This is a genomic window from Janthinobacterium sp. GW823-FHT06H09 (assembly GCF_058794735.1).
Genome location: NZ_JBXAHC010000001.1, coordinates 37,004 through 261,037, shown reverse-complemented (window position 1 = coordinate 261,037; position 224,034 = coordinate 37,004). Strand labels below are relative to the sequence as shown.

The following is a 224,034-nucleotide window of genomic DNA, read 5'->3' as shown; positions in this document are numbered from 1 at the left end:
CTTGAGCTTGAATCATCGCCTGTCTGGCGGAAGTGCGGGGAATATGCAAATCAGTAACGTGGAAGAATTGAAGGCGTGGATCGCGGCGGGCGGCGAGCCCGACTATCTGTATTTCTGGGGCCACACGCCGGCGCAGCCGCAGGTGCCCGACAAAAGCTGCTTCAGTCAGTGGTTTCCGTCGCCGTTCAGCCTGGCTGGCGTGACGTATGCCACGGCCGAGCACTACATGATGGCGCAAAAGGCGGCCCTGTTCGGCGACACGGCCGTGCAGGCGCGCATCGTGGCGGCCGAACGGCCGTCGGAAGTGAAGAAGCTGGGGCGCGAAGTGGCCAATTTTGACGCCAGGGTATGGGAGGCGGCGCGCGCGGGCATCGTCTTCGATGGCAACTTCGCCAAGTTCTCGCAAAAAGCCGCGCTGCGCAAGTTCTTGCTGGGCACGGGCGAGCGCGTCATCGTCGAAGCCAGTCCCGTCGACCGCATCTGGGGCGTGGGCCTGGCGTCGGACAATCCACGCATCGGCGATCCGGCCCGCTGGGACGGCTTGAACCTGCTGGGGTTTGAGTTAATGAAAGTACGTAGCGCTCTGCGTGCCTGAGCAGTATTGTTGTTTTCCTGATGCCGCCGCGCCTGGCGCGGCCGGCCATGCCCCTTCCCGCCCTGTGGTCATCGAGGGGCGCTCTGACAAACCCCGCCGAATTTGTTATACTTGACTAAATCATTCAACTACTCGGGGTTTGAGGAGTTGAAAAACCGCAATATTTTAAACCAGTTGACCAGAGGATGTATGCGTCTGACTACAAAAGGCCGTTTTGCCGTGACAGCGATGATCGATCTTGCCCTGCGCCAGGGCAAGGGACCGGTCACCTTGTCCGGCATCAGCCAGCGCCAGTCGATTTCCCTGTCCTACCTGGAGCAGCTGTTCGGCAAGCTGCGCCGGCATGAGATCGTCGAATCGATCCGCGGTCCGGGCGGCGGCTACAGCCTGGCGCGCCGTGCCGACAAGGTGACGGTGGCCGACATCATCATCGCCGTCGACGAGCCGCTCGATGCCACGCAGTGCGGCGGCAAGGAACATTGCCACGGCGCCGACGCGGCCACGGGCGCGCGCTGCATGACGCATGAATTGTGGTCCACGCTCAATGAAAAAATGGTCGATTATCTGGATTCTGTGTCCTTGCAGGACCTGGTCGACCAGCAGAGACAAAAGATTGCCGAACAAAGCGTGATGGTGATGCACCGTAACCACGCCGCCCTCGGTTGAACATAACAAAATACCAAGTTGCTGATTGCAGGAGTTATTGATGAACGCCCCAGAAAAAAACGTAGGCCAAGTGCACTTTGAAACCGCACCGCATTTCCCGATCTACATGGATTACTCGGCCACCACGCCGATCGATCCACGCGTCGCCGACAAGATGATTCCCTACCTGCGCGAGCAGTTCGGCAATCCGGCATCGCGCAGCCACATGTATGGCTGGACGGCGGAAAAAGCCGTGGAAGAGGCACGCGGCCACGTGGCGGCCCTGGTGAACGCCGATCCGCGCGAAATCATCTGGACGTCCGGCGCGACGGAAAGCAACAACCTGGCCATCAAGGGCGCGGCACAGTTCTACAAGACCAAGGGCAAGCACATCATCACCGTCAAGACCGAGCACAAATCGGTGCTCGACACGGTGCGCGAACTGGAACGCATCGGCTTCGAAGCGACCTACCTGGAACCGCAGGACAACGGCCTGATCACCGTCGAGCAGCTGGCCGCGGCTGTGCGCCCGGATACCATCCTCGTGTCGGTGATGCTGGTGAACAACGAAATCGGCGTGATCCAGCCGATCGACGAGATCGGCGTGTTCTGCCGTTCGAAAGGCATCATCTTCCATTGCGACGCCGCGCAAGCGACGGGCAAGGTTGTCATCGACCTGCAAAAGACCAAGGTCGACCTGATGACCTTCACGGCACATAAAACCTACGGCCCGAAAGGCGTGGGCGCCCTGTACGTCTGCCGCAAGCCGCGCGTGCGCCTGGAAGCGCAGATGCACGGCGGCGGCCATGAGCGCGGCCTGCGCTCGGGCACCTTGCCGACGCACCAGATCGTCGGCATGGGCGAAAGCTTCCGCATCGCCAAGGAAGAGATGGACAGCGAAATCGGCCGCATCAAGGCCTTGCGCGACCGCCTGGCCAAGGGCCTGCAAGAGATCGAAGAAGTCTACATCAACGGCGACATGGACCACCGCGTGCCGCACAACCTGAACGTCAGCTTCAACTACGTCGAAGGCGAGTCGCTGATCATGGCGATCAAGGATATCGCCGTGTCGTCCGGTTCGGCCTGCACCTCGGCCAGCCTGGAGCCATCGTACGTGCTGCGCGCCCTGGGCCGCAGCGACGAACTGGCGCACAGCTCGATCCGCTTCACCATCGGCCGTTTCTCGACCGAGGAAGACATCGACTTCGCCGTGAACCTGCTGAAATCGAAAGTACACAAGCTGCGCGAACTGTCGCCGCTGTGGGACATGTTTAAAGATGGCATTGACATCAATTCCATCCAATGGGCAGCCCACTAACCAACACCGTGGCCCCTGTTGACGGGGCCGGCAAGAATATTAAAGGAGCATCAAAATGGCTTACTCGGACAAAGTACTCGATCACTACGAAAACCCGCGCAACGTGGGCGCTTTCGACAAGGGTGATGAAACCATCGGCACCGGCATGGTGGGCGCGCCCGCCTGCGGCGACGTGATGAAACTGCAGATCAAGGTCGGCGCCGATGGCCTGATCGAAGACGCGAAATTCAAGACCTATGGCTGCGGTTCGGCCATCGCGTCGAGCTCGCTGGTAACGGAATGGGTCAAAGGTAAAACCCTGGACCAGGCGCTGGCCATCAAGAACACGCAGATCGCCGAAGAACTGGCCCTGCCGCCAGTGAAGATCCACTGCTCCATCCTGGCGGAAGACGCCATCAAGGCGGCGGTATTGGATTATCAAACGCGTCACCCGGCAGCAGCTTAATCGTTGGTAGCCCGCCCCAGCCGCAAGGCCGGGGCAGTTACGGAGAAATACATGATCACACTGACCGAAAAAGCGGCGAAACACATCAACCGTTATATCGAACGGCGCGGCAAGGGCATGGGCCTGCGCTTCGGCGTGCGCACCACGGGCTGCTCGGGCCTGGCCTACAAGCTCGAATATGTCGATGAGGCGGCGGCCGAAGACAGCGTCTTCGAATCGCACGGCGTGAAAGTCTTCGTCGACCCGAAAAGCTTGCCTTACATCGACGGCACGGAACTCGATTTCGCGCGCGAAGGCTTGAACGAAGGCTTCAAGTTCCACAATCCGAACGAAAAAGACGCCTGCGGCTGCGGCGAGTCCTTCAGGATTTAAACAGCTGGCAAGACCCCGGTCGGTGCGCTGTACCCATCGATTGCGGTACAGCGACCACTGACAATTATGCAAAACCACTTCGAATTATTCCAGTTGCCGGCGCAGTTCGGGCTCGACATGAGCGCGCTCGACGCGGCCTACCGCGACGTGCAGGGCAAGGTCCACCCGGACCGTTTCATCAACGCCAGCAGCGCTGAAAAGCGCGTGGCGATGCAATGGGCCACGCGCGCCAATGAAGCCTACCAAACCCTGAAAAGCCCGCAAAAACGCGCGCAATACCTGTGCGAACTCAATGGCGTCGACCTGCAGACGGAATCGAACACGGCCATGCCCGTCAGCTTCCTGATGCAGCAGATGGAATGGCGCGAGGAACTGGGCGATGCGCGCGCCGGCAAGGACGCCGACGCGCTCGATGCCCTGGACCGCCAGCTGCGCGGCGAACGCAAGGCACTGCTGGCCCAGGTGGCCGCCCAGCTGGACGCCGCCGACTACGTGAATGCGGCGCAAAGCGTGCGCGCCCTGATGTTCCTCGACAAATTCGGCGAGGAAGTGCGTTTTGCCTATGAGGCCATCGAGGCTTGACCCGGCGATCGCTTGACCGGCGTGCCAAGCGCCAGTCCGGCCCCCGTCTTATAATGCGCACCAGGCATCAGCTGCATCACGCAAAAAATTAATCGAGGCACGAATACAATGGCACTTCTGCAAATTTCCGAACCAGGCATGTCGACCGCGCCGCACCAGCACCGCCTGGCCGTCGGCATCGATCTTGGCACCACCAACTCCCTGGTCGCGACCGTGCGCAACAGCATTCCCGAGGTGCTCAACGACGAAGAAGGGCACTCTTTGCTGCCGTCCGTCGTGCGCTACCTGCCGAACGGCCACGCCAACATCGGCTACAAGGCCCTGTCCGCGCAAACCACCGACCCGAAGAACACCATCGTGTCCGTCAAGCGCTTCATGGGCCGCGGCCTGGCCGACATCGCCTACGCGGAAAACCTGCCGTACGACTTCCAGGATACGCCTGGCATGGTGCAGCTGAAAACCGTGGCCGGCGTGAAAAGCCCCGTCGAAGTGTCGGCGCAAATCCTCGCCACCTTGCGCCAGCGTGCGGAAGACTCGCTGGGCGACGACTTGGTGGGCGCCGTGATTACTGTACCGGCGTATTTCGACGATGCGCAGCGCCAGGCGACGAAAGATGCGGCCCAGTTGGCCGGCATCAATGTCTTGCGCCTGCTGAGCGAGCCGACGGCCGCCGCCATCGCCTACGGCCTCGACAACGCCTCCGAAGGCGTGTACGCCGTGTATGACCTGGGTGGCGGCACCTTCGACATCTCGATCCTGAAGCTGAGCAAGGGTGTGTTTGAGGTGCTGTCCACGGGCGGCGACTCGGCCCTGGGCGGCGACGATTTCGACCGCCGCCTGTTCTGCTGGATCAGCGAGCAGGCCAAGCTGGCGCCGCTGTCCGACGAAGACACGGCCATCCTGATGGTGAAAGCGCGCGAAATCAAGGAAACGCTGTCGACCAAGCCGGAAACGATGATCGACGCGGCCCTGAACTCGGGCGAAGAGATCCACCTGCGCATCACAGCAGCCGACTTTGCCGCCATGACGCAGCACCTGGTGGCCAAGACCATGAACGCCATCAAGAAAGCCCTGCGCGACGCGAACGTGGATGCGGACGACGTCGACGGCGTGGTGATGGTGGGCGGCGCCACGCGCATGCCGCACGTGCAGCGCGCCGTGAGCGAATTCTTCCACACGACGCCGCACGCGAATATCGACCCCGATAAAGTGGTGGCGCTGGGCGCGGCCATCCAGGCGAACTTGCTGGCCGGCAACCGTGCCGCCGGCGACGACTGGCTGTTGCTGGACGTGATTCCGCTGTCGCTCGGTATCGAAACCATGGGCGGTCTGGTGGAAAAGATCATTCCGCGCAATTCGACGATACCGTGCGCGCGCGCCCAGGAATTCACGACATTTAAAGATGGCCAGACGGCCCTGGCCGTGCACGTGCTGCAAGGCGAGCGCGAACTGGTCAGCGATTGCCGTTCCCTGGCGCGTTTTGAATTGCGCGGCATTCCGCCGATGGTGGCGGGCGCCGCGCGCATCCGCATCACCTATCAGGTCGATGCGGACGGCTTGCTGTCCGTCTCGGCGCGCGAATTGCGCTCGGGCGTGGAAGCGTCGATCAGCGTCAAGCCGGCCTACGGCCTGGGCGACGACGACATCGCCCGCATGCTGCAGGATTCCTACACCTCCGCCGACACCGACATGGTGGCGCGCGCGCTGCGCGAAGAGCAGGTGGAAGCGGAACGCATCCTGCTGGCCACGCAGTCGGCGCTGGACGAGGACGGCGGCTTGCTGGACGACACCGAGCGCGTGGCTGTCGATGGCTTGATGACGAAGGTGCGCGACGCTATTGCGCAATCGCAAAGCGGCGCCATCGACCACCAGGCCTTGAAGCTGGCGATCGAAGCACTGGCCGACGGCACCGAGGATTTCGCCTCGCGCCGCATGGACCGCAGCGTGCGCACGGCATTGACCGGCAAAACGCTGGACCAGGTCGTATAAAACCAATTGAACAGCGTGCCGCCGATATGGCGGCCGCGCTCCGAATGACAGACTGAAAGAAGAAACCATGCCACAAATCGTTATCCTGCCGCACGCCAAGCTTTGCCCGGACGGCGCCGTCATCGAAGCACCAAGCGGCAAGTCCATTTGCGACATCCTGCTGGAAAACGACATCGACATCGAGCACGCCTGCGAAAAGTCGTGCGCCTGCACCACCTGCCACGTGCTGGTGCGCGAAGGCATCGAATCCTTGAACGAAGCGACGGAACTGGAAGAAGATATGCTGGACAAGGCCTGGGGCCTGGAAGCCGTGTCGCGCCTGTCGTGCCAGTCCATCGTGGCCGAGGCCGACCTCGTCGTCGAAATCCCGAAATACACGATCAACCAGGTCAGCGAAGGCAGCCACTAAGATGAAATGGTCCGACATACACGCGATCGCCGAGGCTTTGTTCGACGCGCATCCGGACATCGATCCGCTGACCGTGCGTTTCACCGACCTGCACAACTGGGTGGTGGAGCTGGACGGCTTCGACGATGACCACACGCGCGGCGGCGAAAAAGTGCTCGAAGCGATACAGATGGCGTGGATCGATGAAGCGCGCTAAGGGCGCGGCACCCGCCGCCACCGCAGCCGCTGCACCGAAAGACGTCATCACGGCCGCCAGCAACATGCCCGAGATCAAGGATGGCCAGTCGGTTGCCTTGCTGCAGGAGTTGCACATCCTGACGCGCGACGGCAAGATGAACCAGGATAGCCGCCGCAAGCTCAAGCAGGTGTACCACCTGACGCAGTTCATCGAGCCGCTGCTGCGCGAAGTGCAGCTCGACCACCCCGGCGTGTCGCTGGTCGACCACGGCGCCGGCAAGTCGTATCTGGGTTTCATCCTGTACGATCTGTTCTTCAAGAACGGCAACGACGGTTCGCACATCTACGGCATCGAGACGCGCGAAGAACTGGTGCAGCGTTCGCAGGAGCTGGCGAAGAAATTCAAGTTTCCCGGCATGTCCTTTCTGCCCCTGTCCGTGGCCGAATCGACGGAATCGAACCTGCTGCCGCAGCAGATCGACATCGTCACGGCCTTGCACGCTTGCAACACGGCCACCGATGACGCCATCCACTTTGCCCTGAAGAAAAAGGCGAAGTTCATGGTGCTGGTGCCGTGCTGCCAGGCCGAAGTCGCTTCCGTCCTGAAGAAGAACAAGGGCAAGAGCCTGGGCAAGAACGTCTTGACGGAATTGTGGCGCCACCCGCTGCACACGCGCGAGTTCGGCAGCCAGATCACCAACGTGCTGCGCTGTTTGCAGCTGGAAGCGCATGGCTACCAGGTCAGCGTGACGGAACTGGTGGGCTGGGAGCATTCGATGAAGAATGAACTGATCATCGCCAGCTACAAAAACCTGCCGCGCCAGCGCCCGACGGAGCGCCTGCAGGAAGTGCTGCAGACCTTGGGCTTGGAAGAGATGGGCCACCGTTTCTTTGCCGAGGAATTGGCCAAGGCGCAAGCCTGATTGTTGGCTTACGCGGCTAGCCGCTAAGCCAACCTACCAAATCAGTCACGGCCGCGCAGCCCGGGTAGGTCAGGTAGGTCGGGTAGGTCGGATTAGCGCAGCGTAATCCGACAATCAGCAGCGTAATCCGGCAATCAGCAGCGTAATCCGGCAATCACCAGCGCAATCAGCAAAAAGGGGGAGGAGCGGGTCGGTTACAATACCGGCTTTCTCCTCCTCTTGCTTTTTTAGCCTCCCCATGACCACACCTATTGAAATGCCCACCGTCCGCCTGGCCAAGCGCCTGTCCGAAGACGTGCCCTGTTCGCGCCGCGAGGCCGAGCTGTATATCGAGGGCGGCTGGGTGACGGTCGACGGCGTGATGGTGGAAGAGTCGGGCGCGCGCGTGGCGGACAACCAGACCGTGGTGCTGCTGCCAAACGCCACGCTGGAAGAAATGCCGCCCGTGACGATCCTGCTGCACAAGCCGGCCGGCATCAATGGCGGCGTCGGCGCGGAAGGCAAGCCGGCCCTGAGCTGTTTGCGTCCCGAAGAGATTTTTACGCCGGAGAACGTGGCGCCCAGCTCCATCACGCGCTTCCTCAAGCGCCATTTGATCGGCCTGACCATCACCAATCCGCTCGATACCATGGCGTCCGGCCTGCTGGTGTTCACGCAGGATTTCCGCGTCGCCCGCAAGCTGGTCGATGAAGCGAAAACGGTGGAGCAGGAATTCATCGTGGAAGTGTCGGGCACTATCGCTGAAAACGGCCTGGCGCTGCTCAATCACGGCTTGCCCTTCAATGGCAAGCCTTTGCCGCCGATCAAGGTCAGCTGGCAGAACGAGACGCGCCTGCGCTTCGCCCTGAAAAACGTGCAGCCGGGCCAGATCGCCCACATGTGCAAGATGGTGGGACTGGACGTCGTCGCCATGAAGCGCTTGCGCATCGGCCGCATCCCGATGGGCGCCATACCGTCAGGTCAGTGGCGCTATCTGCAGGGTTACGAGAGGTTCTAAAGCTGCGGTGCCACGATGGCGTGGCTTTCCGCAAAGCTTTTCCATAGCCGTTCGGCAATATTCAAGGCGATGGTATCGACCTTTTCCTGCAGGGCCGGGTTGCCCATGCTCTCGGTCGTGGCGAAGAACAGGGTCAGCCAGCGGCGGAACATGCACGGCGTCAGGTTTTCCATATTCGCGTGCTGGGCCAGCGGCTTGCCGTGGTAGCGCATGGTGCCGCGCAGCAAGCCTGACCAGAAATCGACCAATGTTGCCAAGTGGGCATCCCAATCCTTGACCTCGGCGGCAAAGATGGGGCCCAGCATGGCGTCGTCGCGCGCGGCCGCATAAAAGGTGTGGACGAGATGCTTGACGTCGTCTTCGCTGCAGACTTCCTCGCGATAGGGGGCGAAGCGTGTGTGGGGGAGGGGGGCGGTATTCTTCATGGCATGCCATGATCGCAGAGCCCCCGTGGCGCTTCAATGACCCAGGTCAAGCCGCCTAAAAACTCAGGCGGCGACTTTCTTCGCCTTTTTCGCGGGTGCCGGCAATTGCACGATCTGCGTGCCTGCCAGCTTGTCGTGCAGGAATTGCCCGTTGCCGCTGAACAGGGCCGTGGCCGACCAGGCCAGGATGCCCACGCCGATGGCGCCCAAGGCTGTCCAGTGCTGCAGGTCGAAGGCATATGCCGCCACGAGCGCTGGCAGCAGCCACATCCATGACAGGATGTAGCGGTAGGCAGCCACGCGCAGCGGCACGTGGGCGTGGCCCGGCAGCACGACTTTCAGGCGCCACGTCTTCATGGCCAGGGTTTGCCCTTCGCGGCTCCATTGGTGGATGAAATACGCGCCCATGACGAGGAAGGCCAGGCATTGGCGCATGTGTTCCGTCATGGGCGTATGCGCGCCCTGCACGGCCAGTTCAAACAGCAGGAAGGGCAAAAACAGCACGGCCAGGGCCAGCAGCGACTCGTACACCATGGAAATCAGGCGGCGCTTGATCGTGGGATGGGAAGTGATGCTGGCGGCGGGCGTGCTATTTAACATTGGTCGGCAGTGGGGCAGGCGTAACAGGTGGCGTGACGGGCACGGCGGCGGGAGTCGTGGCAGGATCCGTGAGCGGCACGGCCGCCGCTGGCGCAGCGGCTGGCGGCAGGACGGGCGCGGCGGCAGGCGCTGCCGGCGTGGCGGGCGGCACGATCACGGGCGGCTTGCTCGTGGTCGAATTGATCGCTGGCACCTTGCCCAGCGGTTTTTTCGGCACGAGTTCCGTCGCCAGCTTTTTCTTTTGATCTTCCGGCAATTGCTGGTATTGCTCCCATTGCGCGGTTTTTTGACCCGGATCAATCTTCTTCGTGCGCGTGTAGTTTTCGCGCACGAGGCGGCGCTGTTCCGGCGTCAGCTTGATCCATTCGCGCATGCGTTCATGCACGCGGATTTGCTCGTCCGCCGTCATCGAGGCAAAACGGCTGGCGATATCGAGCCATTTCTGCTTGCGCAGCGGTTCCAGCTTGTTCCATTCGCCCGCCAGCGGCTGCAGGGCTTCCTGCTGCGCGCGCGACAGCTTGTTCCACGATGGATTCTCGCTGGCCTTGGGCGGCGTGCCGCCCTTGCCGGCTGTGCGGGGCGAACCGGGCTTGATGGCTGAGGCCGGCGCCGGCGCCACCACGGGCGCTGGCGCCACGGGAGGCGCGGCGGGCGCGGGATGTTGCTGCGCGCCTACCCAGGCGGCGCCCGCCAGGGCGCAGGCGCCCAGGCCGATGCCGCCGGCCAGCCAGCCTTTGCGTACGCTCGTGCCTGCCATTTATTGCTCGCGTTTCGTCAGGTAGGCGTTGAAGCCATGGTCCATGTACGCAGACAGCGGCAATTCGTCCGACAGAACGGCGGCATCGATTTCTGCCAGTTCGGCAATATGTTGTTCCTGCTCAAACTGATAGATGCCCACCAGGCCGCCGACGAGCAGCAGCAGGGGGATGATCACGCTCATGCGGCCCAGCCACGACAGCGGCTCGACGAACAGGCTGCTGGCGACGCCGGCGAACACGTTCTGGCGCACGGCAACGGCGGCGGGCGCGTCCGCCTTCTTGCGCGACAGGGCCTGCTTGCGTGCCGCTGCCAGGCGATCGGTGGTCGATGCGGGCAGGTCGTGGAGTTTTTCGTTCAGTGCATGGCGCACTTTGTAAGCGAAATTGAGATCGTCGGTGTTCATAATTTAATTCCCTTGGCTTTCAGCGATTCGGCGAGCGTGTGGGTAGCTCTAGAGCAATGTGTTTTCACGCTACCTTCGGAGCAACCCATCGCTTCCGCTGTTTCAGCCACATCCATGTCCTGCCAATAACGCATGAGGAAGGCTTCGCGTTGACGTGAGGGCAGTTTTTGTACCTCGGCATCAATCAAATCAAGGATTTGCGCGCGTTCGACCTGGTCGGCCGACGATTCGGCGGCGCTGGAGCCCTGTTCCGATTCATACGTGTCAAGTATATCAAAATCTTCATGTTCGTCGCCCGAGGGCTTCATGCCGGAAAACAGGCTGACCCAGGTGTTGCGAACTTTTTCGCGGCGGAAATAATCAAGGATGGTGTTCTGCAAGATGCGCTGGAACAGCATCGGCAGCTCGGCGGCCGGCTTGTCGCCGTATTTCTCGGCCAGCTTGATCATGGCGTCCTGCACGATGTCGAGGGCCGATTCTTCCTTGCGGACCGCGTAGGCGGCCTGCTTGAAAGCGCGCCGCTCGACATTTTCTAGAAAGTCGGATAATTCTTTGTCTGTTGCCATGCGGTATGGGGATCTTAGCGGCTGCGGGATGCGGTGGGCGAAATGGGGGCGGGTATGCTTTTTGCAACCCCGTGCATGCTAGCAAAAAATGTGCGTTTCCGCAGGGTTTTTGCACGTTGTGTGAGCAAAAATGCAGCGAGGCCGACATTTTCCTTGACCATAATGGTGCAACGCGATAACGTATGGGACGCTTTGAACACCCCAAAGCCCTATGGTCAGGTCGCGACCGGCACACAAGGCCAGCAGCGGCAAGACGCGCTTTCATTTGTAGGCAGTTTGTTCTAACCCGCGCCACAAGCGCGAGCGGTTCGTACAGGCGCCACAGAAACTCCGGCCAAACGAGTTGCGTTAAGCGTTGTTTTGTAAGGTATCTATGGGTGCCCAAAGAAATTGCGTGACCGCATGAAAAGGGAAGCAGGAGCACTGTTGCGTTAGGCGTACCTCGTCAGGAAAGAACATCCGATCAATCTCCAATGGACCTTGAAAGGAATGTTTCATGAATACCGAAGCAGCAGCAGGACCAATTACGGGCGCAGAAATTGTCGTGCGCTGTCTGGCTGAAGAGGGCGTCGAGCACGTCTTTGGATATCCGGGCGGAGCCGTACTCTACATCTACGACGCCATCTTCCAGCAAAACAAATTCCAGCATATCCTGGTACGCCACGAGCAGGCCGCGATCCACGCCGCCGATGCCTATTCGCGCAGCTCGAACAAAGTCGGTGTCGCCATCGTCACGTCCGGTCCGGGCGTCACGAATGCCGTCACGGGCCTGTCGACCGCGTACATGGACTCGATTCCCATGGTGGTGATCTCCGGCCAGGTGCCGAGCCACGCCATCGGCCAGGATGCGTTCCAGGAATGCGACACGGTCGGCATCACGCGCCCCGTCGTCAAGCATAACTTCCTCGTCAAGGACGTCAAGGACCTGGCAGCGACGATCAAGAAAGCCTTCTTTATCGCCCGTACCGGCCGTCCGGGACCCGTGCTGGTCGATATCCCCAAGGATATCAGCATGCACAAATGCCATTTCGATTATCCGAAGGAAGTCGAGATGCGTTCCTACCGTCCCGTCGACAAGGGCCACTCGGGCCAGATCCGCAAGGCCGTGCAGCTGTTGCTGCAAGCCGAACGCCCGATGATCTACACGGGCGGCGGCGTCATCCTGGCAAATGCCTCGGCCGAGCTGAACAAGCTGGTCGACCGCCTGGGTTTCCCGTGCACCAACACCTTGATGGGCCTGGGCGGCTACCGCGCCTCGAGCGAGCAGTATGTCGGCATGCCCGGCATGCACGGCACCTATGAAGCGAACATGGCGATGCAGAACTGCGACGTCCTGATCGCCATCGGCGCCCGTTTCGATGACCGCGTGATCGGCAACCCGAAACATTTCGCCTCGCATCCGCGCAAGATCATCCACGTGGACATCGATCCATCGTCGATTTCCAAGCGCGTCAAGGTCGATATCCCCATCGTCGGCAACGTCAAGGACGTGCTGATCGAGTTCCTCGCGCAACTCGACGCGGCCGAAGCCAAGCCGAATGTCAATGCCTTGAGCAACTGGTGGAAGCAGATCGCCGAATGGCGTGGCCGCGAATGCCTGAAATACCCGACCTCCGACCTGGTCATCAAGCCGCAATCGGTGGTGGAAAAAGTGTTCCAGATCACCAAGGGCGACGCCTTCATCACGTCCGACGTGGGCCAGCACCAGATGTGGGCGGCGCAATACTATGGCTTCGACAAGCCGCGCCGCTGGATCAATTCCGGCGGCCTGGGCACCATGGGTGTCGGCTTGCCGTACGCCATGGGCGTGCAGATGGCCAATCCGGACGCCACCGTTGCTTGTATTACCGGCGAAGGTTCGATCCAGATGTGCATCCAGGAACTCGCCACGTGCAAGCAGTATCACCTGACGCCGAAGATCATCATGCTCAACAACCGTTTCCTCGGCATGGTGCGCCAGTGGCAGGAAATCGATTACGGTTCGCGCTATTCCGAGTCGTACATGGATTCGCTGCCCGACTTCGAAAGGCTGGCGGAAGCCTATGGCCACGTGGGCATGAAAATTGAAAAACCGGGCGACGTCGATGGCGCGCTGAAAGAGGCGTTTGGCATGAAAGACAGGCTGGTATTCATGAACTTCATTACCGACCAGTCCGAAAACGTGTGGCCCATGGTGAAAGCCGGCAAAGGCCTGTCCGAAATGATGCTCGGTTCGGAGGATCTCTAATATGCGCCACATTATTTCTGTCTTGCTGGAAAACGAAGCGGGCGCCCTGTCGCGCGTGGTGGGCCTGTTCTCGGCACGCGGCTACAACATCGAAACACTGACCGTGGCGCCGACGGAAGACTCGACCCTGTCGCGCATGACCATCGTCACCAGCGGTTCGGACGACATCATCGAGCAGATCACCAAGCACCTGAATCGTCTGATTGAAGTGGTGAAGGTGGTGGACCTGACCGAAGGCCAGCATATCGAACGCGAGTTGATGCTGATCAAGGTTCGTGCCGTGGGCAAGGAGCGCGAGGAAATGAAGCGCACCGCCGATATCTTCCGTGGCCGCATCATCGATGTCACCGAAAAGACGTACACGATCGAACTGACCGGCAACAAGGTCAAGCTCGACGCGTTCATCGATTCGATCGACCGCGCCGCCATTCTGGAAACCGTCCGTACGGGTGGTTCCGGCATCGGCCGCGGCGAACGCATCCTCAAAGTATAAAAATATAAGCAGAACTACGCGGCCCTGGCGCCGCATTTAAAACAACAACGCATCATCAAATGATAGGAAATACCATGAAAGTTTTTTACGACAAAGACGCTGACCTCTCCTTGATCAAAGGCAAAAACGTTGCCATCATCGGCTACGGTTCGCAAGGCCATGCACACGCGCAAAACCTGAACGATTCGGGCGTCAATGTCACCGTCGGCCTGCGCAAGGGCGGCGCTTCGTGGACTAAGGTCGAGCAAGCCGGCCTGAAAGTGGCGGAAGTCAACGACGCCGTGAAAGCGGCCGACGTCATCATGATCTTGCTGCCGGATGAAAACATCGCCCAGGTCTATAACGAAAACATCGCGCCGTTCGCCAAGCAAGGCGCCGTGCTGGCCTTCGCCCACGGCTTCAACGTGCATTACGGCCAAGTCGTGCCACGCGCCGACCTGGACGTCATCATGGTCGCGCCGAAAGCCCCGGGCCACACCGTGCGCGCCACGTACACCCAGGGTGGCGGCGTGCCCCACCTGATCGCCGTGTACCAGGACAAATCGGGCATCGCCCGCGATATCGCCCTGTCGTACGCCTCGGCCAACGGCGGCGGCCGTGCCGGCATCATCGAAACGAACTTCCGTGAAGAAACCGAAACGGATCTGTTCGGTGAACAAGCCGTGCTGTGCGGCGGCGCCGTGGAACTGATCAAGGCCGGCTTCGAGACCCTGACGGAAGCGGGCTACGCGCCTGAAATGGCGTACTTCGAGTGCTTGCACGAACTGAAGCTGATCGTCGACCTGATCTATGAAGGCGGCATCGCCAACATGAATTACTCGATCTCGAACAACGCCGAATACGGCGAATACGTGACCGGCCCTAAAGTCGTCACCTCGGCCACCAAGGATGCGATGCGTCAATGCCTGAAAGATATTCAAACGGGCGAATACGCGAAGAGCTTCATCCTGGAAAACAAGGCAGGCGCACCGACCCTGATCTCGCGCCGCCGCCTGACGTCCGAGCACCAGATCGAAGAAGTGGGCGCGAAACTGCGCGCCATGATGCCTTGGATCGCCAAGAACAAGATGGTTGACCAGTCGAAGAACTAAGCAGCAATCGTTCCTCACACGAAGCCGGCGCAAGCCGGCTTTTTTTTGCGCGGGCGTTTGGCCGCCAACATCCGTTACAATCAGGCCCATTCAACCATAGCGTCAGCACCATGCTCGTTTTTTCTAAAGTTTTTGTCGGGAATCTTCATGTGGTCAAGCGCCCCGTCTCGGTTGCCATCAGCTGCTGGTTTCTGGTCCTCAGCTCGCTGTCAGCGCTGGTGTCGGCTTACCTCGGCCGCAACGATCCCTCCATGCTGGCCGGCATGGGGCACGGCGTGATTCCCGCCGAGGTGCAATACGCGATGATGCTCTTCAGCTTGGGCCTTACCCTGGTGACAGCGCTGGCCATGCTGCAAAGGCAGCGTGGCGCGCGCACCGTGTATCTGGTATGGGGCGTGATCGACATTGCGTTCTGTCTGGCGACCTTGCCGCTGAAGATGAACGTCTTGCCTGGCGCGCTCATGTTCGCCGTCATCTGCGCCTTCCTGTACAGTCCGAAATCGAATGCCTGGTTTTCGCCGCGCAAGGCGGCCAATGATGCCTGCATGACGCCAGCCTGAGCACGGTTGATTTCGTGCACACGCTGTTGGCGCGTTTGCTTTACAATCCCGCCCTTCCTTTGCAGTTTCCTATGGACTGCATCTGTTTCGGTATCTGCCGACCGCAACGCGCATCACCGCTTTTGTAGCACGCCAGGCGCTAATTGATCAGCCGTCTGGCAACCTGAAGGACCCCTATGACCGACCGCACTACCGCCACAGTACCCATGCCGGGCACTGCTGAATCCTCCGTTGCCGAACGGCTTCCCATCCTCGCCTTGCTGGCCCTGGCCATGACGGCGTTTCTCGCCCTCCTGTCCGAAACCTTGCCGGCCGGCTTGCTGCCGCAGATTGCCCGCGACCTGAATATTTCCGAAGTCATGACGGGCCAGCTGGTCACCGTCTACGCCATCGGTTCCATATTGACGGCGATTCCCCTGACGGCGCTCACCAGCACCTGGCGCCGGCGCAATGTCTTGTTGCTGGCCATCATCGGCTTCCTGATCTTCAATACGGCGACGGCCCTGGCGCCCAACTATTTCGTCGCCCTGGTGGCGCGCTTCGTGACGGGCATGGCCGCCGGCCTGGCCTGGGGCTTGATGGCCGGCTACGCGCGCCGCATGGTGTCCGTGGAACAGCAGGGCAGGGCGATGGCTATCGCCATGATCGGCACGCCGCTGGCCCTGTCGCTGGGCGTGCCGCTGGGCACCCTGATGGGTGGCGTGCTGGGCTGGCGCAGCATCTTCGGCATCATGTCCGGCCTGGCCGTGGTGCTGGTCGCGTGGGTGCTGCTGGTCGTGCCCGATTATCCGGGGCAAAAGAACGGCGAACGTCTGTCGATCCGCCAGGTGTTCATGACGCCGGGCGTGCGGCCGATTCTGGCGGTGATCGTCGCCTGGATGCTGGCGCATAACATTCTCTATACCTATATCGCGCCGTTCCTGGCGCCGTCCGGCTTGCGCCCCCGCGTCGACCTGGTGCTGCTCGTGTATGGCGTGGGCTCCTTGGCCGGCATCTGGCTGGTCAGCCAGCTGATCGACCGCTGGCTGCGCCCGCTCGTGCTGGGCTGCATCGCCGCCTTTGCCCTCGTGATGGTGGCGCTGGGGCTGGCGATGGACTCGCCCGCCGTGATCTATGTCAGCATGGCCATCTGGGGCATCACCTTTGGCGGCGCCGGCACCTTGCTGCAGACGGCGTCGGCGGACGCGGCCGGCGACGGCATGGATGTGGCGCAAGCGATGGTGGCGACCATCTGGAACGTGGCCATCGCGGGCGGCGGCCTGGCGGGCGGCATGCTGCTCGACGGCTATGGCGCGGCATCGTTCCCGTGGGCCATGCTGGCCTTGCTGCTGGTGGCGTTGACCATCGCCTGGTGCGCGCACCGCCACAGTTTCAAGCCGGGCCGGCGCAGCGGCGGCGCGGTGCTGGGTCATTAATACACTGTTATTTTCAATGACGGTGTGTTGAAATGTGAGCAGATGTGACTGGCGAGCACATTTTGTGACGATTTGTTAATTTGCGCCACGGGAATGAATGAGGCGTTAGAATCTACACAGTTTGACAAGTTTCTCAGGCGAAAGGGATGGCAAAAGCGTCCCTTTCGCGGGCTGTCAGCCACATTAACTACCTAGGAGTACCCCCATGACCGTGATGAAATCCGTCCTTGTTGCCGCCGCAGCCACCGTTGCCCTGAGCGCGCAAGCCCAATCTTTGCCGACTTCCGGCACCCTGGTGGTGGTCCCCGCGTTTGGCGAAGTCAAGCATGTCAATGACCAGGTGGTCGCTACCCTGGCCGTCGAAGAACAGGACAAGGACAAGGCTGCCGCTGCGTCGCGAGTCAACCAGAAGATGAACAAGGGTATCGCCATCGTCAAGCAGGCCGACCCGTCGGCGGCACTGAAATCGTACGGCTACTACACCTATCCCGTTTACCCGGAAGAGCGTCCATTGCCGGCTGGCGCCGTGGCCAAGCCGCGTTTGCCGACGGCCTGGCGCGTCGGCCAGTACCTGGAAGTGACGACGGCCAACCTGGCGTCCCTGCCAAAAACCGTGTCGGCGGCGCAAGGCGTGCTGTCCCTGAATGGCTTGAATTTCGGCCTGAAGCCGGAAACCATCCGCTTGCTGGACGACCAGCGCATCGCCGCCACCTATAAAAACCTGAACGAGCGCGTGGCCGCCATCGCCAAGGCCATGGGCCGCAACGTCTCGGACGCCGTGCTCGATACGGTCGACTTCGAAGGTTCGGGCAACTACGCCACGGAAAGCCGTCCTGCCGCCGCGCCGATGATGATGCGCAGCGCCAAGATGGCCGAAGACAGCACCGTCGCCGAACCGAGCTTCGAGCCGGGCGAAACGACGCTCGACATGCGCGTCGTCGGCAAGGTCAAGTTCAAGTAAGCTGAAGTAAGCTGAAGTAAGCTGATCAATGCGGCGGGAAAATTTCCGCGTCAGCATGTTTTAAAAATCATGGGGCTGTTGGCCCCATGGTCGTTTTTGCCCCATTATTTTCCAGGAGAACACCATGACCGTCATGAAATCGCTGCTGGCAGCAGCCGCCGCTACCGTTGCCCTGGGCGCCCAAGCCCAGGCCTTGCCCACTTCCGGCACCCTCGTGGTGGTGCCCGCCAATGGCGAAGTGGTGCACGCGAACGACCAGGTGACCGTCACCCTGGCCATCGAAGAGCAGGACAAGGACAAGGCCGCCGCCGCCTCGCGCGTCAACCAGAAGATGAACCAGGGCACGGCCATCGTCAAGAAGGCCGATCCGCAAGCCGTGCTGAAGACACAGGGCTATTACACGTATGCCGTGTACCCGGAAACGGCGCCCTTGCCGCCTGGCGTCGCCGCCAAGCCAAGGGTGCCGACGGGCTGGCGCGTAGGCCAGTACCTGCAGGTGACGACGACCAACCTGGCCGCCTTGCCGAAAACCGTTTCCGCAGCGCAAAGTGTGCTGACCCTGAACCGCCTGAACTTCGGCCTGGCGCCCGCCACCGTGCGCAAGCTCGACGACCAGCGCATCGCCGCCGCCTACAAGAACCTCAACGAGCGCGTGGCCGCCATCGCCGGCGCCATGGGCCGCAACGTCAATGACGCCGTGATCGACACCATCGATTTCGAAGGTTCGGGCAACTATGCGCAGCGCGCCAACGTGGCAGGCGCGCGCGCCATGAGCGCCGATTCCATGGGCTACGGCGGCAGCCAGGTGGCCGAACCCAGCTTTGAACCGGGCGAAACGACCCTCAACATGGGCCTGGTGGCCAAGGTCAAGTTCAAATAAGGCTAGTATTGGTGTCAATATTGCCGGCTTGACGCCGCCGCGCTTTTCTTTGGCGGCGGCTCCTCTATAATGACAACATCGGCAGGCGCATGCCCTGACAGTCATGCGCCTGCCATCTGGCACCGATTCCCCCGCAGTACACAAGATATGGAACAACATGGCAAACTTCCCCCGTCGTAGAGGCAAGAACGGCACCCCCGCAGCATCCAAAGCGTCCCGCTTCAGCAAATTCGTGCGCCAGCCGGTGACCGATGGCACTGGCAAGAAAACCTTGCGCCGCCGCGGCATCTATCTGTTGCCGAACGCCTTCACGACGGCAGCCCTGTTTTGCGGCTTCTACGCCATCGTCATGGCCATGAACCAGAAATTCGAACACGCGGCCTGGGCCATCTTCATCGCCATGATCCTCGACGGCCTCGACGGACGCATCGCGCGCCTGACGAATACGCAGAGCGAATTCGGCGCCCAGTACGACAGCCTGTCCGACATGGTGTCGTTCGGTGCCGCACCGGCGCTGGTGATCTACGAATGGTCGCTGCGCGGCATGGGCAAACTGGGCTGGCTGGCCGCCTTCGTGTATTGCGCCGGCGCCGCCCTGCGCCTGGCCCGCTTCAACACGAACATCGCCGTGGTCGACAAGCGCTTCTTCCAGGGCTTGCCCAGCCCGGCGGCCGCGGCCATGGTGGCCGGTTTCATCCTGCTCATGAACGACCTGGAATTTGCCGGCAACCAGCTGGCCTGGGTGTCGTGGACGATCGCCCTGTTCTCGGGCCTGACCATGGTCACCAACGTGCCGTTCTACAGTTTCAAGGATGTGAATTTCCGCAAGTCCGTGCCTTTCATCGTGGTATTCCTGCTGGCATTGTTCTTCGCGCTCATTTCCATCGATCCGCCGAAAGTGCTGTTCCCGATTTTCGTCGTCTATGGCTTGTCCGGCTACGCCGTGTTTTTCTGGCGCATGGCGAAGGGCAAGCCTGTCAGCATCATCCAGACCGACCCCGAGCATTAATACGGCGAGTCGGTAGCGTCGCCAGTCTTCAGCCAGCCAGGAGCAGCCATGAACACCAGCAACCGACTCATTATTTTTGACACCACCTTGCGCGACGGCGAGCAATCGCCGGGCGCCTCCATGACGCGCGAGGAAAAGCTGCGCATCGCCAAGCAGCTCGAACGCATGAAGGTCGACGTGATCGAAGCGGGCTTCGCCGCCGCCTCGCAGGGCGACTTCGAGTCGATACGGGCGATTGCCGGCGCCGTGCGCGAATCGACCATCTGTTCGCTGTCGCGCGCCAACGACCGCGACATCGCCCGCGCCGCCGAAGCGCTGGCGCCCGCCGAGCGCAAGCGCATCCACACGTTTATCGCCACCTCGCCCCTGCACATGCAGATGAAGCTGCGCATGACGCCCGAGGAAGTCCTGCTGCAGGCGCAGAACGCCGTGCGCTACGCGCGCCAGTTCACGGACGACATCGAATTCAGCCCCGAAGACGGCAGCCGCTCGGACGAGGATTTCCTCTGCCGCGTGCTGGAGGGCGTGATCGCCGAGGGCGCCACCACCATCAATTTCCCCGACACGGTGGGCTACGCCGTGCCTGAAATCTTCGGCAATACCATCAAGCGCTTGCGCGAACGCATACCGAACTCCGATAAAGCCATCTGGTCCGTCCATTGTCATAACGACCTGGGCCTGGCTGTGGCCAATTCGCTGGCCGGCGTCATGATCGGCGGCGCGCGGCAGATCGAATGCACGGTCAATGGCCTCGGTGAGCGGGCCGGCAACACGGCGCTGGAAGAAGTGGTGATGGCGCTGCGCACGCGCGCCGCCTATTACAACTTGACGGTGGGTATCGATACGACGCAAATCGTGGCCGCCTCGAAAATGGTGTCGCAGATCACTGGTTTTGCCGTGCAGCCGAACAAGGCCGTGGTCGGCGCGAACGCCTTTGCGCACGCGTCCGGCATCCACCAGGACGGCATTTTGAAGGCGCGCGAGACGTATGAAATCATGCGCGCCGAAGACGTGGGCTGGACGGCCAACAAGATCGTCCTCGGTAAACTGTCGGGCCGCAATGCCTTCAAGCAGCGGCTGCACGAGCTGGGCATCGCGCTCGAATCCGAGGCGGAAGTCAACGCCGCTTTCCTGCGTTTCAAGGAGCTGGCCGACCGCAAATCCGAGATTTTCGACGAAGACATCATGGCCCTCGTCAGCGAGGAGCAGCAGGCGCAGGAGAGTGAGCACTACCGTTTCATTTCCCTGACGCAGCAGTCGACCACGGGCGCCGTGCCCCATGCGCGCGTGGAATTTCTCGTCGGCGGCGAACAGCGCAGCTGCGAAGGGCGGGGCGACGGTCCCGTCGACGCCACCGTCAACGCCATCGAAAGCGCGGCCGCCAGCGGCGCGGAACTGGTCTTGTTCTCCGTCAATGCCATCAGCACGGGCACGCAGTCGCAGGGCGAAGTCACGATGCGCCTGTCGCGCGACGGGCGCATCGTCAACGGCGTGGGCGCCGACCCCGACATCATCGTCGCGTCGGCCAAGGCGTATTTGTCGGCGCTGAATAAATTACACGCGAAAGACGAGCGCATCGACCCGCAGCCGTAAGCCGGGGTCAGACCCGCCGGGTCTGACCCCAGAATTTGCATTTGGGATAGGCGCTAGTCTTGGTGCAAGACGCTCGTCACCAGAAGAAGCGCCGCTCTTCCTTGTCCGGATCGGGCCCGTTCATCATCATGCGCACGATGCCGTCGTGGTCGAAGTGCACGTGCATCATGGAATCCCACACGCCCGATTCCTTGTAGCGGTAGGACCAGACGTGGAGCTTGGGCAGCGGCAGATACGATGTTTCCGTCGGGCGGCCCAGGGTGTGCAGCACGTCTTGCTGCGTCGACACGCCTACCTTGATGCGGGCAAAGCCCGGCGTGTCGAGCACCTGTTCGTAGGAAATCAACTTGTCGTCGGGGCCGAAGCGGGCCATATACGTGTACTGGCCGTACGGCCCCGTCGCGTATTCGAGTTCGGGCCCCGTGGGCAACTGGTAGATATTCGTCGGACGGCCGAGGCGTGCTTCCACGGCGGTGCGCGGCTCGCCCGGCTGCGGTGGCGGGGCGTTCCAGCTGGCGCAGCCGGCCAGCACGGCAAACAGCAGTGGTGTTGCTAATTTGAGCAGTTTTTTCATGTTGGACCTCCTGAAATGCAGGAAAATCCTATCATGCACCGAGAAAAGCCCGCACGGCAGGATACAGGCGGGCATTTTTCCGATATACTTGCGCGTCTGGTTGGAAGCCTAGGCCAGTATTTTAATAATCGTAGTTCACGGTGGATAGGGTTCAGACTCTGTGCACCGCATGTGAAAGGTTTATCATGACAGTAGAAAACATCAACAAAGCCGCTATCATCGCGGACAACGCACGTGGTCAAAACGACACCGGCTCCCCTGAAGTGCAAGTTGCACTGCTGACAGCTCGCATCAACGAACTGAACGGCCACTTCAAAGCCCACTCGAAAGATCACCACTCCCGCCGCGGCCTGATCATGATGGTCAACCGTCGTAAGAGCCTGTTGTCCTACCTGAAGGCTAAAGACGCTACCCGTTATCGCGACCTGATCGCTAAACTTGGTCTGCGCAAGTAATTTTTGCCGTACAAGGTTTATACAGAAATGCCTGCGCCAGTTCGCTGACGCGGGCATTTTGTCATTTGAATTCCGGATTTATGTCGAGAAGTACAGTATTCTCTACCGATATCATGTTTTAAAAGTAAAGTAGCAAAGGTGGTAACAAGTAAAGGCAGCATTTTTACGCCGCCTGTGGTGAGGTGAACGACAGCCCCTGAAAATCTGTCGGCAATTAGAAAAGGGATACCCCATGTTTAACAAAGTTACGAAAACCTTCCAGTACGGTCAACATCAAGTGACCCTGGAAACCGGCGAAATCGCGCGTCAGGCATCCGGCGCAGTGCTGGTGTCGATCGAAGATACCGTCGTTCTGGCAACGGTGGTGGCACGCAAAGATGCCAAGCCAGGCCAGGATTTCTTCCCTTTGACGGTTGATTATGTCGAAAAAACCTATGCTGCCGGTAAAATTCCGGGCGGTTTTTTCAAGCGCGAAGGCCGTCCTTCCGAAAAAGAAACACTGACATCGCGTCTGATCGACCGTCCTATCCGTCCGCTGTTCCCGGAAGGCTACCTGAATGAAGTGCAAGTCATCATTCACGTGTTGTCGGTCAACCCTGAAATCGATCCGGACATCGCCGCCATGATCGGCGCCTCCGCCGCCCTGTGCGTGTCGGGCGTGCCTTTCAACGGTCCTATCGGCGCCGCGCGCGTCGGTTACGCCAACGGCCAGTACATCCTGAACCCGACCGTCCAGCAACTGAAAACGTCGGAAATGGACCTGGTGGTCGCCGGTACCGAAACGGCCGTGCTGATGGTCGAATCGGAAGCGAAACAGCTGTCCGAAGAAATCATGCTGGGCGCCGTGGTCTTCGGCCACGACCAGATGAAAGTCGTCATCGACGCGATTCACGACCTGGTGCGTGACGGCGGCAAGCCGGAAGTGGAATGGGCGCCTGCGCCGAAAAACGAAGCACTGATCGCCCGCGTCGCGCATTTCGCCAACGCCAAGATCAATGATGCGTATCAAACCAAGGACAAGCAAGAGCGTACGGCCAAGCTGAAAGCGGCAACGTCGGAAGTGATCGCCGACCTGTCGGCCGAAGCGGCTGCCAACGGCGGCGCGTCGATCGACAGCGCTGAAGTGAACAACATCCTGTTCGACATCGAAGCCAAGATCGTGCGTACGCAGATCCTGGACGGCGAGCCACGCATCGACGGCCGCGACACGCGCACCGTGCGTCCGATCTCGATCCGCACCAGCGTGCTGCCACGCACCCACGGTTCGGCCCTGTTTACGCGCGGCGAAACGCAGGCGCTGGTCGTCGCTACCTTGGGCACCGCCCGCGACAGCCAGAAGATCGATGCGCTGATGGGCGAGTTCACCGATTCGTTCATGCTGCATTACAACATGCCTCCGTTCGCCACCGGCGAAACGGGCCGTGTCGGTACGCCGAAGCGCCGCGAAATCGGCCACGGCCGCCTGGCCAAGCGCGCGCTGATCGCCGCCCTGCCGGCAGCCGAAGAGTTCAGCTACTCGGTGCGCCTGGTATCGGAAATCACGGAATCGAACGGTTCCTCGTCGATGGCATCCGTCTGCGGCGGCTGCCTGGCACTGATGGATGCCGGCGTGCCGATGAAAGAACACGTGGCCGGTATCGCTATGGGCCTGATCAAGGAAGGCGGCAAGTTTGCCGTGCTGTCCGACATCCTGGGCGACGAAGATCACCTGGGCGACATGGACTTCAAGGTAGCCGGTACCCGCAACGGTATCACGGCGCTGCAGATGGACATCAAGATCATGGGCATCACCAAGGAAATCATGCAAGTGGCGCTGGCGCAAGCCAAGGAAGGCCGCGAGCACATCCTGGGCGAAATGCAAAAAGCCATGCCGCACGTCAAAACCGAACTGTCCGATTTCGCACCGCGTCTGATCACCATCAAGATCAACCCGGAAAAAATCCGTGACGTGATCGGCAAGGGCGGCGCCGTGATCCGCGCGCTGACCGAAGAGACGGGTACGCAGATCGACATCAGCGACGAAGGCGTGGTCACCATCGCTTCCGTTGACGCTGCCGCCGGCCAGGAAGCCAAGCGTCGCATCGAAGAACTGACGGCCTCCGTCGAAGTGGGCAAGACCTACGAAGGCACCGTGCTGAAACTGCTGGACTTCGGCGCCATCGTGCAAGTCATGCCAGGCAAGGACGGCTTGCTGCACATCAGCCAGATCGCCAACGAGCGCGTCAACGCCGTGGCCGACTACCTGAAAGAAGGCCAGCTGGTCCGCGTCAAAGTGCTGGAAACGGACGACCGCGGCCGCCTGAAGCTGTCGATGAAAGCTGCCGAAGGCAACGAAGCGCCAGCCGCTTAATTTCCTTCGGGTTCGCCTGAATGCGGCCTCGGCCGCATGCTCAACAACCGCCAGCGCGCAAGCCCTGGCGGTTTTTTTATGCGCGGCGTTTGCGCTGTATCGAAGGTGTATGCCGACGCGTGCACCGGCCTTGATCCAGCGCGTATCGGCCGTTGCCGTGCCTTGTAGATTCGAAGTGGGATTTTCCCTCGAACGAGTCTTCCAAGGAGATGCAGCATGCGCACATTCTGCGGGCTGGCCGCCGCCTTTCTGCTTGCCGTTTCGCCCGGCGCCTGGGCGCAGCTGGACAACGCACCCACGCCGGTGCCGCTGCCCATCCCCATCGCCGCCGCGTCTGGGGCCATGCCGGCGCAAGACCTCGACGCCTTGCGCGCCGTGCATGCGCGCGAAATCAATGACCTCAGTACCTTCAGGACGGCGGGCTTGCCGCGTGAGGCTATCGACTCCTATCTCGATAGCGGGCCAGGGCAGCAATTTTTGCGCGAACTGCGCGCCGCCGATCCTGCCGCCTCGGCCGACACCCTCTATGCGCGGGCCGTCGAGCAGCTCGCGTCCGGCAGCACCTTGCCGGACCTGCAGCCCATGGCTGCCGCGCTGGTAAAAATCGTGCCGCATGGCCAGAATGTGTCGCCGTATTCGCCATACTTCACCACCAGCGCGCAATTGCAGCTGGCCTCGGGCCGCTGCGCCACCCTGGCCGACTGTTTCGGCTTGCCCTTGAAGAGCGAGGCGCCGCTGTATGATGTGTATCAGATCATGCCCAAGGGCACCGTCAACGTGTTCGTCAGCCAGGTCGCGCCGACGGAAGAGTTGGGCGGGCTGGTGCGGCGCAAGGGCGGGGCGCAGCAGTATTTGCTCCCCAACCGCAGCTTGTGGTCGGCCCCCGTGCTGATCGGCACGATCAAGAATTGAGGAGAGAAGATGGATCAGCAGCGTTTGCAAGCCTGTGCCGCCGAACTGGAGCAGTTGCTGGCGCGCCTGGCGAGCGCCGACGGCGAGGTGGCCGACCTGCGCAGCGCGCTCGAGCCGCTGCTGGCCCTGGCGGGCAGCGGTGCCTTGAGCGCACCGCTGCCGTGGGGCGATATCCCCGGCGGGCGCTATTTTACGGAGGGCGGCTTGCGCCGGTACCCTGAGCTGGAACAGGCATTTGCCCGCTTCCGCATCGAAGCGACGGGCGGCGATTCGCCGGCTCTGCGCAAGCTGCGCGGCGAGATATAGTTAGTATTTTATTATTGTGTGCTTAATATAAGGTATCAATTGTTGTTTATGGGTAATCGAGAGTCGGTATTGCTTGACGACAAAATCTTATTCCCTGACCATGGCGCATCCCTCCCGATTTTCTCTTTTTTATTGGATGCACCATGTTGTCCTCCCTTAAGGCGCGGCTGATCGCCATCGCCGTTTCCATCGTCGTGCTGGCCATGCTGGCCGTCGCCATCGCCAATTTCTTCACGACGCGCGCAAGTACCCTGGCCGCGCTCGACACGCAGATGCTGCAGTTGTCGCACAGCCATGCGCAAGCCATCGCCGAATGGCTGCGTTCCAAGCAAGCCGTCGTGGGCTCGCTCAAGCAGGGCGCCACGGCGGCCGATCCCTTGCCGGCGCTGAAGGCGGCCGAGCAGGCAGGCACGTTCGACATGGCGTATATCGGCTTTGCCGACAAGCACGCCGTCTTTTCGCAGGAGCGCAAGCGCGCCGCCGACTACGATCCCACGGCACGGCCCTGGTACAAGCTGGCGTCCGAAGTGGGCGGCCCCATCATCACGGCGCCGTATATCGGCGCCAGCACGGGCAAGCTGGTGGTGACGTTTGCCGAGCCGCTGGGCGGCAAGGGCAGCGTGACGGGCGTGATGGCGGCCGATGTGATGATGGATGCTGTCGTGCAAAACGTCGCCTCGATCAAGCCGACGGCATCCAGCTACGCCTTCCTTGTCGACGGCGGCGGCAAGATCATCGCCCACCCGGACGGCAAGCTGACGCTGAAGCCGCTGGCCGAGCTCGACCCGGGCCTGAGCGCGCAGGCGCTGGCCGATATCGAAAAGAGCGGCGACGGCGCCGCCATCCGCCTGGGCGACCGTAACGGCATCTTGCATGTGAGTAAAGTGCCAGGCAGCGACTGGCTGCTGGCCACCGTGCTGGACCGCGCGGAAGCCACGCAAGCCTTGAGTTCCATGCTGCGCGCCTCGGCCCTGACGGCGCTGCTGGTGCTGGCCCTGGCCGCCACGGTACTGAGCGTGCTGGTGGCGCGCGCCTTGCGCCGCCTGGGCCTGGTGCGCGACGCCATGGAAGCGATCGCCACGGGCGACGGCGACCTGACCAGCCGCCTCGACGCGGAAGGTTCGGACGAGCTGGCGCAGATCGCCAAGGCCTTTAATTTGTTCGTCGAAAAGATCGCCACCGTGCTGGTACAGATCCGCAGCATCAGCACCCTGGTGCGCAGCGAATCGGCCGATATCGCCGCCGGCAATGCCGACCTGTCCTCGCGCACGGAAGCACAGGCGGGCGCGCTGGAGGAAACAGCCAGCTCGATGGATGAGCTGACCTCGACGGTGAAACAGAATGCGGAAAACGCGCATGCGGCCAACGAACTGGCCGTGTCCGCCTCGGAAGTGGCGGCCAAGGGCGGCCGCGTGGTGCAGCAGGTGGTGGGCACCATGGCCGGCATCCAGGAAAGCTCGCGCAAGATCGTCGACATCATCGGCGTGATCGACGGCATCGCCTTCCAGACGAATATCCTGGCCCTGAACGCGGCCGTCGAGGCGGCACGCGCGGGCGAGCAGGGCAGGGGCTTTGCCGTGGTCGCGTCCGAAGTGCGCAACCTGGCGCAACGCTCCGCTGGCGCGGCGAAGGAAATCAAGGAATTGATCGGCGATTCGGTGGAGAAGGTCGATGCGGGCGGCCGCCTCGTCAATGAAGCGGGCCAGACCATGGATCAGGTGGTGGCCTCGGTGCAGCAACTGACGACCATCATGAGCGAGATCACGGTGGCCAGCCGCGAACAGAGCGCCGGCATCGGCGAGATCAATACGGCCGTCACGCACATGGACACCATGACGCAGCAAAACGCTGCCCTCGTCGAGCAAGCGGCGGCCGCCGCGGAAAGCTTGCAGGAACAGGCCGTGGACCTGGCGCAAGCCGTCGGTATGTTCCGCCTGGGCGATGCTGGCCCTGCTGCGGCATCCGCACCGGTGGCGCGCCTCAAGGCGAAGCCAGCCGCGCCAGCGCCGCGCGCGCCGGCCCGTGCGCTGTCGCCGGCCAAGCCCGTCAAGGCGGCCAAGTCCGGCGCCGACGAGTGGGAAGAGTTTTAAGCTGCAAGCGCAGCGATCTGCGCGTTCATCCGCGTTTTTGTCAGGCTAGCCTGCCAAAAGCGCAGTTCGTCGCAATCGGCGTGTCTGGCGGGGGCGGTATGGCTATAGTGACACCATACCGCAAGCCCACTGCCAGACACCCGAGGAGAACAACATGAACGTCGCTAAAAACATGGAAATCATCGCCGTTGCCGCCGCCATCGTGCTCGGCGCCGGCTGCTACGCCATCGCTCCGGCCGCCCCGGCCCTGCAAGTGGCCAGTTCCACGGCCACCGTGGCTGCGCCAGCAAACAAGGCTGCCATGCAAGTGGTGGTCGTCAAGGCCAAGCGCCTGAACGCGGCCGAAAAAGCCCGTTTCGCATAATTGATTGCCAGTCATTTTCCGCGCTGCTAGAGTGCAAGGCGCGATGCAATGCCGGCCGCCCGACGCGGGCGCCGCAAGACATAAAAACAAGATACCGAGGATGCACTACATGAAAAAGATACTGCAACTGGCGCTGCTGTTCCTGGCGACACTGGGCCTGGTGCGCGGCGTGGCCGCCGAGACCCGCTTGCTGGAAATGCGCAACGTCGACGCCCGCGTGGTGCGGGTCAAGCTCGACGGCGTGATGGAGGTGCGCATCCGCCAGGGCAGCGTGCCTTCGCTGAGCATCACGGCCGACAAGCGCTACATCGCCGATGTCAGCACGGCGCAAAGCGGCGACACCCTGCACATCGAAACGGAAGTGCGCGGCTTCAAGCTCGGCCCTTCGTCGATCCGCGCCGACCTGGTCTTGCCGAACCTGCGCGAACTGAGCTCGGAAGGTTTCGGCAGCACCGACATCACGGGTTTCAAGGGCGAGGAGCTGACCTTGTCGCTGGAAGGTGCGGGCAGCATCAAGCTGGTGGGCGACTACCGCAAGCTCAATGCCAGCCTGGGCGGCGTGGGCAGCATGCAGCTGTGGATCGGCAACAATGAGCGCGCCGAGCTGGACTTGCAGGGCGCCGGTTCCGTGGTGCTGGGCGGACGCGGACGCCTGCTGAAAGCGAGCCTGGGCGGCCTGGGCAGCCTGAACGCGCAGCAGTTCGAAGTCGATGCCGTCAACCTGGAATTGAGCGGCCTGGGTAATGCTACGGTGAATGCCCATACGAATGCCAAGCTGAACCTGAGCGGACTCGGTTCGGTGGTGGTGTACGGCAAACCGGCCAATCGCGATGTCAGCGTCGAGGGCCTGGGTAAAGTTAGCTGGAAGTAAAAGCATCCTGCCGCAGGCCTTCTGCAGGACAAGAATAAGTTGTCAGACCACATCCCATTCCGATGAAAAAACTGATCATTACATTACTCATGCTGTTGACGATACAGCTACCCGCGCGGGCCGGCTTCGCCGAAGGCGCCAGCGCCTACAACAACAAGAATTACGCGCTGGCTTACAAAGAAATATTGCCCCTTGCTAAGACCGGCAATGCCGATGCCCAGCATTTGCTGGGTTTGATGTATTACATGGGGCGGGGCTTGCCGCAGGATTACAAGCAAGCCATGTTCTGGCACCGCAAGGCGGCCGAGCAGGGCAAGGCCGACGCCCAGTACGTGGTGGGCGCCATGTATTACACGGGCAACGCCGTGCTGCAGGATCACAAGCAGGCCGTCAGCTGGTTCCGCAAGGCGGCCGAGCAGAACCATGCCGAGGCGCAGCAGGTGCTGGGCCTGATGTACCGCTATCACATGGGCGGCGTGCAGCAGGACAATGTCATCGCCTACATGCTGTGGAACCTGGCGGCCGCGAATGGCAACGCGAATGCGGCCGACCAGCGCGCCGCCGTGGTGCGCAAGATGACGCATGAGCAGGTCGAGGAAGGGCAGGCCCTGTCGGCCCAATGGAAGCCGGGCACGCCCTTGCCGCGCCAGTCGAAAACGGGCGGTGGCTGAGAGGCTATGTAGCGGCCTGCAAGGGTGGACGGCTTGGCGTACAATCGCCGTTTTCCCTTGAAAGAGTCCCGCCATGCGTGCAGTTGCCATCAGCCAGCCAGGTCCCGCCGACGTTTTGCAGATCGCCGAACGTCCCACGCCGCAATATAAGGCGGGCGAACTGTTGATCAAGGTGCATGCGGCCGGCATCAACCGCCCGGACGTGCTGCAGCGCCTGGGCAAGTATGCGCCGCCTGCAGGCGCCTCCGACTTGCCGGGCCTGGAAGTGGCGGGCGAAGTCGTCGATGGCGATTTCACCAACACGGCATTCAAGAAGGGCGACCTCGTCTGTGCGCTGGTGCAGGGCGGCGGCTATGCCGAATACTGCGCCGCACCCGCCGGCCAGTGCCTGCCCTTGCCGAAAGGCTTGACGGCGCTGGAAGGCGCGTCCCTGCCGGAAAACTTCTTTACCGTCTGGAGCAATGTGTTCGACCGCTGCGCGCTGGCCGATGGCGAAACGTTATTGGTGCAGGGCGGCACGTCCGGCATCGGCGTGACGGCCATTCAATTGGCAGCCGCGCTCGGCCACCGCGTGTTCGCCACGGCGGGCAGCGACGAGAAAGCGCGCGCCTGCGAGGCGCTGGGCGCCGAACGCGGTATCAATTACCGCACGGAGGATTTCGTCGCCGTCGTCAAGGAATTGACCGATGGCAAAGGTGTCGACGTCATCCTCGACATGGTGGGCGGCGACTACCTGCCGCGCGAAATCGATAGCCTGGCCGATGATGGCCGCATCGGCCTGATCGCCGTGCAGGGCGGCACCAAGGCGGAACTGGACCTGGGCGCCTTGCTGCGCCGCCGCCTGACGGTGACAGGCTCCACCTTGCGCCCCCGTTCCGTCGCCTTCAAGGCGGCCATCGCGCACCACCTGCGCACGACCGTCTGGCCGCTGATCGAGGCGGGCAAGATCAAGCCCGTGATCTATCAAACTTTCCCGTTGGAAAAGGCCAACGAGGCGCATGCCTTGATGGAGGCGAGCACGCACGTGGGCAAGATCATGTTGCAAGTTGCCTGAAACGGGGCACTGCCTGTTTGACCGGCATCGGTGCCGGAGTTAGAATGACGGGTTATTAAGAATTTAGGCTACTATGCGTCGCAAACTCGTCGTCGGAAATTGGAAAATGAACGGCAGTCGCACCTCGAACGCGGTGTTATTGTCTGAAATAGTGGCTGGCCTGGCTGCTTCTGGCGCCGCCAGCGCCGTCTGTGTGCCTGCGCCGTATCTGGCGCAGTGCCAGGCGCAATTGGCAGGCACGGCGCTGGGCTGGGGCGCGCAGGATGTGTCCGCGCACGCCAGCGGCGCCTACACGGGCGAAATCTCGGCCGCGATGCTGCAGGATTTCGGCTGCGGCTATGTGGTGATCGGGCATTCCGAGCGCCGCGCCTACCATGGCGAGAGCGATGCGCAGGTGGCGGCCAAGACGGTTGCAGCGCTGGCGGCAGGCATCACGCCTATCGTCTGCATCGGCGAGACGCTGGCGCAGCGCGAAGCGGGCCAGACCGACGCGGTCGTGGCGCAGCAGCTGGGTGCCGTGCTGGCGGCCATTTCCGCCGACGACGTGGCGAAACTGGTGCTGGCCTATGAGCCGGTCTGGGCCATCGGCACGGGCAAGACGGCCACGCCGCAGATGGCGCAGGACGTGCATCAGGTATTGCGCGCCCAGTTGGCAGAAAAGAATGCGGTAGCGGCCGCCGGCGTGCAGATCCTGTACGGCGGCAGCATGAAGCCGGAGAACGCAAAAGAATTGATGGCGATGCCGGATATCGATGGCGGTCTGATCGGTGGAGCAGCATTGAAGGCGGCGGATTTCCTGGCGATTATTCACGCCGCCGATTGAATTAATTTAAACTGAGAATGGAATTGCAATGAACATGATGTTCAATCTGGTAGTGGTAGTACAGGTTATTTCGGCATTGTCGATTATCGCGCTGGTGTTGCTGCAGCACGGCAAGGGCGCCGATATGGGCGCCGCCTTCGGTTCGGGCGCCTCGGGCAGCCTGTTCGGTGCGACGGGTTCGTCGAACTTCATGTCGAAATCGACGGGCGTCGCCGCCGCGATCTTCTTCGGCGCCACGCTGGCCCTGTCGCTGATGGCCAATCAGCGCGCCACCACGGTGGGCGGCGGCGTGATGGATAAGGTCGTCAAGCCGGTGCCGGTCACGGGCGCGGGCGCGATCCCGGCGACGGTGCCTGCGGCAGCTCCGGCAGCCAGCGCTCCGGCAGCGGCCGCACCGGTCGCCAGCACCCCGGCCGGCGCGATTCCGAAGTAATTCTGCAGGAACTCGATACCTCATCGAGAGTAATTCTCATTACGGGCAGATTATTGCTCAATGTTTCAGCAGTGCGGCAGGAAAAAATCGTGACGCGCTGGAAGATGTAAAAATTTATCGTTTTTATCTGTGTTTTGATGCATTTGTGCATTAACTTTAGCGGCAAAGCAGAGTAGAATACGGGCCTTACCGCCGACGTGGTGAAATTGGTAGACACGCTATCTTGAGGGGGTAGTGGCGCAAGCTGTACGAGTTCGAGTCTCGTCGTCGGCACCAGAAATCAGAAGCCAGCAACGGCGCACGAGCCATGGCTCGTACAAAGTTGCTGGCTTTTTTTACGAGGATGTGTCGTTCGATCCTGGTCTTAGCTTTGATTGGGGTCGTGCGTTAGATACGCTGCAAATGATCGCAGCGTCCTCATTTAACCGATCGTTCAATATAAGCTTATCAATCGTGAACCTCGAAAATTACTTCCCCGTCCTGCTGTTCATTATTATCGGCCTCGGTGTCGGTATCGCTCCCCAGCTCCTGGGGCGCCTGTTAGGCCCTAACAAGCCTGACGCAGCAAAACTCTCCCCGTACGAATGTGGCTTTGAAGCATTCGAAGACGCGCGCATGAAATTCGATGTGCGCTACTATCTGGTCGCAATCCTGTTTATTTTGTTCGATCTGGAAACGGCATTCTTTTTCCCATGGGGCGTTGCAATGCGCGACCTGGGCTGGGCCGGTTTCGTCACGATGATGGTGTTCATCGCTGAATTCGTGGTCGGATTTTGGTACATTTGGAAGAAAGGTGCCCTTGACTGGGAATAAGCCATGGCTATTGAAGGCGTATTAAGCGAAGGTTTCATCACCACCTCGGCCGACAAGCTGATCAACTGGGCGCGCACCGGGTCTATGTTCCCGATGACGTTCGGTCTGGCCTGCTGTGCGGTCGAAATGATGCATGTGGGCGCAGCCCGCTACGATATGGACCGTTTCGGCGTCGTGTTTCGTCCGTCGCCGCGTCAGTCCGACGTCATGATCGTTGCCGGCACCCTGTGCAACAAGATGGCGCCGGCCCTGCGCAAGGTCTACGACCAGATGGCAGAGCCACGCTGGGTCATCTCGATGGGTTCCTGCGCCAATGGCGGCGGGTACTACCATTACTCCTATTCCGTGGTGCGCGGTTGCGACCGCATCGTGCCCGTCGACGTGTATGTGCCTGGCTGTCCTCCGACCGCTGAAGCCTTGCTGTACGGCATCATGCAGTTGCAGAACAAGATCAAGCGTACCAGCACGATCGCACGCTAACCGGGCCGCTTCAGATTATGACAACACATTTAGAAGTATTGCAAAACGCCCTCGGCACTGCCCTGGGCGATCGCGTTAGCACGACGGTTGCACTGGGCGAAGTCACCTTGCAGGTCAAGGCCGAGGACTACCTCGCCGTGATGCAGACCTTGCGCGATGATCCGAGCCTGCATTTCGAGCAATTGCTCGACCTGTGCGGCGTCGACTACTCGACCTATGGCGACGGCAGCTGGGACGGCCTGCGTTTCGCGGCCGTTTCGCACTTGCTGTCGGTCAAGCACAACTGGCGCGTGCGCGTGCGCGTGTTCGCGCCCGACGATGACATGCCGCTGCTGCCCTCCGTGGTCGGCATCTGGCGCGCCGTCAACTGGTACGAGCGCGAAGCGTTCGATCTGCTGGGCATCCTCTTCGAAGGCCACAACGACTTGCGCCGCCTGCTGACCGACTACGGTTTCATCGGCCATCCGTTCCGCAAGGATTTCCCCGTCTCCGGCTATGTCGAGATGCGTTACGATCCGGAACAAAAGCGCGTGATTTACCAGCCCGTGACGATCGAGCCGCGGGAAAACGTGCCGCGCGTGATCCGCGAAGAACATTACGGGATGAAATAATGGCTGAGATTAAGAACTACACCCTGAACTTTGGGCCGCAGCATCCGGCCGCGCACGGTGTGCTGCGCCTGGTGCTGGAGATGGATGGCGAAGTCATCCAGCGTGCCGACCCGCATATCGGCCTGCTGCACCGCGCCACCGAAAAGCTGGCCGAACAGAAGACCTACCTGCAATCCGTGCCGTACATGGACCGTCTCGACTATGTGTCGATGATGTGCAATGAACATGCGTACGTGATGGCCATCGAAAAGATGCTGGGTCTGGAAGTGCCGCTGCGCGCGCAATACATCCGCGTCATGTTCGACGAGATGACGCGCATCCTGAATCACCTGATGTGGCTCGGTACCCACGCGCTGGACGTCGGCGCCATGGGCCCGTTCCTGTATTGCTTCCGCGACCGCGAAGACTTGTTCGACGCCTACGAGGCAGTGTCGGGCGCGCGCATGCACGCGGCCTACTACCGCCCGGGCGGCGTGTACCGCGACCTGCCGGACGCGATGCCGCAGCACAAGGCGTCGATCATCCGCAACGCCAAGGCCATCGGCAAGCTCAACGAAAACCGCCAGGGTTCGCTGCTGGACTTCATCGAAGACTTCGCGCGCCGTTTCCCGAACTCGGTGGACGAGTACGAAACCCTGCTGACCGACAACCGTATCTGGAAACAGCGTACCGTCGGCATCGGCGTGGTCTCGCCGGAAGATGCGCTGGCCATGGGCTTTACGGGCGCCATGTTGCGCGGCTCGGGCGTGCAGTGGGATTTGCGCAAGAAACAGCCGTACGAAGTGTACGACCTGATGGATTTCGACATTCCTATCGGCACCAACGGCGATTGCTACGACCGCTATCTGGTCCGCGTGGAAGAGCTGCGCCAGTCGAACCGTATCATCAAGCAATGCGTGGAGTGGCTGCGCAACAATGAAGGTCCTGTCATGACCAGCAACCGCAAGGTGGCGCCTCCGGGCCGCGTCGACATGAAGACCAACATGGAATCGCTGATTCACCACTTCAAGCTGTTCACGGAAGGTTTCCACGTGCCGCCAGGCGAGGCCTACAGCGCCGTGGAGCATCCGAAGGGCGAGTTCGGCGTGTACCTGGTGTCCGATGGCGCCAACAAGCCGTACCGCATGAAACTGCGCGCGCCAGACTACGCCCACTTGCAGTCGCTCGACGAGATGGCGCGTGGGCACATGCTTGCCGACGCCGTGACCATCATCGGGACGCAAGATATCGTGTTCGGCAGTATTGACCGCTAAGAGGCAAAAAGTATGTTGTTATCAGAGCAATGCTATAAGAAAATTGACCGCGAGCTGGCCAAGTACCCGGCCGACCAGCGTCAGTCGGCCGTCATGGCCGCCCTGGCCCATGCCCAGGATGAACTGGGCTGGCTGGCACCGGAAACCATGAAGGAACTGGCCGATTACATCGGCATGCCGGCGATTGCCGTGCAGGAAGTGGCCACGTTCTACAATATGTACAACGTGAAACCCGTGGGCAAGCACAAGATCACCGTGTGCACCAACCTGCCATGCGCCCTGTCGGGCGGCGTGCGTGCTGCAGAGTACCTGAAGCAGAAACTGGGTATCGATTTCCGCGAAACCACCGCAGACGGCCAGTTCACCCTGGTTGAAGGCGAGTGCATGGGTGCTTGCGGCGATGCGCCGGTCTTGCTGGTCAGTAATAAAACCATGTGCAGCTGGATGTCGAACGAGAAAATCGACGCCATGCTGGAGGAACTCAAGAAATGACGTCACTCCACAACCGCCATATCGATCCATTGATCCTGAAGGATCTGGATGGCAAGAACTGGCATTTGCAAGATTATGTGAACCGCGGCGGCTATTCGGCCCTGCGGCGTATCCTGGAAGAGAAAATCACGCCGGAACAGATCATCGCCGACCTCAAGGCCTCGTCCTTGCGCGGCCGTGGCGGCGCGGGTTTCCCTACCGGCTTGAAGTGGAGCTTCATGCCGCGCCAGTTCCCGGGCCAGAAATACCTCGTCTGCAATACAGATGAAGGCGAACCGGGCACTTTCAAGGACCGCGACATCATTCGTTACAATCCCCATGCCCTGATCGAAGGCATGGCCATTGGCGCTTATGCAATGGGCATCACCGTCGGTTATAACTATATCCACGGTGAAATCTTCCAGGAATACCTGCGTTTCGAAGAAGCGCTGGAAGAGGCGCGCGCCGCCGGTTTCCTGGGCGACAAGATCATGGGCAGCGAGTTCTCGTTCCAGTTGCATGCGCACCATGGTTATGGCGCCTACATCTGCGGTGAAGAAACGGCCCTGCTCGAATCGCTGGAAGGCAAGAAAGGCCAGCCGCGCTTCAAGCCGCCTTTCCCAGCCTCGTTTGGCCTGTACGGCAAGCCGACGACGATCAACAACACGGAAACCTTCGCGGCCGTGCCTTTCGTGCTGAACATCGGTCCAGAAAAATACCTGGCGATGGGCAAGCCGAACAACGGCGGTTCGAAGATCTTCTCGATCTCGGGCGACGTGGAAAAACCGGGCAACTACGAAGTGCCGCTCGGCACCCCGTTTGCGACCCTGCTGGAACTGGCAGGCGGCATGCGCGGTGGCAAAAAGATCAAGGCCGTGATTCCTGGCGGCTCGTCCGCGCCGGTGATCCGCGGCGACATCATGATGCAGACCGACCTGGACTATGACTCGATCGCGAAAGCCGGTTCGATGTTGGGTTCGGGCGCCGTCATCGTGATGGACGAAACACGCTGCATGGTGAAGGCGCTGGAACGCCTGTCCTACTTCTACTTTGAAGAATCGTGCGGCCAGTGTACGCCTTGCCGTGAAGGCACAGGCTGGATGTACCGCATGGTGCACCGCATCGAGCAGGGGCAGGGTCGTCCAGACGACCTGGACATGCTCAACTCGATCGCCGACAACATCCAGGGCCGCACCATTTGCGCGCTGGGCGATGCGGCTGCCATGCCGGTACGGGCCTTCATTAAGAATTTCCGTGAAGAATTTGAATATCATATCGAGCACAAGCATTGCTTAGTGCCCGCATATATCTAAGCTGCGTCAGGTAACGATCACCATGGTTGAAATCGAAATAGACGGCAAAAAAGTCGAAGTCCCTGCTGGTAGCATGGTGATGGACGCCGCCAACAAATTGGGAACCTACATTCCGCACTTCTGCTATCACAAGAAATTGTCGATCGCAGCGAACTGCCGCATGTGCCTGGTCGAAGTGGAAAAGGCGCCGAAGCCTTTGCCCGCTTGTGCGACCCCGGTCAGTGCCGGCATGATCGTGCGCTCCGCCAGCGATAAAGCTGTGCAGGCGCAAAAGTCGGTCATGGAATTCTTGCTGATTAACCACCCGCTCGATTGCCCTATCTGCGATCAGGGCGGCGAATGCCAGTTGCAAGACTTGGCCGTCGGTTACGGCAAGGGCGAATCGCGCTACAAGGAAGACAAGCGCGTCGTCACGCCGAAGGAAGCCGGTCCGCTGGTTTCCATGCAGGAAATGTCGCGCTGCATCCAGTGCACCCGCTGCGTACGCTTTGGCCAGGAAGTGGCCGGCGTGATGGAGCTGGGCATGATCGGCCGCGGCGAGCACTCGGAAATCGTGTCGTTTGTCGGCCAGACGGTCGACTCCGAACTGTCGGGCAATATGATCGACCTGTGCCCGGTCGGCGCACTGACCTCGAAGCCATTCCGCTACAGCGCCCGTACGTGGGAACTGTCGCGCCGCAAATCGGTCAGCCCGCATGACGGCCTCGGCTCGAACCTGATCGTGCAAGTGAAAGCTGGCAAGGTCAAGCGCGTACTGCCGCTGGAAAACGAAGCCGTCAACGAGTGCTGGATCTCGGACAAGGACCGTTTCTCGTACGAAGCGCTGGACAGCGCCGAACGCCTGACGTCTCCGATGCTGAAACAAGGCAACGAGTGGAAAGAAGTCGATTGGCAGACGGCGCTGGAATACGTGGCGCACGGTTTGAAAAATATCAAGCACGAGCATGGCGCTGACGCCATCGCCGCGCTGGCCACCCCGCATTCGACCGTCGAAGAGCTGGTCCTGCTGCAAAAAGTCGCCCACGGCCTCGGTTCCGAGAACGTCGACTTCCGCCTGCGCCAGACCGACTTCGCGCTGGACGCCGGCGTGAAGCCATGGCTGGGCATGCCGATCAGCGAATTTGGCCAGATCAAGCGCGCCTTCGTCATCGGTTCGTTCCTGCGCAAGGATCACCCATTGCTGGCCACGCGTTTGCGCGCGTCCGTCAAGGGCGGCGCCAAGCTGTCGATCCTGCACGCCTCCGACGATGATCAACTGATCACCATCGCCAACAAGATGATCGTCGCGCCAAGCGATTGGCTGGCGGCCTTGTCGGAAGTGGTCGTCGCTGTTGCTAAAGCGAAAGAAATCACCGCGCCAGCCGGTTTTGAAGCAGTTGTTGCTTCGGACGTGGCCGTCGTCATTGCCGCCAGCCTGATGGCCGGCGACCACGGTGCCGTGCTGCTGGGTAACGCGGCAACGCAACACCCGCAAGCGTCGCAACTGCATGCTGCCGCGCAATGGATCGCCGAACAGACGGGCGCCAAGCTCGGTTACCTGACGGAAGCGGCCAACACGGTAGGCGCGCACCTGGTCGCCAAGCCGCGCGCCAATGTGCAAGCCGTGTTTGCCGTGCCGAAAAAAGCCTACGTGCTGCTGCACGCCGAGCCGGAACTCGATGCCGCCAATCCACAAGCGGCCCGCGCCGCCCTGGATGGCGCCGACATGGTCGTGGCGATGTCGGCCTTCAAGCACGGCATGGATTACGCCGATGTCTTGCTGCCGATCTCGCCGTTCGCTGAAACCTCGGGCACCTTCGTCAACTGCGAAGGCCGCGCGCAAAGCTTCAACGGCACCGTCAAGCCGCTGGCGGAAACCCGTCCAGCCTGGAAAGTGCTGCGCGTCCTGGGCAACATCCTGGGCCTGGCCGGTTTCGACTACGATACCTCCGAAGCGATCCGCGACGAAGCGTTCGGCGCTGGCGTGACCGATCTGTCGGCACAGCTGAACAATATCGCCAAGAACGCACCGGAAGCAGCAAGCTACGCACCGGCTTCGCCAGCGCTGCAACGCATCGCCGACGTGCCGATCTACTTCGCCGACGCGCTGGTCCGCCGTTCCGAACCGCTGCTGCGCACGGTCGACGGCGCCGCGCCGCAAGCCCATCTGTCGCCGGCATTGGCCGAGAAGCTGGGCATCAAGGCGGGCGACAAGGTCAAAGTGGCGCAAGGCTCCGGCAGCGCCATCCTGGTGGCGGCACTTCATGCCGGCCTGCCAGCCAATGTGGTCAAAGTGTCGGCGGCGCATGCCTCGACGGCCAGCCTGGGCGGCATGTTCGGTGACATCACAGTTGAAACAGCAGAGGGGAAAATCTGATGGCTCTGCCTGAATTTGTAAACGTCATCAACAGTAGCGGCCAGGATCTGCTGGGCGGCTCGTGGCCGTTCTTCTGGACCCTGATCAAGATCCTGTGCGTGCTGTTGCCGCTGATGGGCCTGGTTGCCTACCTGACCTTGTGGGAACGCAAGCTGATCGGCTGGATCCAGATCCGCGTCGGCCCGAACCGCGTCGGCCCATTGGGCTTGCTGCAGCCGATCGCCGATGCGCTGAAACTCTTGTTCAAAGAGATCATCATCCCGTCCAAGGCCGCCAAAGGCCTGTTCGTAATCGGCCCGATCATGACCATCATGCCGGCCCTGGCCGCCTGGTCGGTCGTGCCCTTCGGTCCGCAAGCCGTGCTGGCCAACGTCAACGCCGGCTTGCTGATGCTGCTGGCGATTACCTCGATGGAAGTCTACGGCATCATCATCGCCGGCTGGGCTTCGAACTCGAAGTATTCGTTCATGGGCGCCATGCGCGCTTCGGCACAGATGATTTCGTATGAAATCCCGATGGGCTTCGTGATGGTCATCGTGCTGATGGTCTCGGGCAGCCTGAACTTCATCGACATCGTCGGCGGCCAGCAGATCGGCTTCTTCGCCGACAAGGGCGTCAATTTCATGTCGTGGAACTGGCTGCCGCTGCTGCCGATGTTCGTCATCTACCTGGTGTCGGGCCTGGCTGAAGCCAACCGTCACCCGTTCGACGTCGTCGAAGGCGAGTCGGAAATCGTGGCCGGCCACATGGTCGAGTACTCGGGCATGGCCTACGCCATGTTCATGCTGGCCGAATACGCCAACATGATCCTGATCGGCGCCCTGGCTTCGATCATGTTCCTCGGTGGCTGGTCCGCACCATTTGCTTTCCTTGAGTTCTGGGGTGGTTTCGGCGGCTTCTTCTGGCTGTTCGCCAAGACCTTCTTCATCGTGTCGGTGTTCATCTGGGTACGCGGTACGTTCCCACGCTACCGTTATGACCAGATCATGCGCCTCGGCTGGAAAGTGTTTATCCCGTTGACGCTGGTCTACCTGGTCTTCGTCGCTGCCTGGATGCAGACATCCTGGAATATTTGGAAGTAAGAGAGTGCATACGAATGGATAAGGTAAAAGATTTCTTCAGCAGCCTCTTGTTAGGCGAGCTGATCAAGGGCATGGCGCTGACAGGCAAGTACATGTTTTCGCGCAAGATCACGGTGCAATTCCCGGAAGAGAAGACACCGATCTCGCCGCGTTTCCGTGGCTTGCACGCGCTGCGCCGCTACCCGAACGGCGAGGAACGTTGCATCGCCTGCAAACTGTGCGAAGCGGTTTGCCCGGCGATGGCCATCACGATCGAATCGGAACAGCGTGACGACGGTTCGCGCCGTACCACGCGTTACGATATCGACTTGACCAAGTGCATCTTCTGCGGTTTCTGCGAAGAGTCCTGCCCGGTCGATTCGATCGTCGAGACGCAAATCCTGGAATACCACGGCGAGAAACGCGGGGATTTGTATTACACGAAAGAGATGTTGCTGGCCGTAGGTGATCGTTATGAAAATGACATTGCCGCTGCGCGCGCCGCCGACGCACCTTATCGCTGATGGATGCGCCGCAGCCCCAAAGCTGCGGCGCGCCCCTCGTTCATCTGTACGTCTATTGGGTTTTTTATGGACTTTAAAACAATTTTGTTTTACGCCTTCGCGCTGATCTTGATTCTGGCAGCGACGCGCGTCATCACGGCCCGTAATCCGGTCCACGCAGTACTGTTCCTGGTACTGTCCTTCTTCTCGGCAGCGGGCATCTGGATGCTGCTGCAAGCTGAATTCCTGGCCATCGTGCTGGTATTGGTGTATGTCGGCGCCGTGATGGTGCTGTTCCTGTTCGTGGTCATGATGCTCGATATCAATATCGACCGCATGCGCGAAGGCTTCTGGGGCTATCTGCCATTGTCGGTGACGGTGGGCGTGATCATCGTGCTGGAAATGGCCGCCGTCCTGTGGCACGGTTTCCGCAACTTTGCGCCTAGCGTCGCACCGGTGAACGTCAACCTGGGCGGCACCAAGGAACTGGGCCTGCTGATCTACACGAAATACGTGTTCGCCTTCGAGATCGCCGCCGTCGTGCTGCTGGTGGCCATCGTTGCCGCAGTCGCACTGACCCTGCGCAAACGCAAGGACACCAAGCATTTTGCTCCAGGCGATGCCGTGCGCGTCAAGCGCAACGACCGCCTGAAGATCATCAAGATGGACGCGGTCGTCGAGCGTCCTGCGGCTGAGCCGGAAGTTAAGGAGGCACCATGACATTATCGCTCACACATTTTCTGGTCCTGGGCGCGATCCTGTTCGCAATCTCGATCGTCGGTATTTTCCTGAACCGCAAGAACATCATCGTATTGCTGATGGCAATCGAATTGATGCTGCTGGCGGTGAATATGAATTTCATCGCGTTCTCCCATTTCATGGGCGACGCGGCCGGTCAGATCTTCGTTTTCTTCATCCTGACGGTTGCCGCCGCTGAGTCGGCTATCGGTCTGGCTATTCTGGTGGTGATGTTCCGTAATCTGGATACCATCAACGTCGAAGACCTGGACAGCCTCAAAGGCTGATGTTTTTCAGACTCGATCTCTCGAATAATAACGATTAAGGTTCATCATGGCGGGGCAACTCCTCAACCCTAACCTCCTTCTTGCCGTACCGCTGGCGCCGCTGGCCGGTGCCGCGATTGCAGGCTTGCTTGGCACCCAGTTCCTGGGTAATTTGGTCGGACGCAAGACGTCGCATACCGCGACGATTCTGGGCGTACTGATTGCGTTCATCCTGTCCGTGCAGACACTGCTGGCAGTGATGGATGGCGCGACATTCAATGGCACGATCTATAACTGGATGACGATCGGCACCCTGAAGATGGAAGTGGGCTTCCAGATCGATTCGCTGTCGGCGATGATGATGTGCGTGGTCACCTTCGTTTCCCTGATGGTGCACATCTACACGATCGGCTACATGAAGGACGACGAAGGCTACAACCGCTTCTTCGCCTACATCTCGCTGTTCACGTTCTCAATGCTGATGCTGGTCATGGCCAACAACTTCCTGCAGCTGTTCTTCGGTTGGGAAGCCGTGGGCCTGGTCTCCTACCTCTTGATCGGTTTCTGGTACCAGCGTCCGACGGCCATCGTGGCCAACATGAAGGCTTTCCTCGTCAACCGCGTGGGCGACTTCGGCTTCATCCTGGGCATCGGCCTGCTGCTGGCATTCGCCGGCACCATGAACTACCAGGAAGTGTTCGCCAAGAAAGACGAACTGGCGCTGCTGACGATGCCGGGCACCGACTGGGCCCTGCTGACCGTTGCCTGCATCTGCCTGTTCATCGGCGCGATGGGCAAATCGGCGCAGTTCCCGCTGCACGTGTGGCTGCCTGACTCGATGGAAGGTCCTACCCCGATTTCGGCACTGATTCACGCCGCGACGATGGTGACGGCCGGTATCTTCATGGTCTCGCGCATGTCGCCGCTGTTCGAACTGTCCGACACGGCACTGTCCTTCATCCTGGTGATCGGCTCCATCACGGCGCTGTTCATGGGCTTTTTGGGCATCATCCAGAACGACATCAAGCGCGTCGTCGCTTACTCGACCCTGTCGCAGCTCGGTTACATGACCGTGGCGCTCGGTTCGTCCGCGTACTCCGTGGCCGTGTTCCATCTGATGACGCACGCATTCTTCAAGGCACTGCTGTTCCTGGGCGCCGGTTCCGTCATCATCGGCATGCACCATGACCAGGACATCCGCAACATGGGTGGCCTGCGCAAGTACATGCCGATCACCTGGATCACTTCCCTGGTCGGTTCGCTGGCCCTGATCGGCACGCCGCTGTTCTCCGGTTTCTACTCGAAAGACAGCATCATCGAAGCCGTTGAAGCGACGCACATCTGGGGCGCTGGCTTTGCCCAGTTCGCCGTGCTGGCTGGCGTGTTCGTCACCGCCTTCTACTCGTTCCGCATGTATTTCCTCGTCTTCCACGGCAAGGAACGTTTCGGCCAGCCACACGCGCACGGTCATGACGACCACCACGCGCCTGCTGCGAAGCATGATGCCCACGCACATGATGACCACCATGAAGAAGAGGAAGACGACCACGCGCACCACGGCCTGGAACCTGGCCAGAAGCCGCATGAATCGCCGTTCGTCGTCTGGTTCCCGCTGGTGATGCTGGCGATCCCTTCCTTGATCATCGGTTACCTGACGATCGGCCCGATGCTGCATGGCGATTTCTTCAAGGGCGTGATCTTCGTTGGCGAAAACCATCCAGCAATGGAAGAGTTGTCGCATGAATTCCACGGCGCAATGGCGATGGCGATCCACGGCCTGTCGACGGCACCGTTCTGGCTGGCATTGTCCGGCGTGGTGGCAGCCTACTACTGCTACATGGTCAACCCGCGCGTACCGGCCTGGTTCTTTGCCAAGTTCCACGCGATCCACACCCTGCTGGACAACAAGTACTACATGGACAAGTTCAATGAAGTCGTGTTCGCCGGCGGTGCCCGCTTGCTGGGTAATGGCCTGTGGAACTTCGGTGACAAGAAGCTGATCGACGGTTTCGTCGTCAATGGCAGCGCCAAGGTTGTCGCCTGGCTGTCCTCGCTGTCGCGAGTGTTGCAGACCGGCTACATCTATCACTATGCATTCGTGATGATCCTGGGCGTGCTGGGCTTCCTGATCTATTTCCTGCCATTCTGGCCCGCTAAGTAAGCTGACCTGATAAAAGAATACTGAGAACCATGATGCAGTCTACGATTTCTACACTACCTCCTTACCTGAGTCTGTCGATCTGGGTGCCGATCATTTGCGGCGTCCTGATCCTGGCTCTCGGCCGTGACAGCAAAGCGGGCTTTACCCGTTGGCTGTCGCTGGCTGGCGCCGTGCTCAGCATGCTGTGCACCTTGCCGCTGATCCAGCATTTCGACAACGCCGCGCACGGCATGCAATTCGTCGAAAAAGCGCCGTGGATAGCAACCTTCAATATCTGGTACTCGCTGGGTATCGACGGCCTGTCGCTGTGGTTCGTGCCGCTGACGGCCTTCATCACGGTCATCGTCGTCATTTCGGCTTGGCAAGTGATCGAGAAGCGCATCGCCCAGTACATGGGCTCGTTTTTGATCCTGTCGGGCCTGATGATCGGCGTGTTCTGCGCGCTGGACGGCTTGCTGTTCTACTTCTTCTTTGAAGCAACCCTGATCCCGATGTTCATCATCATCGGTATCTGGGGCGGTTCGAACCGCGTGTACGCGTCGTTCAAGTTCTTCCTGTACACCTTCTTCGGTTCGCTGCTGACCCTGGTTGCCATCATCTACCTGCGCAATGTGTCGGGCACCTTCGACATCCTGGCCTGGCATGCGTTCAAGCTGACGATGAACGAGCAGATCTTCATCTTCCTGGCCTTCCTGATGGCGTTTGCCGTCAAGGTGCCGATGTTCCCGGTCCACACGTGGTTGCCGGACGTCCACGTGGAAGCGCCGACGGGCGGTTCCGCCGTGCTGGCCGCCATCATGCTGAAACTGGGCGCGTATGGTTTCCTGCGTTTTTCGCTGCCGATCACGCCGGACGCCAGCCACTACCTGTCGGGCTTCATGATCACCCTGTCGCTGATCGCCGTCATCTACATCGGTCTGGTTGCCCTGGTGCAGACCGACATGAAAAAACTGGTCGCCTATTCGTCGATCGCGCACATGGGTTTCGTCACCCTGGGCTTCTTCATGTTCAACGACATTTCGGTGCAGGGCGGTATCGTGCAGATGGTTTCGCACGGCTTCATCTCCGGCGCGATGTTCCTGTGCATCGGCGTACTGTATGACCGCATGCATACCCGCAACATCGCCGACTACGGCGGCGTCGTGAACCGCATGCCGAAATTTGCCGCCTTCTTCGTGCTGTTCTCGATGGCCAACTGCGGTCTGCCAGCGACGTCCGGTTTCGTCGGCGAGTTCATGGTGATCCTGGGCGCGGTGAAATACAACTTCTGGATCGGCTTGCTGGCTGCAACGGCACTGATCTGGGGCGCGGCGTACTCGCTGTGGATGGCCAAGCGCGTGGTGTTCGGCAAGATCAAGAACAAACACGTGGCCGAATTGACCGACATCAACAAACGTGAATTCTTCATGCTTGCTGTGCTGGCCATCGCCGTGCTCGTGATGGGTCTGTACCCAGCCCCGTTCACCGACACGATGCAAACTTCGGTTGCCGACCTGCTGCAGCATGTCGCCATCAGCAAGTTGCCTTAAATAGAAGACCGATAACATGACTAATGCACCTAATCTGGTACCGCTGTACGCGGAAATCTTTCTGCTGATCGCCACGTCGGCGCTCTTGCTGATCGATATGTTCTTGCCTGCGGCGAAGCGTTCGATCACCTATGCGCTGTCCTTGCTGACCCTGGCCGGCTGCGCCTTGCTGACCGTGGGCGACTTCAACGCGGGCACCACCGTCTACACGTTCCACAATATGTTCGTGTCGGACCCGATGTCGCAGCTGCTGAAACTGTTCTCGTACGGCGCCGTGGCGCTGACCCTGATCTACTCGCGTGCCTATGCCACCGACCGCAGCATGCTGTCGGGCAACCTGGGCGGCGAGTTCTACGTGCTGGCCCTGTTTGCACTGCTGGGCCAGATGATCATGATCTCGGCCAACAACTTCCTGATCATCTACCTGGGTCTGGAACTGATGTCGCTGTCGCTGTACGCGCTGATCGCTCTGCGCCGTGACAATGCCAAGGCCACGGAAGCGGCCATGAAATACTTCATCCTGGGCGCGCTGGCTTCCGGTTTCATGTTGTACGGTATCTCGATGCTGTACGGCGCATCCGGCACGCTGGACCTGGGCGAATTGCGCGTGGCGCTGGAAAACAGCAAGACCAACGGCACCATCATGGTCTTCGGCCTGGTGTTCCTGGTAGCCGGCCTGGCCTTCAAACTGGGCGTCGTGCCATTCCACATGTGGGTGCCTGACGTGTATCAAGGTTCGCCGACGGCCGTGACCCTGCTGCTGGGCGCGGCGCCGAAACTGGCCGCCTTCGCCATCACCCTGCGCCTGCTGGCCGAAGGCTTGCTGCCGATGGCGCATGACTGGCAGCAAATGCTGCTGGTGCTGGCCGTGATGTCGCTGGCCATCGGTAACTTCACCGCCATCGCGCAAACCAACCTGAAGCGCATGTTGGCGTACTCGACCATCGCGCAAATGGGCTTCGTGCTGCTGGGCTTGCTGTCGGGCACCGTCGACGCGCCGAACAACACGCTGAACGCGGCTGGCGCAGCCACCGCCTACGGCGCCTCGATGTACTACGTCATCACCTACGTGTTCACCACCCTGGGTACCTTTGGCGTGATCATGTTGTTGGCACGCAATGGTTTCGAAGCAGAAGAACTGGCCGACTTCAAGGGCCTGGGCAAACGCAGCCCGATCTTCGCGCTGGTGATGACCCTGTTCATGTTCTCGCTGGCCGGCGTGCCGCCGCTGATGGGCTTCATGGCCAAGTACTCGGTGCTGGCATCCGTGCTGGCCACGGGCCAGCTGTGGCTGACCATCGCCGCCGTGCTGTTCTCGCTGATCGGCGCCTTCTACTACCTGCGCGTCGTGAAAATGATGTGGTTCGACGAGCCGATGGATACCAACGCGCTGGTCGTGCATGGCGACATGCGCGTCGTGCTGGCACTGAACGGCGTGTTCGTTCTGGCCCTCGGTGTGATGCCTAACAGCATCCTGGCTGCCTGCGCGACCGCCATCACCAAGACCCTGGCGTCCTGACCGATGGATGTCACCGCCTCGAGCTGGCTGGTGATCGCCCTGGGCATCCTGGGCGCCAACCTGCCTTTCCTGAACGAGAAACTGTTTGCCGCCGTGCCGCTGAAAAAGGCGGCGCAAGCGGAGCAGGGCTGGCGCAAGCCGCTGGCGCTGCGCCTGCTGGAGATGGTGATTCTGTACTTCATCGTCGGCGCCGTGGCGTTCGCCCTCGAAGCGCGCATCGGCAACGGTTTCCCGCAGACGTGGGAGTTCTATGCCATCACGGGATGCCTGTTCCTGGTGCTGGCTTTCCCAGGTTTCGTGACTCGTTATCTGCGTAAACGCCGCTAGGCACCATCCTCCGAAAGCGGCGCCTCTGGCGCCGTTTTTTATTGAACATAAGGAAATGTATGGATACCCAAGCCACTGATACGCAATTGATTGAAACCAAGGTCGACGGCGAACTCGTCTACCAGGGCGGCTTCCTGCGCGTGCAGCGCGACCGTGTTGCACTGCCGGACGGCAAGATCACGGCGCGCGAATTCGTTTTGCATCCGGGCGCCGTCGTGATCCTGCCGCTGCTCGACGACGGCACGGTGCTGATGGAACGCCAGTACCGTTATCCGCTGGAGCGCGTGTTCATTGAATTCCCAGCCGGCAAGATCGATGCGGGCGAGTCGCACCTGGCCTGCGCCCAGCGCGAATTGCTGGAAGAAACGGGCTACACGGCCAGCGACTGGCAATTCGTCTCCACCATCCACAACGCCATCGCGTATTCCGACGAGCACCTGGAACTGTTTCTGGCGCGGGGACTCGTGGCGGGCGAACGCCAGCTCGACGAGGGTGAATTCCTGGAAACGTTTACGGCCACCGTGCCGCAGCTGCTCGACTGGGTCAGGGATGGCACCATCACGGACGTGAAGACCGTCATCGGCATCTTCTGGCTCGACAAGATTACCAGCGGCGCCTGGCAAGCGGCCTGATTCCGCACATGCGCACGGCGCTTTTTCTGCTGCTGGCCTGTGTCACCTGGGGTGCGCAGGCGCAGGCGCGCACGCCGTTCCAGGTGCGCTGCGAAGACACGATCAGCAAGACCGTGTCCGTGCTGACGGTGCAGCAGAACGGCTACAGCATCGACACGCATCTGCCGTACAAGGCGTTGACGGTGATGAAGGGCACGGCGCGCGCGAACACCTGGGTGCTGGGCCTGACGAAGACGGATTCGCGCGTGGCCATCGCGCTGGCCGGTCCCATGCTGCAAGACCCGGCCAGCGGCTACGAATGCGTGGCGCCGCAGATTACCGTGAGCCTGACATATGCGCCCGTGGTGATCTATATCGGCCGCGAATTTGCCCCCGGCACGTGCGCGTATGATGAGATACTCGGGCACGAGCTGCGGCACATGAAAACCTATATGGAACACTTGCCGCGCGTGGAAAAGACCGTGCGCGCCGCGCTGGCCAGACGCTTCGAGGCGCGGCCCCTGTACGCGCCCAGCGGCACGGCCAAGGCGGCGCTGGCGCGCGAAATCGACACGGGCTGGTTGCCCTACATTAAGGCGGAAATGCGCAAGGTGGAAACCTTGCAGGCCGCCATCGATTCGCCGCAAGAATATGCGCGCCTGGGCAAGGCGTGCAAGGGCGAAATCCAGAACATCCTGTCGGGCAAGACAGCGCCCGCCAACTAGACAAGGAATGGCATGACCGCAGCATCGAACACCGTCCGTTATTTTGCCCTGATCCCCGCCGCCGGCGTGGGTGCGCGCATGGAAGCGGGCAGTCCCAAGCAATATTTGGCCATCGCCGGCAAACCCATGCTGCGCCACGCGCTCGACGCCTTTCTCGCCAGCCCCCTGATCGCGCACACCTATGTCGTCGTCAGTGCCGAGGATGGCCAGATCGACGCCGTCGTGCCGGAGCAGGGCGCGGGGCATGGCGTCACCGTGCTGCGCTGCGGCGGCGCCACGCGCATGGACAGCATCCTGAACGGGCTGCAAGCCTTGCACGGCAGCATCGATGCCAATGACCAGGTGCTGGTGCACGACGCGGCCCGGCCCGGCCTGACGCCGGCGCTGATCGAAAAGCTGATCATGGAAGTGGGCGACCACCCGGCCGGCGGCTTGCTGGCCTTGCCCGTGGTCGATACCGTCAAGCGGGCCGGCCCCGCCCATGTATCGGCGCAGACGGTGCCGCGCGATCATCTTTGGCTGGCGCAGACGCCGCAAATGTTCAGCTATGCGCTGCTGCACCGGGCACTATCCGAGGCGCCCGATCCGCTGGCGATCACGGACGACGCCAGCGCCGTCGAAGCGCTGGGCCTGGCGCCCAGGCTTGTCGAAGGCCATCCGCGCAACCTGAAGGTGACCCTGCCGCGCGACATCCACACGGCCGAGCTGTATTTGGCCCATCTTTGACTCCAGAAAGACCTGCATGCACACAACGACTCCCGACCTCCCATTTCGCATCGGCCAGGGCTATGACTGCCACGCGCTGGTGGAACACCGTGACCTGATCATCGGCGGCGTGAAAATTCCCCATCACCTCGGCTTGCTCGGCCACTCCGACGCGGACGTGCTGCTGCACGCGATTACGGACGCCATCTTCGGCGCCGCCGCGCTGGGCGACATCGGCCGCCACTTCCCCGACACGGACGCGCAATTCAAGGGCGCCGATTCGCGCACCCTGCTGCGCGAAGCCGTGCGCCGCGTGCAAGCGACCGGTTATATCATCGGCAATATCGACGCCACCATCATCGCCCAGCGTCCGAAAATGGCGCCGCATATCGCCGCCATGTGCGCGAACGTGGCCGAAGACCTCGGTGTGACCGTGGGCCAGGTCAATATCAAGGCCAAGACGAATGAAAAACTGGGCTACCTTGGGCGGGAAGAGGGCATCGCGGCAGAAGCCGTGGCCCTGCTGCTGCGCGCCTGAGACGCCAACCATTGATCGATTAACGACAGGAGTCGCCATGTTCCAGTTACGCCGTACCGGTATCGCGCTTGCACTGGCATTGACTGCCGCGCCAGCGGCCTGGGCCGAACTGCAAGCCACGGGCGAGCCGCCCGCCGCCAGACAAGGCTGGAAGGCCGAGACCGTCGCGCAGGGCGTGCGCCAGCCGTGGGGCATCGCCTGGCTGGGCGAGGGCCGCGCGCTTGTCACCAGCAAGCAGGGGACCTTGCATCTGCTTACTGGCAAGACATTCGAGGACGTGGCGCTGGAAGGCATGCCCAAGGTGTTTACGGGCGGGCAGGGCGGCTTGCTCGATATCGTGCTGCATCCGCAGGATGCGGGCAAGCCGAACCCGCGCGTCTACATGACGGTGTCGACGGGCACGAATGACGCGAACCGCACGACCCTCGTGCGCGGCGTGTTCGATGGCAAGAAGGTGACGGGCATCGAGACCCTGTTCAAGGTGGCCACGGACAAGAGCGGCGGCCAGCATTTCGGTTCGCGCCTGTTGTGGCTGCCGGACGGCACTTTGCTCATGAGCGTGGCCGATGGCGGCAATCCGCCGCTGCGCATCGGTGACCGCCTGGCGCGCGAGCAGGCGCAAAACCTCGCCACGCACCAGGGCTCCATCCTGCGCCTGACGCAAGACGGTAAACCGGCGCCCGGCAATCCGCTGGCCGCCAAGGGGGCCTTGCCGGAAATCTGGTCGTACGGCCACCGCAACGTGCAGGGCCTGGCACTCGACCCTGTTTCCGGCCGCGTGTGGGCCACGGAACACGGTCCGTATGGCGGCGACGAGCTGAACCTGGTGGTGGCGGGCGGCAACTATGGCTGGCCCCTGCAAAGCTACGGCGCCGACTACAAGACGCATGAACCCGTCGGCAAGCATGAGGTGCCCGGCATGCTCAATCCGAGCGTGGCCTGGGTGCCGTCGCCGGCCCCGTCGGGGCTGGCCGTCTATACGGGCGACAAGATCGCCGCCTGGCGCGGCAGCATCTTCAGCGGCGGCCTGGCGGCCAAGGATATCCGCCGCATCGCCGTCGATGCGAACGGCAAGGTGACGGGCCAGGACCGCCTGGACATCGGCGCGCGCGTGCGCGACGTGCGCCAGGGACCGGATGGCTACCTGTATGCGCTGACGGACGAAGACAATGGCCGACTGCTGCGCATCGTGCCGCGGTAATACGCCAGGCGCCATCTTCGCTTAAGATGGCGCCTTTATTTCATTCAAGGTGGCGGCATGGCCCGTGATACTTATGCATACCGGCATGTTGCCGTCGAATCGCGCGCGATTCATGGCCGCGTGGAAATCCGCCCCGTGCCGGGCCAGGCCTTCTCTCCCGAACTGGCCGTGCAGTGCTCGCGCCGCCTGGTTGACCTGCAGCGCTATCCGCTGGGCAGCCGCTTTTTACTCTTTGCCAAGCTGACGGACCGCCTGGGCGGCACGCCTTTCCTGTATGCCTATCACGGCGATGCGGACGTGCCCATGACGCCGGCCGAAGTGACGAAATTCCTCGGCGAATTCCGCCGCGGCCGCATCTGAAGCCACGGCCCTACGACGCTGGGCAGGCCGCGCCGGCCTTGGCGGCGGCCTGCGGCTTGCCGAACAGCGCGATCGTCAAGGCGCAGCCGAGGGCGAACAGGCCGCCCACTACCATCGCGCTCGACACGCCCAGCCGGTCGACGGCCATGCCGCCGAGCAAGGCGCCCGACGCCAGCGATACTTGCACGATCGCAACGAACAGCGCGCTGCTGCCTTCCATCAAATGGGGCGCCGCCTTGAACATCCACGTCTGCACGGCGATCGGCATGGCGCCGAAACCGAAGCCCCAGACGGCCACCAGCAGCATGGCCGTCACGGAATGGCTGCCGAACGCGGCCAGGGCGAGGGTGGACAGGCCCAGCACGGCGCCCGTGACCATCAGCGCGGCCCGTTCGTAGCGGCCGGCGGCCCAGCCGCCCGCGAGGTTGCCGATGAAGCCGGAAGCGCCGTAGACGAGCAGCATGGCGCTGACCGTGCCGGCCGCCAGGTGCGAGATCTGCGTGAGGAAGGGCGCGATATACGTGTAAGCGGCGAACTGGCCCGTGAAGAGCATGGCCGTGGCGATCAGGCCCAGCCTGGCCTTGCGGATGCCGAAAATCATCGGCAACTGGCGCAGGCGGATGGCCTGCGTCGGCGGCAGCTTGGGCAGCAGCAAGAGCTGGCCGATGAAGACCAGCACGGCGATGGCGCTGGCCGCGCCGAAAGCCACGCGCCAGCCCACCAGTTCGCCGACCAGTGCGCCGGCCGGCACGCCCGCCACCGTGCCCAGCGAGACGCCGGCGAAGATGATGGACATGGCGCGCGAGGCATGTTGCGGCGCCACCAGGCGCGGTCCGATGGCGCTGCCGATGGCCCAGAAGCCGCCCACGCCCACGCCCAGCATGGCGCGGCCCAGCAGTATCCACGCATACGAGGGCGCCAGCGCCACCAGCAGGTTCGAGGCGACGAGCAGGGCGGTGAGCGCCAGCAGCACGATGCGGCGGTCCAGCCGGCCCGAGCCGACGGTGACGAAGATGGCGGCGAACGCGGCAACGATGCCGGGCGTGGTGATCATCAGCCCCGCCTGGCCCTTGCTGATGGCCAGTTCGGCGGCCATCGCGGGCAGCAGCCCGACGGGCAGGAATTCGGAGGTGACGAGGGCGAAGGCGCCGATGCCGACCGATAAGACGGCCAGCCACGGCGCCACGGTGGTATCGTCGGCAGAGGTGTTGGAAGGTGTGTGCATAGGGTTCCTGAAAAGCCGGGAGGTTTTTAACCGGTCGGTATATAATCAGGGTAGGCAGACACTGTTGTCAATAATTTTTTACCGAACGGTATGAAACAAGATAAAAAAGAGGAAGCGCCCAAGGCGAAAACGGGACGGCCACGCACGTTTGACGCGGACGAGGCGCTCGATTGCGCCATGAAAGTGTTCTGGGAAAAGGGCTATGAGGGCAGTTCCTTGCCGGAATTGACGAAGGCCATGGGCATGAACCGGCCCAGCCTGTATGCCGTCTTCGGCAACAAGGAGCAATTGTTCCACAAGGCGCTCGAGCGCTACAGCGACACGCGCATGCGGTTTTTCGATGCGGCCCTGGAACAGCCGACGGCGCGCCAGGTGGTGGAAGCCCTGCTGACGCAGTATGTCGACGCGCAAACCATGCCGGACGGCCCGCACGGCTGCATGGGCGTCAATGCGGCGCTCGCCTGCAGCGACGACGCCTTGCCGATCCGCGATGAATTGTTCGCGCGCCGGCTGCGCGGCGAAATCAAGTTGCGCGACCGCTTGCGGCGCGCGAAGGAGGAGGGGGATCTGCCGCCCGATTCCTGCCCGGAGCAGCAGGCGCGCTTTGTCCTGACCCTGTCGCAGGGCATGGCCATCCAGGCGGCCGCCGGTGTCTCGCGCGAGCAATTGCAGCAAATGGTGGGCTTGCTGCTGCGCAATTGGCCGATGTAGCTAAGTAATCCTCGGGAAATTAGTGTGAATTTATGGCGAACAGAACCGGATGCTATGCAAAGCGCTCGCTGCGACGCAGTGCGGGCACTGCTAGCAGTGAGCAAGCCTCGTCGGCCACCTTGCAGAGCGCCGATTATGGCAGTCAGAAATCACAATAATTTATTGGGGGTTACTTAGCCCGTCGGGGCGATGGTCTTGGCCAAGTCGCTCGGTGCCTTGCGCCGCCAGGCGGCCGTCAGGGCTGCGGCCAGCATGTCCAGCTCCGCGTCCGCCAGGCATACCGTGATGCCGGCCAGGCGTTCGCCCCACCAGAGTTTCTCGCAGCCCGATGGCGTGATGACGGTGGCGATATGCGCCGCTTCCGCATCGAGCAGCACGTTGATGTGCTCGTCATCGGGCAGGGTGGCAAAGATCTTCCCGCCCACGCGGAAGGCTGGACGGTCGTGGTGTTCTTCCTCGCTCGTGTCGGGAAACGACAGTGCCAGATAGCGTAGTTCTTCCAGGTCGACCATTCCTCTTTCCCCCTCATCGGACAGATAGCAGCGTGACTACATTTTGCCATGCTGTTTCGCCCCGTGGTGCAGCGGCATGCGAAAAGAAATGCGCGCGATGCGACACTGACGGCCTGATCTGTGGTGCCGCCGCGACATGCCGCGCGCCGCAGATGGCCGTCGCGCCAGAGTGGAAGCTGGCGCTTTTCTGCCGCTGGGCAGGTGATTGCCAGAAAAATATCTTTCATGGTCAAAAGAAAAATACTTTTCTTCTGGGAAATTTACGCTAGAATAGCTCCATCGTCTTACCTGACCCGTCAATTGTCTGGCCTTGTCCCGGGAACCCGAACCCTTTCCAGGACGCTTGCAGTGCCGCCATGGCACGCCGCAAGTCCGCATTGTCACGCGGAAGTTCACGCCCCCGACCGCTCATCCTTGCAATTCCTGGCGCTATGCCGACACGCCTCAATGCAGCGTGTATTCAGCTCCAGTGCCCCTTGCTGCGCCCACTGAATACTTACTTACTGGATACCATCATGAAAAACTTGCCTAAAATCGCCCTGTCCCTGATCGTTGTCGGTGCGTTTGCCCACGCGAACGCCAGCACCATCACCGTGTCCACCGGCTATTCGAACGCTGGCGCGCAAAGCTCCGCCGCCGCCTATGAATCCGCAGTGAACGCCGCCGTGGCCACGCCAGGAGCCGGCTATGGCTCGACGACGATTGCCAGCTACGATAACGTCAACAACAGCGGCTTGTTCGGCAGCGGCTCGAACATCGCTTTCAAATCCGTCATCAACTTTGGCGTCAGCGCGGCCGATGCGGGCGCCTGGAGCTTCCGCAGCGGCGTTGACTTCGGCAAGGGCGGCGCCCTGTTCCTGGACGGCGTGGCGCTGGACTTCAAGAGCAATGACATGTGGTGGGCAGGCAACTACAACAATGGCAGCCAGTTCCTCAGCGGTTCGAGCGCCTTGTCGGCCGGCAACCATACCCTGAGCATCTACGGCCTGGAAGGTTGCTGCGATGGCGGCCAGCAAGCGCAGTTCAAGGCGGGCAACAACAATTTCGTCAGCTTCGGCGCCAACGATGGCTTGATCTCGGCCGTTCCTGAGCCAACCACCTACGCCATGCTGCTGGTCGGCCTGGGCTTGCTGGGCTTTACGGCGCGCCGCAAGCAGGACGCCAAGTTCTAAACAGCGATACGCTGCGCGCCTCGCGGCGCACTTAAAAAAGCCCGCCGGTCTGTCAGGACACGGCGGGCTTTTTGCATGGCGGCGCTTGCATCGTCAATCGCCGCTGTCTTCGTCTTCGTCGGCGCCCTTGGCCGCTTTGCCCCGTTCGGCGTCGACGGCGCGCTGCAGGCTGGCCGCGTCGCGGAAGAAGGCATCCGTCGTGTGATCCGGGCTCAGGCGCAAGGCCGGCGGGTAGATCGCCGCCATGTACGCCTCGTCGGCCAGGCGGCCGCTGATCTGCAGGTTGCTCAGCAAAATCAGGCTCGAGCCAAGGATGGCCAGCACGACGGCGACGAGGCCGAAGCGGCGCGGATGCTGGGGCTTGATCGTGCACAGATGGTAGTAGATCATGGCGCAGACGATGACGATGAACATATGCCGTCCGTAGCGCGTCAGCGCTTCCAGCGAGAACGCGTACGCCGCCACCTTGCTGCCCAGTTCCCACACTTCCATGGCCAGCAAGCCGCAACCGATGATGAACAGGTGGCGGCCGAAGCGCGCCACATGGCCGAACAGACGGTTCGCCACGGCCCAGATCGACGACCACACGAGGCCGCCGGCCAGCGCGGTGGCGATGATCATCAGGTAGGAAATCGGATCGAAGGCGTCTGCATCGCTGAGCCAGTTGCTGAAGGCGGCCGAAGCGCCGATCATGGCCAGGCCGGCGACGGCCGGGCGCAAGCCTTCCCAGTCATGCCTGGTCGTGTCGCCCAGTTCGGGCGCCACCGGATGGTCGCTGGCGCGCAAGCGCAGGCGCGTGTGGCCCAGGCGCACGATGCTGTTGCCGTTCAGGGCCACCTGCGCTTGCCGCAGTCCCCGGTGGATCACGCCGTTATGGCTGCCCAGGTCGCGCAGCAGCAGGCCGCCTGCGCCATCGTCCTCGACAATGGCGTGCTCGGCCGCCGTATGCGGATCGTCGAGGATGAAGTCGTTGTCATAGCCGCGGCCGATGCGGATCGGCAGGGACTCCATCCGCTGGCGCCGCTGCACTTCGCCATTCTCGGCGAGGATTTCAAGGTAATAGGGCGGCTTCATGGCTTGCGGCTGCTTTCCCGCGACAGCGCTTCGAGGAAGGTGCGCGTGACGCGCATGCCGTTGGCGTAGGACACGCCGCGCGCGTCGATGCGGCTTTGCAGGCTCATCAGTGGCTCATCGGTGCTGGCGGCCAGCAGGGCAAAGTCGTACAGGCCCGTAAACTTGCGGTAGGCGCGCACGCACAGCACGGCGCGCAGGGGCAGGGTGGTGTTCTTGACGAACTGTTCGGTGCAATGGGGGCCTGTCAGGTGCGCGCTCTTGTAACTGCCGAAACTTTCATTCTTGAACGAGGCGCTGGCCAGCTCGGAAAAGCGCAGCGGGCCCAGTTCGCTGCTGCGCAGGAATTCGTGGCGCATCGACACCTGCCCCGTCTGCAGGGCGCCGGAAATGAAGATGGCCGACTCCATGGCGCAACTGGTGTTGTCGAGCAAATAAGGCTTGTCGGACTTGACGTTGGAGCGCCCCCAGCAGCGCATCTGGTCGGACTCGCGCACGGGCACGCGATACGGGCCCATGGCTTTCAGGCTCAACGGCGTGTCGAGCAGGCGCGCCAGCATGACGTCCTGGTGCGCCAGCAGTTGCGCCGTCACCAGCGGCTTGAAGTCTTTCGGCGGCTTGCCTTGCTGCGCCACCTTGGCCAGCAATTGCTGGGCATAGCGGGCCGGCACGAGAAAACTGACGAGTTCGCCGTCGAGGCGTTTTGACACGTTCACGCCCGCGACGTCGCCATTCGCGGTGACGCTGGGGCCGCCGCTCATGCCGGAATTGATCGGTCCCGTAAACATCAGCTGGTCGTAGAAGCTGCGCGTGACGACGCCGTTGTACGAACCTTCCGAAATGGCGAAACCCAGGTCCAGCGGATTGCCCATCGAATACAGGTACTGGCCCTGCGTCAGCGGTGCCAGCGCTTCCGGCATCTTGAAAAAGCCCGTGCCGTGGCGGTTCACGCGCAGCACCGCCAGGTCGTGCAGCACGTCGACGGCCAGCAATTCCACATTGCCCCGCTGGCCGCTCGTGTCGACCCATTCGCCCACATAGGTGTCCGGGTCGAGGGCGAATTGCGACACGACGTGATAGTTGCTCACCACCAGGTCGCCCGTGCCGATCAAAAAGCCCGAGCCGACGGACGACTGCGTGCGGCCGTTTTTCAGCAGCACGCGCACTTGCAGGATGTCGGCGCGCGCGGCCGTGTACAGTTTTTGCGCGGCCGACGAGGGCGGCGGCAGGGCCGCATGTTCGGTGGCGGCAGGCGCGGCGGTGGCCGGCGGCGGCTTGGCGGGGGGAGTCGAAGCGGCGGTGGCCGCGGCTGGCGCCAGCGCCGGGGCCGGGGCCGCGTGGGCGCCTGCGCCAGCGCACAGGCTGGCCAGCAAGCAGGCGTAGTCAGAGAATTTCATGCATCCTTTGTGCGTGAGCAGGAGCGAAACGGGGGGGGCGCGCTGCCGCGCCGGCGCGGCTAGCCGGTTGGCAATTACAGGGCGCCGTCTTCCAGCGCCGGCGCCGTTTCCGGCGTCATCATGTGGCCCAGTTTGCTTTGCTTGGTATTCAGGTAGTGCTGGTTGAACGCATTGCGGTTGACCAGCAGCGGCACCCGTTCGGCCACCGTGATGCCCAGCGCTTCCATGGCCGCGATCTTGCGCGGATTGTTCGTCATCAAACGCAGGCTGTGGATGCCGAATTGCGCAAACATGGGTTTGCACAAGGTGTAGTTGCGCGCGTCGGCCTTGAAGCCCAGCTGTTCATTCGCCTGCACCGTGTCGGCGCCTGCTTCTTGCAGGCGGTAGGCGCGGATCTTGTTGATCAGGCCAATGCCGCGCCCTTCCTGGCGCAGGTACAGCAAGATGCCGCGGCCTTCCTCGGCGATGCGTTTCAAGGCGCCCTCGAGCTGGGCACCGCAGTCGCAGCGCTGGGAAAACAGCACGTCGCCCGTCAGGCACTCGGAATGCACGCGCGCCAGCACCGGTTCGCCGTTGCCGATATCGCCCAGCACCATGGCCAGGTGTTCCTTGCCCGTGGCGTGCTCGACAAAGGCGTGCAGGGTGAACTGGGCCCACGGCGTCGGCAGTGCGCAGGAAGTCGTGTAATCCAATTCGCCTGTCGCCAGGAGGTCTGCGCCGCTTTGCATGGTTGTGCTCATATAAGTAATTGTCAAAAATAAAAGGCGCGCGACACCACTCCGGTGCCGGCGCGCCTTGCCATCATACCAAAAAGCAGGGAAACGTTTTCCCTGGCTGCCATTCGGTCGTTGCAATGTCTGGTGATGAACCTTACTTAGGGGCACTTCCTCCTTTTACAAGGTCGATGGCGGGCTATGCCTGGCGGATGCCGCCGCCAGGCACGTCACATCAACTGCCGATGCGGCCGCCGTCGTTCTTGGTAATCACGATGGTGGCCGAGCGGGGGCGCTTGCCGGCGCCGTAACCGGCGTTGGCCGGCCATTGGCTCGTGTACTTGGACGGATCGCCGATGTTGGCCAGCGCGGTGTTTTCGCCCGGATGCTGGATATTGATGAACATGGTCTTGCCGTCGGGCGTTTCGCTGATGCCCGTGATTTCCGAGCCGACCGGCCCCACCAGGAAGCGCTTGAGCGTGTCGGCCGTGGGTTTCTTGCCGATGAAGGTGTCGACCGCCAGGTTGCCGCCGGCCGCCGTGGCGTAGTTCAGGGTGGACTTGGCGCCGTCGCCCACTTTGCCGGGAATGGCCGCGAGCATCATGCAGTTGGTCACGTCCGTGTACGCGCCATCGTCCGTCTGGATCCAGCAGATGCCCGTGTAGGGGCTGAAGGCCAGGCCGTCCGGGCTCGAGAAATCCTGGTCGGCCGTCAGGTTCGACAGGTTGATCTTGCTGGCGTCGGCGCCGCTCTCGGCGCCAAACAGGTAGACATCCCACGTAAAGCTGGTGGCCGCGGCCGCGCCCGTGCCTTCCTTGAAGCGGATGATGTGGCCGTTCGGATTGCCGTTCTGCGCGCTGCTGCCCTTCATGTCCGTGTAGGCGCGCGGGTTGGCGCTGTCGGGCGCCAGCTGCGACGAGCCGCTCGGATTGACGGTGCGGTTCGAGTTGTTGGTCAGCGTGTAATAGATCTCGCCATTGGCCGGATTTACCGAGCACCATTCCGGGCGGTCCATCTTCGTCGCGCCCACGGCGTCGGCCGCCAGGCGGGCATTGACCAGCACGTCGGCCAGGTCGGCGAACTTGTAGGCGCCGTACGCCTGGATCAGCGCGTTCGACAGGGACAGCTCGATCCACTGGCCCGTGCCGTCGGCGGCCAGCTTGGCCACGTACAGCTTGCCCGAATCGAGGTATTTGTCGCCGGTGGCGATACGGTCCGCAGGCGTCGCGTCCGCGGCGGCCCAGACGGCGGCCGTGACGAATTTGTAGATGTATTCGTTGCGCGAATCGTCGCCCATGTAGACGGCCAGCTGCTGGCCCACGGTTGGCACGCTGAAGGCGGCGCTTTCGTGCGCGTAGCGGCCCAGCGCCGTGCGCTTGCGGATCGCCTTGGTCTTGTCGTACGGGTCCATTTCGACGATGTAGCCCATGCCGTTCAATTCATTGCGGTAATCGTCGCTGCCGTCGGCTGATGCGCCGATCTTGCTCAGGTTCCAGCGCGCGTATTTGTCGTCGCTGCCGCCCGTTTCCCAGCCGTGGCGCGAGGCGCCGCCCTGGCTGCGGCCATAGCGGTTCAGCGACACCACGGACTTGTCGCCGCGCGCCGCGTTGTCGGTGGCCGAGCGCGTGAAGTAGCCGGCCCAGTTTTCTTCGCCGGAGAGGTAGCTGCCCCATGGCGACTTGCCCGTGCCGCAGTTGTTGATGGTGCCGCGCGTCTTGGTGCCGGTCGGCGAATACTTGGTCACCACGAGGGCGTTGCCGCGCACGGGGCCGGCAAGCTCGATGTCCGTCAGCGGCGTGACGCGGCGGTTGAAGGCGGAATCGTTGACGGTGGCCCAGGCGCTGCCCGTCTTTTTGACTTCCACCACGCTCAGGCCGTGGACGGCCACTTCCTTGTCGACTTCGGCGGCGGGGCGCGGCAGCGAGGTGGTGCCGCCATTCACGTGCAGGAAGTGCGAGGACAGTTTTTCGTCCGTGGTCGCTTCGTGGTTCATCGCCAGCAAGCCCCGTTCGGCGCCGGAGGCCAGCGGCGCGCCGGCGGCGGACAGGCCGTAGTACTCCATGCCGTCGTGGTGGTCGCCGGCGCGGTTGTCGAAATCGGTATCGCTGCCGTCATTCTTGTAGGCTGGCGTGGCCGCGCGCAGCGAGTCGCCCAGCGCATACAGCGCGGTGGCCGTGTAGCCGGCCGGCACCGACACGACGTCGGCCAGGCTTTTCGGCACGGCCGTGAAGGCCAGCAGTTTTTCGGGTGTCGGCGTTGGCGTCGGTGTGACGGCCGCCGCATCGCTGCCGCCGCCACAGGCGGACAGACCCATCGAACCCATGACGGCGGTAGCGGCCGTGACGGCGCTGCCGCGCAGCCAGTTGCGGCGGCTCAGGCGGGCGTTCAGGATGCTGTTGAAATGGTTGTCGTGGGACGCGTTGCTGTCGATGTCGTTCAGATCGGTGGCGCGGATGGCCAGATCGTTGGGCTTGTTCATGGGCTGCGATGTCCTGTGGTTGCGTGATTTAAAGGCAACCGCATGATAGTCAGCGTATGTGACAGCGCCATGTCAGCTTGATGACAAAACGATGACAGGCTGCCGGCCGGACGGGACGCGTCGATGACGGGTCCGTCCGGTCAGGCAGCCTTGGCCTCACTTGGCCTGGCGAAAGCCGCGCTCCACCAGCAAGAGCATGCCGCCGAAGATGGACAGGTTCTTCAGGAAATTCGTCAGCTGGTCCTGGAAGTGGGCCGCATCGGCGCTCCAGAAGGCGTGGAAGATCACGGTGGTCGGAATCAGGAACAGCGCCAGGGCCAGCGCCGCCCAGCGCGCCTGCCACCCTGTGATCAGCAGCAGGCCGCCGCCCACTTCCAGCACAATCACGCCCACAAGCAAGATATTGGCGATCGGCAAACCCTGGCTGGCCATGTAGCCGGCCACCCCCGCAAAGCCGCCGATTTTCAGCAAGCCCGAGACAAAGAACAGCACGCCAAGGGCGGCACGGCCGAGGGGCAGCAATACGTTGGTTCTGTTTTCCATGATTTTCTCTTTCTTTGTATTTATCAATTATTTCGGTAAATCGAAGACCAGAAACTCTGCGTCCTCTGCTTGCGTGAGGATCACGGCCGCTTCCTGCGTCAGTTTCAGCGCATCGCCCGCTTTCAAGGGCGTGCCGTTGACGACCAGGCTGCCGCGGATCAGGTGCACGTAGGCGAGGCGGCCTTCTTCCAGCGCATGTTCGGCTTGCTCGCCTTCCTGCAGGATGCTGGCGTAGATGGCCGCATCCTGGTGGATCAGCACGGAACCCTGGCGGCCGTCGGACGAGGCGATCAAGCGCAGCTTGCCCCGTTTGCTTTCCGGCGTGAAGTGTTTCTCTTCATAGCTGGGGGGAATGCCCGTCACGTTCGGCTGGATCCAGATCTGCAGGAAGTGCAAGCCATCCGTGTTTGAATGGTTGAACTCGCTGTGGCGCACGCCGCTGCCGGCGCTCATGCGCTGCACATCGCCGTAGTGCAGCACGGAACCGGTGCCCATGCTGTCCTTGTGCTCGAGCGCGCCGTCGAGTACATACGAAATGATTTCCATGTCGCGGTGGCCGTGCGTGCCGAAACCCTGGCCTGGCGTGACCCGGTCTTCATTGATCACCAGCAGGGGGCCAAAACCCATGTGCAGCGGATCGTGGTAGCCGCCGAAGGAAAAGCTGTGGTGGGAATTGAGCCAGCCGTGGTTGGCGGCGCCGCGTTCTTCGCTATGACGAATCTGTAACATGGTGGACTCCGTTTCTAAAGGTTAATGTGCGATAATTTCGAAGGACCATTGCCTGGCGCTATGCCTTGGCTTCTCTCTTCCCTTCGCTGTACGATGAACAAAGTATAGGCGCCTCAGAAGAGAAAGAAAAACGGAAAATCTTGCGACCTATGATCGAAAAAATCGAATGTTAAGACTGAGCCTGGAAGCCCTGCAAATCGTCGACGCCATCGACCGCCGTGGATCGTTCTCGTCGGCCGGCAAGGAGTTGCATAAAGTCCCGTCCACCATTTCCTATACGGTGGCCAAGCTAGAGGACGACCTGGGCGTGCAGGTGTTCCAGCGCAATGGCCCGAAAGTCATGCTGACGGCGGCTGGCCAGGAATTGCTGAAAGAGGGCAGGTATCTGCTGAAGGCGGCGCAGGACCTCGAACACCGCGTGCGCAGGGTGGCGTCCGGCTGGGAAACGGAATTGTCCATCGGCATCGATTCCATGTTTTCCGCCGTGGCCCTGGCCGACGATGTGCGCGCCTTTTACGACGTGGCGCAGCAGACGCGCTTGCGCCTGTCGCAAGACACCCTGTCGGGCACCTGGGAAGCGCTGCTGGACCGGCGCGCCGATTTGCTGGTGGGCGCGCCAGGCGACGGGCCGGCGGGCGGCGGCTATATCGCGCAGCCGATCGGCATGCTCGACTTCGTCTTTACCGTGGCGCCCACGCATCCGCTGGCGCAGGTGGCCGAACCCTTGTCGCGCGGCCATTTGCAGCAGCACCGGGCCGTGGTGGTGGCCGATTCGGCGCGCCAGATGGCGCCGCGCACGGTGGGGCTGCTGCTGGGGCAAGATGCCTTGAGCGTGCCGAACATGCAGGTCAAGTTCGATTACCAGGTGCTGGGGCTGGGCTTTGGCTTCCTGCCGGGGCCGTGCGCGCGCGCCGCCATCGCGCGTGGCTTGCTGGTGGAAAAGGCCGTGGAAGAGCCGAAACCGTCGGAAACGTTTTACCTGGCCTGGAGAGTGGGCGAGGATGGCGCCGCGCTGCGCTGGTGGATGGCGCGCATGCGCGAACCCGATGTGTTTGCTCGCCTGGCGCAACATCTGCCCGGCCATTCGGCGTAGGCCTTAAAATGTTGACATACGCCAACACTTTTAAGTTACCATATTCACAGTATTTCCCGCCCGACCTCCACGCCCCACAGTGGGATTTTGATGATTACACACACCGCAGCGCCCCTGATACCTTCCCCTGACCTGGTCCAAGAGTGGGGTTGCCATGCTTGAGGCGAAGGTCGCGCTGTGCCTGCGCCTGGCCCAGGATGCCCGTGAACAGGCGGGGCCGCAGCAGGCCGCCACCCTGGCGCGGCTGGAGGAAGAGCTGGAGCGGCTGCGCGGCGCCAGCCGGCCCGTGGTGCGCGTGGCGCCCCCTGACGCCTTGCTGGAAATCGATCCCGACGGCTTTTTGATCGGCTGGAACCATGGTGCCGAACAGATGTTCGGCTATTCCGAACTGGAAGCACTGGGCCAGCACATCCTGTTTTTGTATCCGGAAGACGACGCGGAAGCGAGCGTGCTGGAACTGCATTTCACGCAGGGCGACGTGGCCACCGATGTGCGCCGGCGCAAGAAGTCGGGTATGGTGACATGGCTGCGCATGCACCGCCATGTGATCCACGACCAGGCAGGCAAGGGCTGCGGCATGGCCGTGCGCCTGTCGGCCATGAGCGAGCCGCTGTCCGATGTCGACAAGGTCCGGTTGCACGCCCGCATCATCGAAGACAGCGAGCAAGCCGTGCTGATCACGGATGCGGAAGAGCGCATCGTCTCGATCAACAGCTCGTTTTCCCGCATCACCGGCTATTCGCCGGCCGAAGCCATCGGCCGCACGCCGGACTTGCTGCGCTCGGGCGTGCACGACCCGGATTTCCGCGCCAAGGTGCGCGCCGCCATGCGCGGTCACGGCTCCTGGCGCGGCGAAATCATCGGCAAGCGCAAGAATGGCGAACTGTTCCCGCAAGACGTCACCATCAGCGTCGTGCGCGACGAATTCGGCGAAATCAGCCATGTATTTTCCCTGTTTTCCGATATCTCGGTGCACAAGGATGCCGAGGCGCGCATGCAGCGCATGGCCAACTACGACAGCCTGACGGGCTTGCCCAACCGCTGCCTGCTGAACCAATTGGTCGACCAGGGGCTGGCCGAAGCGAAACGGCAAGGCACGCATGGCGCGCTGATGGTCATCGACATCAGCCGCATCGGTTCCATCAGCGACACGCTGGGCCATGAAGTGGGCGACCAGCTGGTGATCGCCATCGGCCAGCTGTTCCGCGGCGCCCTGCGCGATGCCGATATCCTGGCGCGGGTCGACAACAGCAAATTCGTCGTGGCCCTGCTGCACATCGAAAAGCGCGAACACGCGGCCAACGTGGCGCAAAAGCTGCTCAACCTGCTCGAGGCGCCGATCAATATCGACGCGCACGCGCTGCACGTGGGCGCCAGCATCGGTATCACCGTGTATCCCGAAGACGGCCTGGAAGCGCCGGCCCTGTTCCGCTTTGCCGACGTGGCCGTGGCCAAGGCGGGGCAGACCATCGAATCGACCTTCCTGTTCTACCGCGAAGACATGAACCGCAGGGCCAAGGAGCATCTGCGCCTGGAAAGCGAAATGCGGCTGGCGCTCGGCGACAAGGAGCTGGAATTGCATTACCAGCCGAAAGTGAGCCTGGCCAGCGGACGCATCGTAGGCGCGGAAGCCTTGCTGCGCTGGAAGCATCCGATGCGCGGCATGGTTTCGCCCGGCGTCTTCATCCCCGTCGCCGAGGAAACCAGTCTGATTCTGGAGCTGGGCACCTGGGTGCTGGACGAGGCGTGCCGCCAGATCCGCAGCTGGGAAGACCGTGGCCTGCACATGCCGGCCATCGCCGTCAACCTGTCGGCGCGCCAGTTCGATGAACAGTTGCCGGCGCGCATAGCGGCCGTACTCGAGCGCTACCAGGTGCGGCCCGACCAGATCATGCTGGAAATCACGGAAAGCCTGCTGATGCGCGGCGCCGACAAGGTCATCGGCATCATGAACCAGCTGGTGGCCATGGGACTGGCGCTGGCGCTGGACGACTTCGGCACCGGCTATTCCAGCCTCGCCTACCTGAAGAAATTCCCCATCAGCACATTGAAAATCGACCGCTCCTTCGTCATCGGCTTGCCCTTCGAGGAAAACGATTGCGCCATCGCCCGCGCCATCGTCACCATGGCGCAGCAGCTGCGCCAGGAAATCGTCGCCGAAGGGGTGGAAACGGCCGAGCAGATGCGCTTCCTGCGCGAACTCGGCTGCGACCAGCTGCAAGGCTATCTGTTCAGCCCGGCCGTGCCGGCGGCCGAATTCGAGCTGATGCTCGATGAAGGCCGGCAATTGCGCCTGGAAGAGGCGGTCTGAACCGGCGTCGCTCAGACGCGCAGCAAGCCGCGAAAGCCACGGCTCGCATAATACGATTCGGCGCCGTTGTGATACGTGAAGACCTGGTCATAGCGGCGGTCGCAAAACAGGGCGCCGCCCAATGCCCGGATGCTGTCCGGCGTGGCGATCCAGCTCGAGGTCTTGCGGTCGAACGGTTCCAGCTCTTGCAACTGCCGGTACTGCGCCTGCGTCAGCAAGGCGATGCCCATCGCCTGCGCCATGGCGAGCGCGCTGCCGGCCGGCTTGTTGGCCTTGCGCGCAGCCAGGGCCGCCGCGTCGAAACACAGGCTGCGCCGGCCGATCGGGCTTTCTGTTGAGCAATCGCAAAACGTGACGGCGTCCGTGTCGCCGGCGTGCCCGATGACGTCCGGTTCGCCGCCCGTGTCTTCCATTTTCTGCAATGCCACCAGGCTGGCGGGAGCGGCGTTCAAGCGCGCCAGCACCTTGTCCCAGGTCCATCCCGGATGGCGGTGCATGTGCCGGCTGAAGCGGGTTTGCAAGGTGCGGATCAAGTCATCATGCATGGCGCGGCTCCCTGGAAGTTCAGCGATATGGCCGATTATAAGACGCGATGCCGGCGGGCGGCGCTCATCCCAGCTGCACTTTTTCCAGCAGATAATCGAGCATCACGCGCACCCTGGCCGGCACTTGCAGGCCCGGTCCCACGAAGACGGCGTGCACGAGTTCCTTGTCGCCCGGATTGTAGTCCTGCAGCACCTCCACCAATTGACCTTGCTCGATGTCGCGCTGCACGTGCTGGCGCGAAAAGCGCCCGAGACCCATGCCCGCCAGCACCAGCTGGCGCATGCTTTCGCCATCGCTGACGCAGGTATTGCCCTGCGGCGCCACCTGCAAGGTGCCGCCGCTCCCGTCGAGGAAGGGCCACGTTTCGTTCTGGCAGCGGAAGTTGAAGGCCAATAAATTGTGTTCAGATAATTCCTGCGGCGTGCGCGGCAGGCCGTGGCGCGCCACGTAGGCTGGCGAGGCGACGACGACCATCGTGTCTTCGCCCAGTTTGCGCGCCACCAGGTTCGATGCCTTCAGCGTGCCCGTGCGGATGGCGATGTCGGTGCGGTCTTCCAGCAGGTCGACGATGGCGTCGCTGACGACGACGTCGAGCACGATGTCGGGATAGCGCTGCGCGAACTCGGGCAGGATGGGCAGCAGGTGGCGCACGCCGAACGGCACGAAACAGTTGATGCGCAGGCGTCCGCGCGGCGCGGCGCCCTGCGATGCTTCGCGCTCGGCGCCATCGATATCGTCGAGGATGCGCTTGCACTGCACGAAGAAGGCGTCCCCCTCGGGCGTGGTGTGCAATTGCCGCGTGCTGCGCTGGAGCAAACGTGCGCCGAGCCGCGCTTCCAGGCGATTGACGAGCTTGCTGACGGCCGACGGCGTGAGGGCCAGGCGGCGCGCGGCGGCGGAAAAGGCGCCCGTTTCCACCACGGCCACGAACACGGCCATCTCGAACGCGCGGTTGATGTCTTGCCTGGCCATTATTGAATCCATTTCACAGGTGTTTCCATTATTAGAGTCTATATCAAAAGTATTTATCTCGATACACTGGCCCGCTTGAACCATTTGTTGGAGCCATCATGACCACCGCAGCCCCTGTTTCCCCTTCAGCCAGCACCATGCCGCCCGGCGTGCTGGCGCTGGCCGTCGGCGCCTTTGCCATCGGCGTGACCGAATTCATCGTCGTGGGCATCTTGCCCGCCATCGCGAAAGATTTGCACATTTCCATCGAATCGGCGGGCTCGCTGGTGAGCCTGTACGCGCTGGCGCTGGCCATCGGCACGCCGCTGCTCGTGTTATTGATGTCGCGCCTGCCGCGCAAGGCGGCCTTGCTGGGGCTGATGAGCGTGTTCCTCGCCGGTAATTTGCTGGCTGCCTTTTCCCACACGTTTGAATTGCTGCTGGCGGGACGGGTCATCACGGCCGTGGCGCACGGCACCTTTTTTGCCATCGGCGCCACCGTGGCCGCCAGCCTGGTGAACAAGGCGCAGGCGGGCAGGGCGATTTCCGTGATGTTTGCGGGACTGACGCTGGCCATGGTGATCGGCGTGCCTCTGGGCAGCTTCCTCGGCAACCTGATGGGCTGGCGCCTGCCCTTCTTTGCCGTGGTGGTCCTGGCTGCGCTGGGTTTGGCCGCCATGGCGCGCTGGCTGCCGGCCGGTTTGCAGCAGGGTAAGGGCGGCAAGGCCATGACGCAGCTGGCAGCGCTCGGCAGCGGCCCCATCCTGACGATGATGGCGGTGACCACCTTCGGTTTCGGCAGCAGCTTTGCCGCGTTCACGTTCATTACGCCCATCCTGACGGATGTGACGGGCTTTTCCGCCACCATGGCCAGCGCCCTGCTGATCGTGTTCGGCGTCGCCACCTTTGCCGGCAACCTGGCGGGCGGCTACCTGACGAGCCACCTGGGCTGGCAAAAGGCGCTGCGATCGATGCTGCTGTTGCTGGCCGCCACGCAAGTGGGCGTGGCGCTGGCCATCACGTCCCAGTGGCTGATGACGGTGATGCTGTTCGTCTGGGGCGTGTTCGCCTTCGGCCTGTCGCCCGCCTTGCAGGCCGGCATGCTGGCGACGGCCGAGCGCTACACGCCGCAGGCCGTCGATTTTGCTTCCGGCCTGAACATTTCCGCGTTCAACCTCGGCATTTCCTTCGGTTCCATGCTCGGCGCGCTGATGGTGTCGCGCCAGCTGATGGCGTCGTCGCCATGGGCCGGCGTGGCCGCAGCGCTGCTGGCCCTGTTGCCGCTGGCGTGGCTGGCGCGCAGGAACCTTGCCGCCCATGTGGCGGGGGCGGCCGCGCACTGAGCGCGGTCCGCCTTATTCCAGCAGGGCGGCGATCGCCAGCGGCGTGCCGCCGGTGAGTACCTGGCCCCCGTCCGGATGCGCATGGAAACGGAAGGCGTAGACGCGAAAGCCGCTGGCGGCGTCGCCGGGAAAGGCGGGGCCGTCCTGCGCCGCCAGCGGGAACGCCGCGCCATCTCCGCCCTGATAGCGCACTTGCGCCGCATCCGTCCTCGCATACGCAAACTGCACGCCGGCGCAGCGCTTGCCGCCAGCGCTGCCGGCGTAGCGCGTATAGGCGAGGAATTGTTCGCAGGCGGCGCGCAGGTCGGCCGCCGCATACACGCCATCGGACCGCGTCAAGATGGAGACCCAGGCGCTTGACGTGATCTGCCCCGGCTTGCGGTTCCAGGTCAGCTCCGCGTTGTCGTCATAGGCGGCCTTGGAAAACGGGAAAACGGCGCGCCCCAAAGCATCGAGCGGCAGCGCCAGCTGCGCGTCCTTGCCGTGCAAGGTCAGGCGCAAGCCATCCGTGGACACGCTGGCGTCGCGCGGACGCAAGCGCAGATGCTGCTGCAGCAATTGCTTGGGCTTGCCGTACTTCTCAAACCAGATCATGTGGCGGTAGGCGTCGCGATACGCGATCCAGTCGCCGCCTTCCTGTGCGCCGGCGAACGCGGGCAGCAATGCCAGGCCGAGAAGCAGGGGCTTGAGCATGCCGCTTAAAACCGGTAACCGAGGCCGGTGGACCAGCTGATGACGTTGCGTCGTTCGATGAAGGGAGTGCGGGCCGGCCCGCTGCCCAGCCGCGTGCCCGTGACGGCGCTGTTGAGCAGCCACTTGCTGCTCAGCGCCCAGTTCCAGTTGACGCCTGCCTCGATGGCGGTGACGCCGCCGGCCGGGCGGTAGTCGCGCGCGCCGCCGGCAGCGACGCTGACGGCGTAGCGCTCCTCCATCACGGCGCCGCTGGCCAGCGACACGCCGGCCGACAGGGTCACCGTATGATGGGCCGCCAGCGAGGGCAGGGTCTTTTGCACGGCGAGCTGCGCGCGCCAGCCGTGCGCGCTCGTGTCGTACACCAGGTTCGACGTGACGCGCATCTGCTCGCCCAGGTAATAGCCATAAAAGCCGCCCACGTCGGGCGAGCCCTTGATGCGCCGCGTGCCGCGCAGGCGCCAGCCATCTTCCGGATCGCGCGCATTGCTGGCGGCCAGCAGCGGGCCGTATTCAATGCCCGGCGTGGCCGACAGGTGCATGCCCGCCACGCCGCTGGCCGAGACGAACACGCCATTGCTCCACTGAACCTGCAGCAGCGGCCGCAGGACGGCGGCGCGCGGCGCGCCATCGTCCGTCGCGGAGCTGCCCGTGACGGCCGCGCCCACGTACATGTCCCGGCTCCCGTCGGGCATCATCTGCGCGCCGGCGCCGCCGGCCAGCAGCAGCGCCGGCAGCAACAGCCGTGGGGGAAAACGGGAAGAAAAACGGGGAGCGAACTTGTGCATGCCATCCTTTAAAAACCGAAACGGACACCGAGCGCGATGCGGTTCATCGTGCTGTCGAGTCCTTCGTATCTGACTGTCGGGGCGTGCTCCCATTCGAGCTGCAGCGCCACGTCCTTGTTGATCTGGTAAGCCGCTCCCACGCTCGCGTACAGGCCCGTCTTGCCGGCCGATTCACCGGGCGGCGCATTCCTGCCGTCGATGGAGAATTTGACGCGGCTGCGCGCCATGCCCGCCTTGGCGAACAGCGACCAGTCCTCGTCCAGACGCCAGGTGCCGCGCGCCGCCAGGTAGGCGGCGCTGGCGCGCACCCTGAGCCGGTAGCCGGGGTCGAGGTCGAAGCTGGTCGCGCCGCCGCTGGCGCGGTAGCCGCCCTCCAGCGCCCAGGCCGGCGTCAGTTCATAGCCGGCGAAGACGCCGAAAGGCAGCGCCTTGCCGCTCGCGTCGCGCTGGCTTGTCGCGCCGCCAGCCGCATACTGGATCTTGCCGTCGCTGGCCGGGCTGATGTTGGCGCCCACGTACAGGCCTTCGGCGTGGACGAGCGAGGTGGCGGCGACGGCGAGCAGGGTGCTGCATGCAAATTTTTTCATGTTCGGATTCCGGTTGAGGTAAGAGCCATGAATGTTAGGCAAACAGCGTCCCGGAATCCGCCCGTGTTTGTCTTCGAATTGTCCTCAATTTGTAGGCCGCATTTGTATAGAAAGTGTAGCAATGTGTACCGGATTGTCGAATTTGCCACAGGCGCGCCGCGCTCCACTACAATACGCCACAAAAATGGCGGCGCGGAGGAGCGATGCAAGGTGTCATGCTGGTGGAGGACGATGCGCGGCTGGCCGCGCTGGTCAAGGAATACCTGGAGCAATACGACTATGCGGTCGACGTGGTCACGCGCGGCGACCAGGCCCTGACGCGTTTTCGCGATACCCAGCCCGAGCTGGTGATACTCGACCTGACCCTGCCCGGCGTCGACGGCCTGGTGGTGTGCCGCCAGCTGCGCCAGCTCAGCGCCGTGCCCATCCTGATACTGACGGCGCGCGAAGACACCTTTGACGAAGTCTCGGGCCTGGAGCAGGGCGCCGACGACTACGTGAACAAGCCGATCCAGCCGCGCGTGCTGCTGGCCCGCTTGCGCGCGCTGCAGCGGCGCGGTAGCGCGGCGGCCGGCAGCGACATCGTCATCGGCCAGCTGCGCGTGTCGCGCGAGAACCGCGCCGTGCACTGGCGCGGTCAGGAAATCGCCATGAACAGCGCCGAATTCAAGCTGTTCGCCATCCTGGCCGATGCCGCGGGCAAGGTCATGTCGCGCAACGACATCCTCGTCAAGATGCGCGGCATCGAATTCGATGGCCTCGACCGCAGCATCGACAACTGCATCTCGCGCCTGCGCCGCAAGTTCGACGACACCGCCGCCGAGCGCATCAAGACGGTGTGGGGCGAAGGCTACCTGCTCACGCCCTCGGCCTGGGAATGAACCGCCTGTTCTGGCGTTTCGCGCTGCTGGTGCTGCTGGCCATCGCGCTGGGCAGCGGCGTCATTTACTTCACCTTCAGCCGCCTGTTCGGCGATCCGCTCGAGCATATCGCGCGCGACCAGGCGGCCGGCCAGATCTTCCTGCTGGAGCAGTACATCGACCAGGCACCCGCCGACGAATGGCTGCCGCGCCTGAACAAGGTGCGCGAAGTGTCGGACGTCACGCTGGAACTGCAGCCGCTGGCCACGGTATTGGCGGCGCTGCCGGCCGCCCGGCGCGCGCCGCTGTTGCAAGGCGCTGTCGTGATGGACGTGGGCGGCAAGGGCTTTTACCGGCGCGTCGACGTCACGGGCGCGCGCTATGCCGGCAGCGACGACGACGTGCTCCACGCGCAGAGGCTGCCCATCGACGTGGGCCAGGCGCTACGCATGGAGGCGATCCGTTTCGCCGTCATCGCGCTATGCCTGCTGCTGCCGCTGGGCTGGTGGACGCGCGCGCACGGCCGCAGCCTGGCGGCGCTGTCGCGCATGGCCGACGATTTCGGGCAGGGCGACCTGGCCGCGCGGGCGCGGGTCAGCCCCGCGTCGAGCATCGCGCCGCTGGCGGGCCGCATCAACGACATGGCCGGGCGCATCGGTTCGCTGCTGGAGGCGCGCAAGCATTTGCTGCTGTCGGTCTCGCACGAGCTGCGCACGCCGATCGCGCGGCTGGAATTCGGCCTGGAACTGCTGGCCGCGCGGCATGCGGACGGCCAGCCCGACCTGCAGCGGCGCGTCGACGCCATGGGCGCCGATGTCGATGAACTGAAAACCCTCGTCAATGAGCTGTTGGGCCTGATGCAGCTCGATCATGCGCAGGCGCTGCCGCGCCAGTCCTTCGCGCTGGCGCCCCTGCTGCACGCCTGCCTGGCGGCGGCCTTGCCGCGCCAGGTGGACGCCGGCATCGCCGCCGACCTGGGCGAGCTGCGCGGCGACGCCCGCCTGCTGGCGCGCGCCGTCGGCAACCTGCTGGGCAATGCGGCCAAATATGCCGTGGCGCGCGTGGCGCTGTCGGCCTTCCGCGATGGCGAGGCGCTGCACATCGTTATCGAGGACGATGGTCCCGGCATTCCCGCCGACCAGCGCGAACGGGTGTTCGCCCCGTTCTACCGCCTGGAGCGCGAGCAGGACCATGCGGCCACGGGCCACGGCCTGGGACTGGCCATCGCCGCCAGGGCCGTCGCGCTGCACGGCGGCGCCATCGCCGTCGACGATTCGCCGCTGGGCGGCGCGCGCTTCACGATTTGTATTCGGGCCTGAGCGCTGCCGCGCCGCGTCTCTGCCGCTGCGCCATGTACGAGCTGCCCATGGACGCGGCCATGATCATGGCAATCGCCAGCCACTGCCCGGCACCGAGCCGCTCGTCGAGCAGGATGTAGGCCAGCATGGCGGCCACGGCCGGTTCCATGCTGCTCATGATGCCGAACGCTTGCGGCGTCAGCCGCTTCAGGGCCACCATTTCCAGCGAAATCGGGATGGCGCTGGAAATGAGGGCCACGCCCAGGCCGATGCCCAGCACGGCGGGCGAGAGCAGGGCGGCGCCGCTGTGCATCACGCCCACGGGCACCACCACCAGCGCGGCCATGGCCAGGCCCAGCGAGACGGAATGGCCCGCATGCAGATGGCTGGCGCGCTTGCCGAAGACGATGTACGAGGCCCAGCAGACGGCCGCGCCCAGGGCGAACAGCACGCCCGTGGGATCGAGATTGCTGATGTCGTGGCCGAGCGGCAGCAGCAGCGCCAGTCCCGCCACGGCCAGGGCCACCCAGACGAAGTCGAGCGCGCGGCGCGAGGCCAGCAGGGCCACAGCCAGCGGGCCGGAAAACTCGATGGCCACGGCGATGCCGAACGGGATCGTGCGCAAGGCCAAGTAGAAGCACAGGTTGGTCAAGCCCAGCGCCGCGCCGTACAGGGCCACCGTGCGCAGGTCGGCGCGGCTCAGCTGCCAGCGCCACGGGCGCCAGAACAGCAACAGCAGCAGCGCGGAAAAGCCCACACGCACGGCCGTCGTGCCTTGCGCACCGACCAGCGGGAACAGGCTGTGCTTGGCCCATGAGGTGCCCAGCCCCAGCGCGGTGACGGAACCGAGGATGGCGAGCAGGGGAATGAACGAGGAATAGCGGCGTAATGGCATGGTGATAAAAGGCTTGATATCGGAATGGTGAAAGTTTATTGTGTCTGCTCCGATATTTGCACTGCATTTTGACCTTCATGACGCAACTTTCGCTCACGCCTTCGCCCGACCTCGATGCCTTCGACCTGGCCATCCTCGACATCTTGCAGCGCGATAACACGACCTCGCAACGCGAAATCGCCCAGGCCGTGCATTTGTCGGCGCCGGCCGTGCAGCGGCGCATCCGCCGCCTGCGCGAGAGCGGGGTGATCCGCAACGAGGTGGCCGTGCTCGACGCGAGCCGCCTGGGCCGCCCCTTGATCTTGACGGTGGAAGTGCATTTGCACGACGAGCACCCGCAGCGCACGGCCGGCATGCGCGCGCGCATCATGGCCGAGCCTGCCATCCAGCAGTGCTACGGCATCACGGGCGAGGCCGATTACCTGCTGATCATTACCGCCAGCAGCATGGCCGAATACGAGGCACTGACGGAACGCCTGTTCGGCGGCGACGACAATATCCGGCGCTACCGCACATCGGTGGCATTGACCTGCCTCAAGATGGGCTTGCACGTGCCGCTGGCATAGGATCGGACGGATGACGATCTCCAACAAGAAGCAAGCGGCCGTGACGGCAGCCATGCCCGCCAGCCTGCGCGCCGCTGTGGCCGGCTATCGATGGGTGCGCGACAGCGCCGGTGAATCGGACGCTGCCGTCTATAGGCTGCAGGGCAGGGACGGCGCGCCGGACCTGTTTTTGAAGCATGGCAAGGGTGTTGCCGCCGCCGAGCTCGCCGATGAACTGGCGCGCCTGCGCTGGCTGGTGCCGTACCTGCCCGTGCCGGTCGTGCTCCAGTTCGCCCAGGCGGCAGACCCGCAGCAGGCATGGCTGCTGACGGCGGCGCTGCCGGGCAAGACGGCGCACGAATTACTGGAAGCCGATCCCGAGATTGGCCCCGCCGTGGCCGACGCGCTGGCAGCCTTCCTGCGCCGCCTGCATGCGCTGCCCGTCGATGCCTGCCCGTTCGACGCCAGCCCTGCCGTCCGGCTGGCCCAGGCGCGCCAGCGCATCGATGCGGGCCTCGTCGACACCGATGATTTCGATGCTGAACGGAAAGGCTGGACGGCGGAGCAGGTGTGGGCGACGCTGCAGGTTTGCCAGCCCGTCGCGCCCGACCTCGTCGTTACGCATGGCGATTTTTCGCTGGAGAATATCCTCCTGCACGAAGGCGCCGTCGTCGGCTGCCTCGACGTGGGACGGGCGGGCGTTGCCGACCGCTACCAGGACATGGCCATCGCCTGGCGTGCTCTCGGTGAGTTGGACGCCGCGCTACAGCAAAGGTTTGTTGAGCAATATGGGCTCCTTGATATCGATCAAGGCAAGCTGGCATTCCATTTGCTGCTCGACGAACTGTTTTGAAGGCTGCCAGCCATCAAGGCTCTTCGCGCTCCGCATCGCGTTCGCGGCAGCTCAAGGACGCGTAATGACCTTGGGGCAGCCGGGCCTGGATGGCAACCTCGCTCAGTGCATGCCCGATATCGACGGGGTCGGTCAAGGTGCAGCGCTGGGCGCGGGCGAACGCCTGCAGCTTCTGTGTGCTGCCCTGCACCTTCACCGTCACGCCCGCCCCGGGGCTGACGCAGCAGCCGATATATTGCGTGATGTATTCTTCCTCGATCAGCACCAGTGCATGCCCCATGAAGCTGGCCGGCTTTTTCAACAGGTAATAATCGGTGTAGTCGAAGCGCTGGTCCGGGTGCTTGCCGATGTAGCCTTCGCGCATGTAGGCGGCGATGGCCTTGCCGGAGGTGCCCACCCTGTCCGTCGTGCCCTTTTTCAGGTGCAGCGCCTGGATCAGACCGCTTTCAAGCCCGGGATCGGCAGCGGCCAGGGCGCTGGAGGCGCAGGCGGCGAGCAGAAGAGCGCCGAGCAGGCGGCGGGTGCGGCATGCCGGCATGGGAGTGATTGCTTGCATATATTTCAGGTGAAGGGGGAGAAGACGCGCAGTGTAGCCCACGCCAGCCTGAGTGCGTGGCACAATGCGTGATCGGCACGCCACGTGCCACTGCTCCCAGGACTTTCATGACCCGCGCCATCCTCGACGAAGCCCAGATCCATCCCGCCGCCCGCCCTTTGATCGGCAGCAAGCACCAGGACATCGTGCGCGAGGTGCAGGCGGCCATCGCCGCGCACCAGGTCGTGGTGGTCGGCATGGCGCTCAATCCGTTCCCGCGCAAGGCGCGCAAGATACTCGACGTGCTGGGCACGCCTTACCAGTACCTGCAATACGGCAGTTATTTGAGCCAGTGGCACCGCCGCAATGCCTTGAAAATGTGGACGGGTTGGCCCACGTTTCCCATGATTTTCGTCAATGACGTGCTCATTGGCGGCGCCAGCGAGCTGCAAAAGCTCGTGGAAAATGGCGAGTTCAGCGCCATGCTGGCGAAGAAGCTGCGCCAGTTCTGACCTGTTCCTTACTCGCCCGGCCGCCACGGCGACTTGCGCGTGCGCAAGGGGTCGAGCAAGCTTCTTAAATCGTTGTGGTCGAGTTCGTACATCAGCGCAATTAAACTGCCCAGTTCGCCCGAGGGGAAGCCCTCGCGCGCGAACCAGCCGAGGTAATGTCCCGGCAAGTCGGCCAGCAAGCGTCCCTGATATTTCCCGTATGGCATTTCGCGCGTGACCAGCAGCGCCAGTTTTTCTGAATTCATGCGACAGCTCCGTAATCGATCGATGCAGTGTAGCAGACCATTGCATTGTTGAGCTGGGCGCAATTATCTTCTTCCGGATCAGGTATTTTTCGGAATAAAGAAAACCCCGATACTGCATGCCAACATCATTTATCGGAGTTTGCCATGCCCATTGCCTTGCTCGCGCTGACCCTCAGCGCGTTTGCCATCGGAACCACCGAGTTTGTCATCGTGGGGCTGTTGCCCACCATCGCCGCAGACCTGGGCGTCAACCTGCCGTCGGCCGGCCTGCTGGTCAGCCTGTATGCGCTGGGCGTCGCCGTCGGCGCGCCTGTCCTGACTGCCCTGACGGGCAAGATCCCGCGCAAAACCCTGTTGCTGTCGTTGATGGTCTTGTTCACCCTGGGCAATTTGCTGGCGTGGAAATCACCGGGCTATGCAACCCTCGTCGTCGCCCGCATCCTGACGGGGCTGGCGCATGGCGTGTTCTTTTCCATCGGCTCGACCATCGCCACCTCGCTGGTGCCGAAGGACAAGGCGGCCAGCGCGATCGCCATCATGTTTACGGGCTTGACCGTGGCCCTGGTGACGGGCGTGCCGCTGGGCACCTTCATCGGCCAGCATTTCGGCTGGCGCGAAACCTTCCTCGCCGTCTCGGCCCTGGGTCTGGTGGCGTTCATCGGCAGCCTGCTGTACGTGCCATCGACCATCAAGCACAGCAAGCCTGCCTCGCTGCTGCAGCAAGTGCAGGTGCTGGGCCAGCCCCGGCTGCTGCTGGTGTACGCCATGACGGCCGTCGGCTATGGCGGCTCCTTCATCGCCTTTACTTATCTGGCGCCGATCCTGCAGCAAGTGTCGGGTTTCAGCGCCGGCGCCGTGGGCGCGGTGATGCTCGTGTATGGCGTGTCCGTGGCGTTCGGCAATATCTGGGGCGGCAAGCTGGCCGACAAGAAAGGCCCTGTCAGCGCCCTGAAACTGATCTTTTTGCTGCTGTCCGCAGTCTTGCTGCTGCTGACCTTCACGGCGCCGCATCCCGTGCTCGTCGTCATCACCGTGCTGCTGTGGGGGGCCGTGGCCTTCGGTAACGTGGCCGGTTTGCAAGTGTATGTCGTGCAGCAAGCGGAACACTTCACGCCCCGCGCCGTGGACGTCGCTTCCGGCCTGAATATCGCCGCTTTTAATCTGGGCATCGCCGGCGGCGCCTGGGGCGGCGGCTTGATCGTAGAACACCTGGGCCTCGTGCACACGGGCTGGATCGGCGCGCTGGTCGTGCTGGGCGCCTTCGGCTTGACGGCCCTGAGCGGCCGGATGGACCGCCTGAACCCGATTCCCGTGCGCAGCGGCGGCGAGAAATCGATGCATGCGGTGGGGCATTAAGCCTGCTTGATCTGCAAGCAAGTTGCTGGCACGGGCGAGAGCAGGGTTTACAATGGTGTTTCCCTTTCTCTCGCCCATATTCCCCATGTCCGATACCGCAATGTCACCGCTGCGCCTGCGCGCCGCCATCAACCCGAAACCGCTGGGCGTCGCCCTGTTGCTCATCGTGCTAGGCGCCTGGTACCTGGCGCTGACGGTGGGCGCCACCCAGTCCGCGCTGTACGTGGTGGGCGCCTTGCTCGGCATCACCCTGTATCACGCGGCCTTCGGTTTTACATCGGCCTGGCGCGTCTTCATTGCCGATGGCCGCGGCGACGGCTTGCGCGCGCAAATGCTGATGCTGGCCGTGGGCGTGACCCTGTTTTTCCCGGCATTGTCGGCCGGCACCCTGTTCGGCACGCCCGTGGCGGGCCTGGTGTCGCCCGCCGGCACATCCGTCATCTTCGGCGCCTTCATCTTCGGCATCGGCATGCAGCTGGGCGGCGGTTGCGCCTCCGGCACCCTGTACACGGTGGGCGGGGGCAGCACGCGCATGCTCATCACCCTGGCCGCCTTCATCGTCGGCTCCGTGATCGGCACGGCGCACATGCCGTTCTGGACGGCGCTGCCGCAACTTCAACCCATTTCCCTCGTCACGACCCTAGGCCTGGTGCCTGCGCTGGCGCTGAACTGGATCGTTTTCGCGCTGATCGCCGGCCTCACGGTCTTCGTTGAAAAGCGCCGCCACGGCAAGCTCGTCGCCACGCAGCTGCGCCCGTCCCAGGCGTCGCCCTGGCTGCACGGCCCCTGGCCGCTGGTGGCGGGCGCCGTCGCGCTCGTCGTACTCAATTTCATCACCCTGGCGCTGTCGGGCCGTCCGTGGGGCGTGACGTCCGCGTTCGCCCTGTGGGGCGCGAAAGCGGCATCCGTGATCGGCATCGATACGGCCAGCTGGGCCTATTGGTCGACCAAAGCGAACGCGGCCGCGCTGGCCGCGCCGCTGACGCAGGACAAGACTTCCGTGATGGACATCGGCATCGTCCTGGGCGCCATGCTGGCGGCGGCCCTGGCCGGCCGCTACGCGCCCGTGTGGCGCATCCCGCGCCGCTCGGTCATCGCCGCCGTCGCCGGCGGCTTGCTGCTCGGCTACGGCGCGCGTCTGGCCTACGGCTGCAATATCGGCGCCTATTTCAGCGGCATCGTCTCGGGCAGCCTGCACGGCTGGCTATGGCTGGTCTGCGCTTTCCTGGGCAACGTCATCGGCACGCGCTTGCGTCCGTGGTTCGGCCTGGAAGTGGAGAAAGTCAAACCTAGCGGCTGCTGAGGCCGGCGTCAACAGGGGCTTTGCTGTATATTTCTGCCCCTGTTCACCTTGCCGCCAGCGTATCGCCCATGTCCCCCCTCATCCTGTTTGCCGTCGTCCTCGCGTATTTCCTGATCCTGCTGGGCGTGGCGTGGCGCACCTCGCGCCATGCCACCAACGACAGTTTTTTCATCGGCAACAAGGACAGCAACTGGATGCTGGTGGCCTTCGGCATGGTCGGCACCACGCTCACGGGCGTGACCTTCATCAGCGTGCCCGGCGCCGTGGGCAGCAACGGTTTCGGCTACATCCAGCTGATGATCGGCTACGTGCTCGGCTACCTGGCTATCACGTTTATTTTGCTGCCGCTGTATTACCGGCTGCAGCTCACTTCCATTTACCGCTACCTGGAACTGCGCCTGGGCCGGCGCTCCTACCAGAGCGGGGCGGCGTTTTTCATCGTCTCGCGCCTGCTGGGCGCCACGGCGCGGCTGTATCTGGTGGTCAATATCCTTCAGGCAACGATACTCGACAGCCTGGGCGTGCCGTTCTGGCTGACGTCGTGCATCGTGCTGCTGCTGATCCTGCTGTACACGTACGAGGGCGGCGTGAAGACCATCGTCTGGACCGATACCCTGCAAACGGCGTGCATGCTGGCCGGCCTCGCCATCTGCAGCGTGTTTTTGCTGCGCGCGATGGACCTGTCCCTCATCGACAGCCTCGAGCGCATGCGCGCGCAAGGCCTCACGCGCATCTTCACCGTCGACCCGGACAGCCCCGCCTATGTGTGGAAGCACATTCTTGCCGGCATGTTCATCACGATCGCCATGACGGGCATGGACCAGGAAATGATGCAAAAGAACATTTCCGTGCGCACCTTGCGCGATTCGCAAAAGAACATGCTCAGCCTGACCGTGGTGCTGACGGGCGTGCTGCTGCTGTTCCTCTTCCTCGGCGGCTTGCTGCACCTGTATGCGCCGCTGGCCGGCATCAGCGCGACAGGCGATAAACTGTTTCCCGCCGTCGTGCTGGGGCACTTTCCCGCCGTGGTGCAGCTGATTTTTTTCATCGCGCTCATTTCCGCCCTGTTTCCCAGCGTGGATGGGGCATTGACGGCGCTCACGTCCACCTTCTGCATCGATATTTTGGGCGTGCAGCGCAGGCAGGATTTGAGCGCGGCCGCGCAGATGCGCTGGCGCCGCCGTGTGCACCTAGGGTTCGCCGTGCTGTTCCTGATATTGATCATGGCCTTCAAATGGCTGGACGACCCCAGCATGATAGGCGTGATCCTGAAGCTGGCCAGCTATACCTATGGTCCGCTGCTGGGTCTGTTCGCCTTCGGCCTGCTGAGCCGGCGCGGCGTACGCGACCGCTGGGTGCCGCTGGTGGCCGTGGCCGGGCCGCTGCTGTGCGCGCTGATCGAAGGGGAGCAGGCGCGGCTGTTCGAGCATTACCGCATCGGCCTGGAACTGCTGATCCTGAACGGCGCCTTGGTACTCGCAGGCCTGTTCCTCATTTCCACGCCCCCGGGGCAGGGCGGCCAGGACACGCAATACTTGTCAAAATAAGACGAATCCCAAGGCGATCGCGGCCATTTTCAGCTATATTGATTTCCTTTAGGTACATAACCTCACGGAGCATCGATGTCACTCAACCCCTTCCCGCCGCTACGCCGCGGCTTTGGCGCATTCTGGCGCGCGCTGGACGCCACCCGCCGCGCGGTCATCAACCTGATTTTCCTGCTGATCGTCATCGCCATCCTGATTGCCATCTTTGGCGGCGGCGCCAAGCCCCTGGCGGACAAGACCACCCTGGTACTCGACTTGCAAGGCCCGCTGGTCGAGGAAACCCCGGGCGGCGTGCGCGAAGCCGTGCTGGCCAATGTCAGCGGCGAAGTCAAGAAAAGCGTGCAGCTGCGCGACGTGCTGGCCGTGCTCGACACGGCCGGCAAGGACAAGAACATCGGTTCCATGGTGATCCTGCTCGACGAATTGCAGGGCGGCGGCCTGGCGTCGCTGCGCGAAGTGGCGGCCGGCGTCGAGCGTTTCCGCGCCACGGGCAAGAAAGTGACGGCCTGGGGTTCGAGCTACAACCAGCGCCAGTACCTGGTGGCGGCGAAGGCCGACGAGGTATTTCTGCACCCGATGGGCGGCGTCATGCTGGAAGGCTTTGGCCGCTACCGCAATTACTACCGCGACGCGCTCGACAAGGTGGGCGTGACGGTCAACCTGCTGAAGGTCGGTACGTATAAAAGCGCGGCCGAGCCTTTCATCGCCAACGGCCCGTCCGAAGCGGCGGCTGAAGCGGACCGCTACCTGAACAACGGCCTGTGGACCACCTACACGACGGACGTGGAAAAGGCGCGCAAGCTGCCGGCCGGCGCGATCATGCAAACGATCGACAACCTGCCAGCCTTGATGACGGCTGCCGGTGGCGACATTGCCAAGCTGTCGCTCAATGGAAAACTGGTCGACGGCCTGAAAACGCGCGATGAGCTGCGCCAGTTCATGATGGCGCGCGGCGCCAAGAACACGGAAGGCACGAACTTCCGCCAGGTGAACTACACCGATTACCTGGCGCGTCTGCGCCCCGTGCACATCGGCGATGCCGTCGGCGTGGTCATCGCCTCGGGCGAAATCGGCGACGGCATCGCGCCGCCGGGCGCCATCGGCGGCCTGTCCACCTCGCGCTTGATCCGCCAGGCGCGCGAAGACAAGTCGATCAAGGCCGTCGTGCTGCGCGTCGATTCGCCGGGCGGCAGCGCCTTCGGCTCGGAACTGATCCGCCGCGAACTGGAACTGACGCGCGCCGCCGGCAAGCCGGTGGTCGTCTCGATGGGCAACGTGGCCGCTTCGGGCGGCTACTGGATCAGCACCTCGTCCGATGAAGTGATCGCCGACGCGGCCACCATCACCGGCTCCATCGGCGTGTTCGCGATTCTGCCGACGGCCGATAAGGTGGTGGAAAAGCTGGGCATCCACACGGCCGGCTCGCCGACCACGTGGCTGGCCGACGCGGGCAACCCCTTGCGCCCGCTCGATCCCCGCTTCGCCGAAGTGATCCAGGGTTCGATCAACCACGTGTATGGCGACTTCCTGAACCTGGCGGCCAAGGCGCGCAAGACGACGCCGGAAAAGATCGATGCAGTGGCGCAGGGCCGCGTCTGGACGGGCTTGCAGGCGAAAGAGCGCAACCTGGTCGACCGCATCGGCAGCTATGGCGATGCGCTGGCCTCGGCCGCCAAGCGGGCCAATCTGGGCGCCGACTACCGCGTGACCTACCTGGAACAGGAAACGTCGAACGTCGATCGCCTGATCGGCATGTTCGGTTCCAAGGCCATGGCCTCGCTGGGGCTGGGCGAGCACGTGAAACTGGGCCTGACCGGCACGGGCTTGCCGGCCGACGCGGCGCTGGGCATGGCGCAGGACCTCTCCTGGCTGTCGGGCATCACGCGCGAGCGCAAACCGTTCATGGCGCTTACGCACTGCCTGTGCGAGGTGCCCCTGGGCGGCAAGTAAAGTCAGGCCTTACACGGCAATATAGATGACATCTCCAAGCCGGCTTCGCCCGGCTTGTTTTCCTTGAGGAGCAGACTATGGCAAGCGACATGAGTGGACCCACGGGTATCGCCATCCGCCCTTGCATCAAGGGCGATGAACAGGCGCTGGCGCTGGTGGGACAGGCCACCTTCCTGGAAGCGTTCGCCGGCATCCTCGATGGCGCCGACGTCATCGCCCATTGCCAGCGCCAGCATGACGCGCAGCTGTACCGCGACTGGCTGGCGCTGCCGGCCATGCGTTTATGGCTGGCCGAGGCCATGCCCGGCGGCGCACCCGTCGGTTATCTGGTGCTCAGTCCCGCCAGCCTGCCGGTGGCGGAGCCGCGTCCGGACGACCTGGAAATCAAGCGCATCTACCTGCTGCACCGCTTCCAGGGCCGGCGCGTGGGCCAGCGCCTGATGCAGGCGGCGCTGAGCCAAGCGCGCGCCGGCGGGGCAGGGCGCGTGCTGCTGGGCGTGTACGCGGAAAACCACGACGCGCTGGCGTTCTATGCGCGCTGCGGCTTTGCGCAGGTGGGACGGCGCACCTTCCGCGTCGGCCGCACCGACTACCAGGATGTCATCCTCGGCATGACCTTGTAAATTCAGGTAAAGAATCGCCGCCGTCTGTGACCACTTGATCCCCGCGCGGCGCCGGGTCAAGGCGGCTGGCGGGAGATTTGTAGCGAGTTTGTATCTGCATGCGAGTCGCCCGCGTCTGGCGCACGCCGGGCGATGACGCCCCGCAAGCCTGATTTTTCCACCGTTACCCCACAGGGTCGGCCCGCCTGCCGGCCCGCCTGGTCCTCCCATGCCTGCCAGGCTGTGTGTAATTGTTTCAAGTAGAAATGAAACAGTTACATGACTATGCTAGAGTCGTTTCACGCTGGAGAGCGATGTTTTTTCAGCTGATTTTCAGCTCTTGACTCCCCGGCTGAGTACCGAAACAACCCCGAAAAACGGTCGTCCGGCCTGAGTGTGTTCCAACTCGGCCGGCGCCACAGAATCGCCGTGCCAGCGGCCACTACAAGGATAAGCGATGGATTCGCAGACAACACCCCATACCCTGCGGCGCAGCCGCCGTTCGAAAATCGTCGGCACGGTCATCGCGCTGGCCGTGATGGCGGCGCTGGGGGGCGGTGCCTGGTATCTGACCCATTCCGGCGCCAGCGCCCAGGGCGGTGCCGGCGGTCCCGGTGGCCCGGGCGGACCCGGCGGGCCTGGCGGACGCCGCGGCGCTCCCTCGACCACCGTCGGCGTGGCCACGGCCGTCAAGTCCGACCTGCCCGTGGTGCTCGATGCGCTGGGCACGGTGACGGCCGCATCCACCGTGACGGTGCGCCCGCAAGTGTCGGGCATTTTGAAGGAATTGAAATTCAAGGAAGGCGGCATGGTCAAGGCGGGCCAGGTGGTGGCGCAGATCGATCCGGCCCAGTTCGAGATGGCGCTGATGCAGGCCACGGGCCAGCGCCAGCGCGATGAAGCGCAGCTGGAAAACGCGCGCCTGACCCTGAAACGCTATCAAACCCTGCTGGGCCAGGATTCCATCGCGCGCCAGGACGTCGACACGCAGGCCGCATTGGTCAAGCAGCTGGAAGGCACTGTCATGACGGACCGCGCGTCCGAAGGCACGGCCAGGCTGAACCTCGGCTACACCAAGGTGGTATCGCCGATCAGCGGCCGTGCGGGCCTGAAGGTGGTCGATATCGGCAACCTGGTGAGCACCAGCGACACGGGCGGCGTGGTGGTGGTGACGCAGCTCTCGCCCATCGACGTGGAATTTTCCGTGCCGCAGGATAAGGTGCAGACCATCCAGGAGCGCCTGAATGGCGGCTCGGCCCTGGCGGCGCTGGCGCTGGACCGCACGCGCACGCATACGCTGGACAAGGGCAGCCTGACGGCGCTCGACAACCAGGTCGACGTGCAGACAGGCACCGTGCGCGCCAAGGCCCGTTACACGAACGACAAGATGGCCTTGTTCCCCAGCCAGTTCGTCAACGTGCGGCTGGAACTGGGCAACATCACGGGCGCCGTGCTGGTACCCGTGACGGCCCTGCGTCACAGTAACAACGGCGACTTCGTGTATGTGCTCAAGGCCGACAAGACCGTCACCGTGCGCATGGTCACGCGGGGCCAGGCCACTACCGACATGGTGGAAATCCGCGCCGGCCTGGAAGCGGGCGAGCAAGTCATCACGGAAGGCGCCGACCGCCTGAAGGAAGGCGCAAAAGTCACGCTGGCGGGCGACAAGCCGGCCATGGGCGGCGCAGGTGCTGCCGGCGCGAACGGCGAACGCCGCCACCGCCGCCAGCATGCTGACGGCGCGGCCAGCGCTTCGGCGTCCGCCTCCGCTCCCGCCAGTGCGCCGGCGACCGCTCCGGCGAAGGGCGCAGCGCAATGAGTCCATCGACGCCGTTCATCAAGCGCCCCGTCGCCACGGCGCTGCTGATGCTGGCCATCGTGCTGGCGGGGCTGGTCGGCTTCAAGTTCCTGCCGCTGGCCGCCTTGCCGCAGGTGGACTTCCCCACCATCCAGGTGCAGACCCTGTACCCGGGCGCGAGTCCCGAAGTCATGGGGCAGACGGTGACGGCGCCGCTGGAGCGCCAGTTCGGGCAGATGTCGGGTCTACAGCGCATGAGTTCCACCAGCGCGGCCGGCGTTTCCCTCATCACCCTGCAATTCACCTTGGGCCAGACCCTGGACGTGGCCGAGCAGGAAGTGCAGGCCGCCATCAACGCGGGCGGCTCCTTGCTGCCCACCGATTTGCCGGCGCCGCCCGTGTACGCGAAGATCAACCCGGCCGACGCGCCCGTGCTGACGCTGGCGATCACCTCGGACACGATGCCGCTGACGCAGGTGCAAAACATCGTCAACACGCGCCTGGCGCTGAAGATCAGCCAGGTCAACGGCGTGGGCCTCGTTTCGCTGTCGGGCGGCCAGCGTCCCGCCGTGCGCATCCAGGGCGACACCAAGTTGCTGGCTTCCTACGGCCTGGGCCTCGACAGCCTGCGCACGGCCATCGCGGCGGCCAACGTCAACAGTGCCAAGGGCAGTTTCGACGGTCCCACGCGCTCGTTTACCATCAACGCCAACGACCAGCTGGTGACGGCGGAAGACTACAAGCGCCTGATCATCACGTATAAAAACGGCGCGCCCGTGCGCCTGGCTGACGTGGCGAACGTCGTCGACAGCGCGGAAAACACGCGCCTCGGTGCCTGGTCGGGCAAGCAGCCGGCCATCATCCTGAACGTGCAGCGCCAGCCCGGCGCCAACGTCATCAAGACGGTGGACGCCATCAAGGCGCTGTTGCCCGACCTGCAGGCCAGCCTGCCGGCGGCCATGAAGCTCGACGTGCTGAGCGACCGCACGACGGGCATCCGCGCTTCCGTCGAACACGTGGAAATGGAACTGCTGTTGTCCGTGCTGCTGGTGGTGCTGGTGATCTTCGCCTTCCTGCACAGCATGCGCGCCACGGTGATCGCCAGCCTGTCCGTGCCGATTTCGCTGATCGGCGCCTGCGGCGTCATGTATCTGCTCGGCTACAGCCTGAACAACCTGTCGCTGATGGCCTTGACCATCGCCACGGGCTTTGTCGTCGACGACGCCATCGTCATGATCGAAAACATCGCCCGCTACATCGAGGAGGGCGAAACGCCGATGGCCGCCGCGCTGAAGGGCGCGTCGCAGATCGGCTTTACCATCATCTCGCTGACGGTCTCGCTGATCGCCGTGCTGATTCCCCTGCTGTTCATGGGCGACGTGGTGGGCCGATTGTTCCGCGAATTTGCCATGACCCTGGCCATCACTATCTTGATTTCCGCCGTGGTGTCGCTGACCCTGGTGCCGATGATGTCGGCGCGCTGGCTGAAAAGCCACGCCGATGAAAAAATCAGCGCCACGGGCCAGCGCATCCAGGCTTTCCTCGACAAGGTCATCCATCAGTACGACCTTGCGCTCGTGTGGGTACTGAAGCGCCAGGGACTGACCCTGCTCGTGGCCCTGGCCACCTTGCTGCTGACCGTCGTCCTGTATATCACCATCCCGAAAGGCCTGTTCCCCACGCAGGACACGGGCCAGCTGCAGGCGCGCATCGAAACCTCGCAAGCCGTCTCGTACGCGCGCATGGCCGCCTTGCAGCAGGCGGCCGCCAGCGCGCTGCTGGAAGACCCCGCTGTCGATACCTTGAGTTCCCTCGTCGGCGTCGATGCGGCCAACAACACCATGCTGCACACGGGCAGCATGCTGATCAACCTGAAGCGTCCGCGCAGCGGCAGCCAGGACGAGATCATGGAACGCCTGCGCAACCGCGTGGCCAAGGTGGCCGGCGTGACCCTGTATCTGCAGCCGACGCAGGATCTGACCATCGATGCGGAATCGGGGCCGACGCAATACCGCGTCTCGCTCGAAGGGGCCGATACGGCCACCGTCACCGAATGGGCCGGCAAGCTGGCCGCCCGCATGCGCGAGCAATCGCAGCTGCGCAACGTCGTCACGGATGCGGGCGCCACGGGCGCCGCCGTGACGGTCGCCATCGACCGCGACAGCGCCGCGCGCATGTCGGTGACCACGGCCACCGTCGACGACGCCTTGTATAACGCCTTCGGCCAGCGCATCATTTCGACGATTTTCACGGAAACCAACCAGTACCGCGTGATTCTCGAAGCGCAGCCGGGCATCGTCACGACGCCGGCCGACCTGTCGGACCTGCAGGTGCGCACAGGTTCCGGCAAGTCGACGCCGCTGTCCGCGTTTGCCAGCGTCAGCGAAAAACAGGCGCCGCTGCAGATCACGCACGTGGCGCAGTATCCGGCCACGACCCTGGGCTTCGATACGACGCAGGGCGTGGCGCTGGGCAGCGCCGTCGACGCCATCCGCCAGGCGGCGAAAGACATCGCCTTGCCGCCGTCGGTGACACTGACCTTCCTCGGCGCGGCCGGCGCGTATGAAAACTCGCTGTCGAACCAGCTGTGGCTCATTCTGGCCGCCGTCGTCTGCGTCTACATCGTGCTCGGCGTGCTGTACGAAAGCTACATCCATCCGCTGACGATTTTGTCGACCCTGCCGTCGGCCGGCGTGGGCGCCTTGCTGGCCCTGATGATCTCGGGCCAGGACCTGGGCGTGATCGGCATCATCGGCATCATCCTGCTGATCGGCATCGTGAAAAAGAACGCCATCATGATGATCGACTTCGCCATCGAGGCCGAGCGCGACGAGGGAAAAAGTCCGCAGGAAGCCATCCACCAGGCAGCGCTGCTGCGTTTCCGCCCGATTTTGATGACGACCCTGGCGGCCCTGTTCGCGGCCGTGCCGCTGATGCTGGGCTGGGGCGAGGGCGCCGAGTTGCGCCGTCCGTTGGGCCTGGCCATCTTCGGCGGCCTGATCGTCAGCCAGGTGCTGACCTTGTTCACCACGCCCGTCATCTACCTGGGCTTCGACCGCCTGGGCCAGCGCTTCGCGCGCAAGACGCCCGGGGTGAAGCTGGACAAGCCGGCAGATAACGCGGGGAGCGCCGCGTGAACCTGTCCGAACCGTTCGTCAAGCGTCCCATCGCCACCGTGCTGCTGACCATCGGCATCGCGCTGGCGGGCATCGGCGCGTTCTTCGTGCTGCCCGTCTCGCCGCTGCCGCAGGTCGATTATCCGACCATTTCCGTCAGCGCCAGCCTGCCCGGCGCCAGCCCCGCGACCATGGCCACTTCCGTGGCCACGCCGCTGGAACGGCGCCTGGGCGTGATCTCGGGCGTGAACGAGATGACGTCGTCGTCGGGCACGGGCTCGGCGCGCATCAATTTGCAGTTCGACCTGAACCGCAAGATCGATTCGGCCGCGCGCGAAGTGCAGGCCGCGATTGCCGCCGCGCGCGTGGACTTGCCGGCCACCTTGCGCAGCAATCCCACCTACCGCAAGGCCAATCCGTCCGACGCGCCCGTGATCATCCTGGCGCTGACGTCGAAAACGCGCACGCCGGGCCAGATCTACGATGCCGTGTCGAACCTGGTGCAGCAAAAGGTGGCGCAGGTCAAAGGCGTGGGCGACGTGGAACTGGGCGGCGGTTCGCTGCCCGCCGTGCGCGTGGAATTGCTGCCGTATCAGCTCAATCACTATGCCGTGTCGATGGAAGACGTGCGCGCGGCCATCCAGGCCAGCAACGCCAACCGCCCCAAGGGAGCCATCTCCGGCGACGAGCGCAGCCTGCAGATCTATTCGGGCGCGGCGACGGCCACGGGCGGGCGCTCAGCAAACGACTACCGCAGCCTGGTGGTGGCCTGGCGCGACGGCGCCGCCATCCGCCTCGACGACGTGGCCGACGTGGTCGACGGCGTGGAAAACACGAATACCCTGGGCCTGTTCAATGGCGACCCGGCCGTCATCGTGCTGATCACGCGCCAGCCCGGTGCCAACGTCATCGCCACGGTGGACGGCGTGCGCGCGCTGCTGCCGCAACTGCAGGCGCAACTGCCGGGCGACATCAAGCTGCAGGTGGCGTCCGACAGCACCAATTCCATCCGCTCGTCGCTGCACGAAATCGAATTCACCCTGATCCTGTCCATCGTGCTCGTCGTGCTGGTGGTCAGCGCCTTTTTGCGCAGCGTGCGCGCCACCATCATCCCGGCCGTGGCCACCATCGTTTCCCTGCTGGGCACCTTCGGCGTGATGTACATGCTGGGCTTTAGCCTGAACAACCTGTCCCTGATGGCGCTCACGGTGGCCACGGGCTTCGTCGTCGACGACGCCATCGTGGTGCTGGAAAATACGCAGCGCCACATCGAGGCGGGCATGGACCGCTTCAAGGCGGCCCTGCTGGGCGCGCGCGAAGTGGGTTTTACGGTGCTGTCGATCAGCCTGTCGCTGGTGGCCGTCTTCATCCCGCTGCTGTTCATGGGCGGGCAGGTGGGGCGCTTGTTCCGCGAGTTTGCCGTGACCCTGTCGGCCGCCGTGATGATTTCGCTGGTGATCTCGCTCACGACCACGCCGATGATGTGCGCCTGGCTGCTGAAAAGCGGCCAGCAGCATAAAAAGCCGGGTGCGGTGGCGCGCTGGTTCGAGCGCGGTTTCGAGCGCATGCTGAAAGTCTACGAGCACTGCCTGGACTGGGCGCTGTCGAGCGCCGCGCTGGTGATGACCATCCTCGTCTTCGTCGTCGGCTTGAACGTGTACCTGTTCGCGGCCGCGCCCAAGGGCTTCTTTCCGCAGCAGGACACGGGCCAGATCAACGGCGGCATGCGCGCCGACCAGAGCATCTCGTTCCAGGCCATGCAGAGTAAATTGCGCCAGCTGGTCAACATCATCAAGGACGACCCGGCCGTCGCCACCGTCGTGGGGTTTACGGGCGGCGGACGGGCAGGGGGCGGCTTCATGTTCATCGACTTGAAGCCGGCCTCGCAGCGCACGGACAAGGGGCAAGCCGTGATCGCGCGCCTGCGTCCGCAACTGGCCAAGGTGACGGGCATTTCGCTGTTCCTCAACCCCGTGCAGGATTTGCGCATGGGCGGGCGCTCGAGTAATTCCACCTACCAGTACACCCTGATCAGCGACAACCAGGCGGACCTGAAGAAGTGGGCGGCGAAGCTGGCCGACCAGATGAAGCTGCAGCCGCCCCTGATCGACGTGGACACGGACCAGGCGGAAAACGGCGTGGAAACTTTTGTTTCCATCGACAAGGACCGCGCCACGCAACTGGGCGTGCAAGTCAAGGATATCGACAATGCGCTGTACAACAGTTTCGGCCAGCGCCAGGTGGCGACCATCTACGATGAGCTGAACCAGTACCACGTGATCATGGAAGTGGCGCCCCGCTATGCGCAAAGCCCGGAAGCGCTGCGCTCCGTGTATGTGCCGGCGTCGAATGCGGCGGCCGTCGCGGCCACCAGCACGACGGCGACGGCCAGCACCACCGCTGCGGCGACGGGCGCGGCGACGTCCAACACGACGGCGGCGCGCGACCCGTCCAGCGGCTCGGCCCTGTCCACGACCCTGGCGCACATGGTGCCGCTGTCCTCGTTCAGCAGCTTTGCGGAAAGCTCGACCGCGACCTCGATCAACCACCAGGGCGGCGAGCTGGCCACCACCGTGTCGTTCAACCTGGCCGACGGCTATCCGCTCAGCGACGGGCAGGCCGCCGTGGCCCAGGCGGAGTCGGAAATCGGCATGCCCGTCAACGTGCGCGGCAGTTTCCAGGGCTCGGCCAAGAGCGCGCAGGACAGCAACAAGGAGCAGCCGCTCTTGATCCTGGCGGCCATCGTGGTCATCTACATCGTGCTGGGCATCCTGTACGAAAGCCTGATCCATCCCGTCACCGTGCTGTCGACCTTGCCGTCGGCGGGGGTGGGCGCCGTGCTGGCCTTGCTGCTGTTCCGCATGGAGTTTTCCATCATCGCCCTGATCGGCGTGTTCCTGTTGATCGGTATCGTCAAGAAAAATGCTATATTGATCATCGACTTCGCGCTGGAGGCCGAGCGTTCGCGCGGCTTGACAGCCGTGGAGGCGGTGCGCGAGGCATGTTTGCTGCGTTTCCGCCCCATTCTGATGACCACCCTGGCGGCGGCGCTTGGCGCCTTGCCGCTGGCGATCGGTTTCGGCGAGGGGTCGGAGCTACGCCAGCCCTTGGGGGTCGCCATCATCGGCGGCCTGATCGCCAGCCAGTTACTCACATTGCTGACCACCCCGGTGGTCTATATCCTGCTCGACAAGCTGCGCACGCGCAGCGCCGACGAGCAGCAATTGAGCCGCATTCCTGGGCCAGATAACCCGAGCACACAATCATGAAGCAAGTAAAACCTATTTCCTCCGCCGTTCCCGCACGCCGCCTGCTGGCCGTGGCCGCAGCAGTTCTCCTTGCCGGCTGCGCCGTCAGCCCCGCGTATGAAACGCCGACGGCCGCCGCGCCGCAAGCGTTCAAGGAGGCGGCCGGCTGGCAACCGGCCGCACCGGCCGACACCCTGGAGCGCGGTCCCTGGTGGACCCTGTTCGGCGACGCGCAGCTGAACCAGCTGGCCGAAGGCATCGACATATCGAACCAGAACGTGGCGGCCGCCATCGCTTCGTACGAGCAGGCGCGCGCGCTGGTGCGCGAACAGCGCGCCTCGCTGTTCCCCACCGTGAACCTGACGGGCAGCGGCGCCCGTTCGGGCGGCGGGGGCGAGCAGCAGACGAACAACAACTTCAAGGCCGCCATCGGCGCCTCGTGGGAGCCGGACGTGTGGGGCAAGCTGCGCGCCGGCGTGACGGGCGCCGATGCCAGCGCGGCCGCCAGTGCGGCGGACCTGGCCGCCGCGCGCCTGTCGGCGCAGGGCGAGCTGGCCACCAATTACTTTTCGCTGCGCCAGAGCGATGCGCAGATCGCGCTGCTGAACGCCACCATCGATGGCTACAAGCGCGTGCTCGAGATCACCGGCAACCGTTTTAAATCGGGCATCGCCGCCAAGTCCGACCTGCTGCAGGCGCAGACGCAGCTGGCCAATGCGCAGATCGACCTGTCGAGCCAGACGCGCGCCCGCGCCCAGCTCGAACACGCGATCGCCATCCTCTTGGGCCGCGCGCCGTCCGACTTCAGCCTGGCTGCGGCGCCGTGGACCCTGACCGTGCCCGAGGTACCGCTGGGCGTGCCATCGACCCTGCTGCAGCGCCGTCCCGACATCGCCGCCGCCGAGCGCAGGGTGGCCGTGGCCAACGAGCAGATCGGTATCGCCCGCTCGGCCTACTATCCGAGCCTGAACCTGACGGGTTCCTACGGTTCCGGCGCCAGCAAGGTGGGCGACCTGTTCAACGCTTCAAGCAGCTTGTGGTCGCTGGGCGTGTCGGCCGCGCAAACGCTGTTCAACGCGGGCGCCACCACGGCCAGCGTCGATGCTGCCAAGGCGGGCCATGAGGCGGCCGTCGCGCGCTACCGCCAGACGGTATTGAGTGCCTTTGGCGCCGTGGAAGACCAGTTGTCGGCCACGCGCGCGCTGGCCGAGCAATTGGCCTTGCGCCAGCAGGCGTCGTCGGCCGCCGACCAGGTCGAACAGCAGATGTTGAACCGCTACAACGCGGGCCAGGTCGGCTACACGGACGTGGTGACGGCGCAGGTGACGGCCCTGTCGGCGCGCCGTTCGCTGGTGCAGGCCCAGGCGGATCGCCAGACGACGGCCGTGGCCCTGATCCAGTCGCTGGGCGGCGGCTGGCATGCGCCGCAGGCGCAGTAAGGGGGCGATCAGGGGCAGGCCGGCGCAGGAGAAAATCCCTGCGCCAAATTCGCGTTTTCCTGCGCATCTTGAGTGCTAGAATGCAAGATTATCAATTCCCAGCCTGACGGCCCCGCCGTGGCTGCTTTCTTGCAGACGATGACACGCAGCAAACACAGTAATATGTCCGTTCCCGACGTGGCCACCATCGTTTTTCCCGTGGTGGCCATCGGCGCTTCCGCCGGCGGGCTCGATCCCATCGTCGCTTTCCTGGCGAACGTGCCGCAGGAAAGCGGCATTGCCTATGTGGTGATCCAGCACCTCGATCCCACGCAAAAGGCCATGCTGCCGGAATTGTTGCAGCGCGCCACCAGCATTCCCGTCACGGAAATCACGCACCAGGCGGAGTTGCGGCCCAATCATATCTATGTGATTCCGTCGAATGCCGACCTGGGCCTGGCCAAGGGGCGTTTCGTGCTCAGCGAGCCGGTGCAGTTGCGCGGCCACCGCTTGCCCATCAATACCTTTTTCGAAAGCCTGGCCGCCGAGCTGGGCGAACTGGCCGTCGGCGTGATTTTTTCCGGCATGGGCAGCGACGGCACGCGCGGCTTGCAGGCGATCAAGCAGGCGGGCGGACTGACCCTGGCCCAGCATCCCGATACGGCCAAGTTCGACATGATGCCGCAAAGCGCGATTTCCGCCGAAGTGGTGGACCTCGTCGATTTCCCCGACAAGATGCCGGACAAGATCATCACCTATCTGTTCCGCAGCAGTTTCCTCAGCTTGCCGGGGCATGAGCCGAACGGGCGCAATTCGCTGCAGGAAATCGTCGCCTTGTTGTCCGAGCACACGGGCAACAGTTTTACCGACTACAAGATCAACACGGTGCTGCGGCGTATCGAGCGGCGCATGAGCTTGTATCAAATGACGTCCATGGAAGAGTACGTTCCCTACCTGCGCGAGAATCCTGCGGAAATCGACTTGCTGTTCAAGGAATTGCTGATCGGCGTGACGAGCTTTTTCCGCGACCAGAAGGTGTGGGAATACCTGAAGATGGTGGTCTTGCCGCAAATGCTGGCGGCCCACCCGGACGGGCGCGCCTTCAAGGCCTGGGTGCCCGCCTGTTCCACGGGCGAGGAAGCGTATTCGCTGGCCATGGTGTTCCATGAAGTGGTGGCCGGCATCAACCCGCCGTCGAAATACAGCCTGCAGATCTTCGCCACCGACCTGTCGGCCGACGCCATCGACCGCGCGCGCCAAGGGCGCTTTCCGCACAGCATTATCAGCGACGTATCGGCCGAACGGCTGGAGCGTTTCTTTGTCAATGACAAGCACGGCTATCACGTGAAGAAAGAGATCCGCAACACGATCATCTTCGCCCAGCAAAACATCATTTCGGACCCGCCGTTCACCAAGCTCGACATCCTGTGCTGCCGCAACCTGTTGATCTATCTGAATGCCAAGCTGCAGCAGCGTTTGATTCCCCTGTTTCATTACGCCTTGAACCGCGATGGGATTTTACTGCTGGGCAGCGCCGATACGCCCGGTCATTTTTCCGAGCTGTTTTCGCCGCTGACCACGTCGACCCGGCTGTACCGCCGCCTCGACAATCTGGCGCGCCAGCGCCTGCCCACGTATTTTCCCACCAAGGTATCGTTGGCATCCCCCCCCACACCTAGCGACACGAGAGAAGTCAGCATGACTGGAAAGATTCAAGCCCATGTCGAGCAATTATTGCTCCAGAAATATTCGCCGGCCGCCGCGCTGCTGAACCAGGATGGCGACATTCTTTACATCAACGGCCGCACGGGCGCCTTCCTGGAACCGGCGGCCGGCAAGGCCAACTGGAATATCCATGCCATGGCGCGCGAAGGCTTGCGTTACGAGCTGGCCAGCCTGATCAAGCAGGCGCTGCAAAGCGAAAGCGTGGTACGCCTCAAGGGCCTGGTCGTCAAGGACCACCTGGGGCAATCGCTGGGCGTGGATCTGAGCGCCGAAGCCCTGAGCCAGCCCGAATCCCTGCGCGGCATGGTGTTTGTCACGTTTTCCAGTGCGCCTCTGGTGGCCGAGGCGCGGCGCGGCCGTTCGCCTAACCCCAAGGTGCTGGAGCTGGAACAGCAGCTGGCGCAGGCGCGCAATGAGATCCAGGCCGTGCGCGACGAGATGCAGACCTCGCGCGAGGAATTGAAATCGGCCAACGAAGAATTGCAGTCGACCAATGAAGAGCTGCAGTCGACGAACGAGGAATTGACCACCTCGAAGGAAGAGATGCAGTCGCTCAACGAGGAGTTGTACACGGTCAATGCCGAGCTGCAATCGAAGGTCGATGATTTGTCGCTCGTCAATAGCGACATGAAAAACTTGCTCAACAGCACCGATATCGCCACCATCTTCCTCGACAGCGATTTGCGCATCCGCCGCTTCACGGCGCCGGCCACGCAAATCTACAAATTGATCCAGACGGACTTGCGCCGCCCGCTCAGCGACATCGTCAACGACCTCGATTATCCGGGCCTGGAAGACGATGCGCTCGAAGTGATCCGCAGCCTGGTGTTTTGCGAACGGCAAGTACCGACCAAGAACGGGCGCTGGTACAACGTGCGCATCATGCCGTACCGCACGATCGAAAACGTGATCGATGGCGTGGTCGTGACCTTCATCAACATCACGGAATCGAAGCTGCTGGAAGCCCAGCTGCGCCAGATCCAGTCCGGCGTCGCGGCAGACGGGAAAGCAGGGGAGAGCGCCTCATGAGCGAACCATTCGACGAGGAGAGCGTGCCGGCCCGATTGCGGGAGCAGGCCGAACAACTGGCGGCGCAGCAGCGTCAGCCCGTGCCGCAGTCGAATGAAGAGGTGATACGCCAGCTGCATGAGTTGCAGGTCAGCCAGATCGAGCTGGAAATGCAGAACGCGGCCCTGGCCGAGCTCGAGCAGCTGAAGAATGAATATGAAAGCAGCCGCGACCGTTATGCGCAGCTGTATGAGCAGGCGCCCGTCAGCTATTTTTCGCTGGCGCGTGATGGGCTCGTCATGCGTGTCAACGTGGCCGCCTGCGGCTTGCTGCAGCGCGACAAGAACCAGCTGCTGGGGCGGCGCTTCGAGCAATTCGTCGCGCCCCCGGCGCAGGGCGGCTTCCGCCGCTTCCTCGACACCGTCTTTACCTGCGGCGCGCGCCAGGTGCTCGAGGCGCAACTGTTCGAAGGCGAGGCGGGCGGCATGAGCGGCATGGTGCGCATCGAAGCCAATTTCGACGCGGACAGCGCCACGGCGCGCATGCTGGTGACGGACCTGGGCGATGAGCATGCGCGCGAATCGGCCTTGCGGCGCGCCTTCGTCATCCTCGACAGTATCCGCGAAGGCGTGCTGGTGACGGACAGCGCCAACCGCATCATTTCCGTCAACCCCGCCTTCACCACCATCACCGGCTACCAGGCCGAGGAAGCCATCGGACGCGATCCGTCCTTCCTCGGCGGCGGCACGCATTTGCCGCATTTCTATGAAACCATGTGGCGCAGCCTGCACGAGGAAGGCAGCTGGTATGGCGAACTGGTGAACCGGCGCAAGAATGGCGAGCGCTTCGTCGAATCGCTGTCGATCACGCCCATGCGCACGGCCGATGGCGCCATCAGCCATTTTGTCGGCGTGTTTTCCGATATCACCGAACGCAAGCTGGCCGAGGCGGACCTGCGCGAACTGCACCGCGAGCTGGACCAGCGGGTCATCGACCGCACGGCCGAACTGCTGCGGGCCAACCAGCACCTGCAGCTGGAAGTGCACCAGCGCGAGCGGGCGCAGGAAGCCTTGCGCGATGCCGAGCGCTTCTTTCACGCCACCATCGATTCTCTGACGGACCGCGTGCTGGTGCTGGACCAGGCGGGCAGCATCGTGCATGCGAACCAGGCGTGCCTGGCCTTCGTCGGGCAAATCCCGCGGCCGCTGAACTACCTGGAATTTTGCGAGACCGACCCGCGCTGGCAGCGCAGCGCCGGACGCGAGCTGGCCGCCGGCATCCGCTCCGTCATTGCCGGCACTGCCGACACGTTTGCGCTCGAATACGAGTTTGCCACGCGCTCGGGGCCCCGCTGGTCGCAGGCCAGGATCAGCCGTTTCCTCGGCGAAGGGCCGTTGCGCGTGGTGGTGGCGCACACGGACATTACGGAACGCAAGCTGATGGATGGCGCCTTGCGCCAGTCGCACGCGCAGCTGCGCCAGCTTGCCCTGCACCTGGAAACGGCCAAGGAAGACGAGCGCAAGCGCATTTCGCGCGATATCCACGATGAACTGGGGCAAAACCTGCTGGCGCTGCGCATCGATATCTCCATGCTCAGCGCCCGCACCGAGGGTTCCCATCCGCGCTTGCACGGCCGCGTCGGCGCCGTGCTCAGCAACGTCGACACGACCATCAAGAGCGTGCGCGGCATCATCAACGAACTGCGCCCGATGGCGCTGGACCTGGGCTTGCAGGCCGCCATCGAATGGCAGGTGGGCGACTTCCGCAAGCGCAGCGGCGTCGCCTGCCGCCTGCTGATACGCGACGAGGCGCTGTTTGCCGCCATCGGCAGCCAGGCTGAGATCGTGCTGTTCCGCATCGTGCAGGAAGCGCTCAGCAACGTCATGCGCCATGCCCAGGCCAGCCAGGTCGAGATCGAGCTCAGTTCGGATGCCTGCGCCGTGTACGTGACCATCAGCGACAACGGCATCGGCATCACGCCGCAGCAGCAGCGCAAGAAGCAGTGTTTTGGCCTGATCGGCATTGCCGAGCGGGTGACGGCGCTGGGCGGGCACTTCGAGGTGGGCTTGCCCGCATCGGGCGCCGGCTGCCGCCTGGCCCTGCAGATTCCCCTGCAGGGAGTGAGGCAGCCTGCCGCCTGATACAGAAATTGCAATGGGTTAATTTTTGCCGACTCAGGTCCCTTGGACAGGCTATACTTTCGCCTGCTATTTACGGAGGGGCATATCTTGTTCAAAACAATCGTTTTACCAGTCGCCTTGTTGGGCGCGTTCGCCGGCGCACACGCCGACGAAGGGCAGTGGCAACCACACCAGCTGCCACAGCTGAAAGCCGAGCTCAAACGGGTCGGCATCGACATTCCTGCAGAAAAACTGGCCGACCTGAGCAAGCATCCGATGAGCGCCATCGTGTCGCTGGGCGGCTGCTCGGCCGCTTTCGTCTCCGACGCGGGCCTGGTGGTGACGAACCATCACTGCGCGTATGGCGCCGTGCAGCGCAATTCCACGCCGGAACACAATTACATCACCGACGGCTTCCTGGCCAAGACGCGCGCCAGCGAGCTGCCGGGCGGTCCGAACAGCCTGGTGTATGTGACGGACAAGGTGGAGAACGTCAGCGAGCGCGTGCTGAAAGGCTTGACGGCCAACATGAGCGGCCGCGCGCGCCACGAAGCCGTGGAAAAGCGCATCAAGGACCTGATCGCCGAATGTGAGACGGACAAGATGTACCGCTGCTCCGTGCCTGCCTTCCATCGCGGGCTCGAGTACTACCGCATCCGCCAGATGATGATACGCGACGTGCGCCTCGTGTATGCGCCATCGGACAAGATCGGCAACTTCGGCGGCGACACCGACAACTACGAATGGCCGCGCCACACGGGCGATTACTCGTTCCTGCGCGCCTACGTGGGCAAGGATGGCCGTCCGGCCGACCCGTCGCCCGACAACGTTCCCTACAAGTCGAAGGACTTCCTGGTGGTCTCGGCCGAAGGCTTGAAGGCCGGCGACGGCATCTTGCTGGCGGGCTACCCCGGCCGCACCAGCCGCTACAAGCTGCCGGCGGAAATCCGCTTCGCGCGCGATACGGCCTTCCCCCTGAAAGTGTCCGAACTGCAAGCGGATCTGGCCGTGATGGCCGCCGCCACGCAGGGCGATGCGGCGGCCGCCGTGCGCTATGCGAGCGTGGTGAAAAGCATCAACAACGTGCTGAAGAAAACCCAGGGCTTGCTCGACGGTTTCGCCCGCAAGGACATCGCCGCCATCAAGGATGGGCAGGATGCCGAGTTCCGCGCCTGGTACGCGAAGCAGCCGAACGTGTCGGCCACCCTGCTGGCCGAACTGGACGCGGCGATCGCCAGCGACATGGCCCTGAGCGAAGAGGAGTTCGCCTGGACGGTGGCCACCAACAGCGACCTGCTGAAAAGCGCGCGCACCGTCTACCGTCTGTCGCAAGAGCGCCAGAAGCCGGACGCCGAGCGCGAATCGGGCTTCCAGCAGCGCGACCTGGCCTTCATCAAGGCCCGTCTGGCCCGTTTGGAACAGTCGTACGTCAACAAGGTCGACCAGGCGCGCTTTGAAGCGGGCCTGAAACGTTACGCCCAGCTGGCGGCGAAGAGCCATCCGCAAGGCCTGGACGCGCTGCTGCCGGCACCAGGCGCCGTGGCCGCCCTGTACCAGCAGACGCAACTGGCTGACACGGCCAAGCGCCTGGCCTGGCTGGACAAGGACCAGGCTGCCGTTGCCCAGTCCGATGACGCTTTCATGCAGCTGGCCGTCAAGCTGTATCCGGTGGAACTGGCGCTGGAAGAGCGCCGCAAGGAAATCGACGGCAACCTGGAGCGCGTGATTCCGCAATACATGCAAGCCGTGATCGCGTGGAAGAAATCGCAAGGCAAGCCGGTCTATCCTGACGCCAACTCGACCCTGCGCGTCACGTATGGCACGGTCTCGCCGTACTCGCCGCGCGACGGCATCACCAAGGGTCCGTTCACGACCGTGGAAGGCATCGTCGAGAAAGTCACGGGCAAGGCCCCGTTCGAAGCGCCGCAAGGCTTGATCGATGCCGTCAAGCAAAAACGCTACGGCCAGTTCCGCGACCCGGTGCTGGGTACCGTGCCGGTCAACTTCCTCACCAGCGCCGACACCACGGGCGGCAATTCCGGCTCGGCCGTGATGAACAAGCGCGGCGAACTGATCGGCCTGAACTTCGATTCGACGTATGAATCGATCACCAAGGACTGGTACTTCGACACGGCCATCACGCGCGCCATCCACCTCGACATCCGCTACATGCTGTGGGTGATGAAGGAAGTGGACCACGCGGATAACTTGCTGCAGGAAATGAGCATCAAGTATCCGAAAGCTGCCAAGAAGTAATCTTTAGTTTGCGCTAGCGCAAAGCCGCATCCGCCCCAGGGCCGATGCGGCTTTTTTGCGTATGGGCAACTGGTTTGAGTTCCATCAATATGCCAGCGTCCACCATGGTTAGCATGGACCAAGGAAACTATGGGATGGAGGCAACATGGATGATGGCGAGCTGGCAGCCGATCTGGCGCGGCTTTTCGGAGCGGACAGGCGAGTCCAGGACAGCCGCTTGCTGCGCATGGATTTTCCGCGCGAGGACGGTCCGCCCGATACCGCGCTGCTGGTCAACAGCTTGCGGGCACACGAGGAAATGTCGCGCGACTTCCGCTTCGACGTCGAACTGCTGTCCGACAATCTCCACGTCCCCCTGACGGCGATGATGGGACGCATGGTCACGATTTCGCTGGTGCGCGATGATGGCAGCTTGCGCTATTTTAATGGTTATGTCGGCGAATTTCGTCTGTTGCGCAGCGATGGCGGTTTCGCATTCTACCAGATGGTGCTGCAACCCTGGCTGGCGTTGTCCAGGCTGCGCATGGACAACGTCTCGTTCCACGAGCGCACGGTCATCGACATCAGCGAAACGACCTTCGATCATTATGTGCAGCGCGACTGGCAAAACCGGCTGCATGAGGAAAAAGCAATTTTAAGCTGCGCCAACCAGCATAATGAAACCGATTACAACCATCTGCACCGGCGCTGGGAAGACCAGGGTATCCATTACTGGTATGAACATCGCGCCGACGGTCATACGCTGTGTCTGGGCGACAATACCTGGCTGAGCGACAGCATCGATCCAGGCGACGGCCATGCCAGCGAAGCCGACGAGATGGTGTATCGCAGCGGCGCGGGCTCGCTGGAGCGCGACGGCATACGCGATTGGCAGGCAATACGCAAGATCGCTTCAGGCTCGCTCACGCTGGCCAGCTTCAACTACAAGCATCCGTATGCCAGCCGCGCCAGCGGCTATGCGCTGCACCAGCAGGGCGACGTGTTTGCCCATGAACTGTATCAAAACACCGGCTATGGCTATGCCGGCATGGGCGACGGCGAAGCGCTGGCGCAACGCCGCCTGGAGGAGCAGAACTGCCAGGCGCAATACTTCGAAGCTGGCGGCAATCACCGCTGCGCCCAGGCCGGGCGCAGTTTCACGCTGGGCGGACACTTCAGCGCCCAGCAAGCCATGCCGGCCAGAGGTTAGGAGGCGCGCCCGGACATCGGCGCGCGCGAATACCTGATCCTGTCCGTCGATCATATCGCCAGCAACAATTACCAGGCAGGCACGGGCGCGAAGTCGCATTATGAAAACCGGTTTAACTGCATCCGCAAGAGCATCCGCTGGTATCCGGGGCGGCACTTCAACAGCAGGCCTTGCGCGTTGCCCGGCGTGCAGACGGCGATCGTCACCGGGCCGGCAGGCGAAACCATCCATACCGACGGGCTGGGCCGGGTGAAGGTGCAATTCCACTGGGATCGGCTGGGCAAGTTCGACGCGGGCAGTTCGCCATGGATCCGGGTCATGACGCCATGGGCGGGCCAGGCGTTCGGCCAGATCGCGTTGCCGCGCATCGGCCAGGAAGTGCTGATCCAATTTCTCGACGGCAATATCGACCGTCCCGTCATCGTCGGCGCAGTGTACAACGGCAACCATGCGCCGCCGTGGAATTTGCCGGGGCAAGGCATGCTGGGCGGCTGGCGCAGCGCCGAGCTGATGCCTGGCGGCGGCTGCGGCGTGCGCGGTAATCAGTTGGTGCTCGACGATACGCACCAGCGCATCCAGGCGCAACTGAAAAGCGATCATCAGCACAGCCAATTGTCGCTCGGCTGCATCAGCCGCATCGAAGACGCCAGCGGGCGCAAGGATGCGCGTGGCGAGGGCTGGGAACTGGCGTCAGACGCCTGGGGCGTGGCGCGCGCCGGCCGCGGCATGTTGCTGACCACCGAAGCGCGCCATGGCGCCGCCTCGCATATCAAGAGCATGGATGAAACCTTGCGTCGGCTGGCCGAGGCTGCTGAACGGCACAAGGCGCTTGCCGCCCTGGCGCAGCATTACGGGGCGCAAGAAAGCGCCGCCCAGCAGGGCGCCGCCGCCGATGTGCTCAATGACCAGCATGCCGGGATCAAGGGCGGTGCCGGCAGTGGCGAAAGCGCATTTCCCGAACTATCCAAGCCGCATCTGGTGCTGGCCAGTCCGGCCGGTATCGAAACGACGAGCGCGCAATCGACGCATATCGCCAGCGCCGAGCACACGGCGCTGACGACCGGGCGCGACCTGTCGCTGGCGGCCGGCGGCGGCCTGTTCGCCAGCATCGGCGCGGCGTTCCGCCTGTTCGTCCACAAGGCGGGCATGAAACTGATCGCCGCAGCCGGCCCGGTGCAGATCGCGGCGCAAACCGATGCGGTCGATATCGTTGCTCACAAGGTGCTGGAATTGATCAGTCAGACCGACTGGGTGCATATTCGCGGCCGCAAAGGCGTGCGTCTGCATGGCGCCAATTGCATGCTTGAAATTAGCGACAAGGTACAGTTTTTTACTGCGTCGCCGACGCTGTTCCATGGAAACCTGGAAACCTTGGCGCCAAAGAACCGGCCGCAGCCGGAGCTGGAACCGCCCGTCGCGCCGGTAGCGGGGCAATTGCAGCATACGATACAGGCCCATGCGGATGGCGGCCAGTACGCCAATGTGCCGTACACGCTGTACAACGGGGAAGCCGAAGTCGAACGCGGCTTGACCGACGAATTCGGCCGCATCCTGATCGCGCATCAGGACGGCACGCCCCGCTACCGTGTCGTCCTTGGCAATGGCGAAGAGTTTTCATTGCAGGCGAGCACACGCTTCGACCCGGACGCGGCGCCGGGCGGCGAACACACGCTGTCGAACCGCGGCTTGCGCGCGTTCGACGACACCAGCGACAGCCGCTGGGTTCAATGATTCACGACACTGACTGGAGAGCGCCATGCCGGAATCGAGCGGCCGCATCGAAACCACCCATATCGACGAAGTCGGACGGACTGCGACGAGTTCGCTCCAGTGGCTGCTGGAAAACCGCAACCTGAAGGGCAAGGCCACTCATCCGATTACGCACAACAACAAGCTGACACTGTTCATTTGCGGACAGGAAGGGTTCGCCGACATCGCCGGCGAGATCGCCAAGGCTAAACATTCGATCGACCTGTGCTGCTGGGGTTTCGACCCGGGCATGGAACTGGTGCGCGGCAACAGCGCCACCTGGCCGCGGGGCGAAACGTTTGGCGACTTGCTGATCGACGCCACCACGCGGCGTCACGTCAGGGTGCGCTTGCTGGTCTGGTATGACCGGATCGGTTCGCCGATAGCGCGCACTATGCCGGGCCATTCGCACGGTACCTCGCCATGGAAAACCGGTGGACAGCGCTTTGATGACATCAGCGCAAAAGCCAGCCTGGCGATGTTGCAGGAGGCAGTCAGGAAAAAACTTGTTTTAAGCAGTGCTTTCAGGGGCGATATCGTCCGGCCCGAGGATATCCCGATGCTGGCGCGTGAAGAATATTGCCACAGCTGGTATGCGGCCGCGTTCCATGGCTTGTTGGGGCGCCTGGAGATTCGTTTGCGGCACGGCGACAGCGCCGCGATCAGCAAGAGTATCGCGACCGAAATCAACCAGCCGCACGGCTTGACGATGGGGGAAATCGAAAAGCCCGGCATGCAATACCTGGGTACGCATCACCAGAAACCGGTCCTGATCGATTTCGACCACGAAGAAGGGGCCAAGGCCGTCGGTTATGTGATGGGCCTGAACTCGGTGACCGATTATTGGGACACGACGGCCCATCTGCTCGACGATACGCGCCGCGAACAGGGCGGCGTCAACGAGCGGCGCGAGTGTGTGCAGGGAGTGGCCGAGGACGGCGGGTTCGCCACCTTGAAGCCCTATCAGGATTACGCCTGCCGCATCGACGGCGGCAAGGCGCTGATCGCGCTCTACAATAATTTCGTGAAGGCGTGGGACCGCGCGATCGACGACCGCACGCGTTCGGCTTCCACCGATTGTGTTAGCCGGGAGTTGCCATGTGGCAGCCCGCCGGCGCGGCTGTTGCGCAAGGCCGGGCCGGATGACTCCACCGTGCAGATCGTCCTGACGCAGCCCGAGGAGCAGGACAAGACGATCAAGGAAACCTATTTTCGCGCCGTGACCCAGGCCAGCCTGGCGGCCGGCTACCTGTACGTGGAAAACCAGTATTTCCAGTATGAAGAATGGGCCCGGCACTTGCTGGCCGAGCGCAAGAAGGTGGTCGCCGCGTGGAAGGCCGGCAGTGTCAAGGCGGGCAAGAGTCTTGAAGACATGCCGGTCATGCACGTATTCATCGTCATTCCCGTGCCGGAGCGCGCAGATGGTGCCGCGCACCCACGACACGCTGGCGACACTGGGGCAGCAGGCTGGCATGACGGGGCAAAACACCATGATCGACGACTACAACAAGCAGCCGAAAACCCGGCATGTCAGAGGCGGATTCGGCATCACCAACGAGGTGGAAGTCAAGTTGCCCGACGTGGTGCAGCATGCCAACGGCATCAACAAACCCGGCATGATGACACTCGAAAGCGAATTCGGGCTGAAGGTATCGGTGGCCATGCTCAATGTCAGCGCGTTTGACAAGGACCGCTGGCGCTACCGTGAAATCTACATCCATTCCAAATTGATGCTGGTCGACGACGTGTTCATGACCTTGGGCAGCGCCAACCTGAACCAGCGCAGCATGGCCGTCGACAGCGAGATCAATATCGCCACCGACGACCACCGCGTGGCCCGCGATTTGCGCAAGCGGGTGTGGCGCATGCATAGCGGGGGACTGGTTGATGGAGGGGAGGGGACGAAGGCGGAGATTGTGGATGCTTATCGGAAGTGGGTGGAGCTGATGGGCGCAAATCGCAAGAAAAAATGGGATAAATCTGAAAATGCACTTTTAAAGAAAATGACCGGTTTCCTGCTGCCATTGGAAGACAAACGCAGCTCCACCATACGTCTGGGTTGATCATGAGTAAGAAAAATACCGTATCTTTTCGCCTGCCATTTCTTGCGTTGGCAGTTCTTCTCTTTGTTCCTTTGATTGCTTGCAAAATGCCTAACGACAAAGTCCTGCCACGGAACCAGAGTCTGCCCCTCTTCAATCCCCATGTCGCGGATTTTATCTGTGAAACCGAGGCGAATAAGGTGCCGCCCATCGATGCGCAAGCGGAGGACTGGTTCCTCGAAGCACGCGCCTTGGAAGATCCAGAAATTTTCGTGGAAGACCGCGATTACAAAAAAATCGTTGATCTGACGCGTCAGGCAGCAGAGCGATTGCACTGGAAGGCGATGCTCAATCTGGCCAGCCTGTATGTGGAAGGGCGCGATCCTGTATATGGTGAGGAAGAAGCGGTGCAACTGGTGGAAAAGGCTATGCGTTTGGGCATACCTGCGGCTTATGACCGGATGGGAACCTATTATGCGAACAGTACCGGCGTCAATGGCGACATCACGCGTGCCTATGCCTTCTGGCAAAAGGCGGCGCAGATGGGAAATCCGCAAGCGATGGCATTTTTGGCGGATAAATTAAATGTTGGACCCGCCAGTGAAGGGGCGGGCTATTGGTCCAATATTCCCGTCGCGACAAAAATGCTGGAATGTGCATTTGGGCAAGGATATGGTCCCGCAGCATTTGATTTGCATTATTTGTATGTATCTCCACGGGCTGCCAATGGGAAAATAAATGGCTCGCGTAACGCTGAAACAAAAAGTCGTGCATTAAAGGTGTTGCATGAAGGTGTTAAGTTTGGTTGTGAGGATTGTGCAAATGCATTGGCAATTGAATTCGGTTCACCTTTTGATCTTGCCGATATGCTGGTGCCATATGTAGACAAGGCTCGTGGAGAGCGATATCGTATGCTTAGTAACGCCCTCGGCTTCAACCCCAATCGCCGCTTTCCCAACCTTGATAAAATATTGCCATTACCACCGGCCGATCTGCCGCCGTGGGATGGTCAACGAAAGAGCCTGCTCGACGCCGCCATGGGTGTCCGTCCGCCGCCAGCCACCCCGCAGCCAAGCGCCTCCTCGTTGTTGCAAAAACCATATTTCCTGGCCGCCAACTATGCGCTGCACCCCACCGGCTTGCACAGCGACGCGCCGACTGCGCCGTTTTCCGCATACTGGCAACCCGCCCAAGGGCAAGGAGTGAAGGAAGCGGCCCGGCTATTTCACAAAGGCGAAGCGTTCCGCCATTTCAGCACGCTGGATGCTGATGGAAACAGTCGTTATGGCCCCGTGACGTGGGAGCAGTGCCTGACGATACGGCACAACCATGGCGCCGTGGAACCGCGCGCGGTGCAGGGTTTGCTGCGCGAGGTGGGGCGGCCCGAGCCTTTGTTGAGCTGCGTTTGCGACCAGGTCTGTCCGATCAGCGGCGTCTGGCAGCCGTGGGTGGCGGCCGACCATCCGCTGCAGGCCATCGTCAACCAGTACTGGCGCCAGGCCTGGCTGACCCAGGGCGCACCGTTCCCGCGACCGCGCCGCGACTGGCTGCTCGATTTGCCTGCCGACGAGGTGACGTGGCATTTGATGGATGTGTCCCTTCCTGATCTTGGGTAACGCAATGCCGTAGCGATGGAGCACGCAATGATTTGGAATCAATCCAGCATGGCTGCCACAAGAGGACGCCTTGCGTCGCTGATTGTCTTGTGCTGCCTGCTTGCCTGCAAAATGCCAAACGACAAAGTCTTGCCGCGCAACCAAAGTTTGCCGCTCTTCAATCCGCATGTTCCTGACTTCATTTGCGAAGTCGAGGCAAGCAAGGTGCCGCCCATCGATGCGCAAGCCGAGGATTGGTTCCTCGAAGCGCGCGCCATGGAAGATCCCGAAATTGCCGTGGAAGACCGCGATTACAAAAAAATCGTCGCTCTGACGCGTCAGGCGGCAGAGCGATTGCACTGGAAGGCGATGCTCAATCTGGCCAGCCTGTATGTGGAAGGGCGCGATCCTCTATATGGTGAGGAAGAGGCGGTGCAACTGGTGGAAAAGGCGATGCGGCTGGGCATACCGGCGGCCTATGACCGGATGGGGACTTATTATGCGAATAGCACCGGCGTTGACGGCGACATCACTCGCGCCTATGCCTTTTGGCAAAAGGCGGCGCAGATGGGTAACCCCCAAGCGCTGGGTTTTTTAGGAGAAAAACTCACTGCGGGGAAGGATTATCCGGGTGCTGAAATGTGGGGGAATATTCCTGTGGCAATCAAGATGATGGAGTGTGCACTGGGGCAGGGATATGGCCCATCCGCATATGATTTATCTTATTTATATGTTGTATTAAGAACGCCTGACGGCACGTCTGATGGGGAAAGAACAACTGAAACCAAAGAGCGTGCCTTGCAAGTATTACATACCGGAGTAAGGCTGGGCTGCGAGAAATGCGCAAACAAACTCACGATTGAATTCGGCGATCCGTTTGATCTTGCAAATATGCTGGTCCCGTATATTGATAAGGCGCGAGCGGAACGTTACGGCGTACTTAGTCGTGCCCTCGGCTTCAACCCCAATCGCCGCTTTCTCAACCTCGATAAAATCCTGCCATTGCCACCGGCCGATCTGCCGCCGTGGGATGGACAACGAAAGAGCCTGCTCGACGCCGCCATGGGCGTCCGTCCACTGCCAGCCACCCCGCAGCCAGGCGCCGCCTCGCTTTCAAAAGAGCCATATTTCCTGGCCGCCGACTATGCGCTGCGCCCCGCCGGTTTGCCGCCCCGGCATCGCCCGCACTGTGCACGCGCCACGGCCTGCCGCATGGGCTGTGCCACGTATAATTCCGCGCACTATCCTCCGCTATTCTTTTTCGACAGGTTCCCATGCCCCAGACTCCCGATTTACCGCCGGATTGGCACGCGTTTGAAACAGCCTATGACGTTGAAGCAACCTGGTTCAGGCTGGCCAATGCCTCGCTGGCGCTGCTGGGCGCGTCCGCTTTCAAGGATCAGGCATTTTCAGCCTTTGCCTTCAACGCCGTATCGTTCCCGTCCATTTCGCTGAGCTTTGACACCGATCCCGGTAACAGGGCGCGTGATTACTATCCTCCGGACTGGTCGAACGAGTGCATGGAAGCCGATGTGCCGGAAATCGGGCAACTATGGGAAGAGGGCCACGCAAGGATCGAAGGCGCGTTGAGCGAGCTGATCGACGTCGCTGATGACGAGCTGCTCTGCGCCATCGAGGAAGGCTATCTGCACAGCCTCAGGAAAACCATGGTGCGGCTGGAAACGCGCCATGCTTTCGAGCAGATCAAGACGTGCGCGCCGTTCTGGACCGTGGTCACGCAAGTCGATGCCGATACGGATGAAGAGGAACGCCTGCTCGACCAGGTGCGCCAAGGCCTTCTGGTGTAAGCGCTATATCAGGGCTTGCCAGGCCCTGATTTCCTCGTCCGTGAGCACCGGCCCCCAGCCGCCGCGCAGCGCCGCATCCGGCTGCGCATAGCGCCCAAGCTGCGGCACGGCGACGTCATGCCTGGCACAGATATCAAGGACGGCTTCCAGCTGGCGCCGGCTTGCCGCAAGGTCATCGCCATGCCAGGTACAGGCGCTCGTTTCCAGCACATGTTGCACCAGTGCTTCCAGCGTGCCTAGCAGGTGCCCGGGCAGTGGCGCACGCACGTCTTCCGGCCAGGGATCGCCCATGCCCGTCACAGCCAGGGAAGCGAAGCCCCGTTCCCAGGCGGCAAAATCCTCTGGCCCGACCTGCGCCACTTTCCACACGTGAGCGGCGAACGCGGACAGGGCAGGATGATCCACATCAAAGCGCCGGCAAAAGCGTTGCAGGCACGTGACGGCAAGGCATTGCCTGGCGATCACGGAGAGCGTGTCTATCGAGATGTTGTGCATGAGTCAAAAGCTCCTGACGGCGGCGCCTGCCGCAGCGCCTCGACCGGCAATTGAAAAAAGCGCGGCACCATGGCCGGCGACAGCGCGTCGCCACCGTCCGCCATGGCCAGGCGGCCGCTCAGCAGCAGCATCACGTAGCCGTGGCCCAGCGACCAGCCGGCGCTGGCGGCGGCCTTGTCCCAGCGCGGATCGAGGCCCGCTTCGCGCACGGCCGCGCCTGCCGTCTGCAGCACATATTGAAAGCACGCTTGCGCCGCTTCCTGCAGGGCGGGGAACTGGCGCACGTCCTGGTGCTCGAACATCAGCCGGTAGTGTGCGGGCGCGGCCAGGGCGAATTCGATGTATTGCTGGCCCAGCAATTGAAAACGCTGTTCGGCCGGCAGGCTGCCCGGCGGCGGCAGCTGCGTTTCCCATTTCTGTATCAGGCTGGCGAAGCCGGCCGCCGCCACTTCGGCCAGCAAGGCTTCCTTGCTGGGAAAGTGGCGGTACACGGCGGCGACCGAGACGCCCACCGTGCGCGCCAGTTCGCGCAGCGAGAGGGCGGCGTCATGCTGCTGCGCCAGTTGCGCGATGACGGTGGCGACCAGGGTGTCGCGCAAGTTGCCGTGATGGTAGGTGCTCGTTGTTGTCATTCGATGTTATCGCTGTTCACATTGTCGTGTATGATGGGCATGTTATCACTGAAAACATGGAGAGCACATGCATGAGATGAACATTGCCGTCCGCACCGTGGACTTGCCGCCAGGCGCCAGCATCGCTCCGCTGTATCCCGGCAGCAACCTGGCCGACGCCTACGCCGTCGATTTGCCCACCGCGCAGGCGCGCCAGATGGACATGCAGAGCCTGGCGCGCCAGCTGCTGGGCAAGCAGCCGGGCTGGGCGCGCAAGCTGATGGTGCTGCGCGACGCCATCGTGGCGCGTTTCGGCATCCGGACGGCAAAACAGATGGAAGCGCGGCCCGGCAAGCGCATCGGCATCTTCCGCATCTATGCCGTCAGCGACGACGAGATCATCCTGGGCGAGGATGACAGCCACCTCGATTTCCGCCTGTCGGTGCTGCGCAACCGCGACGCGGGCCGCCATGGCAGCGTGACCGTCTCCAGCGTCGTGCATTGCCATAACCGGGTGGGGCGTGCCTATATCCTGCTGATCCGGCCGTTTCACAAGCTGATCGTGCGGCATTCGCTGGCGCGCGCCGCCAGGGCAGGCTTCGCCTGAGGCGGGGAGGGGCGGACGGCAAGGGCAATCTTGCTTATTCATGGCCGGTATTGCATACTGCACCACCAGCCTCATCACGATTCCCATGAACGATACGCTTCTCCTGCTGGGTTTTGCCACCACGCCGCTTGAACTGATTTCCTTTGTCCTGGCACTGACAACCGTTGCGCTGAACATCCGCCAGAACCACTGGGCGTGGCTGTTCGCCATCATTTCCTCGGCCGCCTACGGTTTCGTGTTTTTCGAATCGCGCCTGTATGGCGACATGGCCTTGCAATTGCTGTTCATCAGCGTCTCGTTCTGGGGCTGGTACCAGTGGCTGCATCCGGCCAGCGGCGGCAAGACCCTGCCCGTCACGCGGCTGGGCATGCGCGGCTGGCTGGGCAGCGCCCTGGCGTGGCTGGCGGGCTTTGTGCTGCTGGCCTGGCTGCTGACCTCGACCGACACGGACGTGCCTCACGCGGACGGTTTCCTCACGGCAGGCAGCCTGGTGGGGCAATTCCTGCTGTCGCGCAAGAAGCTGGAAAACTGGATCGTCTGGATCGTCGTCGACGTGCTGTACGTGTGGCTGTACCTGCACAAGGACCTGACCCTGACGGCCATCCTGTATGCCGTGTTTGTTGTCATGGCCACGATCGGCTTGCTGGCGTGGAAAAAAGCGGCGCCGGCCGCGCCCGATGCAATGGTCCTCAAGTGATGGACCGCTGCGTGCGCGTGGCCATCCTGGGCGCGGAATCGTCGGGCAAGTCGACCCTGGCGGCCGCGCTGGCCGAGCGCTACGGCACCGTCTGGGTGCCTGAGTATTTACGTGAATTCGTCGCCACGCAGGGCAGGGTGCCTGTGGCAGAAGACCAGTATGGGATTGCGCGTACGCAAGTTGAACGCGAAGACGCGGCCGCTGCGCAAGCCCGTCACTTCCTGTTCTGCGACACGACGCCCTTGATGACGGCGGTCTACAGCCGCCATTATTTCAATGGCGCCGATGCGCAACTGGCGGCGCTGGCCGCCGGCCATCAATACCACGCGACCATCGTGACTGCCCCCGACAGCCCCTGGACGCCAGACGGTTTGCAGCGCGAATCGGAAGCCGTGCGCCAGCTGATCTACCGCTATCTGCTCGACGAGCTGGACGCGCGCGGCATCGCCTACCTGCTGGTCAACGGTCCACTCGCGCAGCGCTTGAAGCAGGTTGACGGCTGGATGGCGAGGGCTGCGGCAGTCCTGCAGCGTTAAGGCCTGCCAATATGCTGGTGCAGGAATGCTTCCAGTTTCCGATACATCGCGGTGGCGTTGCGCGTCTTGTAAAAGCCATGCCCCTCGTCTTCCACCATCATCCATTCGGGCGCGTTATTGGCGGCAATCAGCGCCTTGCGCATCAGCTCGGCCTGCACGGGCGGCGTGGTCTCATCCTTGTCGCCATGGATGAGCAACACCGGCACCTTGATCCGCTGCGCTTGCTGGCTCGGTGAAATGGCATCGAGTTCGCGTGTATCCTCGCCCAGATAGTCCTGGAACTCGCGCCGCACATACTTGAGGCGGCGCGTCATGGGGGCGTCCTGCAGCAGCTTCAGTTCATACGCGCCGGCATAGCCAATCGCGCATTTGAAGGCGCCAGGCGCACGGACAGGCAGCATCATGGCCGCATACGCGCCGAAGCTGGCGCCATACGAACAGACGCGGCTGGCATCGACTTCACCCTGCGCCAGTACGGCCGCGAGGCCGTCGAGGATGTCATCCTGGATCAGCGTACCCCATTGGCGATAGCCGGCGCGCCGGAACCGCTCGCCGCGACCATCGGAGCCACGGTAGTTTACCTGCAGCACCGCATAGCCGCGGCTGGCAAGGAATTGGGCGTCGCTATCGAAATACCAGGTGTCGGCGATGCCGTGCGGGCCGCCATGGGGCATCACCACCAGAGGCAGCTTGACGCCGGGAGCATGCTTTGGCATGGTCAGGTAGCCATGCAGGTCCAGTCCGTCACGTGCCTTGAAGGCAATCGGCCGGCGCGGGGCCATCTGTTCCGGATCGATGTCGGCCATGGTCGCATACAGCAGGTCGGCCTTGTTGCTGGCTTTGTGATACAGGTAATAGCTGCCCGGATCGCGGTCGTTGGAAACGGCAAACAGCAAGGTGGCGCCATCGTCCGTGAAATTGATGAACTGGACATGATCGTCCGGAAACGAGGCGCTCAATTGCTGGTGCAGTCTGGCGCTATCGCTGGCAGGATCGACGTACACGGTGCGTGGCCTGCCGATGTCGATGACGACGGCAAATGGCGTGTCGTCGGGCGCCAGCATGGCAGTTCTGACGTCGCCGACGGCATCCTGCGCCAGGACAGTTTGTTTGCCGCTGGCAAGTTCTTGACGTATCAGCGAATACGGGCCGTTATCGTTGTTCTGAAAGGCGAAAAACGCGCTGTCGTCCGGCGTGAACTGGAATGGAATGAAATTCCTGCCTTTCTGCATCGTATGCAGACGCCATTCGCTGCTGGCATCGTCATAGCGATACAAGATGGGAGTGAGCTCGTCGTTCCAGCCATAGGCAAAACGTGGCACCTGATTATTCTGCAAGATGTAACTCAGCCGCGGCGCAGCAATATTGGCGATCAGCTTGCGCACGCCCTGTTTGCTGTCCACGTCATACAGCATCGAGCGGTCGCGATCCCAGTCCTGGGCGGACAGAAAGACATGGCCCGTGCGCGGCCGGGGAATGGTATTGATATAGGCGTAGCCATAATCATCCTGATACTGTCCGCGGCTTGATGAGCGAAACATTTCATAGCCATACAAATATTCCTGCTTGTTGCCGTCGAGGTCAAAGGCGAGGATTTCTCCCGTCGACATGGGCTTTTCGAGGGAGCCTTGTTCCTCGCCCTTGCGCATGACGAGGCGCCGGTTGTTCAGCCAGAAGTAGCTCATCGGCACTTCAAAGATACGCAGGCGCAGCGTGCCGACCAGTTGCATCTCGGGCAGGCTGTAGATCCCGATGGTGGGAACCATGCGTTCACCCTGGGGAACTTGCACCGTCACGGCCAAATGCTTGCCATCTGGCGAAAGCCGCAGCTTACTGACGGCATCGCGCTTGGTGAAGTGTTCGATGGGGATGAGTCGCTCTGCCGACCAGGCAGCGCTGGCCGCCAAAGTCGGGAACAGGACGGCGACGAGTAAGGGCAAGGCGCGTGGCAATGTAGGCATCGGCAAGGGTGGGTAGTTGCAAATAATGATATTTATTGTAGCAATAAAATCAATTCCTATTAGGAAATATTTCCAGCTTCCTCGCCATCCTCGCCGTCGTCCCCGTGCCAGGTCTCTTGCGCCCTGGATCAATCTTTACAGAAATTAAAAATCGAACTGCGCCGACACCTTGAAGGTGCGGCTGGCGCCCGGATACAGATAGCCGTCCGATTCCGGCGTCACGTCGCGCCAGTAGAACTTGTCGGCCACGTTGTTGACGGCGGCGCGCAGCACGGCGCGTGTGCCGGCGATGCGCGTGGCGTAAGCGGCGCCCAGGTTGAACACGTGGTACGACGGCACGAAGGTCGTGTTGTTGTACTCAAACGCTTTCTTGCCCGCATATTCCCAGCTGCCATTCACGCTCAGGCCCGCCACCTGTTGTACGGCGTAGTCCGCATGCACGGCCGCCTTGAAGGCGGGCACGTTGGGTACGCGCTTGCCGTCGAGGTCCGCATTGCCCGTGCCCGACTGCTGGCTGTTCAGGGCCGTCACGGAAGCGCCCAGGCTCAGGTTGGCGCTTGCCTTGCCCTGCGCCGACAATTCCAGGCCGCGGTGCTGGGCCTGGCCTTCGCGCACGAAGTAGCCGGCCGTGTTCTGGAATTCCAGGCCCTTGCGGATCTGGAACAGGCTGGCCGCCAGCATGAAGTCCGGCGTTACATCCATCTTGGCGCCGAGTTCGATCTGCTTCGAGCGGCTCGGCGACAGTTCTTCATTGGCATTCATCGCCTTGCGGTCGGCCGTGCCGCCATGTTCCATGCCCTGCGAATAGGCCGCATACACGGACACATTGTCGAGCGGGGTATAGACGAGCGATACATTCGGCAGCAGGAAATCGTGCTTGGCGCGGATTTCCGTGTCGGCCTTCAGCACGTACTGGTAGCCATCGACATTGATATGGCGCAAGCCGCCATGCAGTTTCCAGTTCGGCGCCAGGCTGACGATATCCTGCACGAAGACGGCGTTTTCCGTATCCTTGCGCACCAGGCGCACGGGACCCGTGACGCCTGGCGACGTGCCGACGATCTGCGGCTGGTAGATGTTGCTCACGCCGACCCAGTCGTACACGTACAGGCCGGCACGGTCCTTGCGGCGGAAGGTCGAGACGCCGGCCGTGAGTTCATGGCGCAGGGAGCCGGTGGCGAACTTGCCCTGGATCATGGCTTGCGCGCTCAGCGGTTTTTTCGTCTCGCCCAGGCTGCGGTAGTCATACACGTCGTAGTCGCCATTGCCGCAGAAGCCGGGGTACAGGTCCTGTCCGCTGCAGCCATACGGGAAGGCCGTGTAATCGTCGCGCTTGAACGAGTGCTGGTTGGCCGACAGGGTGGCATGCCAGTCGTCATTGAAGGCGTACTGGAAGCGCAGGCCGATATTGCTGGTGACGGTTTCCACGGGGCGCGTCCACGGCTGCAGGTTGAGCATGGCGTCGGCACTGATACCGGTCGGCAAGGTCTTATTGTTCAGCAGCTGGAAGCCGGGCGCCGTGGCCTGCGCCTTGTCCTGGTAGTCGGCGTCCAGTTGCAGCAGGGCTTGCGGCGAAATCTGCCAGTCGAAGGCACCGGAAATGAACTTGCGGTTGCCGTCCGCGCCCTTGATGTAGGAGCGCAGGCGCTCGGCCGCCACGTTGACCCGGTAGCCGAAGCGCGTGTCTTCCAGGCGGCCGCCCAGGTCGACGGCACCGTACAGGGTGCCCCGCTCGCGCGTTTCCACGGTGACCGTGCGCAGCGGCGCGGCGGTGGGGCGCTTGACGATGAAGTCGATCACGCCGCCCGGCGCGGCCACGCCTGCCTGCAAGCCGGCCAGGCCTTTCAGCACTTCGATGCGTTCCTTGTTTTCCAGCGGAATTTGCGTGTCGCCAGGAATGGCCACGCCATCCTTGCGGTAGCTGGAATTGTTGTCGAGCTTGAAACCGCGGATCGTGAACTGTTCCGCATAACCGACGGCGTTGTAGGCATCGTTGATGCTGGCGTCGAGCTTGACGGCATCGCTGAGATTGCGAATTTGCAAGTCCTGCATGTCTTTCTGCGAAATGACGGTGACGGACGCGGGCGTCTGCAGCAGCGGCGCATCGCTGAAACCGCCCACGGAGGCGCGCTTGGCGGCCGGCGCCTTGCTGGCCGTGACGACGACTTCGGCCATGCTTTGCGCCTGCGGGTCGGCCGCTTCGGTGGTGTCATTCGCGGCGAAGGCAGGCGCGGCAAACGCGTGCAGGATGGCCAGGGTCAGGACGGAAACAGATAAATTCGGTTTGGACATAGATTGCTCGTGGTTCAAGCCGTCTCGGGAAAGAGCACGGCAGGCTGCTTGTTCGGCTGGCGCCAACGCAGGAGCTATCAAAGGAGGGAGGTACTTTGCGCTTTCCTTCGCTGGCATTATCCAGATCAGGTACGAAGGGTATCTCTCACCCGGATGACTGCTCCAGGACCCCTAGCGGTTGACAGCTTAGCATGAAGCACGGCCAGCTGTCCCACCCGGCTGACCGTTTTACAACAGTGTCGACGAAATCTACAGACTCAGTTCCAGCACCTTGCGGCTGACATCCGGCGTGATGTCGCGCTGTTCGCCCAGCGCCGTCATGCCGTGCGCTTCCAGGGCGGACACGACGGCGTCCACACTGGCATGGTTCAGACCGTAGTCGGCCAGGCGCGTCTTGACGCCCATGTGGCGGAAGAAGAATTCCGTGCGCGCGATGGCCGCCTCGATGCGGCCCTCTTCGTCGCCGCCATCGAGGCCCCACACGCGGGCCGCGTATTGCAGCAGCTTGGCGCGCTTGGCCTGCTTGCGCACGCGCAGCATGCTGGGCAGGATGATGGCCAGGGTCTGCGCATGGTCGAGCTCGTACAGGGCCGTCAATTCGTGGCCGATGGCGTGCGTGGACCAGTCCTGCGGCACGCCCACGCCGATCAGGCCGTTCAAGGCCAGGGTGGCGCTCCACATCACGTTGGCGCGCACGTCGTAGTCGTCCGGGTGCGACAGGGCTTTCGGGCCTTCCTCGATCAGGGTCAATAAAATCCCTTCCGCGAAGCGGTCTTGCACGGACGCGTTCACGGGGTAGGTCAAATACTGTTCCATCACATGCGCGAACGCATCGACGACGCCGTTGCCCACCTGGCGCAGCGGCAAGGTGAACGTTTTCGACGGGTCCAGCACGGAGAATTTCGGATACACCTTGCGGCTCATGAACGAGCGCTTTTCCTGGGTGGCTTTGCGCGTGATCACGGCCGAGCCATTCATTTCGGAACCCGTGGCCGGTAACGTCAAAACGGTGCCGAAGGGCAGGGCGGCTTCGACGATCTTGCCGCCTTTGGCCAGGATGTCCCACGCTACGCCCTCGTGCAGGGCGGCGGCGGCGATGAACTTGGTGCCATCGACCACGGAGCCGCCGCCGACGGCCAGCAGGAAATCGATGCGCTCGCTTTTCACCATGGCCACGGCCTGCATCAGGGTTTCATAGCTGGGATTGGGTTCGATGCCGGCAAATTCCAGCACCGTGTGGCCGGCCAGCGCCGCCCTGACTTCATCGTAGACGCCGTTCTGCTTGATGCTGCCGCCGCCGTAGGTCATCAGGACCCGCGCCTGGGGCGGGATCAGGCCGGCGATGGCGGCGATCTGGCCCTGGCCGAAGAGGATTTGCGTCGGATTGTAAAAATCGAAATTGAACATGGGGCTCCCGCTGCCGAGGTGTAGGCTGTTGCTGAGGCATGATTATGGCCGAACGGGTGAAATCGTGTCGTGGACGCTTGAGCTTTTCGTCCGCGCGGTGGAGAATGCAGCCGATGTCACCACCACGCGAAAAGGAATGCGCATGACCACCGTCCCACTGGAAGAATCCGGCTTGCCCGCCACGGCGCTCGACATGCACCGCGCCATCGGCGCCGCCATCGCCGCGCTGCAGGCGCTGGACTTGAACAGCCAGCGCTTCGAGGCGTGCACGGACCCCGAACTGCGCCGCGTGCTCGCGCATGCGGGCGACACGAGCCGCAAGGAAGCGGCCATGCTGCTCGAATGGATGCGCCGCCGCGACGCGCGCCTCGATACGGCCATGAAAGAAGCGCTGTTCAAGGCGGGGCCAATTGTTGCTCAGTATCACTATGACGAGAAAATATTGTAACTATTGGTTTGTTGTTGTGGCGTACCATGCGCCATTTAACCTTTGCTTCGCGTAGACTGTGCCCCGAACACGATTTTGGGGGAGTCTGCAGAAATGAAATCATTACCATACCGAGAAGGCAGCTGGTTTGCCGTGCCCCTGCCGGGCGGCGGTTATGCCGTCGGCGTGGTGGCGCGCAGGGCGCCTGCCGGGCGCATCATGCTGGCGTATATGTTCGGGCCGAAGCGCGACAGCTTGCCCACACTGGAAGAGCTGGAAGGCTTGCGGCCGGAACAGGCCGTGCGCCGCCTGCGCACGGGCGACATGGCCCTGCTCAACGAGCGCTGGCCCTTGCTGGGCGACAGTGCTCACTGGGAGCGCGATGCCTGGCCCATGCCGGCTTTTATCCGCCGCAATGAATCCCTGCAGCGCGCCTGGCGCGCCAGCTATGCGGACGCCGATCCTGCCAAGCTGAACCGAGAGGAATCAATCCCCTTCGACACGCCGGGCATGGAAAGCGATTCCCTGTACGGCTATGGGGCGACGGAATTGTTGATGAGTAAATTGCTGGCGCAGGAGCAGGCGTCGGCTTGATGGCTGCCGGGCGGCCTTGGTGCCGGAACCTGCATCGGACCGCGTAGGTCGGCTTAGCGCAAAGCGCGTAAGCCGACACCACCAGCGGCCCAGGTCAACAATGTTGTCGGATTACGCGAGGCAAGGCCTCGCTAATCCGACCTACGCCGCTTATGCCGCCGGCAAGCTGATCTGAAACGCCAGGCCGCCGCCTTCGCGGTTGCGCACCTGTAATTCGGCGCCGTGGCGCAGCAGCACGCGGTCGACGATGGCCAGGCCCAGGCCAGCGCCGTTGGCTTGTCCGCGCGCCGTGTCGAGGCGGGTGAACGGCTTCATCAGCTGCTCGATCTTTTCCGCCGGCACGCCCGTGCCGTGGTCCTGTACCTCGATGATCACCTTTTTCGCGCCGTGGCTGGTGCGCACCTGGCAGGCGATGTCGATTTCCGTCACGTCGCTGCCCGGCGTCTTGCCATAGCGGCGCGCATTCTCGATCAGGTTGTTCAGCACGCGGCGCAAGTCGGTGGGGTTGCCCATCGCATGCGCGCCATCGGCGATAGTGGCGTTGAGCTTCACATCCGGCAGGCGCATCGCTTCGCGCGTCATGTCGTTGAGCAAACCGCTGAGGTCGACATCGGTAAAGCTCGACGCTTCCGTCGGCTTGGCGTAGTCGAGGAACTGGCCGATGATGGCGTCCATCTGCCCGATATCGGACTGGATGCCTTCGCGCGCCTCGTCCGACAGATTGGCCATTTCCACTTCCAGCTGCATGCGCGCCAGCGGCGTGCGCAAGTCGTGCGAAATGCCGGCCAGAATCACGGCGCGGTCCGATTCCACTTGTTTCAGATCATCGACCATCTGGTTGAAGCTGCGGTTCGCCTCGATGATTTCGATCGGCCCTTTTTCCGGCAACGGCGCCGGCTGCTTGCCCTTGGCGATGTCGCGCGCGGCCGCCGTCAGACGCGACAGCGGCAGATTGATCAGGCTGGAAATGATGGCCGCGCCCAGCAGCGACAGCAGGGACACCAGGCTGGCCCAGCCCAGCCACTGGAAGCCCGTGAGGCCGCGCAGGCGCTCGCGGTCCAGCATCAGCCAGTATTCGTCGTCGTCGATCTTGAAGCTGACCCAGAAGCCGGCCACGCCGTTGACGCGCGCGGAAAAGCGCGTGTCCTTGCCCAGTTTGGCCTTCACCAGCGCCTCGATCTCGGGCATCAGGTAATTGTCGGGCGGCGGCTCGATGCGGTCGTCCTCTTCCAGCGAGAAGATGCGGATGCCTTCGTTGCTGACGAGGTCGAACAGCAGCTCGCGGCGCAACTCGGGCGCCGAGTGCGTCAGTGCCGCATGCGTGATGGTGACGACGGAAATGATCTGGGCGGAAATCTGCTGCGCCTGCGGCTCGCGCTGGATGACGGAAATCATGCCGATCCAGGTGATCATGCTGACCGTGGTCAAGGTGCCGAGCAGCAAAAAGGTGCGCCAGAACAGGCCGCTTTTCAGCCGCGCCAGGCTGATATCGGGAACAAGCTTCATCATGCCTCGCCAGCGATCAGCGCGGCTGTCCGTCCGGGATGAAGACGTAGCCGAGGCCCCACACGGTCTGGATGAAGAGCGGGCTCGACGGATCGGGTTCGATCAGTTTGCGCAGGCGCGAAATCTGCACGTCCAGGCTGCGGTCGAACACTTCGTATTCGCGTCCGCGCGCCAGTTCCATCAGTTTTTCGCGCGACAGCGGCTGGCGCGCATGGCGGGCAAACACTTTCAATACGGAAAATTCGCCCGTGGTCAGCGGCACCGTTTCGCCGTTCTTTTTCAAGGTGCGCGTGCCCAGGTCCAGCACGAAGTCGCCGAACTCGAAGGTTTGCGGCGTTTCCGACGGCGCGCCCGGGATTTCATCGGGACCCTTGCGGCGCAGCACGGCGCCGATGCGGGCCACCAGCTCGCGCGGATTGAACGGTTTCGGCAGGTAGTCGTCGGCGCCCATTTCCAGGCCCACGATGCGGTCCACGTCCTCGCCCTTGGCCGTCAGCATGATGATCGGCGTCTGGTCGCCCGCGCCGCGCAGGCGGCGGCAGATCGACAGGCCGTCTTCGCCGGGCAGCATCAGGTCGAGCACCAGCAAGTCGTAGCGTTCGCGCAGCCACAGCTTGTTCATGGCCGTCGCGCTCTCTGCCGTGAAGACATTGAAGCCCTGTTCGGTCAGGTAGCGCCGCAGCAGGTCGCGCAGGCGCACATCGTCATCGACCACCATGATTTTTGCCTGGTGGCCATGGATCGATTGCGTTGTTGTATTGCTGCCGGTAGTGGAGGTTGTGGTCATTTAGGGTGTCGTGTTATCTTATATTAGTTGCTATAGTAACGCCTCGCGCGGCGTCGGCAAGGGGCTGTGGCGACCCATTACAAAGTGTTACAAACTTTACCCAATTACTCTTACTGCACCGTGTAAAGCATCATACACTGGGGCCACAGTGGAAATCAGCTTTAGTTTATACGGCATCGCGGAAGAGGAACTCAATGAATATCTTTACTAAAAAAATTCACGCCGCTCCCAGCGCAGCTATTGCCGCACGTACGACTGTGCTGTCCGCATTTGCCGTTTGTTCCGTGTTTGCCGCCAGCCTGGCGCTGGCGCAAAACCAGCCGCCGCCACGCCGTGACGACCAGCAGCAAATGCAGGCCCAGCGGTATGAACAGGTACAGCGCAGCAATAGCAATGATACGCGACTGCGCGAACAGCGTGACGCACGCAGTTTCGACACCCGCGCCGAAGAGCAGCGCCGCGCCAACGAGGGCGCGGACGCCTCACGCCGCACGGGCCGCATGACGCCCGACGAGCGCCGCGACCTGCGCCGCCAGATCAACGAAGTGGGCCAGGATATTTACTCGAATCCGCCGCGTCGTTGATGACATCCGGCAATACCTACTGCGCGTCGCGACTTGTGGCCTGCGATGCTCACTGTACTAAAGTACAGTGAGCATCGCAGGCCACAAGTCACTTCCGCTCGCTACGGTCTTACCAGATGTCGTGACTTTACCTGAAACATCCATCTCCATTTTTCATTCCCCTGTTTGTTGCGCCAGGATTATGCTAATCCGGCATACCGCCACGCCCCGTGATATTGTTCTAGTGCACTGAGACAATTCTCTGAATGTGTTGCAGGGGGAGGCAAGTGGTGAGCGACGACGACACACCCGTTCCTGATGCGGCCCCCGCAGGCGGCCTGCCGTACGGCCTGCTCCAGCGCGACGGGGGCGTGTTCCTGGACCTGTCGCTGGCGCCGGCGCAGCTGCGCGCCGCCGTCGACCAGCTGTTCCAGTCGGGGCAGTTGCTGGCTGGCCTCGATTACGGTTTGTTCCTGCTGACCCTGTTTCATGCCCCCACGCCCCGCGCCGCGCCCAAGGGTGACGCCTTGCTGCGCATCGCCGTGCGCGTGGCGCCATTTTCACCCCAGCGCCGCGCCCTGTATAAACAGGTCAAGATCCACGGCGACAGCGCCGAGTTTTACTTTGAAGCATTGCTTCCTGACGCCGATGGCCAGGTGCCTGTGCGCCGCGAGTTTGACGAGCTGGTGGCTGACCTGTGGTGCAAGGGTGTGCACTACGGCATCGATAGTGTGGCCGTGCGCGCCATTCTCGCCAGCGGCAAGGCCGAGCGCATCACGGTGGCGCGGGTGCTGCCGCCGCAGCCGGGGCGCGACGCCCAACTGGTCGAGGTGTCGCAAGGCATCCACCGCGACGATGCGCCGCGCGAACGCTCCGATGGCCGCCTCGATTTGCTCAGCTTCAAGAACCGCTTTCCGCAAGTCAAAAAACACGCGCGCCTGCTGCGTCTGCTGCCAGGTGCGCCCGGCTTGCCCGGCTATGACCTGGCCGGCAAGGCCCTGCCGCCGCCCGCGCCGCTGGCGCTGGACCTGGCCACAGTGGCGGGGCCGGGCACGGCGGTCGAACATTTCAGCGATGGCGATTTCGTCGTGGCCACCCAGGCTGGTTACGTGAATGTCGATGAGGGCGGCAAGATCTCCATCGAGAACAAGATCGTCAGCCGCGAAGGCGTCAGCAGCCGCACCACGGGCAATCTGAAGCTGCGCGCCGCCTACGAGGAGTATGGCGACGTGCAGGAGCAGCGTCAGCTCGACGGCAGCGATATCACCATCCATGGCGACGTGTATGGCCATTTGCACTCGCATGGCGGACTGATCTTGTTGCAGCGCAACCTGGTGGGCGGCACGGCGTTCAATGAACACGGCGATGTGCGCGTCGAGGGCGTCGCTTCCGGTTCCGTGCTGCAGGCGCTCAGCGGCGAAGTGCATGTGAAGCGCGCCGAAAGCTGTGTCATCGCCGGCACGCGCGTGGTGATCGACAGCGCCAGCAATTGCGAGATCATCGCCGACGAGGTCGTCATCGAACTGGCCGAAGGCTGCGCCGTGGCGGCGCGCACCATCCGCATCGGCAGCGCCGGCCCGCGCAAGCAGGTGGAAATGCTGCTATTTCCCCTCGTGCCCGATTTGAGCGCCCTGGAGCAACAGATCGCCGAGAGTCTGGCCAAGGCCGCGCAGTACCAGCAGGTGCAGCACAAGCGCCAGCAGGAAATCGATGCCATCGCGCAGTTGCCGGAAGTGCGCAACTACCTGACCCTGGCGGGCCAGCTGCGGCGCGGCGAATTGCAGCTGCAGCCGGCGCAACAGCTGCAATACGACAAGCTGGCCGCGCGCATCGCTCCCGTCCTGAAGGAAGTGGCGCGGCTGCGCGTGGAAGTCAAGCAGTCGGAAATTCTGCAGGCGCAAATGCTGTCCTTGGTGGCGCAGCTGCGCCAGGAGCGGCAGGCGACGGCTGGCCAGTCGCGCTGCAGCCTGGGCCTGGTCGATGGCGAGACGACGGTGCGCGCCCTGGTCGTGCCGCCCGGGCCGGCCAAGGTCTACGACCGGCCGCCGAAAGAGATCAAGGCCTTGCTGCGCAGCGCCACGCCGGCCACGCAAGCCGTGTTTGCGAACAGCACGGGCAGCCTGGACTGGACGTATGCGCCGCCGCCCTAGCGTTTAATCCGTGACCTTGCCGCGCGACTGCTTGAGGACGCTGTGCGTGCTCTTGCTGTCGAGGCGGCGCCGCTGCGAACTGCGCGTGGGCTTGGTGGCGCGCCGTACGGCGGGCAGGAACGTGACGCTGTCGATGATTTCCTGCAGCCGGCGCAAGGCTTCTTCCTTGTTCTGCTCCTGGCTGCGCGACTGCTGCGCCTTGAGCACCAGTACGCCATCCTTGCTGATGCGGCTGTCGCGCAGGGCCAGCAGACGCTCCTTGTACGCTTCCGGCAGCGACGAGGCGGCGATGGGGAAGCGCAGATGGATGGCGCTGGACACCTTGTTGACGTTCTGCCCGCCCGGGCCCTGGGCGCGGATGGCGGAAAATTCAACTTCAGCGGGGTTGACGAGGTGTTGCATGGCCTGCCTGTAGGGAGTGATGTGGGTATTGTAAGGGAAGATGGCTGCGCCGGCGCAAGGGCGGGCGGCCAGTCGATGATGTCTTCCGGGAAAGTTGATGTTTCTCAACGCTGGAGGCGGGGATGCTGGTTAGCATGGGCCAACGTTGCGCCACTGCGCATCCTGGCAGCGCTTACCGGATGAAAGGAACACCATGCAGCCCACGACCACGCCTGGCGCCGCAGCGACGGCGGAACGCGGCACCGCGCAATCCCTGACGCAGTACTTGAGCTTTCGGCTGGGCGGCCTGGAATACGGCCTCGATTACCGCTGCGTGCGGGAATTGCGTGCCATCAAGGAGCTCGACCGTTTTTCTTCGGAAGGGGAAGTGCTGCACAGCGTGGCCGTCTCGCGCGGCGTGATCATCCCCATCGTGGATATGCGTGCCGCGTTCGGCAGCGCCCACGGCGCGCCAGACCCGGCCACCGACGTGATCATCCTGCAGCTGAGTAATGGCGTGATGGGCATGGTGGTCGACGGCGTCACCGATATCGTCAGCCTGGCGCCCGCCGACATCGCCGCCGTGCCCGGCCTTGGCGAGGCGGAGGCCGATTACCTGCTGGGCCTGGCCACGGTGGCGGGACGCCGCTTGATCCTCGTCGACATCGACCGCCTGATGGCAATCCGCAGCCCCGGTCCCATGCAGGTGGCCTAAAAAAAAAGACGACCTGAAGGTCGTCTTTTGTCGCTGCTTGATTAACCGAGTTTTTCCAGCTGATCCTGCAAGTCCAGCCATTCCGCTTCCAGCTGCGCCAAGTCCTTGGTGAAGAAGGTCTGGTCGGCCAGCAACTGTTTCAGCTTGGCCTTGTTGGCCGCGTCGTAGATGGTCGGCTCGCCCAGCTTTTCTTCCGTTTCCGCCTTTTGCGCGTTGCGCTTGGCGATTTGCTCTTCCTGGCGCTTGATCTTGTTTTCGATCGGCTTGCGCAGGGCGGCCGCCTTCTGGCGCTCTTCCGCTTCCTGGCGCTTGTCGCGCACGGGCGCGGCAGGGGCGGCTGCCGGCACAGGGACGGACGACGTTACCGGGAAGTCGGTCTTGTTGGCCTTGCCGGCGGCCGGCAGCACATCGGTACCCTTGCCCAGCTTGGTCTTGAACAGCCAATCCTTGTAGTCGTCCAGGTCGCCGTCGAACGGCTGCAGCTTGCCGTCGGCGACGATGATGAATTCGTCCGTGGTGGCGCGCAGCAAATGGCGATCATGGGATACGACGACCAAGGTGCCTTCGAACTGGGCCAGCGCTTCCGTCAGCGCTTCGCGCGTTTCCAGGTCCAGATGGTTGGTCGGTTCATCGAGCAGCAGCAGGTTCGGACGCTGCCAGACGATCAGGGCCAGCGCCAGGCGGGCTTTTTCGCCGCCCGAGAACGGCGCGATCGACGCGGTGACCATGTTGCCGGGGAAGTTGAAGCCGCCCAGGAAGTTGCGCAGTTCCTGCTCGCGCACGGTCGGGGCGATCTTCGCCAGATGCCACAGCGGCGATTCGTCGTGGCGCAGCATTTCCACCTGGTGCTGGGCGAAGTAGCCGATGTTGAGGCCCTTGCCCATGGTGGCGTCGCCCGTCAATGGCATCAGTTCGCCGGCGATGGTCTTGATCAGCGTCGATTTGCCGGCGCCGTTCTGGCCCAGGAGGCCGATACGCTGGCCGATCTGCAGCGAAAACTTGATGCCGTTGACGATGGTCTTGTGCGTGATCTCGCCCGTCGCTTCGTTTTCGATCTTGTAGCCCGCATCGACGTCTTCCATCACCAGCAGCGGGTTCGGGGCGCTCAAAGGCTCGCGGAATTCGAACGAGAATTCGGCGGCGGCGCGCAGCGGCGCCAGTTCTTCCATCTTCGCCAGCGCCTTCATGCGGCTTTGCGCCTGGCGGGCTTTCGAGGCTTGCGCCTTGAAGCGGTTCACGAACGATTCCAGATGGGCACGCTTGCGCTGCTGCTTTTCCAGCGCGCCGGCGGCCAGGATCATCTGCGCTGCGCGTTGGCGCTCGAAGCTCGAATAGTTGCCCGAATAGCGTTTCAGCTTGCGCTCGTCGATATGCACGACGACGTTGACCACTTCATCGAGGAAGTCGCGGTCATGGGAAATGATCAGCAAGGTGCCGGCGTAGCGCTTGAGCCAGTCTTCCAGCCAGATGATGGCGTCCAGGTCCAAGTGGTTGGTCGGCTCATCGAGCAGCAGCAGGTCGGACGGGCACATCAGCGCTTGCGCCAGGTTCAGACGCATGCGCCAGCCGCCGGAGAAACTGGCGACAGGCTGCTGCATCTGGTCCAGGGTAAAGCCCAGGCCCAGCAGCAATTGCTCGCCGCGCGACTGCACGGTATATGCATCGGCATCGGCCATGGCGCTGTAGATCTCGCCGATGGCGATGCCGTTTTCCGACGTGGCCGGCTCCGATTCCAGGCGCGCCAGTTCCGCTTCCAGCTTGCGCAAGGTCACGTCGCCGTCGATGGCGTAATCGAGCGCGGCACGGTCCAGCGGCGGCGTTTCCTGCGCCACGTAAGCCACGCGCCATTTGGCCGGGAAATCGATCTCGCCCTGGTCAGGGTGCAATTCGCCGCGCATCATGGCGAACAGGCTCGATTTGCCCGCGCCATTGGCGCCGATCAGGCCGATCTTGTCGCCCGGATTGAGGGTGACATCGACTTGTTCGAGCAACGGTTTGATGCCGCGCATCAGGCTTACTTGTAGGAAACGTATCATTTTTTTCTTTGTAAAGGCTGGGCTTTACCCCTCGCCGTAAAAACATCGTGTAGGTCGGATTAGCCCGAAGGGCGTAATCCGACGGGTGCCGCACAGGCATGTCGGATTACGCTACGCTAATCCGACCTGCCAAGTCGATCAAACCAGCTTGAGCTGCTCGGCCGTCAGCAGGAATACCATGTCGTCGCCGGCGCTCGTCGTCAGCCAGGTCAGGCCCAGCTCGCCGAAGGCCGCTTCCGCGTAGGCGCGCTCGTTGCCGATTTCAATCATCAGGATGCCGTCGTCCGTCAGGCGCTCGGCTGCGCCGGCGATGATCTTGCGCACCAGGTCCATGCCGTCGCTGCCGCCGTCGAGGGCGATTTGCGGTTCGGCCAGGTATTCCTGGGGCAGGGCGCCCATCGACGCGGAATTCACGTACGGCGGGTTGCTGATGATCAAATCGTATTTCTTGGCCGGCACGTTCGTGTACAGGTCCGATTCGATCAGGTTCACGCGGTCTTGCAATTTGTACGTGTCGACGTTGCGCTTGGCCACGGCCAGCGCGTCGGCGGAAATGTCCACGGCGTCGACCTGGGCGTTCGGGAAGGCGTCGGCCATCATGATGGACAGGCAGCCCGAACCGGTGCACAGTTCCAGGATGTTTTCCACGGCTTCCGGTTCCGCCACCCACGGCGAGAAGTATTCAGGGATCAGCTCGGCGATGAAGGAGCGGGGCACGATCACGCGCTCGTCGACGTAGAAGTTATACGTGCCCAGCCAGCCTTCCTTGGTGATGTAGGCGGCTGGCACGCGGTCGATGCTGCGGCGGTCGATGACCGTCATCACGCTGGCCACTTCCGACGGCAGCAGCTTGGCGTCGAGAAACGGTTCGAGCTTGTCGAGCGGCAACTTCAAGGTGTGCAGGATCAGATAAGCCGCTTCGTCGAACGCTTCGGCGCTGCCGTGGCCGAAAAACAGCTTGGCGGTATTAAAACGGGTAACGGCGTAGCGCAGCAGGTCGCGTGGCGTGGAAAACGGGTTCGGGGTCATGGCATTCTCGAAAAGACGGTGTTCTGGCCCGCCGTGACGGGCCTCGGTATTCTGGTTCAGACGGGCAGCAAATGCTCCAGCGTGCGCCGGTAAATATTCTTCAGAGGATCGATGTGGCGCAGTTCGATGTGCTCGTCGATCTTGTGAATACTGGCATTGGGCGGCCCGAATTCTATCACTTGGGGGCAGATTTGCGCGATAAACCGGCCATCCGAGGTGCCGCCCGTGGTCGACAGCTCCGTCGTGAGGCCCGTTTCTTCGAGGATGGCCGCCGACAGCGCATCGCTCAAGGTGCCGCGCGGCGTGAGGAAGGGCAGGCCGCTCAGGGTCCACTGCAAATCGTATTGCAAATCATGCTTGTCGAGGATGGCGTGGACCCTTTCCTGCAAGTTTTCCGCCGTGCTGGCCGTGGAAAAGCGGAAGTTAAAGTCGATCACCATGTCGCCTGGAATGACGTTATTGGCGCCCGTGCCCGCGTTGATGTTGGACATTTGCCACGAGGTCGGCAGGTAATACTCGTTGCCCGCGTCCCATTTTTCCTCGACCAGGTCGGCCAGCGCCTGCGCCGCTTCGTGGATCGGGTTTTTCGCCAGGTGCGGATAGGCGATGTGGCCTTGCACGCCCTTGATGGTCAAGCGGCCCGACAGCGAACCGCGGCGGCCGTTCTTGATCATGTCGCCCAGCTGCGCGCTCGAGGTCGGCTCACCCACGAGGCAATAGTCGATCTGCTCGCCCCGTTCCTTCAGTTTATCGCAGACGATGACGGTGCCGTCCGTGGCCGGGCCTTCCTCGTCGCTGGTGATCAGAAAGGCGATCGAGCCCGTGTGTTCGGGCGTGGCGGCAATGAATTCCTCGCAAGCCACCACCATGGCGGCGATCGAGGTCTTCATGTCGGCCGCGCCACGGCCGTACAGCTTGCCGTCGCGGTGCGTGGGAATGAACGGTTCCGAGCGCCATTGCTCGACGGGGCCGGTCGGCACCACGTCCGTATGGCCGGCAAAGACGAACACGGGGGACGTCGTGCCACGGCGCGCCCACAGATTGGTGACGTCGTTCGACTGGATCGTTTCGCAGACGAAGCCCAGCGGCGTGAGGAGGTCGATCAGGTGCTGCTGGCAGCCCTTGTCGTCGGGCGTGACCGAGGACAGGGCGATCAGTTTTTCGGTCAGGGCGAGGGTTTTGGAGGTGGTCATGGTGTGGAGCGGGAGCGTACCCTTGGGACTCGGCGTCCCCGTACGACCCCAGCTTTGCAGGTGTCGGGTTTAAACTGAAAAAATGCTCTTGTACTGGGCATCGGAAAACGCCACGCTGAACTGGCCATCCTTGTCCAGCACGGGGCGCTTGATGATGGACGGGTTTTCCAGCATCAGGTCCAATGCGCTGGCCGCGTCCGTGATCGACGCTTTGCGCTCGTCGGACAGGGCGCGCCAGGTCGTGCCTTTCTTGTTGACCAGCACATCCCACGGCAATTGCCCGAGCCACGCTTCCACTGTGGCGCGTTCCAGGCCCTGCTTCTTGAAGTCGTGGAAGGTGAAATCGAGTTGCTGCGCGGCCAGCCAGGTGCGGGCCTTTTTGACGGTATCGCAGTTGGGGATACCGTAGAGTGTAATGGTCGTCATGGGTAGGGCTAAGGGGAATGAATGCGGTTCGCTTGATCGCGGCGCTTGCGCCAAGTCAAAATGCGATGGTAGCCGCCATTATACAGTCGATGCGCAGTCGATGCGGCAGTGCAACACGGTTGCATGTTACGGGCAGGTTCAGGACCACGCGCTGCGGATGCCCAGTTGCGTCGCCACCTGGCCGAAGTCGCGGTGCGCGGATAGCGGCGTGGCGGACGCCATCGCCAGCTTGGGCGTGGCCCGGTGGAACAGTACCACTGCCGTTTCATCATTCTTGTGGCGCGACATGTAGAGCATGCCATCGACCTCATCCGGATGCGCATGGATGGCGGCCGACCAGGCTTTGGTCGTTTGATACGACGCTGTGCCGCCGAGTCCCGCGTGGCCGCCCAGCTTCCGAAGGGCGGCACCCGTCAAGTCGGCCAGGACGAGTGCTTCTCCCGTGAACCGTATGACAAAGCGCGCCTGTATCACGGCCAGGCCGATGATGAAGTGGTTGCGGATGGGCTTGCGGTCGTGCATCAGGGTTTCAGCCAGCGCCACGGCCAGCGACATGCCCAGGTAGCAGGTGCCGAAGCGGGCCGCCGCTTGTGGGTGGGGATCGTCGAAGCGGTAGGTATTCGCCCTGCCGAAGTATGGTTCACCCGTGGCATGGCCGGAAACCCGGTACAAGGTGGCAGGATCGCAGCGCACCGTTTGCAGCGATGCGGGCAGTTGCGGCAAGCGGGGCAGGCGCAAGGTTGCCACGGGGGGCGCCGCTATTCGTCGGCGTAGGCGCGGGCGGCCGCCATCACGGCGTCGAGTTTTCCTTTTGCCAAGGCTTGCAGCGGCGACTTGCCGCCCAGCGACAGGCGCGGGGCGGTAAAAAAGTCCCATTTTGCGGCGCCGGGCAAGTCACCGAGAATTTTGCTGATTTTTTCCAGCGTGTGCCGGTCGTGGCGGGGATCGGCGAAAAATGCCGGGTAAACATATTCGCCGGAGGCGCCGCGCAAGGCGAACAGGCGTCTGGCTTTCAGTGCCGCACTGAGTGCCTGCGGCGTGACTGCCAGCCGGGCGCGCAATTCGGGGCCGGACAGCAAGCTGTGCGAGGCCACGTCTTTTTCACGCTGATGCCGTTCCTGTTCTTCCAGGCCGCGCATGAATTGCCGGGTGCTGACGTGGCCTGTCTGCGTATCGTTGCCGGAAGCCATGCTCAGCTCCCGCTCTGCCACGATATCGAGATCGTGCCGCATTTGCGCCAGCAGCGCGGGCCGGTCGTCGCGCGGCACGGCATCCAGCAGCGATGCATAGGCTTCCTGGAAGGTGTCTTGCGCAATGTTGAAGCGCAAGCCTGTGGCGCTGGCAGCCAGTGTGGCGGCCAGCTGCTCAGCCAGCGGGGATGCCGATTCAGCATCTTCGGCTTCGCAGGCTGGCTGGTCATTTGTTGAGTGGTTGCGATGTGTGTTCGACATGGCCGTATCCTTAAAAGGCATGTCTCAGCATAGGATAGCAAGTCAAACAAAGCAAACAAAGCAAGGAGATTAACTCTATCTGCCTTGATGCAGCACAAACCTGCGGCGTTGTCTCTTACACAGGCCGGGGCGTCGTCTTCCCACATTCCGAAGAACCGAAATGCAGGCCCAGCCGCAAGGCCAGGGCGCGCAGGGCGCCGCTTTCCTGCAGGTGCAGGGCCAGCGCGATGTGGCCGTCGGGGCGCACGAGGTAGGCCGCGTCGCGGCCCAGGCCGGCCAGCTTGGCGGCCACGTTATAGGTATAGCAATGCACGGGCAGTTTCAGCACGCGCGCCTCGTCGAGCAGTTCCGGCGCCGGCTCGCCATAGATGTGCAATTGCCAATCCATGCTGCGCAGGGCGATAAAATTGTCTTGCGTGCCGTCCGAGAACCAGGGCAGGCGGTCGCCGCCGCGCAGGTATTCCGCATGGCCGGCGGAGAGGGCGCTGTCTTCATAGCTGATCTCGATTTGCGACACGGTCTTGAACAGCAAGCGGCGCGCCCGCGCGAAGCCGGACAGGAAGGGCAGCGCGTGCGGCACCAGCCAGCGCCGCAGGAATTGCCCGGCGATGCCCTGCGCGACGATGGCCTGGAAGGCGCGGTCGGTGGTGGCGACGAGCTTGCGGGCAAACACGATGCGCTCGCTTTCATAGGTGTCGAGCAGGGCATCGTTGCTCTGGCCATGCAGCTTTTGCGCCAGTTTCCAGGCCAGGTTGACGGCGTCGCCCAGGCCCGTGTTCATGCCCTGGCCGCCCACGGGGCTGTGCAAGTGGGCCGCGTCGCCCAAAATGAAGCAGCGGCGCGCACGGAACTGGCCCGCCACGCGGTGATGGACTTTATAGGTGGAAAACCAGTTTACGTGTTCGACGTGGATGCCCAGCAGGGTTTCCACGTCGCCGCGCACGTCGTCGAAGACGGGCGCGGGCGCGCCGTCGGGACGGTCGGACAGGATGCCGATCAGGCGCTGCATGCCGCTGGTGCGCACGGGCAACATCAGCGCAAAAGAGTTCGCGCCCAGGTGGGCATGCAAATCCGTGTTGTTGCCGGCCACTTGCGCATCAGCCACGTAGTACAGGTGGTCGTAGGTGCCGCCGGAAAATTCGAAGCCGGCGATCTCGCGTACCTTGCTGCGGGCGCCGTCGCAGCCGCAGATATAGTCAAACGTGCAATATTGACGCTCACCATTGTTGAGCAGGATGGCTTGCACTTCGCTATCATCCTGCGTCCACAAGTCCAGCGTGACATTCCATTCCACGTGCACGCCGGCCGCCGCCAGCTTGCTGATCAGAAAGCGTTCATGCTCGTCCTGGGGCAGGCTCAGCACGAAAGGATAGGGGCTCAGGCCTTCGCCGATCTCGCCCAGCGCCAGCTTGACCAGCTCCTCGCCCCCTTCATGGATGTGCATGGCATTGATCTTGATGCCCACGCTGACCAGTTCGTCGGCAAAGCCCAGCTGCTGGTAAAACTCCAGGGTGCGCGCATGCACGGCCATGGCCCGCGACGCCTGCCCGGGGCCGCTGTTTTTATCGATGATGCGGCAATCGACGCCATGGCGCGCGAGGCGCAAGGCAAGCATGAGGCCGGTAGGACCGGCGCCGACGATCAATACGGGAGGAGTATTCATGCCATCCAGTATAGGACAGGATGGGAGAGGACAGCGGGACGATTGAAGTTGCTAGTCGGAAATGAAAATGTCCCGCCGGATGGCAGGACATGATTTTTTACGTGCGTCTCGACGCCTCTGCAAACCGTAGCGAGCGGATGCGCGGCGTGGCCGAGAAGCGCAACCGTACATGCGTACGGTGAGCATCGCCGGTCGCGCCCCGCGACGCGCAGCAGGTTTACAGAGGTGTCATCAGATGCCGCGCAGGAGTTCGTTGATGCCGGTCTTGGCGCGGGTTTTTGCATCCACGCGCTTGACGATCACGGCGCAGTACAGCGAGTACTTGCCATCTTCCGAAGGCAGGTTGCCCGAGACCACGACGGAACCGGCCGGCACGCGGCCGTAGGTCACTTCGCCCGTGGCGCGGTCGTAGATCTTGGTCGACTGGCCGATGTACACGCCCATCGAGATGACGGAATTTTCTTCGACGATCACGCCTTCGACGATTTCCGAACGGGCGCCGATGAAGCAGTTGTCTTCGATGATGGTCGGGTTCGCTTGCATCGGCTCCAGCACGCCGCCGATGCCGACGCCGCCGGACAGGTGGACGTTCTTGCCGATCTGCGCGCAGGAACCGACGGTGGCCCAGGTGTCGACCATGGCGCCTTCATCGACGTAGGCGCCGATGTTGACGTAGGACGGCATCAGCACGACGTTCTTGGCGATGAAGCTGCCGCGGCGGGCAACGGCTGGCGGCACCACGCGGAAACCGCCCTTGGCGAAGTCTTCGGCCGTGTAGTTGGCGAACTTGGTCGGCACCTTGTCGTAGAACTGCATCGTGCCGTCGGACGGCAGGACGACGTTGTCTTCCAGGCGGAACGACAGCAGCACGGCTTTCTTGACCCACTGGTTGACGACCCAGTCGCCCGAGGTTTTTTCCGCCACGCGGATGCTGCCGTTGTCCAGGCCATTGATGACGTGGGAGACGGCGTCGCGCAGTTCGGCCGTGCCGTTGCGCGGATTGATCTCGGCGCGGTTTTCCCAGGCCTGGTCGATGATGGTTTGCAGTTGTTGGCTCATGATGATGTCTTGTTCATTTAGTTGGTTGATGCGGATGCGGAAAGCTGCTGGCAGAATTTTACTATGCGCAACGCCGCTTCCAGCCCTTCGGCCGTTTCGGCCACCAGGGCCATGCGGATGCGGTTGCGGCCCGGATTGATGCCGTGCGCGTCGCGCGCCAGGTAGCTGCCAGGCAATACCGTGACATTATATTCGGCGTACAGGCGTTGCGCGAATTCGGTGTCGGACAGGCCCGTGCGGCTGACGTCGGCCCACAGGTAGAAGCCGGCGTCCGGCAATTGCACGTCCATCACCGATTGCAGCAGCGGCGTGATGGCGTCGAACTTGGCGCGGTACTTGGCGCGATTTTCCTCGACATGGGTTTCGTCGTTCCAGGCCGCGACGGAGGCCGCCTGCACGGCGGGGCTCATGGCGCCGCCGTGGTAGGTTCGGTAGAGCAGGAATTTTTTCAGTACTTCGGCGTCGCCGGCAACGAAGCCCGAACGCATGCCCGGCACGTTCGAGCGCTTCGACAGGCTGGAAAACACCACCAGGCGCGCATACGGGCGCTCGATGGTGGACAGGCCCAGCATGTGCGCCGCCTGCAGCGCGCCCAGCGGAGGCGTGTCGCCGTGGTAGATCTCGGAATAGCATTCGTCGGCGGCGATGACGAAGTCGTAGCGCTCGGACAGGGCGAACAGGTGTTCCCAGTCCGTCAGGGTGAGCACGGCGCCCGTCGGATTGCCCGGCGAACACAGGAACAGCAGCTTGACCTTTTCCCACACGCTGGCCGGTACGCTGTCGTAGTCGCAGCCGAAATTGCGCGCCGGGTCGGAATTGACGAAATACGGTTCGGCGCCGGCCAGGTAGGCGGCGCCTTCATAGATCTGGTAGAACGGATTCGGGCTGATCACGAGCGAACCGGCCGATGGATCGATCACCGTTTGCGCCAGCGCAAACAGCGCTTCGCGCGAACCGTTCACGGGCAGGATTTGCGTGGCAGGATTGAGCTTGGGGATGCCGTAGCGGCGTTCCAGCCAGCCGGCAATCGCACCGCGCAAGGCTTCCGAGCCGATGGTGGTCGGATAGCTGGCCAGGCCATGGATATTGTCGACCAAGGCCTGCTCGATGAAGGCCGGTGTCGGGTGCTTGGGTTCGCCCATGCCCAGGCTGATGGGCGCATACTCGGGATTGACCGTCACGCCGGCAAACAGCTGGCGCAGCTTTTCAAAGGGATATGGTTGCAGTTTAGCAAGAAGTGGATTCACGGAGCGGACCAGGGCAAGAGTGGGGTGATAGTGTCGCGTATGGATTGCCTGGCATGGCGCAATGACGCCGGTCAAGCAATCAGCTTAGCCTTTTATTATAGCCGTCCTCGGGCGCGGGCTGTGCAAGTGGGCTGTTGTTGACCTGCACGGCATGTCGCTCCCGGGCTTGGCAAGGTAAAATACGCTATGTCTACCTTACTTCCCACCTTGCTTGCCATTGAAACATCGTCCGAACTCGCGTCCTGCGCCTTGTTGCGCGGCGATGTCGTCCTGTCCCGCGCCTCGTCGGGCGTGCGCACCCATTCCCAGTCTATTCTGCCCATGGTGCAGGAATTGCTGGCCGAAGCGGGCGTGACCCTGGCCGACGTCGACGCCATCGCCTACGGCTCCGGCCCCGGCTCGTTTACGGGCGTGCGCACGGCCTGCGGCATCGCCCAAGGCCTGGCCTATGGCGCCAAGCTGCCTGTCGTGCCCGTCGTCACGCTCGACGCCATGGCCCTCGCTTGCCACCAGCAGCATGGCGCGCAGCGCATCGTGACCGTGCTCGACGCCCGCATGGGCGAAGTGTACTGGGCGCAATATGGCTATCAAAATGGCTTGCAAGCCGTCCTGCCGCCGGCGCTGAGCGCGCCGGCCGGCGTGGCGCCGCAAGGCGACGTGGTTGGTTGCGGCAACGGCTTTGCTGCCTATGCCGAAGCGCTGGCCGCGCTGCCATGCGCCGCCACGGCCGATGCCGCCATCATGCCGCACGCCGTGCAAGTGGCGCAGCTGGCGCGCCTCGCCTTTGCGGCCGGTCATGTCGTGACGGCGGCCGAGGCGCAGCCTTTGTATTTGCGCAACAAGATCGCTTATACCAGTGCCGAACGCCTCGACATGCAACAGGCCAAGGCCGCTGCGGAGTCGGCACAATGATGGAGACGGGCAAGGACAGCGCGGCAGGCTGGGACTTGCTGCGCCTCGACTATCAGCCGATGCAGGAAGCGGACTTGATTGAGGTGCTGGCGCTGGAACAGCGCGTCTACCCGCATCCCTGGACGCACGGCAACTTTGTCGATTCCCTCAAGAGCGGCTATCCGGCCTGGGTGCTGCGCGACGTGGACGGCACCTTGCTTGGTTATTTCTTGCTGATGCTGGTCGTCGACGAGGCGCACTTGCTCAACGTTGCCGTCGAGAGCGCCATCCAGGGCCAGGGGCTGGGCCGTTTCCTGCTGAACCAGTCCTGCGCCTGCGCGCGCCAGCTGGGCATGGAATCGATGCTGCTGGAAGTGCGTCCGTCGAATGTCCGCGCGCTCGATATTTACCAGCGTTTTGGATTTGAACAGATAGGCCGGCGCAAGGGATACTATCCGGCCAGCAACTCGCAACGTGAGGACGCCATCGTGATGCGTTATACCTTATGAGCCGCAGCGCCGTTTTTCTCGATGAAATGGGCGTCGGCCCCTTGTGGCGCTTGCGCCAGGGCGCCGCACCCGAGGCTGTCGACGTCGTCGCTGAGACCGCAGTGGAGGCGGAAGTGGCCGTGGCGGAACCCGTGGCTGAGATGGCTGCACCTGTGGTCGAAGTGCTGGCCGAGGTGGCAGTCGTGGAGGCCGAGGCGCCCGTCGTCGTTGCCGCTACGCCAGTGCCTGCCGCCGCGCCTGACGACACGGCCTGGTTCGACGATGCGCCGCCACCGCCGCCCGCCAGACAGCTGAGCGATAGTGACATCGCCGCCCTCGACTGGGAAGGCTTGACGTCGGCCGTCGCCAAGTGCGCGCGCTGCGACTTGTGCAAGACGCGCAAGGGCGTCGTCATGGGCCGTGGCGACCGCCAGGGCGCGTGGCTGATGCTGGCCAGCAGCCCTTCGCGCCTGGAAGAGCGCGAAGGGCGCGCCTTGCCGGGCGAGCAGGGCAAATTGCTCGACAATATGCTGAAAGCCATCGACGTCGATGCGGGCAGCGATGTGTATATTACCCACTTGCTGAAATGCCGTCCGCTCGACGAGACGGGCCAGGAACGCTTGCCCACCGAGGCCGAGTCGGCCGCCTGCCGTCCGTATTTTGACCGCGAACTGGCCCTGCTGCAGCCGCGCACCATCGTCACCCTCGGTTCGATGGCCGCCGCCGGCATCAATCCCGGCGAAAAACCCGTACGGGGCAAGGTGCGCCAGCTAGGCAGTGCGTCCGTCGTGGCCACCTTCCACCCAGAGCAACTGTTGCAGGACGGGACGGGCAAGGCCAAGGCGCGTGCCTGGGCCGACCTGTGCCTGGCGAAAAGCACGCACGGTGGTTGATACGGCCGTCTCTACCTTCCAAGCCCGCTTCGAACGCCGCTGGGGCCATCTGACGCACCCCCGCGTGCGGGCGCTGGCCTGGCTGCTCGACTCGCCCGACTTGCTCGATCCTGCCAGCCCCCACTGGGGCGGGCGCATCGCCAGCTTGCCTCCCGTCACGCCTGCCGTGGCGGCGTGGCTGGGGGCGCTGCAGGATGACCCGTCACCGCTCGATGCGGCGCTGGGGCCCCGATTCTATTCCCGCCTGGGCCTGTACGCTGAAAAGCTGCTGGCCTTTTATTTTGAGCAACATGGCTTGCTGGCCGCGCATGGCTTGCAAGTGCAGGTCAACCGCAACGACACGGTGGGCGAGTTTGATTTTCTGCTGCGTGACGAGAGTGAATTGCTGCACTGGGAATTTGCCACCAAGTTCTACCTGCTCGAAGGGGCGCCCGATCCCGGCGACTTCAACCATTTGATCGGCCCGAACCTGGCCGACACCCTGGGCTTGAAGATGCGCAAGATTCTCGACAAACAACTGGCCTTGTCCCGCCACCCGGCCGCGCAAACCCTGCTGGCGCACCCCGTGCGCGCGGCGCAGGCGCTGGTCAAGGGCTGGCTGTTTTATCCGGCAGGCGTGACGCCCGCCATGGACGGTATTTCCCCCGAACACGGTCACGGTTTCTGGTGTACGCCGGCCCAACTGCCCGAGCAGCGATACGTTGTGCTGCCGCGCCTGCAATGGCTGGCGCCGTTCAAGGGCCGCGACGTGGAAGTGCTCGACGTGGAGGCCCTGCGCACGCAGTTGTTTGATCTGGCGCAACCGGTGATGGTCGCCACCGTGGATACTATCGAAGGCTGGGAAGTGGAGCGCACGCGCGGTTTTGTCGTGCCGCATGACTGGACGCAGCAGGCTGCCGCGCGGCGGCTGACAGGTGCGCTACCTGCGTAATGTTGGGGTCAGACCCGGCGGGTCTGACCCCGGAAGTTAATGCTTCTGCTCGCCAATCAATGACAAGTTGTCATGCTCAGCCTGGTTCAGCTTGTGCTTGCGCATGATGGCGTACATGGTGCCGGCAACGAACAGGCCGAACAGGGTGATGATGATGTTGAGCGGCAGGTGCAGACGGATCATGATCGAATACACGGCCAGCATGGTGAGAATCGACAGGTTCTCGTTGAAGTTCTGCACGGCGATGGAATGGCCTGCACTCATCAGCACGTGGCCGCGGTGTTGCAGCAGGGCATTCATGGGAACGACAAAGAAGCCGGACAGGGCGCCGATCAGGATCAGCAGCGGGTAGGCGATCCATACGGAATGTACTTGCGTCATCATCATGACGATCACGCCCATGGCGATACCGAGCGGAATGACGGTCAGCGATTTGCGCAGCGGAATGAAGCGTGCCGACAGCACGGCGCCGGCGGCCACGCCGATGGCGACCACGCCGACCAGGCTGGTCGCCTTATCGAACGGCATGTTCAGCGACTGCTTGGCCCATTCCAGCACGATCAGCTGCAAGGTGGCGCCGGCGCCCCAGAACAGGGTCGTCACGGCCAGGGTGATCTGGCCCAGCTTGTCTTTCCACAGGATGGAATAGCAATTGGCAAAATCGGTAATCAGTTTGATAGGATTGCGTTCCTGGTGCGGATACACGCAGCCCGTGTCGGGAATCTTCAGGTTGGCCAGGGTCGCCAGCGCATAGATGCCCACCACGACGCACAAGGCCGCTTCCGTCTTGCTGGTGATGCCCGTGTCGACCAGCGGAATGTCGATCGACAGCAGCATGTCGGACACGTGGCCGCTGACGAGCGCGCCGCCCATGACGGTGCCGAGGATGATGGAAGTGACGGTCAAGCCTTCGATCCAGCCATTCGCCGCCACGAGCTTTTCCGGCGGCAGCAGTTCCGTCAGGATGCCGTACTTGGCGGGCGAGTACACGGCCGCGCCGAAACCGACGACGGCGTAGGCCAGCAGCGGGTGCACGTGGAAGAAGACGAGGGCGCAGCCGAAGATCTTGACCATGTTGGCGATGAACATGACCTTACCTTTCGGCAGAGCATCCGCGAAGGCGCCGACAAAAGCGGCCAACAGCACGTAAAACAGCACGAACGACAATTTGAGCAGCGGCGTGATCCACGCCGGGGATTTCATGGACACCAATAAATCGACGGCGACAAAAAAGAGGGCGTTATCTGCCAGCGAGGAAAAGAACTGCGCCGCCATGATGGTATAAAAACCACGATTCATTCTGGATTGCCTGAAATCATATCTGGCTTGCTTTATACCACGAAAAAACGGCAAACCCCAAGTTTGGCAGGGGCTGCTTTGCATAGTCTTGCCTAAGCGAAGCTTAATTTTTCTGCCGTAGAAAAATACACATATATGTGAGCATTTTATACATGGTGTCCTGGGCGCCGGTCTCGGGCGCGCTGCGGACCTGCTTGCGGCTCCCGCTTGCGGCCCATCCGGTAAAATACGGCTTTCCCACCTGCCGTGAACGACGCATATGCCCAGGCCCCTCTTCGCCACCATCCATCTCGATGCCATGCAACACAATCTGGCGCGCGCCCGTGCCGGCGCCCGCGGCGCCAAAGTGTGGGCCGTCGTCAAGGCGAATGCCTATGGCCACGGCCTGGAACGGGCCATGCGGGGCTTTGCCGACGCCGATGGCCTGGCGCTGGTCGAGGTCGATTACGCCGTGCGTTTGCGCGAACTGGGCTGGACCAAACCCATCCTGCTGCTGGAAGGGTTTTTCGACGCCAGCGATTTGCCGGTCATGGCGCAGCACAATCTGAACGGCAGCGTGCATTGCGAAGAACAGATCGCCATGCTGGAAGCGGCCCGCCTGCCGCACGCCATCGACGTGCACCTTAAAATGAATACGGGCATGAACCGCCTGGGTTTCACGCCGGCTGCCGTGGCGGGTGCGTATGCGCGCCTGCGCGCCATGCCGCATATCGGCACGATCACCCTGATGACGCATTTCGCCAATGCGGACGAGGCGGGTCCCACGCGCTTGCCGTTGGAACAGCAGATGCTGCGTTTTGAAGCGGGCGCCTCCAGCATCGGTACGCCGCTGCCGCGCAGCCTGTGCAATTCGGCCGGCGTGCTGATGCACCATCTCGACAGCGACTGGGTGCGCCCCGGCATCATGCTGTATGGCGGCACACCCAGCGGCGCCCCGGGCGGTACGTCCGCGCAGGCGTTCGGCTTGCTGCCCACGATGACCTTGCGCAGCAGCATTATCGGCATCCAGGACATCGCCGCCGGCGACGTGGTCGGCTACGGCAGCCGCTACCAAGCGGCCGGCAACGTCAAGGTGGGCGTGGTGGCCTGCGGCTACGCGGACGGCTACCCGCGCCACGCCCCCGAAGGCACGCCCGTGCTGGTCGACGGCGTGCGCACGGGGCTGATCGGCCGGGTGTCGATGGACATGCTGATGGTCGACCTGACCCACGTGCCGGGCGCCAAGGTCGGCAGCAGCGTCACCTTGTGGGGGCAGGGCATGCCGATCGACGAGGTGGCGCTGGCCGCCGGCACCATCGGCTACGAGCTGATGTGCGCACTGGCGCCGCGCGTACCGGTGATCGAAGCGTAGGTGACGCGGAAGCGCGGTTTGTATATACTGTATATATAACCAGTTATTTCATTTTACCCGGGCAAAGTACACCATGGCAAAAGTCAAGACCATCTACACCTGCAGCGATTGCGGCGCCATCAGCAACAAATGGATGGGGCAATGCACCTCGTGCAACCAGTGGAATACCATGGTGGAAACCCTGCCCGAGACGGGCGGCAACAACCGCTATTCGAATCCGCAGCACATGTCGCTGGCGCAGACGGCGCCCGTGTTGTCGCTCGACGATATCGACGCCATCGACGTGCCCCGCTTCGGCACGGGCATCGAGGAATTCGACCGCGTGCTCGGTGGCGGCATGGTGGCGGGCGGCGTCGTGCTGATCGGCGGCGACCCCGGCATCGGCAAGTCGACCCTGCTGCTGCAGGCGCTGGCGAACATGTCGCACCACAAGCGCGTGCTGTACGTCAGCGGCGAAGAATCGGGCGCGCAGATCGCCCTGCGCGCCAAGCGCCTCGTCATCGACGCCAAGGAACTCAAATTGCAGGCGGAGATCCAGCTGGAAAAGATTCTTTCGACCTTGAACGACCTGAAGCCGGAAGTGGTGGTCATCGACTCGATCCAGACCGTGTATTCGGACGCCCTCAGCTCGGCGCCCGGTTCCGTGGCGCAAGTGCGCGAATGCGCGGCGCAGCTGACGCGGGCGGCCAAGCAGACGGGCGTGACGATCATTCTGGTCGGCCACGTGACGAAAGAGGGGGCGCTGGCCGGCCCGCGCGTGCTCGAGCATATCGTCGACACGGTGCTGTATTTCGAGGGCGACGCCCATTCCAGTTTCCGCCTCGTGCGCGCCATCAAGAACCGTTTCGGCGCCGTCAATGAGCTGGGGGTGTTCGCCATGACGGAAAAGGGCTTGAAAGGGGTGTCGAACCCGTCCGCGCTGTTCCTGTCGCAGCACGACAACCAGGTGCCTGGCTCGTGCGTGATGGTGACGCAGGAAGGCACGCGCCCCCTGCTGGTGGAAATCCAGGCCCTCGTCGATACGAGTCACTTGCCGAATGCGCGCCGGCTGTCCGTCGGCCTGGAGCAGAACCGCCTGGCCATGCTGCTGGCCGTGGCGCATCGCCATGCGGGCATCGCCGCCTTCGACCAGGACGTCTTCATCAACGCCGTCGGCGGCGTCAAAATCACGGAACCGGCGGCCGACCTGGCCGTATTGCTGGCGATTAACTCGTCAATGCGCAACAAGCCCCTGCCGCGGGGGCTCGTGGTGTTTGGCGAAGTGGGACTGGCCGGCGAAATCCGCCCCGCGCCGCGGGGCCAGGAACGCCTGCGCGAAGCGGCCAAGCTGGGCTTTACCCTGGCCGTGGTGCCCAAGTCCAACCTGCCGAAGCAAGTCATCGAAGGCCTCAAGGTCATCGGCGTCGAGCGCATTGACGAAGCGTTCAATAAATTGCGCGACCTGGAGTAAGAGTTGGTATGGTTTAAATGCCAAGCTTGAGGTAAGTCAAACAAAGTTTCCGTTTGGAACTATAATATTTGTCCGATGAATTCGCGTAGCGAGTTCGCGTCGACAATGAATTGATAGAGAAGCGGAATATAGTGTTAGTTGAGCAAAGGCAGGGCGCACGCAAGATATTGCGTGCCAAGGCAATGTTGGTGATGGACGGCGCGGACCCCGTGGCGGCGCGCACCCTTGACGTGGGGCCGGGCGGCATGACGGCCGTCATCGCGGAACCGCTGCCGACAGGCAAGCAGGGCAAGGTGCTGTTCGAGCTGTTTTACGATGGCGCGGCGCACATCATTGAGGCGCGCGTGTCCGTCTCGCACTGCATTTTCAGCAGTGCAGGTTTCAAGGTGGGACTCACTTTCCCGCAGCTGGACATGGCTGTCAGCAGCGCCATTTCGAGATTCATGCGCTGAAACAAGACAAGATCGGCTGCAAATGAAATGCGCTAAAATGGTGCATATGGGTTTGCAGTCAGGAAAAACCTGTTCTGTTCGCTGTTTTGATATTCCGGTAATACTGCATAATTATCAACCAGAAGAGGGACCTTGCCGCGCCACGCGCGCCTGCCGTCCGTTTCCAGCGCAGCACGGTCAAGACCTGAACCGTGTGCCATGACCATACACCCGACGGGAATGCCTACCATGTTTAATTCGACCATCAACAGCAGGGCTTACACCAACAACACGCAGCAGACGACGCAGGGCAATATCTCGGCCGATGTGTATGCGAAGGTGGAGCGCCAGATGCAGTCGCAGAACACGGGCGTCGTCAAGCTCAACGCCAGCCTGGCGCGCGACCAGGCCAAATTCTCGGGCCTGGGCCAGCTGCAATCGGCGCTGGCAAAATTCCAGACCGTGGCCAAGAGCATGGCCGGCAGCGGCCTGGCCACGTCGGCCACGTCGAGCGCCAAGGATGTGCTGAGCGCCACCACCACCGACAAGGCCGTCAGCGGCAGCCATGAGCTGAACGTCAAGCAACTCGCGCAGGGACAGACCCTGCTCAGCGGCGCGCAGAAATCGTCGAGCGCGGCCATCGGCACGGGGGCGCCCGCGCTGGTCAAAATCGAAGTGGGCACGGCCGACGGCAAGCAATTTACGCCCGGCAGCGGCAAGGTCATTTCGCTGACGATAGACAGCAGCAACAATAGCCTTGACGGTATTGCCGCCGCGCTCAAGCAGCAGGGCGTCGATGCCAGCGTGGTGAAGGGCGCCGATGGCTATTCGCTGGCCATCAATGGCAAGAGCGGCGCCGACAGCAGCATGCGCATCAGCGTGTCCGGCGACGCTGCCGTCAGCAACCTGCTCAGCTATGCACCCGGCGCCGGCAAGGGCCTGCAGCAGACGGCCGCCGCGCAGGATGCGCTGCTCACCGTCGACGGCAAGGAGATCAAGAGCGCCACGAATACCTTGACGACGGCGGTCGAGGGCGCCACCATCGAATTGAAGAAAAAGGGCACGACCGATCTCGTCATCGCCAAGGACAGCAGCCAGATCGCGACCAATGTGGCCAGCTTCGTCACGGCCTACAATGAACTCAACAGCAAGCTGCAAAGCCTGCAGCAGGGCGACTTGAAATCCGATACCGCCCTGGGTCAGGTGCGTTCGCAGATGGAGCAAGTGCTGCGCACGGCCAGCACGGGCGTGCCCGCCTCCATCCTCAGCAGTGCTGGCGTGACCTTGGGCAAAAGCGGAGAACTGGTGCTCGACGATAAAAAACTCAAGGCCGCCATCGCGGCCGATCCGGATGCCGTCAGCAAGTTATTTACGAATAACGGCAAGGGCGTGGCCGACCAGTTTTCCAGCAAGATCGGCGAGCTGACAGGCGAAACGAGCATCATCCGCAAGGAAGTGCAGACGGTCGGCAAGGACATCACCACGCTGACCAACAAGAAAGCCGTGCTGGCCAAGGCGCTGACGGCCCAGGCGCAGGCGCTGATCAAAGCCTATTCGGCCCAGGAACAGATGGGAACGAACTCGGCCTTGCCGGGCTATACGGGCAAGAATTCGCTCTTCGACTTCATGGCCTGAGGGCGCACCGCTAAAGCGCCGATGGCGGTGTTGCACCGCCATGCCTTGAGCACGATATCGACGCGCTAGCTATATTCGTTCGCCCTGCGCAAAGAAGGCCGATGGCGAACTGCCGAAGGTTTTCTTGAACATGGCGGAAAAGGCCGACTGGCTGGCGTAGCCCAGTTCTTCGGCCACCTGCGACAGCGGCACGCCGCGCGCGATCAGGGGCGCAGCGTGCGCCAGGCGCACCTGCTGGCGCCACTGGCCAAAACTCATGCCCAATTCGCGTTCGAACAGCCGCGCCAGAGTGCGTTCCGAGGCGCCGACCAGCTGCGCCCAGTGTTCCAGGGTCTGATTCAAACCCGGTTTCTCGATCAGGCTGTCGCACAGGGTCTTCAGGCGCTTGTCGCTGGGCAAGGGGACGCGGATGGGGCGCGTGGCCGAGCGTTTCAATTCATCGATGATCAGTTCGGCCAGCAGCGCTTCGCGCGTCGGTTCCTGGCCCGGGTCCAGCTGTTCCAGTGCCATGATCAGCTGGCGCAGCAGGTTCGACACTTCCAGCACCTTGCAATCCTGGCCCGCGAACGGCGCGCGTGCGGCGTGGATGCACAGGGGGCGCAAGCGGGTTTTTTCCAGTATCGTGACGGCATGCTCCACGTTGGGCGCGATCCAGATGGCGCGCATGGGCGGCAGCACCCAGCTGCTGTTGTTGGCAGTGATGCGCAGCACGCCTTCGAGCGCCATCGTGACCTGGCCCCAGGGGTGGGTATGCGGTAACAAGAATTCATCGGGTTGCAGGTCGCGCGCGATCATCGTCACGGGGATGGTCGCGCTGGGCGCTTCCCGCGGCGGACACATGCGGGTATGGTGGAGGATAGGTACACCCATCAGCTTGGCCTTAATTCGATAAATTATGTCATCCTGTCGGAAAACAGACGATGATATTTTGCATACACTTGAGCTTCACCAGTATAAGACAGGGTATGACATGATAACAACTAACTCAGCATCCGAACTTCCAACCTTGCGCAGCGATGCGCGCGTCATCGCCCTGGTGGGGCTGGCGCATGGCGTGTCGCACTTCTACCATCTGATCCTCGCGGCCCTGTTCGTCTGGCTGAAACCCGCATTCGACCTGTCGTATGCGGAGCTGGGCCTGCTGATGACGGTGTTTTTCATCATCTCGGGCGTGGGGCAGGCGCTGGCCGGCTTTGTCGTCGATCGCTTCGGCGCCCGCGCCGTGCTGTTTTCCGGCGTCTTTCTGCTGGGCGTGTCGGCGCTGGCCCTGTCCACCGCGCACAGCTATGCGGCGCTGATGCTGGGCGCCATGCTGGCCGGCATGGGTAACAGCGTGTTCCATCCGGCCGACTATACCATCCTCAACCAGCGCGTTTCGGCGGCCCGCGTGGCCTACGGTTTTTCCGTGCATGGCATCAGCGGCAACATCGGCTGGGCCCTGGCACCGCTGTTCATGACGTATGTCGCCACCCATTATGACTGGCGAATCGCGCTGCAATGCGCGGCCGTGCTGCCGTTCGGCGTGCTGCTGATCCTGTTCCTGAACCGTCATGCCATCCGCCCCGAGCCTGTCAAGAAGGCCGCAGCGGGTCAGCCGGCTGGCGGCGAAGGCACCCTGGATTTCCTGCGCCTGCCCGCCGTGTGGATGTGCTTTGCCTTCTTCTTCATTACCGCCATCGCCCTGGGCGGCATCCAGAGCTTTGCCAGCGTGGCCCTCGTCAAGCTGTACGGCATGAGCCTGGCGTTGGCCACCAGCGCCTACACGGCCTATATGCTGGCCTCGGCCGTGGGCATGCTGGCCGGCGGCGTGGTGGGCGCGCGCAGCAAGCAGCCGGACCGCAACGTGGCGATCGCCTTTTCCGCCGCCGCGCTGCTGGCCGTGCTGCTGTCCATGGCCGTCGTGCCGGCCTGGGGCGCGGTGGTGCTGATGGGCGCCATCGGCTTGACCTCGGGCGTGGCGGGGCCGTCGCGCGACCTGATGATACGCGCGGCGGCGCCGAAGAATGCCACCGGGCGCGTGTATGGCGTCGTGTATTCGGGCCTCGACAGCGGCCTGGCCGTCGGTCCGCTGTTCTTTGGCGCGCTGATGGATGGCGACCATCCGGCTCTGTTGTTCGTGTTCATCGGCCTGTTCCAGGCGCTGGCGATTGCCACGGCCGTGGGAGTGGGCGGCAAAACACGTGCCGCCGCGCTGCAAAAAGCATAGAATCGTTGCCATCTGCTACGAAAGGAATCCCCATGACCTTTGCTACCACCGACCTGTGCGACGACTATGCGGCCATGCTCGACGACGGCACTCTGGCCGTGCTGCCGCCCGTGTACCGCGCTTTCGGCCAGCGCGTGCGTTTCAGCGGGCCCGCCACCACCTTGCAAGTGTTCGAGGACAACGCCCTCGTGCGCAGCACGCTGGAAACGCCGGGCCAGGGCCACGTGCTGGTCATCGATGGCGGCGGCAGCCTGCGCCGCGCGCTGGTGGGTGGTCAACTGGGCGTGCTGGCCGAAAGCAATGGCTGGGCCGGCATCGTTGTCGATGGCTGCATTCGCGACAGCGAGGAAATCAATGTCTGCCAGATCGGCGTGCGCGCCCTGGCAACGCATCCGCGCAAGAGCAACAAGACGGGCGCCGGCCAGCGCGACGTGCGTGTGCAGCTCAGCGGCGTGGCCGTGCATCCGGGCGACTGGATCTATGCCGATGCGGACGGCATCCTGGTAGCGCGGCAGGAACTCGATTGACGGCGCAGCGCGCCTGAAAGCGTTGCAAATTATCTACATTCAATATATTTCTGTAAAGTTCTTTGATTTTCATCAAGGCTGAGATATGATTTCACTTAAGGAAACTTTAATATTAATAAGGCAAGGAAATCAGATCATGAAAATCGCCACCATCGCAGCAGTTGTCGCCCTGTTTGCCGCAGGTACCGCCAGCGCCAGTCCCGTCAACCTGATTACGAACGGCAATTTTGACACGGTCGCTTCCGGCTACACCTTCGACAGCGGTTTTAAAGTCGTCAACAGCGGTTCTTCGGCCATCACGGGCTGGACCGTGGGCGCCAGCTCCGTCGACCTGATCCGCAATGCGTATAACGCCATCGATGGCTACAGCATCGATATGCTGGGCACGCCTGGTCCTGGTTTCCTGTCGCAAAATTTCAATGTCGTTGCCGGCCAGACTTACAATCTGAGCTTTGACATGGCGCGCAATTCCGGCGGCCCCGCAGGCCAGGGCGTGAGCGTCAATTTCGGTGGCGCGGCCGGTAATTTCTACTCGACCGCTGCCGCATCCAACACCTTGTACAGCAACACCCTGAGCTTCACTGCCGCTTCCACCGGCCTGGCGACCCTGTCGTTTGCCAGTGCCGCCAAGGCCGGCACGTCATTCGACAATTATTCGGGCGCCGTCATCGACAACGTGTCCGTGATGGCCGCCGTGCCGGAACCGGAAACCTACGCCATGCTGCTGGCCGGCCTGGGCCTGATGGGTTTCCTGCGCCGCCGCAAGGCTGCCAAGTAAGCCGGGGTTGCCCGACATCAAACCGCCTGCTGCCATGCACAGGCGGTTTTTTTACGTCAGGGGTCTTGCGCGCTGCCTGCGCCCAGCAGGAACAGCCACGGCAGCAGTTCAGGGATTCGCATCGGCATCGCCGCGCAACGGGCACGCCGCCGCTGCCGCCCCCATACGCCGCACCAGTTCGCCGCGCAACTGCGTCAGTCCATCGATGCGCGCATCGATTTCACCGAGCTTGCGCGCCAGCGCCGCGCGCAGCTGGTCAGCCGTGGCGGGATCGCCGGCGGCCGCCAGCAGCGGCATGTCGGCCTCGATTTCCGCCAGGGTAAAGCCCAGCTGCTGCGCTGTGCGCAGGTAGCGCAGCCAGTCGGCCGCCTCGGGCGGGTAGTCGCGGTAGCCGTTCGCGCCGCGCCGCGCGCGCAGCAAGCCCCGTTTTTCATAGAAGCGCAGGGTATCGCGGCTCAAGCCCGTCGCCTGCGCCATTTCGCCGATCTGCATGGTTCTTTTCTTTCATAAAATGCTTGACCATGGAGTGTACTCCAGCCTCGATCATGGGCGCTTTCCACTGACAGGAGTTCCCATGTTGTCCGTTTCCGCCTTCCGCCGCGTGGTGCGCGCCAGCGCCATTTATGATGTGCTCATGACGGCCCCGTTTCTCACGCCGTGGACATTTTTGCTGCTGCGCGAGCACTTGAACGTCCTCAATGTGGGCCTGGGCGGCGCGCCGCTGCCTCTCTTCGAGCCCTTGCATCTGCTGATCAGCAGCTTGTTTGGCAGCGTGGTGATGGTCTGGTCCGTGCTGCGCATGCTTGACCCGCAGCCGCGCTTGGGCCGCTACGACGCGGCGGCGCGCTACCTGTTTTCCATCTGGATGGCGTGGGCCTTGCTGGAGACGGGCCAGCCTTTGTTGTGGCTGTTCCTCGTGCCGGAACTGGCCTGGGGCCTCGCGCAAAGCCTGCCTCTGCGCGCTCCCGCAGCCGGGCGGGAAGGGCGCGCGCACGAATCGCTGTTGAGATGAATATAACGAAATGCAATAATGGCCGTGCTTTACAGCAATAAACGACTATTAAAGGAATGACTATGCAGCAGGATGCCGCAGGAAAAAACATGGCGTTGCTCGATCCGGTGGTGGCGCCGCGCATCGCGTTAACGCGCCTGGTGACGGGCCTGCTGCAAGGCTTGCTGCTGTACTGGCTGTACAGCACGGCGCAGGACAAGGTGTGGCCCGCCACGGAAGCCTACCTGCTGGGGCCGCTGATGCTGATCAGCTTGCTGCTGCCCATCCTGCTGGTGTCCAGTCTGGGCCATATGTCGGTGAAGCGCATCGCCCTGTGGATGGCGGGCGCGGCTGTCGTGCTGGCCGTGCTGGCCTGGCACGATGTGGCGCGCGGCGCTGAACATGTGATCTGGGGTAATTACAAGCCGGGCGCGCCCCTGCGCGTCATTTCCGCCCAGCTGTTCGGTTTTTGCGTCGTCGGCTTGTATATCGCCCATGCGCTGGTGCTGGCCAGCGCCCAGGATGGCCAGCGCATCGCCCGCTATCCGACCTACTTTGAAATCGCCTGGAAGCTGGGCATCCAGCTGCTGTTCTCCCTGCTGTTCGTGCTGGGTCTGTGGCTGGTGCTGTGGCTGGGTGGGCAGCTGTTTCTGCTGATCAAGCTCAGTTTCCTGAAAAAGCTGCTGGGCCAGGCCTGGTTCGTGATTCCCGTCATCTGCTTCGCGTTCTCGTTCGCCATCCACATCACGGACGTGCGCCCATCCATCGTGCGCGGCATCCGCACCTTGCTGCTGGTGCTGCTGTCGTGGCTGGTGCCGATTGCCGCCGTGCTCGTCTCCGGCTTCCTGCTGACCTTGCCATTCATCGGCTTCGAGCGCCTGTGGGCCACGCGCCATGCGGCGTCCGTGTTGCTGGGCATGGCCGGCGTGCTGGTGGTGCTGATCAATGCCGCCTTCCAGAATGGCGAAGTGGGCCATGGCGTGGCGCGCGGCATCCGCCTCGGTACGCGCCTGGCATGTTTGCTGCTGCCGTGGGTGGTGGGCATCGCCATCTATGCGCTGACCCTGCGCGTGATGTCGCATGGCTGGACGTCTGACCGCTTGATCGCCGCCGCCTGCCTGCTGATCGCCACCTGCTACGCCGCCGGCTATGCCTGGGCGGCCAGCAAGTACGGCGACTGGCTGCACCTGATCGCCAACGTCAACGTGGCGACCGCCTTTGTTACCCTGCTGGTGTTGTTCGCCCTGTTCTCGCCGCTGGCCGACCCGGCGCGCATTTCCGTGGCCAGCCAGATGGCGCGCCTGGAAAGCGGCAAGGTTGGCGTGGACAAGTTCGATTTCGAGTACCTGCGCTTCCAGGGCGCCCGCTACGGCCAGGCGGCCTTGCAGGAACTCAAGACGCGCACGACGGGCCCGGACGCCGCCATCGTGCGGGCGCGCGCCGAGGCCATGCTCAAGCGCCAGAACCGTCTCGACGAGACGGGCGCGCTGAGCGACGTGTCGATCAACCTGACCCTGCGCCCGGCCACGGCCAAGCTGCCGCAGAGTTTCCTGCGCCAGGACTGGACGCAAGTGAGCCCGGCCTGGCGCTTGCCCGCCTGTTTGAAGCGGGCAGGGCCCCAGTGCGACGCCTACCTGCTCGATTTCGATGGCGACGGCAAGCAGGAAGTATTGCTTATCAGCAATGACCCGCGCGCCTCATCCGTCTTGCTGGCCGAGAAGGACGACGGCAGCTGGACCGCGCGCGGGCAAATCCCCACCGACGCCCTGCGCTGCAAGCCCCTGCGCGAAAAACTGCAGGCGGGCGAGTTCCAGCTGGTGCCGCCGAAAGTGCGCGAGCTGGAAGTCGACGGCCAGCGCGTACCGATGACCTTGTATACGCCAGAGGACGAGGTCAGCTGCCCGGAGGAGACGGCGACGACGCCGTAAAGGGCGGGCAGAGGGCTGGAAGCACCGGATAAAACCACTTGCTTGTCATGAAAGCAATGACTTCGTGGGCTGAGCGATTCCGGTCGTCTGCTATCGGCCTATTGTGTTGAAAAACACGGGTACGTTGATGTTTAGATAGAAATCCTGTCAACATCGACTGGCCAGAACCGCCGCTATTGAACGATCACCGACTACATGGAGGTCTGATACATCCCGAAATGGTTGCCGTTCGAATTTTTCAACACAATAGGCTAGAAGCGGCCAGTCAAGAAGTGGATTTCAATGAAGTATAAATTAATACGCTCGATGGCCCACAATTGGTCACACTCGTTCATGAGTGGCATGAACTATTTGGATGGCGGCTTTGTCTTCGAAGATGTGTATCAGATGGCGCGAGAGCGGCGCGGTGCAAAGGTAACCATTAATTGGATTCCTGCAATAAGCGAGGAATTGTTCGGATTTCCTCCAAGAGTTAGAAATTGCGTGCTCGCCTATCGGACCGGATTGGCAGAGTATCTAAGGCGTCATAGCATTGATGTTGCAGCACTTGTTGAATTCCGTACAGAAGTGTATGTGGCGGAAAATTTCCGAATGTATGTTCGCGCATATGTTCTCGATAACAGAAAGAAAGAGCACATCGTGTATGTTTGGAGTTAGGCGATGCAGTTTGCTCTTCGGCATCCGGCTTCAAGGCATCGGGCCGGTCGATGACGTGAACGAGTACAATCGGCCAGGAGCGGGCATTGCGATAGGCCAAGATTACCACCACACCCAAGAAAGGATTTAGATGGCTGCTGACGTAGCTTTCGTCGAAGGACCACTCAAGTTCCAGCTTTTCTTTGCAGAAGTAGACCCGATAGATCTTGGCGTCCAGGTCCGGCTTGAAGTTGAGTATTCAAGTGGAAGCCAAAGTTTCAACTGGACTGCCGAGCACCTGTGGTTTGAGTATGACGCCCTCGGTCAATTCGAAAGTGAACTCCGTGACGGCAGCGACGCGGGACTGCATGACATGAGCGAGTACCCAATACTTCACTTCGAACGGTATTCATCTCAGGAGTATCTAACGATCAATCCTCGTTCGGAAAGGCAGTCACGAGATGGCGACAGCATCGCAATTCGTCTGAAGATCAATGCCGGGTCAATGCTTGCGCTGCATTCAGCGCTCAACAAGTTCGGCAAATGGTGGTGACGCGATTACGTCCGCTTTGGGGCGGGACCTGGCAACGACGGCAACCGGCCAGGAGCGGACATTACCAACACAGAAGGGATTGCGACATGGAGCCGATTCTACTTTTTATAGTCGAGGACGCGTTTCAGATAACTAATCGTGGATGCGTGCTTGCTCCCGGCCCTTCTGGAGAGGCCGGTGCGCAGCCGATTCGAATTGGAGATCGCCTCCAGTTGCGCAAGCCTGATGGGCAAAGCTTCGAAACTGTGATTCAAGGTGTGGAAATGTTGGGTCCCCCCAAGACAGAAGGTCATCACGGCTCCAATCCTTTTACCAAGAGATATTACGAAAAATGATGTTCCGAAAGGAACGGAAGTGTGGCTCATTCCCCGGGGCTGATTGCCGAATAACCTGTCCCAATTAAACGTGCGAATTCGTTGTCGCGTTTATGCCGATTGCTAGTGTCCGCAATGGCGGCGCAACCTGCCAATGACGGAAAACGGCCAGAAGCAACCAGTTGCGTTGACGTAACAATACGTGACTTTCCTCGTTTGGTAATTCGTTATGCTCATGGGCCGCTGCCGGCCAAAAGCGGACATTTGTATTACCTGTAGTATTTCATTTTTCTCTTTGATAGGTGAGGGGCTCAAGTGAATAAACAGACTAGCCTTGCATGGCCGGGTGGGGACTGCAAATCTATCATCGCTACCCTGCGCACTCCAGTTGAGCTAATCGTTGATACTGATGCCACCATCTTTAGAGATAAAGATGACCTCGACTGGTTCGAGGGGGCCTATGTAGAAATTGATGGATTGGGTACAGTTTTGATCATGAAGCACGACAACAACCCCTTGGGACTGACAGCTCTATATGTCGATGTCTCCTGCCATGCCAATTCAGCAGCTACGCTGCTGGTGCAAGTTTTTGGATTATCCCCGAAAGATGTCAAGTGGCAGGCTAAGACATGAAGCCGACATGATTCCATGTGCCGACGAATAATTGTTCAGCTAACGGCCAGTAACGGACATTCGCCGCCCGTGGCGAACTAGGGGAAATAATGAGTGATGTGCGCAGCATAGCAGGTCGGCAATACGAACTGCTATTCGGCAGTGATGTGATTCGGGACGGGGTGTTTCTTGAACTGTCAGAACTTGCCGATGGCGTGAGAGACATAATGGCTGAGGCATTCTTTTACGATGAGCTTGGTTACGTCGTCTTTAACGCGTATCGTTTAGAAATACCATACCCACTAATCATGTGGTTGTACGATGCTGTACTCAAAGAGGGCTGGCCACTCGATGAATATAAGTCTTGAGTGCATTTAAGACGTGCTTGCTTGCGAACTTCGGCACTCGGCCCGAAGCGGCCTCTCGCGGTCGTCTAAACTTTCTTGCAAGTTGTGGAGCACAATGATGATGGAACCCACTAATGTCCCCCCAGACTTCATCCCGATCTTTAACTTCAAAAACCAGCTGTCGAGATCAATCACGTTGGCACTGGAGTTGACTCCACTAGAGATTGTTTTAGCGCCTGGTGATGTTGTCCATGTATTCGTCTACAAAGACGACATCACACTACCAATGACCATGGAACTTAGCGAGGACTACCTGCAAATTCATCCCCACCGTAGTTGGGGCAACTGGTACGCGTACAAAAACGGGGAAGACGTTTCGGGAGAGCCGTATCGAACTCCAGTCAGCACATGGTAGCTGCAGGGTCCGTAAAATCAAGTTCGGATTTGCCGATGTCCGGTTTGGCGCGAAAGCGGACGGTGCCATTGGCGTAAAGCGCCACCGGCAGCTAAATGCTGATCCATAGTTCTGGCAGATGAGAACGCGATGGGGCGTGGCAGGGGCCTGGGAGGCCTGCCAGACTCCTGATATGCGATCTCGTAGCTGCTTGGTCCAACGATGAGATCGGGTCTGGCCTGTCTATCTCCTGCCTACCGAGACTCTTGCCGCGCTCAAGCAAGAGCGGGTCTTCCCTTGCCGTAACGGGTATAGAGGGATGGCATGTACGAACAGCTTGCAGCAGTATCGCCGCTGTAGCAGTGGTTCAACTGATACAGCATGTGCTTGTACGCGCCGCCTTGTGCCTTGTCGCCGCCGCGATGCGCTTCTAGACTGGGGCCTTCTCCACGCTGCGACTGCCTGCCATGACCGAACTCCTGCCCCTGATGAGCTATTGCTTTGTAATGTCCGCCACGCCCGGGCCGAATAACGTCATGCTGGCTACCACCGGCGCCAATTTCGGCTATCGCGGTGCGCTGCCGGTGATCCTCGGCATCCAGGCCGGCATCTTTGTGCAGACCATGCTCATGTGCGTGGGGCTGGGCAGCGTGTTCGTCGCGTACCCGATGGCGCAGCAGCTGCTGCGGATCGCGGGCGCGCTGTACCTGATGTTTTTGGCGTGGAAGCTGGCCGGCGCCTCGGTGGCGGGAAGCAGCGCACCGAAGGCCGTGTCGTTTGCGCAGGCGGCGCTGTTTCAGGCGCTGAACCCGAAGAGCTGGATCAAGGCGATCACCATGGCGTCGGTCTTCATGCCTGCGCACGGCAACATGCTCGCCGGCGCGCTGCTGGTGTCCGTGACCGGCACCGTGGTGGGCACGCCGTGCAACGCTATGTGGGCGCTGTTCGGCGTGTCGATCCGCAGCGTGCTGAAAGCGCCGCGCAACCAGCGCATCTTCAATCTGGCGATGGGCGCCGTCCTGCTGGTCCTCGCCCTGACGTTTTTACGCTAGACTTGCGCCATGTTCGCCATCGACCGCTCCTCATCCATTCCCCTGTTCAAGCAGATCGAGGCCGCACTGCGCCAGCAGATCGTGCAGCGCGTGCTGCCTGGCGGGACCAGGCTGCCGTCGATCCGCCAGCTCGCCACGCAGCTTGCGGTGAGCACCAACACCGTGGTGGTCGCGTATGACCGGCTGGTGGCTGCAGGCGTCATCGATACGCACGGCACGACAGGCTTCTTCGTCTGCGCACCGGCCGACGCCGGCCGCGCCATTCCCGACGAGGTGGCGCTGGAAGCGGGACAGGAGCAGGAGCCGGTCTGGCTGAGCCAGCAAGTGAACGACCAGCGGCCGGGCGTGCTGCTGGCCAGCAGCGGCGCCTTGCCGCCCACCTGGCTGCAGGACGCGCTGCCGGCGGCCGCCGTGCAACGCGGTCTGGCGCGCAGCGCGGCCGGCATGGCCTCGCGCTGCCCGCCGCAAGGGCTGGCCGAACTGCGCGAGCAGATCGCGCTGCTGTTGCGCGGCATCGGCATCGCGGCGGACGCCAGCCACATCCTCACCACGTTCGGCGGCACCCATGCCATCGATCTGATCTGCCGCACGTTCCTGCAGCCCGGCGATACGGTGCTGGTGGAAGACCCCGGATACTTCCTGATGTTCGGCAGGCTGCGCCAGGACGGCGTGCGCCTGGTGCCCATCCGGCGCCGGCCCGATGGCCTCGACCTGGACGAGCTGGAGGCAGCCTGCCGCACGCACCGTCCGCGCCTGCTGTTCATGCAGACGGCCTTGCACAATCCCACCGGGTGGAGCAGCAGCGCCGCCAACCTGCACAAGGTGCTGATCATGGCGCAGCAGTACGGCTTCCTGATCGCCGAAGACGACGTGCACGGCCATTTCCAGCCGGGCCACAGCACGCGGCTGGCTTCGCTGTCCGGACTGGATGGCGTGATCTACTATTCCAGCCTGTGCAAGGCGCTGAGCCCGGCCCTGCGCATGGGCTACCTGGCCGCGGCGCCTTCCCTGCTCAAGCCCTTGATGGGCACCAAGATCCATTCCATCATGACCTTGCCTGCGCTGAACGAATACGTGCTGCTGGAAGTGCTCAAGGCCGGCAATCTGCGCAAGCACCTGGAGCGGCTGCAACGCAAGATCATGGTGGCGCGCAACGCCAGCACGCGTCAGCTGAGCACGGCCGGCGTGCTGTTCGAGCAGCCCGGCGACGCAGGTATTTTCTTGTGGGGCAGCATGCCCGAAGGGCTGGACGTGGACTTGCTGGTGCAGGACGCCTACCGCAACAAGATTCTGCTGATGCGCGGCGCCGCGTTTTCGGCCAACGACACGCCCGATCAGCACATCCGCTTCAACGTCGCCTTCAGCCAGCATCCGCGCGTGAGCGCCTACCTGGAAGAACGCCTGCGCGCGGTGGCTGGCGCGCGCTCAAGCCTGGCCCGCGCCCGCGCCGCCGCCAGCATCGAGGGCAAGTCCTGAGCATAGTCCGCGCCTTTCTTCAGTATTTATTGATATTCTGGAGGAACGCTTTTTTCGTAAGCGTGTCAATTTGGTATGCCGTCCCCCGTCGCAGGGAAGGCGCACCGCTTGCCCATCCCACCTTCACCAAGGAAGCAAGGAACCGCCATGAACAAACAGATCATCCTCAACCTGCCCGTAAAAGACCTGGATAAATCGAGGGCCTTCTTTTCCGCGCTCGGCTTCACCTTCAATTCCCGCTTCAGCGGCGAGAACGCGGCATTCATGAACATCGTCGAAGGCAGCATCGAGGCCATGCTGACGACCGAACCGTTCTTCCAGTCCCTGATCGACAAGCCGCTCGCGGATGCCCGGCAAGCCAATGAAGTCGTCATTTGCCTCAGTTGCGAAAGCCGGGAAGAGGTGGACAGCCTGATCGCCAAGGCCGCCGCCGCGGGCGGCCGCATACCGCATCCGCCCGAAGACCATGGCTTCATGTATGACCAGGGCTTCGAGGATATCGACGGCCACCTGTGGAACCTGGTCTGGACGGCGCCGCAAGCCTGACGCGCAGGGTAAGCAGACAGGCGGGATCAGTTCTTCGTGCGCACCTGGCGAACGTGGTTTTCCAGTTCGCTGAACGAGGGGCGTTCCGTGGCGGAAATGACCTTGCGGCCGAATTCCACGGCCAGCGCCGGCGCGTAGCCATTCAGGCTGGCCAATAACGTCACTTTCACGCACTGGTACATCTTCGCCGTTTCATGGTGCTTGCGGCGCAGCAAGCTCGCCAGCGGCGCGATGAAGCCGTAGGCCAGCAAAATGCCGATGAAGGTGCCCACCAGCGCCTGTGCGATCAGCACACCCAGCTCGGCCGGCGGCAAGCCGACGGAGGCCATCGTGTGCACGACGCCCATCACGGCGGCCACGATGCCGAAGGCCGGCATGGCGTCGGCCAGCTGCGAAATCGTCTGGATCGGCATTTCCGCGTCTTCATGGTGCGTCTCGATCTCGTTATCCATCAGGTTTTCGATCTGGTAGGCGTCCATATTGCCCGACACCATCAGGCGCAGATAATCGGTGATGAATTCCAGGATGTGCTCGTCACCGAGCGTGTATGGGTACTTCACGAAGATGGCGCTGCGGTAGGGGTCGTCGATATCGTCCTCGACCGACATCAAGCCTTCCTTGCGGATCTTGCTGAGGATTTCATACATCAGCCCCATCAGTTCCATGTAGCGCGCCTTCGTGTATTGCGAGCCGTGGAACAGGGTGGGCAGGGCGGCGAACGTGGCGCGGATGGCCTTGGCGTCATTGCCGACAAAGAAGGTGCCCAGCGCGGCGCCGCCGATCATCAGCAGTTCCAGCGGCTGGAACAGGGCGCCCAAGTGTCCCCCCTGCATGGCGAAGCCGCCGAAGACGGAAAACAGCACGACGAGAAATCCGAGTATGACTAGCAAAACCTACTCCTTCATAATATTGCCATATCGCAATATTATAGTTTAACCTGATTCTGCCGCTGTGGCCGCTTCCGGCTGCAATTGCTGGATGAGAAAATTGATAAAAGCGCGCACTTTGGCGGGCAGCTGGTGGCGGCTCGGATAGTAGGCGTACAGGTCGGCCGGCGCCAGCGTATAGTCGGCCAGCACCACGCGCAGGCGGCCGCTGTCGAGGTAGCGCGCCAGGTCCCATTCCGAACGCAGCAGGATGCCGTGCCCGTCCAGCGCCCAGCCCAGCACCACGTCGCCGTCGTTGCTGGCCACCGTGCCGCGCACCTTCACCGTGTGGCTGGCGCGGCCATGGCTCAAACGCCAGATGCCGTAGGCGTCGTCGTTCTGCCGGTGCACGATGCAGCGGTGCTGCGCCAGGTCGTCGGGTGTCCGCGGCGTGCCGTGCGCCTGCAGGTAGGCGGGCGAGGCGCACAGGAAACGCCGGTTCGACATGATCTTGCGCGCCGACAGCCGCGTGTCGGGCAGCTCGCCGAAGCGGATGCCCAGGTCGTACGCCTGCTCGACGAGATTGATGGGGCTGTCCGTCAGCTGCAGCTGCACTTCCAGCTGGGGGTGGCGCAGCGCGAATTGCGACAGCAGGGGCGCGATCACCGTGCGCCCGAAGCCCAGGGTGGCATTCACGCGCAGCAGTCCGCGCGGCTCCGCGCCGCCGCTGGCCAGCGACTCCTCCATGGCGCGGATATCGTCGAGGATCTGCCGCGCCTGCCGCAGATAGCTTTCGCCGTCGCCCGTCAGGCTGATGCGCCGCGTGCTGCGGTTGAGCAAACGCACGCCCAGGCGCTGCTCCATCAGTACCAATCGCTTGCTGACGGCGGGCGGCGTGATGCCCAGCTCGCGCGCCGTGGCCGACAGGCTGCCCAGCTTGGCCAGCAGCACAAAGAAGGCCATTTCCGTGGTGGCATCCGTTTTCATGGTTCATCTTTCACTTCAAGTGAATAATGCTTTAAATTGAGATCGATTATATGGCTTTGTATCGCGGTAAGCTGGCGTCATTGTTTTCATCCACAGGAGAGCCGCATGAAAATCGTCGAGATCCGCGAAAAGACCATCCCCATCTCTTCCCCCATCCGCAACGCCTACATCGATTTCACGAAGATGACCTTGAGCCTGGTGGCCGTCGTCACCGACGTGATGTGCGACGGCAAGCCCGTCGTCGGCTACGGCTTCAATTCGAACGGCCGCTACGGCCAGGGCATGCTGATGCGCGAGCGTTTCATTCCCCGCATCCTCGACGCAGATCCCGCCTCGCTCGTCACGGACGACGGCGCCAACCTCGATCCGCACAAGGTGTGGGATTGCATGTACACCAATGAAAAGCCGGGCGGCCACGGCGAACGCTCGGTGGCCATCGGCACCATCGACATGGCCATCTGGGATGCCGTGGCGAAGATCGAGAACAAACCGCTGTTCCAGCTGCTGGCCGAGCGCCACGGCACGGGCGTGCCCGACAAACAGGTGTTCGTGTACGCGGCGGGCGGCTATTATTACCCGGGCCAGAGCCTGTCCGCCCTGCAGGACGAGATGCGCAGCTATGTCGACCGCGGCTACACGGTGGTCAAGAAAAAGATCGGCGGCGCTTCGCTGGACGAGGACTTGCGCCGCATCGACGCCATCATGGAGGTGCTGCAGGATGGGCAGAAGCTGTGCGTGGATGCGAATGGCCGCTTCAACCTCGACACGTCGATCGCCTACGCCAAGGCGCTGCGCCAGTACGATCTGTTCTGGTATGAAGAGGCGGGCGATCCGCTCGACTTCGAGCTGCAAGCCACCCTGCGCAGCTATTACGACAAGCCCATGGCGACGGGCGAAAACCTGTTTTCCATGCAGGATGCGCGCAACCTGATCCGCTACGGCGGCATGCGCGCCGACCGCGACTGGCTGCAGTTCGACTGCGCCCTCAGCTACGGCCTGGTGGAATACCTGCGCACCCTGGACATGCTGCACCAGCACGGCTGGTCGCGCAGCCGCTGCATCCCGCACGGCGGCCACCAGATGTCCTTGAATATCGCGGCGGGCCTGGGCCTGGGCGGCAATGAATCGTACCCGGATTTATTCCAGCCGTTCGGCGGCTTTCCCGACGGCGTGCGCGTCGAAAATGGCCACATCACCATGCCGGACCTGGTCGGCATCGGCTTCGAGGGCAAGGCGAACCTGTATGCGGAAATGCGGGCGCTGAGTGGCCAATAGGGTTACTCGCTACGCTGCCAGAAGCGCAGCCGGTTGCCGAACGGGTCCGCCACTTCCAGGATGCGGCCCCAGTCCTCGTCACGGATGCCGGGCCGCGCATACGGATAATCCCTGGCCTGCAGTTCCGCTTGCAGGGCGGCGACGTCGTCGACGGGAATCAATAGCGCCGCCCCCGGCGTGGCGTCGCCGTAGTGCTCGCTCAGGTGCAGCACCAGGTCGCCCCGCGTCACTTGCAGGTACAGCGGCGCCGTGGGCTCGAAGCGATGCTCCCAGTCCAGGGTAAAGCCGAGGAAGCCGAGGTAGAACTCGCGCGCCTTTTCTTCCGAGAAGATGCGCAGGATGGGGATGGCAGGGGATAGGTGCATGGCGGCGCTTTCAATCGGTGGCGATGCCGCCATTCTAGCGTCAGGCTGGCGCCTGCCGTTTGATCTGCGCGGCGGGACTGGTTTTCTCCCAGCGGAACAGCCACATGATGATCAGCTTGGTCGTGGCGCTGACGCTGGCGAGCAGCAGCAATGGCCAGCCCGTCGACAGGCCCATGACGCAGGCGAAGAAGATGGTGCTGACATCCATCGCCAGGATGAACTGGCTCATCTTTAACGACACGGCGCCCGTCCTGCCCGAGCGCCAGATCAGGCGGATCTGGTGCGCATAGCCCTGCGCCAGCAGCACGGTGACGGCGACGATCAGGCTTTGCGAGATCACGCGCTTTTCATCGGTGAAGGTGGGACCGAAGGCCAGCCCCGCCACGCCCGCGCACAGCAGCAGCGCGCAGGTCAGCAGCGCATGGCGCGATGCCCGGCTGCGGCGGTCACGCTCGATTTCATGCAGGATGGCCAGCGCGATCAGGGAAGCGAGCAAACGGGGCCAGACGATGTAGTGGTTGAACGGCGTGATCGAATAACCGTAGACGAAGAACGCGCAATACGCGAGGAAGCTGACAGTGAACTGGTTGATCGACAGGATGTCCGTCGTCTTGCCCGCGCCGATACCGGCATCGCGCTTGCGCCGCCAGATTTTTTGCAGCTGCGACCACAGACCGTACAGGCTGACGATGATGAACAGGGAATTGAGGCTGCCGGCGAGGGCGTAGAGGGAAGGGGCTTGCAAAGGTGTCTCCGGAAATCGGCAAGGCCGCACTGCGGTGACAGGATGCCTTGTCTATACATTTTATTTTTGCAATATGCTCTCATGAAATAAATTAGCAGGCAAGCAATGATGTGCGGCCAGTGCCTGTTGTTCGGCTGTACTTGCTCGGACGCACCTCTTCCTGCGCTTGCCCGTATAATCGGGGCATGACTTTCTTATCACACCATGCCCGCTCCGTGCTGGCCAGCATTGGCAAAATGGCCGTTTCCCTGATTATCCTGTTGACCGCACTGTGGGGTGCGCTGGCGCTGTGGTACCAGCTGTCCGGCGGCACGGCGGTGCAAGCCATCGGCGCCTTGCTGTGGGCCGCGCTGGGCGTGGCCAGCATCGCGCTGTGGTGGACGCGCGGCGACGCGCGCGTGCTGTTGCCGTATGCGGCCGGTTTCATCCTGCTGCTCGTGTGGTGGAGCCTGATCGCGCCGAAACAGCAGCGTGTGTGGGCCGACGACGTGGCGCGCAATGTCACGGGCACGCTCAAGGGCAATCTCGTCACGCTGGACAATGTGCGCAATTTCGACTGGCGCAGCGATGACGATTACACGGTCAAGTGGGAGCAGCGCAGCTACGACCTCGACGAACTGCGCACGGTGGATACGGCGCTGTCGTACTGGACGGGGCCGTACATCGCGCACACCCTCATTTCCTTCGGCTTCGCCGACGGCCGCTTTCTGACGTTTTCCATCGAGATCCGCAAGGAGAAGGGCGAGAGCTTTTCCGCCATCGGCGGCTTTTTCAAGCATTTTGAAATGAGCCTGATCGCCGCCGACGAGCGCGACATCCTGCGCGTGCGCACGAATGCGCGCGGCGAGGACATGCATCTGTACCGCGTGATGATGCCGAAAGCGGCCATGCGCTCGCTGTTCCTCGCCTACCTGGACGAGGCGCAGGCGCTGAAGGCCCAGCCGCAGTTCTACAACACCCTGACGGCCAACTGCACCACCATCGTCTTCGAGATGGTGCGCCGCATCGTGCCGGGTCTGCCGCTCGATTACCGGCTGATGGCCTCGGGCTACCTCGACCGCTATCTGTTCGACGTCAAGGGCCTGGTACCTGGCCAGACCTTCCAGCAGCTGCGCGATGGCGGTCACATCACGGCGCGCGCGCGGGCCGCCAACGACGATGCGGACTTTTCGCACGCGATCCGGCGCGGCATGCCGGGCTACGATGACGCGGGCCATCCGACGCTGCAAATGCCCAGGCAGTAAGCGCCTGCTTTATACTGTCGCTATTCCGACCGGCCGCCTTTCGCGGCCGGTCCCACTTTGACGAATAAAGAAGGCCCGCTATGCCATTTTCCTCCCTGGGTCTGATTCCCGCCCTGGTCCGTGCCGTCGACAAGGCCGGCTATGCCGCGCCGACGGCCATCCAGGCGGCCGCCATTCCCGCCATCCTGCGCGGCAGCGACGTGCTGGGCGCGGCCCAGACGGGTTCCGGCAAGACGGCCGCCTACGCGCTGCCGCTGCTGCAGGCGCTGATGGCGCCCGCTTCCGGCCCGCGCCAGGTGCGCGCGCTGATCCTCGTGCCCACGCGCGAGCTGGCCGCGCAAGTGGGGCAGACGGTGCACGCGCTGGCCAAGCCGCTGCCCGTGAAACTGAAGATTTCCGTGCTGTTCGGCGGCGTGTCGATCAATCCGCAGATGATGGACTTGCGCGGCGGCGCCGATATCGTCGTCGCCACGCCGGGCCGCCTGCTGGACCTGGTGCGGCAAAATGCCGTGAAGCTGGGCGGCGTGTCGCTGTGCGTGCTCGACGAAGCCGACCGTTTGCTCGACATGGGTTTTAGCGAGGAAATTAACGCCATCCTGGCGCTGCTGCCCAAACAGCGGCAAAACCTGTTCTTTTCCGCCACCTTCCCCGACAGCGTGCAGGCGCTGGCCGACAGCCTGCTCAAGGAGCCCGTGCGCATCGAGGTGGCGTCCGAAGCGCAGGACAAGCCCGACATCGTGCAGCGTGCCATCACGGTCGACGTGCCGCGCCGCACGCAGCTGCTGCGCTACCTGATCCTGCAGCAGCAGTGGGAGCGCGTGCTGGTGTTCGTCGCCACCAAGTACGCGGCCGAACACGTGGCCGACAAGCTGCAGCGCGCGGGACTGCACGTGGGCGCCTTCCACGGCGAATTCAGCCAGGGCACGCGCAGCCAGCTGCTGGCCGACTTCAAGGCCTGCCGGCTGCAGGTGCTGGTGGCCACCGACGTGGCCGCGCGCGGCATCGACATCGCGGGCCTGCCGGCCGTCGTCAACTATGACTTGCCCCGTTCGGCCGTCGACTACACGCACCGCATCGGCCGCACGGGCCGCGCCGGCGAAAGCGGCACGGCCATCAGTTTCGTCACGGCCGACACGGAAGCGCATTTCCGCCTGATCGAAAACCGCAACGACTTGCGCATCGTGCGCGAAGTGGTGGCCGGTTTCGAGCCGACGGAACTGCCTGCGCCCGTGCATCCCGTCACGGACACGGTGAACGGCGGCGTGAAGGGCGCGCGCAAGAGCAAGAAGGACAAATTGCGCGAAGCGGCTGCCATGGCGGCGAAGGCGGCCGGGGACAATTAAATTGGCCTTATGTGCGCTGGCCGCTTGAACGGCCAGCCATCCCGCTTTAAGATTGTGTTTCTATAAAGCAAGGGGACGGCAATGCACATGATATACACCATACGCGCGGGCGTGCTGGCGGGCGCGCTGGCGCTGGCCGGTTGCGCCGGCCTGGGCGGCAAAACTGACAGCACCGGCATGCAGATGCCGGGCAAGACGCCGGCCGATGCCGCCGTGGCCGCCACCTGGTACAACCCGCCCAGCGAATTTCCCGGCATTTGCCTGACCCAGTTCAAGGATGGCAGCCTGCGTTTCGACGGCGGCTTCGCCTTTTTCAACCCGGGCCGCTGGACGTATGACGCGGCCACGTCCGAACTAAGTCTGGCATTGGCGCCGACCCCATCATTGGAACTGTCGCACGCGCAAACGGTGCTGCACAAGAATCTGCTGAGGGTCGATGCGGCCAGGAACACGCTGGTGTACGCCGTGAAAGCCGACACGCAGGCCATCGGCCTGGGCGGCTTTGTGTTCTACCGCAACACGCCTTGTCCGGCGCGGCGCGGATAAGTGCAGGATAAGTGCAATGAAGGAATATTTAGTCGTATAATTTCAACGCAAGCTGGCTGCCGCGCAAGACTCGCAAGACTGTCTCGCGCGGCAGATTCCCCTCCAGGCAAGCTCCGATATCGCCATGGCGATGAGAGGATGGTCCGATGGATGTGCACGACGAGCATGGCATGCCGGGTATGGCGGCGCTGGCGGCAGACGCCGGGCAGCAGCCTGCGGCGGCGCCGCGCACCTTGCTGCTGGTCGATGACGAGCCCAATATCCTCGCTTCCCTCAAGCGCCTGCTGCGGCGCGATGGCTACCATATCATTACGGCCAACAGCGGCCAGGAAGGGCTGGACGTGCTGGCCAGCCATGCCGTCGACGTGATCGTGTCGGACCAGCGCATGCCGGGCATGCTGGGCGCCGACTTCCTGCGCAAGGCCAAGCTGCTGTGTCCGCAAACCATCCGCATCATGCTGTCCGGTTATACCGAGTTGCAGGCCGTCACGGACGCCGTCAACGAGGGCGCCATCTTCAAGTTTCTCACCAAGCCCTGGGAAGACCATCAGCTGCGCGAGCATATCGCCGAAGCCTTTCGCCTGAAGGGCATCGACGACGACAATGTGCGCCTCAATGCGCAGCTGCGCGACGCCAACCAGGCGCTGGCGGCGGCCAATGCCGCCATGCAGGCGCTGGTGCGCCAGCAGCAGCATCAGATCAGCCGCGACGAGGTCAGCCTCGGCATCGCGCGCGAATTGCTGCAATTTCTGCCGCTGCCCGTGATCGGCCTCGATGAGGACGGCATGATCGCCTTCATCAACGCGGCGGCGGCCAACCTGTTCGAACGGGGTGCGGCCCTGCTGGGCAACGAGGCGGCGATCGTCTTGCCGCAATTGTTCGACGGGCAGGGCGCGCCTTGCCTGGCAGCCATCGATGGCCAGCCATATACCGTGGCGGTCCATCCGATGGGCCTGCATTCGCGCTCGCGCGGCAGCCTGGTCACCCTGAGTCGTCATGGAGCGGATACATGAGTGAAAGCGGACGCGAAATTTCCATGGAGCAGGCGCAGGAAGGCATGGTGCTGGCGCAGGCCTTGAACGACGCCAGCGGCGCCGTGCTGCTGGCCCAGGGCGCCACCCTGACGGCGGCGAACCTGGCGGCTTTGCGCCGGCGCAATGTGGAACGCTGTCACGTCGTCATGGATGAGGCGCCCGACCCCGCCGCGCAGGCGCACGCCGAGCAGGAACGCTTGCGCCGCCTGGAACGGCTGGCCGTGCTGTTCCGCGCCACGCCGCCCGATTCCGCCGGGGCCGAACTGCTGGCGCTGGTGCAGCGCTACCGGCAAGGGGGCGCGGCATGACACGGCTCAGCTTTGAACATATCATCCGCCAGATACAGGAACTGCCTTCGCTGCCGGTGGTCGTGCTGGAACTGCTGTCGAGCATGGATCAGGACGACACGGACGTGCACGTGCTGGCGCAAAAGATCGAGCTGGACCAGGGCCTGGCGGCGAAGACTCTGCGCATCGCCAATTCCTCGTTCTACGGCATGCAATCGAAGGTCACCAGCATTCCGCAAGCCGTATCCGTGCTGGGCTTTCACAGCATCCGCACCGTCGTCACGGCGTGCGCCCTGACGGGCAGCTTCGCGCCGGTGAGCGGCGGCTTCGATTTCCAGGCATTCTGGCGCCATTCGCTGGCCACGGCCATCGCCGCGCGCCTGCTGGCGCCGCACTTGCGCGTCAATCCCGAAACGGCATTCACGGCCGGCCTGCTGCACGACCTGGGCACCCTGGTGCTGGTGACGCGCTTCCCGGCCGAGCACGCGCTCGTGCGCAGCTACCGCCAGGCGCACGACTGCCAGATGGCCGAGGCGGAACTGGCCGTCATCGGCATCGATCACGCGCAGGTGGGCCGCGCTCTGGCCGCCTACTGGAAGTTTCCCGAGGCAATACAGCAGGCGGTGGCCGACCACCATGCCATCGACCGGCTGGAAGCGGGCGGCCTGCCGCTGGCCGTGCACATGGCCAATGCCGTCGCCCTGGCGCTCGACCTGGCCGGCGTCGACGATGCGCTGGTGCCGCCGCTGTCGCCGGCGGGCTGGCGCAGCATCGCGCTGGACGAGCAGGCCTGGCTGGCGCTGCTGGCGCAAACGGAACACACCTTCGATGAAATGTCGCGGATCATGCTGGCATGAACAGGATAGAGGCCATGGAAACAGATGCAGGACAGGCGCTGCCCGCCATGCCGGAACGCCGCCAGGGCGACACCATCGCGCTGTCGGCATTTTTCGACGGCCATCCCGTGGCCACTTTCGCCATCGATACGAACCACGTGGTGACGCACTGGAACAGCGCCTGCGAACAGTTGCTGGGCTTTACGGCCGCCGAAATGGTCGGCACGCGCGACCACTGGAAGGCGTTTTATCCGCAGCCGCGCGCCTGCCTGGCCGACCTGCTGGTGGCCGACGATATCGCGCTCGGCGAAAATGACCTTTACCTTGGCAAGCTGAAGCGTTCTCCCGTGATCCCCGGCGCCTTCGAGGCCGAGGATTTCTTTGCCGATATCGGGCCCGACGGCCACTGGCTGCATTTCACGGCGGCGCCCCTGCGAGACCGCCAGGGACGCCTGGTGGGCGCCATCGAAACCCTGCGCGACGTGAGCGAGCGGCGCCTGGCGGAACTGGCGCTGCGCAAGGCGCACGACAATCTGGAACACCTGGTGGCCAAGCGCACGGCCCAGCTGGCGGAAATGAACGAACGCCTGGCCGACGATATCCGCCAGCGCCAGATCGCCGATCTGGAACTGCGCGAGCGCAACCTGGCCCTGACGGAATTGAACAGCAAGCTGTCGCTGGCCCAGCAAAAGCTGCTGCAGTCGGAAAAACTGGCGTCGATCGGCCAGCTGGCCGCCGGCGTGGCGCACGAGATCAACAATCCCATCGGCTATGTGTTTTCCAATGTCGGCACCCTGGAAGGTTATCTGGATGACCTGTTCAGCATGCTCGACGCCTACGAGGACGCCGAGCCGGCCGTCGCCGACCCCGTGGTGGCGGCGCGCCTGCGCGCGCTGCGCGAACAGATCGACCTCGATTTCCTGCGCACCGACATTCCCATGCTGATGGGCGAGTCGAAGGAAGGCATTTCGCGCGTGCGCCGCATCGTGCAGGACCTGAAGGATTTTTCGCGCACGGATGCGCACCAGGAGTGGGTCTGGGCCGACCTGCGCCAGGGCATCGATACCACGCTCAACATCGTGAACAACGAGGTCAAGTACAAGGCCGACGTGGTGCGCGAATATGGCGACATTCCCGATATCGAATGCCAGCCTTCCGAACTGAACCAGGTGATCATGAACCTCGTCGTCAACGCGGCCCACGCCATGGGCGAGGCGCGCGGACGCATCACCCTGCGCACGGGCAGCGACAACGCCACGGAAGTGTGGATCGAGGTCGAGGACACGGGCGGCGGCATCGCGCCCGAACACCTGTCGCGCATCTTCGACCCGTTCTTTACCACCAAGGCCGTCGGCAAGGGCACAGGACTGGGCCTGTCGCTGGCCTACACGACGGTGCAGAAACACCATGGCCGCATCGACGTGCGCAGCATCATCGGCCGCGGCACCACCTTCCGTATCACCTTGCCCGTGCGCCAGGCGCAGCCCGTCACACCATGAACGAACAGGACAGCATGAGCACCAGTACCAGCGCCAGCGCCAGCACCGCGGCCGCGCCGCCCACCATCCTGTGCGTCGACGACGAACCGAATATCCTGTCGTCGCTGCGGCGGCTGTTCCGCCCGCACGGCTACCGCGTGCTGACGGCCGACGGCGGCGCGGCCGGCCTGGCCCTGCTCGAGAGCGAGACGGTGGACCTGGTCATCTCCGACATGCGCATGCCGCACATGGATGGCGCGCAGTTCCTGGCCCAGGTGCGCCAGCGCTGGCCCGGCACCATCCGCCTGCTGCTGACCGGCTATGCCGATATCCAGTCCATCCTCGACGCCATCAACCAGGGCGAAATCTACCGCTACGTGACCAAGCCGTGGGACGAGAACGATATCGTGCTGGTGGTGCGCCACGCGCTGGAACGGCGCGCGCTGGAGCAGGAAAAACGGCGCCTGGAAGCGCTGACGGCCAGCCAGAACGTGGAGCTGCAGGCGCTCAACGCCAGCCTGGAAGCGAAGGTGGCCACGCGCACGCAGCAGCTGAAGCAGTCCCACGACGAGGTGCAGGCGGCCAACGAGCGCCTGAAAGCCACGTTCGTGACGACGATCAAGGTGTTTTCCAACCTGATCGAAATGCGCGGCGGCAAGCTGGCCGGCCATGCGCGGCGGGTGGCCGAGCTGGCGCGCAAGCTGGCGCAGGCGCTGGGCCTGGAAGGGCAGGAGGCGCGCGACGTGTTCATCGCGGCCCTGCTCAAGGACATCGGCAAGCTCAGCCTCAGCGACGACGTGCTGGAACTGCCGGCCAGCGCCTGGACGGGCGAGCAGCTGGCCGCCTTCCGCAAGCATCCGCTGCGCGCCGAACAGCTGCTGATGGCGCTCGACGAGCTGCGCGCCGTTTCCGTGATCCTGCGCTCGCAGCTGGAGCGCTTCGACGGCGGCGGCTTTCCCGATGGCCTGGTGGGCCTGGCCATTCCCATGGGCGCGCGCATCCTGGCGCTGGCGTCGGACTACGACGGCTTGCAGATCGGCGCCATGGTGCAGCGCAGCCTGCGCGCCGACGAGGCCCGCACCCTGATCTACGACAGCATCGGCAAGCGCTACGACCCGGCCGTGGTGGCCGCTTTCCGCAGCATCATGGAGGAGACGGAGCCGCCGGCGCGCGACCTGACCGTGCTGTCGGGCCAGCTGGAACCGGGCATGGTGCTGTCGCGCGACCTGATCAGCCGCGACGGCCTGATGCTGCTGGCGGCCGAACACGTGCTGACGGCCCGCGTGATCGCCCAGCTGCTCGATTTCGAAGGCAAGAATGGCGGGCGCCTCAGCATCCGCGTGTATGCGCCCGTGAAGGACGCCTAGGCGTTCGCGGCGGCGGTGGGCGGCTGCAGCGGCAGGTGCACGGTAAAGCGCGTGCCCTGGCCCACTTCCGACGCCACCTCGATGCGTCCGCCGTGCTTGTTGACGATGCCGTACGACAGCGACAGGCCCAGACCCGTGCCGCTGCCCACTGCCTTGGTGGTGAAGAACGGCTCGAAGATGCGGTTCAGGTGCTCGGGCGCGATGCCGGCGCCCGTGTCGCCGATCTCCACCCACACCCAGTCGCCCGCGTGGCCGGTGCGGATGCTGATCACGCCGTCGCTGCTGATGGCCTGGCCCGCGTTGACGAGCAGGTTCATGAACACCTGGTTCAGCTGCGAGGCCAGGCACAGGATCGGCGGCAGCTCGCCATAGTGCTTCTCGATGCGCGCCTTGTATTTCAACTCGTTGGCGACGATATTGAGGGTGCTGTCCAGGCCCGCATGCAGGCTGGCCACCTGCCAGTCCGTCTCGCCCACGTGGGAAAAATCCTTCAGCGCCTGCACGATGTCGCGCACGCGTTTCAAGCCATCCATCGATTCGCGCACCAGATCGACCATGTCGTCCTGCAGGAAGGCCAGGTCGGCCTGCGCGCGCACCTCGGCCACGCGCGCGGCCAGGGCCGGGCCGTCGGGCGTCTCACGCATCGCCGCTTCGTATTGCCCGATCACGCCGAACAGGGTGCCGACATAGCCTTGCAGCGAACTCATGTTGGAATTGACGAAGCCGATCGGGTTGTTGATTTCGTGCGCGATGCCGGCCGCCAGCTGGCCGATGGACGCCATCTTTTCCGATTGCAGCAGCTGGTCGTGCGCTTCCTGTAACTTGCTGATCAGTAGTTGCTGCTCTTCGCCGCGCGCCTGCAGCATCGCTTCCATGCCCTTGCGTTCCGTGATATCCGTCAGCGAGCCGATCACCTCGAACGGCACGCCGTGCTCGTCGCGCACGAGGCGCAGGCTGTCGTGCATCCACAGATAGCTGCCGTCGCGCACGCGGAAACGGTATTCATAGGCGCGCGCGCCTTCGACAAAGATCTGCGCCAGGCTGGAAAAGATGCCGGGCGCATCGTCGGGGTGGATGTGGTCGAACCAGAAATTGGGATCGGCGACCATGTCCTCGGGCTGGTAGCCCAGCACGTTCAAGGCATTGTTGCTGACAAAAGTCATCTTGAAGTCGCCGCTGGGCACGGTGCAATAGATGATGGAGGGTGTATTGTCGAGCAGGTATTGCAGGCGCACGGCCGTAGCCGCCGATGTGTCATCGCCAGGCGCCGCCCCGGCATGCCGGCCGGTATCGGGAGTGGAAAGGTCGAAATCCTCGAACTGCATCGTCACACCTCGCTGCCTGCACGGCATAGCTGTCATCCTGGCTGAATTATGCCTGATTCCGCCTGCCTTGGGCCGCCATCGGCGCGCTCAGGGGGCCAGCGGCTGCTCGACGACCGCCATGCGCCGCGCGATGCGCTGCGCCGCTTGCATGTCGCCCGCCTGTTCGGCGCGCAGGCGCTGCACGCCCAGCCAGGCCAGCAGCGGACGGCGCCATCCCTGGTCCGAGGCGGTGGCGACGGCCGTGTCGAGCAGCGCTGGCGTGGCACGGCCCGAGCGCAGCAGCACGCCGGCCGCCACCAGCCGCGACAGCGGGTCATCGATGGCCGCCACGGCGCTGGCGGCGGCCGTGTCGGATGCGGCGCCTGCTGCCGCCCGCTGCGCTTCCGGCAGCAGGGCGACATCGGCCCCTTGCGCCTTGCCGGCCAGGTAAGCCGCATACGCGCGGTCGGCGTCGTTCGCGTCCGCTTGCAGCGCATCGAAGCCCGTGCAGTCCTCGAAGGCCAGGCTGGCCACGCGCGCGGCGCAGCGCAGCAGTTCGATGCGCGCCACCAGTTCGAGCTTGCCCGTGCCCGCCACCTGGCTGCGGGCGCGGCGGAATTCCGTCTGTTCGACGAGGGCGTTGCCGCCCAGGTAGGCCGCTTGAAACCGTTCGACGGAGCTTTGCGCATTCATCTTCCAGTCGGGCACGGGCGGGCCGCTGGAGCAGGCGGCGAGCAAGGTGGACAGCAGGGCGGCGAGGGCGGGGCGGGACATTTTCATGGCAGTTTGATCTCCGGATTGCGCTTGAACGGCCATTTGCGGTTGATTTCATTGACCAGCTGTTCGACCTTGCGCAGATTGCTTTCCACATCGGCGCGCAGCGGGCCCAGGTCGGCCGTGGCCGCCCTGGCGTTGGCGCCCACGGCTTGCGCCTCGACCAGCACGGCGTCGACTTTTTTCAGGCTGTTGCGCGTGTCGGCCAGCAGCGCGTTCAGCTGCACGATGGTCGCTTGCGCATCCGTCATCACGCCCTTGTCGCCAAACACGCGCGTATCGGCATTGGCCACCAGGCCATCCGTGCGGCGCGCCAGCTGGTCGGCCGTGACGAGCAGGGCGTTGGCCCGCTCGACGAGCAGGCGCGACTGCTTGTCGTCGCCCGTCAGCAAGCCCATGGCGCCGCCCGGGCCGCTCAGCTTGCCCGTCACGGCCTGCACATTGCGCAAGGTGCCGTCGAGCGCGGAATCGCTGCCCGTCAGGGTCGCCACGTTGTTCAGCAAATCCTTGGCGGCGGCCAGCAGGCGGGGGATTTCCGCCGCCATGTCGCCCACCAGCAAATCGCGCGTGGCGTCGTCGGGCAGCGGCGGGTCCGTCAGGATGCCGCTGTAGGCGCGCAGCTTGGCGCCGCCCACGATGCCCCGCTCCAAGGTGAAGATGGAGCTGCTGCGCAGCCAGTGCGCGTCCTTGCGCGGCACGTCGACGATGACGCGCGCGCGGCCGTCCGGCGCCAGCTCGATGCGCTGCACGCGGCCGATGGGAAAGCCGGAAAAGGTCAGGTCGGCGCCCACGCCCACGCCGTCGGAATCGTCGGCCGTCAGAACCAGGGTTTGCGTGGCTTCGAAGGCACCGCGCGCATACATCAGGTAGACGACGGAGCCGACCACCAGCACGAACATGAAGATGAGCAGGATGGCCGCCTTCAGTTCGGCGTGACGCACGGGCGGCGGGGCGGGCAGGACACTATCTTGCGCGAGACCGGCGGGCGCCGTGACGTCGACCTGGTCGGGATTTTGCGGTTGGCTCATGGCTTCTGGCTCTCGTATGGGTGATTCGGGATCGCTGGCGGTGGCGGGCGGGGCATCAGTAGTAATTGCCCATCAGCGAAGCCACTTCGATCAGCAGGATGACGGAAAACAGGCGCAGCATTTCGGACAGGCCGTGCGCGGCCCACAGGCGGTTGCGCCGGCCGTGCGGGTCTTCCGGATAGTACGAGGAGGCCAGCGGGATCAGGGCCACGGCAAAGCTGAAGAAGATGACCTTGAGCATCAGGATCAGGGCCACGGCCGGATTGAAAATTTGCCCCACCACCCGCGTGTAGCCTTGCAGCGCCCACGGCGTGAAACCGTAGATGGTGAGATAGGCGAGGATCAGCGAGGTGACGCAGCTGACGATGGCCAGCATCCACACGGCGAAGATGCCCGACATGACACGAGGAAAGTATTCGCGGCGCAGCAGGTCGACGCCCTGGCGCTGCATGGTATCGAGCATGCCGGACGAGCGCATTTGCGCGAAAGCAATGCCGTCGGGCAGGGTCAGGCGCAGGGCCACGAACAGGGCGGCCGTCAGCGGTATCAATTCCAGCACCAGCACGCGCACCACCATTTCCAGCGCATAGCGCGACAGGCCGTAGCTTTGGGCGCTGACGACGACGATGCGGATGAGCACCAGGCTGACGAGAGCGCAGGCCACGCTGAACCACACGAGATTGGGCGCCGTGTTCGTCACCAGGCGGTGCGCGAGGATGGGACGGTTGTCGCGGTTATAGCTCGACGGCGACAGGGCCAGCGAAAACACGAGGATGGCGAAATGCAGCATGCGCCACCAGCTGACCAGCCAGGCCATGGTGGCCCGGTGCAGGCGGCGCAGGCTGATGATGAGGGAGACGGAGAGGGTCATCATGGCATCTTAACATCTGCCCGCCCGCCGGGCGCGTCAGGCGTGCGCGCTGAAGTAGGTCGTAATAAATTATTGTGATTTCTGACTTCCATAACCGGCGCTCTGCGGCGTTACCCGCTGCTAGCAGTGCCTGCTGCTAGCAGTGCCTGCACTGCGTCGCAACGGGCGCCTTGCAGCGCATCCGGTTCTGTTCGTCATAACTTCACAATAATTTCCCACGACCTACTTACTCAAACAGGGCGAAGCCGGCCATGACGACCATCAGCACGGCGATGTATTGCATCGGAATCCAGAACAGGGTGTGGCGCTGGCGCAGGATCACGCGCTCCTGCGTGGCCGGGTCGATCAGTTCGCGTCCTGGCGCGCTGTTCAGGCGTACGCCCGCATACCAGCTGGCGGCAGCTGCCAGCAGGAAGGCCAGGGCCAGGGTCCATGTGTGGCTCTTCGTATAGGCCTCGCCCAGGGTGGCGCCAAACAGCGCTTGCGCGGCCAGTACGACGATCAAACAGATAAGGGGGCCAAGTATGCCGAAGCCTTGCCAGATAAGCATAAAAATTCTCCAGGGGGATTGAGGGATCCCGCGGCGATTGGCGGCGGCTGTGCGCGGCGGGGGTATGAATTTTATCAGATTCACAAGAGATGAAGTTTCTTTTGGGAATGATTTTTTTGGGGGTGGACTTGCGCCTAGTGCGCCGGGCCGGCCACGCTGGCAATGATGGCGTCGGCTGCCGCCCGCACGCGGGCCGAGCGGTTCAGGTCCGCGTGCATGACCAGCCACACGTCGTAGCTTTCCGCCCGCTCGGGCCAGATGCGCACGAGCTGCGGGTCGATGTCGCCTAGATGAGTCGCCAGCTCGGCCACGCCCAGGCCCGCGCGCGTGGCTTCCTGCAGCATGGCCGCCGAGTTCACTTCCATGGCGACCCGGGCGTTGGCGACGGATTCGCCGGCGATTTTCTCCGCGTGGCGCGGCGTCACGGAATGGTGGTAGATGACGATGTCGTGGCCGGCCAGCGCCGTGCCGCGCACGGGTTCGCCCCGTTCGGCCAGATAGGTTTTCGATGCGTACAGGCCAAGGCTGCGTTTGACCAGGTGGCGCGAAATCAGGTCCGGGTCGGTGGGGCGCACGCCGCGCACGGCCAGGTCCGCTTCGCGCCGCGTCAGGCTGGCCAGCGCGGGCGCCACGTTGAGCACGATGCGGATGTCGGGGTGGGCCGCGTGCAGCCGCTGCATGGCGCGGATGACGAAATGGCTGGCCATGGTGTCCGTGGTGGCCACGCGCACCAGGCCGCTTAAACGGTTGTCGACGCCCTGCATCTCGCGCTGCAGCTTGTCGGCCGCCCGTTCCATCGCTTCGGCGGCCGTCAGCGCCAGCTCGCCTGCCGGCGTGGGCACGTAGCCCGATGGCGTGCGCAGGAACAGGGTGGCGCCCAGCGAGCTTTCCAGCGCGGCCAGGCGGCGCCCGCACGTGGCCTGGTCGATGCCCAGCAGGGCGGCCGCGCCGCGCAGGGTGCCGGCCCGCCCGATGGCGAGAAAGATGCGCGCGTTATCCCAGTCCATTGTATTTTCCTTTTTTTTTGATGCATTTTTGCATCAAGATGCCGAGTTTATGCCTGTTTACTGCATCGCGCAATGCTCGCATACTGGCTGCCCCTGTACTGCAAGGAATACCATGACTGCCTCACCACCGCGCCGCGCCAACGGCTTGATCTTGCTGACCCTGGCCTTCGGCTTCGTCATGGCGATGCTCGACGTCACGGCCGTCAACGTGGCGCTGTCCGATATCGCGCTGGACTTGCATATCCCGCTGACGGGCCTGGTCTGGGTGGTCGACGGCTACACCTTGACGTTTGCCGCGCTGCTGCTGGCCGGCGGCGCGCTGGCCGACCGCTACGGGCCGAAAGCCGTATACCAGGGCGGCCTCGGCGTCTTCCTGCTCGGCTCGGTGCTGTGCGGCGCCGCGCCCGACGGGCATTTCCTGACGGCGGCGCGCCTGCTGCAGGGGGCGGGCGCGGCCCTGTTCATGCCCAGTTCGCTCAGCCTGCTCACGCACAGTTTTGACGACGAGCGCGAACGCACGCGCATGCTGGGTGCCTGGTCGGCGCTGGTGGGCGTGGCCGGTGCGTCCGGCCCCTTGATCGGCGGTATCCTCGTGCACGAGTTCGGCTGGCGCAGCGTGTTCTGGGTGAACGTGCCGCTGGGCGTGCTGGCCATCGTCATGGCGCAGCTGCTGCTGGTCGCGCCGGCGCGTCAGCCGCGCGATTTGTCGCTGTTCAGCCATGCACTGGGCGTGGCCGCGCTGGCGGGCCTCAGTTTCGTGTTGATCGAAGGTCCCGTGCTGGGCTGGCTGTCGCCGGGCGTGCTGGCGGCGGGGGCCTTGACGGTATTGTCGGCCGGGCAATTGCTGCGGCGCGAGCGCAGCGGCAGCCATCCGCTGTTGCCGCGCGCGCTGTTTCACAGCAGCAGCTTCGGCGCGGCCAATGGCGTGGGTTTTTTGATCAATTTCTGCGTGTTCGGCCAGCTGTTCTTATTGAGCCTGTTCCTGCAGCAGTCGGGCGGCGCCGACGCCCTGCAGTCGGGCTTACGCCTGCTGCCCATGATGGCGGCCTATACGGTGGGCAATTTCATGGCGGGAAGTATTGCGGCGCGCCATGGCACGCGTAGGCCCATGCTGGCCGGCTTGCTGGTGGGCGCCGTGATGGCCTTGCTGCTGATGGGCTTGCGTCCGGGCACGCCGTATGGCTGGCTGGCGCTGGGCACGGCCGTCATGAATGTGGCCATCGGCATCGCCATTCCCGCCATGACGGCCACCGTGATGCGGGTGGCCGGCAAGCCGCATGCGAACAGCGCGGCGGCCGCCCTGAATGCCAACCGCCAGATCGGCGCCCTGGTGGGCGTGGCCCTGATCGGCAGCATCCTGCACATGTTGCCCGAATGGTCGCTGCGCCTGCCGCTGGCCTACGCGACGATTGCCGCCGCGTATGGCCTGGCGGCGGGCCTCGTCTACCGGCATGTGCATGTGCCGAAGGCCGTGGCCGCCTGAAGCAGGCTTACTGTTCGCGCGTGCTGCGCCATTCCACCAGTTCTTCGATGGTGAGGATCGGCATGCCATGCAGCTCGGCGAAGCGCTCGATATCATCGCCGCGCATCATGGTGCCGTCCGGGTTCATCAGCTCGCACAGCACGGCGGCCGGGTTCAGGCCCGCCATGCGCGACAGGTCGACGGAGCCTTCCGTGTGGCCACGGCGCTCGAGCACGCCGCCAGGCGCGGCGCGCAGGGGGAAGACGTGGCCGGGGCGCACCAGGTCGGCGGGCTTGGCGTCCGGCGCGATGGCGGCGCGGATGGTGGTGACCCTGTCGGCGGCCGACACGCCCGTCGTGACGCCGTCGCGCGCCTCGATGGAGACGGTAAACGGCGTGCCGTAGCGGCTGCCGTTGTCGGGCGACATGGGCGGCAATTCCAGCGCGCTGACGACATCTGTCGGCAGGCACAGGCAGACGATGCCGCTGCATTCGCGGATCAGCAAAGCCATGGTTTCGTTCGTCAATTTTTCGGCAGACAGGATCAGGTCGGCTTCGTTTTCACGGTCGAAATCGTCGAGCAGGATGACGGGGATGCCGGCGCGCATGGCGGCCAGGGCGGACTGGATGCGACCTTCCAGGTCGTTGGAAAGCAGGGTATAGCTGTTGACTAACATGGTGAAACGCTCCTCGCATAGGCGAAAAACGCTGCAGGGCAAGCGAATAGACGCAACTGGCCGCATCGCCGTGGCGATGGGACATCACACTACTGCACATCTTCTTTCATCCGGACTATACCGTCGGCTCTGGATTCACACCAGATCTGCTGACCTCACCAGGCGGTGCCTGGAAAGCGCTCGCGGGCTTGACCGTTGCCGGTCTTACCGCCGGTGGGGAATCGCACCCCGCCCCGAAGACGTATTGTTGTGCCGATCCACATGACCGGCGGCAATACTTTAGCACAATTGAAAAAAGCTGGCAGGACACCGTTGAGTTTGTCATTCGGCAAAGTTGCCTGGGGAAAAGCGGTTTTTCCTAAGCTGTTTTTAATGGCGGAAACAGAATTTCAGTGTAAGGTATGGCTACTGAATTTTACCGTTGAGAATACATGAAGCTGAGTAAATTACGCCTGATCTCGGGCGCCGTCTTGCTGGCGTGCGCCTGCATGGCCCAGGCGGAAATCCGTTTGACCGATCCCCTGCCGCTGGCACCAGAAGTTACCGTCGGAAAACTGCCGAACGGCTTGACCTACTACATCAAGAAAAATGCCCGTCCCGCGCAGAAAGTGGAATTGCGCCTGGTGGTGAAAGCCGGTTCCATCCTGGAAGATGACGACCAGCAAGGCCTGGCGCATTTCACGGAACACATGGCCTTCAATGGCTCCACGCATTTCAAGCGCAATGAGCTGATTTCCTATTTGCAATCGATCGGCGTGAAGTTCGGCGCCGACCTGAATGCTTACACGAGCTTCGATGAAACCGTCTACGTGTTGCCGATTCCCACGAACAAGAAGGAAAACCTGGAAAAAGGTTTTCTCGTGCTGGAAGACTGGGCGCACGGCTTGAAATTCAATCCGGCCGACATCAACAGCGAGCGCGGCATCGTGCTGGAAGAGGCGCGCCTGGGCAAGGGCGCCAGCGACCGCATGAACAAGGTGCTGTATCCGAAGCTGCTGAACGGTTCGCGCTATGCGGAACGCATGCCGATCGGCAAGGAATCCGTGTTGAAAACCTTCAAGCCGGAAGCCATCAAGCGTTTCTACAAGGATTGGTACCGTCCCGACCTGATGGCCGTGATGGTGGTCGGCGACGTGGAGCCGAAACAGGCTGAAAAGCTGATCCAGCAGCATTTTGGCAAGCTGAAAAACCCCGCGAAACCGCGTCCGCGCCTGTATGCGGAAGTACCGCAGCGCTCGCAGACGGAAGCGCTGGTGATCACGGACAAGGAAGCGCCCGACGACAGCGTCTTCATCCGCTACCCGATCCGCGCCGCGCAGGAGCCCGTCACCATTGCCGACTACCGCCGCCAGATGATCGAAAACCTGTATGGGCAAATGCTCAGCGCCCGCATGCAGGAATTGACGCAGCAGGCCAACCCGCCGTTCATCCAGGGCGGCAGCAGCATGGGCAAGCTGGTGCGCGGCTATGAATCGTTCAGCGCCTATGCCTTGCTGGGCAAGGGCGGCGTGCAGCCGGCCGTCGATGCGCTGGTGCAGGAAGACGAGCGGGCGCGCCGCTTCGGTTTCAGCCAGGATGAGCTGGACCGTGCGCGCAAGGACATGCTGCGCAATTACGAGCGCGCCTACAGCGAACGCGACAAATCCGATTCCTCGGGTTTCGTGGCCGAGTATTCGCGCAATTTCCTGGAACAGGAAGCCATCCCCGGCATCGCCAATGAATTGCTGTACGCACAGGAACTCTTGCCGCAGGTGACCTTGCAGGAAATCAACGAAACGGTGGCCAAGGTGATTCCCGACCAGCAAAAGAAACTGGTGGTCTTCATGGGCGCCGAGCCGAAGGCGGGCGACACGACGTCCAGCGTGCCGACGCAGCAGCAACTGCTCGACGCCGTGGCGCAGGCGGAGCGGCAAACCGTCGAGCCGCGCACGGAAAAAGTGCTTGCCAGCAAGCTGATGGACGGCCCGCCGGCCGGCGGCAGCATCGTCTCGGAAAAGCTGAACAGCGCCATCGGCGTGACGGAATTGACCCTGGGCAATGGCGTGCGCGTGCTGCTGAAACCGACGGACTTCAAGAACGACCAGGTGCTGATGGGTTCGACCCGTTTCGGCGGCCAGTCGCTGTTTGGCGACGCCGACATCTACAACGCCCGCTACGCCAGCGCCGTGGTCGGCAGCATGGGTCTGAAGGATTTGGCGCCGCTGGACTTGCAAAAAGTATTGGCCGGCAAAACGGTCAATGTGGGCGCTTCGCTGGGCGAACTGAGCGAAGGCTTTGGCGGCTCGGCCAGCAGCGCCGACGTGGAAGCCATGCTGCAGCTCGTGTATTTGTATTTCAATGACGTGCGCAAGGATGCGGGCCTGTACCAGTCCTTCATCGGCAAGCAGCAGGACCTGGCGAAAAACAGCATGGCGCAGCCGGAAGCCGTGTTTTACGACGCCATCCAGCACGCCATGTATGGCGACAACCCCCGTGTCGATGGCGTGCCGCGCGCGGCCGATTTCGACAAGGTGGGCCTGGACCGCTCATTGGACATCTTCCGCCAGCGTTTTTCCAGCGCGCGCGGCATGACCTTCATCTTTGCGGGCAGCTTCGAGCTCGACAAGATCAAGCCGCTGATCGCCAGCTACCTGGGCACCTTGCCCGTGGGCGAGGTGGCGCACGCCTACCGCGACGTGGGCATGCGCCCGGTGACCGGGGTCGTCAAGAAGGATATCTATATGGGCAGCGAGCCCAAGAGTACGATTTCCATCACCTTCAATGGCGACGTCGTGTATTCGGACGAGCAAAAACTGACCCTGCAGGCGTTGGGCGAGGTGCTGAACCTGAAAGTCATCGAAGTGCTGCGCGAAAAGATGAGCATGATCTATGGCGGCGGCTTTGAAACCTCGATGGGCCAGCATCCGTACGGCCATTATTCGGTGGCCTTGAACTTGCCGACGGGACCGGAAAACGTGGACAAGGTGATCGCCGCCGCCTTTGCCGAAATCAACAAGATGAAGGCGGACGGGCCATCCGTGGCCGACCTGGAAAAGGTCAAGCTGAACTGGATCACGCGCCAGCAGAAATCCCTGCGCGAAAACAACTACTGGATGAATCAGTTGATGGGTTCGGTGACGCAGGGGCGCGACCCCGCGCACATTCTGCGCTATGAGCAACGCGTGCGCGCCATCACGCCGCAAGCCGTCAAACTGGCGGCGCAGCGCTACCTGGACATGCATAATTATGTGCAGGTGGTGCTGTATCCGGAACGTAAAAATGTTGCAGCCAAGTAATCCTCGTGTTTGATCTGCATGGGCGGCAGCGTGGCGAAGCTGTTAAACTGCCGCTTATTGATGTGATATCGCAATTTAACAAGCAAGGAAATACGATGGCTAAGAAAGAAGAGCTCGATCCGGAAACCCTGGAGTTGATCAACTGGTGTATCGAGGTCGAAGGCTTCCTCGTGGCCGGCGGCGCCACCGTGGCGCAGGCGCAGGACCACATCGAAGAGCAGGTCGAGTGGTTTACCGACCAGTTCTACGACGGCTTGACGCCGGAAGAGGCGGCCAAGGAAGCCTTGGCCTGACCTTTTAAACACGACTTACAGCGGGCGGTGCCTGCCGGGCACAGCCCGGTAGCGCCGCCCGTTTTGCTTTTCTGAAAAGATTTCCATCGGGCAATTAAATTTCCTATTCACTCCAGGCACCCATGACACTCCGTTCACGCATTCTCCTCCTGTGTTTCAGCACCTTGCTGGGCATCGTCCTCATCGCTTCCTTCTCCCTGTATTCCCTGCGCCAGACCATGATGGCCGAGCGCGTCGAGCAATTGACGGTGCTGGTCGAATTGGCCAACGCATCCGTGGAAAAGGCGTACGCGCTGGAACAGTCGGGCAAGCTCACGCGGGAGCAGGCCCAGCAGCAGGCCAAGCTGGCCATCGGCAGCTTCGTCAAGGACGAAATGTATTACTTTGTGCGCGATTTCAGCACGGATTTGCTGTACGTGCACCCGAATGCGTCGCGCATCGGCACGCCGCAAAAGAACATGAAGCAGTCGGGCGACCGCTACCGCGCCGCGCTGGCCAACAGCCGCATCGGCCTCGTGCAGGCGGACGGCACGCGTCCGGGCGTGCCCGACCCTGTGGCGAAGATGTATGCCGTGGTGAAATTTGCACCGTGGGACTGGCTGATCGGCACGGGCACGTATATCGATGACATCAACCACAAATTCTGGGCCCAGGCGGGCGTGCTGCTGGCCATCGGCGGCGCGCTGATGCTGGTGGTGGGCGCGCTGGCAGCGTTGATGCTGCGCCGCATCCTGGCCCAGCTCGGTGGCGAACCCGACTATGCCGCCGCCATCGTGGCGCAAATCGCCCAGGGCGACCTGACCACGCAGATCGACACGCGTCCCGGTGATACGTCCAGTTTGCTGATGGCCATCAAGGCCATGCGCGACAACCTGGCGCATCTGGTGAGTCAGGTGCGCAGCGATGCGGAATCGATTTCCACGGCATCGGGCGAGATTGCCTCGGGCAACCACGACCTGTCGGCGCGCACTGAGCAGCAGGCGGGTTCCTTGGAAGAAACGGCATCGACCATGGAAGAAATGACCTCGACCGTGCGCCAGAATGCGGACAATGCGCGCCAGGCGAACCAGCTGGCCATTTCCGCCTCGCAAGTGGCGAGCCAGGCGGGCGGCGTGGTGAGCCAGGTGGTCGACACCATGGGCGCCATCAATGCCTCGTCGAAGAAAATCGGCGACATCATCGCTGTCATTGACGGCATCGCCTTCCAGACGAATATCCTGGCCCTGAATGCGGCCGTGGAAGCGGCGCGCGCGGGCGAGCAGGGCCGTGGTTTCGCCGTCGTCGCCAGCGAGGTGCGCAACCTGGCCCAGCGCTCAGCCAGTGCCGCCAAGGAAATCAAGCAACTGATCGACAGTTCCGCCGAGCAAGTGGGCGCCGGTGAAAAACTGGTGGCGCTGGCGGGCGAGACGATGGAAAAAGTCGTCTCCAGCGTGCAGCACGTGACCGATATCGTGGCCGAGATTTCCTCGGCCAGCGCCGAGCAGAGCGCCGGCATCGAGCAGATCAACCAGGCCATCGTCGAGATGGATAACATGACGCAGCAAAACTCGGCCCTGGTCGAGCAGGCATCGGCGGCAGCGCAGGCCATGAACGAGCAGGCGGCCGGGCTGGCGCAGATCGTCAGCGTATTCAAGGTGGGCGCCGTGGCGCCGGCTGCGGCGCAGCGGCGCCTGACGCGCTAGCCGCTTTTTATCTGTCACGGGGGAACTTATCCCCGGCTCACCTGTCCAAACTTTTTCGTCCGCAATGGATGCACAGAAGAGGTGAGCATGACAGAAGGTTTTTCCTATCACGCGGCATTTGCCCGCAACCTGGGCTGGGTCACGCAGGCGGAGCAAAACAGCTTGCGCGGCAAGCGCGTGGCCATCGCGGGCATGGGCGGCGTGGGCGGCGTGCACTTGCTGACCCTGGCGCGGCTGGGCATCGGCGCCTTCCACATCGCCGATTTCGACACCTTCGATATCGCCAACTTCAACCGCCAGGCCGGCGCCATGATGTCGACCCTGGGCCAGCCCAAGGTGGCCGTATTGGCGCAGATGGCGAAGGACATCAATCCCGAACTGGAGATTAAACAATTTCCCGACGGCATACACGACAGCAACCTGGCGGAGTTCTTTGCCGGTGTCGACCTGTACGTGGATGGCCTCGATTTCTTTGCCTTCCCCGCGCGCCAGGCCACCTTCGCCACGTGCGCGCGCCTGGGCATTCCCGCCATCACGGCCGCGCCGCTGGGCATGGGCACGGCCGTGCTCAGCTTCATGCCGGGCGGCATGACGTTCGAAGAGTATTTTGGCTGGGGCGACTTGCCCGAGGAAGAAAAGGCCCTGCGCTTCCTCGTCGGGCTGGCGCCGTCCGGCTTGCACGGCCCCTATCTGGTCGACCCGTCCGCCATCAACCTGAAGGAGCGGCGCGGACCGTCGACCATCATGGGCTGCCAGCTGTGCGCGGGCGCGGCCGCCACGGAAGCCTTGAAAATCCTGTTAAAACGGGGCAAGGTGATGGCGGCGCCGCACGGCGTGCATTTCGACGCCTACCGCAACAAGCTCGTGCATACTTGGCGTCCAGGCGGCAACCGTCATCCGCTGCAGCGCCTGACGATGGCCATCATCAAGCGGCGCCGCGCCGCACAGGGGGCATAAATGGCGCAAGCATTGCTGAACGATCCCGTGCTGGAAAACATCCTCGAGCAGGCGCGCTGGGCGCCCAGCGGCGACAATACGCAGCCGTGGCGCTTTGAAGTCGTGGACCAGCGGCACGTGGTCGTGCATGGTTTCGATACGCGCAGCCATTGCGTGTACGACCTCGACGGCCATCCCAGCCAGCTGTCGCTGGGTGCCTTGCTTGAAAGCATGGCCCTGGCGGCCAGCTGTCACGGCTTGCGCATGGAAGCGCGCCGGCGTTTTTCCATGCCCGACACCTTGCCCACCTTCGACGTACGGCTGGTCGACAGCCCGGGCATGCTGCCCGATCCGCTGGCGGCCTTCCTGCCCCGGCGCAGCGTGCAGCGGCGCCGGCTCAGCACGCGCAGCCTGCGCGCCAGCGAAAAGGCGGCATTGGCGGCCAGCTTGCCGCCCGGCTACGGCGTGCAGTGGTTCGAAGGCGGGCGCGCGCGCCTGGCCTGCGCGCGGCTGATGTTCGACAATGCGAAGCTGCGCCTGACCATGCCCGAAGCGCACAAGGTGCACCGCGACGTCATTGAATGGGGGGCGCGCTTCAGTGCCGACCGCATCCCGGAGCAGGCGCTCGGCGTCGATGCCATGACGGCGCGGCTGATGCGCTGGGTCATGCACAGCTGGCGCCGCGTGGATTTTTTCAATACCTGGCTGGGCGGCACGATTGCCCCGCGGCTGCAGATGGACTTGCTGCCGGGCCTGTATTGTGCCGCGCATTTCGTGCTGCTGGCCGATGCGCCGCCGCGCCATATCGACGATTACGTGGCGGCCGGCCGCGCCATGCAGCGCTTCTGGCTGACGGCCACGCAACTGGGACTGCAATTGCAGCCGGAACTGACGCCGCTGATCTTTGCCCGCTACGTGCGCGAACGGCGCGCCTTTTCGCGCACCGATGGCATGCAGGACATGGCGCAGGAGCTGGCCGTGCAATGCCAGGGCGTGCTGGGGGAGGCGGCGGTCGAGCGGGCCGTGTTCCTAGGGCGCATCGGCGCCGGGCCGGCGGCCAGTGCGCGCTCGCTGCGCCGTCCGCTGCAAGACTTGCTGGTGGCGCCCACGGCTGGGCCGTGAGGCGTGACTCCCTGCGCGGTCAGCGCCGCCGCCGTGGCGCCAGGGCAGCCAGCGCCGCCAGACCCGCCACCAGCAGCGGCAAGGTGCCAGGTAGCGGTATCGGCGTGTCCGTCGGCACATAGGCCAGTTCGGAACTGTTCAGCATGTTCAATACCAGGGTATAGCTGCCTGCCACCAGATTGTCCGTGACGGCGCCATACTGCCCGCCGCACGTCGTGCCGATGCCGGTGCCCGTGGGCGCGCCGCAGCCGCCGGGATCGTAGGTGAACACGCTGCCGCTGGTCAGCGGCGTTTGTGCGTATCCTGTGTTGAGGCTGGCGGCGTCGGCCAGTTCGGTGCCGCCCAGGATGCCGGAGCCCAGGTTGCCGTCGGGGGCCCAGTTGAAGACGATCTGGCCATGTTCATCGATGATGGTAAACGTCATCGCCATATTCGTCGTGGCCGCCGAGCCCGTGCCGGCCAGGGCATCGAGGTACAACTGCATGAAAGGCAGGGCCTGGAAGTCGAAGGCCAGGGTCGCGCCCGGTTGGCCGACGACGAAATTGACGGTCATCGCGGTACTGGAACCGTTGCGTCCCGAGGCGTCGGCGCTGCCGCCGCCCGCGAGAAAGGTTTCCGCCGCATTCACCGTGTGCGTACTGGTCGAGCCTGGTGGAAAGGGGGGGATTTGCGAGGTGACGATCTGCGCCTCGCCGCGCGCAAACGAGGCCGTGCCCATGCCTTGTTGCGTAAAATCATTTTCCCCCTTGGTGACGGCGCCGCGTGTCGCTTGCTGCGCATCGATCTCGTTGCTGCCGCCGTGGATGACGCTGCTGCCATTGAGCGTGGCGGTGGTGCGCGACAGGTCGATATTGCTGACCAAGGTGGTGGAGCCGGTGGGGTTGCTGATGACGAGGCCAAAGACGCTGGTGTACGAATAGCCATAGGCGGCGGCGCCGGCAGTGCCGCTGCTGGCCAGCAACAGCAAGGCCAGCAAGGCCGTTGGCAAGCGGGTACAAGAAAATGTAGTCATGAAAATCCTCATCTGCCGGTCGGCCGCGTTGTAAGGAAAACCGACAGGCTTGCCACATAAAAAAAGGCGAGGAGACTCCCTCGCCTGTAAATCCCCCTGTTGCCTGGTTCAGGCGGCAACCTTGCGGCGGCGGGCATAGCCCAGGCCAGCCAGGCCCAGACCCAGCAGTGCCAGAGTGCCAGGTTCCGGCACCGCCTGTTTCACTAGGTCCACGCTTTCCACCGCATTCAAGGTCAAGGTGTAGTTGCCGGCCGTTAAAGCATTGCTGACGGAGCTGAAGTTGCTGCCGCAGCCCGTACCCACGCCCGTGCCCGTGGGCGTGCCGCAGCCGGAAGGGTCGTAGGTGAACAGGTTGCCGCGCGTCAGGAAATTGGTCGCCAGACTGGTGTTCAGGTTGGCGCCGTCGGCGTTTTCCGTGCCACCGAAGATGCCCGAGCCGATCACGCCATCGGGCGTCCAGTTGAACACCGTCAGGCCCGCCGCATCCGTGATGGTGAAGGTGACGACCAGGTTGGCCGTGGCCGTGGACAACTGGCCGACCGTGCTTTGCAGGAAGACCTGCATGAAGGGCGACGCCAGGAAGTCAAAGCTCAGCGTCGCCGTGGGCGAACCGACGACGAAATCGACGGAAAAACCCGTGGTCGAGCCATTGCGCCCGGAGGCATCGGCCGTACCGGCAGGGCCGCCCAGATGGGCTTCGGCCACGTTCACCACCTGGGTGGAGGTGGAGCCGGGCGGGAACGAAGGGAACTGCGTGCTGACGATCTGCGCATCGCCGCGCGAATAGGTGCCAGTGGGGCCTTGCTGGGTGAAGTCGTTTTCGCCCTTGGTGACGGCACCGACGTTGGCGCGCGGCGCGTCGAGCGAACCGGCGCCGCCGTTGATGACGCTCACGCCGTTCAGGGTGGCCGTGCTGCGCGAAATCGTGGTGCTGTTGGCCACCGTGATCTGGCCCGTCGGCACGGCGATGACCAGGCCGAAGATGTTGTTGTAGGAATAGCCGTAGGCGCCCGCTTGTGCGCTACCGGCCGCGCACAGCATGGCCAGTGTCGCTGCCGCCGGGAGCAGTTTCAGTTTAGAAAGTTTCATGTCATTCACCTCGTGGTTGAGTGAGTCTGGAAGTCTTGCCTGAGTCCTGTCGGCAGGTGCTCATGGCCAGACTTAAGCGACTTCCATGCCAACGCATGAGGTTCTTTTGAAATCAATGACTTGGCGTGCTTTTGTTGACACAGTGCAGGTGTTGCCGGACGCGTTGTAAGAAAAACCGACGGCGCCCGTCAAGGCTGGCTACCACGGGGCGACGAGCCCAGCAGGGCGTGCAGATGGGGCAGCAAGCGTTGCCCTGGCACATAGTCGCGCATGGCCGTGGCCAGTTGACGCGCGGCCAGCCTGGCGCGGCCATCGTCGAGCATACGGGTGGCGGCATGGCGCAGGGCGGTTTCCTGGAAACGGTCGGCGCGCAGCAGCAGGCCGGCGCCGGCGCCCGCGATGCCGTGCATGTTGAGGAATTGGTCGAGGTTGCCGGCGATGCCGATGACGGGTACGCCTGCCGTCAGCGCCTGCTGGCTGGTGGGGCTGCCGCCGTTGCAGATCACCAGGCTGGCGCGGCGGGCGGCCGCGTCGCCCGGCAGAAAAGGCGCGACATAGGCATTCGGCGGCACGGCATCGACGCGGATGGTGCCGGCCGTGGCCGCCAGCACGGTGACGGGCAGGGGCGCCAGCGCGCGCAGCACGCGCGGCAGCAATTGCCCCTGGCCCGAGCTGCCCAGCGTGACATAGACGATCGGCCGTCCGCTGCTCAGTTCCGGTCGCTGCCACCAGTCCGGCAAGTCGAGCGGCGGCGCCCAGATGATGGGGCCCAGGTAGTCGTGCGTGGGTGGCATGCCATGCGGCGGAAATAGCTGGGGAATATCGGCGTACAAGGTGCGGTCGGCATCCGTATAGATGCGCCGCAGGTCGCTGCCCAGCGATGGCAGGCCATGGCGTCGGCGCACGCGGTTCAGGGGGACGGCATGCGAGGCGAAGGCCAGCGGGCGGATCAGGCGGAACAGGGGATCGGCCAGCCAGATGGGCAGCACGCCCGTCAGGGGCAGGCTGGGCACCGTGTAATGCTGGCGCACCCAGGGACTCCAGTAGGCGTTGCTGACGGTAATGTAGGGAATGTGCTGCAGGCGCGCGCTGACGGAGAGCGACAGGCGAAAGTCGCCGATCACGAGATCGGGCTGGGCGGCATTGAGCAGGCGTAAGTCATCTTCCACGTACGCGTGCAAGGTGCTTTCCGTATAGACGGGCTTGCCGTGGGCCAGCGCCTGCAGAAATTGCAGTGATGAAATGCTGTCGATGCGCCAGCGGCGGAAGTGGGCTTGCCTGAAACAAAAGTCATACCCATCGGCGCAGGCAAAGTGCACTTCGTACGCTTCCTCGTCCAGGCCCTGGGCCAGGCTCAGTGGGCGGCCAACATGGGCCAGGGTCACTGCCTCGGCCATAAAGAGGATTTTCTTGCGCGCCATAGGGTCGCTTGCACTCGTGCTGTAGGGGATGCCTGCCAAGTTGGAGTGGCGCCACGCCGTTTAGTTCCCCTGCAGCGTGCCACTGGCGGGCGCCAGGATTTGGCCGCATCGGCTAGAGTGGGGCAAAGGAGGCCACCATGCAGCCACAATTCCATTTTTCCCCGCTGCGTGCACACAGCACGCCCGAACCCGATATGCCGCCACCGCCGGAAGGCGATCCCCTCACGCCGCCGCCGGAACAGCCGCCGCACATCGACCCCGTGCCGGTCGAGGAGCCAACGCCGCCGCCACCGCCCGTGAAAATGCATTGAGCGGTTTTCGTGCCATGGCGCGGCGCCAAGGCCTGCGGTGGGCAGGCGCGCGCCGTGTTTATTTCCAGTCAGAAATGGAAGGCGCGGGCCTCGCCGGAGGTACGCCATTTAAACAACAAAAATGCCCACAAATGTTGCCGTGTGGATACAAATCAAGCCCGAACTGTCGAGTGTCATGCGGCCGTCACGATTCTGTTCTTATAATGAGACATCATAAAAATTCTTGTACAGGAGACCATCGTGGGCAATTCCTTGCATAACAAAATCTACCTGGGCCGGCGGCCTGTGATCACCAGCAAACACCTCGTGGCGCTGGCCCTGGCGGGTGCCGTTGCTGGTTGCGGCCTCGCATGGCTGCTGCTGCGCAGCTACAAATAACGCTCATCACACGCGTGTTTCCGCCGCCTGGCCGCCTGGCCGGCGGCGGTAGATGCACGTTGCCTGTTGCCGATGCGCAGCGGGGCGCGTACCATGGGGGCCGAACACCTGGCCTTTTATGGAAAAGTAATGAAGAACGAGAAATTAACAACCGATGAATATGACGCGCTGGAGCAAGTTGCACGCGGCATCAAGACCGAGCGCCCGAGCGCCTGCGTTGCCCGCAATGCCAAGCGCCTGTCGGGCCTGAAGCTGCTCAGCTATGCGCGCGATGGCCGTCTGTCCATCACCGATAAGGCGCAGCAACTGCTGTTCCTGCGCCGCTGCATCATGGGGCTGCGCGCCGTCGCCGCCGATCCGCTGACCAAGCTGGACACGGAAGTGGCATACTTTCTGGGCAAGAAAGCCCACATCGTGGCGCGCGCCGAAGGCGAGGGCCACGACATTTCCGACAAGGGCCGCGAATCGCTGGCCGACATCGACACCCTGGGACTGTAACAGCCTGTCCCGGCAACCGGCCCCTGGGGCCGGTTTTCACATCCCCCTCACTTTTATTTCCCCTTTGGAGAACACTTTGGACAGCGCGATGAACTGGTCGGCCCACGAACTGACGATGACGGTCTTGATGACGCCCGATATGGCCAACTTTTCCGGTAACGTGCATGGCGGCACCATCCTGAAATACCTCGACAGCGTCGCCTACGCCTGCGCCAGCCGCTATTCGGGCAGCTATGTGGTGACCCTGTCCGTGGACCAGGTGATGTTTTTGCAGCCTATCCACGTGGGTGAGCTGGTGACGTTCCTCGCCTCGATCAATTACACGGGCACGACGTCGATGGAAGTGGGTATCCGCGTGGTGACGGAAAACATCCAGCAGCGCCTGGTGCGCCACGCCAACAGCTGCTATTTCACGATGGTGGCCGTGGACGCCAACCGCAAGCCGGTGGCCGTGCCGCCACTGGTGCTCGAAACGCCGGAGCAGCATGCGCGCTTCGAGCAAGCCAAGCTGCGCAAGCTGTCGCGCCAGAAGGTGTCGAAGAAGTAAAGGCAATCGGCATAAAAAAACGGCCGCCAGAGCAATCTGGTGGCCGTTTTTTTTATTGCCTGCCGCCTGCTGGCGGCATGGCGCCGTGATTAACGGTCGCCGTAGCTGCGGCGTGCGCCGTCGGTGCTGCGCGGGTTGGAACCCTTGTAGCCGCCGCCGGTGCTCGGCGCGCCGTCCTTGCGTGGTGCGCCCGGCTTGCTGAACGTGCGTTGGCCTGGCTTCGCGCCGCCACGGTTGTCGCCTGGTTTCCAGCCGCCTGGACGGGCGCTCGAACGTGGTGCCGATGCCGTTTTCTTCGGCTCGAAACCTTCGATGACATTGACCGGGATCAATTGCTTGGTGAAGCGTTCGATGCGTTTGACGTTCATGCCTTCAGCGTGGTTCACCAGCGAGATGGCCAGGCCATTGCGGCCAGCGCGGCCGGTACGGCCGATGCGGTGGACGTAGTCTTCCGGGAACTTCGGCAGATCGTAGTTGAACACGTGGGTGATCGTCGGCACGTCGATGCCGCGGGCGGCAACGTCGGTGGCAACCAGCACTTTGACCTGGCCGCGGCGCATGCCGTCCAGGGTGCGGTTACGCGCGCCCTGATGCATGTCGCCGTGCAAGGCGGCAGCGGAGAAACCGGCGATGTTCAGACGGTCGGCGATGGTGTCGGCGTCACGCTTGGTGGCGGTGAACACAACAGCCTGGTCCAGCGATTCGTCGCGCAGCAGGTGGTCCAGCAGGCGATTCTTGTGCGACAGATCGTCGACGAAGTGCACGCGCTGGGTGATGTTTTCATGCTTGTTGCTCGAGCTTGCCACCTGGATGACCAGCGGGTTTTTCGTGATGCGGCGGGCCATGTTGCCGACGACGCCGTCCAAGGTTGCCGAGAACAGCATGGTTTGACGGCCTTCCGGCGTCGCTTCGACGATTTTTTCGATGTCGTCGATGAAACCCATGTCCAGCATGCGGTCGGCTTCGTCCAGCACCAGGATTTCCAGTTGCGAGAAGTCGATCTTGCCCGAATCCATGTGGTCGATCAGACGGCCAGGGGTGGCGACCAGGATCTCAGGATTCTTGGCCAGCAATTGCATCTGTTTAGGGTAAGGCATGCCGCCCAGAATCGACACAGCCTTGATGCGGCGGATGCCGGTGCTGTACTTGTCTGTGTTGGTGGTCACTTGCAGGGCCAGTTCGCGCGTTGGCGTCAGTACCAGCATTTTTGGCTGGGCAGCCTTGAAGCGTGGACGCTCGCCGCGGGCGCGCGATGCTTGCATTTCCTGGTTCGGCGTCTTGCCGGCGGCACTTTGTTCGGCGCTGGCCAGTTTGTGCAGCGACGGCAGCATGAAAGCTGCGGTCTTGCCCGAACCGGTCTGCGACGAGACCAGCAGGTCACGGCCTTCGATCGCGGCTGGAATCGCTTGCGACTGTACCGCGGTTGGCGCGGTGTAGCCCGATTCGGTCAGAGCGGCGATGATGGACGGATGCAGGCCTAAGGATTCAAATGTCATTCTTTTCTTTCGTAAAAATCAGCGTTCTTGCAAAAAGCAGAACGCAAAATAGCAACGCCAACCAAAACGAAATGACTCAACTAAAAAGAAATTTCGGCACAAAAGCTTTGCGCCGGGACGGTGTCAGGTGCGACACACAAGGCGGGAGGGCTTTATAAGCGGCATCCTGTGGATGCGCTAAGGCTTGCGAAGCTGCTAAGTTTGTAGTGCATGACTGCGGTGTTGCCATCGCTTCAAGGTAACATATTGCAGCGCACAACGACACTATACCGTATTTGCCGCCGTTTTGCACGGGCTAAATGGGAAGAAACGCAAGTCCTACCACGTTTTGAAGATGTTTCCTATCTGAAATCAGTAGGAATACGTAGATTTCGCCCGTTTAATTGAGCATGGCCACGATGTCGGCGGGCAGCGGCGGCGCCTGCCGTGCAGGCCGGGCTCCAGCTGATACATTCCCTTGGCATGCCGCCAGGTCGGCACACGTCACCGCATTACTCCACTTCGGGATTGACCGCCATCACTTGTGAAAAACCGCCATCGACGTAGGTGATCTCGCCCGTGATGCCCGACGCGAGGTTGGACAGCAGGAAGGCGGCCGTGTTGCCGACCTCTTCGATGGTGACGTTGCGGCGCAGCGGGGCGTGCTCGGCCACGAAGCCCAGCAGCTTGCTGAAATCCTTGATGCCGGAAGCGGCCAGGGTCTTGATGGGGCCGGCCGAGATGCCGTTGGCGCGGATGCCGCGCGGGCCCAGCGATTCGGCCAGGTAGCGCACGGACGCTTCCAGCGACGCCTTGGCCAGGCCCATGGTGTTGTAGTAGGGCACGGCGCGCACGGCGCCCAGGTAGGTCAGGGTCAGGACCGACGCGCCCGGATGCAGCAGGGGCAGGGCGGCCTTGGCCATGGCGGGAAAGCTGTAGGCGGAAATGTCGTGGGCGATGCGGAAGCTGTCGCGCGACAGGCCGTCGAGGAAGTCGCCCGCGATCGCTTCGCGCGGCGCGAAGCCGATGGCGTGCACGAGGCCGTCCAATTGATCCCAGTGGCGTGCCAGGTCGCGGAAGACGGCGGCGATCTGTTCATCGCTGGACACGTCGCAGTCGAACACCAGTTCGCTGCCGAATTCCGCCGCAAATTCCGTGATGCGCTCCTTGAAGCGTTCGCCCACATAGGTGAAGGCGAGGGTGGCGCCTTCGCGGTGGCAAGCCTTGGCGATGCCATAGGCGATGGAGCGGTTCGACAGCAAGCCCGTGATGAGGATTTTTTTGCCTTGCAAGAAAGCCATGACGACTCCTGTCTGGGGTGGTGGGTCGGGCGGATGTACAACCGGCCGCGACAGCAAAGCTGTGGCGGCCGGTGAAGTGCGTCAATACAACTCAGGCGATCAGTGACGCGCTTTTGCCCGACTGTTACCGCCGCCGCGCTGAATGCGCGGCTTCACCAGCGAGATCGGTGCCGTTTGCGCCTTGCCGCCCTTGGCGACGCGGCGCAGCGCTTTGGCGGCCCGTTCAGGACGGTCCGCTTCCAGCAGCATGGTGGCGCTGTCGGCGATTTCCTGGGTGATGTCGCTGTTCATCGTGGCCGAGGTTTTCGGCACGAGGATGGTGGAACCGGCGCGCAGGCTGGTGCGCTGGGGAATGTTGTTGGCCTGGCGCAGCACGTCGGCCGTGGTGCCGAATTTCGACGCCAGGGTTTCGATGCGTTCGCGCGCATTGGTGATCTTGTGCGTGGTCCAGCTCGACAAGGCATGGCCCCATTGCGCCAGGTTGGTGGTGAACTTGGCGGCGTTTTCCTGCGGCAGCAGAATCTTCGTCTTTTCGCCGCCGATGATGACGGGGCGGTTAAATTGCGGATTCAAGGCCTTGAATTCATCCATCGACAGTTCGGCCAGCTGGGCGGCGACGGTGATGTCGATGTCGCTGGTCTTGTCGATGGCCGTGAAATACGGCTGGTTGTCGACCACCGGCAGGGTCAGGCCGAACTGGGCCGGATTGGCGATGATGTTTTTGACAGCTTGCAGTTTCGGCACGTAGTTGCGCGTTTCGGCCGGCATCAGGTCGGCCAGGCTTTCGAAATCGGTCGGCTTGCCCAGTGCCTGATTTTTCTTGATGGCGCGCTGCACCGAACCTTCGCCCCAGTTGTAGGCAGCCAGGGCGAGTTGCCAGTCGCCAAACATGTCATACAGGCGCTGCAGGTACGTCAGGGCCGCATCGGTCGAGGCCAGCACGCCGCGGCGCTCGTCCTTGAACATGTTTTGCTTGAGGTTGAAATCGCGCCCGGTGGCGGGCACGAATTGCCACATGCCGGCCGCATTGGCACTGGAGAATGCCTGCGGGTTGAAGGCGGATTCGATGAACGGCAGCAAGGCCAGTTCCGTCGGCATGCCGCGCTTTTCCAGTTCCTGCACCACGTGGAAGATGTAGCGCGAGGCGCGTGCCGTGGTGCGGGCGATGTAGTCGGGGCGGGTGGCGTACCAGTTGACGTGATTCGCCACCAGCTGGTTGTTGATGTCGGGAATCGCATAGCCGCTGCGGATGCGGCCCCAGACGTCGGCTTCGCGCAGCGGATCGGAATTGTCGCTGAGGTTTTTCAGCAGACGGTCGGTCTTTTGCAGGCGGTTGTCGAGGGTGGGGAGTTTCGCCGTGACCTGGGCGGTCATCGGGATCAGGGCTGGTGCGGCGGCGGCGACTGGCGCGTTATCGCTCTCAACACCGGCTTCGTACGCCTGGCTGAGGGCGGGCGCAAGCGCCAGGGCCAACGCCGCCAGGACGGTAGATTTAAAGGAGTTTTCGTGCATAGTGTTCCATTGTTGTCGTCGGAGAAACATCGGACAGACCCATGATCAAGTTGCGAGTGTACGTATATCCACATGCCGGAGTCAAGAATTATGTCAGCATGATGACAGCACATAGGCGTCAATAGCGATGTTTCCAGTCGCTAATAATGCAATTATTACAAATTTAATTTGCCAGATGTGCGATTCGGCCGCTGTTATAGCATACATGGCGACGAGGCTGGCGCAAGCTTGGCGCCCGTCCGGTATGAGACTGCGCAAAGAGTGCGTACAATTTGGCTTTGGCCGGCCATTCGGCTGCCGGCCGCCTTATTGATAGAGAGTCAAGTATATGAACACCCCGCCGCGCCACGACGACGACAACGCCGTCATCATCGCCAATACCGTTGCCTGGCTGGAAAAGGCCGTGATCGGCCTGAACCTGTGCCCGTTCGCCAAGGCCGTGCACGTCAAGAAGCAGATCCGCTATGTGGTATGCGAGTCGGAGAACCCGGAAGATTTGCTGGCGATGCTGATGGACGAGCTGCAAACCCTGGCCGACACGGACCCCGAGCAGATCGACACGACCTTGCTGATCCACCCGTACACCCTGAACGATTTCCTCGACTACAACGAGTTCCTCGATGTGGCCGACGCGGCCGTGGAAGACATGCACCTGGCCGGCGAACTGCAAGTGGCCAGTTTCCACCCGCACTACCAGTTTGCCGAGACGTTCGAGGACGACATCAGCAACTACACCAACCGCTCGCCGTACCCGACCCTGCACCTGCTGCGCGAAGACAGCATCGAGCGCGCCGTCGAGGCCTTCCCGGAAGCGTCGGAAATCTTCGACAAGAATATCGCCACCCTGGAAGCGCTGGGCGTCGAAGGCTGGGAAAAGCTCGGCTTGCCGAAGGTATCCTGATGGCTGACAAGGAATTGCCGCCGCGTCCAGACACACCTTGCGTGGCCGTGTGCTCGACGACGTTCGATGAAATTTGCCGCGGCTGCGGCCGCACCGTGGTGGAAGTGGCCCACTGGGTGTCGATGACGGACGAGGAGAAGGAAGTGGTGTGGGTGCGCATCCTGGCGCAGGGGTATCCGCGCCGGAATACTTAGCTAACCCAAAGGCAACTGCTGGGGTCAGACCCCCTCACATGCCGGCGATGACTTTTGTGTGAGCGGCATTGAGGGTCTGACCCCGGTACTGTTGACGCTAACGATCAATAACTGCCGATAAAATCCTTCTTGCCCACTTCGATGCCATTGTGACGCAGGATGTCGTACGCCGTCGTTGCGTGGAAGAAGAAGTGCGGCAGTGCGTAGTGGAACAGATAGGTCTGGCCCGTGAAGTGCTTGGTCTTTTCGCCGCTGCCGGTGGTGATGGCGCGCGTTTCGCTGCCGTCGATGTCCGCTTGCGGCAGGCTTTCCAGGAAGGCGATGGTTTTCACGATGCGCGCTTTCAGCTCTGCAAAGCTCTGTTCGCTGTCTTCATACGGCGGCACGGCCACGCCGGCCAGACGCGCGCCGCAGCCCTTGGCGAAGTCGGTGGCGATCTGGATCTGGCGCACGAACGGCAGCATGTCCGGGAACAAGCGGAATTGCAGCAGGGCGTTCGGGTCGATTTTCTTGTCTTGCGCGTGCGTTTCCGCCTTGTCCAGGATGGCGGCCAGGCTGCCCAGGATCTGTTTGAAGACGGGGATCGAAGCGGAGTAGATGGAGAAGGTCATGGTGGTTCCTCTAGGTAAAGTGGCGCGATGATAGCAAGCCGCGCGCTTTTTTGCTGGCGCCGCCCGGGCGCGCCGGCCCACGTGTGGTTTTTCAAGCCTGTCTATATAGCATGACCTGGATGCTGACACGTGTTTATTGGTGACTTTTCCCGCTTTTTCCATGCATAATTGCTTTTGAAAAAGTTTCTTCCCGCCTTGTCACCTGAATTCCCCTGTAAAGTTCGATGATCGCCCGCCTGATCCCTGTTGCCCTGTTGCCGCATGTTTAATTCACCTTACCAGCGCCTGCGCGCCAGCCTGCGCGTGCTGTACGGCTCATCGATCTATGGCGCCCTGCTGCTGGTGGTGTTCGGCGGCCTGGTCGTGCCCGCCATTTTCGGCAGCTATGTGCTGGTCGGCGTGCATGAGCGCCAGTCGGCGCGCACCAGCCTGAACGAAGCCTTGCAGCGCAATGCCGACATCCTGGCGCTGGGCATGCAGGAGTCGCTGTGGAACATGAATGCGGAATCGGCCCATTCGCTGGTCGAATCGGTGATGCGCGACCGCGCCGTGCTGCTGGTGAAGGTGCTGGGGCAGGGCGACACGGAATTCATCCGTCTGCAGGCGCCGCAGCGGCCCGTGGGCAATCTGTACCGCGCCGAACGCGACATCCTCGTGCGCGGCGAACGCATCGGCCATATCGTCGTCGAGATGGACGACGCGCGCAGCCAGCAGGAGCTGCGCGAAAAGCAGATGTCCTATATTTTCGTGCTGGGCGCCCAGCTGGCCGTGTCGATGGCGCTGATCGTGCTGTTCCTGAACCGCCGCCTGCTCAAGCCCCTGCGCCGCCTGACGCGCTTTTCCGACCGCCTGTCGCACGGCGATTTCGACACGCCGCTGACGTCGAACAGCAATGATGAACTGGGTCGCCTGACGGCCCAGCTCGAGCAAATGCGCGCGGCCATCGGCCAGCTGTTCGAGGATGTGGGCCAGCGCGAAGAGCGTTTCCGCACCATCGTCACGCAGGTGCCGGGTGCCGTTTTCCGCTACCGGCCCGACGGCCCCATCGACTTCGTCAGCGACGCCATCGAAGAGATCGCCGGCTATTCGGCGCACCAGTTCATGCGCGGCACCACGCATGCCTGGGCCGACCTGATCTGTCCGGAAGACCGGCGCGAGCACCGCCGCGCCGTGCGCCAGGCGGTGGCCGACGAACGGCCGTATGCGCTCGAATACCGCATCATCGACGCTTTCGGCATCGAGCGCTGGGTGGCCGAGAATGGCCAGCCGCAGGCGGGCGAGCAGGGCGTCATCTGGATCGACGGCATCATTGCCGACATCAGCCAGCGCAAGCACCACGAGATGCGCATCGAGGCGCTGCTCACGGAGCAGAGCGCGATCCTCGACAACGTGATGTTCGGCGTGATGTTCGTGCGCCACCGCCGCATCATTTCCGTCAACCGCCGCTGCGAGGAACTGTTCGGCTACGGCCATGCCGAGATGACGGGCAGTTCCACCGCCATCGTGTTCATGACCTCATATGACTTCGAGGAGGCGGGCGAGCGCCAGTATCCGGCAATGGCCGCGGGCGGCGATTTCAGCGAGGAGCGCCAGTACAAGCGCCGCGACGGCAGTCTGTTCTGGGCGCTGGTCAGCGGTTGCGCGCTCGATCCCCTGCGCCCCAACGAGGGCAGCATCTGGGTGTATGCCGATATCACGGCGCGAAAGGAAGCCGAGGAAAAGCTGCGCCTGTCGGCCACCGTGCTCGAACATATCGCCGACGGCGTGATGGTGGTCGATGCGGGCGGCATCATCGTCACCGTCAATCCCGCCTTCACGCAGATCACCGGCTATACCGAGGCCGAGGCGGTGGGCCAGCATTCCTCGCTGACACGCTCGGCGCGCCACGACTCTGCGTTCTACCAGGCCATGTGGGACGAATTGAAGGCCAGCGGTTTCTGGCGCGGCGAGATCTGGCACCAGCGCAAGAACGGCGAGCTGTATCTGGAGTGGCTGACGATCAGCGCCGTGCGCGACGCGCGCGCCGGCACCACGCATTACGTGGGCGTGTTCAGCGATATCACGCTGGTCAAGGAGTCGCAGGAAAAGCTCGACCACATGGCCCACCACGATCCGCTGACGGCGCTGCCGAACCGGCTGCTGTTCCACGACCGCCTGCAGCACGCGCTGCTGCGCGCCGCGCGCGACCAGGAGCAGCTGGCCGTGCTGTTCATCGACCTGGACCGCTTCAAGAACGTCAACGACACCCTGGGCCACCACGTGGGCGACGAATTGCTGCAGAAGGTGGCCGGCCAGCTGGCGGCCCGCCTGCGCGAAGGCGACACCCTGGCGCGCCTGGGCGGCGACGAGTTCATCGTGCTGCTCGAGGGTATCGACGGCGAGTACGGCGCGACGCAGGTGGCGGAAAAGCTGATGACCATGTTCGACCAGCCGTTCACGGTGGCCGACCACGAACTGTTCGTCACCTGCAGCGTGGGCATCAGCCTGTATCCGGACGATGCGCTGGACTTGAACATGCTGATACGTAATGCCGACGTGGCCATGTACCAGGCCAAGGCGCGTGGGCGCAACGGCTACCGCTTCTATGCGCCGTCGATGACGGGCGAGGGCGTCGAGCGGCTGCGCCTGGAAACGTTCCTGCGCCGTTCGCTGGAAAAGCACGAGATGTTCCTCAATTACCAGCCGCAGGTGGAAATCGACACGGGCCGCCTGGTCGGCGTCGAGGCGCTGGTGCGCTGGAACCACCCGGAACTGGGCCTGGTGCCGCCCGCGCGTTTCATCCCGCTGGCCGAAGACAGCGGTTTCATCAACCAGTTGGGAAAATGGGTGCTCGACGAAGCGTGCCGCCAGATGATGCGCTGGCAGGCGCAGGGCTTGCACGTGCCGAAGATGGCCGTCAACCTGTCCGTCAAGCAGTTCGAACGGGGCAGCATTGCCGGCATGGTGGCCGCCATCTTGCAGGAAACGGGTCTCGAGCCGCAGCGGCTGCAGCTGGAAGTGACGGAGTCCGTCATCATGAACACGGGCGACGCCCTCGGTTTCATCAATGATTTGCACGCCATCGGCGTGGGCCTGGCCATCGACGATTTCGGCACCGGCTATTCCTCGCTCGCGTATCTGAAACAGCTGCCCGTGCAGACCTTGAAGATCGACCGCTCCTTCATCAAGGATATCTCGACGGACGTCAATGACGAAGCGATTGCGATTGCCATCATCCAGCTGGGCAAGAGCATGCAATTGTCGGTGATCGCCGAAGGCGTGGAGACGGAAGAGCAGGCGGCCTTCCTGCTGCGCCATGGCTGCAAGCTGGCGCAAGGTTATTTTTATAGCCGTCCGGTGCTGGCACAGGATATGCTGGAGCGCTGGATCGATCACTCACTACTATAAAGGACAGCCCATGGCCGCACAATCCTCCCCGTCGCGCCGCCGTTTCCTGCTCGGCGGCCTTGGCCTCGGCGTGGCCGGCGTGGGCGCCCTGGTGCTGGGCTGGGGCGTGCTGCCGCCGCGCCAGCGCCTGCACGGCAGCGCGCCGCTGCCGCTGCACGATGGCGCCGTGGCCCTGAACGGCTGGCTGGCGATTCAATCGGACGGCACGGTGCTGCTGGCCATGCCGCGCAGCGAGATGGGGCAGGGCGTGCACACGGCCTTGCCCATGCTGGTGGCCGAGGAGCTCGACGTGCCTTTGAACAGCGTCAAGCTGATCCAGGCGCCCATGGACAAGATCTTCGGCAACGTCGCCATGCTCAAGGACAGCCTGCCGTTCCACCCCGATGACCAGGGCCGCTTAAAAGCGCTGGCGCAGTGGACGGTGGCCAAGGCGGCGCGCGAACTGGGCGTGATCGTCACGGGCGGCTCGTCGAGCGTGAAGGATGGCTGGGGTCCGATGCGCGAGGCGGGGGCGTCCGCGCGCGCCATGCTGGTGGGGGCCGCCGCCGCGTTGTGGCAGGTGCCGGCCGCGCAATGCCGCACGGAAAATGGCGCCGTGGTCCACCCCGATGGCCGGCGCGCCAGCTACGCCAGCCTGGCGCAGCGCGCCGCAGCCATCGATCCGGGCACGCCCGTGCTGAAGTCGCCCAAGGATTTCAAACTGATCGGCCAGCCGGCGCCGCGCCGCGACACGCCGTCCAAAGTCAACGGCAGCGCGCGTTTCGGCATCGATGCTCGTCCGCCCGGCATGCTGTATGCGGCCCTGCATCTGCCGCCGCGCCTGGGCGATACCTTGTCCGCGTTCGATGCGGCGCCCATTCTGGCCATGCCCGGCGTAAAGAAAGTGCTGGACCTGACGCCGCAGCTGGCCCAGCGCAGCGTCTCGTGTGCCGCCGTGGTTGCCGATACCTGGTGGCACGCCAGACAGGCGGCCGCCGCCTTGCCGACGCAGTGGAAGGCCGGCCCGCAGGCGAACTTGTCCAGTGCTGGCGTGTATGCGGAGTTTGCCCGCCTGCTGGACACCGAGGCCGGTTACGCCTACCACGCCAGCGGCGAGGTGGAAAGTAAAGCCGTGCAAGGCTTGCGCAGCGTCAAGGCCGAATACCGCGCGCCGTTCCTCGCGCACGCCGCCATGGAACCCGTCAACTGCACCGCGCAGGTGAAAAATGGCAAGGTGATGCTGTGGGTGTCGACGCAGGCGCCCGGCATCGCCGTCGACGTGGCGGCGAAAGTGGCCGGCGTCGATGCGCGGGATGTCAGCATCGAAGTGCTGCTGCTCGGCGGCGGTTTCGGCCGCCGCTTGGAATTGGACATGGTGGCGCAGGCCGTGGCCATCGCGCTGCAGTGCGATGGCGCGCCCGTGCAGCTGGTGTGGACGCGCGAACAGGACACCAAGCACGATATGTACCGTCCCGCCGCGCTGGCCCGCTTTGCGGCCCGGCTCGACGAGCATGGCCGCATCGCTTCCTGGGACAATAAATCCGTCAGCGGCTCCATCACGCACCAGTACCTGCAGCGCAATTTCGGCCTGCCCGGCGCGGGGCCGGACAAGACCACGGCGGAAGGCGAATTCGACATGCCGTATGAAATCGCCAACCAGCGCATCGCCCACGAGATCGCCGACAGTGCCGTGCCGGTCGGCTACTGGCGCTCCGTCGGGCATTCGCATAATGCATTCTTCAAGGAAAGCTTTATCGACGAACTCGCGCATGCGGCGGGGCAGGACGGCATCGCCTTCCGCCGCGCCATGCTGACGCAGCATCCGCGCCACCTGGCCGTGCTCGATGCAGCCGTCGCCAGGGCGGGCAGTGCTCCGCCCGGCCATGCGCATGGCGTGGCCCTGCACCAGTCGTTCGGCAGCATCGTCGCGCAAGTGGCGCAAGTGTCCGTGGAAAACGGCGAGATCCGCGTGCAGCGCGTCGTGTGCGCCATCGATTGCGGCATCGCCGTCAATCCGAACATCATCGCCCAGCAGATGGAGTCAGCCGTGCTGTTCGGCCTGTCGGCGGCGCTGGGCGGCGAGATCACGTTCCAGGAAGGGAAGGTCGAGCAAGGCAACTTCCACGACTATCCGGTGCTGCGCATGGGGCAAACGCCCGAGGTTGAAACCATCATCATCGCCAGCGCCGAGCATCCGGAAGGCGTGGGCGAACCGGGCACGCCGCCGATCGCGCCGGCCGTGGCCAACGCCGTGTTCAGTCTGACGGGCAAACGCCTGCGCAGCTTGCCGCTGCGCCTGGCTTGATGCGGATCAGGCCAGCGTGGTAGCCAGTAAATGGCGCAGATTGCAGTCGCGCTGCCAGTCGCGCCGTTCCTGCGTGCTGGTGGCCAGCGCCGCCAGTTCCTCGGCGCTGAGCGCCTGCTGCGCCTGCACCATGCGGTGCGCCAGGCCGCCGTCGGGCAGCACGGTGCCGAAGAAGGCCACGTTGTCTTCGTGCTGGATCAACAGGGTGGGGAAGTTGTCGATGTCGAGGTCGCCCACCACGTCGGCCTGGTCTTCGATGTCGATCCAGACGAAGACGGTGTCCGGATGGCGCGCGGCCAGTTCCTCGAACGTGGCGCGGTAGCTGCCGCAAGTGCCGCACCACAGCGCGCACAGGCAGGCCACCGTCCAGCGCGGGCCGGCCAGGGCTGCCGCGACGTCGGCGCGGTTATCGGTCGTGAGGGTCAGGCTGTGCATGGTCGTATCAGATCAGTAGGCGGATGGGCGCGGGCGCCAGATGCGCGTATTCTACCGCGCCCGGCCCCCTCAGTCCCGAGAATGCATGAGCTTGTTTATGGGTGTTTTTTGATGCAATACACCTTTCTGGTGGATAATGCTGATAATTGCGCGCTGATTACGCTGGTCCATGCTGTTTCCTGGCCCCGCAGCCTGACCCCCTCCAGTCTGTTTTCATGCCCTGCCCGGTGTCAGCGCTCCCGCCTTTGTTTATTTTTATTATGGAATTAGCCAGCTTATGTTGAGTTACCGCCACGCCTTTCACGCGGGTAATCACGCCGATGTGTTGAAACATTATGTGCAGATTCAGTTATTGCAATACCTGAATCAAAAAGATACCGCCTATAGTTATATCGATACCCATTCCGGCGCGGGCGTGTATGCGCTCGACGGCGGTTATGCCTCGAAAAATGCCGAGTACGAAACGGGCATCGCGCCCCTGTGGGACCGTACGGACTGGCCGGCCTCGCTGGCCGAGTACATGAAGCTGATCAAGGAAATGAATCCGAGCGGCAAGATGCGCTACTACCCGGGTTCGCCGTACTGCGCCGACAAGGTCAGCCGCGAGCAAGACCGTCTGCGCCTGTTCGAACTGCATCCTGCCGATGCCAAGATTCTGGCTGACAACTTCCGCAAGGTCGAGGCGCATGCGCTGGCCCAGGGCGAGCGTCCGACCGTGCGCGGCAAGCGCGTGCTCATCACCAAGGCGGACGGTTTCCAGAGCCTGAAAGCCCTGCTGCCGCCGCCATCGCGCCGCGCGCTGGTGCTGATCGACCCGCCATACGAAGACAAGATGGATTACCGCAAGGTCAAGGACACCCTGGCCGACGCCCTCGTGCGCTTCCCGTCCGGCATCTACGCCGTCTGGTACCCGGTGCTGCAGCGCATGGAATCGCGCCAGTTCGCCGACAAGCTCAAGCAATTGCCCAGCTCGGACTGGCTGCACGTGACCCTGACCGTCAATACGCCGTCGCCGGACGGCTTCGGCTTGCACAGCAGCGGCATGTTCATCTTGAACCCGCCGTACACCCTGGAGCCGATGCTGCGCGAAGTCATGCCCTACCTGGTCAAGGTGCTGGGCCGCGACGATGGCGCGAAGTTTGTGCTGGAGACGGGCAAGGGCGGTCAAAAGAACACCGGTACACGGCGCGTATAGTCGTCCTCGGTTAGTGCTGCAATAAAAAACGCCACGGGTAATTGCCCGTGGCGTTTGTGTTTACTGCCCCAACAGCAAGAACACGGTCGGTTTCTTGTGGAAGTCAGGTGCCTTGCCGGCGGCCAATTGTTTCTTCCACTGTCCGCCATTCCACGTCTGCACGTTTTCCGAGTCCAGGCTCAGGTCCGTGGCGACGCAGATCAGGGTTGACGGCGCGCATTGTGCCACGAGGGCTTCGAGCATGGCGGCGTTGCGGTATGGCGTTTCGATGAACAGCTGAGTTTGCTTTTCATTGCGCGAACGGCTTTCCAGTTCCTTGATGCGCTTGGCGCGCAGGGCCGCGTCCGTGGGCAGGTAGCCGTTGAAGGCGAAGCTCTGGCCGTTCAAGCCGCTGGCCATCACGGCCAGCAGGATCGACGACGGGCCCACCAGCGGACGCACTTTAATGCCGTGCTGATGCGCCAGGTGTACCAGGTCGGCGCCGGGGTCGGCCACGGCGGGCACGCCCGCCTCCGACACGAGGCCCGCATCGCGTCCCGCCAGCAGCGGTGCCAGCAAGCCGGCCAGCGCTTGCGCCGGGGTATTGACGTTGAGTTCGGAAATCGTGATTTCCTGCAGCGGCTTGGCCAGCGGATGCTGGTTGCCGATCAATTTCAGGAAGGCACGCGCCGTCTTGGCGTTTTCCGCAACGAAATAATCGAGTTGCGAGGTGATCTGCCGCACCTGCTCGGGAATGATGCGGGCCAGCGGGTCGATGGCGCCATCGGACAGGCCGAGGTGGTTGGGGATCAGGTACAGGGTGCCGGTCATGGATTTTAGTCAGTCATGTTAGTACCCCAACGTCAAACTGCCGGGGGCAGTCCCTTCGGGATCGGAGTGTGCTCCATTGGAGCGCACTCCCCCGTCGGGTCTGACCCCAGATGTTGCCGTTAGGGGTATTTTAAATTTTAAAAAACGCCACGCCCGCCTTGCGCAGCATGCCGGTGAGGGCGATCAGCGGCAAGCCGGTGAGGGCGGTCGGGTCGGTGCTGTCGATGCGTTCAAGCAGGGCGATGCCCAGGCCTTCGTTCTTGGCGCTGCCGGCGCAGTCGTACGGCTGCTCGATGCGCAGGTAGGCGTCCAGTTCCGCGTCGGGCAAGTCGCGCACGGTGACGAGGGTCTGGATATCTTCCACCTGCGCCACTGCCGGCGTCTGGCGGCCATCGAGCAGGCACAGGGCCGTGTGGAACACGGTCTGGCGCCCGCGCATGGTTTGCAGCTGGCGCAGGGCGTTCGCATGGCTGCCTGGCTTGCCGATCTGCGCGCCGTCCAGGGTGGCGACCTGGTCGGAGCCAATGACGAGACTGCCAGGATAGCGGTCGAGCACGGCCTGCGCCTTGGCCTGCGCCAGGCGCAAGGCCGTGGCGCTGGGGCTTTCGCCTGGCAGGGGGCTTTCGTCGAGATCGGGCACGGCCACCTCGAAAGGCAGGCGCAGGCGTTGCAGCAATTCCTTGCGGTAGGTCGAGCTCGATGCAAGAATCAAGCGCAATGGGGCGGAAGTTGGTATCATTCGGTAGTGGATGGCGGCCGGCATGGCCGCGCAGGTCGATGTCAGTGGGATTTCACGCAAATTCCAGGGCGCAGAGCCCATAACTGAGGCTCCATGCGGCATGACGGTGTTGATGAAGTTGTCATGTTGATGGCAATGATTGCGTCAAAAAAGATGCTTAGCCTTTGACTCCGTGCTAAAAACCCTGTTATTATCGCAGGTTTTCCGGGGAAATTTTCTACCAATGAATGCTTTTGTGATCGACGCCTTTGATTTTTGTCGTATCAGCGGGAGCCGCGAGGGTGTAACTCCTGTCGCTGAAATGACCCGGTTGACCAAGGATTGTGCAGATAATTCCGGCGAGATTGCCTGGAAGATCGTCGGCGGCACCAGCAAGCTGGGCTACCCACAACTGACCTTGTCGGTCAACGGCACCGTTCAGCTGGTTTGCCAGCGCTGCCTGACTCCGTATGCTTACGCAATTGATTCGACGACCACTCTGATGCTGGGCAAGGATGACGAGCACGCGGACGAGATCGAAGAAATCATCAACGATGAATCGATCGACGTGATCGTCGGCAGCCGCAGCATGGATGCCGCGGCCCTGATCGAAGATGAAGCCTTGCTGGCCCTGCCGCAGGTACCCAAACACGACGTCTGCCCCGATACGGCGCAGCTCGATGCTCTCAAGTCTGAAAAGAAGTCGCCGTTCGCGGCACTGAAAGACTTGAAGCCAGAATAAGTTAAGTAGTAGTGGTAGTTTGTAGGGGGCCTCAAAAACCGTAGCGAGCGGCCCAATATCGTCTTGAGTAGCGCAAGCGTACGGAAGTACTGAGCGCCGCCAAGGCGATAGTGGGAAGCGCAGTAGGTTTGTGAGGTCCCTTTTAGAGAACGTGTCAAACGCGTGTAGTAATCGAGTATGGCAAGTGTAGTGAAATGTAATTGTAATAAACGATGTCGGTCCGGGCTATTTTCGGGTAGTCTTTGCCGCTGGGATACTCGATTCGCATGTATTTGCCAATCGATTGTGCTAAAATTTTAGAACTTATGTATTAGGAGTCATCATGGCAGTTCAACAGAACAAGAAAACCCCTTCCAAGCGCGGCATGCACCGTTCGCACGACTTCCTGGTCGCGCCGCAATTGAGCGTCGAGCCAGTTACCGGCGAAACACACATGCGTCACCATATCAGCCCTAACGGCTTCTATCGTGGCCGTAAAGTGTTGAAGACCAAAAACGACGAGTAATCGACGTTTTTGTTGGGTAAGATGAAAGCGGTGTTGCGTGGTTATTCGGCGTGGCGCCGCTTCTTCTTTTTTATCGGCTGCAATTCATCTTGCACACCCGTCATTTTGAATCACGCTGTCCAGGCCTGTGCATGACATGCTGCGCCCTGCATATGCTCCAGTCCGATTCACATCTTGCCGCACGCCCGCAGCGGTATTGAATCAACACAAATGACAATCAAAATTTCTATCGACTGCATGGGCGGAGATCACGGTCCCTCAGTCACTATCCCCGCAGCAATTTCCTTCGTAAAACATGAGCCTGAAGCCGAACTGATCCTTGTTGGATTGGAAGATGTGATTCGTGCCGAACTGAAGAAACATAAAGCCGACACGCATCCGCGCCTGTCGGTATTGCATGCCTCCGAACAAGTTACCATGGACGATCCCCTGGAAGTGGCCCTGCGCCGCAAGAAGGATTCCTCCATGCGCGTGGCCATCGAACAAGTCAAGAGCGGCGTGGCGCAAGCCTCCGTTTCCGCCGGTAATACGGCAGCCTTGATGGCCGTGTCGCGCTACGTATTGAAAACCATGTCCGGCGTCGACCGCCCGGCCATCTGCAGCATCTTGCCGAATCAAAAGAACGGCCCGACCTACATGCTGGACCTGGGCGCCAACGTCGATTGCGAACCGCATCACTTGCACCAGTTCGCCATCATGGGCTCCGTGCTCGTGTCCGCCATGGAGGGTATCGAACGCCCGACGATCGGCTTGCTGAACGTGGGCACGGAAGATATCAAGGGCAATGAAGTGGTGAAACTCACCTCGAAGCTGCTGCAGGCCGACCACGAGCGTGGCGCGCTGAACTTCTACGGCAACGTGGAAGGCAACGATATCTTCAAAGGCACGACCGATATCGTCGTCTGCGACGGTTTTGTCGGCAATGTGACCCTGAAAGCCATCGAAGGCCTGGCGCGCTTCATGAAAGACGTGCTCACTTCCGAATTCAAGCGCAATCCGATTACCATGCTGGGCGCGCTGATCGCCCGCGGAGCCCTGAAAGCCATCGGCAACCGCTTGAATCCATCGCGTTACAACGGCGCCAGCCTGCTGGGCTTGCGTGGCCTCGTCTTCAAGAGCCATGGCAGCGCCGATGCTTATTCCTTCGAATGGGCCTTGCGCCGCGCCTTTGATGCGGCAAAAAATGACGTGCAAGCGCACTTGGCCAGCATGATCGCCGAGTTGATGCCGCGCACGCCAGTTCCAGATGAACCTACATCAACAAGCTCTACCATTTAGTGGACGGGTACTTGCATGACTATTTTTAGCAAAACTTACAGCAAAATTATCGGTACCGGCAGCTACCTGCCGGAGAAGCGCGTCACCAACCAGGACTTGACCGAACAGCTGGCCGCCAAGGGCATCGAGACGTCGGATGAATGGATCGTCTCGCGCAGCGGCATCTCGGCGCGCCATTACGCGGCGCCAACGCAAAACTCCTCGGACCTGGGCGTGGAAGCGGCCAAAAAGGCCTTGGAGATGGCTGGCCTGAACGGCAACGACCTCGACCTCATCATCGTCGCCAGCTCGACCCCCGACTTCTTCGGCAGCTTCCCCAGCACCGCCTGCATCGTGCAAAACAAGCTGGGCATCACGAACAATTGCGCCGCCGTCGACGTGCAAGCCGTCTGCAGCGGTTTCGTGTATGCGGTGGCCACGGCCGACAGTTTTATTCAATCGGGCATGCATAAAAACGTGCTGGTGATCGGCGCCGAAGTGTTTTCGCGCATCCTCAATTTCGACGATCGCGGCACTTGCGTGCTGTTCGGGGACGGCGCCGGCGCCATCGTCATGACGGCGTCGAAAGACCCCGGCATTCTGGCCACCAAGCTGCACGCGGACGGCCGCCACTCGAACATCCTCAGCGTGCCGGGCAGCCTGGCTGGCGGCGCGCTGGACGGCAGCGCCTTCCTGTACATGGATGGCCCCGCCGTCTTCAAGCTGGCCGTGTCCGTGCTGGAAAAGGTCGCACACGAAGCCCTCGAACACGCCAACATGACGTCGGACCAGATCGACTGGCTGATCCCGCACCAGGCAAATATCCGCATCATGAACAGCACGGCGAAGAAACTGGGCTTGCCGCTGGACAAGATGGTCGTCACCGTCGACCAGCATGGCAACACTTCGGCCGCCTCGATCCCGCTGGCGCTCGACATCGCCGTGCGCGACGGCCGGGTCAAGAAGGGCGACAACGTCATGATGGAAGGCGTGGGCGGCGGCTTTACCTGGGGCGCCGTGCTGGCAAGGATGTGATAGCCGAAGGCTGACTTTGGGGTCCGACCCGTCGGGGGAATACATTCCAATGGAATGCATTCCGATCCCGCAGGGACGTACCCCAGCAGTTGCCTTTGGGTCTCTGATTCTCTAAATAGTAAAAAAACGGAGTCGACATGACACAATTTGCATTTGTTTTCCCAGGCCAAGGCTCGCAAGCGATTGCGATGCTCGATGGTTTCGCCGGCAACCCCGTGGTTGCGCAAACCGTCGCCGAAGCGTCGGACGCACTGCAATGCGACCTGGGCAAGCTGATCGCCGAAGGTCCGAAGGAAGAGCTGGACCTGACCACCAATACGCAACCGGTGATGCTGACGGCGGCCGTGGCCTTCTACCGCGCCTGGCTGGCGGCCGGCGGCCCCGTGCCGACGGTCGTGGCCGGCCACAGCCTCGGTGAATATTCGGCGCTGGTCGCCGCCGGCGTGATCTCGTTCAAGGATGCCGTGCCGCTCGTGCGTTTCCGCGCGCAAGCCATGCAGGAAGCCGTACCGGTAGGGCAGGGCACGATGGCTGTCGTGCTGGGCCTGTCGGATGATGACGTGCGCGCCGCCTGTGCGGAAGCGGCGGCGGAAAACCCGGCCTTGGTGGTCGAGCCCGTCAATTTCAATGCGCCGGCGCAAGTGGTCATCGCCGGCCACACGGCGGCCGTTGAGCGCGCCTGCGAACTGGCCAAGGCCAAGGGCGCCAAACGCGCCATGAAGCTGCCCGTTTCCGCGCCATTCCACTCGTCGCTGCTGAAACCGGCATCGGACCGCTTGCGCGAGTACATGGCCGGCCTGACGTTCGCCGCGCCGCAGATCGCCCTGATCAACAACGTCGACGTGGCCATCGTCAACGACGTCGCCGGCATCAAGGATGCGCTCGTGCGCCAGGCAGCCAGTCCCGTGCGCTGGGTGGAAACCATGCAAAAAGTGGCGGCAGACGGCATCACGCAAGTGATCGAATGCGGCCCGGGCAAGGTCCTGATGGGCCTGGCCAAGCGCATCGATCCCGTGCTGGTGGGCGACGCCATCGTCGACCAGGCTTCGCTGGAACGCATTTTGACGCAGCTCAAATAAACATCAGATCGCGGCAGCCTGCCTGCCGCGCTTGCTTTTAAGGATACTCATGAATTTAGCAAATCAAGTCGTGCTGGTCACGGGCGCCTCGCGCGGCATCGGCCGCGCCATCGCCACCGAACTGGGCAAACAGGGTGCTACCGTGGTTGGCACCGCCACCTCGGAAAGCGGTGCGCAAGCGATCACCGATTACCTGGCCGCCGAAGGCGTCACGGGCAAGGGCCTGGTCCTGAACGTGACCGATGCGGCGCGCTGCGCAGCCGTCGTCGATGAAGTGCAGAAAGCCTACGGCAGCCTGTCCATCCTCGTCAATAACGCGGGCATTACGCAAGACCAGCTGGCCATGCGCATGAAGGATGAAGAGTGGGACAGCGTGATTTCCACGAACCTGTCGGCCGTCGGCCGCCTGTCGCGCGCCGTACTGCGCGGGATGATGAAAGCCAAAACTGGGCGTATCATTAATATCACGTCGGTGGTGGCGTCGTCGGGCAATCCGGGGCAAATGAATTACGCGGCGGCCAAGGCCGGCGTGGAAGGCATGAGCCGCGCCCTGGCGCGCGAAATCGGCAGCCGCAACATTACCGTGAACTGCATCGCCCCTGGCTTCATCGATACCGACATGACCAAGGCCCTGAGCGAAGAGCAGCACGCGGCCCTGTTGACGCAAATTCCCCTGTCCCGCCTGGGCAAACCGGAAGACGTGGCGGCGGCGGTGGCCTTTTTGGCCTCGCCGCAAGCGGCCTACATCACGGGCACCACCCTGCACGTGAACGGCGGTATGTACATGAATTGATGTGAAAGCTAGACGGGGCGGGCGTTTGTGGCATCATTCAATGGCCGTTTTTGTCTATAATCGCATCTTTTAGCAGCAGCTTCGGTCGAATTAGCAGCAGACACCGAAATTAGTATTCGGACGCGCAAACCTGATAAAATGCGCGCACTTTCCGTAACACACACTTTGGAGCCATAACATGTCGGATATCGAACAACGCGTTAAGAAAATCGTCGCTGAGCAACTGGGCGTTGCAGAAGCAGACATCAAAATCGAATCCTCCTTCGTCGACGATCTCGGCGCCGATTCCCTGGACACCGTGGAACTGGTCATGGCCCTGGAAGACGAATTCGAAATGGAAATCCCTGACGAACAAGCTGAAAAAATCACCACCGTGCAACAGGCGATCGACTACGCCACCGCACACGTCAAGGCCTAAGCCTGTCTGACCGACTTCAGGAGAATCGCTTGAGCCGTTCTAAAAACCGTCGTGTTGTTGTCACCGGCCTGGGCTGCGTTTCACCTGTCGGCAATACTATTGCCGAGGCGTGGGGCGCAATCATTGAAGGTAAATCCGGCATTGCCACGATTACCAAGTTTGATGCACAGCCATTCACCACGCATTTTGCCGGTGAAGTCAAAGGCTTCAATATCGAAGAGTATATCTCCGGTAAGGAAGCACGCCACATGGATACCTTTATCCATTACGGCATGGCTGCCGGCATCCAGGCGATGCAGGACTCCGGCCTGGAAGTGACCGAAGAAAACGCCGAGCGCATCGGCGTGATCATCGGTTCCGGTATCGGCGGCTTGCCGCTGATCGAGGAAACCAAGTCCGAGTACGAAAAGCGCGGTCCGCGCCGTATCTCGCCCTTTTTCGTGCCTGCCTCGATCATTAACATGATCTCTGGCAACCTTTCGATCAAATATGGTCTGAAGGGCCCGAATCTGGCGATCGTGACGGCGTGTACCACCGGTTTGCACAGCATCGGTGCCGCAGCGCGCATGATCGAGTACGGCGATGCCGACGTCATGATCGCCGGTGGCGCTGAATCGACCGTGTCGCCGCTGGGCCTGGGCGGTTTCGCCTCGGCGCGCGCCTTGTCGACCCGCAACGACGATCCGGCAACGGCATCGCGTCCGTGGGATACCGACCGCGACGGCTTCGTGCTGGGCGAGGGCGCTGGCGTCATGGTGCTGGAAGACTACGAGCACGCGGTGGCCCGTGGTGCCAAGATCTATGCCGAAGTGCATGGTTTCGGGATGAGCGCAGATGCTTATCACATGACCTCGCCGCTGGAAGATGGCAGCGGCGGCAGCAAATCGGTGATCGCGGCCCTCAACAACGCCGGCTTGAACGCGGATCAGATTCAGTACCTGAACGCGCACGGCACGTCGACCCCGCAAGGCGACGTGGCGGAAGTGATGGGCATCAAACGCACCTTCGGCGAGCACGCCAAGAATCTGGTTGTCAACTCGACCAAGTCGATGACGGGCCATTTGCTGGGCGGCGCGGGCGGTCTGGAAGCGGTGTTTACGGTCCTGGCATTGCACCATCAGGTGTCGCCACCGACCATCAACATCTTCAACCAGGATCCGGCTTGCGATCTCGATTTCTGTGCCAACACGGCGCGGGATATGAAGATCGATTATGCAGTGAAGAATTCGTTCGGCTTCGGCGGCACGAATGGCACACTGATTTTCGGTAAAGCGAAATAAGCAGGAACTTTCAAGCGCTCGCTACGGTCAAATCGTAGTGAGCGCTGATTCGGCGCCAACGTTCGTTGGCGCCTGAATTTGCCCGGCATGTTGCCGGCGCGCCTTTTTTTTCCCATGAAGTATGTCAATCGCAGTAGCGGCTGTCATTCGCACGCCTGTCTGTTTGCGTCTGTTGCAAGCGGTGCTGGGACTGTGCGCCTTGCTGGCCGCCTGGCCCCTGAGCGGTGCGTGGCGCGCTGCGGCGGTGCCTGGCCAACTGGTGGGCGGCTATGCGCTGGGCTGGCCCGGTGCGTTGCTGAGCACGGCTGGCGGCGTGTTGTTGCTCGCTTTGCTGCGCAGGCGCAGAAAGCCGCAGACGCTTGATATTTCGCCGGTTGGCCAATTGCGGCTGGCGGTATATCTGGAGCATGGCGGAGCGCCAGGGGCGGATGCCGGCGGGGTGGCGGCGCCGCCCGGCCCGGGGCCGTCGCCGCCGTCAGGACTGCGCCTGTTGCCGGGCTCGACCCTGTGGCCGTCGCTGCTGGTGCTGTGCCTGGCCGATGCCGCAGGGCGGCGCACGCAGGTGCTGGTGCAGCGCGGCGGCGGCTGCCCCGCCTTCCGCCCGCTGGCCGTGGCGTGCCGGGCCATTGCGGCGCGGAGTGGGGACGAATAAAAGTGGGGCGAACACTGAACTTCTTGCAGCGGGCCAACTCTATATCCATACAGGCGCCCACGCTGCATGACTACAGGGACATTGGGCGTGAGGACAGAGCGCGAGTATGATCAGTTACTGGTCGAGCGGGTGCAGGCTGGCGACAAAAGGGCATTCGATGTGCTGGTATCGAAATACCAGCGCCGCTTGATGCGCCTCGTGTCGCGCCTGGTGCACGACCCGGCGGAGGCCGAAGATGTGGTGCAGGAAACCTTTATCAAGGCATACCGGGCGCTGCGCCATTTTCGCGGCGATGCCGCCTTTTATACCTGGCTGTACCGCATCGGCATCAATACGGCCAAGAATTATCTCGTCACGCAGGGGAGGCGCGCCGCCACGTCCAGCGATGCCGACGCCGAGCAGGCCGAGTCCTTCGATGATGGCAATAAATTGCGTGACAACAATACACCGGAATCGGTGCTGGCGAGCAAGCAGATTGCGGCCACCGTCAATGCGGCCATGGATGTGCTGCCCATCGAATTGCGCACTGCCATCGTGCTGCGCGAGATCGAGGGCCTGAGCTATGAAGAAATATCGGAGATCATGGCGTGCCCCATCGGCACCGTGCGCAGCCGGATTTTTCGCGCGCGCGAAGTGATTGCGGAAAAATTGAAACCGTTGCTGGACATGCCAATTGACAAGCGCTGGTAATCTGAAGAGTATGAGGTTGGCATGGCTGCGCCCGGTTTTCGCACCGATCCTCTTGAAATGGCAGGACCCATCATGGATACGCACACACGATTGCACGAGACTATTTCCGCCCTGGCCGATGGCGAGCTGGCGGCGAGCGAACTCGAACTGGCTTTTGCCGCCCTCGACACGGATGAGGGGAGGCAAGCCTGGAATGTCTATCGCCATATTGGTGACGTGCTGCGCTCGGAGCAGTGCGGCCATGCACTGAGCGCCCAGTTCGATGCACGCCTGGCCAGCCGCCTGGCCGCCGAGTCGGCGCCTGCCCATGCGGAACCGCTGCTGCCCCTGTCCGCCGCCATCGTGCCGCCGGGTGCAGCCGAGCCGCTGGAGGCGGGGCCGCTGGCGCAGCGCTAGGGCGTTTCGCCATCTTATGCCAGGCTTAACGTTCCTGTCGCCCTCTTGACACTGGCCTTCGGTACGATTGACACTGTGTGCAGGCAATATCTTGCTTTTGCGATATATTGTTGCTGCCATGCGCGCTACCGGATGGGTTTGCCCCGGGGACGCCGTCATGACGGCCAATCGTGCACGCAGGCAATCGCCTGATTCGCGTTTTGATCCGTTTATATATTCGAAGAGATCCTTTCCATGAAAAAAAACATGTGTGCCGCCAGCAAGTCGTTTTCAGTAAAGACGCTTTCCGCCTTATTGTTCGGTACCGCTGGCGTGTTTCTGGCTCCCACCATGCTGGGCCTGGCGCCACAGGCGCAGGCCGCCGTGCCGGCAGTGAAACTGCCTGATTTCTCGGACCTGGTCGACGCCGTTGGCCCGGCCGTGGTGAATATCCGCACCACCGAACGCCTGAGAATGGGCGGCGCCGGCGCCGGCAGTCAGGATGAGCAGGAAATGCAGGAATTCCTGCGCCGCTTCTTCGGCGGCACCATGCCGACGCCGCGCCAGCAGGCGCCGCGTGGCGGCCGCCGCGCCGTGCCGCAGGAACAGGAAGTGCAGCGCGGTGTCGGTTCCGGCTTCATCATCTCGGCCGATGGCTACGTGCTGAGCAATGCCCACGTGGTCGATGGCGCCGACGAGGTTTACGTGACGCTGACGGACAAGCGCGAATTCAAGGCCAAGGTGATCGGCGCCGATGCGCGCACCGACGTAGCCCTGCTGAAAATCGAGGGCGGCAACCTGCCGCGCCTGACTATCGGCGATTCGAACAAGATCCGCGTGGGCGAATGGGTGATCGCCATCGGCTCGCCGTTCAACCTGGAAAACACGGTGACGGCCGGCATTATTTCCGCCAAGTCGCGCGACACGGGCGACTACCTGCCGTTGATCCAGAGCGATGTTGCCGTCAATCCCGGCAACTCGGGCGGTCCCCTGATCAATATGCGCGGCGAAGTGATCGGCATCAATTCGCAGATCGCCACCCTGTCCGGCGCCTACAACGGCATTTCATTTGCCGTGCCCATCGATGAAGCCATGCGCGTAGGCGAGCAGCTGAAAAAGACGGGCAAGGTCGTGCGCGGCCGCATCGGTGTGCAGATCGGCGAAGTGAGCAAGGACGTGGCGGGATCGCTGGGCTTGCCGAATGCCAAGGGCGCGCAAGTGTCGATGGTGGAGCCGGGCGGTCCGGCCGACAAGGCGGGCATCAAGCCCGGTGACATCATCCTGAAATTCAACGGTGCGCCGATCGAGCGTTCGTCGGACCTGCCGCGTCTGGTGGGCGGCGCTCCCGTCAACGGCAAGTCCACGCTCACCGTCTGGCGCAAGGGTGCGCAGCAGGACATTCCCGTCACCGTCGTCGAGCTGGAAAGCGAGAAAACGGCGAAGAAGGGCGCCAGGGAGCCGGAAGCGCAAGCCGTCAATGCACTGGGGCTGAAGGTCAGCGACGTGCCGGCCGCGAAGAAACAGGAATTGAAGATCGACGCCGGCGTGCAGGTTGACGAGGCCGATGGCGTGGCGGCTCTGGCCGGCCTGCAGCCTGGCGACGTGATCTTGCAGCTGAATAACGTTGCCGTGAAAGACGCCAAGCAGTTCAACGCCCTCGTGGCCAAGCTCGATCCGAAAAAGACGTCGGCCGTGCTGGTGCGCCGCGGCGATGTAGCGCAATTCGTTTCGCTGCGCCCATCGGCGAAGTAAGGTTCTGATTCACCTGCATCCCGGCTGTGGCCGGGATGCCTTTTTCTCTTTTCCATGCACTTCACGCTCTATTCCCGCAGTTATTGCCACCTTTGCCAGGACATGCTCGATGCCTTGCTCCTGCTGCAGCCGCCCGGCAAACCGTTCACGGTGGACGTGATCGACATCGACGCCTCGCCCGACGCCTCCCTGCTGGCCCGTTTCGACGAGCTGGTGCCGGTGCTGTTCGGCGACCTGGCGCAGCCCGAGCTCTGCCATTATTTTCTCGACGAGGCGGCCGTGCGGCGCAGCCTGATGTAGCTTAACTGTCAATATTGACACTGCATTGCACCATTCTGGTGCTGAAAACAGCCGAAAATGTCGGCTTGCCCCGGTGCCGGCCTCATAAGACGGGCTTTCTACTCTGAAATCCGGTAAAATGGGGAGGTCGAAAAAGCTACTGTCCGAGGCAGCAGCTTCTGTCGCTTCAAAAGCGCTCGCCTGGGCATGCAGATGTCCTGCTCGGAGCGCTTTTTTCATCATGAGTGGGGCGCCTGGTTTTGGCCCTGTTTGGCCCGGACATGATCCCCCTGATTCCTGTTAAAGCAGTGTCGTCAACTTCGCACTTATATTAGTTAATGAACAACATACGCAACTTCTCCATCATCGCCCATATTGACCACGGTAAATCGACCCTGGCTGACCGCATCATTCAATTGTGCGGCGGCTTGTCCGACCGCGAGATGGAGGCGCAGGTGCTCGATTCGATGGATCTGGAGCGCGAGCGCGGCATTACCATCAAGGCGCAAACGGCGGCCCTGCACTACAAGGCGCGCGATGGCCAGATCTACAACCTGAACCTGATCGATACGCCCGGCCACGTCGACTTCAGCTATGAAGTGTCGCGCTCGCTGTCGGCGTGCGAAGGCGCGCTGCTGGTGGTGGATGCATCGCAAGGCGTGGAAGCGCAAACGGTCGCCAACTGCTACACGGCGCTGGATCTGGGCGTGGAAGTGGTGCCTGTCCTGAACAAGATCGACTTGCCGAACGCGGATCCGCCGAGCGCGATTGCCGAGATCGAAGACGTGATCGGCATCGACGCGGCCGACGCCGTGCATTGCTCGGCCAAGACGGGCTTCGGCGTGCTGGACGTGCTCGAGCAATTGATCGTCAAGGTGCCGCCACCGAAGGGCGACCCCGATGCGCCGCTGCAGGCGCTGATCGTCGACTCCTGGTATGACGCCTATGTGGGCGTGGTCATGCTGGTGCGCGTGATCAACGGTACCCTGAAACCGAAAGACAAGATCCGCCTGATGGCCACCGATTCGGTGCAGCTGGTGGAAGACATCGGCGTGTTTTCGCCCCGTTCGCAATCCTTGCCGCAACTGTCCGCTGGCCAGGTGGGCTTCATCATTGCCGGCATCAAGGAATTGAAAGCGGCGAAAGTGGGCGATACCGTCACTCTGGCCAACCGTCCTGCCGCCGCGCCATTGCCTGGCTTCAAGGAAGTGCAGCCGCAAGTGTTCGCCGGCCTGTTCCCGGTGGAAGCGAACCAGTACGACGCGCTGCGCGACTCGCTGGAAAAACTGAAACTGAACGATGCGGCCCTGATGTACGAGCCGGAAGTGTCGCAGGCGCTGGGCTTCGGCTTCCGCTGCGGCTTCCTGGGCTTGCTGCACATGGAAATCGTGCAGGAGCGCCTCGAACGCGAATTCGACATGGACCTGATCACCACGGCGCCAACCGTGGTGTACGAAGTGATCCAGCGCGACGGCACCATGATCAACGTCGACAATCCGTCGAAGATGCCCGATCCGTCGCGCATCGAGGAAGTGCGCGAGCCTATCGTCACCGTCAATCTGTACATGCCGCAGGAATACGTGGGCTCCGTGATCACCCTGTGTATCGGCAAGCGCGGCATCCAGATGGACATGAGTTACCACGGCCGCCAGGTCAAGCTTGTGTATGAAATGCCGATGGCCGAGATCGTGCTGGACTTCTTCGACCGCCTGAAATCGACGTCGCGCGGCTATGCCTCGATGGATTACGAGTTCAAGGAATACCGCGCGGCCGACGTGGTCAAGGTCGACATGCTGATCAACAGCGAAAAAGTCGATGCGCTGGCCATCATCGTTCACCGTTCGAACAGCCAGTACCGTGGCCGCCAGGTGGCTGCCAAGATGCGCGAACTGATTCCGCGCCAGATGTTCGACGTGGCGATTCAAGCGACCATCGGCGCGAACATCATTTCGCGCGAGAACGTGAAAGCCTTGCGCAAGAACGTCCTGGCCAAGTGCTATGGCGGCGATATCAGCCGCAAGAAGAAATTGCTGGAAAAACAAAAAGCGGGTAAGAAACGCATGAAGCAAGTGGGTTCCGTGGAGATCCCGCAAGAAGCATTCCTGGCAATTTTACAAGTGGATGGTTGATCAATGAACCTGCAAGTGATTTTAGGAAATTTCGCTTTAATCCTGTTCGTGCTGATGGTGTTGACGGGCCTGGTCTGGTGCCTGGATGTGTTTTATCTGTCCAAGCAACGCCGCAAGGCGGCCGACCGTGCCCTGGCCGAGTTCGATGAGCGTCAAGCGAAGTCGTTGGCTGAAGGCATCAAGTCCGATGGTAGTAGCAGCAGCCGCCGCGCCGCCATCGAGGCAGATCTGTTGCGCCAGCCGACCTGGGTCGAGTATTCGGGCAGCTTCTTTCCCGTCATCGCCCTCGTGTTTTGCCTGCGTTCGTTCCTGTACGAGCCGTTCAAGATCCCGTCGAGCTCGATGGTGCCGACCTTGCTGGTCGGCGATTTGATCCTGGTAAACAAGTTCACCTATGGCATTCGTTTGCCGATCGTCAACAAGCGCATCATTGAAGTCAATGATCCGCAGCGCGGCGACGTGATGGTGTTCAAGTATCCGAAAGATATGTCGCAAGACTATATCAAGCGCGTGATCGGGGTGCCCGGTGATAAAATCACCTATGAAAACAAGCGCTTGACGGTCAACGGCAAGGAAGTGGCGTACACCCCGCTGGACGACTACCTCGATGACGAAAGCACGGTCTACCACAAGCAGCTGGAAGAAAACCTGACGGGCGTGAGCCACCGCATCCTCAACGACGAGCCCGCTCCCACGTTGAACTTGCGCGAAGTGAAGGATTTCCCGCACAAGGAGGCGTGCAACTACAACGAAGACGGCTTCACGTGTGTGGTGCCACAAGGCAATTACTTCATGATGGGCGATAACCGCGACAATAGCGCGGACAGCCGCTACTGGGGTTTCGTGCCGAACGAGAATATCGTCGGCAAGGCTTTCCTGGTGTGGATGAACTTCAGCAATCCGAAACGCGTGGGCGGCATACACTAAGCCGGCCTGGTCTGTAATGGACCAACCATGGCTGCCGCGCCGACTCCCCGCGCGGCGGCCAGTCGAATTACTCAGATGACACAGAAACAACAATGAATCTTCAGCTATTGCAAACCCGTTTAGGCTATACGTTCCAGGATGCTGGCCTGTTGCAGCAAGCCTTGACGCACCGTAGCCACAGCAGTTTGCATAACGAGCGGCTGGAATTCCTCGGCGACTCCATCCTCAACTGCGTGGTCGCCTCCATCCTGTACGAACGTTTCAAGACCATCGACGAGGGCGACCTGTCGCGCTTGCGCGCCAACCTGGTCAAGCAGCAGTCGCTGTATGAAATCGCGCAAAAGCTGGAATTGTCGCAATTTTTGCGCCTGGGCGAAGGCGAGCTCAAATCGGGCGGCTTCCGCCGTCCGTCGATCCTCGCCGACACGCTGGAAGCCTTGCTGGGCGCCATCTTCCTCGACACGGGCTTCGACGCCGCCAGCACGGTGATCCGCGCCTTCTACATTCCCATCCTCGACTCGGTCGATCCGCAAACCCTGGGCAAGGATGCCAAGACCCTGCTGCAGGAGTTTTTGCAAAGCAAGAAAATTTCGCTGCCACAGTACAACGTGGTGGCTACCCATGGCGCCGCCCACAGCCAGGAATTCGAGATCGAATGCCTGGTGCCGAAATTGAACATCCAGGTTTACGGCCGTGGCGGAAGCCGCCGCGCCGGTGAGCAAGCCGCCGCCAAACTGGCGCTGGACGTGGCCGAGCAGGCGCTGTTGAAATCGCCTGCCGCCAGCCGCAAGCCCAAACCGCGCGCCGCCCAGCTCAAGCTGGCCGGCATTGCCACCATCCAGAGCGACGACGCGCCAGCCCCGGCTGCCCCGGCGATCGCCGCTCACACTAAACAGAATCGACACTAGCATGACAGCCACCAAAATGCCCGACAACTTCCGCTGTGGCTATATCGCCATCGTGGGCCGCCCCAACGTGGGCAAATCGACCCTGATGAACGTGCTGATCGGCGCGAAGGTCAGCATCACTTCGCGCAAGGCGCAAACCACGCGCCACCGCATCACGGGCATCCAGACGGTGCCGGACGCGCAATTCATCTACGTCGACACGCCTGGCTTCCAGACGCGCCACTCGAACGCGCTGAACAAGACGCTGAACAAGACCGTCACGAACACGCTGATTTCCTCGGACGTGATCCTGTACGTGATCGAGGCGGGCACGTTCGGCCCGGCCGACCAGCAAGTGATGGACCTGCTGCCGAAGGAAGTGCCGTGCATCCTCGTCATCAATAAATCGGACAGGGTCAAGGACAAGGCCGTGCTGCTGCCGTTCGCGCAAAAGATCGCCGCCATGCGCGACTTCGCCGCCATCGTTCCTGTGTCCGCCAAGCTGCATTTCCAGCTGGAAGGCTTGCAGAACGAGATCAAGCGCTTCTTGCCGGAAAACCAGCCCATCTTTGGCCCGGACGACATCACGGACCGCAGCGAGAAATTCCTCGCCTCGGAAATCGTGCGCGAAAAACTCTTCCGCTTCGTCGGCGACGAATTGCCGTACACGAGCACCGTGCTGATCGAGAAATTCGAGCAGGAAGGCGATTTGCGCCGCGTGTTCGCCGCCATCCTGGTCGAGCGCGATACGCATAAATCCATGATCATCGGCAACAAGGGCGCGCGCCTGAAGGAAGTCTCCACCCAGGCCCGCCTGGATATGGAAAAACTGTTCGGCGGCCCCGTGTACCTGGAAATCTGGGTCAAGGTCAAGTCGGGCTGGGCCGACAACGAGGCGGGCTTGCGCGCCTACGGCTACGAGTAATCCGCAACCCGGGGGCGACACCACACGCATGAGCACCACCACGCCAGCGCTGCACGATCCCGCGCCAGCCTCACCCGTTGTCCCCGCGCCGGCGGCCATCGCGCCGCCGGCCGCACCTTCCGCAGCACCCCGGCGCAGCCGTCCGCCCGCGCGCGACGGCCGCATCACGGGCCAGCCAGCCTTCGTGCTGCACAGCTATCCGCATAAAGAGACCAGCCTCATCGTCGACGTGTTTACGCGCGAGTACGGCCGCATCGCGCTCGTCGCCAAGGGCGCCAAGCGGCCCCATTCGCAGTTGCGCGGCGTGCTGCAGACGTTCCAGCCGCTGCAGGCGGGCTGGACGGGCAAGTCCGAGCTGCGCATCCTGACGGGCGCGGAATGGGTGGGCGGCATGCTGCCGCTGGAAAAGACGGCCCTGCTGTGCGGCTTCTATCTGAACGAATTGCTCGTCAAATTGCTGGCGCGCGACGATCCGCATCCCGTGCTGTTCGACCACTACGTTGCCACCTTGAATCAACTGGCGCACAATGAGCCGCCGCCCATCGTGCTGCGCAAGTTCGAGCGCGCGCTGCTCAAGGAAACGGGCGTGGCGGCCGACCTGACGCGCTGCACGGGCACGCGCCAGGCCGTCGAAGCGGGGCAGGTGTACGTGGTCGACCCGGAACGGGGGCCGCGCCCGGCGCGCGCCGCCGACGCCTGGCCCAAGATCACGGGCAAGACCCTGCTCGACATGGAGCGCGAAGATTACCTTGACGTGGCCACGCAGGCGCAAAGCAAGCTGCTGATGCGATTTTTGCTGGCCCATCAACTGGGGGGCGCCACCTTGAACACGCGCCAGATACTGATCGATTTAATGCAGTTGTAGCGGTTGCGCTACAGCACTTTACGGATACCATCACTATGAGCTTTTTGCAGCCTTCCGGCCCCGTCATCGACCTGGGCGTCAACATTGACCACGTGGCCACCTTGCGCAATGCGCGCGGCACCGCGTATCCGGACCCGATCCGCGCGGCATTGCTGGCCGAACAGGCGGGTGCCGACGCCATCACCCTGCACCTGCGCGAAGACCGCCGCCACATCAAGGATGCGGACGTGATCGCCATCGCGCCGCAGTTGCTCACGCGCATGAACCTGGAAGCGGCCGTGACGCAGGAAATGATCGACTTCGCCTGCGGCATCCGCCCGGCCGACGTGTGCCTGGTGCCGGAAAAACGCACGGAAGTGACGACGGAAGGGGGCCTGGACGTGGTGCGCTACTTCAAGGAAGTGCAGGCTGCCGTCAAGCAATTGCAGGGCGAGGGCATCCGCGTGAGCCTGTTCATTGACGCGGACGAACAGCAGATCGCCGCCGCCGCCGAACTGGGTGCGCCCGTGATCGAACTGCACACGGGGCGCTACGCCGATACGCAAGGCGCGGAACAGCTGGCGGAACTGGAACGCATCAAGGCGGGCGTGCTGTTCGGCGTGGGCCGCGGCTTGAAGGTCAATGCGGGCCACGGCTTGCATTACACCAATGTGCAGGCGATCGCCGCGATTCCCGATATTGCCGAACTGAACATCGGCCACGCCATCGTCGCGCATGCCGTGTTTGTCGGCTGGGAAAACGCCGTGCGCGAAATGAAGGCCATCATGGTGGCGACGCGCCTCGCTGGCAAAGCATAAGCGCGCACAAGGGAGAGCGCCATGATCTACGGCATCGGCACCGATATCTGCAAGATTCCCCGCATCGAGGCGGCCCTGGCGCGCCACGGCGAGCGTTTCGCCAAAAAGATACTGGGACCGCAGGAGCTGGACAAGTTCCGCGCCCGCAGCGCCAAGAACGCCGTGCGCGGCGTGCGTTTTCTCGCCACCCGTTTTGCGGCCAAGGAAGCGTTTTCCAAGGCCATCGGCCTGGGCCTGCGCATGCCGATGACGTGGCCCGCCGCGCAAATGCTGAACCACCCCAGCGGCAAGCCGATGATCGTCTGCAGCGGCGTGCTGGCCGACTTCATGGAAAAGAATCGCCTGAGCGCGCAAGTGACGATCAGCGATGAAGAAGAGTATGCCGTGGCGTTTGTGATTGTGGAGCAAGCGCCGTAATGCAGACGACTGCTGGGGTCAGTCTTTTCGATCGGAATGCGTCCCACTGGGACGTATTCCCCCGGCGGGTCTGACCCCATTTAAGAGCCAGCAATGACCGAAGCAATACCCGACCTCAATTCCACGGAAACGCCGCCCGACCCGCGCGCGCAGGTGCTGGCCACCGTCGCCAAGCTGCCGAACCTGCCCGGCGTGTACCGCTATTTCGACGCCGCCGACAAGGTGCTGTACGTCGGCAAGGCGCGCGACCTGAAAAAGCGCGTCTCCAGCTATTTCCAGAAAAACCTGGCCAGCCCCCGCATCGCCATGATGGTCGAGCGCATCGCGCGCCTGGAAACGACGGTCACGCACAGCGAGGCGGAAGCGCTGATCCTGGAAAACAACCTGATCAAGGCGCTGCAGCCGCGCTACAACATCCTGTTCCGCGATGATAAATCGTATCCGTATCTGAAAATCACCAATGGCGATGCGCCGCGCATGGTGTATTACCGGGGCGCGGTGGACAAGAAAAACCAGTATTTCGGGCCGTTCCCCAGTTCCTGGGCCGTCAAGGAATCGATGCAGATCCTGCAAAAGGTTTTTCTCATCCGCACCTGCGAGGACAGCGTGTATGCGAACCGCACGCGGCCCTGCCTGCTGCACCAGATCGGCCGCTGCAGCGCGCCGTGCGTGGACCTGATCAGCAAGGAAGATTATAAAAACGACGTGGAAAACGCGGCGCGCTTCCTGCGCGGGCGCCAGAGCGAGGTGATGGCCGACCTGGAAAAGAAGATGCACGCGTTTGCCGCCGAACTGAAATTCGAGCAAGCCGTGGTGGTGCGCAACCAGATCGCCTCGCTGTCGCGCGTGCTGCACCAGCAGAGCATGGAAACGACGGGCGACGCCGACGTCGACATCATCGCCGTGCTGGTGCAGGGCGGGCGCGCCTGCGTCAACCTGGCCATGGTGCGGGGCGGGCGCCACCTGGGCGACCGCGCCTATTTCCCCAGCCAGCTCAGCGATGCGGCGGCGATTGCCGAAGAGCCGATCGAGGTGGAAGTGCTGGCCGCCTTCCTGGCCCAGCACTACACGGAAAAATTCATTCCCGGCACCTTGATCCTGAATATCGAGTTCGACCAGCCGGCCCTGATGGTGGCCCTGATGGAGCAGTGCGGCCACCGCATCAACCTGATCTTCCAGCCGCAGGGTCAGCGTCGCCAGTGGCTGGAAATGGCGCAGAAGGGCGCCGGGATTTCGCTGGCGCGATTGTTGTCCGAGCAGGGCTCGCAGCAGTCGCGCACGCGGGCGCTGGCCGAGGCGCTGCGCCTGGAAACGGAGGATCTCGATAGCCTGCGCGTCGAATGTTTCGACATCAGCCACACGCAGGGCGAAGCGACGCAGGCCTCGTGCGTCGTATTCCACCACCACGCCATGCAGAATGGCGAATACCGGCGCTACAACATCAACGACATCACGCCCGGCGACGATTACGCGGCCATGCGCCAGGTCTTGATGCGCCGCTACGATAAGGTGGCCAATGGCGACGGCGTGATGCCCGACGTGGTGCTGATCGACGGCGGCAAGGGCCAGATCGAAATGGCGCGCCAGGTGTTCGCCGAGCTGGGACTCGATATCAGCTTGATTGTCGGCGTGGCCAAGGGGGAAGGGCGCAAGGTGGGCCTGGAAACCCTGCTGTTCGTCGATGGCCGCGCGGCGCAGGAACTGGGCAAGGAATCGGCGGCCCTGATGCTGATCGCGCAGATCCGCGACGAGGCGCACCGCTTTGCCATTACCGGCATGCGCGCCAAGCGGGCCAAGACGCGCCAGACGTCGCGCCTGGAAGAAATCGAAGGAATCGGCGCCAAGCGCCGCCAGAAACTGCTGTCGCGCTTTGGCGGCTTGCGCGGCGTGGTCGACGCCAGCGTCGAGGATCTGATGTCGGTGGAGGGGATTTCCACGCAACTGGCGGAAGAGATCTACAAGCAGCTGCATTAATGGATGGGGGCCTGGTCCGGCGCTGCGGCAACCGGACTAGGCTAATGTTGCCGGGCCATGTAGACTAGTGGCGCTTTCTTCACGCTTTCTTCATGTTCAATTTACCCGTCGGCCGATTGCTCTCTTATGCCTTTTAATATTCCCATCCTTTTGACCTGGCTGCGCGTGGCCCTGATCCCGCTCGTCGTCGGCGTGTTTTACCTGCCGCCGTCGATGCTGCTGCATGGCGACCAGAACCTCGTTGCCACCCTGGTCTTCATCGTTGCGGCCGTGACCGACTGGTTCGATGGTTTCCTTGCGCGGCGCTGGAACCAGACGTCCGCCTTCGGCGCCTTCCTCGACCCGGTCGCCGACAAGCTGATGGTGGCGGGCGCCTTGCTGGTGCTGGTGCAGCTGGACCGTGTCAATGCCGTGCTGGCCTTCATCATCATCGGCCGTGAAATCACGATTTCCGCCTTGCGCGAATGGATGGCGCAGATCGGCGCGTCGAAATCGGTGGCCGTCAGCTCGATCGGCAAGATCAAGACGGCCGCGCAAATGACGGCCATTCCCTTGCTGCTGTACCACGAAGTGATCTTCGGCGCGATCGACACCCATGTGTGGGGCGAGAAGCTGCTGTGGATCGCCTGCGTGCTGACGGTGTGGTCGATGTTCTATTACCTGCGCCTGGCATGGCCGCTGATCAAGGAAAAAGCGGGCAATCTGCATTGAGGTGATGGACGCTGATAGCATTGGGCTGGCGTCTTTTTAACCCAAACGCAAGAGCTGGGGTCAGACCCAAAGGGTCTGACCCCAAATATTTTGCAAAAGACCAGATATTGCCCGTTGACAGCCCCTGTAATCCCTCTATAATGCTGGCCTGTTGTTGATGACGCGGGAGTAGCTCAGTTGGTAGAGCGCAACCTTGCCAAGGTTGAGGTCGAGAGTTCGAGACTCTTCTCCCGCTCCAG

219 protein-coding genes, 2 tRNA genes, 1 pseudogene and 2 riboswitches (1 of these 224 running past the window's edge) are annotated in these 224,034 nt (G+C 62.7%); of the genes and pseudogenes, 159 read left to right on the top strand and 63 right to left on the bottom strand.

Translation table 11 applies throughout. The features are described 5' to 3' along the window. The 12 genes from AC1Q6X_RS01275 to AC1Q6X_RS01220 all read left to right on the top strand — a co-directional run. A protein-coding gene (locus AC1Q6X_RS01275; RefSeq protein WP_230505097.1) for a uracil-DNA glycosylase family protein crosses the window boundary here: on the top strand, positions 1-5 show its 3' portion. 775 nt of this gene lie to the left of the window's left edge; 5 of the gene's 780 nt are visible here — the last part of the coding sequence; its start codon lies off the left edge, out of view; its stop codon occupies positions 3-5. Between the two features lie 38 nt (positions 6-43). Next, on the top strand, positions 44-595 hold the full coding sequence (gene ybiA, locus AC1Q6X_RS01270; protein WP_230505099.1) for a riboflavin biosynthesis intermediates N-glycosidase: 552 nt from the start codon (positions 44-46) through the stop codon (positions 593-595). A 189-nt stretch (positions 596-784) separates the two neighbouring features. Further along, positions 785-1,261 carry a Fe-S cluster assembly transcriptional regulator IscR gene (gene iscR / locus AC1Q6X_RS01265; protein WP_034779566.1) on the top strand — a complete coding sequence of 159 codons (477 nt, stop codon included), beginning with the start codon at positions 785-787 and terminating at the stop codon, positions 1,259-1,261. Between the two features lie 40 nt (positions 1,262-1,301). After that, positions 1,302-2,558 (top strand): IscS subfamily cysteine desulfurase, encoded by a 1,257-nt coding sequence (locus AC1Q6X_RS01260; RefSeq protein WP_070311292.1) that lies wholly within the window; start codon positions 1,302-1,304, stop codon positions 2,556-2,558. Between the two features lie 55 nt (positions 2,559-2,613). Beyond that, complete coding sequence (iscU, locus tag AC1Q6X_RS01255; protein ID WP_034779562.1) at positions 2,614-3,003, top strand: Fe-S cluster assembly scaffold IscU; 390 nt, start codon at positions 2,614-2,616, stop codon at positions 3,001-3,003. A gap of 51 nt (positions 3,004-3,054) precedes the next feature. Then, a complete protein-coding gene (gene iscA / locus AC1Q6X_RS01250; protein WP_034750079.1) occupies positions 3,055-3,375 on the top strand; it encodes an iron-sulfur cluster assembly protein IscA in 321 nt (106 codons plus the stop codon). 66 nt (positions 3,376-3,441) lie between these two features. Next, positions 3,442-3,957 (top strand): Fe-S protein assembly co-chaperone HscB, encoded by a 516-nt coding sequence (hscB, locus tag AC1Q6X_RS01245; RefSeq protein ID WP_121670082.1) that lies wholly within the window; start codon positions 3,442-3,444, stop codon positions 3,955-3,957. 108 nt (positions 3,958-4,065) lie between these two features. Next, a complete protein-coding gene (gene hscA, locus AC1Q6X_RS01240) occupies positions 4,066-5,946 on the top strand; it encodes a Fe-S protein assembly chaperone HscA (RefSeq protein WP_492494634.1) in 1,881 nt (626 codons plus the stop codon). A 67-nt stretch (positions 5,947-6,013) separates the two neighbouring features. Further along, complete coding sequence (gene fdx, locus AC1Q6X_RS01235; protein ID WP_070311300.1) at positions 6,014-6,355, top strand: ISC system 2Fe-2S type ferredoxin; 342 nt, start codon at positions 6,014-6,016, stop codon at positions 6,353-6,355. A 1-nt stretch (position 6,356) separates the two neighbouring features. Further along, positions 6,357-6,551, top strand: a complete 195-nt coding sequence (gene iscX / locus AC1Q6X_RS01230; protein WP_070288776.1) for a Fe-S cluster assembly protein IscX — start codon at positions 6,357-6,359, stop codon at positions 6,549-6,551. Next, the gene (locus tag AC1Q6X_RS01225) at positions 6,538-7,455 is read left to right on the top strand and encodes a class I SAM-dependent methyltransferase (RefSeq protein WP_070311301.1); all 918 of its coding nucleotides are present in this window, start codon (positions 6,538-6,540) and stop codon (positions 7,453-7,455) included. Before iscX ends, AC1Q6X_RS01225 begins: the two co-directional genes overlap by 14 nt. A 238-nt stretch (positions 7,456-7,693) precedes the next feature. Beyond that, positions 7,694-8,452, top strand: coding sequence for an rRNA pseudouridine synthase (locus AC1Q6X_RS01220; protein ID WP_492494631.1), 759 nt, complete (start codon positions 7,694-7,696; stop codon positions 8,450-8,452). On the opposite strand, the gene AC1Q6X_RS01215 is transcribed toward AC1Q6X_RS01220, so the two are convergent. The 5 genes from AC1Q6X_RS01215 to AC1Q6X_RS01195 form a co-directional block, all read right to left on the bottom strand. Further along, complete coding sequence (locus AC1Q6X_RS01215) at positions 8,449-8,877, bottom strand: group III truncated hemoglobin (protein WP_492494629.1); 429 nt, start codon at positions 8,875-8,877, stop codon at positions 8,449-8,451. The two genes, AC1Q6X_RS01220 and AC1Q6X_RS01215, sit on opposite strands and share 4 nt — an antisense overlap. Before the next feature lie 63 nt (positions 8,878-8,940). Further along, positions 8,941-9,477, bottom strand: a complete 537-nt coding sequence (locus tag AC1Q6X_RS01210) for an RDD family protein (RefSeq protein ID WP_492494627.1) — start codon at positions 9,475-9,477, stop codon at positions 8,941-8,943. Continuing rightward, complete coding sequence (locus AC1Q6X_RS01205) at positions 9,467-10,234, bottom strand: DUF3106 domain-containing protein (protein ID WP_492494625.1); 768 nt, start codon at positions 10,232-10,234, stop codon at positions 9,467-9,469. The genes AC1Q6X_RS01210 and AC1Q6X_RS01205 overlap by 11 nt, the downstream gene beginning before the upstream one ends. Further along, positions 10,235-10,639, bottom strand: a complete 405-nt coding sequence (locus tag AC1Q6X_RS01200; protein WP_492494623.1) for a DUF3619 family protein — start codon at positions 10,637-10,639, stop codon at positions 10,235-10,237. Beyond that, positions 10,636-11,205 (bottom strand): RNA polymerase sigma factor, encoded by a 570-nt coding sequence (locus AC1Q6X_RS01195; protein WP_034779551.1) that lies wholly within the window; start codon positions 11,203-11,205, stop codon positions 10,636-10,638. Before AC1Q6X_RS01195 ends, AC1Q6X_RS01200 begins: the two co-directional genes overlap by 4 nt. A 496-nt stretch (positions 11,206-11,701) precedes the next feature. Here AC1Q6X_RS01195 and AC1Q6X_RS01190 point away from each other — a divergent pair, with 496 nt between their 5' ends. The 9 genes from AC1Q6X_RS01190 to AC1Q6X_RS01150 all read left to right on the top strand — a co-directional run bounded on the left by AC1Q6X_RS01190 (position 11,702) and on the right by AC1Q6X_RS01150 (position 21,434). After that, complete coding sequence (locus AC1Q6X_RS01190; RefSeq protein WP_071650268.1) at positions 11,702-13,432, top strand: acetolactate synthase 3 catalytic subunit; 1,731 nt, start codon at positions 11,702-11,704, stop codon at positions 13,430-13,432. Position 13,433: 1 nt separating this feature from the next. Beyond that, the gene (ilvN, locus tag AC1Q6X_RS01185) at positions 13,434-13,925 is read left to right on the top strand and encodes an acetolactate synthase small subunit (protein WP_010399754.1); all 492 of its coding nucleotides are present in this window, start codon (positions 13,434-13,436) and stop codon (positions 13,923-13,925) included. Positions 13,926-13,999: 74 nt separating this feature from the next. Next, positions 14,000-15,016 carry a ketol-acid reductoisomerase gene (ilvC, locus tag AC1Q6X_RS01180; protein WP_034750044.1) on the top strand — a complete coding sequence of 339 codons (1,017 nt, stop codon included), beginning with the start codon at positions 14,000-14,002 and terminating at the stop codon, positions 15,014-15,016. 149 nt (positions 15,017-15,165) lie between these two features. Next, complete coding sequence (locus tag AC1Q6X_RS01175; protein WP_492494619.1) at positions 15,166-15,576, top strand: hypothetical protein; 411 nt, start codon at positions 15,166-15,168, stop codon at positions 15,574-15,576. A gap of 176 nt (positions 15,577-15,752) precedes the next feature. Further along, positions 15,753-16,991 (top strand): MFS transporter, encoded by a 1,239-nt coding sequence (locus AC1Q6X_RS01170; protein ID WP_492494617.1) that lies wholly within the window; start codon positions 15,753-15,755, stop codon positions 16,989-16,991. A 205-nt stretch (positions 16,992-17,196) separates the two neighbouring features. After that, positions 17,197-17,952 carry an SIMPL domain-containing protein gene (locus AC1Q6X_RS01165; protein ID WP_492494615.1) on the top strand — a complete coding sequence of 252 codons (756 nt, stop codon included), beginning with the start codon at positions 17,197-17,199 and terminating at the stop codon, positions 17,950-17,952. Between the two features lie 124 nt (positions 17,953-18,076). Then, positions 18,077-18,832 carry an SIMPL domain-containing protein gene (locus AC1Q6X_RS01160; RefSeq protein ID WP_492494613.1) on the top strand — a complete coding sequence of 252 codons (756 nt, stop codon included), beginning with the start codon at positions 18,077-18,079 and terminating at the stop codon, positions 18,830-18,832. 157 nt (positions 18,833-18,989) lie between these two features. After that, positions 18,990-19,841 (top strand): CDP-diacylglycerol--serine O-phosphatidyltransferase, encoded by an 852-nt coding sequence (gene pssA, locus AC1Q6X_RS01155; protein ID WP_070224123.1) that lies wholly within the window; start codon positions 18,990-18,992, stop codon positions 19,839-19,841. Between the two features lie 48 nt (positions 19,842-19,889). After that, a complete protein-coding gene (locus tag AC1Q6X_RS01150; RefSeq protein ID WP_070288764.1) occupies positions 19,890-21,434 on the top strand; it encodes a 2-isopropylmalate synthase in 1,545 nt (514 codons plus the stop codon). A 76-nt stretch (positions 21,435-21,510) separates the two neighbouring features. On the opposite strand, the gene bamE is transcribed toward AC1Q6X_RS01150, so the two are convergent. After that, positions 21,511-22,008 carry an outer membrane protein assembly factor BamE domain-containing protein gene (bamE, locus tag AC1Q6X_RS01145; RefSeq protein WP_492417444.1) on the bottom strand — a complete coding sequence of 166 codons (498 nt, stop codon included), beginning with the start codon at positions 22,006-22,008 and terminating at the stop codon, positions 21,511-21,513. A gap of 185 nt (positions 22,009-22,193) precedes the next feature. Between bamE and rpsO the strand changes: the two genes are divergently transcribed. The 33 genes from rpsO to AC1Q6X_RS00980 all read left to right on the top strand — a co-directional run bounded on the left by rpsO (position 22,194) and on the right by AC1Q6X_RS00980 (position 51,878). Then, positions 22,194-22,463 carry a 30S ribosomal protein S15 gene (rpsO, locus tag AC1Q6X_RS01140; protein WP_010399743.1) on the top strand — a complete coding sequence of 90 codons (270 nt, stop codon included), beginning with the start codon at positions 22,194-22,196 and terminating at the stop codon, positions 22,461-22,463. Positions 22,464-22,695: 232 nt separating this feature from the next. Continuing rightward, positions 22,696-24,813, top strand: coding sequence for a polyribonucleotide nucleotidyltransferase (gene pnp / locus AC1Q6X_RS01135; RefSeq protein WP_070224120.1), 2,118 nt, complete (start codon positions 22,696-22,698; stop codon positions 24,811-24,813). 216 nt (positions 24,814-25,029) lie between these two features. Then, positions 25,030-25,725: a hypothetical protein gene (locus AC1Q6X_RS01130; RefSeq protein ID WP_492494609.1), complete on the top strand. Its 696-nt coding sequence runs from the start codon at positions 25,030-25,032 to the stop codon at positions 25,723-25,725. Between the two features lie 9 nt (positions 25,726-25,734). After that, positions 25,735-26,031 (top strand): hypothetical protein, encoded by a 297-nt coding sequence (locus AC1Q6X_RS01125; RefSeq protein WP_409028195.1) that lies wholly within the window; start codon positions 25,735-25,737, stop codon positions 26,029-26,031. 143 nt (positions 26,032-26,174) lie between these two features. Continuing rightward, entirely contained in the window at positions 26,175-28,121 is a 1,947-nt protein-coding gene (locus tag AC1Q6X_RS01120; RefSeq protein WP_230505123.1) for a methyl-accepting chemotaxis protein, read from the top strand. Positions 28,122-28,275: 154 nt separating this feature from the next. Beyond that, on the top strand, positions 28,276-28,485 hold the full coding sequence (locus AC1Q6X_RS01115; RefSeq protein WP_099410964.1) for a hypothetical protein: 210 nt from the start codon (positions 28,276-28,278) through the stop codon (positions 28,483-28,485). 109 nt (positions 28,486-28,594) lie between these two features. Beyond that, a complete protein-coding gene (locus AC1Q6X_RS01110) occupies positions 28,595-29,356 on the top strand; it encodes a GIN domain-containing protein (RefSeq protein ID WP_492494606.1) in 762 nt (253 codons plus the stop codon). A 62-nt stretch (positions 29,357-29,418) separates the two neighbouring features. Further along, positions 29,419-30,027 (top strand): tetratricopeptide repeat protein, encoded by a 609-nt coding sequence (locus AC1Q6X_RS01105; RefSeq protein WP_070224114.1) that lies wholly within the window; start codon positions 29,419-29,421, stop codon positions 30,025-30,027. Positions 30,028-30,100: 73 nt separating this feature from the next. Further along, entirely contained in the window at positions 30,101-31,081 is a 981-nt protein-coding gene (locus AC1Q6X_RS01100) for an NAD(P)H-quinone oxidoreductase (protein WP_492494604.1), read from the top strand. Positions 31,082-31,154: 73 nt separating this feature from the next. Continuing rightward, positions 31,155-31,904, top strand: coding sequence for a triose-phosphate isomerase (gene tpiA, locus AC1Q6X_RS01095; protein WP_230505129.1), 750 nt, complete (start codon positions 31,155-31,157; stop codon positions 31,902-31,904). A gap of 28 nt (positions 31,905-31,932) precedes the next feature. Further along, positions 31,933-32,337 carry a preprotein translocase subunit SecG gene (gene secG / locus AC1Q6X_RS01090; RefSeq protein ID WP_492494602.1) on the top strand — a complete coding sequence of 135 codons (405 nt, stop codon included), beginning with the start codon at positions 31,933-31,935 and terminating at the stop codon, positions 32,335-32,337. 191 nt (positions 32,338-32,528) lie between these two features. Continuing rightward, positions 32,529-32,613: transfer RNA gene (locus AC1Q6X_RS01085), tRNA-Leu, on the top strand. 177 nt (positions 32,614-32,790) lie between these two features. Next, positions 32,791-33,150: an NADH-quinone oxidoreductase subunit A gene (locus tag AC1Q6X_RS01080; protein ID WP_010399734.1), complete on the top strand. Its 360-nt coding sequence runs from the start codon at positions 32,791-32,793 to the stop codon at positions 33,148-33,150. Between the two features lie 3 nt (positions 33,151-33,153). Next, positions 33,154-33,630, top strand: coding sequence for a NuoB/complex I 20 kDa subunit family protein (locus AC1Q6X_RS01075; RefSeq protein ID WP_010399733.1), 477 nt, complete (start codon positions 33,154-33,156; stop codon positions 33,628-33,630). Between the two features lie 17 nt (positions 33,631-33,647). Further along, positions 33,648-34,241, top strand: a complete 594-nt coding sequence (locus AC1Q6X_RS01070; RefSeq protein ID WP_070224111.1) for an NADH-quinone oxidoreductase subunit C — start codon at positions 33,648-33,650, stop codon at positions 34,239-34,241. Next, positions 34,241-35,494, top strand: coding sequence for an NADH-quinone oxidoreductase subunit D (locus tag AC1Q6X_RS01065; RefSeq protein ID WP_034749992.1), 1,254 nt, complete (start codon positions 34,241-34,243; stop codon positions 35,492-35,494). Before AC1Q6X_RS01070 ends, AC1Q6X_RS01065 begins: the two co-directional genes overlap by 1 nt. Positions 35,495-35,506: 12 nt before the next feature. After that, positions 35,507-35,986: an NADH-quinone oxidoreductase subunit NuoE gene (nuoE, locus tag AC1Q6X_RS01060; protein ID WP_035820520.1), complete on the top strand. Its 480-nt coding sequence runs from the start codon at positions 35,507-35,509 to the stop codon at positions 35,984-35,986. Continuing rightward, positions 35,983-37,278: an NADH-quinone oxidoreductase subunit NuoF gene (nuoF, locus tag AC1Q6X_RS01055; protein WP_010399729.1), complete on the top strand. Its 1,296-nt coding sequence runs from the start codon at positions 35,983-35,985 to the stop codon at positions 37,276-37,278. The genes nuoE and nuoF overlap by 4 nt, the downstream gene beginning before the upstream one ends. 22 nt (positions 37,279-37,300) lie before the next feature. Continuing rightward, a complete protein-coding gene (gene nuoG, locus AC1Q6X_RS01050) occupies positions 37,301-39,634 on the top strand; it encodes an NADH-quinone oxidoreductase subunit NuoG (RefSeq protein WP_492494598.1) in 2,334 nt (777 codons plus the stop codon). Further along, on the top strand, positions 39,634-40,716 hold the full coding sequence (gene nuoH / locus AC1Q6X_RS01045; protein ID WP_070224109.1) for an NADH-quinone oxidoreductase subunit NuoH: 1,083 nt from the start codon (positions 39,634-39,636) through the stop codon (positions 40,714-40,716). Before nuoG ends, nuoH begins: the two co-directional genes overlap by 1 nt. A gap of 14 nt (positions 40,717-40,730) precedes the next feature. Further along, on the top strand, positions 40,731-41,219 hold the full coding sequence (nuoI, locus tag AC1Q6X_RS01040) for an NADH-quinone oxidoreductase subunit NuoI (protein ID WP_010399726.1): 489 nt from the start codon (positions 40,731-40,733) through the stop codon (positions 41,217-41,219). A gap of 66 nt (positions 41,220-41,285) precedes the next feature. Continuing rightward, positions 41,286-41,918, top strand: a complete 633-nt coding sequence (locus AC1Q6X_RS01035) for an NADH-quinone oxidoreductase subunit J (protein ID WP_070224108.1) — start codon at positions 41,286-41,288, stop codon at positions 41,916-41,918. After that, complete coding sequence (nuoK, locus tag AC1Q6X_RS01030; RefSeq protein ID WP_010399724.1) at positions 41,915-42,223, top strand: NADH-quinone oxidoreductase subunit NuoK; 309 nt, start codon at positions 41,915-41,917, stop codon at positions 42,221-42,223. Before AC1Q6X_RS01035 ends, nuoK begins: the two co-directional genes overlap by 4 nt. A 46-nt stretch (positions 42,224-42,269) precedes the next feature. After that, positions 42,270-44,363, top strand: a complete 2,094-nt coding sequence (nuoL, locus tag AC1Q6X_RS01025) for an NADH-quinone oxidoreductase subunit L (protein ID WP_492494594.1) — start codon at positions 42,270-42,272, stop codon at positions 44,361-44,363. 29 nt (positions 44,364-44,392) lie between these two features. After that, positions 44,393-45,892 carry an NADH-quinone oxidoreductase subunit M gene (locus AC1Q6X_RS01020; protein WP_492494592.1) on the top strand — a complete coding sequence of 500 codons (1,500 nt, stop codon included), beginning with the start codon at positions 44,393-44,395 and terminating at the stop codon, positions 45,890-45,892. A gap of 16 nt (positions 45,893-45,908) precedes the next feature. Continuing rightward, entirely contained in the window at positions 45,909-47,411 is a 1,503-nt protein-coding gene (gene nuoN / locus AC1Q6X_RS01015) for an NADH-quinone oxidoreductase subunit NuoN (RefSeq protein WP_492494590.1), read from the top strand. Positions 47,412-47,414: 3 nt separating this feature from the next. Then, on the top strand, positions 47,415-47,738 hold the full coding sequence (locus AC1Q6X_RS01010; RefSeq protein WP_070288753.1) for a DUF2818 family protein: 324 nt from the start codon (positions 47,415-47,417) through the stop codon (positions 47,736-47,738). 59 nt (positions 47,739-47,797) lie between these two features. Beyond that, positions 47,798-48,370 carry an NUDIX domain-containing protein gene (locus tag AC1Q6X_RS01005; RefSeq protein WP_492494588.1) on the top strand — a complete coding sequence of 191 codons (573 nt, stop codon included), beginning with the start codon at positions 47,798-47,800 and terminating at the stop codon, positions 48,368-48,370. 8 nt (positions 48,371-48,378) lie between these two features. Beyond that, a complete protein-coding gene (locus AC1Q6X_RS01000) occupies positions 48,379-49,074 on the top strand; it encodes a hypothetical protein (protein ID WP_492494586.1) in 696 nt (231 codons plus the stop codon). A 12-nt stretch (positions 49,075-49,086) separates the two neighbouring features. Next, positions 49,087-49,800, top strand: coding sequence for a 2-C-methyl-D-erythritol 4-phosphate cytidylyltransferase (ispD, locus tag AC1Q6X_RS00995; protein ID WP_492494584.1), 714 nt, complete (start codon positions 49,087-49,089; stop codon positions 49,798-49,800). Positions 49,801-49,816: 16 nt separating this feature from the next. Further along, the gene (ispF, locus tag AC1Q6X_RS00990; RefSeq protein ID WP_070224100.1) at positions 49,817-50,317 is read left to right on the top strand and encodes a 2-C-methyl-D-erythritol 2,4-cyclodiphosphate synthase; all 501 of its coding nucleotides are present in this window, start codon (positions 49,817-49,819) and stop codon (positions 50,315-50,317) included. A gap of 37 nt (positions 50,318-50,354) precedes the next feature. Next, complete coding sequence (locus AC1Q6X_RS00985) at positions 50,355-51,518, top strand: PQQ-dependent sugar dehydrogenase (RefSeq protein WP_492494581.1); 1,164 nt, start codon at positions 50,355-50,357, stop codon at positions 51,516-51,518. A 57-nt stretch (positions 51,519-51,575) separates the two neighbouring features. Then, the gene (locus AC1Q6X_RS00980) at positions 51,576-51,878 is read left to right on the top strand and encodes a hypothetical protein (protein WP_070224098.1); all 303 of its coding nucleotides are present in this window, start codon (positions 51,576-51,578) and stop codon (positions 51,876-51,878) included. 10 nt (positions 51,879-51,888) lie between these two features. Here the strand turns inward: AC1Q6X_RS00980 and AC1Q6X_RS00975 are convergent, their stop codons facing one another. Continuing rightward, positions 51,889-53,103, bottom strand: a complete 1,215-nt coding sequence (locus AC1Q6X_RS00975; RefSeq protein WP_492494579.1) for an MFS transporter — start codon at positions 53,101-53,103, stop codon at positions 51,889-51,891. A gap of 90 nt (positions 53,104-53,193) precedes the next feature. Here AC1Q6X_RS00975 and AC1Q6X_RS00970 point away from each other — a divergent pair, with 90 nt between their 5' ends. Continuing rightward, positions 53,194-53,814, top strand: a complete 621-nt coding sequence (locus AC1Q6X_RS00970) for a TetR/AcrR family transcriptional regulator (RefSeq protein ID WP_492494577.1) — start codon at positions 53,194-53,196, stop codon at positions 53,812-53,814. A gap of 173 nt (positions 53,815-53,987) precedes the next feature. Here AC1Q6X_RS00970 and AC1Q6X_RS00965 read toward each other — a convergent pair whose 3' ends face one another. Then, complete coding sequence (locus AC1Q6X_RS00965; protein ID WP_046683867.1) at positions 53,988-54,326, bottom strand: MmcQ/YjbR family DNA-binding protein; 339 nt, start codon at positions 54,324-54,326, stop codon at positions 53,988-53,990. A gap of 515 nt (positions 54,327-54,841) precedes the next feature. Between AC1Q6X_RS00965 and AC1Q6X_RS00960 the strand changes: the two genes are divergently transcribed. Beyond that, positions 54,842-55,498 carry a CCXG family PEP-CTERM protein gene (locus AC1Q6X_RS00960; protein WP_492494575.1) on the top strand — a complete coding sequence of 219 codons (657 nt, stop codon included), beginning with the start codon at positions 54,842-54,844 and terminating at the stop codon, positions 55,496-55,498. 93 nt (positions 55,499-55,591) lie between these two features. Here AC1Q6X_RS00960 and AC1Q6X_RS00955 read toward each other — a convergent pair whose 3' ends face one another. The 6 genes from AC1Q6X_RS00955 to AC1Q6X_RS00930 all read right to left on the bottom strand — a co-directional run bounded on the left by AC1Q6X_RS00955 (position 55,592) and on the right by AC1Q6X_RS00930 (position 62,430). Beyond that, complete coding sequence (locus AC1Q6X_RS00955) at positions 55,592-56,572, bottom strand: FHA domain-containing protein (protein WP_492494573.1); 981 nt, start codon at positions 56,570-56,572, stop codon at positions 55,592-55,594. Further along, on the bottom strand, positions 56,569-57,966 hold the full coding sequence (locus AC1Q6X_RS00950) for a S1 family peptidase (RefSeq protein WP_492494571.1): 1,398 nt from the start codon (positions 57,964-57,966) through the stop codon (positions 56,569-56,571). The genes AC1Q6X_RS00955 and AC1Q6X_RS00950 overlap by 4 nt, the downstream gene beginning before the upstream one ends. Positions 57,967-58,040: 74 nt before the next feature. Continuing rightward, positions 58,041-58,694, bottom strand: coding sequence for a GTP cyclohydrolase II (gene ribA / locus AC1Q6X_RS00945; protein ID WP_070224093.1), 654 nt, complete (start codon positions 58,692-58,694; stop codon positions 58,041-58,043). Positions 58,695-58,914: 220 nt separating this feature from the next. Further along, entirely contained in the window at positions 58,915-61,158 is a 2,244-nt protein-coding gene (locus AC1Q6X_RS00940) for a PhoX family protein (protein ID WP_492494569.1), read from the bottom strand. A 156-nt stretch (positions 61,159-61,314) separates the two neighbouring features. Further along, positions 61,315-61,701 (bottom strand): DoxX family protein, encoded by a 387-nt coding sequence (locus AC1Q6X_RS00935; protein WP_070224091.1) that lies wholly within the window; start codon positions 61,699-61,701, stop codon positions 61,315-61,317. Positions 61,702-61,728: 27 nt separating this feature from the next. Continuing rightward, a complete protein-coding gene (locus tag AC1Q6X_RS00930; protein ID WP_492494567.1) occupies positions 61,729-62,430 on the bottom strand; it encodes a pirin family protein in 702 nt (233 codons plus the stop codon). A gap of 166 nt (positions 62,431-62,596) precedes the next feature. Between AC1Q6X_RS00930 and AC1Q6X_RS00925 the strand changes: the two genes are divergently transcribed. Together AC1Q6X_RS00925 and AC1Q6X_RS00920 are read left to right on the top strand one after the other, a co-directional pair. Then, positions 62,597-63,523, top strand: coding sequence for a LysR family transcriptional regulator (locus AC1Q6X_RS00925; RefSeq protein WP_070224088.1), 927 nt, complete (start codon positions 62,597-62,599; stop codon positions 63,521-63,523). Positions 63,524-63,677: 154 nt separating this feature from the next. Then, a complete protein-coding gene (locus tag AC1Q6X_RS00920; RefSeq protein ID WP_070288739.1) occupies positions 63,678-65,834 on the top strand; it encodes a putative bifunctional diguanylate cyclase/phosphodiesterase in 2,157 nt (718 codons plus the stop codon). Positions 65,835-65,845: 11 nt separating this feature from the next. Here the strand turns inward: AC1Q6X_RS00920 and AC1Q6X_RS00915 are convergent, their stop codons facing one another. Further along, positions 65,846-66,379 carry a DUF4256 domain-containing protein gene (locus AC1Q6X_RS00915; RefSeq protein WP_492494564.1) on the bottom strand — a complete coding sequence of 178 codons (534 nt, stop codon included), beginning with the start codon at positions 66,377-66,379 and terminating at the stop codon, positions 65,846-65,848. Between the two features lie 64 nt (positions 66,380-66,443). Beyond that, entirely contained in the window at positions 66,444-67,364 is a 921-nt protein-coding gene (locus AC1Q6X_RS00910; protein WP_492494562.1) for a LysR family transcriptional regulator, read from the bottom strand. Between the two features lie 86 nt (positions 67,365-67,450). Between AC1Q6X_RS00910 and AC1Q6X_RS00905 the strand changes: the two genes are divergently transcribed. Next, a complete protein-coding gene (locus AC1Q6X_RS00905; RefSeq protein WP_492494560.1) occupies positions 67,451-68,674 on the top strand; it encodes an MFS transporter in 1,224 nt (407 codons plus the stop codon). A 12-nt stretch (positions 68,675-68,686) separates the two neighbouring features. Here AC1Q6X_RS00905 and AC1Q6X_RS00900 read toward each other — a convergent pair whose 3' ends face one another. From AC1Q6X_RS00900 to AC1Q6X_RS00890, 3 genes are read right to left on the bottom strand one after another with little or no spacing between them, the layout of a single operon-like run. Continuing rightward, on the bottom strand, positions 68,687-69,367 hold the full coding sequence (locus AC1Q6X_RS00900; RefSeq protein ID WP_492494558.1) for a hypothetical protein: 681 nt from the start codon (positions 69,365-69,367) through the stop codon (positions 68,687-68,689). A gap of 5 nt (positions 69,368-69,372) precedes the next feature. Next, positions 69,373-70,152 (bottom strand): MipA/OmpV family protein, encoded by a 780-nt coding sequence (locus tag AC1Q6X_RS00895; protein ID WP_492494556.1) that lies wholly within the window; start codon positions 70,150-70,152, stop codon positions 69,373-69,375. Positions 70,153-70,160: 8 nt separating this feature from the next. Continuing rightward, positions 70,161-70,739: a porin family protein gene (locus AC1Q6X_RS00890; protein ID WP_070224074.1), complete on the bottom strand. Its 579-nt coding sequence runs from the start codon at positions 70,737-70,739 to the stop codon at positions 70,161-70,163. 203 nt (positions 70,740-70,942) lie between these two features. Here AC1Q6X_RS00890 and AC1Q6X_RS00885 point away from each other — a divergent pair, with 203 nt between their 5' ends. Together AC1Q6X_RS00885 and AC1Q6X_RS00880 are read left to right on the top strand one after the other, a co-directional pair. Continuing rightward, positions 70,943-71,620, top strand: a complete 678-nt coding sequence (locus AC1Q6X_RS00885; RefSeq protein ID WP_121670056.1) for a response regulator — start codon at positions 70,943-70,945, stop codon at positions 71,618-71,620. Then, positions 71,617-72,918 (top strand): ATP-binding protein, encoded by a 1,302-nt coding sequence (locus AC1Q6X_RS00880; protein ID WP_492494553.1) that lies wholly within the window; start codon positions 71,617-71,619, stop codon positions 72,916-72,918. Before AC1Q6X_RS00885 ends, AC1Q6X_RS00880 begins: the two co-directional genes overlap by 4 nt. Here AC1Q6X_RS00880 and AC1Q6X_RS00875 read toward each other — a convergent pair. After that, on the bottom strand, positions 72,896-73,792 hold the full coding sequence (locus AC1Q6X_RS00875; RefSeq protein ID WP_492494551.1) for an EamA family transporter: 897 nt from the start codon (positions 73,790-73,792) through the stop codon (positions 72,896-72,898). The genes AC1Q6X_RS00880 and AC1Q6X_RS00875 overlap by 23 nt on opposite strands. 77 nt (positions 73,793-73,869) lie before the next feature. Between AC1Q6X_RS00875 and AC1Q6X_RS00870 the strand changes: the two genes are divergently transcribed. Then, positions 73,870-74,358 carry an Lrp/AsnC family transcriptional regulator gene (locus tag AC1Q6X_RS00870; protein ID WP_121671145.1) on the top strand — a complete coding sequence of 163 codons (489 nt, stop codon included), beginning with the start codon at positions 73,870-73,872 and terminating at the stop codon, positions 74,356-74,358. A 10-nt stretch (positions 74,359-74,368) separates the two neighbouring features. Beyond that, a complete protein-coding gene (locus AC1Q6X_RS00865; RefSeq protein ID WP_492494549.1) occupies positions 74,369-75,190 on the top strand; it encodes an APH(3') family aminoglycoside O-phosphotransferase in 822 nt (273 codons plus the stop codon). A gap of 13 nt (positions 75,191-75,203) precedes the next feature. Here the strand turns inward: AC1Q6X_RS00865 and AC1Q6X_RS00860 are convergent, their stop codons facing one another. Beyond that, the gene (locus AC1Q6X_RS00860; protein ID WP_492494547.1) at positions 75,204-75,746 is read right to left on the bottom strand and encodes a hypothetical protein; all 543 of its coding nucleotides are present in this window, start codon (positions 75,744-75,746) and stop codon (positions 75,204-75,206) included. Between the two features lie 107 nt (positions 75,747-75,853). On the opposite strand from AC1Q6X_RS00860, the gene AC1Q6X_RS00855 reads away from it, so the two are divergent. After that, a complete protein-coding gene (locus AC1Q6X_RS00855; protein WP_492494545.1) occupies positions 75,854-76,237 on the top strand; it encodes a glutaredoxin in 384 nt (127 codons plus the stop codon). An 8-nt stretch (positions 76,238-76,245) separates the two neighbouring features. Here the strand turns inward: AC1Q6X_RS00855 and AC1Q6X_RS00850 are convergent, their stop codons facing one another. Further along, positions 76,246-76,482, bottom strand: a complete 237-nt coding sequence (locus AC1Q6X_RS00850) for a DUF3820 family protein (RefSeq protein ID WP_034749909.1) — start codon at positions 76,480-76,482, stop codon at positions 76,246-76,248. A 144-nt stretch (positions 76,483-76,626) separates the two neighbouring features. Between AC1Q6X_RS00850 and AC1Q6X_RS00845 the strand changes: the two genes are divergently transcribed. The 19 genes and pseudogenes from AC1Q6X_RS00845 to AC1Q6X_RS00755 all read left to right on the top strand — a co-directional run bounded on the left by AC1Q6X_RS00845 (position 76,627) and on the right by AC1Q6X_RS00755 (position 108,312). After that, positions 76,627-77,838 carry an MFS transporter gene (locus AC1Q6X_RS00845; protein WP_492494543.1) on the top strand — a complete coding sequence of 404 codons (1,212 nt, stop codon included), beginning with the start codon at positions 76,627-76,629 and terminating at the stop codon, positions 77,836-77,838. Between the two features lie 85 nt (positions 77,839-77,923). Then, on the top strand, positions 77,924-79,141 hold the full coding sequence (locus AC1Q6X_RS00840) for a YeeE/YedE family protein (protein WP_492494541.1): 1,218 nt from the start codon (positions 77,924-77,926) through the stop codon (positions 79,139-79,141). A 68-nt stretch (positions 79,142-79,209) separates the two neighbouring features. After that, the gene (locus AC1Q6X_RS00835) at positions 79,210-80,688 is read left to right on the top strand and encodes a sodium:solute symporter (RefSeq protein ID WP_492494539.1); all 1,479 of its coding nucleotides are present in this window, start codon (positions 79,210-79,212) and stop codon (positions 80,686-80,688) included. A 75-nt stretch (positions 80,689-80,763) separates the two neighbouring features. Continuing rightward, a complete protein-coding gene (gene sppA, locus AC1Q6X_RS00830) occupies positions 80,764-82,638 on the top strand; it encodes a signal peptide peptidase SppA (protein ID WP_492403164.1) in 1,875 nt (624 codons plus the stop codon). 89 nt (positions 82,639-82,727) lie between these two features. After that, positions 82,728-83,261, top strand: coding sequence for a GNAT family N-acetyltransferase (locus AC1Q6X_RS00825; protein WP_492494537.1), 534 nt, complete (start codon positions 82,728-82,730; stop codon positions 83,259-83,261). A 436-nt stretch (positions 83,262-83,697) separates the two neighbouring features. Further along, positions 83,698-85,059 (top strand): efflux RND transporter periplasmic adaptor subunit, encoded by a 1,362-nt coding sequence (locus AC1Q6X_RS00820; RefSeq protein WP_492494535.1) that lies wholly within the window; start codon positions 83,698-83,700, stop codon positions 85,057-85,059. Beyond that, positions 85,056-88,175 (top strand): efflux RND transporter permease subunit, encoded by a 3,120-nt coding sequence (locus tag AC1Q6X_RS00815; protein WP_492494533.1) that lies wholly within the window; start codon positions 85,056-85,058, stop codon positions 88,173-88,175. Before AC1Q6X_RS00820 ends, AC1Q6X_RS00815 begins: the two co-directional genes overlap by 4 nt. After that, a complete protein-coding gene (locus tag AC1Q6X_RS00810) occupies positions 88,172-91,423 on the top strand; it encodes an efflux RND transporter permease subunit (protein ID WP_492494531.1) in 3,252 nt (1,083 codons plus the stop codon). The genes AC1Q6X_RS00815 and AC1Q6X_RS00810 overlap by 4 nt, the downstream gene beginning before the upstream one ends. Next, entirely contained in the window at positions 91,420-92,841 is a 1,422-nt protein-coding gene (locus AC1Q6X_RS00805) for an efflux transporter outer membrane subunit (protein WP_492494529.1), read from the top strand. The genes AC1Q6X_RS00810 and AC1Q6X_RS00805 overlap by 4 nt, the downstream gene beginning before the upstream one ends. Before the next feature lie 138 nt (positions 92,842-92,979). Next, a complete protein-coding gene (locus AC1Q6X_RS00800) occupies positions 92,980-95,574 on the top strand; it encodes a chemotaxis protein CheB (RefSeq protein WP_492494527.1) in 2,595 nt (864 codons plus the stop codon). Further along, the gene (locus AC1Q6X_RS00795) at positions 95,571-97,694 is read left to right on the top strand and encodes a PAS domain-containing sensor histidine kinase (protein ID WP_492494525.1); all 2,124 of its coding nucleotides are present in this window, start codon (positions 95,571-95,573) and stop codon (positions 97,692-97,694) included. The genes AC1Q6X_RS00800 and AC1Q6X_RS00795 overlap by 4 nt, the downstream gene beginning before the upstream one ends. An 87-nt stretch (positions 97,695-97,781) precedes the next feature. Further along, positions 97,782-99,929 (top strand): S46 family peptidase, encoded by a 2,148-nt coding sequence (locus AC1Q6X_RS00790; protein WP_492494523.1) that lies wholly within the window; start codon positions 97,782-97,784, stop codon positions 99,927-99,929. Positions 99,930-100,074: 145 nt separating this feature from the next. Beyond that, positions 100,075-101,901 (top strand): annotated as a pseudogene (locus AC1Q6X_RS00785) (type VI secretion system Vgr family protein); the annotation flags it as partial. After that, on the top strand, positions 101,896-102,849 hold the full coding sequence (locus AC1Q6X_RS00780) for a DUF2345 domain-containing protein (protein WP_492494877.1): 954 nt from the start codon (positions 101,896-101,898) through the stop codon (positions 102,847-102,849). The pseudogene AC1Q6X_RS00785 and the gene AC1Q6X_RS00780, both read left to right, overlap by 6 nt. A 25-nt stretch (positions 102,850-102,874) precedes the next feature. Beyond that, complete coding sequence (locus tag AC1Q6X_RS00775) at positions 102,875-104,551, top strand: phospholipase D-like domain-containing protein (RefSeq protein WP_492494521.1); 1,677 nt, start codon at positions 102,875-102,877, stop codon at positions 104,549-104,551. Beyond that, on the top strand, positions 104,484-104,930 hold the full coding sequence (locus AC1Q6X_RS00770; RefSeq protein WP_492494519.1) for a phospholipase D-like domain-containing protein: 447 nt from the start codon (positions 104,484-104,486) through the stop codon (positions 104,928-104,930). The genes AC1Q6X_RS00775 and AC1Q6X_RS00770 overlap by 68 nt, the downstream gene beginning before the upstream one ends. A 2-nt stretch (positions 104,931-104,932) precedes the next feature. Next, on the top strand, positions 104,933-106,525 hold the full coding sequence (locus tag AC1Q6X_RS00765) for a tetratricopeptide repeat protein (protein WP_492494517.1): 1,593 nt from the start codon (positions 104,933-104,935) through the stop codon (positions 106,523-106,525). A 27-nt stretch (positions 106,526-106,552) separates the two neighbouring features. Then, positions 106,553-107,959 (top strand): tetratricopeptide repeat protein, encoded by a 1,407-nt coding sequence (locus AC1Q6X_RS00760; protein WP_492494515.1) that lies wholly within the window; start codon positions 106,553-106,555, stop codon positions 107,957-107,959. A 65-nt stretch (positions 107,960-108,024) separates the two neighbouring features. Continuing rightward, a complete protein-coding gene (locus AC1Q6X_RS00755) occupies positions 108,025-108,312 on the top strand; it encodes a hypothetical protein (protein ID WP_492494513.1) in 288 nt (95 codons plus the stop codon). A gap of 3 nt (positions 108,313-108,315) precedes the next feature. On the opposite strand, the gene AC1Q6X_RS00750 is transcribed toward AC1Q6X_RS00755, so the two are convergent. Both AC1Q6X_RS00750 and AC1Q6X_RS00745 read right to left on the bottom strand, forming a co-directional pair. After that, complete coding sequence (locus tag AC1Q6X_RS00750; protein ID WP_492494511.1) at positions 108,316-108,807, bottom strand: hypothetical protein; 492 nt, start codon at positions 108,805-108,807, stop codon at positions 108,316-108,318. Then, the gene (locus tag AC1Q6X_RS00745) at positions 108,789-109,439 is read right to left on the bottom strand and encodes a TetR/AcrR family transcriptional regulator (protein WP_121670043.1); all 651 of its coding nucleotides are present in this window, start codon (positions 109,437-109,439) and stop codon (positions 108,789-108,791) included. Before AC1Q6X_RS00745 ends, AC1Q6X_RS00750 begins: the two co-directional genes overlap by 19 nt. Before the next feature lie 67 nt (positions 109,440-109,506). Between AC1Q6X_RS00745 and AC1Q6X_RS00740 the strand changes: the two genes are divergently transcribed. From AC1Q6X_RS00740 to AC1Q6X_RS00730, 3 genes are all read left to right on the top strand, one after another. Beyond that, the gene (locus tag AC1Q6X_RS00740; RefSeq protein WP_492494509.1) at positions 109,507-110,025 is read left to right on the top strand and encodes a DUF2867 domain-containing protein; all 519 of its coding nucleotides are present in this window, start codon (positions 109,507-109,509) and stop codon (positions 110,023-110,025) included. An 85-nt stretch (positions 110,026-110,110) separates the two neighbouring features. Continuing rightward, positions 110,111-110,722 carry a nicotinamide riboside transporter PnuC gene (gene pnuC / locus AC1Q6X_RS00735; protein ID WP_070224181.1) on the top strand — a complete coding sequence of 204 codons (612 nt, stop codon included), beginning with the start codon at positions 110,111-110,113 and terminating at the stop codon, positions 110,720-110,722. Further along, positions 110,722-111,258, top strand: coding sequence for an AAA family ATPase (locus AC1Q6X_RS00730; RefSeq protein ID WP_492494875.1), 537 nt, complete (start codon positions 110,722-110,724; stop codon positions 111,256-111,258). The genes pnuC and AC1Q6X_RS00730 overlap by 1 nt, the downstream gene beginning before the upstream one ends. Here the strand turns inward: AC1Q6X_RS00730 and AC1Q6X_RS00725 are convergent. From AC1Q6X_RS00725 to AC1Q6X_RS00715, 3 genes are all read right to left on the bottom strand, one after another. Beyond that, complete coding sequence (locus AC1Q6X_RS00725; RefSeq protein ID WP_492494506.1) at positions 111,255-113,351, bottom strand: alpha/beta hydrolase family protein; 2,097 nt, start codon at positions 113,349-113,351, stop codon at positions 111,255-111,257. The two genes, AC1Q6X_RS00730 and AC1Q6X_RS00725, sit on opposite strands and share 4 nt — an antisense overlap. Before the next feature lie 12 nt (positions 113,352-113,363). After that, positions 113,364-115,511, bottom strand: coding sequence for a TonB-dependent siderophore receptor (locus AC1Q6X_RS00720; RefSeq protein WP_492494504.1), 2,148 nt, complete (start codon positions 115,509-115,511; stop codon positions 113,364-113,366). Between the two features lie 85 nt (positions 115,512-115,596). Next, positions 115,597-115,694: riboswitch (TPP riboswitch) on the bottom strand. Positions 115,695-115,760: 66 nt separating this feature from the next. Continuing rightward, a complete protein-coding gene (locus AC1Q6X_RS00715) occupies positions 115,761-116,918 on the bottom strand; it encodes an iron-containing alcohol dehydrogenase (protein WP_492494502.1) in 1,158 nt (385 codons plus the stop codon). A 142-nt stretch (positions 116,919-117,060) separates the two neighbouring features. Here AC1Q6X_RS00715 and AC1Q6X_RS00710 point away from each other — a divergent pair, with 142 nt between their 5' ends. Next, positions 117,061-117,366, top strand: a complete 306-nt coding sequence (locus AC1Q6X_RS00710; protein WP_070288812.1) for a ferritin family protein — start codon at positions 117,061-117,063, stop codon at positions 117,364-117,366. Between the two features lie 93 nt (positions 117,367-117,459). Continuing rightward, the gene (locus AC1Q6X_RS00705) at positions 117,460-117,939 is read left to right on the top strand and encodes an Imm26 family immunity protein (RefSeq protein WP_492494500.1); all 480 of its coding nucleotides are present in this window, start codon (positions 117,460-117,462) and stop codon (positions 117,937-117,939) included. A gap of 150 nt (positions 117,940-118,089) precedes the next feature. Here AC1Q6X_RS00705 and AC1Q6X_RS00700 read toward each other — a convergent pair whose 3' ends face one another. Beyond that, a complete protein-coding gene (locus AC1Q6X_RS00700) occupies positions 118,090-119,448 on the bottom strand; it encodes a sensor histidine kinase (protein ID WP_070288709.1) in 1,359 nt (452 codons plus the stop codon). A gap of 13 nt (positions 119,449-119,461) precedes the next feature. Continuing rightward, the gene (ompR, locus tag AC1Q6X_RS00695) at positions 119,462-120,163 is read right to left on the bottom strand and encodes an osmolarity response regulator transcription factor OmpR (RefSeq protein WP_223278807.1); all 702 of its coding nucleotides are present in this window, start codon (positions 120,161-120,163) and stop codon (positions 119,462-119,464) included. A 263-nt stretch (positions 120,164-120,426) separates the two neighbouring features. Between ompR and AC1Q6X_RS00690 the strand changes: the two genes are divergently transcribed. Both AC1Q6X_RS00690 and AC1Q6X_RS00685 read left to right on the top strand, forming a co-directional pair. After that, positions 120,427-120,816 carry a hypothetical protein gene (locus AC1Q6X_RS00690; protein ID WP_070224012.1) on the top strand — a complete coding sequence of 130 codons (390 nt, stop codon included), beginning with the start codon at positions 120,427-120,429 and terminating at the stop codon, positions 120,814-120,816. A 269-nt stretch (positions 120,817-121,085) separates the two neighbouring features. After that, a complete protein-coding gene (locus tag AC1Q6X_RS00685; RefSeq protein WP_492494498.1) occupies positions 121,086-122,945 on the top strand; it encodes a flagellar assembly protein A in 1,860 nt (619 codons plus the stop codon). Between the two features lie 3 nt (positions 122,946-122,948). On the opposite strand, the gene arfB is transcribed toward AC1Q6X_RS00685, so the two are convergent. Next, a complete protein-coding gene (gene arfB, locus AC1Q6X_RS00680; protein WP_034749850.1) occupies positions 122,949-123,347 on the bottom strand; it encodes an alternative ribosome rescue aminoacyl-tRNA hydrolase ArfB in 399 nt (132 codons plus the stop codon). Positions 123,348-123,540: 193 nt separating this feature from the next. Here arfB and AC1Q6X_RS00675 point away from each other — a divergent pair, with 193 nt between their 5' ends. Next, positions 123,541-124,041 (top strand): chemotaxis protein CheW, encoded by a 501-nt coding sequence (locus tag AC1Q6X_RS00675; protein WP_230505209.1) that lies wholly within the window; start codon positions 123,541-123,543, stop codon positions 124,039-124,041. A 41-nt stretch (positions 124,042-124,082) separates the two neighbouring features. On the opposite strand, the gene AC1Q6X_RS00670 is transcribed toward AC1Q6X_RS00675, so the two are convergent. The 9 genes from AC1Q6X_RS00670 to dapC form a co-directional block, all read right to left on the bottom strand. Then, the gene (locus AC1Q6X_RS00670; RefSeq protein ID WP_492494495.1) at positions 124,083-126,077 is read right to left on the bottom strand and encodes an ATP-binding cassette domain-containing protein; all 1,995 of its coding nucleotides are present in this window, start codon (positions 126,075-126,077) and stop codon (positions 124,083-124,085) included. A 138-nt stretch (positions 126,078-126,215) separates the two neighbouring features. Next, positions 126,216-127,106 (bottom strand): 50S ribosomal protein L3 N(5)-glutamine methyltransferase, encoded by an 891-nt coding sequence (gene prmB, locus AC1Q6X_RS00665; protein WP_070224006.1) that lies wholly within the window; start codon positions 127,104-127,106, stop codon positions 126,216-126,218. Positions 127,107-127,162: 56 nt separating this feature from the next. Next, entirely contained in the window at positions 127,163-128,299 is a 1,137-nt protein-coding gene (gene dapE, locus AC1Q6X_RS00660; protein WP_492494493.1) for a succinyl-diaminopimelate desuccinylase, read from the bottom strand. 69 nt (positions 128,300-128,368) lie between these two features. Next, entirely contained in the window at positions 128,369-128,725 is a 357-nt protein-coding gene (locus tag AC1Q6X_RS00655; protein WP_070288706.1) for an ArsC family reductase, read from the bottom strand. Between the two features lie 138 nt (positions 128,726-128,863). After that, entirely contained in the window at positions 128,864-129,472 is a 609-nt protein-coding gene (locus AC1Q6X_RS00650; RefSeq protein ID WP_492494491.1) for an RES family NAD+ phosphorylase, read from the bottom strand. Between the two features lie 11 nt (positions 129,473-129,483). Continuing rightward, positions 129,484-130,176 carry a hypothetical protein gene (locus AC1Q6X_RS00645; RefSeq protein WP_492494489.1) on the bottom strand — a complete coding sequence of 231 codons (693 nt, stop codon included), beginning with the start codon at positions 130,174-130,176 and terminating at the stop codon, positions 129,484-129,486. Positions 130,177-130,291: 115 nt separating this feature from the next. Beyond that, on the bottom strand, positions 130,292-131,839 hold the full coding sequence (locus AC1Q6X_RS00640; RefSeq protein ID WP_492494487.1) for an FAD-dependent monooxygenase: 1,548 nt from the start codon (positions 131,837-131,839) through the stop codon (positions 130,292-130,294). A gap of 231 nt (positions 131,840-132,070) precedes the next feature. Then, positions 132,071-132,898: a 2,3,4,5-tetrahydropyridine-2,6-dicarboxylate N-succinyltransferase gene (gene dapD / locus AC1Q6X_RS00635; protein WP_070223998.1), complete on the bottom strand. Its 828-nt coding sequence runs from the start codon at positions 132,896-132,898 to the stop codon at positions 132,071-132,073. Between the two features lie 17 nt (positions 132,899-132,915). After that, positions 132,916-134,145, bottom strand: a complete 1,230-nt coding sequence (gene dapC, locus AC1Q6X_RS00630) for a succinyldiaminopimelate transaminase (protein WP_492494485.1) — start codon at positions 134,143-134,145, stop codon at positions 132,916-132,918. Positions 134,146-134,331: 186 nt separating this feature from the next. Here dapC and tsaB point away from each other — a divergent pair, with 186 nt between their 5' ends. From tsaB to AC1Q6X_RS00610, 4 genes are read left to right on the top strand one after another with little or no spacing between them, the layout of a single operon-like run. Next, on the top strand, positions 134,332-135,057 hold the full coding sequence (tsaB, locus tag AC1Q6X_RS00625; protein ID WP_492494483.1) for a tRNA (adenosine(37)-N6)-threonylcarbamoyltransferase complex dimerization subunit type 1 TsaB: 726 nt from the start codon (positions 134,332-134,334) through the stop codon (positions 135,055-135,057). Then, complete coding sequence (rimI, locus tag AC1Q6X_RS00620) at positions 135,057-135,545, top strand: ribosomal protein S18-alanine N-acetyltransferase (RefSeq protein ID WP_492494873.1); 489 nt, start codon at positions 135,057-135,059, stop codon at positions 135,543-135,545. Before tsaB ends, rimI begins: the two co-directional genes overlap by 1 nt. Next, positions 135,542-136,417, top strand: a complete 876-nt coding sequence (locus AC1Q6X_RS00615; RefSeq protein WP_492494481.1) for a uracil-DNA glycosylase — start codon at positions 135,542-135,544, stop codon at positions 136,415-136,417. The genes rimI and AC1Q6X_RS00615 overlap by 4 nt, the downstream gene beginning before the upstream one ends. Then, positions 136,410-137,348, top strand: coding sequence for a DUF1853 family protein (locus tag AC1Q6X_RS00610; protein WP_492494479.1), 939 nt, complete (start codon positions 136,410-136,412; stop codon positions 137,346-137,348). Before AC1Q6X_RS00615 ends, AC1Q6X_RS00610 begins: the two co-directional genes overlap by 8 nt. Before the next feature lie 36 nt (positions 137,349-137,384). Here the strand turns inward: AC1Q6X_RS00610 and lplT are convergent, their stop codons facing one another. Continuing rightward, positions 137,385-138,647, bottom strand: coding sequence for a lysophospholipid transporter LplT (gene lplT / locus AC1Q6X_RS00605; RefSeq protein ID WP_070288699.1), 1,263 nt, complete (start codon positions 138,645-138,647; stop codon positions 137,385-137,387). A gap of 259 nt (positions 138,648-138,906) precedes the next feature. Between lplT and alr the strand changes: the two genes are divergently transcribed. The 4 genes from alr to fliD all read left to right on the top strand — a co-directional run bounded on the left by alr (position 138,907) and on the right by fliD (position 143,514). After that, positions 138,907-139,998, top strand: coding sequence for an alanine racemase (gene alr / locus AC1Q6X_RS00600; protein WP_492494477.1), 1,092 nt, complete (start codon positions 138,907-138,909; stop codon positions 139,996-139,998). Between the two features lie 73 nt (positions 139,999-140,071). Further along, the gene (gene radA, locus AC1Q6X_RS00595) at positions 140,072-141,448 is read left to right on the top strand and encodes a DNA repair protein RadA (protein WP_046683923.1); all 1,377 of its coding nucleotides are present in this window, start codon (positions 140,072-140,074) and stop codon (positions 141,446-141,448) included. A 131-nt stretch (positions 141,449-141,579) separates the two neighbouring features. Next, a complete protein-coding gene (locus tag AC1Q6X_RS00590; protein WP_071650264.1) occupies positions 141,580-141,900 on the top strand; it encodes a PilZ domain-containing protein in 321 nt (106 codons plus the stop codon). Positions 141,901-142,128: 228 nt separating this feature from the next. Further along, positions 142,129-143,514: a flagellar filament capping protein FliD gene (gene fliD, locus AC1Q6X_RS00585; RefSeq protein WP_492494474.1), complete on the top strand. Its 1,386-nt coding sequence runs from the start codon at positions 142,129-142,131 to the stop codon at positions 143,512-143,514. A gap of 69 nt (positions 143,515-143,583) precedes the next feature. On the opposite strand, the gene AC1Q6X_RS00580 is transcribed toward fliD, so the two are convergent. Next, the gene (locus tag AC1Q6X_RS00580) at positions 143,584-144,384 is read right to left on the bottom strand and encodes an AraC family transcriptional regulator (protein ID WP_492494472.1); all 801 of its coding nucleotides are present in this window, start codon (positions 144,382-144,384) and stop codon (positions 143,584-143,586) included. 100 nt (positions 144,385-144,484) lie between these two features. Between AC1Q6X_RS00580 and AC1Q6X_RS00575 the strand changes: the two genes are divergently transcribed. The 3 genes from AC1Q6X_RS00575 (at position 144,485) to AC1Q6X_RS00565 (ending at position 147,025) form a co-directional block, all read left to right on the top strand. After that, a complete protein-coding gene (locus AC1Q6X_RS00575) occupies positions 144,485-145,720 on the top strand; it encodes an MFS transporter (RefSeq protein ID WP_070311415.1) in 1,236 nt (411 codons plus the stop codon). A gap of 32 nt (positions 145,721-145,752) precedes the next feature. Continuing rightward, complete coding sequence (gene rraA / locus AC1Q6X_RS00570) at positions 145,753-146,247, top strand: ribonuclease E activity regulator RraA (protein ID WP_070223974.1); 495 nt, start codon at positions 145,753-145,755, stop codon at positions 146,245-146,247. 136 nt (positions 146,248-146,383) lie between these two features. Further along, complete coding sequence (locus tag AC1Q6X_RS00565; RefSeq protein ID WP_070311416.1) at positions 146,384-147,025, top strand: choice-of-anchor C family PEP-CTERM protein; 642 nt, start codon at positions 146,384-146,386, stop codon at positions 147,023-147,025. Between the two features lie 108 nt (positions 147,026-147,133). Here AC1Q6X_RS00565 and AC1Q6X_RS00560 read toward each other — a convergent pair whose 3' ends face one another. After that, positions 147,134-147,517, bottom strand: coding sequence for a MerR family transcriptional regulator (locus AC1Q6X_RS00560; protein WP_436495958.1), 384 nt, complete (start codon positions 147,515-147,517; stop codon positions 147,134-147,136). Positions 147,518-147,599: 82 nt separating this feature from the next. Between AC1Q6X_RS00560 and AC1Q6X_RS00555 the strand changes: the two genes are divergently transcribed. The 9 genes from AC1Q6X_RS00555 to AC1Q6X_RS00515 all read left to right on the top strand — a co-directional run bounded on the left by AC1Q6X_RS00555 (position 147,600) and on the right by AC1Q6X_RS00515 (position 155,874). Then, positions 147,600-148,037, top strand: coding sequence for a hypothetical protein (locus AC1Q6X_RS00555; RefSeq protein WP_492494469.1), 438 nt, complete (start codon positions 147,600-147,602; stop codon positions 148,035-148,037). Positions 148,038-148,126: 89 nt separating this feature from the next. Beyond that, positions 148,127-149,944 carry a DUF4153 domain-containing protein gene (locus AC1Q6X_RS00550; protein ID WP_492494467.1) on the top strand — a complete coding sequence of 606 codons (1,818 nt, stop codon included), beginning with the start codon at positions 148,127-148,129 and terminating at the stop codon, positions 149,942-149,944. A 342-nt stretch (positions 149,945-150,286) separates the two neighbouring features. Beyond that, on the top strand, positions 150,287-150,601 hold the full coding sequence (locus AC1Q6X_RS00545) for a hypothetical protein (protein ID WP_492494465.1): 315 nt from the start codon (positions 150,287-150,289) through the stop codon (positions 150,599-150,601). 130 nt (positions 150,602-150,731) lie between these two features. Further along, complete coding sequence (locus tag AC1Q6X_RS00540) at positions 150,732-151,133, top strand: hypothetical protein (protein ID WP_492494463.1); 402 nt, start codon at positions 150,732-150,734, stop codon at positions 151,131-151,133. 629 nt (positions 151,134-151,762) lie between these two features. Beyond that, positions 151,763-152,080: a hypothetical protein gene (locus AC1Q6X_RS00535; RefSeq protein WP_492494461.1), complete on the top strand. Its 318-nt coding sequence runs from the start codon at positions 151,763-151,765 to the stop codon at positions 152,078-152,080. 89 nt (positions 152,081-152,169) lie between these two features. Continuing rightward, positions 152,170-152,427: a hypothetical protein gene (locus tag AC1Q6X_RS00530; protein WP_034785554.1), complete on the top strand. Its 258-nt coding sequence runs from the start codon at positions 152,170-152,172 to the stop codon at positions 152,425-152,427. Between the two features lie 840 nt (positions 152,428-153,267). After that, positions 153,268-153,852 (top strand): LysE family translocator, encoded by a 585-nt coding sequence (locus AC1Q6X_RS00525; RefSeq protein ID WP_492494458.1) that lies wholly within the window; start codon positions 153,268-153,270, stop codon positions 153,850-153,852. Between the two features lie 9 nt (positions 153,853-153,861). Continuing rightward, on the top strand, positions 153,862-155,328 hold the full coding sequence (locus AC1Q6X_RS00520) for an aminotransferase-like domain-containing protein (RefSeq protein WP_492494456.1): 1,467 nt from the start codon (positions 153,862-153,864) through the stop codon (positions 155,326-155,328). A gap of 147 nt (positions 155,329-155,475) precedes the next feature. Continuing rightward, positions 155,476-155,874 carry a VOC family protein gene (locus AC1Q6X_RS00515; protein WP_230505248.1) on the top strand — a complete coding sequence of 133 codons (399 nt, stop codon included), beginning with the start codon at positions 155,476-155,478 and terminating at the stop codon, positions 155,872-155,874. A gap of 26 nt (positions 155,875-155,900) precedes the next feature. Here the strand turns inward: AC1Q6X_RS00515 and motA are convergent, their stop codons facing one another. Continuing rightward, entirely contained in the window at positions 155,901-156,764 is an 864-nt protein-coding gene (motA, locus tag AC1Q6X_RS00510; protein WP_035820336.1) for a flagellar motor stator protein MotA, read from the bottom strand. 42 nt (positions 156,765-156,806) lie between these two features. Then, positions 156,807-157,727, bottom strand: coding sequence for a LysR family transcriptional regulator (locus AC1Q6X_RS00505; protein ID WP_492494454.1), 921 nt, complete (start codon positions 157,725-157,727; stop codon positions 156,807-156,809). Between the two features lie 105 nt (positions 157,728-157,832). Between AC1Q6X_RS00505 and AC1Q6X_RS00500 the strand changes: the two genes are divergently transcribed. Continuing rightward, on the top strand, positions 157,833-159,002 hold the full coding sequence (locus tag AC1Q6X_RS00500) for a mandelate racemase/muconate lactonizing enzyme family protein (protein WP_492494452.1): 1,170 nt from the start codon (positions 157,833-157,835) through the stop codon (positions 159,000-159,002). 2 nt (positions 159,003-159,004) lie between these two features. Here AC1Q6X_RS00500 and AC1Q6X_RS00495 read toward each other — a convergent pair whose 3' ends face one another. Beyond that, positions 159,005-159,367 carry a glyoxalase superfamily protein gene (locus AC1Q6X_RS00495; RefSeq protein WP_492494450.1) on the bottom strand — a complete coding sequence of 121 codons (363 nt, stop codon included), beginning with the start codon at positions 159,365-159,367 and terminating at the stop codon, positions 159,005-159,007. Between the two features lie 40 nt (positions 159,368-159,407). Further along, positions 159,408-160,112, bottom strand: a complete 705-nt coding sequence (locus AC1Q6X_RS00490) for a hypothetical protein (protein WP_492494448.1) — start codon at positions 160,110-160,112, stop codon at positions 159,408-159,410. A gap of 185 nt (positions 160,113-160,297) precedes the next feature. Between AC1Q6X_RS00490 and AC1Q6X_RS00485 the strand changes: the two genes are divergently transcribed. From AC1Q6X_RS00485 to nosR, 8 genes are all read left to right on the top strand, one after another. Continuing rightward, positions 160,298-161,356 (top strand): Lnb N-terminal periplasmic domain-containing protein, encoded by a 1,059-nt coding sequence (locus tag AC1Q6X_RS00485; protein ID WP_492494446.1) that lies wholly within the window; start codon positions 160,298-160,300, stop codon positions 161,354-161,356. A gap of 80 nt (positions 161,357-161,436) precedes the next feature. Further along, the gene (locus AC1Q6X_RS00480; RefSeq protein WP_492494444.1) at positions 161,437-162,699 is read left to right on the top strand and encodes a DEAD/DEAH box helicase; all 1,263 of its coding nucleotides are present in this window, start codon (positions 161,437-161,439) and stop codon (positions 162,697-162,699) included. An 87-nt stretch (positions 162,700-162,786) separates the two neighbouring features. Then, positions 162,787-163,245, top strand: coding sequence for a hypothetical protein (locus tag AC1Q6X_RS00475; RefSeq protein ID WP_070223944.1), 459 nt, complete (start codon positions 162,787-162,789; stop codon positions 163,243-163,245). A gap of 146 nt (positions 163,246-163,391) precedes the next feature. Then, positions 163,392-164,258 carry a response regulator gene (locus AC1Q6X_RS00470; RefSeq protein WP_083287572.1) on the top strand — a complete coding sequence of 289 codons (867 nt, stop codon included), beginning with the start codon at positions 163,392-163,394 and terminating at the stop codon, positions 164,256-164,258. Then, entirely contained in the window at positions 164,255-164,587 is a 333-nt protein-coding gene (locus AC1Q6X_RS00465) for a hypothetical protein (protein WP_099411175.1), read from the top strand. Before AC1Q6X_RS00470 ends, AC1Q6X_RS00465 begins: the two co-directional genes overlap by 4 nt. Next, positions 164,584-165,423, top strand: coding sequence for an HDOD domain-containing protein (locus tag AC1Q6X_RS00460; protein ID WP_492494442.1), 840 nt, complete (start codon positions 164,584-164,586; stop codon positions 165,421-165,423). The genes AC1Q6X_RS00465 and AC1Q6X_RS00460 overlap by 4 nt, the downstream gene beginning before the upstream one ends. A 14-nt stretch (positions 165,424-165,437) precedes the next feature. After that, positions 165,438-166,901 (top strand): ATP-binding protein, encoded by a 1,464-nt coding sequence (locus AC1Q6X_RS00455; protein WP_070223938.1) that lies wholly within the window; start codon positions 165,438-165,440, stop codon positions 166,899-166,901. A gap of 14 nt (positions 166,902-166,915) precedes the next feature. Then, entirely contained in the window at positions 166,916-168,247 is a 1,332-nt protein-coding gene (nosR, locus tag AC1Q6X_RS00450) for a response regulator c-di-GMP phosphodiesterase, NosR family (RefSeq protein ID WP_492494439.1), read from the top strand. Here nosR and AC1Q6X_RS00445 read toward each other — a convergent pair. The 6 genes from AC1Q6X_RS00445 to AC1Q6X_RS00420 all read right to left on the bottom strand — a co-directional run bounded on the left by AC1Q6X_RS00445 (position 168,244) and on the right by AC1Q6X_RS00420 (position 173,781). Continuing rightward, positions 168,244-169,572 carry an ATP-binding protein gene (locus AC1Q6X_RS00445; RefSeq protein ID WP_230505337.1) on the bottom strand — a complete coding sequence of 443 codons (1,329 nt, stop codon included), beginning with the start codon at positions 169,570-169,572 and terminating at the stop codon, positions 168,244-168,246. The genes nosR and AC1Q6X_RS00445 overlap by 4 nt on opposite strands. Positions 169,573-169,659: 87 nt before the next feature. After that, positions 169,660-170,331, bottom strand: coding sequence for a hypothetical protein (locus AC1Q6X_RS00440; protein WP_492494437.1), 672 nt, complete (start codon positions 170,329-170,331; stop codon positions 169,660-169,662). After that, positions 170,328-171,353 (bottom strand): MlaD family protein, encoded by a 1,026-nt coding sequence (locus AC1Q6X_RS00435; protein WP_070223932.1) that lies wholly within the window; start codon positions 171,351-171,353, stop codon positions 170,328-170,330. The genes AC1Q6X_RS00440 and AC1Q6X_RS00435 overlap by 4 nt, the downstream gene beginning before the upstream one ends. A 55-nt stretch (positions 171,354-171,408) precedes the next feature. Next, a complete protein-coding gene (locus AC1Q6X_RS00430; protein ID WP_070224172.1) occupies positions 171,409-172,224 on the bottom strand; it encodes an MlaE family ABC transporter permease in 816 nt (271 codons plus the stop codon). 226 nt (positions 172,225-172,450) lie between these two features. Then, the gene (locus tag AC1Q6X_RS00425; RefSeq protein WP_070223930.1) at positions 172,451-172,774 is read right to left on the bottom strand and encodes a hypothetical protein; all 324 of its coding nucleotides are present in this window, start codon (positions 172,772-172,774) and stop codon (positions 172,451-172,453) included. A 134-nt stretch (positions 172,775-172,908) separates the two neighbouring features. Further along, positions 172,909-173,781, bottom strand: coding sequence for a LysR family transcriptional regulator (locus AC1Q6X_RS00420; RefSeq protein ID WP_409028258.1), 873 nt, complete (start codon positions 173,779-173,781; stop codon positions 172,909-172,911). 112 nt (positions 173,782-173,893) lie between these two features. On the opposite strand from AC1Q6X_RS00420, the gene AC1Q6X_RS00415 reads away from it, so the two are divergent. Beyond that, positions 173,894-175,264 carry an MFS transporter gene (locus AC1Q6X_RS00415; protein ID WP_492494434.1) on the top strand — a complete coding sequence of 457 codons (1,371 nt, stop codon included), beginning with the start codon at positions 173,894-173,896 and terminating at the stop codon, positions 175,262-175,264. Between the two features lie 7 nt (positions 175,265-175,271). Here the strand turns inward: AC1Q6X_RS00415 and ribB are convergent, their stop codons facing one another. Continuing rightward, positions 175,272-175,919: a 3,4-dihydroxy-2-butanone-4-phosphate synthase gene (ribB, locus tag AC1Q6X_RS00410; protein ID WP_121670015.1), complete on the bottom strand. Its 648-nt coding sequence runs from the start codon at positions 175,917-175,919 to the stop codon at positions 175,272-175,274. Positions 175,920-176,013: 94 nt separating this feature from the next. After that, a riboswitch (FMN riboswitch) is annotated at positions 176,014-176,164 on the bottom strand. Positions 176,165-176,180: 16 nt separating this feature from the next. Between ribB and AC1Q6X_RS00405 the strand changes: the two genes are divergently transcribed. The 6 genes from AC1Q6X_RS00405 (at position 176,181) to AC1Q6X_RS00380 (ending at position 183,227) form a co-directional block, all read left to right on the top strand. Further along, positions 176,181-176,354 carry a hypothetical protein gene (locus tag AC1Q6X_RS00405; protein WP_492494432.1) on the top strand — a complete coding sequence of 58 codons (174 nt, stop codon included), beginning with the start codon at positions 176,181-176,183 and terminating at the stop codon, positions 176,352-176,354. Continuing rightward, a complete protein-coding gene (locus tag AC1Q6X_RS00400) occupies positions 176,351-179,194 on the top strand; it encodes a M16 family metallopeptidase (protein ID WP_492494430.1) in 2,844 nt (947 codons plus the stop codon). Before AC1Q6X_RS00405 ends, AC1Q6X_RS00400 begins: the two co-directional genes overlap by 4 nt. Before the next feature lie 95 nt (positions 179,195-179,289). After that, a complete protein-coding gene (locus AC1Q6X_RS00395; protein WP_010399555.1) occupies positions 179,290-179,487 on the top strand; it encodes a hypothetical protein in 198 nt (65 codons plus the stop codon). Between the two features lie 122 nt (positions 179,488-179,609). Further along, the gene (locus tag AC1Q6X_RS00390; RefSeq protein WP_070311430.1) at positions 179,610-181,169 is read left to right on the top strand and encodes a methyl-accepting chemotaxis protein; all 1,560 of its coding nucleotides are present in this window, start codon (positions 179,610-179,612) and stop codon (positions 181,167-181,169) included. Between the two features lie 87 nt (positions 181,170-181,256). Further along, the gene (locus AC1Q6X_RS00385) at positions 181,257-182,126 is read left to right on the top strand and encodes a ThiF family adenylyltransferase (protein WP_070223918.1); all 870 of its coding nucleotides are present in this window, start codon (positions 181,257-181,259) and stop codon (positions 182,124-182,126) included. Then, on the top strand, positions 182,127-183,227 hold the full coding sequence (locus AC1Q6X_RS00380; RefSeq protein ID WP_492494427.1) for a nitroreductase family protein: 1,101 nt from the start codon (positions 182,127-182,129) through the stop codon (positions 183,225-183,227). Between the two features lie 19 nt (positions 183,228-183,246). Here the strand turns inward: AC1Q6X_RS00380 and AC1Q6X_RS00375 are convergent, their stop codons facing one another. From AC1Q6X_RS00375 to AC1Q6X_RS00365, 3 genes are all read right to left on the bottom strand, one after another. Continuing rightward, the gene (locus AC1Q6X_RS00375) at positions 183,247-184,239 is read right to left on the bottom strand and encodes an EDSAP-1 family PEP-CTERM protein (protein WP_492417316.1); all 993 of its coding nucleotides are present in this window, start codon (positions 184,237-184,239) and stop codon (positions 183,247-183,249) included. Between the two features lie 108 nt (positions 184,240-184,347). Continuing rightward, positions 184,348-185,328 (bottom strand): EDSAP-1 family PEP-CTERM protein, encoded by a 981-nt coding sequence (locus AC1Q6X_RS00370; protein ID WP_083287582.1) that lies wholly within the window; start codon positions 185,326-185,328, stop codon positions 184,348-184,350. 188 nt (positions 185,329-185,516) lie between these two features. Further along, positions 185,517-186,749 (bottom strand): glycosyltransferase, encoded by a 1,233-nt coding sequence (locus tag AC1Q6X_RS00365; RefSeq protein ID WP_121670011.1) that lies wholly within the window; start codon positions 186,747-186,749, stop codon positions 185,517-185,519. 137 nt (positions 186,750-186,886) lie between these two features. Here AC1Q6X_RS00365 and AC1Q6X_RS00360 point away from each other — a divergent pair, with 137 nt between their 5' ends. From AC1Q6X_RS00360 to AC1Q6X_RS00345, 4 genes are all read left to right on the top strand, one after another. Continuing rightward, entirely contained in the window at positions 186,887-187,060 is a 174-nt protein-coding gene (locus AC1Q6X_RS00360; protein ID WP_162995740.1) for a hypothetical protein, read from the top strand. Positions 187,061-187,300: 240 nt separating this feature from the next. Further along, positions 187,301-187,438 carry a hypothetical protein gene (locus AC1Q6X_RS00355; protein ID WP_162995739.1) on the top strand — a complete coding sequence of 46 codons (138 nt, stop codon included), beginning with the start codon at positions 187,301-187,303 and terminating at the stop codon, positions 187,436-187,438. Between the two features lie 129 nt (positions 187,439-187,567). Further along, on the top strand, positions 187,568-187,936 hold the full coding sequence (locus AC1Q6X_RS00350; protein ID WP_070223908.1) for a hypothetical protein: 369 nt from the start codon (positions 187,568-187,570) through the stop codon (positions 187,934-187,936). A gap of 88 nt (positions 187,937-188,024) precedes the next feature. Next, on the top strand, positions 188,025-188,483 hold the full coding sequence (locus AC1Q6X_RS00345; protein WP_034750191.1) for an acyl-CoA thioesterase: 459 nt from the start codon (positions 188,025-188,027) through the stop codon (positions 188,481-188,483). A gap of 89 nt (positions 188,484-188,572) precedes the next feature. On the opposite strand, the gene AC1Q6X_RS00340 is transcribed toward AC1Q6X_RS00345, so the two are convergent. The 3 genes from AC1Q6X_RS00340 to AC1Q6X_RS00330 form a co-directional block, all read right to left on the bottom strand. Then, complete coding sequence (locus AC1Q6X_RS00340; protein ID WP_035820280.1) at positions 188,573-189,979, bottom strand: DEAD/DEAH box helicase; 1,407 nt, start codon at positions 189,977-189,979, stop codon at positions 188,573-188,575. Between the two features lie 491 nt (positions 189,980-190,470). Further along, entirely contained in the window at positions 190,471-191,259 is a 789-nt protein-coding gene (gene fabI, locus AC1Q6X_RS00335; protein WP_492494423.1) for an enoyl-ACP reductase FabI, read from the bottom strand. A gap of 99 nt (positions 191,260-191,358) precedes the next feature. Continuing rightward, entirely contained in the window at positions 191,359-192,771 is a 1,413-nt protein-coding gene (locus tag AC1Q6X_RS00330) for a transglycosylase SLT domain-containing protein (RefSeq protein WP_070288666.1), read from the bottom strand. A gap of 328 nt (positions 192,772-193,099) precedes the next feature. On the opposite strand from AC1Q6X_RS00330, the gene AC1Q6X_RS00325 reads away from it, so the two are divergent. Together AC1Q6X_RS00325 and AC1Q6X_RS00320 are read left to right on the top strand one after the other, a co-directional pair. Then, on the top strand, positions 193,100-193,672 hold the full coding sequence (locus AC1Q6X_RS00325; protein ID WP_070311434.1) for a DUF1415 domain-containing protein: 573 nt from the start codon (positions 193,100-193,102) through the stop codon (positions 193,670-193,672). After that, positions 193,672-193,866, top strand: a complete 195-nt coding sequence (locus AC1Q6X_RS00320; protein WP_034749680.1) for a DUF1289 domain-containing protein — start codon at positions 193,672-193,674, stop codon at positions 193,864-193,866. The genes AC1Q6X_RS00325 and AC1Q6X_RS00320 overlap by 1 nt, the downstream gene beginning before the upstream one ends. Positions 193,867-193,970: 104 nt before the next feature. On the opposite strand, the gene AC1Q6X_RS00315 is transcribed toward AC1Q6X_RS00320, so the two are convergent. After that, positions 193,971-194,477: a DUF1993 domain-containing protein gene (locus tag AC1Q6X_RS00315; RefSeq protein WP_034779265.1), complete on the bottom strand. Its 507-nt coding sequence runs from the start codon at positions 194,475-194,477 to the stop codon at positions 193,971-193,973. Positions 194,478-194,738: 261 nt separating this feature from the next. On the opposite strand from AC1Q6X_RS00315, the gene AC1Q6X_RS00310 reads away from it, so the two are divergent. Both AC1Q6X_RS00310 and AC1Q6X_RS00305 read left to right on the top strand, forming a co-directional pair. Continuing rightward, positions 194,739-197,864 carry a bifunctional diguanylate cyclase/phosphodiesterase gene (locus tag AC1Q6X_RS00310; protein ID WP_492494420.1) on the top strand — a complete coding sequence of 1,042 codons (3,126 nt, stop codon included), beginning with the start codon at positions 194,739-194,741 and terminating at the stop codon, positions 197,862-197,864. 10 nt (positions 197,865-197,874) lie between these two features. Next, positions 197,875-200,148, top strand: a complete 2,274-nt coding sequence (locus tag AC1Q6X_RS00305; protein WP_492494418.1) for a xanthine dehydrogenase family protein molybdopterin-binding subunit — start codon at positions 197,875-197,877, stop codon at positions 200,146-200,148. A gap of 6 nt (positions 200,149-200,154) precedes the next feature. Here the strand turns inward: AC1Q6X_RS00305 and AC1Q6X_RS00300 are convergent, their stop codons facing one another. Beyond that, positions 200,155-200,583, bottom strand: coding sequence for a thioredoxin family protein (locus tag AC1Q6X_RS00300; RefSeq protein ID WP_070288662.1), 429 nt, complete (start codon positions 200,581-200,583; stop codon positions 200,155-200,157). A 277-nt stretch (positions 200,584-200,860) separates the two neighbouring features. On the opposite strand from AC1Q6X_RS00300, the gene AC1Q6X_RS00295 reads away from it, so the two are divergent. Continuing rightward, complete coding sequence (locus AC1Q6X_RS00295) at positions 200,861-201,778, top strand: 23S rRNA (adenine(2030)-N(6))-methyltransferase RlmJ (protein WP_070288661.1); 918 nt, start codon at positions 200,861-200,863, stop codon at positions 201,776-201,778. A gap of 60 nt (positions 201,779-201,838) precedes the next feature. Here the strand turns inward: AC1Q6X_RS00295 and AC1Q6X_RS00290 are convergent, their stop codons facing one another. Together AC1Q6X_RS00290 and AC1Q6X_RS00285 are read right to left on the bottom strand one after the other, a co-directional pair. Beyond that, positions 201,839-202,588, bottom strand: a complete 750-nt coding sequence (locus AC1Q6X_RS00290) for an SAM-dependent methyltransferase (protein WP_230505283.1) — start codon at positions 202,586-202,588, stop codon at positions 201,839-201,841. A gap of 130 nt (positions 202,589-202,718) precedes the next feature. After that, positions 202,719-203,327 (bottom strand): Maf-like protein, encoded by a 609-nt coding sequence (locus AC1Q6X_RS00285; protein ID WP_230505285.1) that lies wholly within the window; start codon positions 203,325-203,327, stop codon positions 202,719-202,721. Positions 203,328-203,550: 223 nt separating this feature from the next. On the opposite strand from AC1Q6X_RS00285, the gene AC1Q6X_RS00280 reads away from it, so the two are divergent. The 23 genes from AC1Q6X_RS00280 to AC1Q6X_RS00170 all read left to right on the top strand — a co-directional run bounded on the left by AC1Q6X_RS00280 (position 203,551) and on the right by AC1Q6X_RS00170 (position 224,033). After that, positions 203,551-204,048 carry a YceD family protein gene (locus tag AC1Q6X_RS00280; protein WP_121670008.1) on the top strand — a complete coding sequence of 166 codons (498 nt, stop codon included), beginning with the start codon at positions 203,551-203,553 and terminating at the stop codon, positions 204,046-204,048. A gap of 322 nt (positions 204,049-204,370) precedes the next feature. Continuing rightward, a complete protein-coding gene (gene rpmF / locus AC1Q6X_RS00275; RefSeq protein ID WP_034749653.1) occupies positions 204,371-204,553 on the top strand; it encodes a 50S ribosomal protein L32 in 183 nt (60 codons plus the stop codon). A gap of 210 nt (positions 204,554-204,763) precedes the next feature. Beyond that, the gene (plsX, locus tag AC1Q6X_RS00270; RefSeq protein WP_230505287.1) at positions 204,764-205,831 is read left to right on the top strand and encodes a phosphate acyltransferase PlsX; all 1,068 of its coding nucleotides are present in this window, start codon (positions 204,764-204,766) and stop codon (positions 205,829-205,831) included. A gap of 15 nt (positions 205,832-205,846) precedes the next feature. Next, on the top strand, positions 205,847-206,845 hold the full coding sequence (locus AC1Q6X_RS00265) for a beta-ketoacyl-ACP synthase III (RefSeq protein ID WP_230505288.1): 999 nt from the start codon (positions 205,847-205,849) through the stop codon (positions 206,843-206,845). Between the two features lie 137 nt (positions 206,846-206,982). Then, on the top strand, positions 206,983-207,924 hold the full coding sequence (gene fabD / locus AC1Q6X_RS00260; protein WP_070223879.1) for an ACP S-malonyltransferase: 942 nt from the start codon (positions 206,983-206,985) through the stop codon (positions 207,922-207,924). 49 nt (positions 207,925-207,973) lie between these two features. After that, complete coding sequence (gene fabG / locus AC1Q6X_RS00255; protein WP_070223877.1) at positions 207,974-208,717, top strand: 3-oxoacyl-ACP reductase FabG; 744 nt, start codon at positions 207,974-207,976, stop codon at positions 208,715-208,717. A gap of 178 nt (positions 208,718-208,895) precedes the next feature. Continuing rightward, positions 208,896-209,135: an acyl carrier protein gene (acpP, locus tag AC1Q6X_RS00250; protein WP_008449912.1), complete on the top strand. Its 240-nt coding sequence runs from the start codon at positions 208,896-208,898 to the stop codon at positions 209,133-209,135. A 29-nt stretch (positions 209,136-209,164) separates the two neighbouring features. Further along, complete coding sequence (fabF, locus tag AC1Q6X_RS00245) at positions 209,165-210,415, top strand: beta-ketoacyl-ACP synthase II (RefSeq protein ID WP_070223875.1); 1,251 nt, start codon at positions 209,165-209,167, stop codon at positions 210,413-210,415. 163 nt (positions 210,416-210,578) lie between these two features. Further along, positions 210,579-211,067 (top strand): hypothetical protein, encoded by a 489-nt coding sequence (locus AC1Q6X_RS00240; protein ID WP_492494412.1) that lies wholly within the window; start codon positions 210,579-210,581, stop codon positions 211,065-211,067. A gap of 66 nt (positions 211,068-211,133) precedes the next feature. Further along, positions 211,134-211,757, top strand: a complete 624-nt coding sequence (rpoE, locus tag AC1Q6X_RS00235; protein ID WP_070223871.1) for an RNA polymerase sigma factor RpoE — start codon at positions 211,134-211,136, stop codon at positions 211,755-211,757. Positions 211,758-211,829: 72 nt separating this feature from the next. Further along, positions 211,830-212,153, top strand: coding sequence for a sigma-E factor negative regulatory protein (locus AC1Q6X_RS00230; RefSeq protein WP_070288657.1), 324 nt, complete (start codon positions 211,830-211,832; stop codon positions 212,151-212,153). 234 nt (positions 212,154-212,387) lie between these two features. After that, a complete protein-coding gene (locus AC1Q6X_RS00225) occupies positions 212,388-213,884 on the top strand; it encodes a DegQ family serine endoprotease (RefSeq protein ID WP_070288656.1) in 1,497 nt (498 codons plus the stop codon). A 54-nt stretch (positions 213,885-213,938) separates the two neighbouring features. After that, positions 213,939-214,184 (top strand): glutaredoxin family protein, encoded by a 246-nt coding sequence (locus tag AC1Q6X_RS00220; RefSeq protein WP_492494409.1) that lies wholly within the window; start codon positions 213,939-213,941, stop codon positions 214,182-214,184. 317 nt (positions 214,185-214,501) lie between these two features. Further along, positions 214,502-216,292, top strand: a complete 1,791-nt coding sequence (gene lepA / locus AC1Q6X_RS00215; RefSeq protein WP_070223864.1) for a translation elongation factor 4 — start codon at positions 214,502-214,504, stop codon at positions 216,290-216,292. 3 nt (positions 216,293-216,295) lie between these two features. Then, positions 216,296-217,219 carry a signal peptidase I gene (gene lepB / locus AC1Q6X_RS00210; RefSeq protein ID WP_121670004.1) on the top strand — a complete coding sequence of 308 codons (924 nt, stop codon included), beginning with the start codon at positions 216,296-216,298 and terminating at the stop codon, positions 217,217-217,219. 92 nt (positions 217,220-217,311) lie between these two features. Continuing rightward, positions 217,312-218,127 carry a ribonuclease III gene (gene rnc / locus AC1Q6X_RS00205; protein WP_070223860.1) on the top strand — a complete coding sequence of 272 codons (816 nt, stop codon included), beginning with the start codon at positions 217,312-217,314 and terminating at the stop codon, positions 218,125-218,127. A 1-nt stretch (position 218,128) separates the two neighbouring features. Beyond that, positions 218,129-219,031, top strand: coding sequence for a GTPase Era (gene era / locus AC1Q6X_RS00200; RefSeq protein WP_034749612.1), 903 nt, complete (start codon positions 218,129-218,131; stop codon positions 219,029-219,031). 28 nt (positions 219,032-219,059) lie between these two features. Further along, positions 219,060-219,896, top strand: a complete 837-nt coding sequence (gene recO / locus AC1Q6X_RS00195; protein WP_070223858.1) for a DNA repair protein RecO — start codon at positions 219,060-219,062, stop codon at positions 219,894-219,896. A 35-nt stretch (positions 219,897-219,931) separates the two neighbouring features. Next, on the top strand, positions 219,932-220,693 hold the full coding sequence (gene pdxJ, locus AC1Q6X_RS00190; protein ID WP_230505293.1) for a pyridoxine 5'-phosphate synthase: 762 nt from the start codon (positions 219,932-219,934) through the stop codon (positions 220,691-220,693). Between the two features lie 21 nt (positions 220,694-220,714). Then, entirely contained in the window at positions 220,715-221,110 is a 396-nt protein-coding gene (acpS, locus tag AC1Q6X_RS00185) for a holo-ACP synthase (RefSeq protein ID WP_070223854.1), read from the top strand. A 93-nt stretch (positions 221,111-221,203) separates the two neighbouring features. Further along, the gene (gene uvrC / locus AC1Q6X_RS00180) at positions 221,204-223,084 is read left to right on the top strand and encodes an excinuclease ABC subunit UvrC (protein WP_492494404.1); all 1,881 of its coding nucleotides are present in this window, start codon (positions 221,204-221,206) and stop codon (positions 223,082-223,084) included. A gap of 126 nt (positions 223,085-223,210) precedes the next feature. Next, entirely contained in the window at positions 223,211-223,795 is a 585-nt protein-coding gene (gene pgsA / locus AC1Q6X_RS00175) for a CDP-diacylglycerol--glycerol-3-phosphate 3-phosphatidyltransferase (RefSeq protein ID WP_034749601.1), read from the top strand. Positions 223,796-223,957: 162 nt separating this feature from the next. Next, positions 223,958-224,033 (top strand) — tRNA-Gly (locus AC1Q6X_RS00170). Position 224,034 lies beyond the last annotated feature (1 nt).

What these genes read in the sequence shown, in the direction of transcription:
- ybiA (WP_230505099.1), top strand. Translation starts at nt 44, where the DNA reads ATGCAAATCAGTAACGTGGAAGAATTGAAGGCGTGGATCGCGGCGGGC.
- iscR (WP_034779566.1), top strand. Translation starts at nt 785, where the DNA reads ATGCGTCTGACTACAAAAGGCCGTTTTGCCGTGACAGCGATGATCGAT.
- AC1Q6X_RS01260 (WP_070311292.1), top strand. Translation starts at nt 1,302, where the DNA reads ATGAACGCCCCAGAAAAAAACGTAGGCCAAGTGCACTTTGAAACCGCA.
- iscU (WP_034779562.1), top strand. Translation starts at nt 2,614, where the DNA reads ATGGCTTACTCGGACAAAGTACTCGATCACTACGAAAACCCGCGCAAC.
- iscA (WP_034750079.1), top strand. Translation starts at nt 3,055, where the DNA reads ATGATCACACTGACCGAAAAAGCGGCGAAACACATCAACCGTTATATC.
- hscB (WP_121670082.1), top strand. Translation starts at nt 3,442, where the DNA reads ATGCAAAACCACTTCGAATTATTCCAGTTGCCGGCGCAGTTCGGGCTC.
- hscA (WP_492494634.1), top strand. Translation starts at nt 4,066, where the DNA reads ATGGCACTTCTGCAAATTTCCGAACCAGGCATGTCGACCGCGCCGCAC.
- fdx (WP_070311300.1), top strand. Translation starts at nt 6,014, where the DNA reads ATGCCACAAATCGTTATCCTGCCGCACGCCAAGCTTTGCCCGGACGGC.
- iscX (WP_070288776.1), top strand. Translation starts at nt 6,357, where the DNA reads ATGAAATGGTCCGACATACACGCGATCGCCGAGGCTTTGTTCGACGCG.
- AC1Q6X_RS01225 (WP_070311301.1), top strand. Translation starts at nt 6,538, where the DNA reads ATGAAGCGCGCTAAGGGCGCGGCACCCGCCGCCACCGCAGCCGCTGCA.
- AC1Q6X_RS01220 (WP_492494631.1), top strand. Translation starts at nt 7,694, where the DNA reads ATGACCACACCTATTGAAATGCCCACCGTCCGCCTGGCCAAGCGCCTG.
- AC1Q6X_RS01215 (WP_492494629.1), bottom strand. Translation starts at nt 8,877, where the DNA reads ATGAAGAATACCGCCCCCCTCCCCCACACACGCTTCGCCCCCTATCGC.
- AC1Q6X_RS01210 (WP_492494627.1), bottom strand. Translation starts at nt 9,477, where the DNA reads ATGTTAAATAGCACGCCCGCCGCCAGCATCACTTCCCATCCCACGATC.
- AC1Q6X_RS01205 (WP_492494625.1), bottom strand. Translation starts at nt 10,234, where the DNA reads ATGGCAGGCACGAGCGTACGCAAAGGCTGGCTGGCCGGCGGCATCGGC.
- AC1Q6X_RS01200 (WP_492494623.1), bottom strand. Translation starts at nt 10,639, where the DNA reads ATGAACACCGACGATCTCAATTTCGCTTACAAAGTGCGCCATGCACTG.
- AC1Q6X_RS01195 (WP_034779551.1), bottom strand. Translation starts at nt 11,205, where the DNA reads ATGGCAACAGACAAAGAATTATCCGACTTTCTAGAAAATGTCGAGCGG.
- AC1Q6X_RS01190 (WP_071650268.1), top strand. Translation starts at nt 11,702, where the DNA reads ATGAATACCGAAGCAGCAGCAGGACCAATTACGGGCGCAGAAATTGTC.
- ilvN (WP_010399754.1), top strand. Translation starts at nt 13,434, where the DNA reads ATGCGCCACATTATTTCTGTCTTGCTGGAAAACGAAGCGGGCGCCCTG.
- ilvC (WP_034750044.1), top strand. Translation starts at nt 14,000, where the DNA reads ATGAAAGTTTTTTACGACAAAGACGCTGACCTCTCCTTGATCAAAGGC.
- AC1Q6X_RS01170 (WP_492494617.1), top strand. Translation starts at nt 15,753, where the DNA reads ATGACCGACCGCACTACCGCCACAGTACCCATGCCGGGCACTGCTGAA.
- AC1Q6X_RS01165 (WP_492494615.1), top strand. Translation starts at nt 17,197, where the DNA reads ATGACCGTGATGAAATCCGTCCTTGTTGCCGCCGCAGCCACCGTTGCC.
- AC1Q6X_RS01160 (WP_492494613.1), top strand. Translation starts at nt 18,077, where the DNA reads ATGACCGTCATGAAATCGCTGCTGGCAGCAGCCGCCGCTACCGTTGCC.
- pssA (WP_070224123.1), top strand. Translation starts at nt 18,990, where the DNA reads ATGGCAAACTTCCCCCGTCGTAGAGGCAAGAACGGCACCCCCGCAGCA.
- AC1Q6X_RS01150 (WP_070288764.1), top strand. Translation starts at nt 19,890, where the DNA reads ATGAACACCAGCAACCGACTCATTATTTTTGACACCACCTTGCGCGAC.
- bamE (WP_492417444.1), bottom strand. Translation starts at nt 22,008, where the DNA reads ATGAAAAAACTGCTCAAATTAGCAACACCACTGCTGTTTGCCGTGCTG.
- rpsO (WP_010399743.1), top strand. Translation starts at nt 22,194, where the DNA reads ATGACAGTAGAAAACATCAACAAAGCCGCTATCATCGCGGACAACGCA.
- pnp (WP_070224120.1), top strand. Translation starts at nt 22,696, where the DNA reads ATGTTTAACAAAGTTACGAAAACCTTCCAGTACGGTCAACATCAAGTG.
- AC1Q6X_RS01130 (WP_492494609.1), top strand. Translation starts at nt 25,030, where the DNA reads ATGCGCACATTCTGCGGGCTGGCCGCCGCCTTTCTGCTTGCCGTTTCG.
- AC1Q6X_RS01125 (WP_409028195.1), top strand. Translation starts at nt 25,735, where the DNA reads ATGGATCAGCAGCGTTTGCAAGCCTGTGCCGCCGAACTGGAGCAGTTG.
- AC1Q6X_RS01120 (WP_230505123.1), top strand. Translation starts at nt 26,175, where the DNA reads ATGTTGTCCTCCCTTAAGGCGCGGCTGATCGCCATCGCCGTTTCCATC.
- AC1Q6X_RS01115 (WP_099410964.1), top strand. Translation starts at nt 28,276, where the DNA reads ATGAACGTCGCTAAAAACATGGAAATCATCGCCGTTGCCGCCGCCATC.
- AC1Q6X_RS01110 (WP_492494606.1), top strand. Translation starts at nt 28,595, where the DNA reads ATGAAAAAGATACTGCAACTGGCGCTGCTGTTCCTGGCGACACTGGGC.
- AC1Q6X_RS01105 (WP_070224114.1), top strand. Translation starts at nt 29,419, where the DNA reads ATGAAAAAACTGATCATTACATTACTCATGCTGTTGACGATACAGCTA.
- AC1Q6X_RS01100 (WP_492494604.1), top strand. Translation starts at nt 30,101, where the DNA reads ATGCGTGCAGTTGCCATCAGCCAGCCAGGTCCCGCCGACGTTTTGCAG.
- tpiA (WP_230505129.1), top strand. Translation starts at nt 31,155, where the DNA reads ATGCGTCGCAAACTCGTCGTCGGAAATTGGAAAATGAACGGCAGTCGC.
- secG (WP_492494602.1), top strand. Translation starts at nt 31,933, where the DNA reads ATGAACATGATGTTCAATCTGGTAGTGGTAGTACAGGTTATTTCGGCA.
- AC1Q6X_RS01075 (WP_010399733.1), top strand. Translation starts at nt 33,154, where the DNA reads ATGGCTATTGAAGGCGTATTAAGCGAAGGTTTCATCACCACCTCGGCC.
- AC1Q6X_RS01070 (WP_070224111.1), top strand. Translation starts at nt 33,648, where the DNA reads ATGACAACACATTTAGAAGTATTGCAAAACGCCCTCGGCACTGCCCTG.
- AC1Q6X_RS01065 (WP_034749992.1), top strand. Translation starts at nt 34,241, where the DNA reads ATGGCTGAGATTAAGAACTACACCCTGAACTTTGGGCCGCAGCATCCG.
- nuoE (WP_035820520.1), top strand. Translation starts at nt 35,507, where the DNA reads ATGTTGTTATCAGAGCAATGCTATAAGAAAATTGACCGCGAGCTGGCC.
- nuoF (WP_010399729.1), top strand. Translation starts at nt 35,983, where the DNA reads ATGACGTCACTCCACAACCGCCATATCGATCCATTGATCCTGAAGGAT.
- nuoG (WP_492494598.1), top strand. Translation starts at nt 37,301, where the DNA reads ATGGTTGAAATCGAAATAGACGGCAAAAAAGTCGAAGTCCCTGCTGGT.
- nuoH (WP_070224109.1), top strand. Translation starts at nt 39,634, where the DNA reads ATGGCTCTGCCTGAATTTGTAAACGTCATCAACAGTAGCGGCCAGGAT.
- nuoI (WP_010399726.1), top strand. Translation starts at nt 40,731, where the DNA reads ATGGATAAGGTAAAAGATTTCTTCAGCAGCCTCTTGTTAGGCGAGCTG.
- AC1Q6X_RS01035 (WP_070224108.1), top strand. Translation starts at nt 41,286, where the DNA reads ATGGACTTTAAAACAATTTTGTTTTACGCCTTCGCGCTGATCTTGATT.
- nuoK (WP_010399724.1), top strand. Translation starts at nt 41,915, where the DNA reads ATGACATTATCGCTCACACATTTTCTGGTCCTGGGCGCGATCCTGTTC.
- nuoL (WP_492494594.1), top strand. Translation starts at nt 42,270, where the DNA reads ATGGCGGGGCAACTCCTCAACCCTAACCTCCTTCTTGCCGTACCGCTG.
- AC1Q6X_RS01020 (WP_492494592.1), top strand. Translation starts at nt 44,393, where the DNA reads ATGATGCAGTCTACGATTTCTACACTACCTCCTTACCTGAGTCTGTCG.
- nuoN (WP_492494590.1), top strand. Translation starts at nt 45,909, where the DNA reads ATGACTAATGCACCTAATCTGGTACCGCTGTACGCGGAAATCTTTCTG.
- AC1Q6X_RS01010 (WP_070288753.1), top strand. Translation starts at nt 47,415, where the DNA reads ATGGATGTCACCGCCTCGAGCTGGCTGGTGATCGCCCTGGGCATCCTG.
- AC1Q6X_RS01005 (WP_492494588.1), top strand. Translation starts at nt 47,798, where the DNA reads ATGGATACCCAAGCCACTGATACGCAATTGATTGAAACCAAGGTCGAC.
- AC1Q6X_RS01000 (WP_492494586.1), top strand. Translation starts at nt 48,379, where the DNA reads ATGCGCACGGCGCTTTTTCTGCTGCTGGCCTGTGTCACCTGGGGTGCG.
- ispD (WP_492494584.1), top strand. Translation starts at nt 49,087, where the DNA reads ATGACCGCAGCATCGAACACCGTCCGTTATTTTGCCCTGATCCCCGCC.
- ispF (WP_070224100.1), top strand. Translation starts at nt 49,817, where the DNA reads ATGCACACAACGACTCCCGACCTCCCATTTCGCATCGGCCAGGGCTAT.
- AC1Q6X_RS00985 (WP_492494581.1), top strand. Translation starts at nt 50,355, where the DNA reads ATGTTCCAGTTACGCCGTACCGGTATCGCGCTTGCACTGGCATTGACT.
- AC1Q6X_RS00980 (WP_070224098.1), top strand. Translation starts at nt 51,576, where the DNA reads ATGGCCCGTGATACTTATGCATACCGGCATGTTGCCGTCGAATCGCGC.
- AC1Q6X_RS00975 (WP_492494579.1), bottom strand. Translation starts at nt 53,103, where the DNA reads ATGCACACACCTTCCAACACCTCTGCCGACGATACCACCGTGGCGCCG.
- AC1Q6X_RS00970 (WP_492494577.1), top strand. Translation starts at nt 53,194, where the DNA reads ATGAAACAAGATAAAAAAGAGGAAGCGCCCAAGGCGAAAACGGGACGG.
- AC1Q6X_RS00965 (WP_046683867.1), bottom strand. Translation starts at nt 54,326, where the DNA reads ATGGTCGACCTGGAAGAACTACGCTATCTGGCACTGTCGTTTCCCGAC.
- AC1Q6X_RS00960 (WP_492494575.1), top strand. Translation starts at nt 54,842, where the DNA reads ATGAAAAACTTGCCTAAAATCGCCCTGTCCCTGATCGTTGTCGGTGCG.
- AC1Q6X_RS00955 (WP_492494573.1), bottom strand. Translation starts at nt 56,572, where the DNA reads ATGAAGCCGCCCTATTACCTTGAAATCCTCGCCGAGAATGGCGAAGTG.
- AC1Q6X_RS00950 (WP_492494571.1), bottom strand. Translation starts at nt 57,966, where the DNA reads ATGAAATTCTCTGACTACGCCTGCTTGCTGGCCAGCCTGTGCGCTGGC.
- ribA (WP_070224093.1), bottom strand. Translation starts at nt 58,694, where the DNA reads ATGCAAAGCGGCGCAGACCTCCTGGCGACAGGCGAATTGGATTACACG.
- AC1Q6X_RS00940 (WP_492494569.1), bottom strand. Translation starts at nt 61,158, where the DNA reads ATGAACAAGCCCAACGATCTGGCCATCCGCGCCACCGATCTGAACGAC.
- AC1Q6X_RS00935 (WP_070224091.1), bottom strand. Translation starts at nt 61,701, where the DNA reads ATGGAAAACAGAACCAACGTATTGCTGCCCCTCGGCCGTGCCGCCCTT.
- AC1Q6X_RS00930 (WP_492494567.1), bottom strand. Translation starts at nt 62,430, where the DNA reads ATGTTACAGATTCGTCATAGCGAAGAACGCGGCGCCGCCAACCACGGC.
- AC1Q6X_RS00925 (WP_070224088.1), top strand. Translation starts at nt 62,597, where the DNA reads ATGTTAAGACTGAGCCTGGAAGCCCTGCAAATCGTCGACGCCATCGAC.
- AC1Q6X_RS00920 (WP_070288739.1), top strand. Translation starts at nt 63,678, where the DNA reads ATGCTTGAGGCGAAGGTCGCGCTGTGCCTGCGCCTGGCCCAGGATGCC.
- AC1Q6X_RS00915 (WP_492494564.1), bottom strand. Translation starts at nt 66,379, where the DNA reads ATGCATGATGACTTGATCCGCACCTTGCAAACCCGCTTCAGCCGGCAC.
- AC1Q6X_RS00910 (WP_492494562.1), bottom strand. Translation starts at nt 67,364, where the DNA reads ATGGATTCAATAATGGCCAGGCAAGACATCAACCGCGCGTTCGAGATG.
- AC1Q6X_RS00905 (WP_492494560.1), top strand. Translation starts at nt 67,451, where the DNA reads ATGACCACCGCAGCCCCTGTTTCCCCTTCAGCCAGCACCATGCCGCCC.
- AC1Q6X_RS00900 (WP_492494558.1), bottom strand. Translation starts at nt 69,367, where the DNA reads ATGCTCAAGCCCCTGCTTCTCGGCCTGGCATTGCTGCCCGCGTTCGCC.
- AC1Q6X_RS00895 (WP_492494556.1), bottom strand. Translation starts at nt 70,152, where the DNA reads ATGCACAAGTTCGCTCCCCGTTTTTCTTCCCGTTTTCCCCCACGGCTG.
- AC1Q6X_RS00890 (WP_070224074.1), bottom strand. Translation starts at nt 70,739, where the DNA reads ATGAAAAAATTTGCATGCAGCACCCTGCTCGCCGTCGCCGCCACCTCG.
- AC1Q6X_RS00885 (WP_121670056.1), top strand. Translation starts at nt 70,943, where the DNA reads ATGCAAGGTGTCATGCTGGTGGAGGACGATGCGCGGCTGGCCGCGCTG.
- AC1Q6X_RS00880 (WP_492494553.1), top strand. Translation starts at nt 71,617, where the DNA reads ATGAACCGCCTGTTCTGGCGTTTCGCGCTGCTGGTGCTGCTGGCCATC.
- AC1Q6X_RS00875 (WP_492494551.1), bottom strand. Translation starts at nt 73,792, where the DNA reads ATGCCATTACGCCGCTATTCCTCGTTCATTCCCCTGCTCGCCATCCTC.
- AC1Q6X_RS00870 (WP_121671145.1), top strand. Translation starts at nt 73,870, where the DNA reads ATGACGCAACTTTCGCTCACGCCTTCGCCCGACCTCGATGCCTTCGAC.
- AC1Q6X_RS00865 (WP_492494549.1), top strand. Translation starts at nt 74,369, where the DNA reads ATGACGATCTCCAACAAGAAGCAAGCGGCCGTGACGGCAGCCATGCCC.
- AC1Q6X_RS00860 (WP_492494547.1), bottom strand. Translation starts at nt 75,746, where the DNA reads ATGCAAGCAATCACTCCCATGCCGGCATGCCGCACCCGCCGCCTGCTC.
- AC1Q6X_RS00855 (WP_492494545.1), top strand. Translation starts at nt 75,854, where the DNA reads ATGACCCGCGCCATCCTCGACGAAGCCCAGATCCATCCCGCCGCCCGC.
- AC1Q6X_RS00850 (WP_034749909.1), bottom strand. Translation starts at nt 76,482, where the DNA reads ATGAATTCAGAAAAACTGGCGCTGCTGGTCACGCGCGAAATGCCATAC.
- AC1Q6X_RS00845 (WP_492494543.1), top strand. Translation starts at nt 76,627, where the DNA reads ATGCCCATTGCCTTGCTCGCGCTGACCCTCAGCGCGTTTGCCATCGGA.
- AC1Q6X_RS00840 (WP_492494541.1), top strand. Translation starts at nt 77,924, where the DNA reads ATGTCCGATACCGCAATGTCACCGCTGCGCCTGCGCGCCGCCATCAAC.
- AC1Q6X_RS00835 (WP_492494539.1), top strand. Translation starts at nt 79,210, where the DNA reads ATGTCCCCCCTCATCCTGTTTGCCGTCGTCCTCGCGTATTTCCTGATC.
- sppA (WP_492403164.1), top strand. Translation starts at nt 80,764, where the DNA reads ATGTCACTCAACCCCTTCCCGCCGCTACGCCGCGGCTTTGGCGCATTC.
- AC1Q6X_RS00825 (WP_492494537.1), top strand. Translation starts at nt 82,728, where the DNA reads ATGAGTGGACCCACGGGTATCGCCATCCGCCCTTGCATCAAGGGCGAT.
- AC1Q6X_RS00820 (WP_492494535.1), top strand. Translation starts at nt 83,698, where the DNA reads ATGGATTCGCAGACAACACCCCATACCCTGCGGCGCAGCCGCCGTTCG.
- AC1Q6X_RS00815 (WP_492494533.1), top strand. Translation starts at nt 85,056, where the DNA reads ATGAGTCCATCGACGCCGTTCATCAAGCGCCCCGTCGCCACGGCGCTG.
- AC1Q6X_RS00805 (WP_492494529.1), top strand. Translation starts at nt 91,420, where the DNA reads ATGAAGCAAGTAAAACCTATTTCCTCCGCCGTTCCCGCACGCCGCCTG.
- AC1Q6X_RS00800 (WP_492494527.1), top strand. Translation starts at nt 92,980, where the DNA reads ATGACACGCAGCAAACACAGTAATATGTCCGTTCCCGACGTGGCCACC.
- AC1Q6X_RS00795 (WP_492494525.1), top strand. Translation starts at nt 95,571, where the DNA reads ATGAGCGAACCATTCGACGAGGAGAGCGTGCCGGCCCGATTGCGGGAG.
- AC1Q6X_RS00780 (WP_492494877.1), top strand. Translation starts at nt 101,896, where the DNA reads ATGGATGAAACCTTGCGTCGGCTGGCCGAGGCTGCTGAACGGCACAAG.
- AC1Q6X_RS00775 (WP_492494521.1), top strand. Translation starts at nt 102,875, where the DNA reads ATGCCGGAATCGAGCGGCCGCATCGAAACCACCCATATCGACGAAGTC.
- AC1Q6X_RS00770 (WP_492494519.1), top strand. Translation starts at nt 104,484, where the DNA reads ATGATGACACTCGAAAGCGAATTCGGGCTGAAGGTATCGGTGGCCATG.
- AC1Q6X_RS00765 (WP_492494517.1), top strand. Translation starts at nt 104,933, where the DNA reads ATGAGTAAGAAAAATACCGTATCTTTTCGCCTGCCATTTCTTGCGTTG.
- AC1Q6X_RS00760 (WP_492494515.1), top strand. Translation starts at nt 106,553, where the DNA reads ATGATTTGGAATCAATCCAGCATGGCTGCCACAAGAGGACGCCTTGCG.
- AC1Q6X_RS00755 (WP_492494513.1), top strand. Translation starts at nt 108,025, where the DNA reads ATGGAAGCCGATGTGCCGGAAATCGGGCAACTATGGGAAGAGGGCCAC.
- AC1Q6X_RS00750 (WP_492494511.1), bottom strand. Translation starts at nt 108,807, where the DNA reads ATGCACAACATCTCGATAGACACGCTCTCCGTGATCGCCAGGCAATGC.
- AC1Q6X_RS00745 (WP_121670043.1), bottom strand. Translation starts at nt 109,439, where the DNA reads ATGACAACAACGAGCACCTACCATCACGGCAACTTGCGCGACACCCTG.
- AC1Q6X_RS00740 (WP_492494509.1), top strand. Translation starts at nt 109,507, where the DNA reads ATGCATGAGATGAACATTGCCGTCCGCACCGTGGACTTGCCGCCAGGC.
- pnuC (WP_070224181.1), top strand. Translation starts at nt 110,111, where the DNA reads ATGAACGATACGCTTCTCCTGCTGGGTTTTGCCACCACGCCGCTTGAA.
- AC1Q6X_RS00730 (WP_492494875.1), top strand. Translation starts at nt 110,722, where the DNA reads ATGGACCGCTGCGTGCGCGTGGCCATCCTGGGCGCGGAATCGTCGGGC.
- AC1Q6X_RS00720 (WP_492494504.1), bottom strand. Translation starts at nt 115,511, where the DNA reads ATGTCCAAACCGAATTTATCTGTTTCCGTCCTGACCCTGGCCATCCTG.
- AC1Q6X_RS00715 (WP_492494502.1), bottom strand. Translation starts at nt 116,918, where the DNA reads ATGTTCAATTTCGATTTTTACAATCCGACGCAAATCCTCTTCGGCCAG.
- AC1Q6X_RS00710 (WP_070288812.1), top strand. Translation starts at nt 117,061, where the DNA reads ATGACCACCGTCCCACTGGAAGAATCCGGCTTGCCCGCCACGGCGCTC.
- AC1Q6X_RS00705 (WP_492494500.1), top strand. Translation starts at nt 117,460, where the DNA reads ATGAAATCATTACCATACCGAGAAGGCAGCTGGTTTGCCGTGCCCCTG.
- AC1Q6X_RS00700 (WP_070288709.1), bottom strand. Translation starts at nt 119,448, where the DNA reads ATGATGAAGCTTGTTCCCGATATCAGCCTGGCGCGGCTGAAAAGCGGC.
- ompR (WP_223278807.1), bottom strand. Translation starts at nt 120,163, where the DNA reads ATGGTGGTCGATGACGATGTGCGCCTGCGCGACCTGCTGCGGCGCTAC.
- AC1Q6X_RS00690 (WP_070224012.1), top strand. Translation starts at nt 120,427, where the DNA reads ATGAATATCTTTACTAAAAAAATTCACGCCGCTCCCAGCGCAGCTATT.
- arfB (WP_034749850.1), bottom strand. Translation starts at nt 123,347, where the DNA reads ATGCAACACCTCGTCAACCCCGCTGAAGTTGAATTTTCCGCCATCCGC.
- AC1Q6X_RS00675 (WP_230505209.1), top strand. Translation starts at nt 123,541, where the DNA reads ATGCAGCCCACGACCACGCCTGGCGCCGCAGCGACGGCGGAACGCGGC.
- AC1Q6X_RS00670 (WP_492494495.1), bottom strand. Translation starts at nt 126,077, where the DNA reads ATGATACGTTTCCTACAAGTAAGCCTGATGCGCGGCATCAAACCGTTG.
- prmB (WP_070224006.1), bottom strand. Translation starts at nt 127,106, where the DNA reads ATGACCCCGAACCCGTTTTCCACGCCACGCGACCTGCTGCGCTACGCC.
- dapE (WP_492494493.1), bottom strand. Translation starts at nt 128,299, where the DNA reads ATGACCACCTCCAAAACCCTCGCCCTGACCGAAAAACTGATCGCCCTG.
- AC1Q6X_RS00655 (WP_070288706.1), bottom strand. Translation starts at nt 128,725, where the DNA reads ATGACGACCATTACACTCTACGGTATCCCCAACTGCGATACCGTCAAA.
- AC1Q6X_RS00645 (WP_492494489.1), bottom strand. Translation starts at nt 130,176, where the DNA reads ATGTCGAACACACATCGCAACCACTCAACAAATGACCAGCCAGCCTGC.
- AC1Q6X_RS00640 (WP_492494487.1), bottom strand. Translation starts at nt 131,839, where the DNA reads ATGAATACTCCTCCCGTATTGATCGTCGGCGCCGGTCCTACCGGCCTC.
- dapD (WP_070223998.1), bottom strand. Translation starts at nt 132,898, where the DNA reads ATGAGCCAACAACTGCAAACCATCATCGACCAGGCCTGGGAAAACCGC.
- tsaB (WP_492494483.1), top strand. Translation starts at nt 134,332, where the DNA reads ATGTCTACCTTACTTCCCACCTTGCTTGCCATTGAAACATCGTCCGAA.
- rimI (WP_492494873.1), top strand. Translation starts at nt 135,057, where the DNA reads ATGGAGACGGGCAAGGACAGCGCGGCAGGCTGGGACTTGCTGCGCCTC.
- AC1Q6X_RS00615 (WP_492494481.1), top strand. Translation starts at nt 135,542, where the DNA reads ATGAGCCGCAGCGCCGTTTTTCTCGATGAAATGGGCGTCGGCCCCTTG.
- lplT (WP_070288699.1), bottom strand. Translation starts at nt 138,647, where the DNA reads ATGAATCGTGGTTTTTATACCATCATGGCGGCGCAGTTCTTTTCCTCG.
- alr (WP_492494477.1), top strand. Translation starts at nt 138,907, where the DNA reads ATGCCCAGGCCCCTCTTCGCCACCATCCATCTCGATGCCATGCAACAC.
- radA (WP_046683923.1), top strand. Translation starts at nt 140,072, where the DNA reads ATGGCAAAAGTCAAGACCATCTACACCTGCAGCGATTGCGGCGCCATC.
- fliD (WP_492494474.1), top strand. Translation starts at nt 142,129, where the DNA reads ATGTTTAATTCGACCATCAACAGCAGGGCTTACACCAACAACACGCAG.
- AC1Q6X_RS00580 (WP_492494472.1), bottom strand. Translation starts at nt 144,384, where the DNA reads ATGGGTGTACCTATCCTCCACCATACCCGCATGTGTCCGCCGCGGGAA.
- AC1Q6X_RS00575 (WP_070311415.1), top strand. Translation starts at nt 144,485, where the DNA reads ATGATAACAACTAACTCAGCATCCGAACTTCCAACCTTGCGCAGCGAT.
- rraA (WP_070223974.1), top strand. Translation starts at nt 145,753, where the DNA reads ATGACCTTTGCTACCACCGACCTGTGCGACGACTATGCGGCCATGCTC.
- AC1Q6X_RS00565 (WP_070311416.1), top strand. Translation starts at nt 146,384, where the DNA reads ATGAAAATCGCCACCATCGCAGCAGTTGTCGCCCTGTTTGCCGCAGGT.
- AC1Q6X_RS00560 (WP_436495958.1), bottom strand. Translation starts at nt 147,517, where the DNA reads ATGCAGATCGGCGAAATGGCGCAGGCGACGGGCTTGAGCCGCGATACC.
- AC1Q6X_RS00555 (WP_492494469.1), top strand. Translation starts at nt 147,600, where the DNA reads ATGTTGTCCGTTTCCGCCTTCCGCCGCGTGGTGCGCGCCAGCGCCATT.
- AC1Q6X_RS00550 (WP_492494467.1), top strand. Translation starts at nt 148,127, where the DNA reads ATGGCGTTGCTCGATCCGGTGGTGGCGCCGCGCATCGCGTTAACGCGC.
- AC1Q6X_RS00545 (WP_492494465.1), top strand. Translation starts at nt 150,287, where the DNA reads ATGAACTATTTGGATGGCGGCTTTGTCTTCGAAGATGTGTATCAGATG.
- AC1Q6X_RS00540 (WP_492494463.1), top strand. Translation starts at nt 150,732, where the DNA reads ATGGCTGCTGACGTAGCTTTCGTCGAAGGACCACTCAAGTTCCAGCTT.
- AC1Q6X_RS00530 (WP_034785554.1), top strand. Translation starts at nt 152,170, where the DNA reads ATGAGTGATGTGCGCAGCATAGCAGGTCGGCAATACGAACTGCTATTC.
- AC1Q6X_RS00525 (WP_492494458.1), top strand. Translation starts at nt 153,268, where the DNA reads ATGACCGAACTCCTGCCCCTGATGAGCTATTGCTTTGTAATGTCCGCC.
- AC1Q6X_RS00520 (WP_492494456.1), top strand. Translation starts at nt 153,862, where the DNA reads ATGTTCGCCATCGACCGCTCCTCATCCATTCCCCTGTTCAAGCAGATC.
- AC1Q6X_RS00515 (WP_230505248.1), top strand. Translation starts at nt 155,476, where the DNA reads ATGAACAAACAGATCATCCTCAACCTGCCCGTAAAAGACCTGGATAAA.
- AC1Q6X_RS00505 (WP_492494454.1), bottom strand. Translation starts at nt 157,727, where the DNA reads ATGAAAACGGATGCCACCACGGAAATGGCCTTCTTTGTGCTGCTGGCC.
- AC1Q6X_RS00500 (WP_492494452.1), top strand. Translation starts at nt 157,833, where the DNA reads ATGAAAATCGTCGAGATCCGCGAAAAGACCATCCCCATCTCTTCCCCC.
- AC1Q6X_RS00495 (WP_492494450.1), bottom strand. Translation starts at nt 159,367, where the DNA reads ATGCACCTATCCCCTGCCATCCCCATCCTGCGCATCTTCTCGGAAGAA.
- AC1Q6X_RS00485 (WP_492494446.1), top strand. Translation starts at nt 160,298, where the DNA reads ATGACTTTCTTATCACACCATGCCCGCTCCGTGCTGGCCAGCATTGGC.
- AC1Q6X_RS00480 (WP_492494444.1), top strand. Translation starts at nt 161,437, where the DNA reads ATGCCATTTTCCTCCCTGGGTCTGATTCCCGCCCTGGTCCGTGCCGTC.
- AC1Q6X_RS00475 (WP_070223944.1), top strand. Translation starts at nt 162,787, where the DNA reads ATGATATACACCATACGCGCGGGCGTGCTGGCGGGCGCGCTGGCGCTG.
- AC1Q6X_RS00470 (WP_083287572.1), top strand. Translation starts at nt 163,392, where the DNA reads ATGGATGTGCACGACGAGCATGGCATGCCGGGTATGGCGGCGCTGGCG.
- AC1Q6X_RS00465 (WP_099411175.1), top strand. Translation starts at nt 164,255, where the DNA reads ATGAGTGAAAGCGGACGCGAAATTTCCATGGAGCAGGCGCAGGAAGGC.
- AC1Q6X_RS00460 (WP_492494442.1), top strand. Translation starts at nt 164,584, where the DNA reads ATGACACGGCTCAGCTTTGAACATATCATCCGCCAGATACAGGAACTG.
- AC1Q6X_RS00455 (WP_070223938.1), top strand. Translation starts at nt 165,438, where the DNA reads ATGGAAACAGATGCAGGACAGGCGCTGCCCGCCATGCCGGAACGCCGC.
- nosR (WP_492494439.1), top strand. Translation starts at nt 166,916, where the DNA reads ATGAGCACCAGTACCAGCGCCAGCGCCAGCACCGCGGCCGCGCCGCCC.
- AC1Q6X_RS00445 (WP_230505337.1), bottom strand. Translation starts at nt 169,572, where the DNA reads ATGCAGTTCGAGGATTTCGACCTTTCCACTCCCGATACCGGCCGGCAT.
- AC1Q6X_RS00440 (WP_492494437.1), bottom strand. Translation starts at nt 170,331, where the DNA reads ATGAAAATGTCCCGCCCCGCCCTCGCCGCCCTGCTGTCCACCTTGCTC.
- AC1Q6X_RS00435 (WP_070223932.1), bottom strand. Translation starts at nt 171,353, where the DNA reads ATGAGCCAACCGCAAAATCCCGACCAGGTCGACGTCACGGCGCCCGCC.
- AC1Q6X_RS00430 (WP_070224172.1), bottom strand. Translation starts at nt 172,224, where the DNA reads ATGACCCTCTCCGTCTCCCTCATCATCAGCCTGCGCCGCCTGCACCGG.
- AC1Q6X_RS00425 (WP_070223930.1), bottom strand. Translation starts at nt 172,774, where the DNA reads ATGCTTATCTGGCAAGGCTTCGGCATACTTGGCCCCCTTATCTGTTTG.
- AC1Q6X_RS00420 (WP_409028258.1), bottom strand. Translation starts at nt 173,781, where the DNA reads ATGGACTGGGATAACGCGCGCATCTTTCTCGCCATCGGGCGGGCCGGC.
- AC1Q6X_RS00415 (WP_492494434.1), top strand. Translation starts at nt 173,894, where the DNA reads ATGACTGCCTCACCACCGCGCCGCGCCAACGGCTTGATCTTGCTGACC.
- ribB (WP_121670015.1), bottom strand. Translation starts at nt 175,919, where the DNA reads ATGTTAGTCAACAGCTATACCCTGCTTTCCAACGACCTGGAAGGTCGC.
- AC1Q6X_RS00405 (WP_492494432.1), top strand. Translation starts at nt 176,181, where the DNA reads ATGACCGGCGGCAATACTTTAGCACAATTGAAAAAAGCTGGCAGGACA.
- AC1Q6X_RS00400 (WP_492494430.1), top strand. Translation starts at nt 176,351, where the DNA reads ATGAAGCTGAGTAAATTACGCCTGATCTCGGGCGCCGTCTTGCTGGCG.
- AC1Q6X_RS00395 (WP_010399555.1), top strand. Translation starts at nt 179,290, where the DNA reads ATGGCTAAGAAAGAAGAGCTCGATCCGGAAACCCTGGAGTTGATCAAC.
- AC1Q6X_RS00390 (WP_070311430.1), top strand. Translation starts at nt 179,610, where the DNA reads ATGACACTCCGTTCACGCATTCTCCTCCTGTGTTTCAGCACCTTGCTG.
- AC1Q6X_RS00385 (WP_070223918.1), top strand. Translation starts at nt 181,257, where the DNA reads ATGACAGAAGGTTTTTCCTATCACGCGGCATTTGCCCGCAACCTGGGC.
- AC1Q6X_RS00380 (WP_492494427.1), top strand. Translation starts at nt 182,127, where the DNA reads ATGGCGCAAGCATTGCTGAACGATCCCGTGCTGGAAAACATCCTCGAG.
- AC1Q6X_RS00375 (WP_492417316.1), bottom strand. Translation starts at nt 184,239, where the DNA reads ATGACTACATTTTCTTGTACCCGCTTGCCAACGGCCTTGCTGGCCTTG.
- AC1Q6X_RS00370 (WP_083287582.1), bottom strand. Translation starts at nt 185,328, where the DNA reads ATGAAACTTTCTAAACTGAAACTGCTCCCGGCGGCAGCGACACTGGCC.
- AC1Q6X_RS00365 (WP_121670011.1), bottom strand. Translation starts at nt 186,749, where the DNA reads ATGGCGCGCAAGAAAATCCTCTTTATGGCCGAGGCAGTGACCCTGGCC.
- AC1Q6X_RS00360 (WP_162995740.1), top strand. Translation starts at nt 186,887, where the DNA reads ATGCAGCCACAATTCCATTTTTCCCCGCTGCGTGCACACAGCACGCCC.
- AC1Q6X_RS00350 (WP_070223908.1), top strand. Translation starts at nt 187,568, where the DNA reads ATGAAGAACGAGAAATTAACAACCGATGAATATGACGCGCTGGAGCAA.
- AC1Q6X_RS00345 (WP_034750191.1), top strand. Translation starts at nt 188,025, where the DNA reads ATGAACTGGTCGGCCCACGAACTGACGATGACGGTCTTGATGACGCCC.
- AC1Q6X_RS00340 (WP_035820280.1), bottom strand. Translation starts at nt 189,979, where the DNA reads ATGACATTTGAATCCTTAGGCCTGCATCCGTCCATCATCGCCGCTCTG.
- fabI (WP_492494423.1), bottom strand. Translation starts at nt 191,259, where the DNA reads ATGGCTTTCTTGCAAGGCAAAAAAATCCTCATCACGGGCTTGCTGTCG.
- AC1Q6X_RS00330 (WP_070288666.1), bottom strand. Translation starts at nt 192,771, where the DNA reads ATGCACGAAAACTCCTTTAAATCTACCGTCCTGGCGGCGTTGGCCCTG.
- AC1Q6X_RS00325 (WP_070311434.1), top strand. Translation starts at nt 193,100, where the DNA reads ATGAACACCCCGCCGCGCCACGACGACGACAACGCCGTCATCATCGCC.
- AC1Q6X_RS00320 (WP_034749680.1), top strand. Translation starts at nt 193,672, where the DNA reads ATGGCTGACAAGGAATTGCCGCCGCGTCCAGACACACCTTGCGTGGCC.
- AC1Q6X_RS00315 (WP_034779265.1), bottom strand. Translation starts at nt 194,477, where the DNA reads ATGACCTTCTCCATCTACTCCGCTTCGATCCCCGTCTTCAAACAGATC.
- AC1Q6X_RS00310 (WP_492494420.1), top strand. Translation starts at nt 194,739, where the DNA reads ATGTTTAATTCACCTTACCAGCGCCTGCGCGCCAGCCTGCGCGTGCTG.
- AC1Q6X_RS00305 (WP_492494418.1), top strand. Translation starts at nt 197,875, where the DNA reads ATGGCCGCACAATCCTCCCCGTCGCGCCGCCGTTTCCTGCTCGGCGGC.
- AC1Q6X_RS00300 (WP_070288662.1), bottom strand. Translation starts at nt 200,583, where the DNA reads ATGCACAGCCTGACCCTCACGACCGATAACCGCGCCGACGTCGCGGCA.
- AC1Q6X_RS00295 (WP_070288661.1), top strand. Translation starts at nt 200,861, where the DNA reads ATGTTGAGTTACCGCCACGCCTTTCACGCGGGTAATCACGCCGATGTG.
- AC1Q6X_RS00290 (WP_230505283.1), bottom strand. Translation starts at nt 202,588, where the DNA reads ATGACCGGCACCCTGTACCTGATCCCCAACCACCTCGGCCTGTCCGAT.
- AC1Q6X_RS00285 (WP_230505285.1), bottom strand. Translation starts at nt 203,327, where the DNA reads ATGATACCAACTTCCGCCCCATTGCGCTTGATTCTTGCATCGAGCTCG.
- AC1Q6X_RS00280 (WP_121670008.1), top strand. Translation starts at nt 203,551, where the DNA reads ATGAATGCTTTTGTGATCGACGCCTTTGATTTTTGTCGTATCAGCGGG.
- rpmF (WP_034749653.1), top strand. Translation starts at nt 204,371, where the DNA reads ATGGCAGTTCAACAGAACAAGAAAACCCCTTCCAAGCGCGGCATGCAC.
- plsX (WP_230505287.1), top strand. Translation starts at nt 204,764, where the DNA reads ATGACAATCAAAATTTCTATCGACTGCATGGGCGGAGATCACGGTCCC.
- AC1Q6X_RS00265 (WP_230505288.1), top strand. Translation starts at nt 205,847, where the DNA reads ATGACTATTTTTAGCAAAACTTACAGCAAAATTATCGGTACCGGCAGC.
- fabD (WP_070223879.1), top strand. Translation starts at nt 206,983, where the DNA reads ATGACACAATTTGCATTTGTTTTCCCAGGCCAAGGCTCGCAAGCGATT.
- fabG (WP_070223877.1), top strand. Translation starts at nt 207,974, where the DNA reads ATGAATTTAGCAAATCAAGTCGTGCTGGTCACGGGCGCCTCGCGCGGC.
- acpP (WP_008449912.1), top strand. Translation starts at nt 208,896, where the DNA reads ATGTCGGATATCGAACAACGCGTTAAGAAAATCGTCGCTGAGCAACTG.
- rpoE (WP_070223871.1), top strand. Translation starts at nt 211,134, where the DNA reads ATGACTACAGGGACATTGGGCGTGAGGACAGAGCGCGAGTATGATCAG.
- AC1Q6X_RS00230 (WP_070288657.1), top strand. Translation starts at nt 211,830, where the DNA reads ATGGATACGCACACACGATTGCACGAGACTATTTCCGCCCTGGCCGAT.
- AC1Q6X_RS00225 (WP_070288656.1), top strand. Translation starts at nt 212,388, where the DNA reads ATGAAAAAAAACATGTGTGCCGCCAGCAAGTCGTTTTCAGTAAAGACG.
- AC1Q6X_RS00220 (WP_492494409.1), top strand. Translation starts at nt 213,939, where the DNA reads ATGCACTTCACGCTCTATTCCCGCAGTTATTGCCACCTTTGCCAGGAC.
- lepA (WP_070223864.1), top strand. Translation starts at nt 214,502, where the DNA reads ATGAACAACATACGCAACTTCTCCATCATCGCCCATATTGACCACGGT.
- lepB (WP_121670004.1), top strand. Translation starts at nt 216,296, where the DNA reads ATGAACCTGCAAGTGATTTTAGGAAATTTCGCTTTAATCCTGTTCGTG.
- rnc (WP_070223860.1), top strand. Translation starts at nt 217,312, where the DNA reads ATGAATCTTCAGCTATTGCAAACCCGTTTAGGCTATACGTTCCAGGAT.
- era (WP_034749612.1), top strand. Translation starts at nt 218,129, where the DNA reads ATGACAGCCACCAAAATGCCCGACAACTTCCGCTGTGGCTATATCGCC.
- recO (WP_070223858.1), top strand. Translation starts at nt 219,060, where the DNA reads ATGAGCACCACCACGCCAGCGCTGCACGATCCCGCGCCAGCCTCACCC.
- pdxJ (WP_230505293.1), top strand. Translation starts at nt 219,932, where the DNA reads ATGAGCTTTTTGCAGCCTTCCGGCCCCGTCATCGACCTGGGCGTCAAC.
- acpS (WP_070223854.1), top strand. Translation starts at nt 220,715, where the DNA reads ATGATCTACGGCATCGGCACCGATATCTGCAAGATTCCCCGCATCGAG.
- uvrC (WP_492494404.1), top strand. Translation starts at nt 221,204, where the DNA reads ATGACCGAAGCAATACCCGACCTCAATTCCACGGAAACGCCGCCCGAC.
- pgsA (WP_034749601.1), top strand. Translation starts at nt 223,211, where the DNA reads ATGCCTTTTAATATTCCCATCCTTTTGACCTGGCTGCGCGTGGCCCTG.